This window comes from Undibacterium sp. Ji49W (assembly GCF_049340205.1).
In the GTDB taxonomy this organism is placed as follows: Bacteria; Pseudomonadota; Gammaproteobacteria; order Burkholderiales; family Burkholderiaceae_D; genus Undibacterium.
Genome location: NZ_JBMPOW010000001.1, coordinates 114,925 through 345,610, shown reverse-complemented (window position 1 = coordinate 345,610; position 230,686 = coordinate 114,925). Strand labels below are relative to the sequence as shown.

The following is a 230,686-nucleotide window of genomic DNA, read 5'->3' as shown; positions in this document are numbered from 1 at the left end:
AGCCCCCAGTTGCTCCTTGCTGCATGTACCGGTTGACCTGGCAGCAGAGACAGCACTAGATGAAGAAACCCGCAGCTGGCTGGCCTTTGCCACGCAAAAACTGGTTGAAGTGTCGGCCCTGAAACAAGCTTTGAATGGTCATGCGGCGGAGGTTGCGCAAGAATTCCAGCTGGCAGATCAGGCTGTTGCAAGCCGCCGTCAGTCGGTACGTATCCATAATCCCATCGTGCAAAAACGCCTGGCAGATATCACCGCCCAGGATGCAGAACGACAAAGCCAGTTTGCCGGTCGCATACGCGCACAACAGCAACGCTTTGCCCTGCCACAGTTTCCAACGACCAGCATAGGCTCCTTCCCGCAAACCAAAACCATACGTCAGGCGCGTGCAGCCTACAAACGTGGTGAGCTGACGCATCTGGATTACCTGGAAGCCATGCGCGCGGAAATACGCCACGTCGTCGAGCAACAGGAAAAACTCGATATCGATGTGCTGGTGCACGGAGAGCCGGAACGCAATGACATGGTGGAATATTTTGGCGAACAATTGTGGGGTTACGGCTTTACGCTGAATGGCTGGGTACAGAGCTATGGCTCCCGCTGCGTCAAGCCCCCCTTCATCTACGGTGACGTATACAGGCCCGAAGCCATGACCGTCACCTGGAGCGAATACGCCCAAAGCCTGACCGCAAAACCGATGAAGGGCATGCTGACCGGCCCGGTCACCATGCTGCAATGGTCTTTCGTGCGTGATGACCAGCCGCGTGAAACAACTGCACTGCAAATCGCCCTGGCCCTGCGTGATGAAGTCTGTGATCTGGAAAAAGCCGGCATAGGCATGATACAGATTGATGAACCTGCCTTTCGTGAGGGCCTGCCCTTGAAACAGCGCGACTGGGCCGCCTATCTGGATTGGGCCGTGCGTGCCTTCAAGCTGAGTTCTGCCGGTGTACATGACGATACACAAATCCATACCCATATGTGCTATTCGGAATTCAATGACATTCTGCCGTGGATTGCTGCCATGGATGCCGACGTCATCACCATAGAGACTTCACGTTCGGACATGGAATTGCTGGATGGTTTTGGTGAATTTGCCTACCCGAATGATATCGGCCCCGGCGTATATGACATCCATTCACCGCGTGTGCCCAAGGTCAGCGAAATGCAAAGGCTGCTGCAAAAAGCCCGTAGCGTGATTCCTGATGCCCGTCTTTGGGTCAACCCGGATTGCGGACTGAAAACCCGCGACTGGCCAGAAACCATTGCCGCCCTGGAAAACATGGTGCAGGCCGCCAAACTGCTGCGTGCCACCGTGGCAGCAGATGACGAAGAACATCAGGATTGCTGCTGATCGCTTTTTGCAATGGATCTGAATTGAAACACGGGCCATCTTCACAGCGAAGATGGCCTTCTGCCTTGTGCTAAGGAACACGACCAGATGACGTAGTGGGCTTAGCAATCAGCGACAGGCAAAAAACCGCAACATATCAGGGCATGGCAGCATTTATCCAATTTTCTATGATTAATGGAAAAATTTGGATAAACTGGGTATTACTGCGCCATTTTTCCCTGAAAGTGAATTCCCATTAGCACAGCCAACAAATTTATTGTCTGTCATGAGTGCGACCTGATCTGCATGGATGCGCCGCTGGCAAGGGGCGAGGCAGCAAGCTGCCCGCGTTGTCGTGCCACGCTTTACAGAAATGGCAGTGCCAGCCTGGATATGGCGCTGGCCCTGGCAGTTACCTCGGTGATCCTGTTACTGCTGCTTAACAGCTTCCCCCTGCTGGCGCTCAAGGTCCAGCAGGTGACGCGCGACACCACCTTGCTGCATGCTGCCCTAGCCATGTGGAACGATGGCATGCACCTGCTGTCCCTGCTGGTAATCACTACGACCATGCTGGCGCCGGCCTTGCAGATATCGCTGGCGATCTACCTTTTGTGCGTACTCCGGTTTGGCGATGCCCGTCAGGCGCTGGGAACACCTTTGCGTGCACTGCAAAGCCTGCGGCCCTGGAGCATGGTCGAAATTTTCATGTTGGGTCTGCTAGTGTCCCTGGTCAAGCTACAGCACATGGCAGATATCGTCATCGGCCCTGCCCTGTGGTCTTGCGCCAGCCTGATTTTCATCACAGCAGCGCTGACATCGGTACTGACACCACGGAATGTATGGCTGTGGGCACGTGCGGCCAGACGAATCAAGGCAAGCGCCGGGGTGAAGCATGTCTGAACACGAATACCGCCACATCCCCGCTGCTGGCCTGGCGGGCCAGACCGGTGCGGCAACCGGGCTCATCAGTTGTGATATTTGTGAAACCCTGTGCTGCACCCATGATGAGGCAGCCACCCATTGCCCGAATTGTGGTGCAGCCCTGCATTTGCGTCATAAAGACAGCCTGACCAAATCGCTGGCCTATCTGGTCGCTGCAACGATATTGTATATACCGGCCAATCTCTTGCCCGTCATGCACACCAACACCATCTTTGGTGCGCAGGATGACACCATCATGAGTGGGGTACTGGTGTTATTGAACACGGGTTCATGGCCGCTGGCGCTGCTGGTATTCTTTGCCAGTATTGTCGTGCCCTTGCTTAAGTTGTTTTCAATCAGTCTGCTGCTGTTTACCTGCTGGAAAAAATCCAGCTGGAACCCTTTACAGCGCATCCAGTTATTCCGCATGATAGAAGCTGTCGGTCGCTGGTCGATGCTGGATGTGTATGTGGTGACAGTATTGGTGGCGCTGGTACAGTTTCAGTCACTGGCGGCGATACACCCCGGCGCAGGTGCGCTGGCTTTTGGTGCTGTGGTGGTGTTGACGATGTTGTCGGCACAAAGCTTTGATTCACGTTTAATCTGGGTAAGCAAGACGCATGAGTGATCCAACATCAGAACATCCCGACACGCCTTCTTCAGACAAAGCCAGGGAGACCGTTGATACGGTCGCGAATACTGTCACCGCCGTCGACGCCATCGTGCCGGTGGTCAAGGTCAAACCAAGGCGGCGTCTGCCTTCCTTCGTCTGGGCAGTGCCCGTCATTGCCGCCCTCATTGGTATCTGGCTGGTGGTGCAAAGTGTCACCAGCCAGGGGCCGCTCATCACCATCACCTTTAAATCGGCAGAAGGACTGGAAGCTGGCAAGACCAAACTGCGCTACAAGGACGTCGATGTGGGTCATGTCAAGGCCATTGCCCTGTCGCCCGACCGCAAGCGTGTGCTGGTGACGGCGCAACTGATCAAGAGCGCTGCCGACATCCTGGCTACCGATACCCGTTTCTTCATCGTCAAACCGCGCATCTCTGGTGGCTCGGTCTCAGGTCTCTCCACACTCTTGTCCGGCAACTACATCGGCGTTGATGTGGGTACAGCCACGGACACCACCGATGAATTCACAGGACTGGAAGAACCACCGCTGGTCAACCGCGATACGCCAGGGCGCGAATTTGTCTTGCACGGTGCACAAACGGGCTCGGTCACTTATGGCTCGCCCATCTTCTTTCGTCATATTAATGCCGGTCATGTTACCAAGTTCAAGCTGGACCGCGACGGCAAGGGTGTCACCATCCACGTCTTCATCGATGCACCGTATGACCAGTATGTGACTGCCGATACCCGCTTCTGGCATGCCAGCGGCGTCGATATGCAGCTTGACGCCAATGGTCTGCGCGTCACCACAGAATCATTGACATCGCTGATCGAAGGCGGTCTGGCCTTCCAGGAACATGACGACGCCCTGCCCGGCGGCAAACCCGCCGCCGAAGGTAACATCTTTTCCCTGTTTGAAGACCGCGAACATGCCATGCGTGCGCCTGATACCAAGGTACGCAACTTCCTCATGTACTTCCCTGAAACACTGCGCGGTCTGTCAAAGGGCGCACCTGTCGATTTACGTGGCATCGTGATTGGCGAAGTCAAATCCCTGGGTGTGGAATTTGCAGAAAATGGCCGCCTGCCACGCTTCCCGGTTGAAGTCAGTCTCTATCCGGATCGCCTCAAATCCCGTGTGCGCTCAGGTGCCCGCCTGCCAGATGATGATACCGAAGCCAAAGAGAGATCGCTGCTCGAACATTTAATCTCACGCGGCCTGCGCGGCCAACTGCGTAGCGGCAACCTTCTGACCGGGCAATTGTATATCGCCCTCGATTTCTTCCCTGATGCCCCACAGGCAAAAATGGACTGGCGCACCGACTACCCGGTACTGCCTACCGTTGGTGGTGGCTTGGGTGAAATCCAGGATACCGTCGGCCGTATCGCCAAGAAAATAGACAAACTACCTTTCGACACCATATCTGCCGAACTGGTGCAAGCGCTGAGCAAGCTCAACAGCACGCTCGCCAGCACAGAAAAGCTGGTGCGCCGCCTTGATGTTGAAGTCACGCCAGAACTGACATCCACCCTTAAAGAGGCACGGGGCACGCTCAACAGTGCCAATGCCCTGTTGACAGAAGACGCGCCACTTCAGCAAGACATGCGCGAATCGCTGAAGCAGGTCGCCAGATCCGCCCGCGCTGTCGCCAACCTGGCCGACATGCTGGAACGCCACCCCGATGCACTGGTATTTGGCAAACAAAAGGTAAAACCATAATGCGAAGCACACATATACTCAGGCTGTCACTGGCCACGCTGCTTGTGTCAACACTGCTGGCTGCCTGCGCCACACCGCCGGTAGAACACCTCTACCGCCTTGACTATCCGCTGGCTGCCACCTCCCAGGCAGAGCCGCAGTATGAACTCGTCATCGCCACTGTCAAAGTGCCGGAAGCTATCAACCGCCCGCAACTGGTCATCCAAAAGTCCGCCACTGAATCTCTCGTCACTGACGAACAGCGCTGGATAGCACCGCTGGATGAACAATTGACGCTGTCCCTCATGGCCCATCTGCGTACCAGCCTGCCAGATGCCTGGCTGTCATCCGATACCGGCATCAGCGCAGGCATCGCCGCAAACCCATCCAGCCCCCTACCTCGTTACCTCGCTAAGGTTCAGATAGACCAGTTACTCATCAACAGCGGTAGCCAGCTCACCCTGGAAGCAAGTTGGGTAGTACTGGACAGCAACAGAAAACTGCTCAAGCGTGAGCACAATATTTTCACTGTTCGCCTGAATAGCGCGGCGTATGAAGCCGTCGCACCGGCGATGTCCGAAGCAGCACAGCAACTGGCGGAGCAAGTGGGGGCGAGTGTACGAGGCGTACGCAAGACTCCGGCCACTAAACCGCAATAGTTGAAACAGAAGTAAAAGACGCTTGCCCGGCAATCACGGCAAGACAGGCTTGATACCCATGCGCCGCGACAGCAAAGCTATCGCGGACATATGCAACGCAACCATGACCGCCATCACTGGCGGAAGATATCTGATGCGGCAGCTCAGGCATTTCCGCCACCAGGTTATTCAAACCATGTCTTCCGGTCTGACCCAGGCATCAAATTCCTCTGCCGTGACATGGCCCAGCGTCAATGCCGCTTCACGCAGAGTGGTCTGGTGATGATGCGCGTATTTGGCGATTGCGGCCGATTTGTCATAGCCTATATGTGGGTTGAGTGCAGTCACCAGCATCAACGAATTTTTCAACAGTTCAGTGATGCGCTGGCGATTTGCCTGCATGCCCTGCACGCAATGCTGATCCAGGCTGGCCATGGCATCAGCCAGCAGGCGCGTGCTTTGCAGGAAATTATGCACGATGAGCGGTTTGAATACATTCAATTCAAAATTACCTGCTGCACCACCTATGCTCAAGGCCACATCATTACCCATGACCTGGCAACACACCATGGTCACCGCTTCGCACTGGGTAGGATTAACCTTGCCCGGCATGATGGAACTGCCGGGTTCGTTTTCCGGTATCTGTAATTCACCCAGGCCAGAACGTGGGCCGGAAGCCAGCCAGCGTATATCATTGGCGATTTTCATCAAGGCCACCGCCAGGGTTTTCAATGCACCATGTGAGCTGACCATGGCATCATGCGCCGCCAGTGCGGCAAAACGGTTGGGTGCGGCAATAAAGCCTATGCCGGTATCCTGCGCCAGACTGGCGGCAACGCGCTGACCAAATTCTGCATGGGTATTCAGGCCTGTACCAACCGCCGTACCGCCGATGGCCAGTTCCTGCAAAGCCGGCAGGCTGAGGCTGATGGCCTGTTCCGCATGCGCCAGCTGCGCCACCCAGCCAGAGACTTCCTGCCCCAGCGTCAGTGGCGTCGCATCCTGCAAATGCGTGCGGCCAATCTTGACGATATCGGCAAATTCAGTCGCCTTGGCAGCCAGCGAAGCATGCAATTGCCGCAGGGCTGGCAACAAGGATTGCGTCACCGTCAGACAGGCAGCAACATACATGGCAGTAGGGAACACATCATTCGATGACTGCCCCATATTCACCTGATCATTCGGATGCACCAGGCGACTCATGCCGCGGGTGCCGCCCAATATTTCGGAAGCGCGATTGGCCAGCACTTCATTCATGTTCATATTGCTTTGCGTGCCGGACCCGGTCTGCCATACCGACAGCGGAAAGGCATGCGGATGCGCGCCGGCCAGTACCTCATCGGCGGCGGCAACGATGGCATCGGCAAACCGGGCATCCATCAATCCCAGATCACGGTTCACGATGGCACAACTACGTTTCACACGTGCCAGTGCCAGCACCAGGGCATCCGGCATTTTTTCAGTAGAGATGGCAAAGTGATGCAGTGAACGCTGGGTTTGCGCACCCCATAATGCATCTGCCGGAACGGCGATTTCACCAAAGGTATCGCGTTCCATCCTGTTGTTGGCATTGTCTTGGCTGTGTTGACTGGTCATTGCTGTTTTCCTGGTTAATGGTACCTGAGGCACCTGAAGCACCTGACATCCTTCAAGGAGCAGGTATGCACTGTGCTTGACAGACTGTACTTGCCCCATGCTGGCAAGTACCAATGGCTTTTATGATACTCAATCTGGAGCAAACCTGCTTTTTGCCGATTTCTGCCATTTTTTACCGATTGGCAACTTTATGCAGATTGCCGCATCCAGGCGTCGCTGAATTTTTTTCATCCATTCACATCGATTAACGTTTACGTAAACGTCAAGTCTTATGCTATTCTAAAAATAACAGGTGCACATCCCAATTTCTTGGGCTGTGTTAAACGGGAAAGTGGTCGTCCTGATCGCTGTCACTGACAAGTGATGGTTGGTATCAAGACCTAAAAACGTGTTTACGATCTGTAGCGAGCGTGCGTCAGCGGGAGTGAAGAGCAGCGCAAAAAGCGGAATGTACTTGTAGTACATGAGCATTTTGAGCAGCACATGAGCCCCGATCACGCATGCGCAGTAAGATCGTAAGCAGGTTTCAAGCCCCTGCTGCCTCCGCAACGGTAGGCAAGTGCGGTTACATCATCCACGCCACTGGTCATGCATGACTGGGAAGGCGATGTAACAAGACTTGCAAGCCCGGATACCGGCCTGTTGATCGCTGGAAAAAACATTGCGGAAGGCTATGTTTGGGATATTGCATGGCGCGCCTGATGGCGGGCAGATGCCTGTCTTCAATACTATTCTTTCACTGTTTTTCCCAAGGTCTGGTCACGTACGGAAGGTGCGTGGCGGGTGTGCATCCACACGGTGCATGTCCATGGTCAGGATCGTTGCTGCGGCAGGTTTCTGCATGTGGTGATCATCCTGTTTTTCAGGCATCAGTGCGGCTCTTGTTGCGGGCATAGCCCGCCGTGAATCCGTGCGCAATCAGGAAGGTTCAGGAAAGCATCATGGCTACTCTTACCAAGGTCCCCAACGTCAAACTGCTGATCAACGGCGAATTGATAGACTCCAAATCCACGCAATGGCGCAACGTGATCAACCCGGCCACGCAACAGGTGCTGGCCCATGTGCCGTTTACGACACCAGACGAAATGCAGGCCGCAGTCGATGCGGCCAAGGCCGCTTTCAAGACCTGGCGCAAGACAGCGATAGGCACACGCGCGCGCATCTTCCTCAAATATCAGCAACTGATACGTGAAAACATGGCCGAGCTGGCCGCGTTGCTGACAGCCGAACAGGGCAAGACCCTGGCCGATGCTGAAGGCGATATATTCCGTGGTCTGGAAGTGGTTGAGCATGCGGCCAATATCGGCAACCTGCAAATGGGCGAAATCGCCAATAACGTTGCCAGCGGTGTCGATACCTATACCCTGAACCAGCCGCTGGGCGTGTGTGCTGGCATTACCCCTTTCAACTTCCCGGCGATGATACCGCTGTGGATGTTCCCCATGGCGATTGCCTGCGGCAATACCTTCATCCTGAAACCATCCGAGCAAGACCCCATGGTCACCATGCGTCTGGCTGAACTGGCCATGCAGGCTGGCGTGCCACCTGGCGTGCTGAATGTGGTACATGGTGGTGAAGACATCGTCAATGCGATTTGCGATCACCCTGATATCAAGGCGGTGTCCTTCGTTGGCTCTACCCGCGTAGGCACCCATGTGTATAACCGCGCGACGCTGGCGGGCAAACGTGCACAGTGCATGATGGGTGCCAAGAACCACGCCATCGTCCTGCCAGATGCGAATAAAGAACAAACCCTGAACAACCTCGCAGGTGCTGCCTTTGGTGCGGCTGGCCAGCGCTGCATGGCGCTGTCTGTGGTCATCCTCGTTGGTGAAGCCAACCAGTGGGTACCAGACTTGCTGGACCGCGCCCGCGGCCTCAAGATCAATGCGGGTGCAGAAGCCAATACTGACATAGGCCCGGTCATTTCCTGCACCGCCAAAGAGCGAGTAGAAAGCCTGATCGCCCAGGGTATTGCCGAAGGTGCCAATCTGGTGCTGGATGGCCGCGCACCACAAGTGCCAGGCTATGAGAACGGCAACTTCGTTGGCCCTACGGTCTTCACCGGCGTCAAGCCCGGCATGCGCGTGTATGAAGAAGAAATCTTTGGCCCTGTGCTATGCATCATGCAGGCGGATACGCTGGCTGACGCCATCGCCATCATCAACGCCAACCCTAACGGCAACGGCACGGCACTGTTCACCCAGTCTGGCGCTGCCGCCCGTACTTTTGAAGAAGATATCGATGTAGGCCAGATCGGCATCAACGTACCTATCCCTGTGCCTGTGCCGCTGTTTTCATTTACCGGCTCACGTGCATCCAAACTCGGGGACCTGGGGCCTTACGGCAAACAAGTCATACAGTTCTACACCCAGACCAAGACCATCACGGCACGCTGGTTTGATGACAGCGTCAGCGCTGGCAAGGTGAATACCACCATCTCGCTGAAGTAATCGGAGGCCATCATGGACTTCGATCTTAGTGAAGACCAGCGCGCCTACCAGCAATCTGCCCGCAGCTTCGCCGCCCATGAAATGGCGGCGCAAGCCGCGCATTGGGATGCCACTTCCCACTTCCCGCTGGACGTTATCGCCCATGCCGGGGAGCTGGGATTTTGCGGGCTGTATGTGCCAGAAGTACTGGGTGGACTGGGCCTGACGCGGCTGGATGCAGCAATCATTTTTGAAGAGCTGGCACGCGCCTGCCCTTCAACCACGGCTTACATCACGATACACAATATGGCAAGCTGGATGATTGCCAATTGGGGCACGCCAGAGGTGCAGCAGGAATGGGTACCCAGGCTGGCCGCAGGCGAGAAGCTGGCCTCCTATTGCCTGACCGAAGCTGGCTCAGGCTCTGACGCAGCATCACTGCGCACCAGCGCACGTCTGGATGGCGACAGCTATATCCTCGATGGCAGCAAAGCCTTTATCTCAGGCGCCGGTGCCACCAATATGCTGGTCGTCATGGCGCGCACGGGGGGCGATGGTGCAGGCGGTATATCTGCCTTTGCCGTACCGGCAGATTTGCCCGGCATCAGCTATGGCAAGAAAGAAGACAAGATGGGCTGGAACAGCCAGCCCACCCGCACTGTCAACTTTGACCAGGTAAGCATACCCCGCAGCCACTTGCTGGGTGAAGAAGGCGAGGGCTTTCGCATCGCCATGCGTGGCCTGGATGGTGGCCGCATCAACATCGCCACCTGCTCCATCGGTGCAGCGCAATCGGCCCTCAATAGCGCGCAAACATATATGAATGAGCGCATGCAGTTTCAGAAGAAACTATCTGATTTTCAGGTACTGCAATTCAAACTGGCCGACATGCAAACCGAACTGGTCGCTGCCCGCCAGATGGTACGTCTCGCCGCCAGCAAACTCGACAGCAAGGCCGACAATGCCTCAGTGTATTGCGCCATGGCCAAGCGCCTGGCAACCGACACCGGCTTTGCCGTCTGCAATGAAGCCCTGCAAATCCACGGCGGTTACGGCTATATACGCGAATACCCGCTGGAGCGTTTCTTGCGCGATGTCAGGGTGCACCAGATACTCGAAGGCACGAATGAAATCATGCGCGTCATCGTCGCCCGTCACATGCTAAACCAACCCGCAAGCGAGGAATTTTTATGAGCAAATATGCCAACTACACCAATCTGCAATGCGAAATCATAGGCCACACTGCCCTGGTGACCCTGGCCAATCCGCCCGCCAATACCTGGACGGCTGCGGGTTTGCAGGCATTGACGCAACTCGTCAATGACCTCAATGCTGATGCAGATATCTATAGCCTCGTCATCACAGGCTCAGGCCAGAAATTCTTTTCAGCAGGCGCAGATTTGAAACTGTTTGCCGATGGCGATAAGGCCGTAGCACTGGACATGGCACGCCGCTTTGGTGAAGCATTTGAAACCCTGAGCCGCTTCCGTGGTGTTTCCATCGCTGCCATCAATGGCTACGCCATGGGCGGTGGCCTCGAATGCGCACTGGCTTGTGATTTGCGCATTGCCGAAACCCAGGCGCAAATGGCCTTGCCAGAAGCCGCAGTCGGCTTGCTGCCCTGCGCTGGCGGCACGCAAAATCTTACATGGCTGGTCGGTGAAGGCTGGGCCAAACGCCTGATCTTGTGTGGTGAACGCGTCGATGCTGCCACTTCCATGCGCATAGGTCTAGTGGAAGAAGTCGTCGCCACCGGCGGTGCACTGGAACACGCACTGGCCCTGGCCAAACAGGTAGGCAAGCAAAGCCCCAGCAGCGTCAAGGCATGCAAGCAACTGATACAGGGCGCACGCAAGCAACCGATGAACACCGTGCTGCCGCAAGAACGCGAAGCCTTCCTGGCCCTGTTTGATACCGCAGATCAAAAAGAAGGTGTCACCGCCTTTCTGGAAAAACGTCCACCCGTGTGGAGGAATGCATGAGCGACGCTCCAGTCCTGTTCCACACCCTGCCTGCTGCCAACGGCATGCAGCTGGGCGTGGCAACCCTGAATTCAGAAAAAACCCTGAATGCCCTGTCCAAAGAGATGGTGCAATTACTGGGCAAGCAATTACAAGCCTGGGATGAAGATGACAGCATCGCCATGGTGGTCTTGCAAGCCGCTGGCGAAAAAGCATTTTGTGCTGGCGGCGACTTGCAAAACCTGTACACCAGCATGCGCGAGCATCATGCGTCGGATAAAAAAGATGACTTGCTGGGAAATGCCTATGCGCTGGATTTTTTCGAGCAGGAATACCGCCTCGACTATCAAATTCACACTTATCGCAAACCCATATTATGCTGGGGACACGGCATCGTCATGGGTGGTGGCATAGGCTTGATGGCTGGCGCCAGCCACCGCGTCGTCACCGAAAAGTCCCGCCTCGCCATGCCAGAAATTGCCATAGGCCTGTTCCCCGACGTAGGTGGCACCTGGTTTTTGAACCGCATGCCGGGCAAGCTGGGTTTGTTCCTGGCCTTGACGGGTGCGAACATCAATGCCAGCGACGCCGTATTTGTGAAGCTGGCCGACCTGCAATTGCCACACGAGAGCAAGGCAGAACTGCTGGCCCGCCTGCAAGACTGCGAATGGAGCAAGCAGGCAGACAACAATAAGCTGAGCAACCACCTGCGCCTGAGCCATATCCTGCATGAACAACAACGCAGTGCTGGCAGCTTGTGCAGCACAGGGCCATTGCGCCAGCATTTTGATCTCATCAATCAACTGTGCAGTGCTGCCGACCTGACCACCATCATCAGCAATATCTGCGAGCTTGGTGCAAGCGAAGTAAAAGACGATGTGTGGCTGCAAAAAGCCGTCGCCAGCCTGCAAAAAGGCAGCCCGACATCCGCCTGGCTGGCCCATGCCTTGCAGGAACGCGGCAAGCATTTGTCTCTGGCAGAAATCTTCCGTATGGAACTGGTGGCCGCACTGGCCTGCACGCAGGGCCATGATTTTGCGGAAGGAATACGGGCACTGATTGTGGACAAGGACCAGAAGCCGCAATGGTTGCCAGGTAGTTTGGGCGAATTGCAGCCGCGGGATGGCGAGCGATATTTTGCGCGTCTTTGGGCGTCAGAGCAGCATCCTTTAAGGGATTTGGGTGCGAGTGAATCATTGCACCAGCAGGCGGCTTGATTTTTACTCCTTCCCCTTCAAGGGGAAGGTTGGGATGGGGATGGGGTTCGGTTGATGAAGAAATATATTCTATTTGCTGAAGAAACCCATCCCCACCCTAACCCTCCCCTTGAAGGGGAGGGAAGATTGGCCCCAATATTTAAACCTTCCCATCAAGGGGAAGGAGCTAAAACCAGGAGATAAACCATGTCAAACCAATCCAAAATCGCCTTCATCGGCCTCGGCAACATGGGCGCGCCCATGGCTCTTAACCTGCTCAAGGCAGGCTACGCCCTCACCGTCTTCGACCTCTCCCCTGTCACCTTAAAAACATTGGCAGACGCAGGCGCACTAGCCGCAGGCAACGCCACGCAAGCCCTAGAAGGCGCAGACATCGTCATCAGCATGCTGCCGGCCAGCCGTCATGTAGAAAACCTCTACCTCGGCGATGACGGCATACTCCCCCACATTGTCAATGGCGCACTGATCATAGACTGCAGCACCATCGCCCCGCAATCTGCCAAGAAGGTCGCACAAGCAGCCGCTGCACGCGGGCTGGCGATGGTCGACGCCCCGGTCTCAGGCGGCACCGCAGGCGCAGCGGCTGGCACACTGACCTTCATCGTCGGCGGCAGCACGGCTGACCTGGAACGCGCCCGCCCCGTGCTGAACGCCATGGGCAAGAACATCTTCCACGCTGGTGAACACGGTGCCGGGCAAACCGCGAAAATCTGCAACAACATGCTGCTGGGCATACTGATGGCTGGCACGGCAGAAGCGTTGGCGCTGGGTGTGGCGAATGGGCTAGATCCCAAAATTCTGTCCGACATCATGAGCAAAAGCTCAGGCCGCAACTGGGCGCTGGAACTGTATAACCCCTACCCTGGCGTCATGGAAAACACCCCCGCTTCACGCGGCTACGCAGGTGGTTTTGGTGTTGACCTGATGCTGAAAGATCTGGGGCTGGCGACCGAAGCAGCACTGGGCGGCAATGCCAGTATTCCACTGGGTGAAGCTGTGCGAAATCTGTATGGCATTCACAGCAAAGCCGGGGCAGGTGGCAAAGACTTTTCCAGCATACTGGAGCTACTTCATAAAAAGGAATAGAAATACTGGACTGTGGCAGTTGAAGAGGAAATAAAGGACGTACCCGCGACTGTCAAGACAAGACAAAGTCAGCACGCATGCGCAGCTATAGCAGGACTGTCATAGCAGCACTGTCGCGAGCATTTGCAGCGCTGCCATGATAGTCGCGGACATGGTGTGCACTCTGTTTCAACTGTTACAGTTCACTACCGTGCGCTTCATGACAATTGCTTCACAAAGCGATATGCTGGCGTCCATGACTACCCAAGCCCAAGCCTACCACTACCTGCAAGCTTCGGCCCTGACCGATGAGGTCGGGGCCCGGTTGCAACTGGCCACATCCAGCCCCGTTGACAACGCGGCTATCGCCCATCCGCATTTTTTTGAAGGTTCGTTAAAGCAACCGCGCCTGTCAGCCGAATTGCTGACCGCCGTACACATCATCGTCGGTTCACGTTTTTTCACGCCTGCAAATACGCTGGCAAAAAACCTCATGCTGGCTGACCCGGTTGTTACTTCGGGTGGTGGCATTTTGCGTTTTGAAGGATTTTCTTCTTGTTGCAGTGCCTATATCCGCGTCGATATGCTGTCCGGCAGCTATGAAGGTGACATAGTCGGCAGGGGCACGACCAATGTCGATTTCAATGCGCCTATGCGAGCTGCTCTGGCGCGGGTACGCGATGCCTCGGGGTTAGCGCTGTCAGTCGGGCAGGCTGCCTTTACGGTTCATACCGGTGGCAATAGCGTCATCGAGAAAAAAGTCGAACTACCGCTACGCTGGATACGTGGCATGCTGGAAGTGCAGTCTTACCAAGCTGGCATGCGCAAGATCGTCGAAGTCAGCGGCGCTGAAGCCTTGCGCTTCTTGCGCTCACTGCCCAAGGCATCAACCAGCAAAACGCCTTTATGGATATCGCATGGCCCTTTCGGCCTCCGCACTACGACCAGACCAGAACCTGACAGCATACGTCTGGTCGATAGCACTCGCCTGCGTGTGCTGGAAGCCTTGCTGCCGCGCGTGAAGTCCATGGCCATCTTTGCCGATGAAGCGCAACAAGCCAGTGCCTGGGTCTTGCAATTTACTAGCGCCCGTTTGACCCTGGCCCTGAGTGCTGAAGTATGGCGTGGTTTCTCAGGTGAAGGCCAGGCCCTGCGAGCACTGATGAATATGCAGAATGCTGATGCCCTACCCCGCTTGCGCGCACATTTGCAATGGCAATCAATACTGCAAGCCCCGGCCCTGGCTGAACAACTTGATTTACCACAAGCCAGTATAGAAGAGAGTCTGCGCATACTTGGCGTCTCTGGCCTGCTGGGCTTTGATGTGACAGAAGGCAGCTACTTCCATCGCGTGTTACCGCTGGATCTGAGCATGGCAGAAGACCTGCATCCACGTCTTGCTGCTGCCCGTGAACTGCTAAAAGACAATGCGGTCAGCATCATAAAAAACCAGCCGCTTGAAGCCAGTGTGCAAAGCGCAGATATCCAGCACCGCGTGCGCGAAGTCGATGGCGAATTGCGCTGTACTTGTCCCTGGTTCGCCAAACACCAGGGTTTGCGTGGGCCTTGCAAACATGTACTGGCTGTAGAAACTATGGTAAACGATTAGGATCAACATGGCACAGCAAAAAACCGAAGCAGCCTTTGTAGCAAAAACTGCGTTGGAAGAATTTGTAGTTGCAGGTAATTATCAAGGCATGATTGATTACTTGCGAAAGCAAGATAAGACCCAATGGCAGCAATACCGGGGCAGTGTCATGCGCATGAACAAAGTCATGGAAAAATCGCGCTATACCTCAGACATGAACACATCTGCCTGGCGCAGCAATGTCACGGATCAGCAATGGCAATGCCTGCGTTCTGCGATCTTTTTGTGTTGCACTACAAATGATGTCGCTGAAAATTCCTGGATGTTTTTTATCAAGCCAGAAGAACTGGTCGAATTATGGAAAGCCTATTCGCCATCATCGACTGAAAATTTGGTATCAAGTATAGTGGCGCGTAACCCGGGGAGTTTTCGTATCATACAAAGCCTTCTCATCAATGGCCTGGCAGAACGTCCCAACCATGACAATTACCTCCTGGGTTTGCTGAGCCAGGAAGTACATTCAGACCGCGTACCCGATGTGGCTTACTGGATAAAACACGATCCAGAAATATTGCAGGGCCCATTGCTGCAGTTGTTCGATATCGAGGGAACGACCGATATCAGTCTGGCCGGACGCGATAAATATACTCATAACCCTGACCACACCTGGCAACAGCTATTTTTGAATTTGTGCCAGCAAGGCGTGTATAGCCGCGAACTATTGCTGGATAAAACCCTGGGTGCGCTGGAAAAAGACTGGATACAATTTCGCTCTGGCTGGTTCTCGCGCTTCCATGATGTCTTGGCACCGACAGTAGAAGAAATGAGCGCATTCAGTGAACGCTATCTGGGTTTATGTCACAGCCGCATTCCGCCTACCGTCAGCATGGCGCTGAAAGTTCTGGGCACTTTGCATGCCGCCGGTGCCATCAGCAATACAGCCTTGCTGACCGCTCTACAACCGCTGCTGTCATCTGCCGTCAAGGCGCAAGTAGATACCGCACTGAAATTAATCGACCAAATCATCCTGAAAGATGCCAGCCTGATGCAAGAAGCGGCATCTATTGCCGTGTTTGGCTTGCTGCATGAAGCCGCAGACATGCAAAAGAAAGTCATCAGCCGACTGGGCAAATGGGGCATGGATGCAGCTACGCAAGAACAGACCTCGCAGTTGCTGCCGCAGATTGCCACCAGTAACCGTGATGCTTTGATGGCTTTACTGGGAACTCCTGCCGCTGATACTTCCAAGCCATCAGCCACTATCCAGACATCGCAGGCATTACCCACTTTGCAGCCTCTGCCATCGCCCATAGCAGAGAGCCGAGCCCTGCCAATCATCAGTGATATTGACGCACTCATCGAAGCCTGCGCCTATGTCTTTGAAAACAGTGATGACACTGACTGTTTTGAAACCGTCATCCATGCCCTGCTGAAGCTGGCCCCATTTTCTGCTGATGATAAAAAGCGCTTTGGTCCAGTACTGAAACGCGCACAAAAACTGAAACCCAGTTCGGATAACTGGCGCAATATGGACAAACCACTGGCGCGTGAACTGGCGCGCCTGCTGGTCTTTATATTTGAAGCCGAAAGACTACCGCCCAACAGCAGCTTTGCCAAAGGCCGTTTCGATGTCCATAGCGTCATCTGCCAGCGCACTGATGATTTGATGGATATCCTGATGCAGGCCAAGTCCGTGCTCCCACTGGCAGCACCTAGCCATCAACGTGGCTATATAGCCCCTGCCATCTTGATAGAACGAACCCGCGAGCAACATGCACTGGGCTTGCAACAACCATTGCAAGAGCAGGTACTCAGCCTCTTGCGCCTGACTCCCAGCGATGATCCTCATCTACGCCAGCAAGCAGCCAGCTTGCCGGATACCCCTTATCACAATGCCTTGCGCTATGCTCTTGGTTCACAAGTCAGCATCCCTGCCAAAGGCAAGGACAGCGCTCTGTATATCGCCGCCGCCCGCGCCCGTTATCCTGATGAAGACGATGCCAACCTCATCCAGTTATATGGTGACTTTGGGCCGGATGGCGCGCATGCGGCACGCTATCGTTTTGAGATAGAGATCAGCAAGAATGAGGTTTATACCTTTTACCACAGCCACTTGCGTACCACACCAACGCCCAGAGCCATAGACCAGGCTTATCTCAGCATCCTGCGTCATCCTCAGGTCATTGAGGATGACGGTTATTCTCACCGCACTGAAAGTTTTGGTGGCAGTAATGAAAGCAAGATACGCTGGTCGGCCAGTATCATGCCCTCCAGCCTCGAAGCGGTGTTTGCCGAAGGTGCCCATGCCATTGCCAACAACCTCGACTGGTGGGAAGTAGAGTGGTATAACAAGGCTTATCTGAACCTCTTGCTGGTCCCTACAGTACCCATGAGCAGCAGTGCCATCATGCTGTTGGCCTTTGCACTGGCGGGTAAAGAGCCAGGCCAGACTGCCATCGCGATAGATGCCCTGGTCGCCAGTTGGCTGGAAGGCCGGCTTGAGGCTGTGGTGCTTGGTCATGCCATCCAGGGTTTACTCGCGACACCGCAAGTCAAAGCAAGTCGCTATGCCCAAAGCTTGGGCAAAGCAGCACGCGCCTATGTGCTCGCGCCGCATCTGGTGTTTCAGTTACTCTGCATTATGGTCACGCAGAGTCCACAATCACCGCCAAAAGATATGGCCATGCTGTTGGGACTCCTGAATGAATTACGTCTGGAATTAAAGCAGGATTTGCCGGCATCAACGTTGACAGCCTTGAACGAGATGCAAATTGGCGGCAAGGGCAAAGCGTTGCTAAAAGCCTTGCTGACCGGGATTTAAGCAGCTGTGTTCGCGCCCAGTTGCAAAACCTTAAAATTATTCCGGCCCGCCTTCTTGGCCAGGTACAAGGCTTCATCGGCTTTCTTCAGCATTTCGCCGGCGTTGGAGTTAAGTTCTGAAGATATCGCCACCCCTATGCTGGTAGTCACCATCAGCGGCTTGCCTTCTATCTCAAAAGGTAGCGTCATGGCCTGTATGATTTTGCTGGCTACCATATCGGCCTCGCTGTGCATATTCAAACCTTCCAGCACGATGACAAATTCATCGCCTGCCAGACGACCAGCAAGATCGGTCTGGCGTATGCAGTGCTTGAGGCGGCTGGCAAATTCCTGCAAAACCAGGTCACCGGCATGATGGCCCAGACCATCATTAATGCTCTTGAACTTGTCCACATCCAGAAACATGACAGACATCAACCGGCCAGTCCGTTGTGAACGGGCACTGGCCTGTTCCATCCTTTCATTGATCTGATTGCGGTTGGGCAAACCGGTCAGGGTGTCAAATCTGGCCAGCGCCAGTAACTGTCTTTCTACTGCCTTGGCGTCGCTGATATCGTTGATCAGGGTGTTCACACCGACGACCTGGCCGCTATCGTCATACTGTGGCACATAGGTGGCATGATAATGTCCGGTCTTGCCGCCTATGCTGATCTCGGTTTCAAATTCTGTTTTTTCACCGGTCATGGCCCGCTGGTAATGCGTCAGGTGTTCTTGCAATGTAGTGCCGCTCAATAGCGATGACACGGGCTGGCAGCGTATCTTTGTCAGCGGCAGGTTGAACCAGGCTTCATAGGGGCGATTCACGAATTGATAGCGATTTTCTGTATCAATCAGGCTGACAAAAGCAGGAATATTATCGGCAATCGTACGCAGCAGTCCTTCACTGGCAGCCAGCTTCAATTCCGCCTGTTTGCGCGCCGTAATATCAATGACCATGGAATAATACCCGGTGGTCATGCCATCGGCATTGATATCCGGTACATATTCATATTGCAGATATCTTTTGATGTCGCGCTCATAGGCATAGCGTTCGAACGAAACTTTTTCACCATGCAGTGCCTGCTGAATTTTTTCCTTCAACTCCAGGTAGGATGCTTCGCCAAACACCTCGAGAATAGATTTCCCCAGGATATTTTCAGGTTCCAGTCCAGGAATCTGGCTGTAATTGCGGTTGCAGAACTGGTAGCGCTCACTCGCATCTATATAGGCAATCATGGCCGGCACATTGTCGGTGATGGTACGCACCCTTTGTTCACTGCGTATCAAATCATCTTGCACGCGCTTGAATTCGGTGATGTCTTCCACCAGCACGAAAAAACCTTCAACCTTGCCTGATTTACTGAAATCCGGTGCATATGTCACTCTGTCCCATTCCCAGTGTCCATATCGCTGAATACGGCGCTCATAGCGTGTCCACTCGCCATTGAGTACCTTGACCACATGCGGTTTGACCAACTTGTCATAAATCTCCGGGGTCGCCACTTCTCGCATGGTTTTTCCTATGACAGCTGCCGGTTCCATGTGCGACAGATGGGCAATGCGCTTGTTGGCGAACGTGTATTTTTCATTATGATCAATATAGCCAATGAAGGCCGACATATTGTCGGCAATCAGGCGCAACTTGTTTTCACTGGCACTCAAGGCTGCTTCTGCTGCACGGCGGTTCAGCATGGCATCGTCAAATGCCTTGGCCAGATCACCGATTTCATCCTTTGGATATACATTAGGCTTCAACGTATCTATCCAGTCAGATGCGGCACGATTGACCTTCTGGCGCAAATGCTGCAAGGGTTTGAGTTGCCAGTACATAAACCACCAGCCCAGCAGCAGCAAAGTCACCAGCAAGGCGCTACCGGCCAGCAGGATATCTTTTCTGACCTCGGCAATGACAATGAAGGCTTCACTGGTCGGATAGGCAGAAGTAATCATCCAATCCACCGACTTCAGGCGCCGGTAGGACAGAATCGCTGCATCATTTTTATGATTGCGTGAAATCAGGTTGCCTTCCAGCACTGAAAACGCAGTCTCTGGCAATTGATGGGTATCCGGCTGTTCGCGGCTGTTGGCAAGAATGCGATTGCTATCAGGATGGGCAACAAATACACCCTGTCGTGTCGTGACATAGATATACCCGTTACCACCTATTTTTGTGGCTGCCAGATCTGCCAGAAAACTCTCCTGTGCCAGCTCGATGATACCTGCCAGTACGTAGCGCATGCTACCTTTGTCATCGAACACGGGGACACACATTACCACCAGAGGCCGACTGCTGGCACTACCTTTTTGGGGCAAGGAAATCAGCAGCTTCTTTTGTCTGATCACTTCCTGGAAATAGTCCCTGCCAGACAAATTGACTTTGCCGCGCTCTTCTGCGCCGTTCAGAAGAGCCAGAAACTCGCCATTCAAATCGAGTATGGCAATATTGTCAAACAGGGCACCCAGGCTTTTCTGGTGCATCAGCAAGTTTTGCAGTTTTTCCTTGTCTTCGTCATCCGTGCCAATTTCGGTAGCCAACAGGATCAGGGCATTCTTCCGCAGTTCCACCTTTTGGTCTATCTCATTGGCCATGGCAGCGATCAGGCCGCTCTGGCGCGTCATGATGAGCTTTTCCAATGCCTTCTCGGAAGTCGAAGAGGCCAGCCATGATAACAGCGCCAGGGAAAGCAAAAAAAACAGCGCCACCGCCACAGTCAGGCGGGTTTTCAAACTGATGTCGCGGAAACGAATGAACCGGTTAGACGACATATCATTCTGAAATGAGGATTGGTCTGAATGTCAATATTAGCATTCGTGACCTCGATGACAATCAAAATTTCAATTTAGCGCAGCCGAATCCCTTGCAGCGTGGTAAATCCATCCACAAGTCGCTGTATTTGGTCCTTTTCAAAAACGGCTTCCTTCAGGAATACGCTCCAAGGCTATCGTCGGTACGTATGTCATCCCCCAGCATGACGGTGCTATTGCAATCGTAAAGATCGGCCTGCACAACAGGAGGATCCTGCGTATTGTCTGTGTACGCGGTGGCCGTATTCGTATTGAGCAAAATGGCTGCGTCGTTGCGGGTATCCGAAAAACTGCCCACTTCATACTGGGGACCCGGGTTTGCTGGCGCTGCGACTGTATTGGCGACTGTATTAGCATTAAACAGGTACGAATCCGCCATCATGGCACCAGCCAGCGTATCTGCCTGCTGCTGATTGCGCTGATTGCCCTGGAAATTGTGGCGCACCATTGCATGGGTCGGAAAATCATGTGCCATGCTGTACCAGGCATAGTTATCATAATAGGTAGAATGCGCATAATATTTTCTGCGCTGGCGCCATTGTTCTTCCGATTCCTTGCGCTTGATGGATGCCATGGTACTGCCGCTGGCCGGCATGGCTACTGCGCGCTTGAAAATCTGGTCGATATAGCTGCTAACTTCTGCCGGTAAAGCGACGTTGGTATTTTGCGACTTTTTCAGCATGCTGATGATGTCTACGGTTTCCTGACGCTTTTTTTGCAAGTCATTGATTTGCTCATTGATCGCCGCCAGGTCCTGGTCCAGGTTTTCTACTTTATCGAGTTCAACCCTGGTATCAAAATAAAATGCCAGCCGGGTTTGCAAGGTCGCCAAAGCTTTTGCGGTACCGGGGCGTGGCAATATGCCCAGCCATGGGCGATGCTCTTCAAATGCGATCAATACCACGGCATCCACGAAGCCCGGGCAAACGGCCTGCAATTGGTTCAGCGTGCCGGTATAGAAACCTGGCAGTAAATCTTCTACCGTGCGCTTGATGACCTGTTGCCTTTGCGCCTGCCTGCTTTCCTGTACTTTGTACAAATCCTCTATCTGCTGCTGCATCGCCAGCATGGCATTATCCAGCGCCATGTAGACCACATCCATGTAGGCCATGTCGCGGTGATAGGTTTTGAAATCAGCGTCCCGCACCGGATTAACATTGGGTTTCAGCATGACTTGCCTTCTCATGGTTGTCGCCATCTTCACGGCGCGATTGAAAATAATTGACAAAATACTGGCGCAGACCTGGCTTGTGCATGTCTGCATGCCATTCCAGCGGGCGACCGGCACGCATACTTAAATCAGTCCAGGGATTAAAACCCAGATCCGTAATGTCATGCATGCGCAAGAAATAGCGGCGATGTCTGGCGTCGCCATGCCACAGGTGGCGAATCTCCCCTTTGACCACCCCCAGTTGCCCCTGCACCTGCTGATAAAAACGCTGCCCCCAGGCTTGCAGATGCGTAATCTGGGCATGATCATGTTTCAGCGCATTCTGTATGCAAAAGTTGTAATCACCATATATCGCATGCGCCATAAAATGATCAGCGCTGCCGGATATAGCTGCCTCATACAGGCCGGTGCTGTCAAACAGGCTGCGTCGCATGGCCCAGCCGTAGCCGGTATGCCCGTGGCTATCATAACGCCCGGCCTGCAAGGATGCTGGATGTTCCTGCATGATGGCCGCAAATGAAGTAACACGATCAGGCTGCTCATTGGCGACACCACCGGCAGAACCATCCTGCTGCTGACGCAAACAGGTTTCCCACACTTGCGCGACCGGATATTGTCGCAAAACGGCGACAAGTTCCCTGGCCCAGTTTTTATTGTCAAATAAAATGTCGCAATCCAGCCATGCCACATAGCGACAACTGGCAGGCAGCCACGAAGCGGCCAGATTCAGCAAACGTTCTTTCTGCCACAGCAGGGTAGACGAACGTACCTGCAAGACATCCAGTGCTGCCGGCAATTCAAACGACGCATCACCAAACGCACATTCCACCGTGATACAAGTCACGCCAGCAGCACGCATGCCCAGCATAAAGGCGTCATAGTTCTGCCTGCGCGACGTATACCGGCAAGGATTGAAGTAAGTAGTAAGAACGACGAGTTCAGACATGGTGCTGCAACCTGATTATAAGCATTGCCGGATAATAGCAAGATTTCAAAAGACGATGCGCGGATAAGCAATCTTTCTCAGCTTGCGGTGCGAGTCTCACATAATCGTGCTTGAAACTGATTTCACACTTATTGATAAAATGTACGCTTGTCCTATGGAGACCTGCATGAAAACAGACTGGCATGGCAATGACATATCGCGCGCGACCGTGATAGACAAGGATTACAAGAACACCCAGAATGTCAGGCGTTTTCTGGTCACGCAATGCGGGCCTGATTTCAGCTTTAATCGCGACTTCATGGCGTGGATACGTGATGCCCGCCACAAGACCATGGGTGATGTCGCCGATGAATGGTTAAGACGGCATGGTGACAGCCGCACCTGAAGCGGATGGTGACCGGATAGTGAACGGATGGTGAATTGATGGTGAACGGGGATAAATTATCTTCCAGCCGGAGAGCATGCAGACATGCTGCTCCGGCCGGTCAATAGAACTGATGAACTGTCGCAGGTATCAGCCAGCCCACAGTTTGAAATCTATCCCGTTCTGTATCGATCCTATGACCTGCGCCTGATTTTCTGTACTTTCGCAGAAACTGGCCAGTGCACCGGCAGCAGTGATTTTTCCTGTGCTTAACTGATTGTTCCAATAATCAAAGCCCGCCTGATCTGGTGTGCGGTGCAAGACGTTTTGATAGAAATTGGTGATCAGTGTGGTGGTTGAAGGATTGTTACCATACAGTTTCTGAAATTCTGGCGACTGGAAAAAGCCGGCAGCAACAGTAGTCAGGCTGGAACCCTTATCCATATCCTTGATCCAGTAACCCAGGCCTTCCAGGTCAGGTTTACGCCCAAAAGCCGCCTGGTAAATACGATAGGCCTGACCGGCAGTACCACTAATATCGAGGGCGACACTCTTGTCAGAAAATTGCAGGCGTTCGACATTGACCAGGCTATCTAAATCACCACTGGCGTTGACACGCACCTGGTAACCTGCACCCGTCTTGCTGACATTAAAAGCACTCGCCTGGCCTGCCATGATGACGGTATCCAGCCCGGTACCACCATCGATATTATGATTGCCGCTACCAACATTGATGGCATCGTTGCCGCTGCCTGCATTCACATGCAAACGCCCGCCACCGCCACTGATGGTAATCAGATCACCACCCGCACCCGAGTTGATCAGATAATCGGCATAGATGACCGATGGTAAATCGACGCTGATTACATCTGCGCCACCAAACAGCGATTCGTCCGCCAGCAATTTTTCATCAATCTGCTGATTCGCAGAAAGGAAGGCTGAAACACCCGTAACGCGGTTGTAACTGCCATCACGGTATTCTGTCACTGCTGAAGTCATCGTCCCTGTCACTGTAGACTTGGCCAAACCCTGTCCTACAGCCAGAGAATTGGAAGACAGATTAAAGCTGCCATCTACTGAGGTTGATGCGATGAACTTGTCTGCCGTCGCAGTTATTCTGTTGACGGTGCCAGAATTATTGCCATTGACATCGCCGTTAATGGAACCCTGCACCGTTATCGTTACATTGCCGGCAACCGGATCATAGTAGGGGCTGTTGGTCGGTGTCAGCGTCGATACGGAAATGTTGGATACCGTCGTGTTAGTCGAATTAATGGAAACCGAATTGACACCGTTGACGAGTGTATTGGCGTAGTTAAAGTTAAACCGGCCATTTTCAACGATGGATAAAACACCGGCAGAATATAGCTGCAGGCTGGTGGCAGAAGCCGTGCCTTGCGTCGCATTCGGGTTATCCAGAATCACACCGTTATAAATGGTGCTGGAACCGTCCGCAAAACCCATGCGCACGCGACCACCACTGAAGTCAAAGCTTGAATAGTATTGATGCGTTTGGGACCAGGCATAACCCAATTTGGGGAATACATCAAACAGGGTACCCAGGCTGCCATTGGTAGGTGGTGATTTTATGAGTTGCTGATAATTGGTGGTAACAACGTTTTGTGAAAGTTTGATGTTGATATTTGCCATAAGAATTATTTGTATGTTTGAACCCTGCCAGGGCCTGGCTCAAAGAATAGGTAGGATAAAAGGATGTTGCAGATCAAATCACTGTTACGCTTTGATACAATTATAAATGACATCTTTAAAGTTTAACAATTCCTTTACAAGAAAGCAAAGGAACTGAGCGCCTTTTCGGCATTTCAGACTGCTCTGATTTTGACGCAAGGCGGCGTATCATCTTCTTTATCTAAATCCCATCCGTAATCAACTAATGAAACCTCTGTTCCTGTTTTTCATACTCTTGTGTGCAGGCGCATCGTCTTATGCACTGGACTGCAAAAAAGCCGTTTCGACCATGGACCTGAATGAATGTGCCACTATCGAGGCAAAAAAGGTCGAAGCGAAATTGAATCGTGTCTATCAACAAGCCTTGAAATCACTGGACCAGCCGGATACCGAGACAGAACTGTATTCTGAAATGAAAAAGAAACTCATCAATGCGCAGAGGGCATGGGTAAAATTTCGCGAGGCTGATTGCGATGCTGTCTTCCAGCGTCATGCCAGTGGCAGCATACGCACCATAATGCAGATAGGCTGCATGCAAACTCATGCGGAAAGGCGCATTCAAGACCTTGAGGACTATGAGAAGAATTGAATCAACACAGAGTGTAAGCAGCTAACTGCGCATGCCTGCCCAAAAACAAACAGCAAACAAAAATCCATGACAGAAATTTATATCAGCACCGATGTGGAAACCGATGGTCCCATTCCTGGACCACATTCCATGCTCAGCCTGGGGTCGGCGGCCTATACAGCAGACAAGCAAATAATCTCCACCTTCAGCGTCAACCTGGCCTGTCTGCCAGGCGCAACTGCCGATCCCAAGACAGCCGCCTGGTGGGCGACACAACCGGCAGCATGGGCCGCCTGTCGTCAGGACATCGAAGATCCGGCCACGGCCTTGCCGCGCTATGTCAGCTGGATCAAATCCCTGCCAGGAAAACCGGTATTCGTTGCCTATCCCGCTGGTTTCGATTTCCTGTTTGTTTATTGGTACCTGATACGCTTTGCGGGCGAAAGTCCGTTCAGTCACTCGGCACTGGATATGAAAAGCTTTGCCATGGCCTTGATGAAAACAGATTACCGGGACAGCACCAAACGCAATATGCCCAAACACTGGTTCGATCCCATGCCGCATACCCATGTCGCACTGGATGACGCGATTGAACAGGGTGCCCTGTTCTGCAATATGCTGAAACAGAATCGCAACACTCCCTGACTCACTGATCTGCTCTGCTTGTTTTCCAGCAAAGCTTAGGTCACACTATTGAGCCTGTGCTATCGCCATCCACCGAGAGGGTATGCAGGATATCGTCAGACAATTTTCAATCCTCTTGCGGAGTAAGTCGAATGAGCGAAGACTATCAAGATGCAACAGAGACCAGCCACAGTGTCTTGTGGATTTTCTTACTGGTGCCAATTTGTGTGATTGCCGCCATTTTTGCCTACTACCAGGGTTTGCATAGCCGTGGTGATATGGCTCTTCTGAGCGGTGAATTTTTTGCCTATGCCGTTTTTTCTGGCGGGATTTTCCACTCTCTCCTGTTGCGCGACCGTGGTGCAAAATTATTCGGCATGGTGTTCGCGGCTATTTTTGTCTGTTTGCTTATCGGTGGTTATCTGGGGGTAGGCAAGCAAAAACGTCAGGCCGCGCTGGTGTTTTCATCAGCCCAGCAAGAGCTCAAGCGTCTGGGTGATGCGCTGGAAATCTCGAAGGCTGGCAGCAGCGCCAGTACATCCGGCATCATAGAAACACGGACTGGCGAACCCACCAAAGCCACGGGTGAATTTGGCGAAATGGAACGTTTCATGAAGGATTTCATGAACAGCGCCGTTGGGCAAAGAAATGATTACCTGCGCGAACTGGATGCCGCCGGCTGGAACAAATTGCTGGATGCAGCCCGGCTAAAAAATGATGTCAGCATGCGGGAAAGCAGAAACATTATTGAACAGGGTAAAAATATCGTCAGTAAATACGAAAAGAAAACGGCAACACTCTTTGAAGATGGCAAAGAGAAAATCAATGCGCTGAATGTCACTGAGGAAACAAAAAAAGATATATTCGCTGGCTTCGAACGCGGCATGGTCAAATCCAGCCAGCAACTGAATGAACAGTGGCAGATGGAAAAGCAGATCGTACAGGAAGTGGAAAACATCGTCACATTACTCTCCGACAGAACAAAGTGGATTGTGGACGGTGGCCAAATCACGTTTTACGGTGCCGAAGACCTGGAAAGATTTAATGCCCACAACCAGAAAATCGAAAGAATCGCCCATCAGCAAGAAGAAATGCAAAAACGCCGTCTGGAAGAAAGCAAAAAGAATTTTGAAAAGTTGACGAATACGGCTGAACAGTAGGTAAAACCTGTGCAAAAAAAGGAATGCGTGCCGGATGAAAGTCTATCTCGATGATGAACGTCAGACACCTGAAGGATGGATTAGAGTTTACTGGCCCGATGAAGCAATTCGCTTACTGGAAACTGGTCAGGTCCAAATCATCAGTCTTGATCATGACCTGGGCGACGATGAACGCGGAACTGGCTACGACGTCATTACCTGGCTGGAAGAAGCCGTCATAACACGCGGCTTCATTCCACCAGAAATGCGCGTCCATTCAGCCAATTCATCCGCAAGACAGAAAATGGAAATGGGCATACAAAGTATCATGCGCCACGCCGCTACCTGACTGCACTGTGATGAGCGTGCAATGACAAGATACTGCGGCACCATCAGGGACGTTGCGGTGCGCGTACCATCTGTGCCAGCATCAAAGGACTGGGCGCCTGGCCTACACCATACGACACAGGCAAATTGAATTCCAGTGTGTGGTTCATTATCTTTATCCGTAGTTTCCAGATGACTTTCTGCCTTTCATTGTCCCAGGCAGTGCTTGCAGGCAGGCTGTCAGGCAGGTTTACACTGATATCCAGGCAAGAAGCAGCATGCGCAACTGTAATGGCAGGCAAGGATTCTGACCATAAAGTCCGGGCGTCGGCATCTTCCCCCCTGTTGTCCTCATACAGGCATTCAATACTGATATGTGCATCATAGGATACTGGTGGCGTCCGCATGCGCTGTCCCAATGGTATGAAGAAATGCACACGCAGCCTGGCTGCATTGAGCCCGACAGCCAGCAATTGCGACATGCTCAGTGCGGTCTTGCCTAGAAGCCAGTTCAGGTAAGTCTGGCGTACGGCATAGTAGGTGGTCAATACACCGGCAAGAGGAAACACCAGCAATAGCCAACGCATACCAAAGCCACCATCAGATAGTGCCAACAACACCAAAGGCAAGGTCAGCATATTCCATACCACTGCAAACAGTCCTGCGGCCAGAGCGCCGCTGGGTTCGGGTTTGAGCAAGCCCCACTGTGGCGAGGGATTCAACACCTGTGCCCATACCAGGTCATCGGCACGCTTTTCATCCAGGACGGGCTTGCGCCAGATCACCCACAAGAACCAGCACGCTACCAGAGCGACCGCAGGAAAAAGGAAGGCAAAGGGAATCAGGAACAGCAAGCGCTTTAGGCGAATCTGGCGATCCACCACGGCAAATTCAGGTTGTTGCGGGTCTACCCACAGGCTAATGTTTTGGCCTTCAGTCTGGGCGCGTTGCAGTTCAGCATAGCGATCTTTCTGGTAAGAACTAATATTGTCGCTGCTGTCACCACCGATATTGATGCGATGGCTGCGGAGTTCCCTGCCCTGATACTGGTAGACAAATTCGCCCTGCACTTGCCAGGTCGTGCCGTCACCATCGTGTCGCTTTAACTCCAGCTTTTCTATCCTGGCAGGCACGGCAACCAGAGATTGGGCCCGCCACCAGCCGGTCAGCATTCTTGCCATCGGCAAGACACCTACTTCAGCACCACCAAAGCCAAACCCCAGAGCAAAAACCAGCGCGACCGCACTCAATCCCAACTTAGAACTTATTGTTTTTATTTTTGTCATGCTCGTAATGTAGCAAAACGGATTGTGCAGTGCAACATTTCTGAATTTCCCTGATGTTGACTTGCAACATCAGGGGGAAACACTACGCAGCGGTATAAGTGGCATAGGTGGTATAAGCGCGATATATATGGCTACGCCTGTTGCCCGAACTCATCCCCCAGTTCTTTACCACGGGCCGCTGCTGCCTTGATGGCAGCCACGATGGCTGGTTTGACACCGGCTGCATCCATACTGGTGAGGGCGGCATAGGTAGTACCACCTTTTGATGTCACTCTTTCACGTAACACGGCGACAGGTTCACTGGAGTGCAATGCCAGCTGAGACGCGCCGTTGAAGGTGGCAATCGCCAGTTGCACGCCCTGATCGGGGCTCAGGCCCAGTTCCTGGGCTGCCTGCTGCATGGCTTCAATAAAGTAGAACACGTAAGCAGGGCCACTGCCAGACACGGCGGTGACGGCATCCAGCAGGCTCTCATCATCCAACCAGGTGGTCAGCCCCACAGCCTGCATGATCTGTTCGGCGATCAGCTTTTCGGCTGCACTTACCTCTGGCAAGGCATATAAACCCGTAATCCCCTTGCTGATCAGTGCCGGTGTATTTGGCATGGTACGTACTATTTTGGCGTAGCCATTCAGCCAGCGCGACATATCTGCCGCGCGGATGCCGGCAGCGATTGAAATCACTAACTGGTTTTTCAGATAAGGTGCCAGTTCTGCCACGACATCACGCAGGTTCTGCGGTTTGACTGCCAGAATAATCGCATCAACACCGTGCAGGCTGTCATCGATTGTCATGGCCGTGCTGACACCAAATTCGGTCTCCATGCGGGTCAGAGATTGCTGGTTCAAATCCACCACATGAATATGCTCTGCACCGGTTAATTCGCTGATCAGGCCACCGATCAGTGCATTGGCCATGTTGCCGCCGCCAATAAAGGCGATTTTCAGTTTATTTTGCATAATTTCTGCTTCCAAAGATTGCCGTGCCTACCCGCACCATGGTACTGCCCTCTGCGATTGCTGCGTGCATATCGCTGCTCATGCCCATCGACAGGGTATCGAGTGCTATCCCGGCTGCCTGTATGGACTGGCTTAATTCTTTCAACTGACGAAATGCCTGCCGTTGCTGATGCTCATCATCACTGGCTTCGGGTACCGCCATCAAACCACGCAGGTTCAGGCGCGGCAAGCCGGCAATCTGCTGCGCAACGGCCAACGCTTCCGCCGGTAACACGCCGCTCTTGCTTTCTTCGCCACTAATATTGACTTGCAGGCAAATATTCAGGGCAGGCAAATGATCAGGCCTTTGCTCGGAAAGGCGTCGGGCGATTTTTTCCCTGTCCACTGAGTGCACCCAGGCAAAGTGTTCGGCAATCGGCCGGGTCTTGTTGCTTTGTATGGGGCCGATAAAATGCCATTCCAGTGGGGATGCCAATACCGGTCTGGCGGCGTGCACGGCCTGCATCTTGTCCAGCGCTTCCTGTAGATAATTCTCGCCGAAGCGGCGCTGCCCTGCGGCGGCAGCCTCCAGCACGGCATCCGCACCGAAAGTTTTGGAAACTGCCAGTAAATCTACCTGGCCAGGGTCGCGCCCGCTCTCCAGCGCATAAGCATGGATATGCGCAAGTACGGCTTGCAAGTTGTCAGAAATTAAGGACATAATCGGGGAAGCAATAATCAATCAAATTCGTTGCAGATTTCTGCCATAAACAGCTTACTATGGTGATAAGTTGCCACCATCGGCCTTAAAACCAGTTTTTATAGCATTAAAATCAGTCAACAACGCAGTCAACAACGATACTCACTAGCGGAATTATAAATGGACATCTCAGAACTGCTGGCGTTCTCCGTCAAGAACAATGCCTCCGATTTACACTTATCTTCCGGTTTGCCGCCCATGATACGGGTACATGGCGACGTCAGGCGCATCAATCTGCCACCGCTGGAACATAAAGATGTCCATGAGCTGATTTATGACATCATGAACGACTCACAACGCAAAGCCTATGAAGAAACGCTGGAGTGCGATTTTTCTTTCTCCATCCCGGGGCTGGCACGTTTTCGTGTGAATGCATTTAACCAGGAACGTGGCCCGGCAGCGGTTATGCGTACCATTCCATCCAAGATTCTGTCGCTGGAGCAGTTGAATACGCCACGCATTTTTGCTGATCTGGCCTTAAAGCCACGCGGCCTGGTGCTGGTGACAGGGCCAACCGGCTCTGGTAAATCGACGACACTGGCGGCCATGGTCAACCATCTTAATGAAAATGAGTATGGTCATATCCTGACGGTTGAAGACCCGATCGAATTCGTGCATGAATCCAAGAAATGCCTGATCAACCAGCGTGAAGTCGGACCGCACACCATGTCGTTCAACAATGCGCTGCGTTCGGCACTGCGTGAAGATCCGGATGCCATCCTGGTGGGTGAGTTGCGTGACCTGGAAACCATACGTCTGGCATTGACTGCCGCCGAAACCGGTCACTTGGTGTTTGGCACACTGCATACCTCTTCTGCTGCAAAAACCATTGACCGTATTGTCGACGTTTTCCCGGCTGAAGAAAAAGAGATGGTGCGTTCAATGCTGTCTGAATCCCTACAGGCCGTCATTTCGCAAACCCTGCTGAAAACCAAGGATGGTTCCGGCCGTGTGGCAGCCCATGAAATCATGATAGGCACACCGGCGATCCGTAACCTGATACGTGAAGCCAAAGTGGCGCAGATGTATTCGTCCATCCAGACCGGCAGCAATGTAGGTATGCAGACACTGGACCAAAACCTGACAGATCTGGTACGCAGAAATGTAATCTCTGTCGGTGCTGCACGTTTTGCAGCCAAACTCCCGGAAAATTTCCCCGGTTAACAAATACAGTAACGATTACAGGACGGCATTCACATGGAACGCGACCAGGCTACCAAATTCATGCACGATCTGCTCAGACTGATGCTGAGCAAAAACGGCTCTGACTTGTTTATTACGGCAGACTTTCCACCGGCTTTCAAGATAGATGGCCGTGTCACCCCGGTGTCCAACCAGCCTTTGTCACCGGCACATACGGTCGATCTGGCGCGCGCCATCATGAACGACAAGCAGTCGGCAGAGTTTGAAGCGAGCAAGGAATGTAATTTCGCGATCAGCCCGGCAGGCATGGGGCGTTTCCGCGTCTCGGCCTTCATGCAGCAGGGCCGTGTCGGTCTGGTATTGCGGACGATTACGACCGCCATTCCCAAACTGGAAGATCTGGGTTTGCCAGGCAATCTGAAAGAAATCGCCATGACCAAACGCGGTCTGGTCATCATGGTGGGTGCGACCGGTTCAGGCAAATCAACTTCGCTGGCAGCCATGCTGGGCTATAGAAATGCGAATAGCTATGGCCACATCATCACTATCGAAGACCCGATAGAATATGTGCATCCACATATGAACTGCATCATCACCCAGCGTGAAGTCGGTATTGATACCCAGGACTGGGGTGCTGCGCTGAAAAATTCCCTGCGTCAGGCACCTGATGTCATCCAGATCGGTGAGATACGTGACCGCGAAACCATGGACTTTGCCGTCGCCTTTGCGGAAACCGGCCATCTTTGCCTGGCTACCCTGCATGCCAACAGTTCCAACCAGGCGCTGGACCGTATCATCAACTTCTTCCCGGAAGAACGTCGCGCCCAGTTGCTGATGGATCTGTCACTGAATCTGAAGGCAGTTATTTCTCAGCGCCTGATTCCCCTGAAGGGACGCAAGGGTCGTGCTGCTGCGGTTGAAATCATGCTCAATACTCCGCTGGTATCTGATCTGATCTTTAAAGGCCAGGTGCATGAGATCAAAGAGATCATGAAAAAATCCCGTGAGCTGGGTATGCAGACCTTTGATCAGTCGCTGTTTGATTTGCATGAAGCTGACCAGATCACCTATGAAGATGCCCTGCGCAATGCCGACTCTGTCAATGAACTGCGCCTGGCCATCATGTTGCAAGGCAAGGACGCCAAAGACCGTGATCTGACAGCAGGCACCAAACATCTGGGGATAGTATGAGCGCGCTGGAATTCAATGCCAATAACCTGCAAGGTCAGCCCGTTGATCTGAAACAGTATGCAGGCAAGGTTGTACTGATCGTCAATACAGCCAGCAATTGCGGCTTTACGCCGCAATATAAAGGCCTAGAAGCGATCTACCAGCAGTTCAGAGATAAGGGTGTGGAAGTGCTGGGTTTTCCCTGCAATCAGTTCGGCCACCAGGAACCGGGTTCGGCTGATGAGATCGGCGCATTCTGTGAAAAGAATTACGGCGTCACCTTCCCCCTGTTTGACAAGATTGATGTGAATGGCGACAAGGCGCATCCACTGTTCCAGCATTTGAAAGCCCAGGCACCGGGCCTGCTGGGTAGCCAATCCATCAAATGGAACTTCACCAAGTTCCTGGTCAAAAAAGATGGCAGCGTATTCAAGCGCTATGCACCACAAACTTCACCACAAGACCTGATCAGCGACATAGAAAAATTACTCGCCGAGTAATTAACAGTCGCACCCGTTACACCCGTTACACCCGTTACACCAGTCGCCAGTCAACTGCCTCCCATGTTTTACGCCTGCGGTGCAGACAGCAGTCTGCACCGGATAAGGCGATATCCTATTTCCTATTTCCTATTTCCTGCTTTACTCCGCAACCGGTGCCACCGCTGGTTGCCCGGTACGGGACAGCGTCAACATCTGGTCCAGCAATTCTACCCAGTGCGCCACGGGTGTCTCTGTCCCCGACTGCAAATGGGTGATGCAGCCTATATTTGCGGACAAGATCATCTCAGGCTCTGTCACCTGCAAATTATCCAGTTTATTGTCACGCAACTGATAGGACAATTTCGGTTGCAATACCGAATACGTGCCGGCAGAACCGCAGCACAAATGACTGTCAGCACAAAGCTTTACATCAATACCCAGCGCTGTCAGCAAAGCTTCTACCTTGCCCCGTATCTGTTGACCATGTTGCAGGGTACAGGGCGGATGCCAGGCAACGCGTTTGCTGATCCTGCCTTGCAGGCGATGTACCAGCTCATCCTGGAATGTCGGTAATATTTCACTCAGGTCCAGCGTCAATGCGGATATCTTTTTCGCCTTGTCGGCATAGGTGGCATCGTGTGCCAGCAAATGACCATATTCCTTGACGGTTGCACCACAACCAGATGCCGTCATGACGATGGCTTCGGTGCCTGCCTCCACATACGGCCACCATGCATCTATATTGCGACGCATGTCGTCGAGTCCATCTTCCTGCGCATTCAGGTGATGGCGTATGGCACCGCAACAGCCTGCCTTGGGAGCTACCTGCAACTGCACGCCCAGTGCATCCAGCACACGCGCTGTGGCAGCATTGATGTTGGGCGACATGGATGGCTGCACACAACCATCCAGCAGCAGCATCTTGCGCGCATGTTCGGCCTGCGGCCACACCCCAGCTTCTTGCGCTGCCGGTATCTTGTTTTGCAGGACGCGTGGCAACATGGGACGCAGGCTTTGTCCGATTTTCATGGCGGGTGCAAATAACCATTTGCGTGGCAATAACTGCTTCAGGGCAGAACGGCTGATACGTTGCATCAGGGGACGGCTGACTTGCTGTTCAACTACCTGACGGCCAATATCCACCAGGCGGCCATACTGCACCCCGGACGGACAGGTCGTTTCGCAATTGCGGCAGGTCAGACAGCGGTCCAGATGTTGCTGGGTCTTGACGGTTGCGGGTTTGCCTTCCAGCACCTGTTTGATCAGGTAAATGCGACCACGTGGTCCATCCAGTTCATCACCCAGCAGTTGATAGGTGGGACAGGTGGCCGTACAGAATCCGCAATGCACGCATTTACGCAAAATGTCTTCGGCTTCCTTGCCTTCGCGGGTATCTTTGATGAAATCAGCGAGATTGGTTTGCATAATCGTTCAGAATCCTTTGTACATACGACCTGGATTGAATATCCCGGCGGGATCAAATACCGTCTTCAGGCGCTGGTGAATTTTTTCCAGCGGGGCAGACAAGGGAGCAAATACGCCCAGGCTCTTATCACCACCACGGAACAGGCAGGCATGCCCGCCCGCAGCCAGCGCATTCAGGCGTATCAGCTCCGGCTTTTCATTGCTGTATAACCAGCGCTGCGCCCCACCCCACTCGATCATGGATTTGCCGCTCAAACGTAAAGGCGTGGCGGTCGATGGCAAGGACAGACGCCACAAACCCTGCTCTTCATCCTGCGAGAAAAAGTCATGCGTCTGTTCGCGCAGGCTGATCCAGAATTCGGCAGCGTCCTGTATCTCTTCCCCACCCAGCCTGACTTTGGCGGCGCGCACCGCAGCCTCGGCCCCGGACAGGCGCAACATCAATCGCCCCACATGCCAGCAACTGCCTGAAATCGGCAGTGCCTGGCCCGCCCATTGATTCAGGCGTGTAATGGCATCCGCTTCAGACAAGGCAAAAACCAGCGTCGTTTCAGCAAAAGGGCGCGGCAATACCTTGACCGAAATATCGAGCAGCAAGCCCAGACAGCCCATGGAGCCGGTCAGCAAACGCGAGACGTCGTAACCTGCGACATTCTTCATGACCTGTCCACCAAATTCCAGCACGTCACCCTTGCCATCCATCAGGCTGGCACCCAGCACGAAATCACGTACAGCACCCGCTGCGGGCCGCCTGGGGCCGGACAGGCCCGCAGCGACCACACCACCGATAGTGGCCGCTGCACCCCAGTGCGGCGGTTCAAACGCCAGCATCTGATTGTGTTCTGCCAATGCAGCTTCTATCTCCTGCAAACGGGTACCGCTACGTGCTGTCAGCACCAGTTCAGTCGGGTCATAGGCCAGTATGCCCTGATAGGCAGAGGTTTCCAGCAGTTCGCCATTCAATTCCTGCCCATACCAGCGCTTGCTGCCACCACCCTGGATTTGCAATGCCGTCTGCTGCCTGCTTGCAACAAGTACGCGCTCACGAAAATTTTCTACGATGCTTTGCATGCCATATTCCGAAATAAATTTTTGATCTTGAAACAAGCGCTAAAAGCGAGGTAAATCAGGGAACTTCAGCACCCCTTTTTTCACATGCATGCGACCGTATTCTGCACAACGGTGCAAGGTAGGAATAGCCTTGTCCGGGTTCAATAACACAGCAGGATCAAAAGCCCGTTTCAGTGCCAGAAAGGCAGTGATTTCTTCACTTGAAAACTGCACACACATGGAATTGATTTTTTCTATGCCAACCCCGTGTTCACCGGTGATGGTGCCGCCCACTGTGACGCACAGCTCCAGTATCTCGGCACCAAACAATTCGGCCTGATGGAATTCACCTTCCTTGTTGGCATCAAATAAAATCAGGGGATGAAGGTTGCCGTCACCGGCATGAAAGACATTGGCGCAACGCAGGCCATATTTCTTTTCCATCTCGCTGATACCGATCAAAACCCGGGCCAGATGCTTGCGCGGAATAGTGCCGTCCATACAGTAATAATCAGGCGAAATCCGGCCTGCTGCGGGGAAGGCATTTTTGCGACCAGACCAGAAACGCAGGCGTTCGGCTTCGCTGTTTGAGACAGCCAGTGCAGTTGCGCCAGCCTGTTCCAGCACGGCGCTCATGCGACCGATTTCTTCTTCCACTTCTTCTATGGTGCCATCTGATTCACACAGCAGAATAGCTTCAGCTTCGGTGTCGTAACCGGCATTCACAAAAGGCTCAACCATGCGCGATGAAGTCTTGTCCATCATCTCCAGCCCGGCGGGAATGATGCCGGCAGCAATCACGCTGGCAACTGCATTACCGCCTTTGACGACATCATCAAACGAGGCCATGATGACGCGCGCCGTCTGTGGCTTGGGTACCAGTTTGACCGTCACTTCGGTGACGATGCCCAGCATGCCTTCAGAACCGATGAACACCGCCAGTAAATCCAGCCCAGGCGCATCCAGCGCGGCACCACCAAGCTCGATGATGTCACCTTCCATGGTGATCGCACGCACGGCCATCACATTGTGTACGGTCAAGCCGTATTTCAGGCAATGCACACCACCGGAATTTTCTGCCACGTTGCCACCGATCGTGCAGGCGATTTGTGATGAAGGGTCAGGTGCATAATACAAACCGTGTTTGCCCACCGCTTCAGAAATCGCCAGGTTGCGCACGCCAGGCTGCACCACGGCAGTACGCGCATAGGCATCCACCTTGAGAATGCGGTTCAGTCTGGCGGTAGACAGCACCAGGCCATCTGCAATGGGCATGGCGCCACCTGACAGGCCCGTGCCTGCGCCACGCGGCACGATGGCAATCTGCATTTCCCGGCAAATGTTGATGATGCTGAGGACCTGGCTTTCATTCTCTGGCAGTGTCACCACCATGGGCAGTTGGCGATAGGCGGCCAGGCCATCACATTCATAGGGCCGGGTATCTTCTTCATCATGCAAAATACAATGGGCGGGCAATTGCCGGCGCAAAGCCTGCACCAGCGCCTGCTGCCGTGAAGATATGGCAAGTGTATCTGCCTCCATACTGACTCCTGTTTGTGAAGACTCACTGCATCAATAGGAATGCTGTGAGCTACAGATGAGTGTAATCAGCTTTGCGGGTCTTGTGATGAATTGTTCAGGGAAATTGCCGCAAATACTTTTCATTGTACTTTTGCAGGCATAGCAAGCGTGGCAGATGCAACACGCACTACAGACTATTGATGTGGCGGTTTATCCGGCGAAAAACAAAAAAGGACGCCGCAGCGTCCTTTTTCATACATGCCAATGTTCAGGCCATATCAAACAACATCAGGCAGAGAATGAAGAACCGCAACCGCAAGTGGTGGTTGCATTCGGGTTCTTGATTACAAATTGCGCACCTTCGAGGTCGTCTTTGTAATCGATTTCTGCGCCGACCAGATACTGGTAGCTCATGGAATCGATCAACAGATGGACCCCATTCTTGGTCATGGTTGTATCATCTTCATTGGTGATTTCATCAAAAGTGAAACCATACTGAAAACCTGAGCAACCACCGCCTTGCACAAACACGCGCAGTTTCAGGTCAGGGTTACCCTCTTCTTCAATCAGCTGGGCTACCTTGGCAGCGGCGCTTTCAGTGAAAACAATGGGTGCGGGCATTTCGGCAACAGCGTTCATAAATTACTCCTTCAAACTGGTTACCATCATTATAGACCCGCAAGCAAAACTATGCATTGCTCGCTGCAAGTTTCAAGACGGGTTCTTGTGCCAGGTCATGCGACAGCTTGCCAGAAACCACTGCACCGCTCAGCATTTCCAGGGTTTTATAGTGGACATCGCCAGAAATTTGCGCTTTTGGTTGCAATTCCAGCAATTCCGAAGAATAAACCGGTCCATTAATGACACCATTAACAACAATATGCGCCGCACGGACTTCGCCATCTATGGTTGCCTGTTCAGAAATGACCAGCATGCTGGACGATTCCAGGTCAGCGACAACATTACCACGTATATGACCATCAATACGCAAGCCGCCCTTGAACATCAGGTCGCCTTCGATCACAGTCGTTGCGCCTATCAGGCTATCTATGGTGCTTTTGGTTTTTCGATTAAACATTCTTGCTTCCTCTTGAGGAATTAAAGCCAGAACCCGCGGCGTATGAAAAGTGCTATTTTAGCAATTGCAGCAGTTTCTTTGCGTGGTTTATAAATTGACCGTTTGCTGAGCACGGATCTGGCCGTTTGCTAATACCTTGGCCTGCACACCTTTGACCGATGCTCCCTCTGGCAGAGAAATTGTTCCCTCCAGACGCTGATAATGACGGAATGATAATTTTAACTTCCCGGCATCGCCCGATTTAGGATCGGGAAACAGCATCGTAGCAGGTTTACCAGCTTGTACCAAGTTCAGGCTGAACTGCATTTCTCCAGCGAAATCCCGTCCTGTTTTGCCGCCTTGCATGACCAGTGCACGATAGCGCAACTGCCCTGGGCTTAATATTTCGACCTTGAAGTTTTGCAGGGAAATGCCTTCGGCCCCCACTGCAGAAGGGGTCAGGCTTTCAAAAAAAGCCAGGTCATCCTTGAGCTTCAGGTTTTCAGCCGTCAGCGCCTTGACCTGGTCGGTCAATTCTTTCTGCATCGACTTGTCGATGTTGACCTTGCTTTCTATGGTATTGGCAGACAGCGACAGCTTGTCACGTTCGGCTGTCAGTTCCTCCAGTTTTTTGTTCAGCTCTTCGACTTGCTCCGCGCTGACCTTGCTACCGAACGCAAAACTTTTACCCAGGTCATACGTCCACCATGCCACCACGGCAGCAATACCTATCACCACCCCGGCCATGGCCAGCTTGATGGACCAGGGTTTTTCATTGGTAATGGTCATTTTCGGCGCCAGATAGCGCCGCTGAGCATAACGTGATTTACTCATGGCCCCAGGTTAAGGCATGACGGGCACATGCAGAAGCCCGGTAGTTTCTTCCAGCCCAAACATCAGGTTCATACACTGAACCGCCTGACCTGACGCGCCCTTCACCAGATTGTCCTGTACCACCAGCACAATCACGGTATTGCCATTGTTTGGCCTGTGCAAGGCCAGGCGCAGCATATTTGATGCGCGGGTGGAACGGGTTTCAGGGTGCGTGCCAAACGGCATCACATCGACAAAGGGCTCATCCTTGTAAGCTTCTTCAAACAGAGCTTGCAGTTGCTCATTGCTGATGTCGGCAGTCAGGCGCGCATACAGGGTCGAATGCATGCCGCGTATCATCGGAACCAGATGTGGCGTGAACAGCAAACCGACCGTATCTTTGCTCAGACGCTGCAACTGTTCCACAGTTTCTGGCGTGTGGCGATGGCCGGATACACTGTAGGCTTTGAAACTGTCGCTGGTTTCAGAGAACAGCAGGCCCATTTCCGCTTTCCTGCCGGCACCGGACACACCCGATTTGCAATCGGCAATCAGGTTACCGGCATCAATAATGCCTGCCTTCAGCAAAGGGGAAAAACCCAGTTGCATGGTGGTCGGATAGCAACCGGGATTGCCTATCACTCTAGCCGACTTGATGGCAGCGCGATTCAATTCCGGCAAACCATAGACGGCCTCTTCCAGCACATTGGTGCAGGTATGCGGGATGCCATACCATTTCTCAAATTCTGCCACATTCTTCATGCGGAAATCTGCCGCCAGATCAATCACCTTCACGCCAGCCGCCAGCAACTCTGGTGCCTGTGCCATGGCAACGCCATGCGGGGTGGCAAAAAACACGACGTCGCATTCTTTCAGATTGGCTTTGTCTGGGGCAGAAAAAGCGATGTCCACGCGGCCACGCAGGGATGGATACATCTCGGACACCGGCAAGCCATCTTCCTTGCGGGATGTAATAGCCGTAATCTGCGCCTGCGGATGTGTTGCGAGTATCCGCAACAGTTCCACACCGGTATAACCTGTACCACCAACAATGCCAATTTTGATCATGATATTTTCCTTGCAAGCAATTTTGACGCTATTCTAACAGCAGAAGACTGGAACCTGATATTCAGTATAAAACTCGTTACATGTCTGATATACGCGATGCCAAAAGCAAAAAAGCCGCCCTTCCAGGCGGCCTTCTTGTAACAATTGATTCCAGCGAAAATTAACGCTTGGAGAATTGTTTTGCGCGACGTGCTTTGCGCAGACCGACTTTTTTACGTTCAACTTCGCGAGCATCACGAGTAACGAAGCCAGCTTTGGACAATTCAGATTTCAAAGTTGCATCGTAGTCGATCAGAGCACGAGTGATACCGTGACGAACAGCACCGGATTGGCCGGATTCGCCGCCGCCGTGAACGTTAACCATAATGTCGAATGTTTCGAGATTATTAGTCAGTTCCAGAGGTTGACGAATGACCATCAGGCCAGTTTCACGAGAGAAATACTCGTTTGCTGGTTTGCCGTTGACAACGATCTTGCCGCTGCCGGATTTCAGGAATACGCGAGCAACTGCGCTCTTGCGACGGCCAGTTCCGTAGTTGTAATTACCGATCATGGCTAATCCTTAGATGTCGAGTACTTGTGGTTGCTGAGCTGCGTGCGGATGTGTTGCATCTGCATAGACTTTCAGCTTCTTGATCATTGCATAGCCGAGTGGGCCTTTAGGCAACATGCCTTTAACAGCTTTCTCGAGTGCACGACCTGGAAAACGCTCTTGCATTTTCTGGAAATTTGTTTCATAGATACCGCCTGGATAACCAGTGTGACGGTAGTATGTTTTGTTCAGAGCTTTAGTACCAGTCACGCGCAGTTTGCCTGCGTTAACAACAACGATAAAATCGCCTGTGTCTACGTGTGGTGTAAATTCTGGTTTATGTTTGCCGCGTAAACGGAGTGCCACTTCGCTGGCAACACGTCCGAGTACTTTATCTGTCGCGTCAATCACGAACCAGTCGCGCTGAACCTCATGGCCCTTAGCGGAAAAGGTTTTCATGTTGAATCCTAATAAAAGTTAAAAACGCCCTAAAATATTCTGTGTTTTTGGTGGTTCTGCCATTAATTTCAGCAGACTCGTCCTTATCACTTCTCCCTTGGGCGATCAGGGAGTCGGAAATTATAGTATTTTCAAAGACTTAGTGCAAGGATTGTTTAATTTTTGTGCAGGCGGCTTTGTAAAAAGACGAAAAAAAACCCGAAGATAGACTTCGGGTTGAATCCACCAAAGGAGTAGGTGGAGGAGACAATTGCTTGGTAGTTAAGAGCAAAAACACATTAACTAACCGATGAGTCAATAATAGGACAAGAAATTGTGCAGTGCAAGGTAATTTGCGGTTTTGACGCACAAAGTCACAATTTTGCTCGTTAGGCTACAATCTGTAACAAGTGTAATTTCAAGGAGGAAAAATGGAAGCAACCGTACGCTGGACAGGTTTGTCCGGCATGTCTTTTCTGGCAGAAACCGGCTCAGGCCATGCCGTGTTGATGGATGGCGCACCTGACGGTGGTGGCCGTAACCTAGCGCCAAGGCCGATGGAAATGGTGTTATTGGGTACCGGCGGCTGCAGCGCCTATGATGTTGTACTGATATTACGCAAAAGCAAGCAGGACATCCGTGGCTGCGAAGTCAAGCTGACAGCAGAACGCGCTGACAGTGACCCCAAGGTCTTCACCAGGATCAACTTTCACTTCGTCGTACGTGGCCGTCAGTTGAAACCCAGTCTGGTCGAGCGCGCCATCAAGCTGTCGCATGAAAAATACTGCTCGGCCTCTATCATGCTGGAAAAAACGGCAGAAATGACGCATAGCTACGAGATCATCGAAGACCTCGACCTGCCTTCAGAACATCATTCTGCGGATTGATGCTCTTCTTCCGGCTTACCAAACACATCTGTGTAAGTCGGATAAGAAGAACAAAAGGCGATGACAAACATAATGAAAGAGAGCGCCGTCAGCATCAGCACGCCAAAATTAATGTCTATTACCAAAAAAATGGTGGCTGGCAAAGTGACCAATATTGAAATGCCGTACCAGCCAAGACCATACAGCAAGAGCGCTTTCCAAGAATGTAGCGCCGCAAAAAAACTATAAAACATGGATTTAAAAAGCGGCATTCGTTGCCATGTCATCAATGGAACGCTGTACCAGAACGCCATTGAAAACGGAATATAAATAAGGATAGCCGAGAAAATCGCTTTTACTGGCAAAGCCTTTTCCAGACTGGCTGCATCCATGCCCTCCGCTGATCCAGCTGCTTTCATGAAAGTCGACAGGGCCCCATCATTAAGCGTGTCCGCACACCACAAGGTAAAGAAAATGGCGGCTATGCGAAGTACGCCAGATCCCAGCAAAGCGACAAGATATTGAGACTTAAAGCCAATAAAAAGTAAGCCCGGCCTGACTTTCTGTTCAGTTTCAATATACAGACATGCCTGCATAAGTCCGACTGAAAATGCCGGAAACAAAAAAAAGCTGACAAATTGGCCCGCAACAGGAATGAATCTCAGCAATTGCGTCAGCATCATCCACAGGAAAAAAAGACTGAGTAACTCCGTTGGCCGCTTACGAAACAGCGTAAACCCCTGCTTTATCCAGGTCCAGCCGGACTGTGTGCTTACTGCTTTCATCATACTGTAGGTAAAGCCGGTACCTGGCCAGATTCCCTCAGGCGCAAGATGCGCTCGAAATGTGTGGGGTCATGCGGTGTCAGCATTTCTGCATCCCGTGGCTGGTAAAAATCATACAGGCGTGACAGCCAGAAACGCAGGGCGGCTGCGCGCAGCATGGGCTGCCAGGCAATGCCTTCTTCCTGTGTGAATGGCCTTACTGCATGATAGGCGTTCAACAGCGCCAGCACACGCTTTTCATCCAGCACACCAGTAGCAATATCTATACACCAGTCATTGACGGTCACTGCCACGTCAAATATCCAGGTGTCGCAACCGGCAAAATAAAAATCAAAGAACCCGGTCAGGCGGTCACCGTCAAACATGACGTTATTACGGAACAGGTCGGCATGAACCGGACCGCGTGGCAAGGCACGGTATATGGGAGTGCTGTCAAAGGCATCCTGAAAATGCACTTCGGCACGCAACAGGTGCTGCAATTCATCCGACAGGAAAGGCAAGACCTTGGGTGTGGTTTCATGCCACCAGTCCAGCGAGCGCAGATTGGGCTGCTGTATGCTGAAATCCTGCCCAGCCAGATGCATGCGGGCCAGCATGGCACCAACCTCGGCACAGTGCTGTGGCTGCGGATCCATCTGCGAACGGCCCTCAAGCTTGCTGACGATCGCTGCCGGCTTGCCATGCAGCGCTACTACCAGCTCACCCTGATCATTGGCGATCGGTGCTGGCACCAGTACGCCACGGTCAGCCAGGTGACGCATCAATTTCAAATAGAACGGCAGTTGTTCGAAATTCAGATTTTCAAAAATCGTCAGAACAAACTCACCTGCTTCAGTATTGATGAAGAAATTGCTGTTTTCAATGCCTGAAGCGATACCCTTGATGCCCAGCGCTTTGCCAAGCGGGTATTGTTTCATCCAGGGGCCAAGGTCTTCCAGACTTACCGGTGTAAAAACTGCCATGTTATTTAGAAATGAAAGGCGGATAAAATTTATTTTGTCACTGTCGAACTGGCCGGAGCCTGCTTGGCTGGCGCTGGTGCCAGCACATCTGGTGGATTGCCTTCTTTGGCTTCTTTCTTGCCACCAAATTCCAGTATGGTCCACTGCGCAGCACGATTCGAGTCACCCTGCACCGTTCCCTTGGGCGCATTGCCGTATTCCGGATTGGCCTTCACGGTATAGTTGCTTTTACCGGACTTGACCTGGGCTTCAGTTACTTTGCCGCCGCTACTGCGTTTTTCAACCACTTTGTTTCTAGGCTCAGGCTTGGCGACTGTCACGCCTGGCTCATTACTGATCTCTTCGAGTTTTTCCAGTTTCGGTGGTACCGGGTCCACTTTGGATGGCGTTTGCGCCATCGCGGCCACACTCACCAATACGGCGGCCAGACTGGCCAGCGAGCCAGCAATAATGTTCGATGTTGTTTTCATGATACAGCCCTGTTCAACTAAGTATATGGACATTGTAACAAACCCCGCATGGACTGGCAGAAATATCGGCCAGAGGTCCGTGTCAATGCAGCAAAGCGGTGCCTGTCAGCATGCTGACAATGCGGAAAAAAAAGAGGCGCTGTCTCAAAAGACAGCGCCTCTTTTAGTATCACTCGTAGTCAGGTCGAAACCTGACTGACAAGGATATTAGAACTGGTGACGTACACCGAATGTCAATTCTTTTACGTCAGCGCCTTTAACTGCTGCGCCCACTTTTTGGGAATTGGCATCTTGTGATGTGCTTGCGAAAGCAGCATACAGGTCAGTACGCTTGGAGAATGTGTACTGATAACCGATAGCGAATTGCTTGGCATCGCCAACTGTTGCTGTAGTAGCAGCAGACAGACGTGTGGAGTCTTTGATGTTGGTGTAAGTAGCCAGAACTTTGTTTGTTGCATCAAAAGGAACTGTTACGCCAACTGTGTAGATTTTTTGATCTACGGCCAGAGCAGCGTCATCGCTCACTTTTTGATAGATCACAACTGGTTTAGCGATACCGAAGTCGTAGGAAGCAGCCAGAGTGTTACCTTTACGTGCATTGACTGGACCAGCAGCCAGAGCTTGGCCATTGTCTTTAACGAAAGAGTAAGCAACATCCAGACCGTTAGCCGCGTAACGCAGGTTCAGACCCAGGGAACGGCCAGCAGAATTGTCGCCAGCGGCTTCGCCGAAACCATATTGACCAACAGCAGAGAAACCATTCAGGTTGCCTGGTGTGTAGTAGTAGATTGCATTGCTTGCGCGACCTGTAGAGTTGGCGTTAGCGCCAGCAACGGTTGCAGAGCCACCGATGAAGTACAGGTTGGACAGACCATTGCCGCTGTTGATGAAACCAGATGCAAACGGATCAAAGTTGTCGAAGAATTTGAAAGTTGGAGTCTTGTCACGGCCCAGATCTACAGTACCGAAATCGCCAGACAGACCAACTGTGGAACGACGGCCAAAAGTACGGCCTTGTGCAGAGCTACCATCATCAACGTTCAGACCCATTTCCAGAACGAAGTTGGCTTTCAGGCCGCCGCCGAGGTCTTCAGTACCTTTGAAGCCCAAACGTGAACCGTTTTCCTGACCACTCTGGAGTTTATTGAAACGGCCAGCAACTGTGCCGTTATCCAGACTTTGGAAGCCAGCGTCAACAATACCGTAGACAGTAACGGAAGATTGAGCAAACGCTGCACCGGAGAAAGCACTCATCAGAGCAAGTGCGAGGAAGGATTTTTTCATTATCTAGTTTCCAAAAATGAATGTTAAGTTTTCACCAATTGATTTCAAGCACGGTAAAAACAGAATTACAGGTGTTTTACAGCCTTGAATCAGTAAGAGATCCAATGACAAGCGGCACGATACCTGCGAAAAGTGACAACTTGATGAATTCGGCGTGTCTAAAAAGCTACACTCTATATAAGTCCAACTCAAAAGGACACGATGGAAATCTTATTTGCATATGCAAAACAAATTGAAGTAAATCTCATGTAAATCAAGTGTAACAGGATGATATTTAACAATTTGCTGCAAAGCACCAATTATATATGGTCAGGACGTCTCATTTCAAGTAACTGACTCGAAATTTATTTATTATTTACCTAATTGACAATCTTTTGCACTTATCCGGACACTATTCTACCGTCTCCCATGCATTCTGGTTTTGTGCTGTCATGGCGCGCCAGTATGCACGTCCGGTGTACCACATCACGGCTGCAATTGCCGTGCATCCTAACTGCCCCAGGGCCAGCGTCAACACTGAATGATCAAGTGCCGGCGCCACGATGCCGGCAATGACAGCACCCAGCATGGTCACTGTCGCCGACTGGCAGGAAGCGACTATGCCCCTTATATTAGGAAACAGATCCAAAACTAGCAAGGTCGCTCCCGGCGCAACCAGAGACATACCAAAAGTGTAAAAAAACAAAGGCGTTACCGACCACAGCAATATGGGTGGAGAAAAGAAGTGGAATACCACATTGAAAACCGCCGCCCCCAGCAAGAAACAAAAGCCTATGCTGACCTGCTTCCAGACTGTCATTTTCCCTGCCAGGCGGTTGGCAGCCAGGGCACCAAAGAAAATACCACCAACCGAAGGCACAAATTGCCAGCCAAACTGGTCAGGGCCCAAATGCAAATGCTGGGTAATAAAAGCTGGTGCGGCAGACACATATAAAAACAGGCCGGCAAAATTAAAGGCAATGGTGCCAGCCTTCAAATGAAACAACGGTGACTTGAAGACTTTTTTATAACTTTCCCACAGAAATTCTGCGCTGAAAGGCTGGCGTTTATCCAGCGGCAGTGATTCAGGCAGGTATTTATAACTGGCCCACCACAATACGATGGTATAACCAAACAACAACAGGAAAATGGCCCGCCAGCTGACGAAGCTGACTATCCAGCCCCCCAAGATAGGGGCAATTGCCGGGGCAATCGAGAAAATCATGGTCACCAGGGACAACAGCCGCTCTGCCGGTGCGCCCGCATACAGATCACGTATGATCGCCCGCCCGACCACCATGCCGGCACCGGCTGACACGCCCTGCAAGATACGGAAGCCCCACAGGTAATGGATGCTGTGCACGGAAGCACAGCCAAAGCTGGCTACCGCAAATACCGCCAGCGCCACCAGAATGACATTGCGTCGCCCGAAAGCATCAGACAATGCGCCATGCCATAAGGTCATCACCGCAAACGACAGCATATACGCCGTCAGGGTTTGCTGTACTTCCAGCGCGCTGGCATGCAGGGTTGCCTGAATATTCGGGAATGCCGGTAAGTAGGTATCGATCGAAAATGGACCCAGCATGGCCAGGGCGGCCAATAAGGTTGCCAGGCCAGCATTACTGACTTTGGTAGCAGAGGACATGGTTACTATTCAGGTTACACGCCATCCTGGGAGCAAACCCGGATGGCTTTTTGTTCTTCAAGAGCAGGATATAGCCTGGCAACAAACTGCCCGGGTATTTATATACCGCCCATGCACAGGTACTTCATTTCCAGGTATTCATCCATGCCGTATTTGGAGCCTTCGCGCCCCAGGCCAGATTGTTTGACGCCGCCAAACGGTGCCACTTCATTCGAGATCAGGCCGGTATTGATACCTACCATGCCATATTCCAATTTTTCAGCAACCCGCCAGACACGACCTATGTCACGCGAATAAAAATAGGAAGCGAGGCCAAAGTCTGTATTGTTGGCAGCGGCGACCGCTTCCTCTTCCGTCTTGAACTTGACAACCGCAGCCACCGGGCCAAAAGTCTCTTCATTCATGATCAGCATGCCGGATGTGACATTCGACAGCACCGTTGGTTCATAAAAAAGTTTGCCTGCTTCCAGTAATTTGCCACCAGCCTGCAAGCTTGCCCCCTGCTTCAATGCATCGGCCACATGCTCTTCTACCTTGGCTACGGCCTGTGCATCAATCATCGGCCCCTGGTTGATGCCAGTCTCAAAGCCGTCACCAACCCTGATCTTTTTAGCGCCTGCTGCCAGTTTTTCCACAAAGGCATCGTAAATCGATTCATGTGCATAAAAACGGTTGGTACAGACACAGGTCTGTCCTGAATTGCGGAATTTCGACTGCAAGGCCCCTTCCACAGCAGCATCAAGGTCGGCATCTTCAAATACGATGAACGGGGCATGGCCACCCAGTTCCAGTGCCAGTTTTTTCACTGTCTGGGCCGATTGCCGCATCAGGATACGACCAACAGGTGTTGAACCGGTGAAGGACAAATGCCGGACCACCAGGCTGTCGCACAAGACCTTGCCGACAGCGATGGATTGTTCAGAGTCAGCCGTGATGATATTGATAATACCGGCAGGAATACCAGCGCGGTGCGCCAGTTCCGCCATGGCCAGGGCAGACAAAGGCGTCTGTTCGGCTGGCTTGATAACAATCGAACAACCAGCCGCCACCGCAGGCGCCACCTTGCGCGTGATCATGGCGATGGGGAAGTTCCACGGCGTAATGGACGCACAGACGCCGATAGGCTGCTTCAGCACCACCATGCGCTTGTCGCTCCAGGTCGATGCCATGACATCGCCAGACACCCGTTTGGCTTCTTCAGCAAACCATTCTATGAAACTGGCACCATAAATGACTTCGCCTTTGGCTTCAGCCAGCGGCTTGCCCTGCTCCGCTGTCATGATGGCGGCCAGGTCATCGGCATTCTCTATCATCAGGTCAAACCATTTGCGCATGAGATTGGCGCGTTCCTTGCCGGTTTTTGCAGCCCACAGCGGGAAAGCAGCTTGCGCGGCCCTGATGGCGGCTTCGGTATGGCTGGAATCCAGATTTGGCACCGTACCTAATATTGCCAGAGTGGAAGGATTATTCACTTCAAAACTGCTTGTGCCTGCGATCCACTCGCCATTGATATAGGCGCGGTCACGCAACAAGGATGGATCTTTCAAATTCAGTTGCTTTGCTATTGCTTCTTGTGACATCAGAGTATCTCCACTTTTTGCAAACGACAGGAATACCTGTAAGCCTAAAGCAAAACGGCCAGGTCTGCTGAGACCTGGCCGTTTTGTAAGGGCATGATGAAAATTATTCAGCGATATCTTTGGGCTTGGCTTCTTCCCTGCGGTTGAAACCGGCCACCATATCAAAGCGGAACAAACGACATTCCAGCGCGCCGTTATAGAAAGGCGTCTTGCGCGACTCTTTCAGGCGCAACATTTTCGGCAGACCCAAATCAGCAGTGAACAGGAACACACTCCAGCCCGCAAAACGCTGCTTCAGGGTGGTACTGAAAGCACTGAAGAAATCTTTGGCCATATCATCTTCTTCCATCGTGCTGTCACCACGCACACCGATACGTTCGCCATACGGTGGGTTGGTCAGCAAGATACCTGGCTCTGTCGTCGGTGCCTTGATTTCCTGCGCTTCGATCTGTTTCAGTGGTACGTCAAAACGTATGCCAGCCTTGTTCAGGTTATTGCGCGTCATGACGATCATGTCACCGGAAATATCGCTGCCGAAAATAGTCGGCTCAGTTGGCAATGGATGCGGTTTTGCACTGGCCTTGATCTGGGTCCAGGCATCGGCATCGAACTGATGCATTTTCTCGAACGCAAATTCACGCTTCAGGCCAGGGGGAATACCTGCCAGGATTTGGGCCGCTTCAATCAAGATGGTGCCAGAACCGCACATGGGGTCAAACAGAGGTGTACCCGGTTTCCAGCCAGCGGTACGCAACAAACCTGCTGCCAGATTTTCACGCAAGGGCGCATCACCGGTTTCCAGACGCCAGCCGCGTTTGAACAAAGGTTCGCCCGAGATATCCAGGTAAATCGTGAAATTGCGGGCATCCAGAAAACCGACAATGCGCATGTCCGGGTTCTTGGTATTGACCGATGGGCGCTGGGTGAACTGGTCACGGAAACGATCACAGATCGCATCCTTGATTTTAAGCGTGGCAAAATCCAGGCTCTTCAAAGGTGACTTCACCGCAGTGACATCAACACGTATCGTATGGTGATAGCCAAACCAGTCTTCCCAGGGCTGATCCAGCACCAGATCGTAAATATCGTTTTCATTGGCATAGCCAGAATGCGCCATGCGCATCAGCACGCGAGATGCAATGCGTGAATGCAGGTTGATACGCCAGCCATCATGCAGACTGCCCGAGCAGTGCACGCCGCCAGGCACCTGGTTGTGCACGGCCATGGTTTTATCCATGGCTGCAATTTCACCCAGCTCTTCAGCCAGGGCTATTTCCAGGCCGCGTGGGCATGGACAAAAATAAGAATAACGCGTCATAGGAGTACCCTTTATCCGTTAAAAAAACAATGGTGACAATTCACCGCCAAATGCCGGTCTGAAGTTCTGCACCTCAGACCTGCCTAACTTTCAAACTCAGCCAAGCCTAGAAAGGCTTGACCACTACCAGAATCAATATCGCAAGCAACAAAATCACCGGCACTTCATTAAACCAGCGAAACCAGACATGGCTGCGCTTGTTAATACCTTTTTCAAATTTCTTCAGCAAGCTGCCGCAAGCGTGGTGATAGCCGATCAGCAAAATCACCAGAGTCAACTTGGCATGCAGCCAGCCATTGCCCGGCCCCTTGCCTATGCCATATCCCAGCCATAACCACAAACCAAGCACCAGGGCAAGGACCGCCAGTATCGTCATGAAGCGATACAGCTTGCGTGCCATCAACAAAAGACGTTCTGTGGTCGCCGCATGATTTTCCATCGCCAGATTAACCAGGATGCGTGGCAGATAAAACAGACCGGCAAACCAGGATGTGACGAACAGAATGTGAAACGCTTTTACCCAAAGCATGATGTGCTTTCTTTAATCTGCATTATGTATTTTCAACTTTCTTATTGGCGTACTTCGCCGTGGCCGAAAACCACATACTTCATCGAAGTCAGCCCTTCCAGACCCACCGGGCCACGTGCATGCAGCTTGTCATTCGAGATGCCAATCTCGGCACCCAGGCCATATTCAAAACCATCGGCAAAGCGGGTGGATGCATTCACCATCACCGATGCCGAATCGACTTCGCGCAGGAAGCGCAGCGCGCGGCTATAGTCTTCCGTGATGATGGATTCAGTATGTTTGGATGAATAATCATTGATATGCGTAATGGCTTCATCCAGGTCAGCCACTACTTTTACTGCCAGGATAGGCGCAAGGTATTCCGTGCTCCAGTCTTCTTCTGTTGCTTTAACCAGATGCGGGTAGCCTGCCAGTATCGCAGCGGCGGCATCGTCGCAGCGCAATTCCACCTGCTTGCCTGCATACAAGTCAGCCAGTGCTGGCAAGACCTGGGCTGCAATGCCTTGCGCAACCAGCAAGGTTTCCATGGTATTGCAAGTACCATAGCGATGGCATTTGGCATTGAATGCCACATCGACTGCTTTTTTCAAGTCTGCCTTGTCATCAATATACACATGGCAGATACCATCGAGATGCTTGATCATGGGCACAGTGGCCTCTTGCATCAGACGCGCAATCAGGCCCTTGCCACCACGCGGGACAATAACATCTACATATTGCGGCATGGTGATCAGTTCACCAACCGCAGCGCGGTCTGTGGTCTCGACGATTTGCACGGCATCAGCCGGCAGGCCGGCACCAGCCAGACCTTCCTTGACCAGTTTTTCCAGGGCCTGGTTGCAATGTATGGCTTCAGAGCCGCCGCGCAAGATGGTGGCATTGCCACTCTTGATGCACAGACCGGCCGCATCCACCGTCACATTCGGACGCGCTTCGTAAATGATGCCAATAACGCCCAGCGGCACCCGCATCTGCCCTACCTGTATGCCGGTGGGGCGGTATTTCATATTCGAGATTTCACCGATAGGGTCCGCCAGGCTGACGATCTGCTCCAGGCCTTCGGCCATGGTGGCGATCGCCTTGTCAGACAGAGTCAGCCGGTCCAGCATGGCGGCTTCCATACCTGCTGCCTTTGCTGCCGCCAGGTCAAGTTCATTTGCTGCGCGCAAGGCTGCGGCTTCCCGTCTGATGGCCGCGGCGATCAGTGACAGGGCCTTGTTCTTGGCGGCGGTGTCGGCTTTGGCCATGGCGCGCGATGCTGCGCGGGCACGGATGCCGAGGTCATTCATGTAGTGCTTGATATCCATATCGTCATTTGGAGAACGTCCGGGCGTTCTCATATTCGTTGATCAGCCACCAGCAAGGTGGCGAGAGAATTCTATTTCCGGTTTGATAAACCGCTTGCTAACAAGTATCAGGTATCAGATATCAATTACAGGCCAAACTGCATTATGCAGCTTTTGCCACTTTCAAACCCAATTGTAATAAGGCATCCCAGGGATCACCTGCAAATGCCTTGGCGCGTAAACCTTTTACCATCTTATCGACTTGTGATGCTTCTTGCAGCGCAGCCCGCAAATTTGCCAGGCTGACACGCCGCAAGGCGGGGTCCATGAGCTTTTCACGCGGGCCCCAGATCCGGTATTCTTTCAGCAAGGCTGATAGTGGCCTGCCCTGCGCCATGCCGGACTTCAGTTTCAACAGCGTGCGTATTTCTTCTGCCATCGCCCACAAGACCAGCGGCAGGGCTTCGCCTTCGCCCTTTAAACCGTTCAGCATACGTACCAGTCTTGCCACATCACCGGACAGCATGGCTTCATTAAGCTTGAAGACATCATAGCGCGCCACATTCAGCACGGCGTCATGGATTTGTTCAAAACTCAGCTTGCCTGGCGGATGCAGCAAGGCCAGCTTCTGGATTTCCTGATGGGCGGCCAGCAAATTACCTTCTACCCTGTCAGCAATAAAATCCAGGCTTTGCCTGTCGGCATTTTGCTGCTGCATCGACAAGCGCAGGCTGATCCAGTTAGGCAACTGATTGCGTTCCACCAGCGGGATATCAATGTACACGGCAGCCTGTTGCAAGCTGGCTACCCAGGCAGCTTTTTGCGTGGCCCAGTCCAGTTTGGGTAAAGTGATCAGGGTCAGGTTATCGGGCGACAGGTTCGCCACATAATCCTGCAATGCCTGGCCACCGTCCTTGCCGGGTTTGCCAGTAGGTATGCGCAAATCGATCAATTTTTTATCGCCAAACAGGGATTGCGACTGATTCGCTGCCAGCAAGGCACCCCATTTGAAACTGCGCTCCACCGTCAGGATGTCGCGCTCATAAAAACCCTGTGCCTTTGCCGTGCGGCGTATCTTGTCTGCGGCTTCCAGCGCCAGCAAATGCTCATCACTGGTGATCACATACAGTGGCGCCAGTGTTTTCGCCAGATGGCCATCGAGGGCATCGAAGCGTAGCAGCATCTTAATCGTCCATCTTTACAACAGCCAGGCGACGCATGATCTGCTGCACCAGATCATTTTGCATGTCACGGTACAGCAAGACTTCTTCTGCCTCTTTCGCCAGCACCTGGGTTTCATTGAAACTGATGTTGCGTTTCAGTTGTATGTCTACCGGCTCCAGATATTCCTTGCCTTCATTATTGCGCAGGCGGAAACGGAAGTTGTAGATCAGATTGTATTCACGTACACGACCCTGGCTGTTCAGAGACAGAATCTGTTTGTCCCTGGTTTCGCTCAGCACTTCGAGCATGACCTGCGCATCCTTGGCGCTGGACATGATCTGGGTTTGTCCGTTGGCGCGTATCTGGCGACGCAACTCACCACCCAGCGCTGAACTTTCTGGCATGCCGATATAAATGTTCTTGAACGGCAAAGCCACCGGGCCGCGCAAGGCAAAACCGCAGGCGGACAGCAGCAGCACGGAGAAAATGGCTGCCAGCCATTGCAGACGTTTGAAATACTTTGTTTGCATGCGGTTTCCTTTATTACTTGTCACACTGCTGTTCAGGACTAAGGTATCAAGCAACGATATTCACCAGTTTGCCAGGCACGATGATGATTTTCTTGGCCGCGCCTTCCATAAATTTTTGTACGCTTTCATTGGCCAGAGCAGTCGCTTCTATGGTGGCCTTGTCGGCATCCTTGGCAACCTTGATGCTGCCACGCAACTTGCCATTGACCTGCACCATCAGCTCGATTTCATCCTGCACCAGAGCAGTTTCATCCACCAGCGGCCATGGTGCATCAATGATCTCACCTAACTCAGTAGCCAAACCCAGTTCCTGCCACAAGACGTGCGTGATATGCGGACATACCGGATACAGGCCACGCAGCAAGATGCTGAAAGCTTCGCGCAAGGCTGCTGCACTGCCTTCAGCGTCTGACTTGAAGGATTCTATGGTATTGAGCAACTTCATCGCGCCGGATACAACTGTGTTGTATTGCAGACGGTCATAATCAGCATCGATCTGCTTCAGCGTCAGATGCACTTCACGGCGCAAGGCCTTGACATCATTGGCATAAGCAGCAGGTGCAACATTGCCAGAAGCAATCGTGCCAGACAGTTTCAATGCAGAAGCCCACAAACGACGCAGGTAACGCGACGCACCTTCCACACCGCTATTACTCCAGGCCGCACTTTGATCTGGTGGGCCGGCAAACATGGTGAACAGGCGTGCCGTATCAGCACCGAACTGCTCAATAATGTCTTTGGGTTCGACCACATTGTTCTTGGATTTGGACATCTTTTCGATGCCGCCCATTTGTACAGGCTGACCATCGCTTTTCAGCGATGCTGAAATTGGACGTCCCTTGTCATCATGCTGAACTTCGATTTCATTCGGGTAGAACCAGATTTTCTTGCCTGTGGCATCTTCACGATAATAAGACTCGTTGAGCAACATGCCCTGAGTGAACAGGTTTTTGAAAGGCTCGTCTATCTTGACCAGACCCAGGTCACGCATGGCCTTGGTCCAGAAACGTGCGTACAGCAAATGCAAAACCGCATGTTCGACACCGCCAATGTACTGGTCCATCGCCATCCAGTAATCATTGCGCTCATCCACCATCGTGCCTGCATCCGGGCAGGTATAACGCATGAAATACCAGCTGGAATCAACGAAGGTATCCATGGTGTCGGTTTCGCGGTGTGCCGGGCTGCCGCATTTAGGGCAAGGCACATTCAGGAAATCTTCACGGTGTTTCAATGGGTTACCGGAACCGTCAGGAATGCAATCGGTAGGCAATACCACCGGCAAATCTTCATACGGCACAGGCACATCACCACAGCTGTCGCAGTGGATGATAGGGATAGGTGTACCCCAGTAACGTTGACGGGAAATACCCCAGTCACGCAAGCGCCAGGTGGTTTTCTTTTCGCCGAGTTCTTTGGCAATGAGGTCGGCAGCCACTGCATCGACCGTTGCCTTGAAGCTCAGGCCATCATATTTACCAGAATTGATGGTGACGCCGCGTTGTTTGTCACCATAGGACTCTGCCCAGGCATCTGTCGTGAAGCTTTCACCTTCGATTGCCACTACCTGCTTGATGGCGATATTGTATTTTTTCGCAAAGGCAAAATCACGTTCATCATGCGCAGGCACCCCCATGACAGCGCCATCGCCATAGGTCATGAGGACATAGTTACCGACCCAGACTTCGACTTGCTCGCCAGTCAGAGGGTGAGTAACGAACAGGCCAGTTGGCATGCCCTCTTTTTCCTTGGTCGCCATTTCGGCTTCTGTCGTACCGCCAGCCTTGCAGACTTCGATGAAGGCCGCCAGTGCGGCATTATTCTTTGCTGCCAGCGTGGCGATAGGATGTTCTGCCGCTACTGCGCAGAAAGTCACACCCATGATGGTATCTGGACGGGTGGTGAACACATACATCTTGCCGTCTTGTACCAGCGCGCCAGTTTCATCAGCGATCTGGTGTGGGAAAGCAAAGCGCACGCCTTCGCTCTTGCCTATCCAGTTGCGCTGCATGGTACGTACTTGCTCAGGCCAGCCATCGAGATTATCGATGCTGTTAAGCAGTTCGTCTGCGTATTGGGTGATGCCAAAGTAGTAGCCAGGGATTTCGCGTTTCTCTACCAAGGCACCTGAGCGCCAGCCACGACCATCAATCACCTGCTCGTTCGCCAGCACGGTCTGATCAACAGGATCCCAGTTCACGACCTGGGTTTTTTTGTAGGCAACACCTTTTTCCAGCATCTTCAGGAACAGCCACTGATTCCAGCGGTAGTAATCCGGGTCGCAGGTGGCGACTTCACGCGTCCAGTCAAATGCCAGGCCCAGAGGCTGCATTTGTGACTTCATGTCTTCGATATTAGCGTAAGTCCATTCTGCCGGCGATTTTTTGTAGGCAATCGCCGCGTTTTCTGCCGGCAAGCCAAATGCATCCCAGCCCATGGGCATGAGGACGTTATAGCCCTTCATGCGCAGCTGGCGTGCCAGCATGTCATTGATCGTGTAATTGCGCACGTGGCCCATATGCAGCTTGCCGGAAGGGTAAGGCAGCATGGAACAGGCGTAATACTTGCCTTTAGGGAAACGTGGATTGTTCTCTACTGCCGTATAGGCATCGATCTTTTTCCAATGGGACTGCGCCGATTGTTCGACGTCGGAAGGCGTATATTTTTCTTGCATGGCGTAAGCAGAAGTAGGTGCGGAAATGACTCAGAACCTTAGATTATAACTGCTTACACCCTATTATTGAGCAAAGCCTCTGGGCGAAGCCCGAATAATGACGCAATGAAAAGGAATAATAGACATTGCCCACGGCAAAGCCCGCCAGGTTCAGCGGGTGGCTTTCTTGTCAGTAACGAAAGAAATCCGGCTCAAACCCTGTGCCTGGGCAGCCGCCATGACCTGGGCAATGATTTCATAGCGGGTTGCCTTGTCGGCACGCAATTGTATTTCTGCCTGCGGGTTGCTGGCTGCCAGCACTGCCAGCCTGGGCTCCAGTTCAGCCATGGGCAACACGTCCTTATCCCAATAGAGGTGGCCTTCTGCATCAAATGCAATATGGATGGCGTTCGCTGGCTCCGCTACGGCAGCGGACTGGGCCTGAGGCAAATCCAGCTTGATGGCGTGCGTCATGAAGGGTGCGGCAATAATGAAAATCACCAGCAGGACCAGCATCACATCCACCATTGGGGTGACATTGATATCCGCCATCGCTCCCTGGGAGCCGGATGCCGTGGAGTCAGATTGGCGGAATTGACCGAATGACATGGTGCTGCGGCTTAGCTTTTGCACCAGTGTGCATGCAGGTCAAAGGCAAAGCCGTCGAGTTCTGCCAGGGTAATGCGATTGATGCGGTTAAAACCGTTATAAGCCAATACCGCCGGGATGGCGACTATCAGGCCCAGCGCGGTCATGATCAGGGCTTCGCCGACCGGGCCAGCCAACTGGTCTAACTGCACGGCACCGGATGCAGAAATAGCTGTCAGCGCATGGTAAATACCCCACACCGTGCCCAGCAAGCCAACAAAGGGTGCCGTTGCCCCTATCGATGCAAGCATGGTTAGCCCGGCTTCCAGTCTGGTGGTCAGTGCCTGCAATTGATGCCGCAGGCTGCGGGTGAGAATGTCGCTGAATGCTGTGTTTTCGGACAGGGTGCCCGCACGTTTGTCTGCCTGCTCTGCTGCATCTGCCAGGGCGATAAAGATATGTACCCTGTCAGCCTGACGCAGCATGGCCATAGCATCGGCCAGGCTGGGTGATTGCCAGAAAGCGCGCAAGGCGGGAGCTGCCTGACGGATACGCCAGAAAGTCCAGGCCTTCAATAAAATCAGAGTCCAGCTGAGTACCGACATGGCCAGCAGAAACCAGCCGACCATGTGTCCCAGCAAATCCGCCTGATCCCAGTAATGTGCAATCGCTGAATTCATAGGGCCGGGTCAGCGCTTTATCTAGCGCAAACCCAATACGTCGTACATATCAAACAGGCCAGTGGATTTATCCTGCAAGAAACGGGCTGCACGCAAACTGCCGTGCGCATAAGTCACACGACTGGAAGATTTATGGCTTATTTCAACCCGCTCACCAATACCGGCAAACAGCACCGTATGGTCGCCGACAATATCACCGCCACGGATAGTGGCAAAACCGATGGAGGATGGATCACGCTCACCGGTCACGCCTTCGCGGGAAAAAACCCCGACTTCGTTCAGGTCGCGCCCCAGCGTGTCAGCAATCACTTCCCCCATTTTCAGCGCTGTACCTGACGGTGCATCCACTTTAAAGCGGTGATGTGCTTCGATGATTTCAATGTCATAGCCATGAGAAAAGCTTTTGGCTGCCATTTCCAGCAACTTCATCGTGACATTCACGCCCACGCTCATATTCGGCGCAAACATGATGGCAGTTTTCTGTGCAGCGGCAGCAATGGCTGCCTTGCCCGCCTCGTCAAAGCCGGTCGTGCCTATGATCATCTTGATGCCATGCGCAGCACAATACTCAAGATGCTTGAGCGTACCTTCAGGGCGGGTGAAGTCGATCAGGTAGGCGGCATCAGCCAGGCCTTTTGCCAGATCCGACTCGATCAGCACGCCTGTCGGCTTACCCAGGCTGAGACCCGCATCGGTACCCAGTGCGGGCGAACCAGGCACATCCAGCGCGCCAGCCAGCACCAGGTCATCAGCAGCACTGATTGCCTCTACCAACATTTTCCCCATACGGCCAGAAGCACCCGCTACGGCAATTTTCAAGGCTGTCATAGTATTTTATTTCTCTTTTTTCTTGGCCGGACCATCAGTATCAATCACCGACTGTACGCGATTCACGCCCAGAGCGGATTCGGTAATGCGGGCCAGATAATCTTTTTCAGTCGGCAGGTTACCGCCTTCAAACTTGGCAACAGTGTTATTTTTGAAATACACTGATACGCGACTGGTGATTTGTTCGCCATTGCCCTTGGTCAGACGGAAAGGATAATCCCAGCGGTCTTCGTGGAACATGTCAGTCAACAATGCCGTACCCAGCAAAAAGCGTACTTGCTCACGGGTCATGCCTTCTTTCAACTGGGAAATCATTTCCTGTGACACGAAGTTACCCTGCTGGATAGGTACGCGGTAAGGCGAGATGTAGCTGAGCAGCTTGGCAAAGCCAGTAGGTGCAATCACCTGGGCGCCGCTGGTATCACCAGTGCTTGTTGGCGTGGCATACACCGAAGTTTTGTCTGCACTGGACAAGAAAGGCAAAGCTGACGAACATGCAGTCAGGCAGGTAAGCAGTGCCAGACCAGCAGCACGGCCCAGCGTGGTCCGTTTTGAAGCTGAAAACAACAAACGCATAGGTAACCTCATTATTGAGCAACAAGCCCTAAAACCCGATATCATAAAGCAGATAGCAAATTTTTGATCGAAAACATGACAAACAGCACTCCAAACCTGAAGGCCAGCGGCCTGAAAGCGACCCTTCCACGACTGAAGATACTGGAAATTTTCCAGAACAGCCGGGTTCGCCATTTGACAGCGGAAGACGTGTACAAGATCCTTCTGAATGAAAATATGGATGTCGGTTTAGCAACAGTATATCGCGTCCTGACGCAATTTGAACAGGCTGGCCTGCTCAATCGCAATCATTTCGAAACCGGCAAGGCTATTTTTGAACTGAACGAAGGCTCCCACCATGACCACCTGGTCTGTCTTGACTGTGGCAGGGTGGAAGAATTTTTTGATGAAGAAATTGAACAGCGCCAGCACAAGGTGGCACTGGAACGTGGCTTCAAGATTGCCGAACATGCGCTGGCGATTTACGGCAACTGCACCAAAGCCAATTGCGAACACAAGGCCTGAGACTCATTGCTTACTCATTACTTATCCATTGCTTATTCATTGCTCAATCCCAGCCATGACAACGCAATCGAGCTCGTAATCTCATAGTAAGGCAGGCACGTCTGCGTGCCTGCTTTACTACTACATCCACATCACTTGCTGATTTTGGCAACCACACCCGCTACCGTATCAATGATCTTTTGTGCATTGAATGGCTTGAGTACATAGCCGTGAATACCAGTCTTGACTGCTTCTGCGATGGTTGCCTGGTCCTTGTTGGCGGTGACCATCAATACACGGGCAGTTGGTACTAACTCTTTCAGACGCGGCAAAATCTCGATGCCGCTGATTTTGGGCATGACCACGTCCAGCATGATCAGGTGTGGCTTGAGCTTGACGGCCATTTCCAGCCCGGTGCTGCCGTCCGCTGCCTCGCCTACGACATCGTAGCCCTCGCTGCGCAGAATGACTCTCAACACTTCCCTGGTGACGTCGTTATCGTCTACCAGTAATATTTTCACGTTCTTTTTGTCCATATCAATATTTTCAGTCACAAGTGTAAGAGATGCTTGCGCCATCAAGATGGCTGAACGTCCTTGCGCGCCTGGACTACTTCGGCAAGGCACATGATTTCAATTGTTCACTGGCTATTCAATGCTTATTAGTTAGTGGTGACCACTAATGGCGACCAGTTACTGGCTCAGCGCATTCGACAATAATTTTGCAGTGATATCAACTATCGGTATCACTCTTTCATACGCCATGCGGGTCGGGCCTATGACACCCAGCGTTCCCACTATCTTACCGTTAACGTCATAGGGTGCGGTAACAATGCTCATTTCTTCCATGGGAACGAGTTGTGATTCACCACCGATAAAGATCTGCACGCCAGTCGCCTTGCTCGATACATCCAGCAACTGCATCAGGCTGCTTTTTTGCTCGAACATGTCAAACAACTTGCGCAAAGAACCCATGTTGGACGACAGGTCCTGCACATTCAGCAAATTGCGCTCACCGGATATGACGACTTCGTCGCTATGTTCATCCATGGCATCACTGCCCGCTTCCACTGCTGCCTGCATCAGCCGGGTCATATCATTTTGCAGTTGCCGCAATTCGTTGTTGATGCGGTTACGGGCATCTGCAAAACTTAAACCACCAAAATTCTGGTTCAGGTAATTGGCCGCATGCACCAACTGCCCCTGGTTATAGTCGACATCGGTCAGCAACAGCCGATTGTGGACATCGCCGGTAGGCGACACCACTACCAGCAAGATACGCTTTTCCGACAGGCGTAAAAATTCAACTTGCTGGAATATCGACTCCGTACGCGGTGTCATGACGACACCGGCAAACTGTGACAGCGATGACAGTATCTGCGCGGCATTGGCGATCAGTTTTTGCGGCGGCTGCGACGACATGCCCGACTGCAGACGTGACTCCAGACCGACTTCGCTGATCTCTTGCACGGTAAGCAATTTATCCACAAACACCCGATAACCACGCGGCGTAGGTATACGCCCCGCCGACGTGTGCGGACTGGCAACAAAACCCATCTCTTCCAGGTCAGCCATGACGTTGCGTATGGTCGCTGGCGACAATTCCAGGCCAGAAATTTTTGACAGGGCGCGGGAGCCCACAGGCTGGCCATCGGCGATATACCGTTCGACCAGCGCTTTTAATAAGGTTTGAGCGCGAATATCAAGTTGCATAGTTTCATTTTATGCGTTCATGCCAGCAATGAACATAAAAAGTTAGGACTTACGCAAAATTGTCCCAGCAAGGCTATCGCTTTTAGGAAACATCCCTTGTAGGGGATGTTCGTTATGTCGGCAGGCAACATGTTGCCTGAAACCCCGACTACACCGTAGCGACGAAGACAGTACTTTAGTACGACTAGGCGCTACAACGCAGTTGGGGCGGTTTTGCGTAAGTCCTAAAAGTTTCATATCCACTGTACCAACTCATGCAGGCTGGCAAATTCTGCATCCGGCCTGATATGTATATGGCGTTCATCCTCGATTTTCAAACCCTTGCGATTCATCCAGCCACCTTGCAGGCCAGCCTGTTGCGCACCTTGCACATCCAGCAACAAATCATCCCCCACATACAATACTTCTGACGGTGCTACTTGCAGCGCATCACAGGCCGCCAGGAAGATCCGTGGGTCAGGCTTGGCACAGCCAAAGCGGTAAGCTGCTATCGATACCTTGAAATGCCCGGCAATACCAATGGCCGACAAATCGGCGAAGCCATTCGAGACCGTGCCCAGGATTATCTTTTTTTCCAGTGCCAGCAAGCCTGACCTGACGTCTTCATACATATCCACCTTGTTCCTGGCATCGGCGAACACGGCCATGGCATGATCGGCTTTTTCTGCCGGTATGCCATGTTCCTGAAAGACTTCGCTGAGCAGGGTATGGCGCAGCGCCCACAAATCGTATTGAAAACGCGGATCGGCAGATACCAGGATATTCCTGCGTTCACGCAGTTTTTCCACACTGTAATTTTGAGCGACCACGGGTACATGTTCATGCATCCATTGCTGCAACACCGCTTCGGCATGGCGTATTACTGGCACGACAGGCCACAAGGTATCATCCAGATCCAGCAAAACTGCTTTTAATGTCATAAAGTGCACTCAATTGATTCATTCCTGGCTTAATTATGGTCTAATCTGAGGCATCATGTCACCTCCACCTTGTTTATGACTGTCCAGGCCAAAACCATTGCACTTGTTGGAAAATATAATGCCGCCGGTATCGCGGATTCAATGACCGAACTGGCAAACTTTCTGGAGCAAGCAGGACATCACGTCGTTATCGAGGCAGAAACAGCGCAATACCCGCAACTGGCGCAGTTCGCGACCATGACTGTTCCTGAAATCGGCAAATCTGCCGATGCCGCCATCGTCATCGGTGGTGATGGCACCATGCTGGGCATCGCGCGTCAGTTGGCTCCGTATAACGTCCCGCTGATAGGTGTCAACCAGGGTCGTCTGGGGTTTATTACCGATATCGCACTCGACCGCATGGTGCCTGCAATTACCGACATACTGGATGGCAAATATGCATCCGAACGCCGTAGTCTGCTACAGGCCATCGTGGTACGTGATGGTGACCAGATTTTTAGCGGCGTCGCCTTCAATGATATCGTGGTGTCACGCGGGGCCGGGTCCGGCATGGTGGAACTGCGGGTCGAAGTCGACGGCCATTTCATGTACAACCAGCGTTCTGACGGTTTGATCGTGTCTACACCGACTGGTTCCACCGCATATGCCCTGTCTGCCGGTGGCCCGCTGTTGCACCCCAGCCTGTCTGGCATTGCCATGGTGCCGATTGCACCACACGCCCTGTCCAACCGTCCGATAGTCTTGCCAGACAGCAGCGAAATCGTGATCGAGATCGTGGCCGGACGTGACATCAGCCTGAACTTTGACATGCAGAATTTTGCCAGCCTGATGCACCAGGACAGGATAATCGTAAACCGCTCCGCCCATACAGTGACCTTCCTGCATCCCAAGGGCTGGAATTATTACAATACCCTGCGCGAAAAATTGCACTGGAATGAATATCCTTCGGTCGAAGGCGCACTGAATTGAAACCAGAACTGAAACCTCGACTGAAACACGTACACAAGCTGTATTGCTAAAATAGCGGCTGATCCTGTTTCGTCGCTGTATTAAATACATTCTTATCCATATCCATTTCATATCATTACTGTCTGTTCATTATGCTGCGCACGCTTGCCATTCGTGACTTTGTCATTGTCGATACGCTGGAACTTGAATTCTCATCCGGCTTCAGCGTACTGACCGGAGAAACCGGTGCCGGCAAATCCATACTGATTGATGCCCTGACCCTGGCACTGGGTGGCCGGGGCGACGCCAGCATGGTGCGCGAATCCGCCGCCAAGGCCGATGTCAGTGCCGAATTTGCCACTAATGCCAACCTGAACATCTGGTTGGAAGCCAATGATTTCAGCGACCCCGACCAGCAACTGATACTGCGTCGCACGGTAGACAATGCGGGACGTTCGAAAGCCTGGATCAACGGTATCACCGCCACCGCCAGCCAGTTGCGTGAGATCGGTGATTTGCTGGTGGATATCCATGGCCAGCACGCACATCAGTCCTTGCTGAAAACCGAGGCCCAACGTTCCCTGCTTGATATGCAGGGCGGGCTGGAAGAACAGGTACGCGAAGTCGGTCTGCGCTACAAGGCCTGGCGCAACCTCAGCAAGCAACGCGAAGAATTTGAAACCAATGCCAAGAATGTCTTGCAAGAACGTGAAAGGCTGGAATGGCAAGTCGGTGAACTCGACAAATTACAGATCAAGCCCGGTGAGTGGGAAGACATCACTCAGGAACATAGTCGCCTGGCCCATGCTGCAAGTTTGCTGGAAGGCGCGCAGGAAGCCGCCGCCCTGATTTCCGAATCTGACCATCCTGTACTGTCACAGTTAACGGCGGTTCAGCACAAGCTGCAAAAACTGCTGGACTATGATGCCGCCTTAAAGCCCGTCATTGAAGCACTGGATTCTGCCTGCATCAACTTGCAGGAAACCACTTATGCGCTGAACGATTATCTGAGCCGCACCGAACTGGACCCGGCACGTCTGCGCACAGTCGAAAACCGCGTCGAAGCAATTCATACTACGGCACGGCGCTTTCATGTCGCACCAGAAAAACTGCATGAAGAATTTGCCATTTTATCGGCACAGCTGCAGCAGTTGTCGAACGCCAGCGATATGGATGCCCTGAAAGCACAGGAAGAAAAATCTCGTCTAAGCTATTTGCAGATAGCGCAAAAGCTCAGCAAGGCACGTACCAAAGTGGCGAAAGAACTGGGTGCAGCGGTCACCGCTGCCATGCAAGATCTGAGCATGGGGGGCGGCAGTTTTTCCATCGCTCTGCACGCAGTAGAACCGGCCGCCTATGGGCTGGAACAAATTGAATTCCTGGTGGCTGGCCACGCTGGTGTGCAGGCGCGGCCACTGGCCAAAGTGGCATCCGGTGGTGAGCTGGCGCGTATCTCGCTGGCTATTTCGGTTATCACGTCTGGCGCAACTGCCACTCCTACCCTGATCTTCGATGAAGTCGATAGCGGCATCGGCGGCGGCGTAGCAGAAGTGGTCGGGCGTTTGCTGAAACGACTGGGACAAGACCGGCAAGTCCTGTGCGTCACCCATTTGCCGCAAGTCGCCAGCCAGGCCAATCAACATTTCCAGGTCAGCAAGGCCAGCCACAAAGGCAAGACCACATCACAAATTGAAGCACTCGACAGCAAACAACGTGTCGAAGAAATTGCCCGCATGCTGGGCGGCATAGAAATCACGGCAACTACGCGCAAACACGCCAGAGAATTACTGGCATCTTAAGAAAATAAATATCATGCGCTTCCTCAAAGAACCTGAATACTCCCACGGCAAGATAACTAAAACCGCCGTCGTACTGATCAATCTTGGCACACCGGATGCCCCTACTGCATCGGCCGTGCGCCCTTACCTGAAACAATTTTTATGGGACTGGCGTGTGGTTGAAGTACCACGCCCGATCTGGTGGCTGATCTTGCATGGCATCATCCTGCCGTTTCGTTCCGGCCAGTCTGCAAAAAAATATGCATCGATCTGGACCAAAGATGGTTCGCCACTGAAAATACATACCGAAAAACAGGCCACCCTGCTGAAGGGCTATCTGGGTGAACGCGGGCATGAGGTTCAGGTTGCCTATGCCATGCGCTATGGCTCACCATCCATCCCTGAGGTCTTGCAAAAGCTCAAGAAAGATGGCTGCGAACGCATATTGATTTTGCCAGCTTATCCGCAATATTCCGGCACGACGACGGCATCCAATTTTGATGCCGTCGTCCAGCATTACCAGCAAGTCAGGAACATGCCCGAACTACGCTTCGTCAAGAACTACCATGATCATGATGGCTATATTCAGGCATTGAAGGTATCTGTCATGGATCACTGGCAAAGCCATGGCCGTCCAGAAAAACTGGTCATGAGTTTTCATGGCTTGCCAAAAGCATTTTTACTGCGCGGCGATGCCTATCATTGCGAATGCTATAAAACTGCCCGCCTGCTGGCTGAAAAGCTGGGCCTGGGCAAGGATGACTATATCGTTACCTTCCAGTCACGCCTGGGACGTGCCGAATGGCTGCAGCCCTATACTGCGCCGACGGTACAAAAACTGGCAAAAGACGGCATCAAACGCATAGACGTTATCTGCCCCGGCTTTATCGCCGATTGTCTTGAAACCCTGGAAGAAATCGCCATGGAAGTGAAGACAGACTTCCTGCGGGCCGGCGGCAAGGAATTCAACTACATTCCCTGCCTGAATGAATCACCGGTATGGATGCGCGGCCTGGCAGAAATTGCCGAACAACACCTGATAGGTTGGCCGACCATGATCACTGCCAGTGTACGTGAGCAACAAAAACAGCAAGCCCTGATCAGCCGCTCCGAATCGAAGCGACTGGGTGCGGATCACTAAAAAGCAATGAGCAAAACCTATTTCATCGGCGACATACAAGGCTGCGCCGAACAGTTGCAAACCCTGCTGGACAAGATAGAGGCGCGTTCACCCCGGGCTTATTATCTATTCGCCGGCGATCTGGTGAACCGTGGCCCACAGTCACTGGAAAGCCTGCGTCTGATACGCAGCCTGCAACAAAGTGGTCGCGCCGAAAGCGTGCTGGGTAACCATGACCTGCATTTGCTGGCTGTTGCCCACGGCATACGCTCGCCCCACCGCAGCGATACCCTGGATGACATCTTGCAGGCACCGGACCGTGATGAATTGCTGCACTGGTTACGACAACGGCCTTTGGCCATTTTCAAGAGCAATCACTTGCTGGTGCATGCGGGCGTCTTTCCGCAATGGTCAGCAACGCAGGCACTAAGCCTGGCAAAGGAAGTGGAAACCCGCTTGCGCGCACCCGACTGGCTGGACCTGATGCAAAATATGTATGGCAACACACCTGACCATTGGCAAGATGATTTACAGGGCTATGCACGTTACCGCTGCATCATCAATGCAATGACACGCATGCGTTTTTGCAGCGCTGACGGCAAGATGGATTTTGCCACCAAGGATGGCGCGGGTGCAGCACCTGACGGCTTTGCACCATGGTTTGATTTACCCAGAGCCACAGAAGACAGCACCATGGTTTTCGGTCACTGGTCCACCCTGGGACTGGTATTGCGCCACAATCTGATCAGTCTGGACACTGGCTGCGTCTGGGGTGGCAAATTGACGGCGGTTGCATTGGAAGACCGCGACCTGGTACAGATAGATTGCCCGCAACAGCAAAAGCCGGGCTAAGCCTCAGTGACACCCAGTTCCTGCATCACGGCAGCGCGCGCCAGTTTGGCGACATCACGCCTGTGTGCACCGTCGGTAGGAATGGTGGGTAGGCGCACCAGTTCAGCTGTCATGCGCGGCGCCAGCAAGATGATGCGCATACTCTCGGCAAAAGTCATGTCGCCAATAAAGTCAGCCGCAGAATGAAACTGCCCCTGGGCATCAAGATAGCGCACAACAAAGGGTTGCACAGGCACATGCGCTTCTATCGCGGCTTCAAACAGATTGGCATGAAACGACAGCACATTGCCCTGTGAAGTTGTCGTACCTTCAGGGAAAAAAGCAATACGCTTGCCCGCTTGTATCTGATGTACCAGGCCTTCATAAATACGACGCACATCGCGCTGCCGGCCACGCACCAGGAAAATCGTACCGGCCTTCTCACATAACCAGCCCAGCAATGGCCAGTTGCGGATATCTGACTTGGCCACAAAATGGCAAGGGTGCAAGGTATTGATCACGAAAATATCCAGCCAGGAAATATGATTGGAAACGATCATCGCAGACGCATTCACCGCCCCTTCGCTTTTATCTTTGAAAGCGACATCCACAGTGCAGATGGCCAGCAATTTGACCGACCAGCGACGCACCAGATAATCACGCCGGTCATCATGGACAAACGGAAAGACCACTGCGCAAGTCATCAAACCTGCCATGAGATGAATGAATACCCGGAAAAAATGCCAAACGATCATGCCCAACTCGCTCATACCCATACAGGGTAAGAATAAAAAAAATCAATCGCAATAAAACAAACGGGAGTACGGCACAACCATACTCCCTACAAACCGTTTTTTTGCCCAAATAGCGTAGTGAATCTACATCTTCAGAATTCAGAAAACTGTCTGACCCGTGATCGCTACATCAATGCAAAGTATCAAACGCCACATGCCCTGACACGATCGTTGCCTTCACCACACCAGGCAATTCATAACCGAGGAAAGGCGTATGCTTGCCCTGGCTGGCGAGGGCTTTTGCTTCCACCTTCCAGCGTGTAGCCGGATCAAAGATGCAAATGTCGGCGGCATGCCCAACCGCGATTTGCCCGGCAGGCACACCTGCCACCCTGGCAGCATGCTGGCTGATCTTCGACAAGGCCAGGGTCAGGCTGACTTCACCGCGGCTGTCTTCTGCCCATTTCAGTGCCAGCGACAACAATAATTCCAGACCAGTTGCGCCAGGTGAAGCTTCAGCAAAAGGCAGCAATTTTTCATCATCATCGACTGGTGTATGGTCGGAGCAGATAGCATCTATCGTGCCATCCTTCAATGCCGCGCTGATGGCATCGCGGTCACGCTGGCTGCGCAAAGGTGGCGTCAGACGTGCATTCGAATCGAAGAAGCCAATATCCGCATCAGTCAGGTGTACATGATGGGCACCGACGTCACAGGTCAGAGACAAGCCTTCTTTCTTGGCTTTGCGTATCAGATCGAGACCGGCAGCGGAAGAAATACGGCACAGGTGCACTTTGGCATTGGTAGCGCGCATGAGTTCAAACAAGGTGTGCAGGGCAATCGTCTCGGCCATGACGGGCACGCCAGACAAACCCAGGCGTGATGCCAATGGACCACTATGCGCCACACCACCTTTGCCTATGTATGCATCTTGTGGACGCAACCATACCGTGAAGCCAAAGGTGCTGGCGTAATCCAGCGCCCTTTGCAAAGTATTGGTATTGGCGATGGTTTCTTCAGCCTGTGAAAAACCGATGCAACCGGCCTCTGTCAGTTCCGCCATTTCAGTCAGGGATTCTCCCTTCAGGCCGACAGTCAGCGCTCCCAGCGGATACACATGCGCCTTGTTTTGCATGCGCGCTCTTTGCTTGAGCATTTCGACCAGACCAGATTCATCCAGCACCGGGTCGGTATCCGGCGGGCAAACCAGGCTGGTGACACCACCGCGCATGGCGGCCTGCAATTCGGATTCCAGTGTGGCCTTGTATTCAAAGCCAGGTTCACGCAGGCGGGCACTGAGGTCGACCAGACCAGGTGCCACTACCAGTCCAGTGGCATCGACAATTTTATTGGCAATAAAGTCGGCAGGTGCCTGACCGATGGCAACAACTTTGCCAGCGGCGATAAATACATCCTGTACTGCATCTGTTCCACTTGCCGGGTCAATCACGCGGCCATTCCTGATATGTATTTTCATAGTTTCCTCATACCCCGCCGCTGTTACCAGCCACGATGCTCATGACGGCCATGCGCACGGCAATACCAAACGTAACCTGCGGCAGGATGACTGCCTGTGGACCATCGGCCACGGCTGAATCAATTTCCACACCACGGTTCATCGGCCCCGGATGCATGACGATGGCACCTGGCCTGGCCAGCGCCAGACGTTCTGGTGTCAGGCCATAGCTCTTGAAATATTCCTGTGCCGAGGGCAGCAAAGCCCCACTCATGCGTTCATTTTGCAGGCGTAACATGATGATGACGTCGACGCCTTTCAGACCTTCGTTCATGTTGTTGAACACACGCACGCCCATTTGCTCCAGCCCACCGGGCAACAGGGTACGCGGACCAATGACGCGCACTTCCGGCACGCCCAGCGTGGTCAGTGCATGGATGTCAGAACGCGCCACACGGCTGTGCAGGACGTCACCAACAATCGCTACCGTCAGGTTGGTAAAGTCTTTTTTGTAGTGGCGTATGGTGTACATGTCGAGCAAACCCTGGGTAGGGTGGGCATGGCGACCATCGCCGGCATTCACCACATGCACATGATGCTGTCTGGTGTCGTTCAGATGTTTGGCGATCAGGAAAGGCGCGCCGGATGTCGCATGGCGCACGACGAACATGTCGGCATGCATGGCCGCCAGGTTGTCTATGGTATCGAGCAGGGATTCACCCTTGCTGGTACTGGACGCAGCGATATTCAGATTAATGACATCCGCGGACAAACGTTTGGAGGCAATTTCAAACGTGGTGCGGGTACGCGTGGAATTTTCAAAGAACAAATTGAACACGCTTTTGCCACGCATCAGCGGCACTTTCTTGACTTCCCTGTCGCTGACACTGACGAAGGAAGAAGCGGTATCCAGGATATGGTTGACGATGGCTTTCGGCAAGCCGTCTATGGTCAGCAAGTGCTGAAGTTCGCCGTGTTTATTGAGCTGGGGATTATGCATGGTCAATAGAGATGCTGAGTGTGCCATCGTCTGCACGCTGCAGATTGACAGAGACGGCGGGTTCAAATGGGGCAGCGTAGGCAACAAAGTCGGCAGCAACCGGCAATTCACGGCCACCGCGATCAACCAGGGTTGCCAGCATGATGCGGGCCGGGCGACCATAATCAAATAATTCGTTGATCGCAGCACGGGTGGTACGACCGGTGTACAACACATCATCCACCAGGATGATGTGGGCACCATTCACATCAAAGGGGATATGGGTGGGTTTGACCTCAGCATGCAGGCCCTTGGCCGCATAGTCATCACGATAAAAGGATACATCAATGAAACCGGCCTTGTCTTTCAGACCCAGATCAGTCACCAGGCGTTCGGCGATCCAGGCACCGCCAGAATAAATGCCGACAATGGCAAGATGGTCCTGTACTGCGGCATGGGGCCGTATCTGATTCAAAAGTTGCTGGTACAGTGCTTCTGCATCCAGGCTGAGGTGAGAAGAAGTCATGGCGTTTCATCAAAATATTGTTGCAGGATAAGGGCAGCTGCATCGTCGTCGAAAAATTCACCGCGTCGCGCATCCAGCACGGCGGAAGAATAGCGTTCATCCACCAGTACGGCCGGCACATTGAAGCGGCCATTGAGTTGATTGGCAAAACGCTTGCAGCGCTGTGTCATTTCATTGTCTGCGCCATCAGGATGCATGGGCAGGCCAACCACGCAGAGTACGGGTTGCCATTGTTCAATCAAACGGCTGATTTCGGCAAATTTGCCGTCGTTGGTGGGCGCGTGAATAATGCTTAGTGCTTCTGCCTGGCGCAGAAAGGTATTTCCAACGGCAACGCCTATGCGTTTCAAACCAAAGTCAAATGCAAGGACGGTTCCGTCACTCGCAGCCATCAGGCATGCCCCGCATCGGCAGCCAGCATCATGGGGTCGATGCCCAGCAGTTTGATGGCAGCAGCAAAGCGCTCTTCCATAGGCAGGTTAAACATGATGCTGGCGTCAGCGGCCACAGTCAGCCAGCCATTCGCCAGGATTTCCTGTTCCAGCTGACCGGCGCTCCAGCCGGCATAACCGACACTGATGAGCACCTGTTCCGGTCCGTCGCCGGCAGCGACGGCTTCCAGCACATCTCTTGAAGTGGTAAAGGCAATATCATCTGTTACCTTGAGGGAAGATGAATATTTGCCAGGCGGCGTGTGCAACACAAAACCACGGTCATCCTGCACCGGGCCACCAAACATGACCGGGCGCTTGCCTATGGGGTGCGAATCGGGGATGATTTCCAGCTTCAGGTCTATGCGGTCAAACAGGCCAGCCACCGTTAAATCCGTAGGGCGATTGATGACCATGCCCATGGCACCGCGTGGGCTATGTTCGCACAGGTAAATAACCGTGCCGCCAAAAATGGGGTCAAGCATGGAGGGCATTGCGATCAGGAAATGATTCGTCAGATTCAATTCCAAATTGGCATCGTCTTCAGTTTTCACTTTGAACTTGTGTTTGGCAGTCAGTGATGCAGACTGCGTTGCCTCATCGTGCAGATTGGTATGTAGGGATTTTGTTTGCTTCGCCATAACCGCATTTTAGCATTTTTAGCGTGCTTTTTCGATGTGTGCTAAGGTGCCATATCGTGTTTTAGTCACACTTTACACCTCTCCCCATTTAGTTCATTTAGCTCAACAGATTTCTTTCATGCAAGAAAATAAACTTCGTTTTCAACGTTCCCTGGTCTGGTTCAGGCGGGATTTGCGCAATGTTGACCATGCAGCGCTGCATCATGCCTTGCGGCAAAGTGACAGCGTCTTCTGTGCTTTCATTTTTGATGAAAAAATATTAAATGATTTACCAGACAACGACAGACGCGTCGCTTTTATTCATGAAAGCCTGGGCGAGCTGGCACAGTCGCTGGAACAGATGGGTGGTGGCCTGATTGTGCGCCATGCCCTGGCAGAAGAGGAAATACCGCGACTGGCCCGTGAACTGGGCGTTGATGCCGTGTTCACCAACCGCGACTATGAACCACAGGCGAAGCTGCGTGACGCGACCGTAGAGCAAAGTTTATTAGCAAGCAACTGCGCTTTCTTCAGCTACAAAGATCAGGTCATCTTTGAAAAAGAAGAAGTCTTGTCCCTGGCAGGCACACCATTTTCGGTATTCACACCGTATAAAAATGCCTGGCTGAAAAAGTTTTATCCAGATACCAGCGATTTTTATTCACGTGCTTACCCCATAGAAAAATATGCCCATAAGCTAGTCCGGCCAGCCGCAAGCGGCATACCCAGTCTGGGGGAACTGGGCTTTCCTGCTGCCGCTGAAAGACGCATGCCGGTTGCCGCCGGCATGACAGGTGCCAGCCAGTTGCTGGATGATTTTTTGGGACGCATGAAGCTGTATGACCAGTCACGCGACTTCCCAGCCATCAAGGGACCGTCTTACCTCTCAGTACATTTGCGCTTCGGCACCATCTCCATCCGTCATCTGGTGCAGGAAGCCATACAGCAAATGCGCATTGCCACCAATCGCGGTGCCGAAATCTGGTTATCTGAACTGATCTGGCGTGATTTTTATTTCATGATCCTGCACCACCACCCACATGTCGCCAGCCGTTCCTTCAAACCCGATTACGATGCCATACGGTGGGAAACCGGCCCCCAGGCCGACGCCCATTTCAGCGCGTGGTGCGAAGGCCGCACCGGTTACCCGCTGGTCGATGCCGCCATGCTGCAACTGAACCAGACCGGCTATATGCACAACCGTCTGCGCATGGTCACCGCCTGCTTCCTGATCAAAGACCTGGGCATAGACTGGCGCCGCGGCGAAGCCTATTTCGCCGAACACCTGAACGACTTCGACCTGTCCGCCAACAACGGCGGCTGGCAATGGGCATCCTCCTCCGGCTGCGACGCCCAGCCTTACTTCCGCATTTTCAATCCCATCACCCAATCAGAAAAATTCGACGCCGAAGGCAAGTTCATCAAACGCTACCTGCCACAACTGGCCAAACTGGACAAACGCAGCATCCATGCACCATGGAAAGCCGCACCGCTACTGCTGGAGCAGGCTGGGGTCAAAATAGGCAGGGATTACCCGTTTCCAGTTGTCGAACACGACGTGGCACGCAAGCAAACTTTGACGCGGTATGCTGTGGTGAAGAAGGTGGCTACGCATGAGGGGGATGAGTAAAACTAGAGAGCTACCCAATCTATACCTGTAGCAATTTGCAGTTGTTGGTTTTGATCTTGGGGTTGCTGTTGGTTTTGAAGTTGGTTTTGAAGTTGGTTTTGAAGTTGCTTTTGACTTTAATCCGCTTGGGACGCTGCAATTTGTGCGTCACAGAAAATGGATCAGAAAGCTTCGTGTTTGAGCGAAGCGAGTTTCGAAGCTTTCCCATTTTTTGTGATGCACAAATTGTGCTGAAGCGTAGCGTAAGCACCCGAAGGGCAAGTCTGCGGTCGCCTTTTCTTTGGATACTTGCTTTTGGCGACGCAAAAGAAAGTATCTCGGCCGCCGGGCCGAGACCCGGCTTGGTTCTACGAAGGGCAATCGCTTCAATAAAGACTCAAGTATGCAACGAACGCCACTGGGCTCCAGCCAAAAACACGCTGGAGCGACGTTACCAAGTTTACGGTCATTCAATTCATGTGCATTGCTAACCGCATAGGAACTAGAAACTAGAGACTAGAGACTAGAGACTAGAAACTAGGAACTAGAAGTTAAAAACTAAAAGCTAAAAAATACAAACACAAGCGAAGACGAATACAAGACAAAAACAAAAAAAGCAGAGATCACTCTCTGCTTTTCTAGTAGCTATAAGCCGGCAGCTTAACTTACACGATCACCGCCGCATCCTTACCCACAAACCCCATAATCGCCCCCAACAGATCATCCTCTTGATAAGGCTTACCAAAGTACTCATTCACACCGAGTTCTTTCGCATAATTACGATGCTTGTCCGCAGTACGTGAAGTAATCATGATGATAGGAATATGACTGGTACGTGAATCGCTGCGTACGTTACGCGTCAGATCGAAACCATCCATGCGTGGCATTTCAATATCCACCAGCATAACGTCAGGCGTAACCGATTGCAGTTGTTCCAGCGCATCAATACCATCTTTCGCCAGGATAACCTGATAACCCTCACGCACCAGCAAACGCTGGGTGACGCGACGTACAGTCAGGGAATCATCAACCACCATGACAGTATGCTGGGTACGCAGACCCTGCACTGGCTCAGACTTGACCTGCGTCACTTCCGTCGGTGCATGGAGGTTGGCCACGGCACCCAGATCAGGCGTAGCTTCAGCACCCAGATGTTGCAGGCGGGCGTGTTCGTGTTCCATCCTGTGTGCCAGTGGAACCGGGTTCAGAATCAACACGATCTCACCGGAACCCAGTACCGTAGCACCGGCAATACCTGTCATACGCGCCAGTTGCGGGCCAATGTTTTTAACCACGACCTCGCGGTTACCAACGATATCATCAACGTGGATGGCAACCCTTTCACCACCACTTTTCATGATCAGCAAAGGTGTGTATTGCTGCGTGATCGGTGTCGCATCATCCTGCCCCAACATGGAAGACAGGTAATACAGGCTCACACGCTGGCCCTGCCACATGACAGCACCTTCGTTATAGGCATTGGCAAGTGCATTCGATTTCAATTGCTGTACCTGTTCAACCAGTACCGACGGTACGGCGAAAGTGCGGCCACCGGAACTCAGCAATACCACCTGGGTTACGGCCAGTGTCAAAGGCAGGCGGATAGTAAATTCTGCACCCTTGCCTTCGTTGGTAGTCACTTCAACGCGACCACCAAGCGAGGCAGCTTCAGAACGCACCACGTCCATACCAACACCACGGCCGGCAAGTTCGGTAATTTCGGTGGCAGTCGAGAAGCCAGGCTCAAAAATCATGTTGGCTGTTTCCAGCTCACCAGGATTATCGTCATTCGTGATCAAACCAACCGACAGGGCTTTTTCGCGGATGCGTGCCAGGTTCAGGCCCTGACCGTCATCGCTGAAGCGGATCACGACTTCGTTACCTTCCTGACGGATTTCAATCAGCAATTCGCCGGTTTCTTCCTTACCATTGTTGCGTCGTTGTTCACGGGTTTCAATACCGTGGACAATCGCATTACGCAACAAATGCTCAAATGGACCGGCCATTTTTTCCAGAACGCCCCTATCCATTTCCACCGTCGCACCGCGAATATCCAGATTCACGCGCTTGTCGACTTCTTTGGAAGTCTGGCGCGTCACGCGATACAGACGTTCGGAAATACTGGCGAACGGGATCATACGCACACGCATCAGATCCTGTTGCAGATCACGCGTCAAACGTGCCTGTACCAACAGATCGTTCGATGCGCCATCAATGGTGCGGGTCAGATTGGTCTGCACGGTGGCCACATCGCTGACGCTTTCGGCCATCATGCGGGTCAGCTCTTGCAGGCGGGTAAAGCGGTCAAATTCCAGCGGATCAAATTCACGGTCGGCAGAGTGCGCCATGCGTGAAGTGATCTGTGTTTCCGCCTGAATTTCGACTTCACGCAACTGGTCGCGCAGGCGATTGACGTTTTCTGTCAATTCACTGAGGGACGAGCGCAAGGTACTGACTTCATTTTCCAGACGTGAACGCGAGATCGATACTTCACCGGCCTGATTGACCAGGCGATCCAGGATATCGGCGCGTACACGCACCAGGGTAGCTTGTGCACCAGTTGCTGCCGGTGTATTGGCTGCGGGTGCTGCGGCCGATGGCAAAGAACGTGTCATGACCGGCACGACCGGCGTCAGATTGACCAGCTCATTTTTAACAACAGGCTGCTCTAAGGTGTTGGCTGCCAACTGATCCTGGAACTGATCCAGTTCTTGCGCAGTGGTCAGCACAGCATCAACTGGTGCCGGTGCTGCATAGGCTTCCGGATGGATCAGGCGATCAAACAAGTGCATGCTGTGATCATGGCGTGCCATCAAGTCATCCAGCAAAGAGGCGCGCACTGCACTACCGCCATGCATCAGACTTTCGATACGCGATTCCATGTCATGGATATGCTGACCCAGCCCCATCGCGCCGGCCATCCTTGCACTACCTTTGATGGTGTGCATCAGACGGGCTATGGATTGTGGAATGGCACTGTCGTCCGGCTGCTGCTGCCAGGAGCGCAGCAATTGTCCGACCATAGGCAAAAGATCGTTACCTTCTTCTATGAAGACTGGCAACAGATCCATATCCAGATCATCTTTGATCTGGATACCCTGATCTGCAATTGCAGGTACATATTCATTGACAGCAACAGCTTCTGGCATCACTGGCTGGACGACCGGTGCCGTTGCTACAGTTGAGACCACAGGAGCAACTGTAGCCACTGGAGCTTGCGGTTCTTCAATTACAGCAATGGCAGCAATAGCAGCAACTTCTGTTTCTGGCAAGGCTTCCTGGACCGCAGCATGCTCAACTTCAACATGCGCAGGCATTTCTGGTGCGTCTTGCAGGACGGGAATATCCGACACCCCGGTTACTTCAGGCAAAGCTGCTGCAACGTCAACCAGCACCAATTCTGGTACTACAGGTTCCGCTTCAATGACCGGTGTCGCCAGAACCTGTTCTTCTGCCAAGGACAGGGAAACTTCATCCGCAACAGGCAATGCTTCTATAGGTTCAAATTCTTCAGGCAGCGGCGCAGCGATCAATTCTTCCGCCGCTTCTTCCAGTGGTACTGCCACTAAAGGCTCGCTGACAACATCGGCACTGATTGCCTCCGGCAATGCCAGGACTTCTGCCGGCAGCATATCGGCATCGGCAGACGCTGCCAGTTCGTCCAGTGATATCGCGTCTTCGCCCTGAGACAAGATGTCCAGGTCCAATTTTTCATTGGTCGAAGTCAGGTACTCTTCATCCACGCCCGCGTTGGAGCGCTCGATAACGGCCTGCAACAGACGTTCAAGTTCACGGATATCTTCAGGTGCAGGCGCTGCCATTTCGGACAAGGCAAACTTTTGCAGCATGCGTTTGGCCGATTCCAGCGAATGATCGAGCACGTCATATTCATTGTCAAACAGGGTAACCGGATGACGTTCCAGACGTTGCAGGACGAATTCCAGGCTATGCGCCAGTTCTTGCAAGGGCTTCAATCCTACCGTGGCCGAACTACCGGCCAGCGAATGGCTGGCATGGATCGCGTGGGTGGACACATGGCGATGCGGTTCATGCCGCCATTCAGCAAAATCCTGCACCAGGAAGCGCACGATTTCATCGGTCTCTGCCATGTAGATGGAATACAAAGGCAAGCTGATTTCGATATCACCAATGCGTTTGACGTTGTCGTCAACATCGGATATCGGTGCCGACAAATCGGGGAATTCTATGATTTGTGCAGTCGCAACTTCTACCGGTGCGTGCTCAAGCACTGTTTCAGCCTCTACGACGGCTGCTACGTAAGGTACCTCAGGTACCACAGGTACCTCAACAGGCAGTTCAGCAACATCGGCTGGTGTCACATCAGCCAGGGCTGTAATTTCTTCCGGAACCGGGGTGTCGTTTATACTGAGGATGTCCTCTGACACCAGCGATTCAGCAACGACTGTATCGGCTACGTCAGGCAGCAATATCTCGCTGCTCACCGCTGGCAACTCTTCTTCGACTGGCAATACATCCAGGGTCAGTGTTTCTGCAACCGGCAGGGCCAACAAATCTTCAGCCTGCAACAGTGGTTCTGACAGGTGCTCATCGTGAGCAAGGTCTGCGCTCACCAGGTCAGCAGCAACTTCAGCAAGCGCTTCTGGATGTATGGCTTCAACATGCAGATCTGGTACGTGGATCGCTTCTGGCGTTTTAGGCGTTCCTGACGTATCAAATATGGCAGGGATTTCTTCAGCCACTGTTTCGCTAACGGCTATGCCCAGGTCTGCCACTGGCAACGCATCAAATTCAGCCAGTTCCAGTGGAGCAGCAGTGAGGACTTCATCAACAACTACCGGCAACTCTTCCACAACTGGCAAGGCCAGCGCTTCGATCACATGTGCTTCTTCTGGTGTGACGGCCAGTTCTGGCACAGGCGCTTCTTCCACCTTGTGCTCAGTGACAGGCTGCGCAACTGGCACTGGCTCAGCGACCGGTTCAATAATGGGTTCCACTGCGGCCACCTGAGCTACAGCAGGTACTTCCGGCTCATCGGTGTAACCCAGACCAGCCTTGACACGTTCAGCCGCCGCGACAATACGGGCACCCGTGCGTGGTGAAGTGCCATTCAGTTTCAGCTCTTCTACCCACAGCACCATTTCGCTTGAAGTGTGTTCAAGCAGTGAATATAAACTCTCTTCGCCATCACGAGACTCTGACAACCAGAGGTTCATGACCTGTTCTATGCTCCACGCTGCTTCGCCAAACACATTCAGGCCAACCATGCGGCCACTGCCCTTGAGTGTATGGAAAGAGCGACGCAGGCTGGTCAGATATTCCTGATTGTCCGGATCTTTTCTGGACAGAGGCAGGGTATCTTGGACAAACGCCAGGACTTCCTCTGCTTCCATCAGGAAGATTTCCAGCAATTCGGCATCGATTGCATCATCCGCTTCGGCCGTGTCTTCAACTGGCGCAGCAACTGTTTCTGCCGGAGCCACCTGTATGGTGGTAGCGACCAGTTCTGGCAAGGCTTCTGCCTTGCTGGCTTCTTCGCTGGCCAAAGCCAGGTCGTGTGAATGCGGCAGTTCATGTGCTGCTTGCTGCTTCTCAAGTACTGACTCATGTGCCGTTTCTTCTTCCGGCAGATGGATGTCGGCACTAGGCAGCAATTCTTTGGCGGCCTGTGCTTCCAGCAAATTGGAGCGGAACACGCCTGCTTCATGATCGAAGCTGAATTTTTTCTTGACGGTATCCGGCTGCGACTGCAAGGTTTCAATGAAGAAGGACAGCGCACCAATGTTTTGTGCCACATTTTGATGGGCAGCTACTTGCGCATCTCCCTGGGCAGTCGCATCGCCTTCTTCCTGATTCGCAAATTGCGCAATCAGCTGGCGCGTATGTTCTACGGCAGCCATGGCATCATCCTGATCCAGGATGGCAAGCGCACCACCAACCTGATGCAAGACGCCATCGATCGGTTTCAGGGTATCTTTATTGGCAGGTGTGCGGAAATACTCGTCCAGAATTTTTTCTATATGACGCAAGCTTGACTGCATCTCAGATACCAGCACACCAACGGTCTGGCGTTGCTGCGCTTCGCGCGAAATTTCACCCATCCAGCTGGACTGGGTTTGCGGTACCTGACCAGATACAACAGACAGCAGGCGTTTGGTAATTTCTTCGGCGCGTTCGGCAAAATTTGACGGCAAACGTGTCACATTGTCCAGCGCATGCTCAACAAACAGCAGACTGGTTGCCAGTTCCAGACCCATTTTGCTGCCATCTGGCGAATGCGCCACACTGCGGGCTATTCCGTTCAGTTCACGCAACAATTTGGACAGAGCTGGCGCATTCAAACCGGCACCGGTCTCTGACAGGTCATTCATTTTTTGAGAGAACTTGTCTGCCAGGCCATTTTCGCCATTGGCAATTCTGCCCCACAAATTCTTGACGGCAGACAATTGTTCTTTTGCCGTTGTTTGCGCACCGGCAGTGATCTGACCATAATTTTTTTGGTCATAATCAGCAGGAACCGTGTTATCCAGTTGATAGGCCTTGCGTATGCGGGCTACAAATGGTGACGGGGATTCAACCTGCGCCAGGAAAAACAGGGTATCGCACAGCAAACGCTCAGGAATGGCTGTAGCCCCTTCCACCAGACGACGTATCTGTAAATTGATGCGCCCAAATATCTGTTTCGCGTGTTGTTGATTGCTTTCAAAACCAGCATGGCCGACGGAATCAACAAAAGCACGCATAACCACCCAGAATGCTTTTGCCTGGGAATTGCTTTGGCCTTGTTCAATCTCCGACAACAGATCATGCATGGATTGCGCAGCAATGCTCTGTTGTGTCTTGTCTTTGCTGGTCAATACGGTCAACAGCAATTTTTCAAAGCGCTGACGCAATGTAGCGATATGGATGACAGATGGTTTGCTACTGACAGCCAGCTCGGGTATCTGTTCCTTGGCGTACAGCGAAGGAAAAAACAAATCGGCAGGGTGAATTCTTTCCGCACCCTTCAATTCCAGCAAACCTCGGTAGTAAGGGAACAGGCGCACCGGTTGATGCGGAGAGCCGGATAACAGATCTTCGAGATAACGCAAGACTGCATGGAAAGCATCAACGATGACTTCAACATGCGCTGGTGTCATTTCCAGCTGACCGCTTTGCAGACGTTCGAGTAATTCTTCTATGGTTTCGGTAACGACGGATACACCATCGATATCAACAATCTGCAAGGCACCATGGGCCTGATGCAGATAACTTTTCGCATGCAAAATGGTCGTCGGGCGGGTTTCAGCATCTTGGGCAAGCGCATCTTTGAGCATCTTCCCAGCGTTCGTGATAGCTTCCCGCACTTCTCCCATCACCCAGGAAAGCGGCCCGATGTCGAACTGCTCCTGTGGAAGATCTGGCGATTTTGAAAAATCGGATGTCATGCGTACTCCGCAAACTCAGGGGTAATGAACCGCAGTTCATTACCGTGCAAATATGATAGGGTTGCAGCTAGTGGACTAGAACAGTTGAAAGCGTAAGTGAAGGGCATTTGCCCGGCGAACCAGAGCAAGGCGCAAAACGTAGCGATAGTGGGGCTATCGCGAGTATTTGCAACACAGCACTGGTCGGCGCGCACATGGCAGGCACTTCGCTTTTCACTGTTACAGTTCACTCTCACAACCGGGGCGTGAAAATCAGGCAGCAACCCGGAACCGTGACACAGAGTTCTTGAGTTCTTCAGCCAGCATGGACAATTCCTTAATGGAAACCGCAGTTTGCTGCGTACCATGCTGGGTTTGCTCGGTGATCGTCAAAATATGCTGAATATTTTGTGCCACGCCGTTAGCTGATGTCGCCTGTTGTTCCGTCGCCAGCGAGATGCCTTGAATCAGTTCCGCCAGACGGTTGGAAACGCTACGGATTTCAGACAGCGCCGTACCGGCCGCATCTGACAGTTTCGCTCCCTCAACCACACCCTGAGTGGATTTTTCCATCGCGGCAACCGCGTCATGGGTATCCGTTTGAATCGTACGCACCAGCGCACCAATCTGCTTGGTCGCTTCAGCCGAACGTTCCGCCAGACGCTGAACCTCTTCCGCAACCACCGAGAAGCCTCGACCCGCTTCACCGGCAGATGCCGCCTGAATCGCCGCATTCAGCGCCAGAACGTTGGTTTGTTCAGTAATGTCGGAAATCAGTTCAGTGATCTCACCAATCTCCTGGGAAGATTCACCCAGTCGTTTAATACGTTTGGAAGTTTCCTGGATTTGTTCGCGAATCTCGTTCATACCCTTGATCGCGTTTTCCACCGCATGCGCACCTTGTTCCGCCGCCGCAACCGATTGACGCGCAACCTCAGCAGATTCATTCGCAGAGCGGGATACGTCGGTAATATCTGCCGCCATCGTCAAAACCACCTGACCGGCATCACTGATCTCACGTGATTGCTGTTCAGAAGCATTCAACAAATCGGTAGAAATATTTTGCGCCTGATTGGACGCTGACGTAACCTGTTCTGCTGTCGTCGTTACACGACCAACCAGACCGCGCAACTCTTCCACCGTATAGTTAACCGAGTCGGCAATCGCGCCCGTGATATCTTCGGAAACCGTCGCCTGAACTGTCAAGTCACCATCCGCAACCTCTTGCAATTCATTCATCAGTCGCAAAATCGCAGCCTGGTTCTGATCGTTGGCAGCTTTCGCTTCTTCCTCTTGTTTCTGCGCCTGCATCATCTGTGCACCGGCTTCCAGACGGCGTTCGTTCGCCTCTTTCGCACGGTTACGGCTATCCTGCAACAGTACCAGCGCAACACCAACCGCAGCCAGCAAGGCAACGACGGCGCTGACCAGCATCAGCCAGAATGAAATACTGGTGGAATCCTGTTGGGCGGTATAGTTTTTTTGCAGTTTATTGAGTTTGTTTTTCAAATCTTCATTTTCATTAAACAGCAATTGTTCCGACTGTTTGGCAGCAATGAAGTTTTGCAGGTTACCCAGAATGCTGGATACAAACACCTGGTATTCGCTAAACGTTTTTTGCAGTTCTGTGAGCTTGTCGCGTGTATCTGCATCTTTGGTTGCTGTCAGGCGCAATACATCGCTACCTTTCAGGAAGCCATCGACCAGGTCACGGAAAGTATTCGTATCCTTACCCAGCAAGAACGCCGTTTCAGGATTAACACCCTCGGAAGTCAGGAATTCATTCGCACTACGACCCAAACGCTGGGTCAACATGACCAGCTGACCGGCAGCATTAATTTCACGCGCAGAACCACCGCCCTGTACTTTCAGGGTGGAAATCTGTTCTGTCAGTTCCAGCAGCAATGGTGACAGGGCATTCATTTTTTGCAGGGTCTGACCGAAACCAGTCAATTCTTTCTGACGATTCAGGATCGTTTCCGCAGCCTTGTTGGAATTACCCCAGGCTTTTTGCGCTTCCTTGACGACTGGTTCCAGGCTTGAATCAGCACGGTCAACACTACGGCCCTGATAATTACCGCCGTTCAACAGTATCGTCAAATCGTTGTTCATCTCGGCACGGCTGTCTTTCAGCTGTTTAAACGCTTCGACGTTACCCTGAATCGCATTCGGCGCTGCTTTACCGATACGCTGCGAGTGCATCAGTGCCTCACCGGCGATCTGCGCCTGGGTAGAAATGAGGGCAGACTGATTGGCATTCAGCCACACGAATACCGCACCCATCAACAAGGCTAGCGCCATGATGATGGACAGGATACGCATCTGCTGCTGCAAGGACATGCGGCCAATAATAGGCAGACGAATATCGCCACCTTTTTCGAGCGCATCACCAATGAAGGTCGCGTCTGCCGGAGCTTCCTGCTTCACGGCCGGAACTTCTGCCGACGCAGCATGCACGGGTGCTTCTGGTGACAGCATTTTGACGTTGCTTGCCTCTTCAATTTCAATCGAATCAGCATTCCCGAACGACCTTGCCGTGCCTTCTGCTCCGTCAATTTCCGGATCTTCTTTTCCTTTGGACAAGAACGGTAGATTAAATGCCATTACTAAGTCTCCTAAACGATTGAAAAGCTATCAGCCTTGCTGCTAAATGTTGCATGCTGACTATAAACCTATTTGCAAAAAATCCTGATCCTGCACCAACATTGCCAGGCTGAGTTCGAACCATATATTGCCGTCACGGTCACGATACTTCTTTTTCAGCCAGACTTTATTTTCAAGATGCTCAGTTTCCAGCGGCAGCTCTTCCATTTCTGAAACAGCGCGCAAACCCAGAACCTGCGATACCAACAAACCACTATTGAATGCCATGCCGGGTGCAAATGCCACAATACGGCACGAGCTATCCAGTTTGGTCGCATCCTTACCCTGAAAACGTGGCAGATCAACGACACCAGTCAAATTACCACGGATATTTGACAATCCTATATACCAGTCACGCGTCAGCGGCACCCTGGTCAGGGCACCGGCTGTCACGATTTCTCCGGCCTCACGCAAATCCAGCAGATAGCGGCCCTGCCCTATCATAATGCCGAGTTGACTGAGTTTGGTATAACCGCCGCGCTGGGCGGCCTGCATGCGTTCCAACAGCTGCGCCTGAAATTCACGCAAGCGGGTACGACGCACACCCTTATCAGTTTTGACAACTTCCAGATTTGCTGCAGCAGGTTCACGCACAGTCTGATTCATGAGGCAATCCGAAGATATCTTTTATTTTAAGTACAAGAAATGAAGCTGTAAATCCCGATTAGCCGAGGGCAGAAATCTTCGCCAGCAGCTCAGCCGGATCAATCGGCTTGACCAGGTAATCACGCGCTCCCTGACGCAGACCCCAGATACGGTCGGTTTCCTGATTTTTGCTGGTGCAAATGATGACCGGAACGTCTTGTGTGTCCGGATCTTTGGCAATCGCACGGGTAATCTGGAAACCATTTTGACCTGGCATGACTACGTCCATCAAAATCAGTTGTGGTTTGTCTGCCTTGATTTTTGTCAGAGCTTCTTCACCGTTTTCAGCTGTTGATACTGAAAAACCATTTTTCACCAGTACATCGGTCAGGAAATAGCGTTCTGTTGGAGAATCGTCTACTACCAGTATTTTTTGAATGGCCATCTTGTTTTACCTCACATTAACTTACTTTATATAACTAGGTCGCTGTCGCGTAATGCCTTACCGTTTTCAGCAGGCTATCTTTTGTAAATGGTTTGGTCAGATATTCATCCGATCCAACCATGGCACCACGAGCACGGTCAAATAAACCGTCCTTGGAAGACAACATAACTACTGGTGTGCTCCGGAATTTCGCACTTTTTTTAATTAGAGCGCAAGTTTGATATCCATCCAGCCTGGGCATGAGGATATCGCAAAAAATCAGGTCCGGATGAGAATCGTTGATCTTGGCCAGCGCTGCAAATCCATCTTCCGCCAAAATCACCTGATATCCGGCCTGACCAAGAAAAATCTCGGCGGACCGACGTATGGTGCTGCTGTCGTCGATCACCATAATTGTCAAGCTCGCGCTGCCTGTCAACGTTGACATAAAATCATCTCTTCCCTACAGTATTAAGGTTACATATCACTGTAACAAAAAATAGTACTTTTGCGCTTTTTTTCCTTGAATAAACATACGAAGCAACATCAAAATCGTGAAATAGATCAGTTTATTATCAAATTGCGACCATTTCGAAATCTTCTTTGCGTGCACCGCACTCCGGACAGGTCCAATTCATGGGTACATCTTCCCAACGGGTACCGGCTGCAATGCCATCTTCGGGTGAGCCTTGCTCTTCGTCATAGACCCAGCCACAAATCAAACACATCCACGCCTTGAAACCACCCTTTTCAGCTACCGTATCAGTCACGACTAAAACCCTTCAATCAAGTAAAATATTGAAACTGCTGCAAATATTCTGTTTGCATTGTGTTATTAATGGCATTTGCGCGAGTAATTTAAGTCCCCACGAAGTCAGCTATATTAATCTACCCAACGTGCAAAACCAAATTTCTCCACTAATACTTAGTTTTGGCGCCTCCGATCCGGTGGCTGCTACTGGCATCCAGGCCGATCTCGCTTCGTTTGCAGCCATGGGTTGCTACGGCTTGCCGGTCATGACTGCCATTTTAACTGGCGACACGGCACAAATCGATGATTTACATCCACTGGAAGCCGATCTGGTCGATGAACAGGCCCGCAGTGTACTTGAAGACATGCCGGTGCTGGCATTCAAGGTCGGTCAGGTAGGCAGTGTCGAAAATGTCACTGTCATTGCCGAAATCGTTTCCGACTACCCCGAACTGCCGTTGATACTGGACCCGTTCAACGCCGTCATTATTGAACAGGGACCAGAAGCCGAAGACCTGGTACTGGCGATACGCGAGTTACTGATACCACAGGCCAGCCTGCTGATGATTTCTGCCGTAGAACTATCACGCCTGGCAGAAACCTGGAAGGAAGGCGGCGAAAGCGAAGATCTGGCCGCCGATGCCATGACACTCATAGAATCCGGTTGCGAATATATATTAGTCACCGGCACCGCCAGCGACAGCAATGAATTTGCGAATACCTTATATAGCGAGGCTGGCGTGGTCAGGCACGACCTGTGGCAAAGACTGCCCGGCTCGCATGCTGGTGCAGGCTCCACTTTGTCAGCAGCGATCGCAGCCCTGGTGGCGAATGGGCTGGATATTCCTGATGCAGTGCTGGAAGCACAGGAATTTACCCACGCCGCCCTCACCCATGCACAAAGGCTGGGTATGGGCAGGCTGATACCGGACCGCTACTTCTGGGCGCGAGAACCGGGCTAAACACAAACCTGCCTCCCCGCTCCAGCCGACATCCCTTTTGAAACTGAATCGTCACACCACACCTTAAGCTCCATCATGACCGATAAAAACGATATCCTGTTTGCACGCGCCCAGAAAACCACTCCCGGCGGCGTCAATTCCCCTGTACGTGCATTTCGCTCCGTAGGTGGCACGCCGCGCTTTATCACTCGCGCACAAGGCCCCTGGTTCTGGGACGCAGAAGATCGCCGCTATATTGACTACATAGGCTCCTGGGGGCCGGCCATCGTCGGCCATGCCCACCCGGAAGTCATCAGTGCGGTACAGGCTGCTGCTGCACGTGGGCTGAGCTTTGGCGCCCCCACCGAAGGTGAAATCGAGATGGCAGAAGAAATCTGCAAGCTTGTGCCCAGTATTGAACAGGTGCGTCTGGTTTCGAGCGGTACCGAAGCCACCATGAGCGCCCTGCGCCTGGCCCGTGGTGCCACCAAACGCGACAAGATCATCAAGTTTGAAGGCTGCTACCATGGCCACGCCGACTCATTGTTAGTCAAGGCTGGCAGTGGCCTGCTGACCTTTGGCAACCCGACTTCAGCCGGCGTGCCGGAAGACTTCAGCAAACACACCCTGGTGCTTGACTATAATAATAGTCAGCAACTGGAAGAAGTATTCGCTTCCATCGGGGATCAGATCGCCTGCGTCATTGTCGAACCTGTGGCTGGCAACATGAACCTGATCCGTGCTACACAAGAATTTATCGATACCATGCGCAAGCTGTGTACCCAGCATGGCAGCGTCCTGATTTTTGATGAAGTGATGTGTGGCTTCCGTGTAGAGCTGCATGGTGCACAAGCCTTGTATGGCGTACAGGCTGACCTGACTTGCCTGGGCAAGGTCATCGGTGGTGGCTTGCCGGTAGCCGCCTTTGGTGGCCGCGCCGATCTGATGGGTCACATGGCACCTTTGGGTGGCGTGTATCAAGCCGGTACTTTGTCGGGCAACCCGGTCGCCGTAGCAGCCGGCATGACTACCCTGAAAATTATCCAACGACCAGGCTTCTATGAAAACCTGACTGCGCAAACCCGCAAACTGGTGGATGGTCTGAGTGCCGCTGCCAAAGCAGCCGGTGTCACTTTCTGCGCCGATGCCGTGGGCGGTATGTTTGGTCTGTATTTTGCCAATGAAGTACCTGGCTCATACGCTGCCATGATGGCCAGCGACAAGGACAGGTTCAATCGCTTCTTCCACCTGATGCTGGATCAGGGTGTGTACCTGGCACCATCCGCCTTTGAAGCGGGCTTCGTTTCTGCACAACATGATGACGCCATCATTGCCGAGACGATTGCTGCGGCTGAAAAAGCCTTCGCGCAACTCTGATCCCTGGATCATCTGTACCTAGAAGGCGGCTTGCTAACGCAAGTCTCGCTTGGTAGGGTGCGCCAAGCGCACCATTTCTTGACCTACGCATACGCTGCTATCCATGAAATGCTGCATCTCTTGTGATTGTTGAAAAAAGGGATGGTGCGCGGAGCGCACCCTACACACGCACCTTACTACTCTGCTTCAGTACAGTCTTTAATGGCAGTACTTGTTTATCCTAATTTCGCATTTTCGTCCTGAAATCCACCTGTCCTGGCCGTCCTGGCAAATTCAAATTCGCATGCGGTACCGGGGTCTGGCTGATGACTTTTCCACGCCGCAGCACATGGGTACGGGTAGCGCGCAAGCGTATCGCCTCAACCGAGTCGCTGGCATCAAGTATCACCAGGTCAGCATTGCAACCTACTTCCAACCCATATCCTTCCAGCCCCAAAATGCGTGCCGGTGCAGCCGTCACTGCCTGAAAGCACTGGCGCATGGCGTCCTGCCCCGTCATCTGGGCGACATGCAAACCCATCTGCGCCACATCCAGCATATCGCCAGAGCCCAGGCTATACCATGGGTCCATCACACAGTCGTGGCCAAAGGCCACTTCTATCCCGGCCGCCAGCATTTCCGGCACACGGGTCATGCCACGGCGTTTGGGATAAGTATCGTGGCGGCCTTGCAAGGTAATATTAATAAGCGGATTTGCGATGGCCGCCACGCCGGCTTCGCGTATCAGCGGCAATAATTTACTGACGTAGTAATTGTCCATGGAATGCATGGAAGTCAGATGCGAGCCAGCGACCCTGCCCTGCATGCCCAGCCTGTGTGTGTGATAAGCCAGGGTTTCAATATGGCGCGACAGCGGGTCATCCGACTCATCGCAATGCATGTCGACCCGCAAGCCTTTTTCAGCAGCAAACTCGCACAGCAGGCGAATCGATTCCGCTCCATCGGCCATGGTGCGTTCAAAATGCGGGATGCCACCAACCACATCAACCCCCATGGCAATGGCACGCTTCAGATTCTCCATGGCAGTCGCACTACGTAAAATACCGTCCTGTGGAAATGCGACCAGTTGCAAATCCAGATACGGTGCGACCCGGCGCTTTACTTCCAGCAAGGCTTCCACAGCCAGCAAGCGGTCATCGCAAATATCCACATGGGAACGTATGGCCAGCAAGCCGCGACCAACAGCCCAGTCGCAATAACGCATGGCTCTTTCCACCAGCGCCTCTTGCGTCAGCATGGGTTTCAATTCCCCCCACAGGGCGATGCCTTCCAGCAAAGTGCCGGATTGATTGACGCGCGGCAAGCCATAACTGAGCACCGCATCCATATGGAAATGGGCATCGACAAATGGTGGCGTGACCAGATTGCCATGCGCATCTATTTCTTCTGCGCCCTTCACCGGCAAGGCCGCGGCCACCGCACTGATACGTCCATCCTGAATGGCGATATCCAGGCCCTTGCGACCATCTGGCAAACTGGCGTTACGAATGACAAGATCGTTCATCAGAAATCTCTCTCTAGTTATTACACAATAGTTATTACATAAAATTTACGCCGCGAGCCGCATCCTGCGTCATAATCTTGACACAGAAAGGCAGGAATCATATGGCAACAATGAAGCAAGTCGCAGAGAAAGCCCGGGTTTCCACGACCACGGTTTCTCACGTCATCAATAATACCCGTGTCGTCAGTGAAGATGCACGCGAACGTGTGCTGGCCGTCATTCAGGAATTGCGCTACATCCCCAGCGCCGTTGCCCGCAGCCTGAAAAATGACCGCACCCACACCCTGGGTATGATGATACCGAATAATTCCAATCCCTATTTTGCAGAAATCATACAGGGCATAGAAGACGCTTCCTTCAAACTGGGCTATAACATCATCCTGTGCAATTCCTATGACGATCCCAAAAAACAGGCGGCCTACATCCGCGTGCTGATGGAAAAACGTATCGATGGCCTGATCCTGGTGTCGTCGGGCTCAGATGAAGAACTGACCCAGTTGCTGGCCGACGAGGGCATACCCAAAGTGCTGGTGGATCGTGAAGTATCGGGTGTGGTGGCGGACTTTATCGAAGCCGACCATGAACAGGGCGGCTATGAAGCAACCCGTTACCTGATCGGTCTTGGTCACACACAGATTGCCTGCGTTGCCGGACCGGATATCCTGTTACCCAGTGGTGATCGCGTCACCGGTTACCGGCGCGCCCTGAGCGAAGCCGGATTAAGTTTCAGACCGGAATACCTGGTGCATGCAGACTTCACCAGCCAGGGTGGATTCAACGCCTTCCAGCAATTGCTGGGCTTGCCACAACGACCTACCGCCATCTTTGCCAGTAATGACCTGATGGCGATAGGCGGTATCTGTGCCGCCAATGAAGCCGGTGTCAGGATACCCGAATCGCTGTCTGTGATTGGTTACGATGATATTGCCCTGGCTTCATTCAGCACACCACCGCTGACCACTATTGCCCAGCCAAAGAAAGATATCGGTAACCTGACGGCGCAGATTCTGGTGAACCGTATCGTGGATCCAGAAGCGCCGCTAAGGCGTGAAATGCTGACGCCACACCTGGTTATTCGCCAGTCTACGTCCAGGCCAGATCGTTAGTGCAACCAATAAGCAGAGCTGGCCACAATTTGGCCAGCCTGATCACACAAGACCTCGCTTACAGCAGCATGAGCAACTTGGGAAAACCTTCGCTCAGCACCTTGTTTAATATTTGCAGAATGATCAGGGCCACCAGCGGTGAAAAATCCAGACCACCCAATGGCGGGATCAATTTACGCAATGGCGACAACAACGGCTCATTCAGGGCCCGGATAAATGGCGCAAAAGGTGCCTGCGGATTAACCCAGCTAAAAATCGCTTCCAGCACCAACAAGGCCATCAGTCCATACAATATCCATTGCACCAAGCGGAACACCGCGAACAGCAAGATAGCATTCAAAGAAAACTGACCCATCAGCCAGAAATTCAGCAACATCGCCAGCAATGCCACCAGAAAGGCAGCTATTAGTGTCGCCCAGTCATAACCGCGAAACCCCGGCACCACACGCCGTATAGGGTGCACCAGCCAGTCAGTCAGCTGGAAAATAGCCTGGGCCAGCCCCATCGGTGGTCGCACGCGCTGCACCTGCATCCAGAAACGCAACAACAAAAAACCGGCAAACAGCCCTGTCACCGTATCAATGACAAAAGTAAAAATTTCATATAACACGATGCATCCTCAAAAAAAACCCACTGCATGACGAATCAGACAGTGGGTATTGTGCCTGAATAAGACCAGGCAACCAAGCATATCAAAGATTATGCTGGGCGATTACCAGTTGGGAAAGGCCAAGCTGCGTTTGGACTAACAACGGTTTTTGCATCAGGTGTCGCTGGTTTTGCTGGAGCGGCCTTTTTTGCGGCTGGCTTAGCCGCGGCTTTTTTTGCGGCTGGCTTCGCTGCTGCTGGCTTAGCTGCAACTTTTTTAGCGGCTACAGGTTTAGCTGCGGCTTTTGCTGCTGGTTTGGCGGCAGGTTTAGCTGCTGCTTTTTTAGCTGCTGGCTTAGCTGCAACTTTTTTAGCTGCTGCAGGTTTAGCTGCGGCTTTTGCTGCTGGCTTGGCTACGGCTTTTTTAGCTGCTGGTTTGGCTACTGCCTTTTTAGCTACTGGCTTTGCTGCTGCCTTGGTTGCCTTGGCTGCTGGCTTCGCTGCGGCTTTTGCTGCTGGCTTGGCGGCGGCTTTTTTAGCTGCTGGTTTGGCTACTGCCTTTTTAGCTGCTGGCTTTGCTGCTGCTTTTGTTGCCTTGGCTGCTGGTTTAGCTGCAGCTTTTGCTGCTGGCTTGGCGGCGACTTTTTTAGCTGCTGGTTTGGCTACTGCCTTTTTAGCTGCTGGCTTTGCTGCTGCTTTTGTTGCCTTGGCTGCTGGTTTAGCTGCAGCTTTTGCTGCTGGCTTGGCGGCGGCTTTTTTAGCTGCTGGTTTGGCTACTGCCTTTTTAGCTGCTGGCTTTGCTGCTGCTTTGGCTGCTGGCTTCGCTGCGGCTTTCGCTGCCGGTTTAGCGGCTACTTTTTTCGCTGCTGGTTTTGCTACCTTAGCTACAGCTTTTGCTGCTGGCTTTGCGGCGGCTTTCTTTGCAGCTGCTGGTTTTGCTTTAGCTGCGGCTTTTTTAGCGGCCGGCTTCTTGGCTGCTACTGGTTCGTCTGGTGACGGTTGTGGTGCTGTTGCCATTTTGTTTCTCCTTCGGTAGAGATGGAAAAAATCAGATAAAAATTAAATCCGCTCGATCCATTCAAGCGGATTATTCATCGGCACAAACAAGTTCGCTGTTTGCGCTAATGAATTCTGCACCGGCCGAACTGCTGCATCCCCTCTATTGATGTAGCACTTCAGCCATCATGGTTTGCTAAATGCCCGACGCTCCCGTCATGGCGCAAACCCAAAACCGCCGGCAAGAACTAAAAAAGCCGACGTCGGTATCCTTTTGCGAAATACAAAGACCAATAGCCACAATACCCAGTTTCGCCAGGTATTGCGGCACTAACAGTTCAAAGCAATTTAATCTATGACTGTCCATTCAGTTTGGTGAGGCCTCTCGCGTTTTACATCTTGTGCAAACTTATGAGTCATCCACAGGTTTGTTCTGATCAACTTAGATAATCATTTAGTGATTAACCCTGTTTGCCCGGTTTCCAGAAATGTCGCATTACCTTCGTAACGCGCATATGAAGCAAAACTTCATTTAATCAAGACTGGCTTTACATCACATCAGAACTTCGCTGGACTGGTTTATGGTGATCGCCGCTCAACTGCGGCTGCCCCACTTATTCCCAATTAAGGGCTCCACCAGTTTGATACTCAATTACACGTGTCTCAAAAAAGTTGCGCTCTTTTTTCAGGTCTATCATTTCACTCATCCAAGGGAAAGGATTTTCTTCCTGAGGGAACAGCGCTTCGAGACCAATTTGTTGTGCGCGGCGATTTGCAATGAAGCGTAAATAACCTTTGAACATTGGCGCATTCAAACCGAGCACTCCACGCGGCATTGTATCCTCTGCGTAACGATATTCCAACTCCACAGCACGCAAAAACAACGATTTAATTTCATCGCGAAATGCTGGAGTCCACAAATGCGGATTTTCCATCTTAATTGTATTGATCAAATCGATCCCGAAATTGCAGTGCATCGATTCGTCGCGCAGGATGTATTGGTATTGTTCAGCCGCGCCCATCATTTTATTTTGACGACCAAGCGCCAGAATCTGCGTGAAGCCAACATAGAAAAACAGACCTTCCATCAGGCAGGCAAATACGATCAGAGACTTGAGCAAAGTCTGGTCTGCCTCGGTGGTGCCGGTCTTGAATGCAGGATCGGTCAGCACGTCGATGAAGGGAATCAGGAACTGATCCTTGTCACGGATAGAATCCACTTCATTGTAGGCATTGAAGATTTCTGCTTCATCCAGACCCAGCGATTCAACGATGTATTGATAGGCGTGAGTATGGATAGCCTCTTCAAACGCCTGGCGCAACAGGTACTGGCGGCATTCTGGCGCCGTGATGTGGCGGTAAGTGCCCAGCACGATATTGTTGGCGGCGAGGGAATCGGCAGTCACAAAGAAACCCAGATTGCGTTTCACCAGGCGGCGCTCATCTTCCGTCAGGCCATTCGGGTTTTTCCAGAGTTCAATATCACGCTGCATATTGATCTCTTGCGGCATCCAGTGATTGGCGCAACCTGCCAGGTATTTATCCCAGGCCCATTTATATTTGAAGGGGACCAGTTGATTGACGTCGGTGGTGCCATTGATGATGCGCTTGTCGGCCGCATTCACACGGCGTGCCACGTCTTCGGAGGAAACCACGACCGGTTTGCTGACCAGCGCCGGATTCAGGGCGATATCCTGTGCCTGCGAACGCTGCTGCAAATCCATACCGCCCACCTGACGTGGTGCTGGCGTTGCCGGTGCTGCCGGCGTGACTTCATCATCCCAAGATAACATTATTTATTTCCTTACTTTTGTAACAGCTTGTATTTTTATGGGAAGAAGCCTGGCCTACACTTCTTCCCGCAACCTTCAGATCTTGCAGCTCGCCCTGACACTTGCTGGCGATTTATTTGCTGCACATTTGCCACTTACTGGCAGGCTTCGCACTCTTCAAAGCCGGCATCACCAGGACGCAGCATGCAGGCAGGGCCATCAGTCTCTTGCGCTGCGGCTGATACGCCGGCTGGTGCCGCAGCATAGCCACCGCTGTTGCCATCCACCGACACTGCATTCAATGCACCTGTCTTGCTGGTGGATTTTTCAGTGTGCGTTGCACCAATCGTGCGCAGGTAATACGTGGTTTTCAAACCACGCAACCATGCCAGCTTGTAAGTTTCATCCAGTTTCTTGCCGGATGCGCCTGCCATATAGATGTTCAGGGACTGCGCCTGATCTATCCATTTCTGACGACGCGAAGCAGCTTCCACCAGCCAGGATGGGCTGACTTCAAATGCGGTTGCATACAGGGCGCGCAGGTCTTCAGGGATACGATCAATACGTGCCAGGCTACCGTCAAAGTATTTAAGATCGGCAATCATGACTTCGTCCCACAGGCCACGGTCTTTCAGATCACGCACCAGATGTTCGTTGATTTCTGTGAATTCGCCAGACAGATTCGACTTCACATACAGGTTCTGGTAAGTCGGCTCGATACAGGCAGACACACCAATGATGTTGGAAATAGTCGCTGTCGGTGCAATTGCCACGCAGTTCGAATTGCGCATGCCAAATTGCTTGATACGATCACGTACCACTGTCCAGTCCATGCTTTCCGAGAAATCGGCTTCCAGGTAACCGCCACGTTCTTCAGCCAGCAGCTTCAGGGAATCTTGCGGCAAGATGCCACGGTCCCACAGCGAACCACGATAAGAACTGTAACGGCCACGCTCTTCAGCCAGCTCGGTAGATGCCAGATAAGCGTAATAGCAAACGGCTTCCATGGATGTGTCAGCAAACTGTACCGCGTCCATCGATGCATAAGGAATGCGCATCATGTGCAGGCAATCCTGGAAACCCATGATACCCAGACCAACAGGACGGTGACGCAGATTGGAATCACGTGCCTTCTTGACTGCATAATAGTTGATGTCGATCACGTTATCCAGCATGCGCATGGCTGTGCTTACAGTTTTTTTCAATTTAACGTGATCCAGCTTGCCATCTTTCATGTGGGCAGGCATGTTAACCGAACCCAAATTACATACGGCGATCTCGCTGTCGTTGGTGTTCAGGGTGATTTCTGTACACAGGTTGGAGCTGTGAACAACGCCGACGTGCTGTTGTGGTGAACGGATATTGCATGGGTCTTTGAACGTGATCCATGGATGGCCAGTTTCAAACAGCATGGACAGCATCTTGCGCCACAGGTCCAGTGCCGGGATTTTTTTCGACAGGCTCAGTTCGCCGCTGGCTGCTTTCGCTTCATACGCGACATACGCCTGTTCGAAGGCCTTGCCGTATTTGTCATGCAGATCCGGTACGTCGGAAGGTGAGAACAATGTCCAGTCACCTTTTTCCATGACACGCTTCATGAACAGATCAGGGATCCAGTTCGAGGTATTCATGTCATGGGTACGACGACGGTCATCGCCGGTGTTCTTGCGCAGGTCGAGGAATTCCTCAATATCCATGTGCCAGGTTTCCAGGTAGGCGCAGACCGCACCTTTGCGTTTACCACCCTGGTTCACCGCCACGGCTGTGTCATTGACCACTTTCAGGAAAGGAACAACACCCTGGGATTTACCATTGGTACCTTTGATATGCGCGCCGAGTGAGCGTACCGGTGTCCAGTCATTACCCAGACCACCCGCATATTTTGCCAGCAGTGCGTTTTCTTTAATGGCTTCATAGATGCCATCCAGATCATCGGCCACGGTCGTCAGGTAGCAAGACGACAGTTGGGAACGCTGGGTACCGGAATTGAACAGGGTCGGTGTCGAGCTCATGAAATCGAAACTGGACAGCAGATTGTAAAATTCTATGGCGCGGGCTTCGCGATCAATTTCATTCAGGGACAGGCCCATGGCCACACGCATGTAGAAAGCCTGTGGCATTTCAACGCGGGTACCACGAATATGCAGGAAATAACGGTCATACAAAGTTTGCAGACCGATATAACCAAATTGCAGATCACGGTCAGCAACCAGGGCATTCGCCAGTTTTTTCAAATCAAACTGCGCCAGTTTGGCATCCAGCAGATCGGCTTCTATGCCTTTTTTGATGAATTTCGGGAAGTACTCTACGTATTCTTCTGCGGCATCCTGTTGCGCCACTTCCTTGCCGAACACTTCTTTACGGACTGTATGCAACAGCAGACGCGCTGTGACCTGGCTGTAGGCTGGTTCTTTTTCCATCAGGGCACGGGCGGCCAGGATGGCTGATTTATACAATTCTTCTACCGGTACACCGTCGTACAGATTCTTCAAAGTCTCGGCCAGAATCGCATCCGGATCAGCCAGTTTGTCCAGTCCCAGGCAGGCAGCGGCAATCATCTTGCGCACTTCTGCCACATCCAGTGGACGCGGCTGACCATCAACGATGACATGCAATTGTGGCGCAGCAGATTCCGCCTGACCAGGAACATCATGCACGCGACGACGTTCTTCCATGCGCTTGGCACGGTACAACACATAAGAACGGGCGACATCATGTTCGCCGGAACGCATCAGGGCCAGTTCAACCTGGTCTTGCACATCTTCTATATGGAAGGTACCGCCGGCTGGCTGCCTGCGCAACAGCGCAGCGACGACACTGGCCGTCATCTGTTCCACCAGTTCACGGATACGGGCGGATTCGGCACCGTGTCCACCGTTGACCGCCAGAAAAGCCTTGGTCATGGCAATCGCGATTTTGGACGGCTCGAAGCCGACCACGGAACCATTACGACGGATGATGCGATATTCGCTATAGCTGTTCAGGCTGGCGACAGCAGGTGCTGTGGTCGCATTCAAAACCGATCCCAGATCTGGCTTGGACAAAGTGGATATTTCAATAGAAGAGTGCATTGATCCTCCGGATGCAGTGTTATTTTTTCCCATCGACGCCAGGAATTGGCAGGGTCGCTGATGGTTTATGGATTAAAACGGGTATTACGCATTACAGTTCATGGCCGGACAGCCGACACATCTATCCGACTATTTTGTTCATATCAATTACTAAATCAATTGCAAATCAAGAAGGGAAATTGAACCAGGGCAAGAAAACAAACAAAATCAGCAAAACCACTACATATAGTGCGTTAATTTTTATTTGCCCTAATTCTAGTGCTGCATCGAGTCAGATGCAACCGCTTTACATGTAAATAATAGAATTATTTTTTTACGCAATTGCGGGATAAATGATTGACACAGACAAAAAGCCCGCAGAACTGGCGGTGGATACGCAAGTGGGCACTAACGTGCGATGCCCATGTGAACAATGTGGCCAATGTGGTCAAGCGGAAGCCAGCCCGCCAACGCAAAGGCGGCTGGCAGGCGCGGGACTGTGCGAGGTGAGCGCCAAATGAGCGCCAGAATTTCTTATTCCTGGATTTTGAGTTTCTGTATCTGGTAGCGCAGTTGCCGAAAACTGACACCCAGCAATTCTGCCGCCTGGGTGCGATTGTTTTTGGTTTGGCTCAAGGCGCGCCTGATCATTTCGCGCTCCACATTTTCCAGATATTCGGGAAGCGAGCAGGGTAAATCCGGCGCGGTAAATACATCCGCCGGAAAGCCGGTATCCATGACAGGGCGGCTGTGAATCACGGTGTCCACGTTTGAGACGGGCAACAAAAATGGTTCTGCCAGTTTCCTGGTGCCACGCAATGCGAGGTCAGCCACCTCGATGCAGCCATCATTGGCAAAAGCGATGGCGCGTTCAAGTATGTTTTCCAGCTCGCGTACATTACCGGGAAAATCGTAGCTGATCAGGGCATCAATCGCCGGTGACGACATATTGATGTCTGTACCGGTGAGCTTCTTTAAAATGCTGGATGAGAGTTCAACGATATCTTCCAGACGCTCGCGCAAAGGCGGCAAATGCAGCTCGATGACATTCAGACGGTAATACAGATCCTGACGGAAACGTCCTTCTTCCACGCATATCGCCAAATTCTGGTGGGTGGCACTGATGATGCGCACATCCACTGCCTCTTCCACAGTGGCACCCACCTTGCGCACGCGGCGCTCCTGTATGGCGCGCAACAACTTCACCTGCATGGGCAAAGGCAGGTCTGCTACTTCATCCAGCATCAGGGTACCGCCGTTGGCAGCCTGGAAAAAACCGTCGCGATCGTCAGCAGCGCCGGTGAAAGCGCCCTTGCGGTAGCCAAAAAACTCAGCTTCCATCAGGTTTTCAGGTATCGCACCACAGTTCACGGCAACAAAGGGCTTGGCCGAACGTGCGCTGATGGTATGGATTTCCCTGGCCGCCAGTTCCTTGCCGCTACCCGATTCACCGGTAATGATGACAGGCGCCATGCTGCGTGCCAGGCGACTGATCTGCAAGCGGACTTCCTGCATGCTCTGTGACTGGCCAATCAGAAAAGAATTGTAGGTGCCAGCGAGCTTGGCCGGCGCTGCCTGCTGTTCTTTCTGCACTTCGTTGGTTTGCAGGGCGGACCGGACCAGTTTGCGCAGTTGATCCAGCGCCACCGGTTTCGATACATAGTCAAAAGCCCCGGCCTTGAGTGCAACCACGGCATTGTCGGCACTGCCAAAAGCGGTAATCACGGCAATCGGTGTGTTCTTATATAGTGTACTGACTTCCTGCACCAGTTCCATGCCCGATCCGTCGGGCAGACGCATGTCGGTCAGAACCAGGGCATAACTGCGTTTGAGCAGTTGCTGCCGGGCGACGGCGAGGTTTTCGGCGCTATCTACATCCAGGCCCATTTTGATGAGCGTAATTTCCAGCAGTTCACGCAGATGCGCCTCATCATCTACCACCAGGATGCGGGGGCAACTCGCAACATCGTTCATACTCATGCACTATATCCTGAGAAATTAATCACAAAGCGCCCGCTGGGCTCATTCTTGCCATCATCCGTTTCTTCGACACGGTATTCATAATCCAGCAGGGCATGGTTGTTCAGGCACAATTCCCTTGCCATATACAACCCCAGCCCGGTGCCCATGCGTGAAGTCGTGTAAAAAGGTTCAAACAAATGAGCCCTGACATCATAGGGAATGGCCGGGCCATCGTCCTGTATATGCAGTTCCTGCCTGCCGGTGGCATTCACATGCGCATATAAACGTATGCTGCCAGGCTGTCCACTGGCATAGCGTATCGCATTCGATAATAAATTCAAAACAACTTCACGCAAATGGCTGGGATCAAAACTGACCTGGAAATTTCTTTCCTGTTCAACAGCAATCAAATCCGCAGCCAGCCCCTTGGTTTCGGCAAAGTCCTGCACCATCACTTTTATGCTATTGATCAGGTAATACGGTTCGACATCAGGCTGGGCCTTGCGTGACAGCTTCAGGATATCTTCAATCAACTGGTTCAGACGCGATACATTGTCGTCAACAATTTTCAGCAAACGTGCCGCCTGGGGCTTGTCACCCCCCAGATTATCCAGATCTTCATTCAACAACGAAGCCGCATACGAGATCGACGACAGTGGATTACGCACTTCATGGGCAATACTGGCCGTCAGACGTCCCATGGAAGCCAGCTTCAGTTGCTGGGCCTGGTTTTCGATATCCGATACATCCTGCATGAAAATGATGGTATAAGTTCCGGCCTGCCGGGACATGCCCGCTACGTTGACACCCTTTACGGCGACAAAGCGCAGCTTCAGATGAGTAATAAAATGCGGGCGCTCGCTACGGTCATACAATTCGGTTTCTACTACCCCGACCTTGGCTTCGGGTCGCACGTCGTCAAGATAGCAGCGTATGGAAACAAAGGAAATTTCCTCATCCTTCTTGCGATCCTGCAGCACATTGCGATTCTGCATGGAACTTAAAATCTCGACGATGGGGCGCAAGGCTGAAATATGGGCCAGTTCTGCGCCGAGCATGTCCTTGGTCAGGTTACCGCCCAACATGCGCACCGCCGCCGGGTTGATTTCAAACATGCAGCCCGACTGATTCAGTACCAGGATGCCATCGCCCATATCGGCAATCACCAGCTGGTTGATGGCCTGCTGTATGGCCAGGGCATTTCCGCGCTGTGTCGCCAGATGTTCCTGGCGTATCACATTATTCGCCAGGCGGCTGACCACATACACCACGGCAAAATAAGTGGCACCATACAAGCCTGCCTGCGACAGGGCGGTCCCTTCTTCCAGTTGCAGAAGGTGATATACGCTTTCTGACAACAGGAACAAGACGACGATGGATGTGAAAAAGAAGGCCCATAGCAGCGGACTGAGTATGGCGGCTCCTGCCAGCGGGAACAGGTACAGAATACCAAGACCGCTTTTGCTGCCGCCACTGGCAAAATACAGAATGGAAATAACCGTGATATCGACCAGTATCTGTAGCGTTAACTGCCACATGAAGCGATGCCGGTACAAGAGCTTCAAAATGACAAAACCGACAGATGCGCCGAAATACGCCAGACAGATATCGCGCACCAGCAAGTGCTCGGCCACCCAGATATCCTTGCCACTGCGCAGACTGAGCAAGACCAGCAGACTGGCGGCAACCACGATACGCGATCCGTTCAGGGTCTGCAATGAGCGCCAGAATGAGTAACTGGGCTCAGCGTCCGGGATATAAGTATCAGGCATGGTTCAACCTGGAATGCCGATCATGCATGGTCGGCATGCGCCTGGGAGCAATATGCCTGCTCACCAGCATATATGGCTTCGGATGCGGGCAAATACACCTGGCAATGAGCGCAGCACACCATGGTTTCTGCTTTCGCGGCTGGTCTGCTGGGGGCCTGTTCCGGCGGGACTTGCCTGGTCTGTGCCTGGTCCAGCGTCGAGCGGGCTTTTTTCTTCAGGGCCAGTATCACCAGAACCACCAGCATCAGCCATAGCAGAACATTCATGTCAGGCTCCTGTGCAACAATACTTCCAGCACAAAACGGCTACCTACATAAGCCAACAACAAGGTGACGAAGCCTGACAGGGTAAAACTGAGAACAGTTTTGCCACGCCAGCCTTTCCAATAACGGCCTGCCAGCAAAATCGCAAACAACAGCCAGGACAATAACGACAACAGGGTCTTGTGATCCCATTTGAAGGCCACGCCCAATACCTGCTCAGAAAAAATAACCCCTGACAAAACTGTCAGCGTCAGCAATACAAAACCAAAGATGATGAAGCGGAACAGTATTTTTTCCATCGTCATCAGCGCCGGCAAACGGTCTATCAGTGCCTGCAACCACTGACTCTGCCTGATACCACGTAATTTATGTAAATGCTTATCCTGTACCGTCATGACGACGGCATGGAAGGCGGCTATGGTCAGCGTGCTGTAGGCCAGCATGGCAACAATCACGTGCCAGGGGAACATGGTGGTTTTGCCATCCAGCGCGATCAGGCTGCCAGGGAAAAATCCTGGCAATATGGCCATCAGTGCAGCATTCGGCATCAGCAGAAAGCGTAAGCCCTCCAGCGAGAAGTTGCGGTTTTCCAGCCAGCACACAAATACCGATACCCACAATGCCGCCGACAGCATGACGGCAAACCCCACCCGCAGCGCGTGGTCAGAAAAAATGGTTAGCCACAATGCCGCCCCATGCACCAGCCAGCCCAGTGTCGTTGCGGTACTGACCAACAAGCGCAAGCGTCCAGGCAACAAAATGCTCAGTATATATAAGGCAGCAGCAAGAAAGGATAGATAGATTTGCATGGTACAAGTTTACACCATGTCTTGCCAAAAGTCGGATTAAGCGCAGGAATGCATACTTATTTACTGCGCAAGAGCAAACCTGGCAATAATGCCCGCCTGCCCATTTACTCTGCCGAAGTCAGTCTGGAGTCAGCCTGGAGTCAGATTAGACAGGGTTTTTTGATATTTTTTCATCTTGTCATACAGGGTCTTTTTGGGGATACCCAGCGCCTCGGCAGCGCTTGCCACATTATTGCCGCTACTTTCCAGTGCCGCCTGTATCAGACTGGCTTCATAGGCATCGATTCTTTCCGGCAGGCTGATGGCCGTATTATCCGCGCCACTCTCCAGATGAAAGCGCTGGTCGGCAAATTCGGCCACACCCAGCACCAGTTGATCGGCAAAATTGCGCAATTCACGTACATTCCCCTGCCAGTCGGCCTGCATCCAGTGTTGCATCTGTGCCGGAGACCAGCCGGGTACCGGTTTTTGATAGCGTTGCGCCGCCCTTTGCACAAAATAAGACAGCAGCGAAGGAATATCTTCACGCCTTTCATTCAGCCTGGGCAGATTAATACTGATGACACTCAACCGGAAATACAGGTCTTCGCGGAATTGCCCTTGCGCACTGAGCTTCAGCAAATCGGTCTTGCTGGCAGCAATCACGCGACAATCCAGTGCCACCGATTGATTGCCACCCAATCTTTCCAGGCTGCGCTCCTGCAAGACACGCAGTAATTTGATTTGCAGGTTCAGCGGCATACTTTCAATTTCATCAAGAAATACCGTACCCCCATGCGCATATTCCAGCTTGCCTATGCGACGTTTCTGGGCACTGGTAAAAGCACCGGCTTCATGACCGAAAATTTCACTTTCGAATACGGCTTCAGGCAAAGCCCCGCAATTGATGGCGACAAATTCGCCCTTGCGACCACTGGCCAGATGCAATTGCCGCGCCACCACTTCCTTGCCGGAACCGGTAGCACCGTTGATCAGCACATCCACCTGGGCCGGACCTATGCTGTGAATGAACTTGCGTACCCGCTCCATCTGGGCACTCTTGCCGATCAGGTCGGGCGTGCTGGCATGGCTGAGCCAGGTTGATTTCAGCTTACGGTTTTCCATGACCAGCCGGCGTTTTTCCTGGGCACGCAGACAGGCATCCAGCAGGCGTTCGGCAGCAAACGGTTTTTCCAGGAAGTCATAGGCACCATGCCGCATCGCGTCGACCGCCATACTGACATCACCATGGCCGGTAATAATAATGACCGGCAATTCGTGATCAATGGCCCGGACTTTTTCCAACACGTCCAGGCCTGATTTACCCGGCAGGCGCACGTCGGTGACGATGATGCCGGCAAAGTCTGCTTTCAGGTATGGATCAGCCAGTTCGGCACTGGCGCAGGCAGTCACTTCGAAACCACCGAGTTCCAGCGTCTGCGTGGTCGCCAGACGCACTGCCTGTTCATCCTCTATTAATATAGCCAGCAAACCTGTCATGGCAATTTTCCCTTGGGCAAATGAAGTAAGTTGAGACGTGTTGCGATTTAAAACTGGTCAGGATGACAGATAGGCAGGCATGCAGACGATGAACTCTGCCCCACCCTGCTCACGATTACCTGCACTCAGACTGCCATTCATGGCCTGCACGATGGATGAAGAAATAGCCAGCCCCAGTCCCAGTCCCTGTCCCACTTCCTTGGTGGTAAAAAAAGGTTCAAATAAATGTTCTGCCACATGCTGTGGAATGCCTGTACCGCTGTCACTGATGACAATCCTCACCATCTGCGGGTCACTTTCCAGTCGCACCTGTACTTCTCTGGTCTGGCAGGCTTCCACTGCATCAAGGGCATTACGTATCAGGTTGATCAAAACCTGTTCTATCCTGACGGTATCGCCCAGCACCATAGCTAGCTGCCCTGCCTGTATCTGCAAATGAACGCCGCGCCGCTCTATTTCACTTTGCAGCAAGGACACGGCCGACTTGATGGCCAGCGGCACATCGACCACAGCAATCGCATTCGGGCTTTTTCTGGCGAAGCCTTTTAACTGCGCAATAATACTGCCCATGCGCTCACTGGCATGACTGATATGTTCCAGATTGGCCTGCGCCTGTTCATGCCTGCCCCGGTTCATGAAGGTAATGGCATTGTCGGCAAAAGCCCGTATGGCAGTCAACGGCTGGTTCAGTTCATGCGTGATGCCTGTCGCCATCTGTCCCAGCATGGCCAGTTTGCCAGCCTGCACCATTTCATTCTGGGTGGAACGCAGCAAATTCTCGGTCTGCTTCAGCTTGCGGTATTTGGCTTCCAGTTCTTCATTGGCCAGCGTCAGTTGCCGGGTGCGCTGGGCGATATGCAGTTCCAGTTCATCGGCTGCCTGTTTCAATGCCCGCTGAGCCAGGCGTCCTTCTTCCAGGCGACGCTGGCGTTGATCATAAAAAGCCGCAAAAGCCAGTACGATGACCAGTATCAAAGTCACCAGCAATGCCGTCTGCAAACCTGCCCGCAATACCTTGCCCTGATCCGGAAATAGCATTAACTGCCATTGCAGTCGCCCTATCGGACGCAACAGATAATCATCAAAACCTTTTTGCTCACTCAGTGGCAGTTGCGCTACCGGCGCTATACTTTTGCCACCATATTGCAGGGTGTCTTTCAGGTTTTTCTGCACCGCATTCGTCAGGGGTTTGAGGCTGTGGTATTTCCATTCTTTCCGATTGCTGAGAAACACTACACCCTGACTATCGCTGAGCGCAATCGGCTCTTCACTGCTGTGCCAGGCTTGCTCAAATTCATCCAGACTGATCTTGACAGCAATTACACCCAGGGGTGGCAAGCTACCGCGCTTGCTACCGGGTGGATAAACGGGTTGGGAAATAAAATAACCGGGAATATTGGTGGTATTACCTATCGCATAAAAATGTCCGGGCCTGGCGGCACGTATCGCCTCAGAAAAATAAGGACGAAAAGCAAAATTCTGCCCCATATAACTCTGGCTGCTGGCCCAGTTGCTGGCGGCGATCGTATTGCCGTTCACATCCATCAGGTAGATAGCTGCCACCTTGGCCTGTTCTGCCAACTCTTGCAGATTTTGGTTAAGGGTCTGGATAACCACTTTATCCTTGCTGCTCAGCAGAGCCTGGGTGGTAAGCGGCAGATAAGAGATGGCAAAAGGCAGGGTCTCGTAACGTTCGAGCACCGATTCGATATCCAGCGCGATGATTTGCAACTGCCGGTCACCGGCAAGCTGTATGTTTTCCTTGGCAGCCCTGGCTGCAAACAGATAGCTGACCACCACCAGCAAGACTGCCGCGAACGCGATGCCAAGCATCACCAGACGGCGCTGGCGAGTGCTCATGCTGTTTGGATAGCTGGATGTCACGTGCACTTATTCATCCATGCAAGGCTCAGTCGCCATGTCTGTCAATCCTGATGTATTGAAAAAGGAGCTGGTTTTGCAAGGCAGACAGACAATCATTCTGCGCCCTCTATTATAAGAGCTTGCGCGAGGCCGGTCATCTGACCTCGCGCTAACCGGATCAGACTAATCTACCGCCGCCATCTTCAATTCATCATTATGATGTCTTTGCTGTTCTTCCATGACCAGTTGCCCCAGTTCACGCTTGAGTGTGTTGAAGGCGGGGTCGGAAGGATCGCGCAGACGTGGCAGGTCTATCAGTAAATCTTTTTTCACCGTGCCTGGCCGGTAGGTCATGACGACAATCCGGTCGGCCAGATAAATGGCCTCTTCTATACTGTGCGTCACAAAGATGATGGTCTTTTTCAGTTCGGACCAGATACGCAGCAATTCATCCTGCAAATTGCGACGGGTCAATGCGTCCAGCGCGCCAAAGGGTTCATCCATCAGCATGATCGGTGAATCCAGTGCCAGCACGCGGGCGATCGCCACCCTTTGTCGCATGCCACCAGACAAGTCTTTGGGAAAGCGTGCCCTGAAGTCACTTAAACCCAGCATGCCCAATAAACTGGCGACGCGCTGCTGGATTTCTGCCTTGGCCATGCCCTTGATTTCCAGGCCAAAGGCAATATTCTGTTCCACCGTCATCCAGGGGAACAGTGCGTATTCCTGGAACACCATGCCACGATCAGGGCCGGGGGCTTTGACTATCATGTCATTGGCGTTAATGCTGCCAGAGGTCGGCAGGGAAAAACCGGCAATGGCGTTCAGCAAGGTCGATTTGCCGCAGCCAGAAGGGCCAAGCAGGCATACAAACTGGCCTTCCGGTATCTCCAGGTTGATATCGCGCAAAGCCACGACTTCTTTGTCGGCGGTTTTGAAAATTTTATTCACGCCTTGAATTTTGATATGGGTCTTGCTCATCTCAGTTCTCCAGTCCACGGTGCCAGCGCAGCAAATAATTGTTCAGTTTGTTCATCGCCAGATCGATTGCCAGCCCCAGCAAGCCTATGCTGAACATGCCGGCAATAATTTTGTCTGACCAAAAATATTCACGCGCTTCCAGAATACGAAAGCCCAGGCCATTATTTACAGCGATCATTTCCGATACGATCACGACGATGAAAGCAGTACCTATACCTATCCTTACGCCAGACAGGATGTAAGGCACGGCCGCTGGCAACATCACACGCAGGAACATGGTGGATTGGCTGGCACCCAGATTGCGCGCCGCTCTGATATAGATGCCGTCAACGTGACGCACACCGGCGATGGTATTCATCAGCACCGGGAAGAACGCACCGATGGCGATCAGAAAGATGGCCGGCGGATTACCCAGACCAAACCACAGGATGGAAAGAGGAATGTAGGCGATGGGTGGAATCGGGCGCAATACCTGTAGCAGCGGATTCATCCATGCATAGGCACGCTGGCTGGATCCCATGGCCAATCCCAGGGGCAAGGCCAGACCGGCACCGACAACAAATCCGACTACCACCCGATACATGCTGCCCATGGTATCGCGTATCAGTTCGCCAGAAAAAGCCCAGGCCAGCCAGCTGGTGGTGGCCACATCACGCGCTTCATACGGTGACGCATACTCTATCCACTTCTTGACCACCGCCACAGGCGAAGGCAGTACCTGTGCATTGACCCAGCCCATGCTGGTGACAAATTGCCAGATCGCAATCAGAATGACAGGCACGATCAAGCCCGCGCCCATTTCACGCCATTTGAATTTCATGATTTTTCCTTCAAGAATTGATGAGCCGGGTGAGCGTCCATGTTCATGACACCCACCCCGGACTCAAACTGGTGACTTACTTGATGTTCAGGCTTTTCTTCGCTTGTTCCAGAAGATCGGTTTTTACCCAATCCTTGGCGACTGGTGGTTTGGCCATTTTGCCGACGCCATACTTTTGCATCAGATCGGTGGTGATCTGGATATGTTCTGGCGTCACATCATAAGAGTAAGGTGAATTTTCTATGGCGTTCACAAAATCTTCATGACTGACCTGGCCTTTGAACATATTTTCACGCACATATTTCTCAGCCAGTTCCTTGTTGTCGATAAAGGTCTTGGTGGCTTCGACAAAGCAACGCATGAACTTTTCTGCTACCGGACGACGTTCCTTATAGAACTTCTCGGTCATGACCATGGTGCGTACCGGCTCGCCTATCGGCGTGTCGTAAGGCTTGATGATTTCATTGCCGAAACCCTTGTTGATGGCTTGCGAAGAGTAAGGCTCGGACTGCATGATGGCATCGATGTTTTTGCCCAGCAAAGCCTGATTCAGGTCAGGGAAACCAAGGTAAATGATTTGCACATCCTTGCCTGGCTGGTCAGAGTAAGTCAGGCCATTTTGTGACAGTTCGGCTGCCAGTAAAATATCCTGAATACCGCCACGTGTCACACCGACTTTCTTGCCTTTCAGGTCTTTCACTGTTTTCATGCCCAGATCAGCGCGGCCCACCAGGCGTGCACCACCTTTGGCAAAGCCGGCAACCAGGTAGATCGGTGTACCGCTGGCACGCGCAGAAATCACGGCCTCTGATGAAACGGCGCCGACATCGAGCTCACCGGCAATCACTGCCTGCATGGCATCAAGGCCCTTGGCGAAAACACGTTCTTCCACCTTGATACCGCATTTGGGTGCGATTTCCTTGATGTAGGACACTGCACCGTAATGGGCGAATTTCAGATTACCAAGTCTGACAACTTCCTGGGCCTGGCTGGAAGCAGCCAACAGACTGGAAGCGACTACGCTGGCGAGCAACATCTTTTTGAACATCTTTGTCTCCTTGAAATGGTGAATTTCTGATTCGATTTTTACTTACTCAGAATGAATAGCAGATATTGTGCCAGCTTATAACGCAAGCTAAATACCTGATTTTATTCACTTTTTGCTGACTGAAACCTGATGCCAGTGCGAAGTTCCAGATAGGCACAAGGCGCTGATCGGGGTTTTCGCATTGTCTGTCACCAAACAAGCCGTCTTCAACATGTTGCCTAGCGCACAAATTTGCCGTCGCGGCCTATCATCGTCAATTCGACAAACTCACTACCGCTGTGGTCACGCTCACTATAAGTCACAGTCACGCCGCCCAAATCCACCTTGTGCATGCTTTCCAGTGCACGCACCAGTCCCTCTCGCGTCAGCGCCTTGCCGCTACGACGCAATCCTTCTACCAGCACCTTGGCAGAAACAAAACCCTCCATCGCAGCATAGGAGGCAGTCACGCCATGCTCTTTGGCAATGGCCTTGAACTCTTGCCCCAGTATGCTTGATACCAGATGTGGCGCCGGCATGATCTGCGACACCATGATACCGGTGGCAGCTGGCCCCAGCGACTCAATGAACGATTGCGAGGCGTTGTTGGACAGGGTCATGATCTGTATTGAACTGCCTTTACCCCGCAGGCCACGTATGATTTCCGATACAGTGGTCGCAGAGCCGACGATAACCAGCGCCTTCGCCGGCGATTTCATCACATCGTCCACGGCCTTGGCGACATCCGGCTTGGCCCTGTCGTACTTGGCGACGATGGAGGCTTGTAACTTGAAATTGCCCATGGCAGCTGTAAAACCGGCCAGGCCATCCCCACCAAACGTATCATCCACGTGGACGATGCCTATGTCTTTCAAGCCTATGGTAGAAAACTGTTCCACCGCTTTTTTGACTTCGTCCTGGTATTTTGCACGCACATTGAACAGATAGCGATTCACTGGCGCATGAAACACGGCAGCACCAGTACTTGGTGCGATCAGTGGTATTTTATTGGCGGCAAGTATCGGCAGGATAGCCTGGGTATGGGGTGTGCCCCGGCTTTGAAATAGGGCAAAGACATGTTCTTTCTTGATCAGGGTTTCGGCATTGGCGGCAGCAATGGCAGGATCAAACTGATCATCCAGGATGCGCAACTCAATTTTACGACCATTGATACCACCAGCCTTATTGACCTGGGAGATATAGGCGGCAGCGCCCGCATTCATCTCTTTGACAGGCCCGGCAATCTGCCCCGTCAGGCCGACAGTCTGCCCTATCAATATGGTGGATTCGCTTACTCCCTCTTCCGCCAGGGATATGGCAGGAAACAGACCGGGAATAATGACAAGGGCGCAAAAGCCAAGAGCGCGTGGCAAATGCCACACGCGTTGAAGTCGTTTCATGTTTGTCTCCTGATGAATGAGCAGCTATTTTAGTGCGCTCTTATGCTCTTATTAGCAGACTTCATACCAAGCGACGGAATGAGGGCTGTCTACCGGATTTAACTCCTGTCCACATGTAAAAACATCCGTAGTTTCACGCATGCGTGCGAAAAACCGCACAAAACCCATTAAGTCATTCTGGAAATCCAGAATTTTAAATACTGTCACCACTGCCATAAAGCGAAATGCCTGAGTCCATCTTGATGATCAGGTAAAATGCCCGTTTATTCCTGCCTGTCTTGCAGGCTGTCACAATAGAGCATGGCCATTGTAGCGCTGCTTGCGCTGATAAACACTGTCTTGTAACACTGCCTTGCTATTGCGATAGCCATCCTTATATCTTGATAAAGATATAAGCGAACTGTAGCAGGCCATCGCATTCATTGATTTTTATTCAAGATTCCTTAAGCAAACATGCTCGATAACCTTACCCAGCGCCTTGCCAAAGTCGTCAAGACCATGCGCGGCGAAGCCCGCCTGACCGAATCCAATACTGCCGACATGCTGCGTGAAGTACGCATGGCCTTACTGGAAGCCGACGTTGCCCTGCCCGCCGTACGTGAACTGATCGCCCGCGTCAAAGAAAAAGCCATGGGCGAAGAAGTGATTTCTTCCCTGACTCCGGGCCAGGCCCTGGTGGGCGTGGTCCAGAAAGAACTGGCAACCCTGATGGGGGCCGATCTGGGTGAAGATGCTTCGCAACTGAGTTTTGCCTGCCAGCCACCAGCCATTATCCTGATGGCTGGTTTGCAGGGTGCCGGTAAAACCACGACCGTCGGTAAATTAGCTAAATATTTACGCGAGCAGAAAAAGAAAAAGGTATTAACCGTTTCTGCCGACGTTTACCGCCCAGCGGCGATAGGTCAGTTGCAGACGGTGACATCGCAGGTCGGCGCCGACTTTTTCCCTTCCCTGCCAACGGACAAACCCGTTGATATTGCTCTGGCCGCCCTCGATTATGCCAAAAAGCACTATCACGATGTACTGATCATTGATACCGCTGGCCGTCTGGGTATAGATGAGGCGATGATGCAAGAGATTGCTGCCGTTCACGCTGCCGTCAATCCTATAGAAACCCTGTTCGTGGTTGATGCCATGCTGGGTCAGGATGCCGTCAATACCGCCAAAGCCTTTAACGATGCCCTGCCTTTGACGGGCGTGGTATTGACCAAGCTGGACGGTGATGCACGCGGTGGTGCAGCCTTGTCGGTACGTCATATCACCGGCAAGCCGATCAAGTTTGTCGGCGTGGCGGAAAAGCTCGACGGTCTGGAATCTTTCGATGCCACTCGCATGGCGAATCGCATCCTGGGCATGGGTGACATCCTGGCCCTGGTCGAATCCGCCCAAAAAGGCATGGATGTGGCTGCCGCCCAGAATCTGGCACACAAGCTCAAGGACGGCGGTAAATTCGACATGAATGACTTCAAACTGCAAATTTCGCAGATGAAGAACATGGGCGGCCTGGCCAACCTGATGGACAAGCTGCCAGCCCAGATGCAACAGGCCGCCAGCGGTGCAAATATGGACCAGGCTGAAAAACAGGTGCGCCGCATGGAAGGCATGATCAATTCCATGACCCCACAGGAAAGAGCCAAGCCGGAATTGATCAAAGCTTCGCGTAAGCGTCGTATCGCTGCCGGTGCTGGTGTACAGATACAGGAAGTCAATCGCATGCTGACCCAGTTTGATCAGATGCAATCCATGATGAAAAAATTGCGTGGCGGCGGCATGATGAAAATGTTGCGCGGCATGAAGGGAATGATGCCTGGAAAACGCTGAAAAAAGCGCTGATTTGCCTCTGCATTTCACTCTGGGGAAAGAAGCCGGATAGCAGCCAAAATGGCGCTTATCCGGCTTTTTTTTAGACTTAAATCCAACGACAGGCAAATTCCTGCACTTTTTCGACAAAAACCAGCAAAAAACACTTGCGTCCCTGTAAAAACCGCACCACTATTAGCGATGCGTGAAGTGACGCAATGCAGGAGCTTTTCAAAACGATCAAAGCTCCGTCCACGAAATTTGTGAAGGAGGCTATTTATGGCAACAGCACCAAAGAAACCAGCAGCAAAACCGGCAGCCAAACCAGCGGCTAAACCAGCAGCGAAAGCAGCAGCTCCAAAAGCAGCAGCCGCTAAACCAGCAGCGAAAGCAGCAGCTCCTAAAAAGGTTGCAGCAGCCAAGCCAGCAGCAGCACGCAAGCCAAATGCAGCGTTCATGAAACCTATGACAATCTCTCCAGTTTTGGCAGCAGTCATCGGTGCAGCAGCAATTCCTCGTACTGAAGTCACTAAAAAAGTATGGGAATACATCAAGAAACACAAACTGCAAGATGAAGCAAACAAACGCAACATCAACGCGGATGACAAGTTGAAAGCCGTCTTCGGTGGCAAGAAACAAGTGTCCATGTTTGAAATGACTAAACTCATTTCCGGTCATCTGTCCTGATTTTTAGCAGCAGATTCCGAAGTTGCTTTGGGAGACTTAAAGGGAAGCATTCAGTCCTATCCCAAACGAAAATGCCCGCATCGCGCGGGCATTTTTGTTTCTTGCGGCAGCTTATTACTGTGGATTATTGCTGGCCTGCTAGTTTAATGCTGACTTACTACTGAGTCACTCCTGACTTCAACCCGCCAATCATAAATTTCCGCAGGTAACCGGCACCGTCGCCAGTTCATTACCGATGATCTCGCCCGGCTTGCGATGCAGTATGCAATAGGTGCCAAAAGGCGTGATGACTTTTGATACCGGGCGACCATCGCCCAGTATATGTACTTCATGCTTGACGCCCACGCGATTGACCGTGCCTGACAGGGCAATGCGCTCCCCCATCTTCGCAATCGGATCGAGGTTTGCTTTGCTGGCGAAGCGTTCACGCTCCTGGAAATCCTTTTTCAGGCCCTTGAAGATTTCCCCCACGTCGCGGTTGATGCCGGTAGCGGACTGAGAGTTCGGTTGAAAGTTCGGCTGAGGATGAGATTGAGGCTCTGCCGCCACACCGGTATCCGGGCTTACGGGCTCAGGCGTGTTTTCTGTGACAGTCCTTGGGCGATCGTTGACTGACGGTGTAAAAACAGGCCGGGGCGATGTCGTTCTTTGCGCCTCCTTTTTATCCGGTTCTTGCACTGCTGGTTTGGCTACTGTGGGTAAATCCAAGAAAATCAGTCTCCCTGCGCTGATTTTCTCTTCATTCAAGCCGGTCTTTAGCAATGGCCACAACAAATACAGCCCGGCATGCAAGAAGCACACTGCCAGCAGTATCTGCCAGCCAGCATGCATTGTGTTGTTGCGATAATCAGGTACCAGTACCAGCATTGCTATGCTCCGATTTGGCTTGAACTGTCTGTCAGGGTATTTGCGTGTTCACCGAGATATCCTCAAACCATCAATAGCCGCCACAACTGACAGTTCGTATCCCCGGCGCCTTGCTGATATCCGCGCCTGGCTTGGCACCAATCACGCAATATGAACCAACTGATGTCGTGACCTTGGTCATGGCGGTACCATCAGCCATGACTATATTCTTAAAACTGGTACCACGTGGACGCGCTGCGGCTGCAACATTGATGGCAAAGGCGACCATGGAGGATTTTTCTGGCCGGATATCGGTCAGTATGCGATTTGGCATTTCACGCTCCACCGCTTTGATGATGGAACGGATATCGCGCTGTAGGACGACAGAATTCTCTCCTGCCAGTTCCGGGGTGATCGCCGGGGTAATCGCCTGGCTGACCGCTTCGTTGTGCGGCTCGGCGGTCTGGGGAGCAGCAGGACTCGGCTCTGCGCTGCCCGTCACTGCGGCGGCAGGCGTCTTCACCACTGGCAGCGGCCTGACTGGCAACGATGGCTTGACTACAGGTACAGGTAGTTGGGATGTGGCAGGCGCGGGTACTCCCAGCATTCTGACCCACAGCGCCTGCGGTATAAAACTGTCGTTTTTATGTATGCGAAGTGTTGGCCATAGTGCGAATAACAAGGCGTGGGCAAGCGTTACCATCGCCAGCATTTTCCAGCGTGATCGCAGCATTGTCAGCGAGCCTGCGCTGCCCATTTCTTCGCGGTAGTAAAGTGCCTGCATGAACTTCCCTGGTGCATCGAACATTTCGATAGAAACAGCCTGCGCTGTCACTACATTGTCTGCGTATTTTGAAATGGCCAGCCAGGCTTGGCCCGCCATTTCTTCAAGGGATTGTTTGACTACACCTAAGGTAGCGCTGAGTGCCACTTACACTGCTGGTGCTAATGGTGCGAATGCTGTTAATGGTATTACTTGCGCTGCTGCGAAGCACTTTCACCGCTGAATTCCCAGTTCTTCCAGTTCGCCAGCACGGCCTTGGGATATTCAGGACGGCCACGGCTACCATTGTAACGACCCAGGGCAAGATAGAGATCCCCCTTTTCCATGTCTATATACATGCGCAGGATGGAGCAGCCGTAACGCAGGTTGGTTTGCATCTGGAACAATTTTTTGGCATCGCCGTCGCCGATGACACGCGACCAGAAAGGCATGACCTGCATATAGCCGCGTGCGCCCACCACCGAGGTGGCATATTTACGGAAAGCAGACTCTACCTGTATCAGGCCCATGACCATGGCGGTATCAAGACCGGCGCGTTTGGATTCATACCAGATCGCTTCAAGTAATTCACGGCGGGTCTGCATGTCGGGAATACGACGCTTCAGACGCGACGACATTTCCCCCAGCCAGTTGAGGTATTTGATACGTTCTTCTATATTGCTAAATGTGGGCTTGGGTGGCGTCGAATCAGAAATGGCTTTGGCCAAGGCCAGCCGCACGCCATCTGCCATCGCTTCTTCTTTCTGATTACCGGCCTGGGCCGGCAATCCCAAAAAAGCAGACAGGCAAATAGCAAGACAGACGATGGTTTGTATCCATCGCCTGCCCTGGCTATGCAGCCCAGGCGAACGGCTATTGCCAGCACTTCCTTTGCGCCAGACGCAAAAGCGCAAGAAAAAATACCTCATCCTGCGACTTGATTTCCCGCCAGTTTTGACTGGATAAAGGTCAGCATTTCAGCGACAGGCACATTGCTGGCTTCGGCATCACGACGACCCAGGTATTCGAGCTTGCCTTCTTTCAAACCACGGTCACCAATGACGACGCGATGCGGTACGCCTATCAGTTCCCAGTCAGCAAACATGGCACCTGGACGTTCGCCACGGTCATCCAGAATGACATCCACGCCCGCTACCAGCAAAGCCTGGTACAGGGCTTCTGTCTCGGTTTTGACGGCCTCGCTGCGGTCCATGCCCATAGGGCAGATGACCACTTCAAACGGTGCAATCGACGCAGGCCAGACTATGCCCTTGTCATCGAAGTTCTGCTCTATCGCCGCACCCAGGATACGGGTGACGCCAATGCCATAGCAGCCCATTTGCAGCAATTGCGGCTTGCCGTTTTCATCCAGGAAAGTCGCCTTCATTGCCTGCGAATAGCTGGTACCAAGCTGGAATACATGGCCAACTTCAATACCGCGCTGTATCGCCAGTACGCCCTTGCCGTCTGGTGAGGGGTCGCCAGCCACCACATTGCGGATGTCGGCAACTTGCGGTTCAGGAATATCACGACCCCAGTTAGCGCCGGTGAAGTGGAAGTCAGCTTCATTCGCACCGCAAACAAAATCGGCCATATTGGCGACAGTGCGATCAGCCACGATCCTGACCGGTTTTTTGGTATTGATAGGGCCCAGATAACCGGGTGGCGTACCAAACCATTCAATAATTTCAGATTCACTGGCAAAACGATAGTTCGCCAGACCAGGCACCTTGCCGGTTTTGACTTCATTCAAATCATGATCACCGCGCAGCAGCAACAGCCACAATTGCTTGCCAGCTTCGCCTTTTTCTTCATCTTCAACAGTCAGAACGATGGATTTCACTGTCTGCTGCAAGGGAATGTTGAGCAAGGCAGCGACATCTTCGCATTTAGCCTTGCCGGGTGTCGCTGTTTTGCTCAGTTCAGCTTTAGCTGCTGCACGCTCAGCCACCAGTGGCACGCCTTCAGCAGCTTCCATATTGGCCGCGTAATCAGAGCTTGGGCAATACACCAGCGCATCTTCACCGGTTTCGGCAATCACGTGAAATTCATGCGAGCCGGAACCACCGATATCACCGTTATCTGCTGCCACGGCACGGAACTGCAGGCCCAGACGCTGGAAAATACGGGTATAGGCGTCATACATCAGTTGGTATGACTGCTGCATGCCAGCCGGATCGCGGTCAAAGGAATAAGCATCCTTCATCGTGAATTCACGGCTGCGCATCAGGCCAAAGCGTGGACGGCGCTCATCGCGGAACTTGGTCTGGATATGATAAAAATTGACCGGCAACTGACGGTAAGAGCGAATTTCAGTACGTGCGACATCGGTCATGACTTCTTCCGACGTAGGCTGTATCACATAGTCACGGCCATGGCGATCTTTCACGCGCATCATCAGCGGGCCGAATTTGTCCCAACGACCGGTTTCCTGCCAGTATTCGGCGGGCTGTATCACTGGCATCAGCATTTCAACCGCACCGGCGCGATTCATTTCTTCACGAACAATGTTTTCAACTTTGCGAATAATGCGCAGGCCCATGGGCATGTAGTTGTATATGCCAGAACCCAGGCGTTTGATCATGCCTGCACGCATCATCAGTTTATGGCTGACGATCTCGGCATCGGCAGGCGCTTCTTTCAGTGTGGAAATAAAAAATCGTGTAGCACGCATGACAGTGATTCTTTTTAAATGGAGGGTTATAATCAACTCAATTTTAAAGGATTAGCTGGCTAATGCGCCCACTCTTTGCACATTTGATGAAGGAAACTGCGATTTGTTCGCCTCGATGGCGGCTATCCGCCGAAAATCGCGGTGTTTTTCGATATAACAAACGCTATCTATTGCAGGAGCAAGCCGTTTAGCCACAGAAAGTTTTGAGGTTGAACATGCTGGATCGTGAAGGCTTCCGCCCTAACGTTGGCATAATTTTGCTAAACGCCAACAATGAAGTCTGGTGGGGAAAGCGCGTGCGCGAGCACTCCTGGCAATTCCCCCAGGGTGGCATCAAATATGGTGAATCGCCGGAACAGGCCATGTTCCGGGAACTGGAAGAGGAAACTGGCCTGCTTCCAGAGCACGTCAAAGTCATCGGTCGCACCCGCGATTGGCTGCGCTATGAGGTGCCTGATCATTTTATCAAGCGTGAAATTCGCGGGCATTACCGTGGGCAAAAGCAAATCTGGTTCCTGTTGCGTATGATAGGGCGTGATTGCGATGTCAATCTGCGCGCCAGCACGCATCCGGAATTTGATGCATGGCGCTGGCATGATTACTGGGTACCGCTGGACGTGGTGATCGAATTCAAGCGGGGCGTGTATCAACTGGCCTTGCAGGAATTGTCACGCTATGTGCATCGTGCCGAACACCCGAATTCCAACCGCAACCGGTATTTGCGCAATCAGCAACAGGCGCAACCGGGCCGCGACATCAAGAAAACCGAGCCGGAAGAATCTAAATAATTTATGCCAACACTACAAATACGCCACCTGGCAAACAGCCTGTTTTGCACCCTGCTGTTGTCAGCCCCCCTTGTCCATGCGCAAGAACCTGCTGATGAAGAAGACAAGGAATGGCGCGAAGTCGCCCTGCAATTGCCAGAAGCACCAAAAACTGAAAACCTGCTGAATTTCTATAAAAGCAACAGCCAGTCTTTTGCGATTGATACCAAGTCCCTGCTGGTCGCAAGTGACGGTACCATTCGTTATACTCTGGTAGCCACCAGTGAGGGCGGTGCAAAAAACATCAGCTACGAAGGTTTGCGCTGCCAGTCATATGAAGTCAAATTATTTGCCTTTGGCCGCCCGGACGGTACCTGGTCGCGCTCGCGTCGCAATCAATGGGATACCATTTCCAGCACCGGTGCAAACAAGCAGCACAGCACCCTGTTTTCGGATTATTTTTGTGAAGGCCGGACAATAGCAGGCAAGGTCAATGTCTTGCTGGATAAATTGCGCGGCAAGAAAATGTCTTATTATTAAAATGCTGAATGATTAAAATGGCATTGCAGGAATGAAAATGGGCGCTGAATTCAGCGCCCATTTTTTATAGCAGTACCAGATTGTCGCGGTGTATCAATTCTGACTCTTCCACAAACCCGAGTATGGATGCAATTTCTGCTGACGCATGGCGCTTGATGCGACGTGCATCAGCGCTTGAGTAATTGATAAGCCCCCTGGCTACCGGCATGCCGGCCTCATCACAGCAGGTGACCACTGCACCACGGCTGAATTCACCACGCACATCCAGCACACCGATAGGCAGCAAGGATTTTCCTTCACGCGTCAGTTTTTGCACTGCACCTGCATCCAGCACAACCTGACCCAGGGTTTGCAAATGATCCATCATCCATTGCTTGCGTGCGGCCACAGGCGCCATTTGCGAAATCAGTTGCGTGCCTATGGATTCACCCTGCGCCAGGCGCAGCAAGACATTCTCTTCACGCCCCCAGGCGATGACAGTATGCGCACCGGAACGTGCACCCCGTTTAGCTGCCAATATCTTGGTCAGCATACCGCCACTGCCCAGACTGGAGCCAGCACCACCGGCCATGGCTTCCAGCGTCAGATCTCCGGCACGCGCCTCGTGCACAAAGCTGGCATTGGGATCCTTGCGTGGGTCTGCCGTGTACAAACCTTTTTGGTCAGTCAGGATGATCAGGGCATCGCCCTCGATCAGATTGGCGACCAGCGCACCCAGCGTGTCGTTATCACCAAACTTGATTTCATCGGTGACCACCGTATCATTTTCATTAATAATGGGGACTATGCCCAGGCGCAGCAAGGTAAACAGGGTAGAACGCGCATTCAGGTAACGTTCTCGGTCGGCCAGGTCGGCATGCGTCAATAAAATCTGCGCGGTACCTATCTGGTGTTCACGAAAGCTGCTTTCATAAATCTGCGCCAGGCCCATTTGCCCAACGGCAGCGCAAGCCTGCAACTCATGGATGGCCGTCGGTCGCTTTTCAAAGCCCAGGCGTTGCCGCCCTTCTGCTATCGCGCCAGAACTGACCAGCACCACTTCCTTGCCCATGGCGCGCAGACCGGCGATCTGGGCAGCCCATTTGGCAATGGCTTGTTTGTCCAGGCCTTTGCCATCATTGGTCACCAGGGATGAACCTACTTTGATAATCAGACGTTTTGCTTGCTGAATGACAGATTGCATAAATGAATACGGATGTAAATTTGGAGATGTCACTGCGCACAAGCTCGCAGCAAATCAAAATTATACTTTATATGGATAGTATCGTTGCAATCTAAATTTAATTCAGATTTAAATGGAATATTCTATTTTTTATGGGATTTCCATTATTAAAAAGAAATTATTTCAATATCAAAATAATCATTGGTATTCTATCCTTGATGGGTACGAGGCATTTGATGAGCGGTTGATGGGTAGCTGATGAGTAGATGATGGCAGGCGAAAAAAAACCTGGCTTTCACCAGGTTTTTTATTAGTCTTCCAGTACTTTAAAACGCGGATCATCCGGATCAATGGACAAAATACCCTGCGCTTCTTCTTTCATCGTGGTTTCTTGCGAACGCTGTTCATGCGTGCGCTTTTCTTCCAGGTATTTATAAATCTCTGTTACCAGTTCTTCGCAGCCTTCACGATTCAGGGCAGAAATTTCAAAGACCGGGCCTTTCCAGGCGAAACGCTTGATGAAGTCTTTAACCTTCTTCTTGCGTTCATCGTCGGTCAGTACGTCGAGCTTGTTCAATACCAGCCAGCGTGGCTTCTCATACAGACTTTCGTCGTATTTACGCAATTCCTTGATCAGGGCTTTGGCTTCTTTGACCGGATCAACTGCTTCATCAAACGGTGCCAGATCAACAATGTGCAAGAGCAAGCCTGTGCGTTGCAAATGCTTCAGGAATTGTATGCCCAGACCCGCGCCATCAGCAGCACCTTCGATCAGACCAGGAATATCGGCGATAACGAAGCTTTTTTCATGGCTGACACGTACCATACCCAGGTTAGGGTGCAGAGTTGTGAAAGGATAATCAGCAATTTTTGGACGCGCATTCGATACGGCAGTAATGAAAGTGGATTTACCGGCATTTGGCAGACCCAGCAAGCCTACGTCGGCCAATACTTTCAATTCCAGACGCAATTCACGACGTTCACCTTCTTTACCATCAGAGCGCTGACGTGGTGCACGGTTGGTAGAAGTCTTGAAGTGGATATTGCCCCAGCCACCTTCACCACCTTTGACCAGTTCAACTTCCTGGCCATGTTCGGTCAGATCCGCGATAACTTCATCGGTATTTCTGTCGCAAATCTGGGTGCCCACCGGCATACGCAGACGGATATCATCAGCACCTTTGCCATAACAATCTGCGCCACGACCATTTTCACCATCTTTGGCTTTGTGCAATTTGGAATAGCGATAGTCAACCAGGGTGTTGATATTGCGGTCAGCTACAGCCCAGATACTGCCGCCACGACCACCATCACCACCATCGGGGCCGCCGAACGGGCGGAATTTTTCACGACAGAAAGACGCCACACCATTGCCGCCGTCACCGGCGATTACTTCAATTCTGGCTTCATCAATAAATTTCATTTTTACCACCTAAAAAAGCTTGTATAAATTTTTGTAACCTGATGGAACAATAAATTTATACAGGATTTCTTCAAATTAAAAGGGCTAACACCAAACTGACCATGCAGGGTGTACTTGCGGAGAGAAATAGTTTGGGTGGCATGCACCGCTTTATTTAGCTGGAATAGCGATCAAATCCAACTAAAAAGGCCCTACCGATGGCAGAGCCTTTTTATCATACTGGCTTGCGCCCTGCTTTGAATTACTTCAATGCATTACGCTGGAACAACAATTGCGAACTGGTGACGTGCTGCACCTTTGATCGCGAATTGTACTTTGCCATTAACCAGAGCGAACAAAGTGTGATCTTTGCCCATACCAACGTTTTCACCAGCGTGTACGCGTGTGCCGCGTTGACGAATGATGATACCGCCAGCATTGATAGCCTGGCCGCCGTAGACTTTAACGCCAAGGCGCTTTGATTCTGAGTCACGGCCGTTGCGCGTGGTGCCGCCGCCTTTTTTATGTGCCATTTTTAATTAGCTCCTTAAGTTCAGGTAAATTAACTTATCTACGGATTAGCCGTTGATAGATACGATTTGCAATTCAGTGTAGTTTTGGCGATGGCCTTGACGTTTCTGATAGTGCTTACGACGACGCATTTTGAAAATGCGCACTTTGTCGTGACGACCGTGATCTATAACCTTAGCCAGCACCGTAGCACCTGTGACCAGTGGAGCACCAAATTTAATGGTCTCGCCAGCGCCCAATGCGAGCACTTGATCTATGGTGATTTCGGAGCCAATGTCTGCAGGTATCTGTTCTACTTTAAGTTTTTCACCAGCGACAACTTTGTATTGCTTGCCTCCGGTTTTTATGACCGCGTACATGTGAAACCTCATCAAATAAAAATTAGGAATTTTCCTCCCGCCGGACTGAACAACCATCTGGGAAATCGGGAAAACCACAAATTGTACATAATTCCGGAATAAGCGTCAAAGACTATTTGCATATTTTTTCAGCAGCCCGGAGCTTGCTACAGCAAATCACCGGGGCGTTAATGACCGGAAAGTATAATAAAGCGAGAGTCGCTGGTGCAATTCAAGCAAAACCATGGCATGGCATCGTATAATCTGGGCCATTCTGGATTTTTTGCAGGTTTACCCTTGTCTGCCACAAACAACCCCAATCCCATCACTGAGCTTATTGCTTCCGACATGTCGGAAGTCAACCAGGTCATACGCAATAAACTGCACTCTGAAGTACCGCTGGTGAATCAGATAGCCGAATACATCATCAGTGCCGGCGGGAAGAGAATACGACCAGTGCTGGTCTTGCTGGTGGCAAACGCCTATCAGTACCAGGGAAAACATCATCACGAGCTGGCCGCCATTGTCGAATTTATCCATACCGCCACCCTGCTGCACGATGATGTCGTCGATGAATCCTCACTGCGGCGCGGGCGCAAGACAGCGAATGCCCTGTTTGGCAATGCGGCATCGGTGCTGGTGGGCGATTTCCTGTACTCACGGGCCTTCCAGATGATGGTTTCCATCAACAACATGCAAATCATGCAAATATTGGCAGATGCGACCAATGTCATTGCTGAAGGTGAAGTCTTGCAGTTGTTGAATATGCATGATCCAGACGTGACAGAGGAACGTTACCTCCAAGTGATACGTTCAAAAACAGCCAAGCTGTTTGAAGCCGCAGCCGAAATCGGCGCCCTCATTGCCGGTGCCAATCCACAGGAAATTGAAGCGGCAGGCGAATATGGTCGTTCGCTGGGTACGGCGTTTCAACTGATTGATGATGTCCTTGATTACTCGGGCAATGCCGAAGACATAGGCAAGAATGTCGGTGATGATTTGCGCGAGGGCAAACCCACCCTGCCACTGATTTATCTAATGAAGAACGGCAATGCTGCCGAGCAGGAACTGGTACGTGCCTGCATAGAAAATGGCGACGAATCAAAATTTGATGCCATCCTGAAAGCTATTACCAGTTCTGGTGCCCTGGCCTATACACAGAATGAAGCCGTAAAAGCGGCTGATCGTGCGGCAGCTGCCATTGTCAGCTTGCCAGAAAGCAGCTACAAACAGGCCATGGTGCAGTTGTGCGCGTTTGCCGTTGGTCGCAACCATTAATCTTTTTTAACATCCCACCTCGCATACATTACTGCAAAAATGCAGTAAATTCAGGGACGAACGAGAACGTGTTTGAGGTGGACGCCAAAACTTGATCACTAAACTGATCATTGAGCAAAATTTGTAACCTGGCTGTAACGAATAGCAGGCAGCGTGTTACGAAAGTTACAATCCCGGTCTTTTCGCCGCTTATTTGCTGCATATTTGCTGCTCAGCCACCGGGTTTCCCCCTGAACGCCTTTACAAATAACGGGCTTAGTTGCATTATCCTAAGGCAACTGATTGTATTGGTAAATTTTACTCAAAAGACCCTATGTCCGCAGTCCAACCAAATTCAGCTTCTCTCACCCCGACCTCAGGTTTGGCACGCGCACTGACGCAAGCCAATTTATTGACTGCGGCCCAGGTAGATGTCGTCAGCAAAAAGACCCAGATCGAAAAAACCCCCTTTATTGATGGCTTGCTGCAAAGCGGCTTTATCAATGCACGCGACCTGGCGACGTTTTGCTCGGATGTGTTTGGTTATCCCCTGCTGGATTTGTCACTGATCAATGAGTCGCTGATACCGGAAAAGCTGGTTGATCCCAAGCTCATGCAGGCACAACGCATGATAGCGATCGCAAAAAAAGGCAACAAGGTATCGCTGGCACTGTCTGATCCAACCAATAACTCGGCACTGGATCAGGTCAAGTTTCAGACCGGCCTGGGTGTTGACATCATCATCGTGCAACATGATGCACTGGTCAAACTGCTGGACCGGCTGGGTAAAACCTCAGAGCAAACCCTGGCGGACATCGCCGGCGATGATTTTGAACTCGAATTCAAGGAAGAAGACCTCAATCAGGCTGCTGCTGACAACCAGGCGACAGAGATTGATGATGCCCCTGTCGTTAAATTCCTGCAAAAGATGCTGGTGGATGCGATCAACATGGGCGCTTCCGATTTGCATTTTGAACCCTTTGAAAAATTTTATCGCATTCGCTTCCGCGTTGACGGCGAATTAAAGGAAATTGCCCAGCCACCGCTGGCCATCAAGGAAAAACTGGCTTCACGTATCAAGGTTATCTCCAAGCTGGATATTTCTGAAAAACGTATCCCGCAAGATGGCCGCATGAAATTGCAGTTATCCGCCAGCAAATCCATCGACTTTCGTGTGAGCACACTGCCCACGCTGTTTGGCGAAAAGATCGTTATGCGTATTCTGGACGGTTCTCAGGCGCAAATGGGTATTGATGCGTTGGGTTATGACCCGGATCATAAAGCCATCCTGATGGATGCCATTCAGCGTCCCTACGGCATGGTGCTGGTCACTGGACCGACCGGTTCGGGTAAAACGGTGTCGCTGTACACTTGCCTGAATGTTATTAACAAACCGGGCATCAATATCTCCACAGCGGAAGATCCGGCCGAGATCAACTTGCCCGGCGTCAACCAGGTCAACGTCAATGACAAGGCCGGCCTGACCTTTGCGGCGGCCCTGAAATCTTTCCTGCGTCAGGATCCTGACGTCATCATGGTGGGTGAGATTCGTGATCTGGAAACAGCCGATATTGCCATCAAGGCCGCTCAAACCGGTCACATGGTGTTTTCCACCCTGCATACCAACGATGCGCCGGCAACGCTGACGCGTCTGATGAATATGGGCGTAGCACCCTTCAATATTGCGTCATCCGTGATCCTGATCACAGCGCAAAGGCTGGCTCGCCGCCTCTGTACCTGCAAAAAACCAGTCGATGTGCTGGATGAAGTCTTGCTACAGGCAGGCTTTAAGGATGATGACCTGGATGGCACCTGGAAACCCTATGGTCCGGTCGGCTGCGAACGCTGTAGCGGCGGTGGTTACAAAGGTCGCGTTGGTATTTATCAATTGATGCCTATCTCCGAATCGATAGAACGCATCATTCTGGCCAGTGGCAGTGCGATGGAAATCGAAGAACAGGCACAACGCGAAGGCATCAGGAACTTGCGTCAGTCAGGACTGTTGAAGGTGAAACAGGGTCTGACCAGTCTCGAGGAAGTACTCGGATGTACCAACGAATAATAAGAGAACAGTCATATGGCAACTAATCCGGCAAGGTCCGTCAAATCGTCGCAGGTCAAAGAACATTTATTTGCCTGGGAGGGCAAGGACAAGTTTGGTAAAACCGTAAGGGGTGAATTGCGCGCTGGCGGCGAAGCTATCGTCAATGCCACTTTGCGCCGTCAGGGCATCCTGGTCACCAAGCTGAAGAAGAAAAATTACAGCACCGGCAAAAAAATCACCGAAAAAGACATCACCCTGTTCACACGTCAGTTGGCAACAATGATGAAAGCCGGTGTGCCCTTGCTGCAGTCTTTTGATATTGTGTCCAAGGGACATGCCAATCCTTCCGTTTCCAAATTATTGCAGGATATCCGGGGCGATGTCGAGACTGGTACCAGCCTGAACCAGGCTTTCCGCAAGTTTCCTCTGTATTTTGACCCGCTGTTCTGTAATTTGGTCGGCGCAGGTGAACAAGCCGGTATTCTGGAAGACTTGCTGAACCGCCTTGCCATCTACAAGGAAAAAACCCTGGCCATCAAGGCCAAGATCAAATCTGCCCTGACTTACCCTATTGCCATTCTGGCGATTGCCTTCATTGTGACCGCCGTCATCATGATCTGGGTGGTGCCCGCTTTTAAAGAGGTTTTCAAAAGCTTTGGTGCGGATTTGCCAGCGCCAACGCTGTTCGTCATGGCGATTTCTGATTTCTTTGTCAAATACTGGTACCTGATCTTTGGTGGATTGTTCGGTAGCGTGTATTTCTTTATGCAATCCTGGAAACGTTCCTTGAAAATGCAGCAAACCATGGACAGACTGCTGTTACAGGCCCCCGTGTTTGGTGACGTGATCCGTAAAGCCACCATTGCACGCTGGACACGTACCCTGGCGACCATGTTTGCCGCTGGTGTGCCGCTGGTTGAATCACTGGATTCGGTTGGTGGTGCCGCCGGTAATGCCGTGTATCTGGATGCTACCATCAAGATTCAGACTGAAGTCAGTACCGGTGTCAGTCTGACCGTCGCCATGCAAAATTCGAATGTCTTCCCGAATATGGTCACGCAAATGGTGGCGATTGGTGAAGAATCCGGTGCGCTGGATTCTATGTTGAGCAAGGTTGCCGACTTTTATGAAGATGAAGTGGATGAAGCGGTTGCTTCTTTGTCCAGCCTGATGGAACCGATGATCATGGCGATTCTGGGTGTGGTTATTGGTGGCCTGGTGGTCGCGATGTACTTGCCAATTTTCAAACTGGGTTCGGTGGTCTGATGCTGGAGTTGCTTTTGTTTGCAGCCCCCGGGTTTTGGCTGAGTACGCTATTTTTTGGCATACTCGGCCTGCTGATAGGGAGCTTTCTGAACGTCGTCATCTATCGCTTGCCGAAGATGATGCAAAGGTTTGAAGATAATTATTTCGCGGAAACACGCGATCTGCCCAAACCCCATACCGATCGCTACAACCTGGTCGTACCCCGCTCGGCCTGTCCCCACTGTGGGCACAAGATTGGCGCCCTGGAGAACATCCCGGTGGTCAGTTATCTGGTGCTGGGCGGTAAATGCAAAGCCTGTAAAGCGCGCATTTCGCCGCGTTATCCCCTGATAGAATTGTTCACTGCTTTGTTGTCCGCAGGCATGATATGGCATTTCGGCAGTGGCGTGCACGGCATGGCAGCGGTGGTTTTTGTCTGGATACTGGTCGCCCTGACCTTTATCGATATCGACACCCAGTTACTGCCGGATGACCTTACCCTGGGTTTGATGTGGATAGGTTTGTTGCTCAATATTAATGGTTATTTCGCTTCACTCAAGGATGCTGTCATTGGCGCTGCTGCTGGCTATCTGGCACTGTGGATAGTCAATGCAGTGTATAAATTGATCAAAAAACGCGATGGTTTTGGCGGTGGTGACTTCAAGCTGCTGGCAGCCTTTGGTGCCTGGATGGGCTGGAGCATATTGCCAGTCATCATATTATTTTCGTCATTTGTAGGTGCCTTCATTGGCATTGCCCAGATAATATTTAGCAAGCTGGGCTGGCAATCGCAAATCCCGTTTGGCCCTTACCTGGCTGGAGCAGGCCTGATTGCCCTGGTTTGGGGACATCAGATCATGGACTATTACCTGGGCATCATGTAATGCCTGCCCGTTTTGCGCTTGGCCTGACTGGTGGCATAGGCAGTGGCAAAACCACGATTGCCAATATCCTCGGCGAACTGGGTGCTGCGCTGATTGATACCGATGTCATTGCGCATCAGCTCACCGTGCCTGGCGGACTCGCCATACCGGCTATTCTGGCGCAATTTGGGTATGAACTGCTGACTGCAGATGGTGCCATGGACCGGTCTGCCATGCGCGAACTGGTATTTTCTGATCCGGCGCAAAAACACAAGCTGGAAAACATACTGCACCCGCTCATCCGCCAGGAAACCGAGCAAGCCGTCAGCACTGCTACTGGCAGTTACCTGATTTTTGTCGTGCCCCTGCTGGTGGAATCGGGCAAATGGAAAAGCCGTGTAGACCGGGTGCTGGTAGTTGATTGCGACGAAGAAACACAAATCCAGCGTGTCATGTCACGCAATAACCTGAACCGGGAACAGGTGCTGGCCATCATGCACAATCAGGCCAGCCGGCAACAAAGACTGGCGGCAGCAGATGACGTCATCACGAATCAAGGGCCGCTGGAAAATATCCGTGCGCAGGTAGTACAACTGCATCATCAATACCTGGCGTATGCAGAGATGAAAAAATAGGTGTACTGTGTGAAGGAATAAACGTTGATGCGCCAATTTTTTTGAAAGAATCTGCACGCGATGTTTGTAATTTCACACAGTATGGTTCAGAATCATGTGCAGCTTGGATTAGCACAAATTTTGACAGGGAAACTATTTTGATTGTTTACGAATACCCTTTTAACGAGCGTATTCGCACGTTATTGCGGCTGGAAGACTTATACGAAAAATTTACATTTTTCCTGCATCAGTCTGACCCCATGCAGCATCACGTTGCCCTTGCCACCATTTTCGAAATGCTGGAAGTTGCTGGTCGTGCCGACCTCAAATCCGATCTCTTGCAAGAACTCGAAAGACAGAAACACACGCTCATCAGTTTCAAGTCCAATCCGAACGTACAGGCCGACATGCTCGACAAGGTTCTGGACGATGTTGACCGCGCCAGCACTGCCCTGGTTGCCAGCACCGGCAAAACCGGTCAGAACGTGCGCGATAATGAATGGTTGATGAGCATACGTGGCCGCACCATTATTCCGGGCGGTGCCTGCGAGTTTGATTTGCCCAGCTATCATGCATGGCAAAAAAACTCCCCCGAAAAACGTTATGCCGACATCAGCGCGTGGTTTGCCCCGATTGCCCCTCTGTTTGGTGCCATCAATGTCGTACTGCGCCTGTTGCGAGAATCTGGCTCCACCTCAAAAGTGATCGCTCAGGCGGGTAGTTACCAGCAAATGTTGCAGGGCAAGGTATACCAGTTGCTGCGCGTCAGTGTGGCACAGGAATTGGGAGCCATCCCTGAAATTTCTGCAAATAAATATATGTTGTGGATACGTTATATGTCACAGGATGGTGACATGAAGCCCAAGGCTTTCGAAAACGATATCCCGTTTGACCTGACTCTCTGTAATTTTTAACTATGGCCACTTTTGTTGACTGTCCCACCTGTAAAAACAAGGTGGAATGGAAAGAAGCGAACCGCTGGCGTCCATTTTGTTCTGAGCGCTGCAAGCAAATTGATCTGGGTGCCTGGGCGGAAGAAAAATATACGATACCTGCCGTCAATCTACCTGAAGATCCTGAGCTGGCAGAATAAGCCTGTCTCCATCTATCAGGACTAGCGCTTTTGCGGAATACCGTATTTACGTAATTTGGTGGCGATCATGGAATGCGAAGTAGCCAATCGCATTGCCAGCTTACGGCTGGATGGATAGTGTGGATACATGGATTCCAGCAGACTGCGCTCAAATGCATTCACTGAATCTTCCCAGCTCTCCGTGACATCGGTTTTCACCACATCGGCAGTAATGCTGCCTTCTGCCCAATCCAGATCCGCCGCATCCAGCACACGCTGATCTGACATGGTAATCGCCCTGAACACCACATTCTGCAATTGCCGGACATTGCCTGGCCAATGATTGGATACCAGCGCAGCACAGGCTGCCGAGTTGAGACGGCAAACGGGCTTTTGCGCCTGGGTGCAGGCACGTTCGATAAAATGCCTGGCTAGCGGCAAGATGTCGTCAGGACGCTCACGCAAGGCCGGCATTTCCAGATGCAAGACATTCAGGCGGTAAAACAGGTCTTCGCGGAAACTGCCTTCCTGCACCATCTTGCGCAGATTACGGTGGGTGGCGCTGATGATGCGCACATTGACCCTGACTTCCTTATCGCTGCCTATGCGGCGGAACTTGCCATCATTCAGAAAACGTAGCAGCTTGGCTTGCAGATACATCGACATCTCGCCGATTTCATCCAGAAACACGGTTCCACCATCCGCCATTTCAAACAGGCCAGGCTTACCGCCGCGCTGAGCGCCGGTAAAGGCGCCCGAGGTATAGCCAAACAATTCGCTTTCTGCCAGACTTTCCGGCAAGGCAGCGCAATTCAGTTCAAGGAAAGCTGCGTTGCTGCGACCACTGGCACCATGACAGGCCTGCGCCAGCAATTCCTTGCCGGTGCCGGTTTCGCCGGTAATCAGCAGAGGTGCATCGACCACGGCAACCCTGGCAGCCCGTGTTTTTAAGGCACGTATCTGCTCGGATTCACCGATAATGAAATGAAAGCCACTGCCCTCAGAATGTTGCAATGCATGCAGGCGACCACCTATGCGGGTCGGTGCATGAAAGGTCAGCACTGCCCCCACTGAGCGGCCATGCTGGGCGATATCCATACCCTGGGGTTCGGATACAGGCGTGACATCCATGAAAAAAGGTTCGCCATTGAGTATGACTTCACGGCTGGGCAAACGAAAACCGCTGGTCAGCAGCTCTTCCAGGATACCGGTCTCATCCAGCACCTGGTTCAGGTTGCGCTGGCATAGCTCGGCTTCTGACATGCGGACTGCTGTGGCCGCAGCCGCATTGGCGATCACGATGTGCCCACCTGCATCGATGGCCAGCACAGGGTCTTCCATGACAGCCATCATGGTATCGAGGTTCAGGCGTCGCCGTATGCCGGGTAAGACATCCAGCACCTTGATGTCACCGACGCCGCGTACCTGCTGACAATCTGCCTGTAGCGATGGCAGCATGAAATCCAGCAAGTCAGGACTGTCTATATAAATATGCGGTGGGTCTACTTCCACCGCCACCACATTCAGGCCACGACGTGCCAGCACCGCCAGGATTTCATGGGCAATACCGACACGGTCCTTGAACTGTATATTAATGCGCATGCTGGAAGAATGGACCTGATATGGGCTAAGGGCGGTATCGGTTTAAAAAGGTTCTGGAATATACCCGCGTGGACGTGCATGCTGGCGACGGAATGAACTGTTCGATGCCAGACCGCGCAGGCGGCCCAGATCAAATTGTTCCAGTTGCTGCAACACTGCTCGGTTGAGCGTCATTTTAACTTGCATCATCAGCAGATCAACACTTTGCTGGCTGGAAGTACGGGTAATGCGTCTTTCCTGCTGCATTTCGGTATCTTGCGCTTGCTGCGTCTGAGCCTGCGCCTGTTTTTCGATTGCCTTTGCTGCTGCTTTTTCTTCTGCCATGACGAAACAGCGATACACATCTGCCAGGGTAATGATGCCATTGCAATCGCGGCAATGCCAGGCATCTTTTTCCTTGGCATCGCGGCTGACCAGATCATCCTTGCTCAATGTCGCCAGGATGGAGCGTATCAGTCGCGGGGTTTTGCCAGTGGCCTGGGCCAGTGTGGTGATATTCGCAGTACGCGGCATCACCATCATGATTTGCGCCAGCAATTCTATCGCCGTATAAAAGCGCGCATTCAGGTTGGCATCAGAAAAAACCTGAGTCGATGAAAGTAATTCTTCAAATTGATTCATGCCAGCTCCTTGGTAACAAAAATAGGACGATTCGCACTACCATAACGATCCATGAACAAGCCTTCGGTCGAAATGGCAGGTCGTTTGCCGGAAACGATGTCCGCAATAAACTGACCAGAACCGCAAGCCATGGTCCAGCCCAGGGTGCCATGGCCGGTGTTCAGATACAGATTACGGTAGGGAGTCGGCCCTATCACTGGCGTACCGTCCGGTGTCATCGGGCGCAGGCCGGTCCAGAATTCTGCCTTGGCGACATCACCGCCACCGGGAAACAGGTCAGTCACGGAATGTTCCAGCGTGGCGCGACGCTCAGCACGCAGGTCGAGGTTGTAGCCCGTGATTTCTGCGGTGCCGCCTACACGTATACGGTCACCCAGGCGGGTGATTGCGACTTTGTAGGTTTCATCCATGACGGTGGATTCCGGCGCTTTATGCGCATCGGTGATAGGCACGGTGATGGAATAGCCCTTGATGGGATATACCGGGATCCGGATATCCAGTTCCTTCAACAGGATAGGTGAATAGCTGCCCAGTGCCAGTACGAAACTATCGGCCTTGATTTCACCTTCCGAAGTGATGACGGAACTGATGGTATCGCCACTTTTGACCAGTCTTTGTATGCTGACGCCATATTTGAACTGCACACCGAGTTCTTGTGCCAGTTTCGATAAATTTTGGGTGAACTTGAAGCAGTCCCCGGTTTCATCGCCCGGCAAACGCAAGGCACCTACAAATTTTTCCTGCACATTCGCCAGTGCCGGTTCGACTTTCAGGCAGCCTGCCTTGTCCAGTGTTTCGTAGGGAACATCATAGCGTTTAAGGATGGCGATATCTGCCTCGGCGCCATCGAGTTGCTGCTGGTTGCGGAACAGTTGCAGCGTGCCCTGGGTCCGTTCGTCATAGCTGATGCCGGTATCGCTGCGCAATTGCTGCAAGACGTCACGGCTGTATTCGGCCATGCGCAGCATGCGTCCCTTATTGATCTCGTAGCGTTTGGTGGTGCAGTTCATCAGCATTTGCGTAACCCAGCGCCACATGCTGGGGTCAAGGCTGGGCCGTATCGCCAGCGGGCTATGCTGCATCATCAGCCATTTGATGGCCTTCAGGGGAACACCCGGACCAGCCCATGGGGCAGAATAACCGGGTGACACTTCACCGGCATTGGCATAACTGGTTTCCAGCCCCGCTGCTGGCTGGCGCTCTATCACCGTCACCTCATGCCCGGCCCTGGCCAGGTAGTAGGCTGACGCCGTTCCTATGACACCTGCTCCCAATATCACTACTTTCATGCTGCCTCTCCCATTTTGATTCTGTTATTTATTCTGTTATCGGTTTTTTGCTGTCAGTGCTGGCGCGGGCTTAGTTGCCATGGTTGCCGTGGTTACTGTAATTGCGCTCATAGCGAGCCCCCAGGCTGGTCAATATTTCGTAGCCTATCGTGCCTGCCCTGGCCGCCACCTGATCCACCGTGTTGTCGGCAGATATCAGGTCAACCAGCATGCCCGGCAGCAAGTACTCGGTGGCCACTGTTGTCACGTCCAGGGTAATGGTATCCATAGAGACATTGCCGACCATGGGCACTGCCTGACCGGCAATATGAGCAATGCCGCGATTGCTGAGGCTGCGCATCCAGCCGTCGGCATAACCAACGGCAACTGTCGCAATGCGACTGGTCTGGCTGCTGCGCCAGGTCGATCCATAACCTACACCAGTGCCCGCTGGAATTTCTCTGGTTTGTATGATGCTGCCCTGCAAATGTGCAACCGGCTTCAATGGGTTGGGCTGGCCCGCTATTGGCGCAACCCCGTACAAAGCAGCACCAGGGCGCGCCAGATCGAAATGAAAATCTTTACCCAGAAAAATGCCGGATGAATTGGCCAGGCTGGCCTTGCAGCCAGGCAAACGTACACGCAGGGAATTAAAACTTGCCAGTTGGCGCTGGTTCATGGGATTGGACTGATCTTCCGCACTGGCCAGGTGGCTCATGATGTATTGCACATCGATGCCGTCCAATGATTGCTTGTCAGCAAATATCTGCTCACACTCAGAAGGCGACAGGCCCATGCGCGCCATTCCCGTATCAAATTGCAGGATGGCCGGCAGTGAACGTTGTGCTTTCACAACGAGTTGCCGCCAAGATCTTATTTGTTCGACACTATTCAGCACGGGTATGCACTGATTTTCAAGAAATTCCTCTTCATACCCGGGAGGTGAGCCATGCATGACATACAGATGGGCATCGGCGGGCAAATGTGGCCGCAGAAAAATAGCCTCGTTCAGATGTGCCACAAAGAAATGACGACAAGACGCTGCCAGTAAGGCCTGCGCCACAGGGACCACGCCCAGACCGTAAGCATCGGCCTTGACAGCTGCACCGCACTGCCCTGTCCCCAATAAGTTACGCAAAAGGCGATAGTTATCCTGTATTGCCCCAAGATCAATACGAAGTACTGCACCTGCTCTTCCAGCTACTTGCATCATATTTCACCACTCCATCACGTTAGCTAACGTGATTCGTTGAAGCAAACCCTGTGCCCGAAGAAATTATTGAATAAATTCAACAACTTACTGCATGCACTCAGAAAACAAATAAAAAAACCGTATCGAAATCAATACAGAAATACATTTTCGCCGACAGTAGTTTAGATTCGAGCCCAGATAATGTACATAAAATGACACGCCGTATTCATTTCAATACACCGTATCAAAATAAATACACCAAATCATTTACGAAATAGAAACGCATCATTCACGCCTCTACTTCCTCAGGCAATTGTGGAAACTACGCAATAGAAAACAGTTGAAAACACCAGAAATTAGCGCTCATGTTTTGAAGCTGTCATAAAAGTATGCGCATAATCTCAACAGTAGTAAATTAATATGCCGGGATTATTGCCTAATGGAAATCAAACGTGTACTTGGACCACTTCTCGCCGTGGTATTACTCATAGGTATAGGCGCTGCAAGCTATACCTCTTACCAAAGAAATCATGCAATTGAAGCAGCAAAATTAGTCTCAGCCGCGATGCTTGAAGTCAAAGGAATGGTCGGTTCCGAAAAAGAATCCTACTTTGCTGACCCCAGGGTCATCGAAATTCTGGCCAAAAAGGGTCTGCGAGTCAAAATCGAGAAAGTCGGTTCACGCGAAATCATCTCGCGTGACTTCAATACCTATGATTTCGCTTTCCCCGCAGGTGCACCCGCTGCGCTGGCGCTGCAAAACAAAGCTAAGGCAAAACAGGTGTATCCCACTTTTTTTACGCCCATGGCAATCGCGTCCTGGGTGCAATTGATCCCCACCCTGGAAAACGAAGGCATCGTCAAAAAAATCGATCAAGCCTATTACATCGTCGACATGAAGAAGCTGCTGAGTCTCAGCGAAAAAGGGACGCGCTGGCGCGAGCTGAAAGACAATGCAGCTTACAACACCGGTAAAAGCATACTGATCAGTTCTACCGATGTCAGGAAATCCAATTCGGCAGCGATGTATCTGTCATTGGCCAGCTATGTCGCCAATGAAAATAATGTCGTTGACGATAACGAACAGGCCAACAAAGTACTGCCCTTTGTGTCTTCCCTGTTCTTGCGGCAGGGCCTGCAAGAATCCAGCAGCGCCGGGCCATTTGAAGACTACACGACTATGGGTATGGGCAAAGCGCCTCTGGTCATGATCTATGAAAGTCAGTTCCTCGAATATCAATCCAGGCGTGCCAAGCCAAACACCGACATGGTCTTGCTGTATCCACAACCGACCATCTATACAAAGCACATCGTCGTGCCTTTCAATGAAAATGGCCGCCGCCTTGGAGAAGCGCTGGCGACTGACCCCGGGTTGCAAAAACTGGCAACCGAATATGGATACCGCACAGCCAATGCGGATCAATTCAACGAGTTTTTGAAGAGCAACAAATTGCAGGCCCCGACTTCATTGGTGGATGTCATCGACCCACCCAGTTTTGAAATCCTGGAACGCATGATCCAGACCATAGAAAAGAAATTCCAGTAATGTACATTTCCTGCCCGAGGACAAAGATATGACTGACAAAATGACAGACGCACATACACAAACGCAAACACAAGAAAACACCATGACCTTGACACCGCCAGAAGTATTGACACCCATCGCAGAAAAGAAGGCACCAGAGATGGTGCCTCTGAAAGCGGATGTCCAGGAAAAGATTGATGCACAGGTAACGGCATACATCGACAGTATCTTGAAAGACGACGTGCAAAGTGCAGGCTTTCAGGCCAAACTGGATTCGGCTTTCCGTCTCGGTAAAGAAGAGATTTCCAATGCGTCTTCCCTGATGACGGGTCGCTTCATGGAGCGCAATTTTGTCGGCATAGAAAATTCAGCTGCCTTCAAGTCCATACAGGACATGCGCGGCATGCTTGACGACCTGAACCCAGGCAAACAAGGTGATTTGCTAAGCCAAAACAAGCTTCTGGGCATCATCCCTTTTGGCAACAAGTTACAAGCCTATTTCCGCAAGTTCCAGACTGCCAGTTCGCAGTTGCAAACCTTGATGACGCAAATCTATGCTGCACGAGATGACATGCAAAGGGATGCCACAGAGATTGAACTGGTGAAGACCAAGCTCTGGGATGCCATGCAAAAGCTCAAGGGTGCCATCTACTTTGCCGAGCAGCTCGACAAGCATGTCGCTGATCATGTTGAATCGATCAAAGCCAGCGATCCCCTGCGTGCCAAAGCACTGGAACAGGAAGTCCTGTTTTATGCCCGCCAGAATCTGCAAGACATGCAAACGCAGATGGCAGTCAACGTCAATGCTTATCTGTCCATGGATTTGCTGAAGAAAACTGCACGTGAAATGGTGAACGGCTGTAACCGTGTTGCCACGACCGGCATGTCGGCAATGGCAACCGCACAAACTGTGGCCCGCGCCACCGGCAATCAGATACAGGTCATGGAAATGCTCGGTGGTGTCAGTGCAACCATTGGTGAACTGGTGACAGAAACCTCACGGCAGTTGGGCCAGCACGTCGAGAAGACTGGTGAATTTGCCGCCAATCCACTGATAGGCATACAAAAAATACAGGAAATGTTTGATAACACCTTCAAGGCGATGGATGCGATGGATAACTTCCGCTCACTTGCCGTCGACAATATGGGAAAAAACAACGCCATGCTAAAAGAACAGATTGCCCGCACCGAGCAGTATCTGGACAAGACACGGGCAGAGCAAGCACGTACGGCGATGGTCTCTGCCGCGCCCGAAGGTCCGGTCAAACTTTAAGGAACTGGCATGAGATTCTTGTCGAAATGGATCGCCCTGCTGTTGATTCTGGCTCTGGCCGCCTGCAAGGACGCCAAAAATGTCCAGCCAGCCGTAACGCCATCCGGTGACACCCTGACTGTCATGGCTGGCTCTGAACTCAAGGATATAGAACCCTTGTTGCCATCCATCAGCAAGGCGACCGGCATCAATTTGCAATTGCGTTACACCGGTACACTGGAAGCAGTAGAAAAATTACAATCTGGCGAACAAATCGATCTTGCCTGGCTGGCCAGCAATAAATACGCAATGCTGGTGCCAGCAGCCAAGGCAAGAATACTTGCATCAGAAAGAACCATGCTCACACCCGTGGTATTGGGCTTGAAAGAAAGCAAGGCAAAGGCACTGGGCTGGAAAGACAATGCCCAGGTGACCTGGAAAGATATCGCCGAAGCGGCAAAGCAGGGGAAATTTACCTTCGGCATGACCAGCCCGTCGTCGTCCAACACCGGTTTCTCGGGTTTGCTGGGGCTGGCCGCTGCCTTGTCTGGACAAGGTGATGCACTGGAAGAAAAAGATATCAATGCAAAAAGCCTGAGCGCTTTTTTTCAGGCACAAAGACTGACTGCCGGCAGTTCAGGCTGGCTGGCCGAAGCGTATCTGCGTGAACAGGACAAGGTCGATGGCATCATCAACTATGCATCGACTTTGCAAACCTTGAACCGCAATACCGCGCTGAAGGAAAAACTGGTGCTGGTTTATCCGCAGGATGGAATAGTGACTGCCGATTATCCCATCATGCTGATCAATCCCGCCAAACGGGAAGCTTATGACAAAGTGGTGAGCTATGTACGCGGCATCGAGTTCCAGCAGGCGATGTATAACTCAACCTTGCGACGCCCGGTCAACCCCGATGTCGCCGTCACCGATGGGCCCAGGCAAGCGCTGGCCGAATTATCCTTCCCGGCCAAACTGGCGGTTGTCGATGCAATACTGACAGCCTTCGACAATCACTTGCGTTTACCAACGGACAGCACTTTCGTGCTTGATACCAGTGGCTCCATGAAGGGTGACAGGATACGGGATTTAAAAGCTGCCATGCAGGGATTATCCGGAGCTGACACATCCATCAGCGGCCGCTTTTCGAGATTCCGCAACCGTGAACGTATCATCATCCTGCCATTCAACAACAAGGTGGAAAGCTCGCAACGTTTTGATATGGGCAGCGAGGATAAAGACAACCAGACAACACTGAGCGCCGTGACTGCGCGCATACAGCAATTACGCGCCGATGGAGGCACTGCCATCTTCTCGGCCACCCAGCAAGCCTATACCGAAGCCATGGAACGTAAACGCGCTGACCCGGCACGTTTTTACTCCATCATCGTGATGACCGATGGCATCAACAATGACGGCATGAATTACAATCAGTTTGCTGAATGGTACAAAGCCCTGCCAGACAATGAAAAAGGCATCAAGATTTTCACGGTACTGTTTGGTGAAGCCGAACCTGATGAATTGAAAAACCTGGCAGACTTGTCTGGCGGCCGGATGTTTGACAGCCGCAAGGCAAGCTTGCAAACCATATTCAAAGAAATTCGCGGATACCAATAATAATGCAGGCCCTGACTTTTAAAATGCGCGTGCTGCTTTTTTTGTACAGTACCCAAAACCTGCTGGGCAGTTGCCTGGCTATCCTCGGTTTGGGCATGTATTTCACGGGTGTGATCTCGGACTGGTGGCTACCCATCGTCGCCGGTCTGTATAGCGTCGCCTGGCTGGCGATTCCGGCAGATAAAGAACTGGAACTGCAAATCAAGAATGAGAATTCGCAAAGCAGCCTGACTGAGAGTGTCGATACATTGATACGGGAATCAAAGTCGCGCCTGCCGCACGAGGCAGTGGAACGCCTGGGAAGAATACAAACCACCTTGCAGGAACTGGCACCCAAGATGTACTCTGGCGAAGTCGCCATGAACTATGTCAGCCTGCTTATCAATGCGGTCAATCGTGACCTGCCACAAACTATAAAAAACTATGTGCTCTTGCCAACAGCCTTTGCCACCATGCATGTCATAGAAAATGGCAAGACCTGCAAGCAACTCTTACTCGAACAACTGGATTTGCTGGAAACCCAGCTGGCAAAAATTGCCACCGATATCTACAAGAACAATGCAGATTCCCTGGTCATCAATGGTGAATTTTTAAAAGAGAAATTCCATACCACGACCTTTGTGCAGTAAGGTCAGGCATCACGGCAAATCAGCCTGGGGCCAGTTGCTGTTCGTCGCTACGCAACAGATCAAGCCATTCAAGCAAGGGGATGGTGGCAGGCAGTAAAGGCGTGACGGCAACGCTGCCCTGCCAGGCGAAGGCCTGGCCTTCCAGGCTTTGTGGTTCACCCTGCCATTCACGGCTGATATAAAAATGCAGTCTGACGTGGGCATGCGGGTAAATATGTTCGACACCACACCAAGGCTCGGCAGAAACAATCTGTATGCCCAGCTCTTCCACAAATTCACGCTTCAGTGCGGCCAGTATGGATTCGTTTGCTTCCACCTTGCCACCCGGGAATTCCCAGTAACCTTCATAAGGTTTGCCAGCGGGGCGCTGGCCCAGCAAGACATCGCCATTGGCTTTCATCAATATGCCGACGGCAACATCCACAGGCTTTGCCGTCATATCAGGACTCCGCCATGCGGCCAGCATAATCGCGGGCAAACTGCCAGGCGACGCGACCAGAACGTGAACCACGCTGCAATGCCCAGCGCAGAGCGTCGCCACGTGCTTCATTGATTTGTGCAGCAGTGCATCCCATGGTCGTCAGCCAGTGGGCGACGATGTCCAGATAATCATCCTGCTTGAAGGGGTAGAACGATACCCACAAACCAAAGCGTTCGGACAGGGAAATTTTTTCTTCTACCGTTTCACCCGGATGCAAATCGCCATCATCGCTATATTTATAACTGGCGTTGTCGGACATTTTTTCCGGCAACAGATGGCGGCGGTTGGAAGTGGCATAAATCAGTACATTGTCCGATTGCGCGGCAATACTGCCATCGAGCGCCACTTTCAAAGCCTTGTAACCGGCCTCACCTTCTTCAAATGACAGGTCGTCACAAAAAACAATGAAGCGTTCTGGCCGTTCAGCGATCAAATCAACGATATCGTGCAAATCTGCCAGATCGGTTTTATCGACTTCGATCAGACGCAGGCCCTGGTCAGCAAACTGGTTCAGGCAGGCTTTGATCAGCGACGATTTGCCGGTACCGCGCGCGCCCGTCAACAAGACATTGTTGGCGGGTTTGCCATGGACAAACTGGCGGGTATTCTGTTCTATCTGGGCCTTCTGAATGGTGACATGGCACAGATCATCCAGTGCAATGTCTGACACATGACGCACCACTTGCAGATAGCCCTGTCCACCACGTTTGCGCCAGCGAAATGCATGGCCCAATTGCCAGTCAGGCACGGGTGAAGCAGCGGGTAGCAAGCTTTCCAGCCGGGTCAGCAAGTGTTCTGCACGGGATAAAAATTGGTCGAGCTGGGTCATGGCAAGCTTACTCGTGAAGGATATCAGGAACGGTAATCAGCATTGATCGATACATAGTCATGCGACAGATCGCATGTCCATACCGTTGCCTGGGCATCACCGCGTGCCAGCTTGACGCGTATGGTGATTTCACTTTGCTTCATGATGCGCTGACCATCTTCTTCGCGGTAATCAGGATTACGGCCACCATTTTTGGCAACCCATACATCATCCAGGTACAAATTCAATTTGCTGACATCCAGGTCACCGACACCGGCATAGCCTATCGCTGCCAGGATACGACCAAGATTGGGATCAGACGCAAAGAAGGCTGTTTTTACCAGTGGCGAATGGGCAATGGAGTAGGCAATCTTGCGGCACTCTTCGACATCACGTCCTTCTTCCACGGCAATAGTCATGAACTTGGTGGCCCCTTCGCCATCACGAATGATCATGTGCGCGAGCTTTTGCGACAAGGCCGTCACGGCTTCTGCCAGCAAGGCATATTCAGGTGTGTCGATGTCATTCACTTCCACTTCACCGGCACCGGTGGCGATCAGCATGAAGGAGTCATTGGTCGATGTATCGCCATCAATGGTGATGCAGTTGAATGATTTGTCAGCCGCCTGCTTGACCAGGTGATCCAGCACGTTTTGCGCCACTTTGGCATCCAGCGCCAGGTAACCCAGCATGGTCGCCATATTTGGCTTGATCATGCCGGCGCCTTTGCTGATACCGGTCATGGTGACGGTTTTACCACCGATGCTGACCGTTGCCGACGCCGCTTTGGGCTGGGTGTCGGTAGTCATGATGGCTTCTGCCGCATTAAACCAGTTGTCTGCCTTGAGGTTTTCTATGGCTTTGGGCAAACCGGCAACCAGTCGGTCGACCGGCAATTGTTCCAGAATCACGCCGGTAGAAAAAGGCAGTATCTGTGCCGCTTCGCAATTCAGCAATTCCGCCAGGGCAGCACAGGTTGCATTGGCAGCAGCCAGGCCAGCATCACCAGTGCCGGCATTCGCATTGCCGGTATTGACGACCAGCGCACGGATGGGGGCAGAACTCATGAGCAGGCCTTCCAGATGGGCCTTGCATACCTGAACCGGCGCTGCGCAAAAACGATTGGTGGTAAATACACCCGACACCGTGGCCGTCGCCGCCAATTCCATTACCAGAACATCTTTGCGATTGGCTTTGCGTATGCCGGCTTCGGCATAGCCCAGGCGAATACCAGCTACCGGCTTCAGGTCAGCAGCAACAGGAATGGGAGAATTGACGGCCATAATAGTTTCCTAGCGTTGAAATCAAGCCGACATTGTAGGGCATTTTGCTGCGCTGCGAAGCATGTTTGCGGTACGGAAATTCGCGGTCCTTATTCCTTATATATATTCATGGTTTATAAACCCATGATCATTTGGGCAATGATATTTTTTTGTATTTCATTCGAACCACCATAAATCGACAGCTTGCGCATGTTCAGGTAATTGATGGCGAGTGAACTTGCCACTTCTGACATATCAGATCTGTCCCTGAGTGCAAGTGCCTGCTCACCGACTGCTTGCATCAACAGGTCGGTAATAGCTTGCTGGATCTCTGTACCCTTGATCTTCAATATGGATGCTTCGGGCCCCGGCGCACGCTGCTGTTCTTCGGCTGAAAGTACACGCAGATTGGTCATTTCCAGTGCCATCAAATCAATTTCAATTTGTGCAATTCGTGCAGCAAATTGAGCATCTTCCAACAGTGGCCGGCCATTCTTCCATTCCTGTGCGGCGACACGCTTGAGGCGCGTCAATTCCCGTTTGGCGATGCCTATGCCGGCGATATTGGTACGTTCATGCCCAAGCAGGAATTTGGCGTAGGTCCACCCCTGATTTTCGCTGCCGACCAGATTGTCAAGCGGCACCCTGACATCATCAAACCAGACTTCATTGACTTCGTGTGTACCATCCATGGTGATGATAGGCCTGACGGTGACCCCTGGTGATTTCATGTCGATCAACAGGAAGGAAATGCCACGTTGTGGCTTGACCTCACGGTCGGTACGCACCAGACAAAATATCCAGTCTGCGTACTGGGCCAGCGTGGTCCAGGTCTTTTGCCCATTAACCCGGTAATATTCACCTTCTGCATCCCGCATGCGCTCTGCCGTGGTTTTGACAGATGCCAGGTCAGAGCCTGAGCCCGGTTCTGAATAACCCTGACACCACCATTCTTCTGCCGCCAGAATTTTGGGCAAGAATCGCTGCTGCTGCGCAGGCGAGCCAAATTCCATCAGGACCGGTGCCACCATCTTGATACCAAAAGGCGGCAAACGTGGAGCGCCAGCCGCCGCACATTCTTCTTCAAAAATATAGCGTTGCACTGCTGACCACCCTGTTCCACCAAATTCTGTCGGCCAGGAACTGCCACCCCAGCCACGTGCATGCAGAATTTGCTGCCAGCACTGGTAATCCTGCTTTGCCAGCGGCATGCCATGCCTGACTTTTTGGCGAATATTGGCAGGCAGGGATTGCTGCAAGAATTCCTGGATGTCGTGACGAAATGCCAGTTCGGCTGAGGTGAAATTCAAGTCCATGATTTTCCTGGGATGGGCAAATGCGAATTTAAGTACTTCTATCAGCAACAGGATTACAATATGCAATTCTGCATTGCAGAATTATGTTCTGAAATAGTATGTCATTTCCACTTTAGGCTCGCACATTGCCCAGGTCAAGCCTTTTGGCGGCTACATCAGCGACATGGAAGATCGATTTTCAGCAAAGGCCAAGGACATGAATAAGACGCAAGCCAGCCCCATGAAAGAAGACCGTCATTTCGTTACCGCCCTGGCGCGCGGGCTTGATGTGCTGGCCTGCTTTCGCCCCGGCGACAAGGCATTGGGCAATCAAGAGATTGCCCAGCGCTGCCAGTTACCCAAATCCACGGTATCGCGCCTGACCTATACCCTGACCAAACTTGGCTATCTGCATTACATCGCCAGCCAGGGACAATATCGTCTGGGGTCTGCGACGCTGGCACTGGGCAGTGCGATGATTGCGCGACTCGACGTGCGGCAACTGGCGCGCCCCTTGATGCAGGAACTGGCAGATTTTTCCAGAGGTATGGTATCGCTGGGCATGCGTGACAGGCTTAGCATGATTTATATAGAAAACTGTCGCAGCCAGAATGCACTGACCCTGAGTCTGGATGTAGGTTCGCGCATCCCACTTGCGACTACTGCCATGGGGCGGGCATTGCTGGCCAGCCTGCCGGTCATGGAACGCGAAGCTGTATTGATGGAAATCCGGACTACACAGGAAGAGCAATGGCCAGATATGGAAGCTGGCATACAGCGCAGCCTGCAAGAGGTCAGGGAATTTGGCTGTTGTAGTTCTTTCGGCGACTGGCAAACGGATGTCAATGCCATCGCTATCGGTTTCTCGCCGGGTGCAGGGCAGGCAACGGTGGCGATTAATTGCGGGGGGCCGGCTTTCTTGCTGAGTAAGGAATTTCTATTGCATGAGGTACGCCCGAAGTTATTGCAGCTGGTGCGTGACTTGCAGGGCAATCTGCTATAACTGTGATCGCCTCACATTTCACCAATGCAGTGAGCACAAAAAAGGGACGAATCGCTTCGTCCCTTTGTCTTTCTGTACTGCTGATCAGGCTATCAAATCAATCAGGCAAGTCTGCCGTGGCATTGCTTGAATTTCCTGCCGCTACCGCATGGGCAAGGATCATTGCGGCCGATTTTCAGGGCGTAACCGACTTCCGCCTGACCATCATCAGCAATGACACCGGGTGCCATTATTTCTTCTGCCGAGGCATCAGCATCAAAATCAGCGTGCTGGTAATGCACGTTTTCAATTTGCGATTGCGCCAACTGTTCTTCCGCCGCTTCTATCTCTTCACGAGACTGTATGCGCACGGTAACCACGGTCCTGACCACTTCATTCTTGATCTGGTCCAGCATCTGGCCAAACAGTTCAAACGCTTCGCGCTTGTATTCCTGCTTAGGGTTTTTCTGTGCATAACCACGCAGATGAATACCCTGACGCAGATGATCCAGCGCGGCCAGATGTTCACGCCAGTGTGAATCTATGCTTTGCAGCATGACACTGCGCTCAAACCCGGCGAATGAATCTTTACCGACGATATCCAGTTTGGCCTGGTATACATCATTGGCCGCTTTTTGCACGCGTTCCATGATGTCGTCATCGTTCAGGTTGGCTTCTTCTTCCAGCATTTTTGCCAATGGAATATCGAGTGCCCATTCATTGCGCAGTACGGCTTCGAGGGAAGGAATATCCCACTGCTCTTCCACCGATTCTGCCGGTACATATTCACGCACGATGTCGTGGAACATGCCGTGACGCAGTGAAGAAATCAGTTCAGACATGTCTTGCGCTTCCAGCAATTCATTACGCTGCTGGTAAATCACTTTACGCTGGTCATTGGCGACGTCATCATATTCCAGCAATTGCTTGCGTATATCAAAGTTGCGGGCCTCGACCTTGCGCTGTGCCGATTCAATAGAGCGCGACACAATGCCTGCTTCTATCGGTTCGCCTTCAGGCATTTTCAGCCTGTCCATGATGGCGCGTACGCGGTCACCGGCAAAAATACGCAACAGCGTATCGTCGAGCGACAGGTAGAAACGGGAAGAACCAGGGTCACCCTGACGACCGGAACGGCCACGCAACTGGTTGTCGACGCGACGGGATTCATGACGTTCGGTACCGACGATATGCAAGCCACCGGCATTCACCACATGTTCATGCAGGGATTGCCATTCATCACGCAGTTTTTGTGACTGGGCAAATTTATCGGCATCCGAAAAATCAGGATTGGCTTCGATCAACTGTACCTGCTTGGCCACGTTACCACCCAGCACGATATCGGTACCACGACCAGCCATGTTGGTAGCGATGGTGATCGCTTTTGGACGACCGGCCTGGGCAATGATTTCTGCTTCGCGTGCATGTTGCTTGGCATTCAAGACATTGTGCGGCAAACCTGCCTGCGTCAGTATGCCGGACAGCAGTTCGGAATTTTCAATCGAAGTCGTACCAACCAACACCGGCTGACCGCGTTCATAGCAGTCTTTGATGTCGATCAGCATGGCGCCGTATTTTTCCTGGGCCGACTTGTACACCTGATCTTGCCTGTCCTTGCGCTGGGATGGGCGGTTAGGTGGAATGACGACAGTTTCCAGGCCATAGATTTCCTGGAATTCATAGGCTTCGGTATCTGCCGTACCTGTCATGCCTGACAGTTTGGCGTACATGCGGAAATAGTTCTGGAAGGTGATGGAAGCCAGCGTCTGGTTTTCATTCTGGATGCGCACGCCTTCTTTGGCTTCAACCGCCTGATGCAGGCCATCGGACCAGCGACGACCGGTCATCATACGGCCGGTAAATTCATCGACGATGACGATTTCGTCATTCTGCACCACATAGTGCTGGTCTTTGAAATACAGGGCATGTGCGCGCAAAGCAGCGTACAGATGGTGGATCAGGGTGATGTTTGCCGCATCGTACAGGGAAGCGCCTTCTGGCAGCAGACCCATTTGCGTCAGAATGCGTTCAGCCTTGTCGTGACCGGCTTCAGTCAGCAATACCTGGTGGGCTTTTTCATCCTTGGTGTAATCACCCGGGACTTCTATCTTGCCCTTGCCGTCCGGTGTTTCTTCACCGATCTGCAAAGTCAGCAGTTTCGGGACTTCATTGATCTTGTAATACAGCTCAGTGTGATTTTCTGCCTGGCCAGAGATGATCAGCGGTGTACGTGCTTCATCGATAAGGATGGAATCGACTTCATCGACGACGGCAAAATTCAGGCTGCGCTGTACGCGGTCCTTGGCTTCATACACCATGTTGTCGCGCAGATAATCAAAACCGTATTCATTGTTCGTGCCGTAGGTAATATCAGATGCATAGGCGAGCTGCTTGGCATCATGATCAAGTTGCGACAGGTTGATACCTGTGCTCAGACCCAGCCAGCCGTACAGGATGCCCATCCATTCGGCATCGCGCTGCGCCAGGTAATCATTGACGGTAACGACATGCACACCTTTGCCGGACAGGGCATTGAGGTAGATCGGCAAAGTCGCCATCAGGGTTTTACCCTCACCAGTGCCCATTTCGGCAATTTTGCCGTAATGCAGCACCATGCCGCCTATCATCTGCACATCAAAGTGGCGCATTTTCAATACGCGTTTGCTGGCCTCGCGGCAGACGGCAAAGGCTTCCACCAGGACACTGTCCAGCGTCTCCCCGTTGGCAACACGCGTCTTGAACTCGCCAGTCTTGGCCTTCAAAGCCTCGTCTGACAAAGCCTCGAACTGGGGTTCCAGTGCGTTGATCTCACGCACAGTCTTTTGGTATTGCTTCAAAAGCCGCTGGTTGCGGCTGCCGAATATCTTGGTCAGGAATGACATGCTATGAACGGAAAGTTAAATTCTGAAAAAAGCGGCCGCAAAATGATTAATTCGACAGCAACAATAGGCTAACCTGTGATTTTACCATGCGGCACCCAAATAGCTACAAACACTGCCTGATAAACTGACAAGGCAGCATATATGGATGCCAGACATAAGTCTGGAGTTGGAGACAAATCCAGCAAACTCAAGTTTATTTTTGACCCAGGGCGGCCAGATTTGCCTGATTTGCCCCTGCAGACAGGAATTTATGGGGATTTTGTGGCACGCCTTTGACATGCACCTCAAAATGCAGGTGAGCACCGGTAGACCTGCCGGTAGAACCGATGTCTGCAATATGCTGACCACGTTTGACGATATCACCCAATTTCACGTAGACCTTGGATGAGTGGGCATAGCGCGTCATGATGTCACCACCATGATCAATTTCGACCATATTCCCAAATTGAGGATGGTATTCAGCCGCTACCACCACGCCGCCAGCAGCAGCCACGATGGGCGTGCCAGTCGGGCTGGAGAAATCGATACCTTCATGGAAAGCGCTGCGGCCAGAAAACGGATCAAGCCGCCAGCCAAAACCGGATGCATTATAGGCAACATTCACTGGTTGAATGGTAGGCAAAAGCTTGGACTGTACTTTGAAACCCATCAATTTTGTCTCGACCACGTTCATGTAGTCGGAGCGGTGTTCGACATCACGCGACATGGCATCCAGCGCAGCCTGAAATTCTTCCATGTTCAATTCCTTGGCTGGTTGCGATGTCACTTCCGGGCCACCACGTCCTGGCAGTTCCTTGAAGTTGAATTCTTCCGGCTTGACGCCAGCCAGACCTTGTACCCGTTCGCCCAGGGCATCCAGACGTATCAACTGGGCCTGCATTTCGCCCAGCTTGGCAGCCATGGCAGCCAGGTTTTCTTTCATGTACTTGTCTTTATTACTCACCTCTGGGGTGGTCACGGGCACCAGGTCACGCAGAACCGGCAAATCTGCACTGGCAAGCCGCAGGGTCAATGCCGCCATCATGGCTGCACATAAGGTAATAATAAGAAGAAAACTGAACAGGCCAAAAATGACATGGCGTGACGACAGGGTCACGGATTTTGCCTGGGTAAAGCGGGAGTGCATCAAAATGATTTGCATCAATATGCTCCTCTTAAAACTGTTTTATTGGCGACCAGCGTTGCGGCATTTCGCGAGGCGTGTTTGTGGTAAGGTATTGCGCATGTCAACATCATCACGTCCTTCTTACCCAATTAACATCAAACGCGGCCGCAAAGTACCGGCTGCCAGCGGTGCCGCCGACTTTTTGCGCAGCAACGAAAAAATTGCTTCGCTATTGCCCACGGTGCAGCGTAATCTGGCGCTGCAAAAAGATTGCGGGGCATTATTGCCACCCATCTTCGATACTTGTGAGGTCATGCAGGTGTCTGAAGGACAACTGACGCTATCAGCTCCCAATGCTGCGCTGGCGACTAAATTGAAACAACAATGTCCGAAATTGCAAGTAAATTTGCAAGAACGGGGTTGGCAGATTAACGCAATCCGTATCAAAGTACAAGTCAAACGGGTCGTTGAAAAACCCGTTGCCGTAAAGCAAATAGCTTTTTCCGGCAAGGCTCTACAGGCATTTGGGCAGTTGGAACAGACGCTGGAAAAGACTTCGCAAAACGCTGATTTAAGAGCGGCGCTAGGGCGTTTGCTACAACGCCACCGGCCTGGTGGACAGGGTTAAACCTGATAAATTCGGGAAGTCAAAAGAACAAGTATTTTATTAATTACTGTTACAAAATAAGTTCGCCTGCAAGACGGGCCAGGGCTTTTTGACCGACCAATTCTATTTTGGTCAGACCACTGCCCATTCGCGTTCCACTTGTGTCGCATAAGTGGGTGGTGCCATACCGGCATCATCAAAGCTGACGATTTCATATGCTGCTGGATCTGCCAACAAGGCGCGCAGCAACTGATTATTCAGGCCATGGCCCGATTTGTGAGCGGTATAACTTGCCAGGAAAGGATGGCCGATCAGATACAGGTCACCAATCGCATCGAGTATTTTGTGGCGTACAAACTCATCATCAAAGCGCAAACCGTCTGAATTCAGGATGCGGTATTCATCCATGACGATGGCATTTTCCATGGAACCACCACGCGCCAGGCCTATGCCACGCAGCATTTCCACATCCTGCATGAAGCCAAAAGTACGTGCCCGTGCTACATCCTGCACGAAAGAGGCGCGAGCAAAATCCACTTCTGCTGTCTGCACGGTTCCATCGACAGCCGGATGATTGAATTCAATGAAGAAATGCAGCTTGAAACCATCATAGGGTTCCAGCCTGGCCCATTTTTCCGACTTGCCTGTGCCTTCACGGATTTCCACGGCTTTCAGTACGCGTATGAATTTCTTGGCGGCAGCCTGTTCCTGCATGCCAGCCTGCTGCAAGAGATAAACAAAGGAAGAAGCCGAACCATCCATGATGGGAATTTCTTCAGCACTGACATCAATATATAAATTATCGATGCCCAATCCGGCGCAGGCAGACAACAGGTGTTCAACCGTAGACACCTTGCCATTTTCATTCGACAAGGTTGATGCCATGCGGGTATCACCCACCATCAGCGCTTGTGCAGGCAAAACAGCCGGGGGAACCAGGTCAGTACGGGTAAAGATGATGCCGGTATCCACGGGTGCCGGGCGCATGACCAGTTCCACCTTGGTGCCGGAATGCAAACCGACGCCTATGGTCTTGACCTGCTGTTTGATTGTTCGTTGTTTTAACATCACGCTATTATATCGGTTAGTGTCATTTCCCATGTAAGACTGGATAAAAGCAAAATCAATGCGTGCACAAACAACAACAGTTACCATCCGTAAAGCCACGTCTGAAGATGTGGAAGCCATGTGTGAACTCAGTGATCAGATCAATGCCCAACACCATGCGCAAGCCCCGCATATTTTTGTGAAACATAACCAGCGTGAACTTGATCGCCTGTTCTGGCAAGCATCTTTTCAGGCGGCACACACCTGCGCGCTGCTGGCCTGTCAGAATGATGTGGTGATCGGCTTCATTACGCTGAGCTGGCATGAAAACATGACCATCCCTTTTTTATACTGTCGGCGCATATGCCGCATTGGCACCATCGTGGTGTCAGACCGGCATCAGCAACAAGGGGTCGGACGCATGTTGATGGATGCCGCCACCGCCTGGGGGCGTGAACATCAGGCGGTGGAGCTAAGACTGGAGGTATTCGACTTCAATCAAAACGCCATGGCGTTTTACAAGGCACAAGGCTATGGCGTGCAGTCACATATCATGTCCAAGGCACTGGATTAAAACTTGACAACCATCTTTCCAGGACCATGGCCCAGTTTATTGCGCTCAATTGCGCCGCCGAGGTCGGCCAATTCTGCGACCTCCGAGACACGCACGAGTAGTTGACCGCCTGCGACCTGGCCGGCAATGTCGGCCAGTCGCCGTGCGTCCGCCTGCATCTGAAACCACTTGCCGCGTTTGCCCTGAGGGGTCTGCCCCATGATTTCCGGTGCTGCCGTACTTACAATTTGTCCCCCTTCAGCAAGTACTTGCCAAGACTTCGCCAATGTATCTCCGCCGACCAGATCGAGCACCAGGTCAACCTTGCCGCAATGCTCCCAAAAGTTGGCCGTACGGTAGTCGATGACCTGATCCGCGCCCAGGCCTTGCAGGTAACCCGCATTCACACCTTGCGCAGTTGCCACCACGCGCGCACCTGCCTGCCTTGCAAACTGGACTGCGAAACTGCCAACGCCACCCGCTGCGCCGTGGATCAAAACGGTCTGGCCTCGCTTGAGTTCGCCTGCGTCGAACAGTGCTTGCCACGCTGTGAGCGCCGCAACCGGAATCGCGGCGGCCTGGACGTCATCCAAAGCTGCGGGCGTGTGGGTCAGCTTGGTGGCAGCCACCACTACATAGTCTGCATAGGCACCCAATCTCGATAGTGGACCCATTACGCGTTCACCCACGGTGAAATCGAGTACATCTGGCCCAACACCAGCGACCACCCCGGCCAATTCAATGCCGAGTGTAGCGGGCAGATCAAGCGGGAAAGCATCGCGTACCAGGCCGTCGCGTATTTTCCAGTCCAGCGAATTGACACCAGCCGCACGCACATGCACCAGGACTTCGCCGGCAGCAGCAACAGGTCGCGCAACAAGCTCCAGCGTGGGCGTATCGGCACCGCCATAGGCATGGATGCGCACAGCACGATTGCTGGAAGCATTTAGCGTGGGATAGTCGATGTATCCCTCCGGGCCTGCCGAATAAAAAGTTTCGCGTTGTGGCTGGTTCAATGGCGCACCCAGTTGGAAACGTTGCACGAGGTCAGGGTTGGCGAGATACAGTGAACCGAAGACCGCTGCCTCTGCGTGCTGCTCCTGAACCAGCACTTCGGCTTTCGCTGGTGTCAGTCCGCCGCCCTGGAGCAAAGCGCCCTTGAATAGCGGACGCAACATGCTGCTGTAATCAAATTCGACTTTGGCTTGTACCGCGAGATGCAGATAAGCCAGGTTCAGCGGTGCGATCTGCTCGACGAGATAGCGGTAGGTCTCTTGCGGTGCGGCATCTTTTACGTCGTTGAAGTTCATCTCAGGCGAAATCTTGATGCCGATACGATCGCTACCTGCCTCGGCCGACATGGCTGCGAGGACCTCCATGATGAAGCGCACACGGTTCTCCAGCGATCCGCCGTAGCGGTCACTGCGCTGGTTAGTTTCGGACGACAGGAATTGTTCTGGCAAATAGCCAGAAGCAGCATGCAGTTCCACACCGTCGAAACCGGCTTCCAGGGCGCGCCGGGTAGCCAGGCGGAATTCGTCGATCACACCGGCAATGTCGGTCGTGCTCAGCGCACGTGGAGTCACCATCGCCTGCGGGCCTGTAGCTGTAAATACGGTTCCATTAGGTTGAATGGCCGAAGGTGCAACCGGTAAGGCATGCTCTGGCAGCATGCTGGGATGGGAAACCCGTCCAGTGTGCATCAATTGCAGAAAGATGGTCCCGCCCTTGGCGTGCACAGCATCGGTTACGGCCTTCCAGGCCTGGACTTGCGCATCGGAATAGATGCCAGGCGTGCGAACGTAGCCCTTGCCCATTGCGGACGGGAAAGTGCCCTCCGTGATGATTAGCCCGGCATCGGCGCGTTGGCCGTAATACTGAACTGTAGAGTCTGACGGTACGCCAGTTGCGTCATCGGCGCGCGAACGCGTCATGGGGGCCATCACCAGGCGGTTGCGCAGGATATGGCGGCCGATCTTGGTAGGGGTGAACAGATGATTCATGTCAATTTCCTTTAAGGGTTGGTGTGAGGTAGATAATAAATTGATCCACCCACAAGATAAATAGGCATAATTGAAATCTGTGATCCACACATGGAACAATGAATATGGAAATGCTTACTTACATGCGGCAATTCGTCGAAGTCGCCAAGGTCAAAAGCTTTCGTGCAGCAGCACTCACGCTGGACATGCCAATCTCGACGCTCTCGCGCCATATTTCTGATTTGGAAAAAGCCATTGGGCTGCGTCTGCTGAACCGCTCCACACGCCGCGTTGAGTTGACGGATGCCGGTACGGTGTACTTTCAGCGCTGCCAAAGCATCGTGGCTGAAGCCATGATCGCGCATGAGGCTTTGCGTGATGTAGCACATAGACCAACGGGGACTTTGCGGGTATCCATGCCGGTCGATCTGGCCATCGGCCACTTCGGCCCCATTCTGCGTGACTTCAGCAAGGCCTATCCCTTGATCGACTTTGACCTGGACCTGACCCCACGCCGTATCGACTTGCAAACCGAAGCATTCGATCTCGCTATCCGCATTGGTCCCCCGCCAGTGGCATCCGCGACGTTGATCGCGCGACCGATCGTGGAACTGCCGCGCTACTTGTACGCCGCGCCGCTGTATTTGAAAGGCGCACCCTCGCTCAAGCACGCGAAAGATCTGGCGCATCACGTGTTTTGCACTGTTCCCTCCAGTTCGCAACAGGGTGACTTAAAGGTCTTCTACCGCGGCGACGAGACCGTCGAAATCAAGGTCCCCACGCGCTTCACCGTCAATAGCGTCGGTATGGCACGCGTGCTAGCAACAATGGGCATGGGAATCGCCATCATGCATGCAGAACTCGCACGCGACGAAGTTGCCTTGGGTCGATTGCACCGGGTGCTTCCAGAATGGAGCATGGCGCCGTTGCAGGTACACGTGATCACTGCCACACGCTTACTGCCGGCCAGGGCCAGGCTGTTCATTGACTTTCTGAAGGAAAGGATGGCAGAGCCTTTGTGAATCTTCAGTTTAGCCATCCACTTGGTGATCTTGACTGTGACGACGCCTGGAGAAACCCCTTTTCCCAGGTCCCGACAGGAAGCCAGGTGAAGGAAAAGTGAAGCGATTTACGGAAAGCACCGGCATATGCTGAACCCGCTTGTTCGGTAGGGAAACTCGCTGTAGGGGTAGGGAGCCGCAGTGAACGTCAGCCAAATTCTGTACCAACACTACGTGAAATAAAAAACGGCGCTCAGGTGCAGCGCCGTTTTTTACTACTGATGATGACAGAATCAGGATTAGCCCAGTTGTGCCAGCAGTGTTTCTGCGTTCGATACTTCGAACTTGCCGCCTTCTTCAATATTGAGTTGCTTGACCACGCCATCTACTGCCAGCAGGGAATAACGCTGTGAGCGTGTGCCCATGCCGAATTTGCTGAAATCAGCATCCAGGCCCAGGGCCTTGCTGAAAGCCGCATTGCCGTCAGCCATCATGCGTACGATGCCGGTGGCTTTTTGATCACGGCCCCATGCGCCCATGACGAATGCGTCATTGACGGAGATGCACCAGATTTCATCCACGCCCTTGGCTTGCAAGGCTGCGGCATTGGCGATATAACCAGGCACATGCTTGGCGGAACAAGTTGGTGTATAAGCACCAGGCAGACCAAAAATGGCGATGGTCTTACCTTTGGTCAGGTCGGACACGTTAAAGGTATTTGGTCCCAGTGAACATCCTTCGGATTCCACTTCAATAAATTCTGCCAGACTGCCTTCAGGCAGGGTATCGCCAATCTTGATTGTCATTTTATGCTCCCTAGATAAGTATTCGGATATTCAAAGCCTTGCTGAATGCGGCTCCCACGTAGATGCACGAAGTTTGCGCCATATCAACACCGACAGTGAAGGACGCCAGTATGCCTGAGCTAGAATTTTCTTGCAGGAGTTAAAAGGATAATACTTAAGACCTCTCACCACAGAGACACAGAGAAAGGAAAGGCTGCTTGCAAGCAGCCTTCGTTTCGCAGGCGCGCGGCATGCCGCACGAATTCCCTACTACACCACAGAGTAAGGCAAGAGAAAGAAGGCACTTTTCCATGATTTAGTAACCATTGATGAATAGTTGTATGAAAAAATGCAAGAGACTGCATCAAGATATGAATTGCTTTTCTCTTGCTTTTCTCTGTGCCTCTGTGTCTCTGTGGTGAGCTTTTTGGTCTGGCTTTTTGGTCTAGTTTTTCAATCCCCCAATAAAAAAACGCCAGTTTCTTTCGAAACTGGCGTTGTTCTGGAGACTCAAAACATCAGTCCGCCTGCTTGCGCAGGAAAGCCGGAATGTCATATGTTTCCATGCCATTTTTTTCCAGCGCACGTACTGTTTCTGACGCTGATTCGCGACGCCATACGGCTGGTTTGCTCAGGCCATCAAATCCTGTTCCTACACTACCGGTGGAAATAGTGCCGGATGTCATAACAGGGCTGGCCATCACTGGCTCATTGTGGGTACCTGTACGCAATACCGGTGTTTGTACCAGCTGGATATTTTTCTTGCCACGACCCAGACCAGTTGCCACGACCGTTACGCGGATGTCGTCACCCATGGTGTCGTCATACGCAATACCTTGTGCAATAGATGCATCCGGTGCGGCGAAGGCGCGTACCGCTGCCATGACTTCCTTGATCTCTTTACCCTTGAGACCACGGCTGGCAGTCACATTCACCAACACACCACGTGCACCAGACAGATCAATACCATCCAGCAGAGGTGAAGCAACTGCCTGTTCGGCTGCAATGCGTGCACGGTCAACGCCAGAAGCGGTTGCCGTACCCATCATGGCTTTACCCTGCTCGCCCATGATGGTTTTCACGTCATTGAAATCGACGTTGATATGACCAGGCACGTTGATGATTTCAGCAATACCGGCTACGGCATTGTTGAGTACATCATCGGCGTGTTGCAGCCATTCGATCATGCTGTCGTCTTCATAAATCTCTTCGAGTTTTTCGTTGAGAATGATGATCAGTGAATCCACATGCTGGGACAGCGCTTCCAGACCTTCGTCGGCGATGTCCATGCATTTTTTGCCTTCATAAGAAAAAGGCTTGGATACCACCGCGACTGTCAGCGCGCCCAATTCCTTGGCAACCTGGGCAACGATAGGTGCTGCACCAGTACCTGTACCACCACCCATACCGGCGGCGATGAAGACCATGTGCGCGCCGCGCAATGCATCTTCAATACGTGCACGGGAATCTTCCGCCAGCTTGCGACCGACTTCAGGTTTCATACCTGCACCCAGACCGGTTTCACCGATCTGTATGACGTTATGCGCTTTGGACAGCAAGAGTGCCTGCGCATCTGTATTGGCGGCGATGAACTCAACACCGCAAACGCCTTTGTTAATCATATGCTGGATTGCATTGCCGCCTGCACCGCCCACGCCGACAACCTTAATTACGGTGCCTTGTGTGGCGTTATCAACCATATCGAACTCCATCATGACTCCTCCAGGTAGGCAGTTATCAGTCGCTAGGCATCACCAAATGTGACGACTAGCGACTAATAACTGTATATCGAACTATTATAAAAGGACTACACCAATTTAGATACAAAATACAAGCTAAAAATTCCCTAAAAACCACTCTTTCATGCGTTGCCAGACCGCTTTGGCAGAACCTTCCTGCCGTGTGACCAGATGACCACGCAAATACTGCTTCTTCGCTTCCAACAACAACCCCAAAACTGTGGCGTAACGCGGGCTGCGTACCACATCTGCCAATTGCCCACTGTACGCTGGCATACCTAATCTGGTCGGCTTCAGAAAGATATCTTCGGCCATTTCAACCATGCCCGGCATGGCAGCAGAACCACCAGTCAGAACGATGCCCGAAGACAGCACATCTTCATAACCGGATTCACGTACTACCTGATGCACGAGCGCAAACAATTCCTCAACACGCGGTTCAATGACGGCAGCCAATGCCTGGCGTGACAATGAACGCGGACCGCGATCGCCCAGACCCGGCACTTCCAGCGTATCCGACGGGTCTGCCAGCACCTGCTTGGCGACACCAAAACGTACCTTGATTTCTTCTGCTTCCGATGTCGGTGTACGCAGGGCCATTGCAATATCATTGGTGATCTGGTCACCAGCGATAGGGATCACTGCGGTATGACGGATTGCGCCTTCGCTGAAAACCGCCACGTCGGTAGTACCACCACCGATATCGATCAGCACCACGCCGAGTTCTTTTTCATCCTTGGTCAGCACTGCTTCGGCAGATGCCATAGGCTGCAAAATCAGGTCAGATACTTCCAGCCCACAACGGCGTACGCACTTGACGATGTTCTGCACCGCCGACACGGCACCGGTGACGATATGCACTTTGACTTCCAGACGGATGCCGCTCATGCCTATCGGTTCGCGCACGTCGTCCTGACTGTCAACGATAAATTCTTGCGGCAGGGTATGCAGCAACTGCTGGTCAGTCGGAATGTTGACCGCCTTGGCAGTTTCAATCACACGCGAGACATCGGCTGCGGTGACTTCCTTGTCCTTGATGGCGACCATGCCGCTGGAATTGAAACTGCGGATATGGCTGCCCGCTATGCCGGTATAGACATGACGAATCTTGCAGTCGGCCATCAGCTCGGCCTCTTCCAGCGCCCGCTGTATAGATTCCACTGTCGCTTCGATATTGACGACCACCCCTTTTTTCAGCCCCTTGGATTCGTGCTGTCCAAGGCCGATGACTTCATGGCGACCATCAGGCATGACTTCTGCCACTACCGCCACAATTTTTGAGGTGCCGATATCGAGACCAACGATCAGATTTTTAGCGTCTTTTGTCATGTCTTTCCACTTGCTTTTGTTTGCTTTTTCAATCCGATATTGCTATGACTCGATTTGAGCGCCAGACCATTCGGATAACGCATGTCCACACTTTCAATACTGTCCTGCAAACTGGCGATCAACTGCGGGTAGATCGTCATCAATTTATCTACCCTGCTCTTGAGCGTCGTTCCATCCTGCACCCTGCCTAACTGCACCTGCATGCCATTGTTCAATTTCAGGCTCCAGGCATAGCGGCTGGAATAATTCACAATCTCTGGTTCCAGACTGACTTTGGCAAACCAGGTTTTAAATTCCTGATACTGCGCCAGCACTTCTTTCTCGCTGCCATCCGGCCCGCTGAGGGCGATCAGGTCGGCATCTTCTTCTGCTTCTGCCAGATTGGCGGTGAATACATCACCTTTCACAGAAATCAACTGACCCGCTTCACCCCAGGTACCCATGGCAATATGTTCTTCCAGCGTCACCACCAATTTGTTCGGCCACTCCCTTTGCACACTGGCCTTGCGTACCCAGGGCACGGTTTCAAAAGCGGCACGCACCGAATCCAGATTCGCCGTAAAAAAATTCCCCCTGATTTTGGGCAGGGCGGTGTTCCTGATCGTCAGTGCACTGACATGCCGCAAGGCGCCACCATTGCTGGCATTTCCTGCATTGGCGGCATTGCTGGTATTGGCCGCTTCCACCCGTATCACACGCAAGGTAAAAATCGGCCTTTGTATCAACCACCACACACCCGACATCACCAGAATGAGCAACACCAAGGCAAACAATGCGTTTGCCGTGTTATTCATCAATTTGGTGTCATGCCACATTTTTCAGGTTTTACCGTTTTACTTTTTCACTTCAGATCTGATTTTCAGACTCGCCGTTCTCAAAATCTCTACACATAAATCTTCGTAACTCATTCCTACTGCCTTTGCCGCCATCGGCACCAGCGAATGACCGGTCATACCTGGCGAAGTATTGATCTCCAGCAGGAAAGGCTTGTTATCCGATTTGCGCAGCAACACGTCAACCCGTGCCCAGCCTTCACAATCCAGTGAAAGGTAAGCATCCACTGCCATCTTGCGTATCTCATCCGTCAGAGTCTGGTCCAGTGGTGCCGGGCACAAATATTTGGTGTTATCCGTAAAGTACTTGTTCTGGTAATCGTAATTGCCTTCCGGCGCGACGATCTCGGTAATTGGCAAGGCATAGGCCTGCCTGCCCTTACCTAATATCGCCACGGTCAGTTCACGACCTTCGACAAATTCTTCTGCCAGTACTACTTCATCAAACTGCGCTGCCAGGGCATAGGCTTCCTGCATGTCGGAATAGCCTTTGACCTTGGTAATGCCTATGGTAGAGCCTTCATGTGGCGGCTTGATGATAAGTGGCAGACCGAGTTCATCAGGTACGCGACGCAATTCTGTTTCCGCAGTCAGTACCGCATAAGCAGGGGTCGGCAAACCATGGGTTTGCCAGATACGTTTGGTAAATATCTTGTCCATGGCAATGGCAGACGCCATTACGCCACTGCCGGTGTAGGGAATGTTCAACTGCTCCAGCACACCCTGCAAACTGCCATCTTCACCATAACGGCCATGCAGGGCGATAAATACGCGGTCAAATTTTTCTGCTGCCAGTTCCGCAATGTTGCGCTCGGCCGTATCAAACGGATGGGCATCAACCCCTTTGCTAAGCAGGGCTTGCAATACGCCGGTGCCGGACATGATGGAAATTTCGCGCTCGGCCGAACGGCCACCAAACAGCACGCCTACTTTCCCCAGTGATTTCACATTCAATTCGCTCATGATATTTTGATCATTTAGTTTTTCATACCGGCTGTGCCAGTTTTGCTGGCACAGCGTTAATGGAACCCGCACCCATGACGATGACCACATCGCCGTCTTTCAATACCCGCAGAATACTATCGGGCATTTCTTGCATATCTTCGACAAATACCGGCTCTACCTTGCCCATTACACGCAAAGCGCGGGACAGGGAACGGCCATCTGCCGCCAGTATCGGCGCTTCACCTGCCGCATACACTTCTGCCAGCACTACTGCATCTGCATCAGAAATCACGCGCACAAAATCTTCAAACAGATCACGGGTACGGGTATAGCGATGTGGCTGGAAAGCCAGTACCAGTCTGCGACCGGGGTAGGCACCACGTGCCGCTGCCAGCGTTGCTGCCATTTCCACCGGATGGTGACCATAGTCATCCACCAGGGCAAAAGTACCGCCATTGGCCAAGGTGATTTCTCCATAACGGGTAAACCGGCGCCCGACCCCGTTGAAATCACTCAGGGCTTTTTGTGTCGCTTCATCACTGACGCCAACTTCACGCGCAATCGCTATCGCGGCGCAGGCATTTTGTACATTGTGCATACCAGGCTGGTTCAGGCTGACTTGCATATTCTCATAGCCATCTTGCACGACTGTGAAATGCATCTTGCCACCAGATGCCGTAGCATCCACGGCACGCACGTCGGCATCTTCATGAAAACCGTAGGTGACGATAGGTTTGGAGACGAAAGGCATGATTTCACGCACATTCGCATCGTCCAGGCACAAAACGGCCACACCATAAAATGGCAGGCGCTGGGTAAATTCTATGAATGCCTGCTTCAGACGGGCAAAATCGTGGCCATAGGTTTCCATATGGTCGGCATCGATATTGGTGATGACTTCTATCACCGGCAGCAGATTCAGGAAAGAAGCATCTGATTCATCCGCTTCGGCAACGATGAAATCACCGCTGCCCAGTTTGGCATTGGCACCGGCACTATTAAGCAAACCACCAATCACGAAAGTAGGATCAAGTCCACCCTGCGCCAACACACTGGCCACCAGACTGGTGGTGGTTGTCTTGCCATGCGTGCCGGCAATCGCGATACCGCTTTTCAGACGCATGAGCTCGGCCAGCATCATCGCACGTGGCACGATGGGGATATGTTTGGCACGCGCAGCGATGACTTCCGGATTGTCACCCTTGACTGCGGTCGAGGTTACGACCGCATCGGCACCTTCAATATTGTCAGCCGTATGACCCAGCATCACCTTGGCACCCAATTGTGCCAGACGTTTCGATGCAGCATTGCTGCCCAGGTCAGAACCGGAAATGGTGTAACCAAGGTTCAGCAAGACTTCGGCGATACCACTCATGCCTGAGCCGCCTATGCCTACAAAATGGATGTGTTTGACTTTGTGTTTCATGCTAATGCTTCCAGAATATGGGCAATATTGGCACTGGCTTCGCGCTGCCCCAGGGCGTAGGCTGTTTCAGCCATCGCCAGGCATTGCGCTCTGTCCAGCACTCTTAATTTCTCTACCAGCAAAGCTGGGCTTAATTCAGTTTGTGGCAAATGGACGGCGGCTTTCTGCCCTGCCATCCAGATGGCGTTTTCTTTTTGGTGCGAGGTACTCGATGCCATGAAGGGCACGAGCATGCTAGCCACACCGGCAGCCGTTAATTCAGATACGGTGATCGCACCGGCACGGCATATCACCAGATCTGCTTCGGCATAACGGCGTGGCATGTCGTCAATAAAATCCAGTACTTCGGCCTGTACACCTGCCTGCGCATAACTCTGGCGCAAGGCTTCTATATGCTGTTTACCAGACTGATGTGTTATCACTGGACGCTGGGCTTCTGGCAACAAGGCCAGTGCTTGCGGTACTGCATCATTCAATACTTTGGCACCCAGGCTGCCACCCACCACCAGTATGCGCAAAGGGCCGGTGCGTGCTGCATAGCGAATTGCCGGCACCGGCAATTCGCAAATTTCTTTACGTATCGGGTTGCCGATCACTTCTGTTTTTTTATCGGCAGTCACCGTTGCCGATGGCAGGCCAAACAATAATTTGCTGGCGAAAGGACGCAAAGCCTTGTTCGACAACAGCAAGGCAGCGTCAGCATTCATCAGGACTACAGGTTTGCCACGCAAGGCGGCCATCATGCCGCCAGGCACCGTGACATAGCCACCCATGCCCAAGACCACGTCCGGCTGGCGACGACCGATGATGCCAAAGCAGCTAAAGAAACTCTTGACCAGCTTGAAAGCGCCGCTGACCGTATGCGACAAACCCTTGCCACGCAGGCCAGAGAAATCAATATTGTCCATGGCGATATTGTGCTTGGGGACTATCTGCCCTTCCATGCCGATTTGCGTGCCCAGCCAGCTGACTTGCCAGCCACGCTCGCGCATGATGTCGGCAATCGCCAGTCCGGGGAAAATATGTCCACCGGTGCCGGCTGCCATGATCAATAATTTTTTGGGCATTTTTTTGGCGAATTGGCTCATGCGCGGCCTCCACGCATCAGGACGCGGTTTTCATAATCCACGCGCAACAGTATCGCCAGCCCTACACAATTAATCATGACACCTGATCCACCATAACTCATCAAGGGTAAAGTCAAACCCTTGGTTGGCAACAATCCCAGGTTGACGCCCATATTGATAAAAGCCTGCACACCTATCCATATACCTATGCCCTTGGCGGTAAGCCCGGCAAAAGTCTGGTCCAGGGCGATAGCCTGACGGCCAATTTCAAAAGCGCGCTTGAGCAGCCAGTAAAATAAAAGCACCACCGCCATGACACCAACGAAGCCCAGCTCTTCTCCGATGACAGCCAGCAGAAAATCCGTATGTGCTTCTGGCAGATAATGCAGTTTTTGCACACTGGCACCCAGACCTACACCAAATAATTCGCCCCGGCCAAAAGCGATCAGGGAATGCGTGAGCTGGTAAGCCTTACCCAGTGCATGATCTTCTTCAAATGGGCTCAGGTAGGCAAAAATACGTTCACGCCTCCACGGCGACAGCAAGATCACCGAGGTGAAGATACCGACCAGAGTTGCCGCGATACCACCAAACCAGACGCCATTGATGCCCCCCAAAAACAGAATACCCATGGCGATACAGACGATGACACCAAAAGCACCCAGGTCAGGTTCCAGCAACAGCAGCAAGCCCACCACACCAACTGCCGCCAGCATGGGCACAAAGCCCTTGGTCAGTTTGTGCATGTATTCCTGTTTGCGTACGGTATAGTCGGCGGCATACAGAACCATGAACAATTTCATCAATTCGGATGGCTGCAAGTTAAACACCTTGAATGACAACCAGCGCTTGGCACCATTCACGCCCTTGCCCAAGCCAGGTATCAGCACCGCTACCAGCAACACCAGCGTGCCGACAAACAGGTAAGGTGCATATTTCTGCCAGGTTGCCAGCGGAATACGGAATACCAGTGCGCCAGCAATCAGCGCCACGACCACAAAAATCGCCTGACGGATCAGAAAGTGCGAATTTTTGTAATTTGCGTACTTAGGCGAATCTGGCAATGCAATCGAAGCGGAATACACCATCACCATGCCAAACAGCATGAGAATGATGGTGACCCAGACCAGGGGCTGATCGTAGTCCATCATCTTGGAGCGACTGACCAGATTGGTATTCGACGGTGGGCTGCCGAATGGTGACCATTTTTGCAGGGGCAATAGTAGCTGTTTCATCAGCACACCTCTCCCCGGGCCAATGCAATTTCCCGTACCGCATCCACAAACACCTGGGCGCGGTGGGCATAATTGCGGAACATGTCAAGGCTGGCACAGGCTGGTGACAGCAAGACGATATCACCGTCTGCGGCGATTTCTGCTGCGGCCTGTACTGCCATTTCCAGATTGGCGACGTCATGCAAGGAAACATTGGTAACCGCCAGTGCCCGCTGCAATTCTTCTTTTGCCTTGCCGATCAGGATGACAGCCTTGGTATACCGCTCCACCGGATCTGCCAGAGGAGAAAAATCCTGCCCCTTGCCTTCACCACCGGCAATCAGGATGATACGTTTGTGCAAGGCATCGGATTGTTGTCCCAAACCTTTGAGGGCTGCCACGGTGGCACCGACATTGGTGCCTTTGCTGTCATCAATGTAATCAACACCGGCAACCTGGGCAACCTGTTCGACACGGTGCGGTTCGCCTTTGTAATCACGCAAGCCATGCAGCAAAGGGGCGAACGACAACCCTATGCCACGGCACAGCGCCAGTGCAGCCAGGGCATTCGCGGCATTATGTTGACCACGAATTTGCAGTGCATCGGTCGGCATCAGGCGGGTGACCATGGTAGGAATTTCTTCCACTTCTTTTTTCTTGCGACGGCTATTGCTTACCACGGGCGCATCTTCAGCAGCATTGGCAACTGCCAGCCAACCCATGCCGTGTTCATTCAGCAAACCCAGGTCAGCCAGATGTTTGGGGGCATTGACACCAAAGCTTACGGCATTGCCATGTGTTTTGGCCATGGCCATGACCAGTGCATCATCACGGTTCAGTACCTGCAAAGTCTGTTCGCCAAAAATGCGTGCCTTGTCTGCGCAGTAGGCTTGCAGGCTGCCATGCCAGTCCAGGTGATCCTGGGTGATATTCAATACGGTGGCGACATCAGCTTGCAGGCTATGCGTGGTATGCAACTGGAAGCTGGACAGCTCAAGCACCCAGACCTGGGGTAAAGCATCCTGGTCCAGACATTCTCTCAAGACATCCAGTACCGCCGGGCTGATGTTGCCAGCCACTTTGACAGTCAGGCCGGCACGTTCCACCAACAAACCAACCAGGCTGGTCACCGTGGTCTTGCCATTGGTGCCGGTGATGGCGATAACTTTGGGTTGATAATCGCGTTCGGCCTTCAATGCCAACAGAGCCTGGGCAAACAATTCGATTTCGCCCCAGACCGGTATGGATTTTTCATTGGCAGCCGGTAGCAGGTCTTGCAGTTCACGCAAGGGTGACAAACCGGGGCTGACGGCTACCAGATCAATATCGTCCAGCAAAGTGGTGTTGAAGGCTGCACCGATAAATTCGATCTGCTCAGGAAGAGTCTGAAGTTTTTGTAACTGAGCCAGCCTGTCCGGAGTTTCGCGGGTATCGGCAACACGCAGGCGCGCGCCGGCGCGCAGCAGCCATTGCGCCATTGCCAGCCCGGTTTCACCCAGGCCCAGAACCAAGACATGTTTTCCCGAAAAATCCATAACCACTATTTCTATCAATCAAAACAAACAACAGACGTCTGATAAGCCATGCTCACAATCAGCGCATGGCACAATAAATTTAACGCAACTTCAGTGAAGACAAACCCAGCAAAACCAGCAACATGGTGATGATCCAGAAACGCACGACTACCTGGGTTTCTTTCCATCCCTTCTTTTCAAAATGGTGGTGCAGCGGCGCCATCAGGAACAGGCGGCGGCCTTCGCCATATTTTTTCTTTGTGTACTTGAAATACGATACCTGCAACATGACTGACAGGGTCTCAGCGACAAAAATACCGCCCATGATGAACAGGACAATTTCCTGTCTGACGATGACAGCCACCGTACCCAGCGCACCGCCAAGGGCCAGCGCACCAACGTCACCCATAAATACCTGGGCCGGATGGGCATTGAACCAGAGGAAGGCCAGGCCAGCGCCTGCCATCGCACCACAGAAAATCAGCAATTCGCCAGCACCTGGTATATGCGGTATCAACAGGTATTTGGCATAGCCTACATTCCCCGTCAGATACGCAAACAGCCCCAGGGCAGAACCCACCATGATGGTGGGCATGATGGCCAGGCCATCCAGACCATCGGTAAAATTGACCGCATTACTGGTGCCGACTATCACGCAATAGGTCAGCGCGATAAAACCCCAGACACCCAGTGGATAACTGACCGATTTAAAGAAAGGCACGATCAAATCTGCTTTCGGTGGCAAATCCATATTGAAACCGGACTGTACCCAGGCAATAAACAACTCCAGCACTTTGGAATTGCTGGGTGCCGACACTGAAAACGCCAGGTAAAAAGCTGCTATCAAGCCGATCAGGGATTGCCAGAAATATTTTTCACGCGAGCGCATGCCTTCCGGATCTTTATGAACTACCTTGCGGTAATCATCGACCCAGCCGACTGCACCATAGCCCAGCGTAACAATCATCACGACCCAGATAAAGCGGTTACTCAGGTCCCCCCACAGCAGGGTGGAAATGCCGATGGAAATCAACACCAATACCCCGCCCATGGTCGGGGTGCCGGATTTGACCAGATGTGTTTCCATGCCATAGCTGCGCACAGCCTGGCCGACCTTCATGCGGGTCAGCATGCGTATCACAGCAGGACCGGCAAAAATACCTATCGAGATGGCCGTCATCGTGGCAAACACTGCGCGAAAGGTAATAAACCCGAAGACGCGCAGCCAGCCTATATCCTGTTTGAAAAGTTCAGCCAACCAGAGCAACATGCTAATGATTCCCTATTGTTTTTTGTTGTAATGTATTTGTTCCGCTCGCTGCCAAGAGATGCGCTACTGCTCTTTCCATTTTCATGAAACGGGAACCCTTCACCAGCACCGTGGCATCCGCCACTACCTGCTCATCCAGTGCCTTGCATAAGGCTTCCATACTGGCAAAATGCTGGGCATCTGCACCATAAGCGCTGGCGGTATGTGCCACCAGTTCGCCCAGCAGCAACAGGCGCGGAATACCGCGCTGGCGGGCATAGTCGCCAATTTCTTGGTGGAATTGCGCACCGTTCTCGCCGACTTCACCCATATCGCCCAGCACCAGTATGGTCGGACCATCGATCTGCGCCAGCACGTCAATTGCGGCGCGGACTGAATCCGGGTTGGCGTTATAGCTGTCATCGATAACCGTTGCGCCACACGCAGCCTGCTTGCGTTGCAGACGACCATTCACCGGTGCAAAATTCTCCAGTCCGGCGACGATGGCACTATTTTCTACACCTATCGCATGGCAGCAAGCTGCTGCCGCCAATGCATTCAATACATTGTGTTTACCTGCTGCATTCAGACGGACTGACAGAGGCTGCCCCGCCACCAGCATTTGTAAATCACTGCCAAACACGCTAGGGGTATAGGTAGCCTGCACATCAGCATCAGCTGACAGGCCAAAAGTCAGGGTTTTACGCTGACCGCGCTCAGACGCAAAGGATTGCCATAAAGCGCTGTATTCATCACCGGCTGGGAATACGGCCACACCTGCATCAGGTAAAGACTGGATGGCGACACCGTTTTCTCTTGCCACGGCTTCTACGGTCTGCATGAATTCCTGATGTTCTCGCTGGGCATTGTTGACCAGTGCTACGGTAGGCATGGCGGCAAACGCCAGCAAGGCGATTTCGCCAGGATGGTTCATGCCCATTTCTATGACGGCCGCCTGGTGACCGGCATGCAATTGCATGACAGTCAATGGCACACCTATTTCATTGTTCAGGTTACCGCTGGTCGCCAGTCTGCCATCCTGACCAAACGCTGCTGCCAGGATAGAGGAAATCATTTCCTTGACGGTAGTTTTACCATTGCTGCCAGTCACACCAATGACAGGCAGGCTAAATTGCTGACGCCAGAAACGTGCTACTTCGGCCAGGGCCAATTTGGTGTCGGGCACCACCAGCGCCGGCAAGGCAAATCCCGCAGGCAGGGCTTCGGCAATAACTGCTGCCGCACCAGCCGCTGCGGCCTGAGGCAGAAAGTCATGCGCATCAAAATTTTCGCCGCGCAAGGCGACGAATACATCACCAGCGCGTATCTTGCGACTGTCTGTCGTCAAACCAGTGATGGCGGCATTGCCTTGCAGGCTTGCACCTTTTATCGCTGGCAACAGATCATGCAGGGAAAATTGCATCAGTTCCCCCTCTTCATATTGCCGCTGGTGGCAACTGTTGCCAACGCCAGGGCTGCATGTTCTTCATCAGAAAATGGCCATTTCTTGCCATTGATATCCTGATAGGTTTCATGCCCCTTACCGGCCAGCAAAACCACATCGTGATGGTCTGCATGTTTAATCGCATACAGGATGGCGTTCGCCCGGTCTTCTATCACTTGCGGCGTGCCGCTCATGCCTTTGAGGATGTCCTGAATAATCGCAGTCGGATCTTCACTACGCGGATTATCGCTGGTCACCACGACATGGCTGGCGCTTTCGGCGATCTTGCCCATTTGCGGACGCTTGCCGGGATCACGGTCACCACCGCAGCCAAAGACGCACCATAATTTGCCATCTCTTTCCTGAGCGACCTGTTGCAATGCTTCCAGGGTTTTTTCCAGTGCATCAGGTGTATGCGCATAGTCAATAACCACCATGACATGCCCAGCCGTACCCAATAATTGCATGCGACCCGGCACCGGATTGAGTTTTTCTATGATGGACACGGCCTTGTTCCAGGCCACGCCTTTGCCCAGCAATACCGCCATCACTGCGAGGATATTGCTGATATTGAATTTGCCTATCAGTTGCGTCTTCACCAAACCAGACCCAAACGGCGATTCGAGGTGAAAGCTGGTGCCAGCATAATTTGTTTTCAGATTACTGGCGGTCAGCACGTCGATACCGGGAACAGTGTTCTTGTCCAGGCTGTAACCGATAATACGGGTAGTAGCCTGCGATGCCTGCACCCGCTCTACCAGTTGCAAACCAAATGCATCATCCAGATTAAGCACCGCCATGCCCAGCCCCGGCCAATCAAAAAGACCTGCCTTGGATTCGGCATAGGCTCCCATATCACCGTGGTAATCAAGATGATCACGCGTCAAATTGGTCAACACTGCAACATCAAAATGCAGGCCGTTCAGCCGCCCTTGATGCAGACCGATGGAAGATGCTTCGATGGCCAGTGCCTGAGCGCCATCCTGTTTAAGTTGCGCAATTTTCTGTTGCAGGCCGATGGCATCTGGCGTGGTGTAGCCGGTTTCTGCCAGTTGTCCTGATGTGCCATTGGTATAAATACCTGTGCCCAGGGTGCCGATGACGGCAGACGGTGTCCCATTCAAAGACAGTGCGCGGGCTATCCATTGTGAACATGAGGTCTTGCCATTGGTGCCGGTTACGGCAACATTGAACCAGTCACTGTCAGCCTGACCATACCAGGCGTGCGCGACCGGCCCGGCCAGCAGCAGCAGGTTTTCTACGGCAAGGTGAGGAAGGGCAATGCTGTCATCCCAGGTAAAATTGTCCGCTTCATACACCACAGCAACGGCACCATTAGCCACGGCATGGGTGATATGCTGCCGCCCGTCATTGATAGGGGTACGCAGGGCGAAAAATACGTCGCCTGCCTGTATGTTGCGCGAGTCTGAGCTCAGTTGCGCCTTGGGCGCCACTTGTTTCAGCCAGTCCAGCAGTTCATTCATGGTTACATTCTTGTTAGTCATCACATGCTTTCCTGTACGCTGTTGTCAGGAATAATATTGACGACTGATGAGTCTGGCGGTATGTTCATAGACCGCAAAATATTGGCTGTAATTGCCGCGAAAACCGGGGCGGCGACGGTGCCACCGTAATAACCACCGACGCTGGGCTCGTCGATCATCACGGCCACAATCACACGCGGATTGGACACTGGTGCAAAACCGATAAAGTCGCCAATGTATTTATTCACATAACGCCCACCTTCCAGCTTGTGGGCAGTGCCGGTCTTGCCGGCAACGCGGTAACCTGCAATCCGCGCCTGGGTGGCGGTGCCACCAGGTTCGGTAACGGATTCCATCATGGCGCGCAATTGTCTTGCTGTCTTTTCGGAAATGACACGAGACCCGGTCGGGGTCTCAGTAGATTTCTGAAAAGTCAGCGGTATCATGTCACCATCTCTGGCAAAAATCATGTAGGACCTGGCCATCTGTATCAAGGATACGGAAATACCATGGCCATAGCTCATGGTGGCTTGCTCAATCGGACGCCAGCTCTTGAAGTTGCGCAAGCGACCGGCAACTGCGCCGGGGAAACCAAATTTCGGTTGCTGCCCAAAGCCTACTGTCGTAAACATTTCCCACATTTCCTGTGGCGGCATTTGCAGGGCCATCTTGGCCGTGCCTATGTTCGAAGATTTCTGTATCACCTGGGCAACCGACAACATGCCCTGCTTATGCGCATCATGAATCAGTGCAGGGCCGATCGCCATCACACCTGGCGCTGTCTGTATCATGGTATCTGGTGTAACCCGTCCCGATTCCAGCGCCAGGGCGACCGTAATTGGTTTCATGGTCGAACCTGGCTCAAAGGTATCGGTCATGACGCGGTTGCGCAGTTGTGCGCCAGTCAGTACTGACCTGTCGTTCGGGTTGTAGGTCGGCAAGTTGACCAGGGCCAGCACTTCACCGGTTTTCACATCCAGCACGACAGCACCACCGGCTTTCGCCTTGTGTTTTTCCACCGCTTCTTTCAGGTGGGTGAAGGCGATGTACTGGATCTTGCTGTCTATCGACAGGGTCAGGTCCTTGCCGTCATGCGGTTCGCGCACGGCCTGTATATCTTCAACGATATGGCCCAGCCTGTCTTTGATGACACGGCGACTCCCGGTCTTGCCCGCCAGGTTTTTTTCCGATGCCAGCTCTATACCTTCCTGTCCTATATCTTCCACATTGGTAAAGCCGACCACATGGGCCATGACTTCGCCTTCGGGATAGAAACGCTTGTATTCCTTACGGGTTTCTATGCCAGGTATGGCCAGGGCCAATACCTTGTCCGACACCGCTGTTTCCACCTGACGTTTCAGGTAGACAAACTGACGGTCAGAATCCAGTTTTTTACGCAGTTCAGCTTCGGTCATGTCCAGCAACTGGGCAAGTTGCTGTATCTTTTCTTTTGGTGCTTCCAACACATCATCAGGGATGGCCCAGATGGCTTTGACCGGTACCGACGAAGCCAGCACCTGGCCATTACGGTCAGTGATCTTGCCACGGGTGGCTGGCAATTCCAGCGTGCGGGCATAGCGGTTGGCCCCCTGCTGTTTCAGGAAGTCATTGGTAAAACCCTGCAAATACAGGGCTTTGGCAATCAGCGCAATGAAGGCTGCGAACAAGAGAAACAGAATGAAACGGGAACGCCAGGTCGGCAGCTTCACATCCAGCACCGGGCTGGATGAAAAGGCGACACCGCGTGCAGCGGCGGTACGTGGGGCGTTGGCTGTGCGACTCATTTTCCCTCCACCGCTTTCAGGTATTGCGTACGCTCTGGCGTCACCGCCACCATATCGAGCTCACGTACGGCAGTTGCCTCTATGCGCGAATGCTTGCCATAGGTAGACTGATCGAGCTTGAGCTGGGTCCATTGCAATTCATATTGCTTGGCAAGGCTTTGTTCTCTTTCCACTTCAATAAACAGGCGTCGTGCCTGATACTGCGAATTGATCAGTGATAGCGCACAGGCAATCAGTGCTATCGCCAGGATGATGTTGAGGCGGGTACTCATACTGCCTCCGGCAAACGTTCGGCAACCCGCAGGATGGCTGACCTGGCGCGCGGATTGGCACTTACTTCCGCCTCGGACGGTTTGATGCGGTTCAACAGGCGCATTTGCGGCTGCGGCAAATCTGCGTGACGGATGGGCAGGCGACGATCAGGCTGTTCCATTTTCACTTTGGAGGCGAAAAACTGCTTCACTATCCGGTCTTCCAGTGAATGAAAGCTGATCACCGACATGCGCCCATGCGGTGCCAGCGCTGCGTACGCTGCCGCCAGGCCTATTTCGAGATCTTCAAGTTCCTGATTGATGAAAATCCGTATAGCCTGAAAGGTGCGAGTTGCCGGGTCTTTACCCTTCTCGCGAGTTTTGACGGCGTGTGCGACGATTTCTGCGAGCTGTCGTGTTCCACGAATGGGCTCTGCCTGCCGGCGAGCAACAATCGCCTTTGCAATCTGAAAAGCAAACCGTTCTTCCCCATAATCTTTTATAACCTCCGTAATTTGTTGCTCTTCGGCAGTTTCCAGCCATTCGGCTGCGGAAATGCCCCGCGTGGTATCCATGCGCATGTCCAGCGGACCGTCTGACCGGAAGCTGAAGCCCCTGGTAGCGTCATCCACCTGGGGAGATGAAATGCCCAAATCCATCAAAATGCCGTCAACCTTGCCTACGCCACAATCCGGCAGGGCCTGGCCTATGGTGGCAAAACTGTCATGCACTATATGGAAACGCGTATCCTGAATTTCTGCCGCACTGGCAATGGCCTGCGTGTCTTTGTCAAAGGCAATCAGGCGGCCATCGGTGGCCAGTTGCGACAGGATCAGGCGGCTATGTCCGCCACGGCCAAAGGTGCCGTCTACATATATTCCGCTGGCACGCTGATCCGTGATGCCGAGGGCGTCTACAGCCTCATGCAACAGCACAGTCTGGTGCGTAAAATCTGCCGCTTGCTGAATACTCATTGCCTGCGATCAGAAAGAAAAATTGTTTAATACATCAGGAGCGCCGCCAGCAATGGCTTTCGCTTCGTTTTCTGCCAGCTTGCCGGCGTCCCAGATCTCGAAATGACTACCCATGCCCAGCAGCATGACATCGCGCTGCATGCCAACGGCATTTCGCAATTCAGGTGCCACCAGAATACGGCCAGCACTATCCATTTCCACATCAAAGGCGTTGCCAAGAAAAATACGCTTCCAGTCACGCGCCTGAATTGGCCAGGCGGCGATTTGCTCACGGTGGGATTCCCATGTAGGGCGCGGAAACAGCAGCAGACATCCGTCAGGGTGGCGGGTCAGGGTGATGCGGCCTTCGCACTGCACATTGAGCGCGTCACGATGCCGGGCAGGAATGGACATTCTGCCTTTTGCATCGAGATTGAGTGAGGACGCCCCCTGAAACACGCTGTCTACCTTTACCCTGAAAACCTGTCGTACCGATTAATCTTAAAAACTCAGTTTGGAATTAAGTGTGGAATGTAAGCGAATTTGGAATATTTGTTCCACAAAATTACACTTTTTCACACTATTGCCCACTTTAGAGGATGACTTGAGCGTGGTCAAGCACATTTCAGAGGTAAATTGGGAAATTCTCTAATGAAGTCAATGACTTAGCGCAACTACTTGAGGTAGCGCTTTTCCAATTTATCCTGATAAATTAGAGACTTACGAAATATAGTGAAGGTAGCATCTCACATATAACCATGTGTTTGCCCGCTGATACCGTAATGAAACGGGTATGAGGCAATGAAAATGCTGCAAAGAAAGGAAACTTGTCTGAGGTAAAACTTTCTGCTGCTGAAACGAGACCAAAAACTAAAACGCCTCGCATTATCATATAAAGTGCTCTATCCTGCCAGCAAGAGCCCGTATTTTGCGAAAATGATCAGATAAAAATGCAGGCTCGCCATCGGTGGCCATGCCGACGGCAACACGAGGAAGACTAGCAGCCTGGCATGCCCAGCCTGGTCTGGCGCTGTAATAGCTGCAGGAATTCCTTGTCCGGCACGGCCTTGCTGAAGTAAAAACCCTGATATTCATCACATTTGCATTCACGCAAAGTGGCGAGCTGGGTGGCGGAATCGACGCCTTCAGCAATCACCTTGATGCCCAGTGTATGTGCCATGGCGACAATGGCCAGGACGATGGCGGTGTCATTCGGATCATCCGGAATATCCTTGATGAAGGACCGGTCCACCTTGACGCTGTCGACCGGGAAACGCTTGAGGTAAGCCAGCGATGAGTAACCAGTACCAAAATCATCAATTGACAGGGTAAAGCCGGCATCCTTGAGGCCATCCATCAGCGCTATCGCCTGCTCGCGATTGTGCATGACCATGCTTTCGGTAATCTCGAACTCGATGGAATTCGAGGGTACACGCCAGAAATCAACAACACTTTTGACTTCGTCGAGCATATGGGCATCGTTGAACTGCGCACCCGATAAATTGACGGCAACCCGCCCAAAATCCTTGTCCACCGCCCTGAAACTAAGAATGTCGCGGCAGGCAATGTCCAGCACCAGCATGCCCAGTCGGGCTACCAGCCCGGCTTCCTCTGCCAGGGCAATAAAGTCTACCGGCGACAGCAGACCACGCTCAGGATGGTTCCAGCGTACCAGCGCCTCGGCACCGACTATGCGGCCACTGACGACATCAAGCTTGGGCTGGTAATGGACCACGAATTCGCGTCTTTCCAGTGCCTTGCGCAATCTTGCTTCAAATGCCAGTCTTTCCACGGTATGGGTATTCATTTCCGAGGCATAGAACTGGTAATTGTCCTTGCCCTTGTTTTTTGCCCGGTACATGGCGATGTCGGCATTTTTCAGCAAGGTCTGGGCATCTTTCCCATCGGCGGGGAAGGTGGCGATGCCGATACTGGCGCTTAACTGACACTCCTGACCATTGATTTCAAATGGCTGGGCAGCTTCAAACAGCAATTTATCGGCGACATCTCCCAGATCCCGGGCCTCACTGAACTGATCGATCAACAAGATAAATTCATCACCGCCTATCCTGGCAATGATGTCAGACTCACGCAGGCACGCACGGAAACTGCGGGCAACCGTACGCAAGACCTGATCACCTTCATCATGTCCAAAGGTGTCGTTGATGTTTTTGAAACGATCCAGATCGAGGAAGAGCACGGCCAGTTGACTGCGGTTACGCTCGGCAATCGCCAGCGACCGCGACAAATGCTGGTTGTACAGGAAACGGTTGGGCAGACCGGTCAATTCATCATAATGTGCCAGTTGCAGGATTTTCTTTTCCGAACGGCGGCCTTCAATGGCAATCCCGGCAATATCGACGGTGATACGTATCAGGCCCAGGTCTTTTTCACTTAAAGCCTGTTTACTGTATGAAAACAGGGTAAAACTACCCAATAACTGCCCATTTTTACCAAAGATCGGTGAAGCAGAGCAAGAGCCGAATTCGGACAGGGTTTCCACATCGTTGACGAACTGCATGGCCGGTGCATGTAGAAAATCAGGCAGGTAGGCAGGTTTCGTGGTCAGCACGACCTCGGACCAGATGCCGCTGCCATGACTGACCGTCATGCCGGGGATCTGTTTCAGCAAAACGCCGGGAAAACGGCTGCCGGTTGCCTGGGCAAAACTGCGCCGGTCTTCTGACAGCAACTGTATGCCACAACGCCAGTGCGGACAGAGCTTTTCTACAAACTGGCTGGTGGCTTCCAGTATGAAGGGTAAATCTTCGTCACCGCTCATCAGTTGCAGTAACTGATTTTGTCCTTCTATCAGCAACTCGGTATATTTGCGTGCGTTGATATCCCGCACCACGCAAAAGACCAGCACTTCGCCATTGACTTCTACCCTGGTCAGGGAAATTTCATTGTATTGAATTTGTTCATTGCGTATGGTTGACCATTCGAAACGCGGAGCCTCCCCTTTAAAGGCACGGTCTGTCAAGGTCACGACCAGCAGATCACGGTCGCGGCTATCCTGACCGCTGACCTGCTGATCGCTGGGTGAAAACCGGCCTACTTTTTGCCCTATCACATCACTCATGCTGTTCAATCCAAACAGGCTGGCAGCGGCGGGATTACAGTCGACATAGGTATAGTCGCGCCCTATCAGCAAAATGGCGTCCTGCGCACCCTGGAACAGGTGGCGATAGCGGCTTTCACTGGCCAGCAGCCGGCTTCTGGAATCACGCAAATGACGGATCTGCCACAGCAACAGCAATGCCAGGATAAAAATGAAGCCCGCTGTTACCGAGGTCACGATGATTTTTTGTGTCACCCTGGCGTTCCAGTCGGTCAGGATGGCCTTCATTTCTCTTGAATACAGCAGGGTGAGCGGGAATTCACTGATCTTGCGATAACTGATCAACAAATTTCGTCCGTCGGAACTGTCGTCCTTGAGTGCCCCCTCGGTCGACTTACTTTGCCGTATCTGCCCGACCACCGATGCCGGAAACCCTTCACCGGTCTTGTCGGATCTGGCCACGTCTGCCGTCCCGGTTAGTACATGGCCGGCTTCATCCAGCAAGGCGATCGTGGCTCCGCTGCCCTGCGCGATGCGTTCGTAAAAATCCTGGAAATAGCTCAGATCGACATCTATCTGTATCAGTCCAAGTTGTTGCCCGTTCAGATCAAAAAAACTTTTTGCAATAGGCAATACCCAGTGTCCGTTATTTGCCAGTCGAAAGGGCTTGCCAAGCACTGCCTTGGTGTCGGTGGGGTTATCAAGCAGATATTTAAGATGGGCAAGACTGTGCTGCGCTTCTGGTGGCAATTCAGTCTTTTCACTGCTGACCCAGCGCTTGCCATCCAGGTTGATCAGGGAAAGGGTGTTGATGAATTCAGATTCCTGGCGCTGCCTGAGCAACATCTGGCGTATCAGGGCTTCGTCGCTGGGCAGCAGCCTGGTTTCGGTCATCACCTCATCGCTAACGACATTCATGACCTGACGGGCATCGTTCAGGACTTCGCTGGCATGTTCTTCGAGAATACGCACGGCCAGGAAATTATGCTCCTGAGCAGCATTGATCGTCAGCGACTTGTCTTGCGCCATTGACCACCAGCTCTGCCCGATGATCGCAGCAGCGATCAGGCAGATACAAAGCGCAAGGGCCAGTATAGGCGCGTCACGCTCTTTTCGAATGCCGCCAGTCTCCATGCGTATGCAATAGTTTGTTTGAAATGCGTCGATTTATTATCTGCATCCAGTGTACCACCGGTATTTTACGTGCAATGACTTGCTTGCAGGGAATGATGCTTGGTAGAGACAATCTACAGCAGGATACTGACCAGTCAGTCATCAGACAACATGCCATTTTAATCAAGGCAAGCGGTATTTGATGTAAAAGAAAATGGGGAGAATGGGTGGAAATGGAGATGAGAAGAAGCGAAGAAGCGAAAAAATACGTGACTGATCGCCGTTACAGCAGCAAGAAAAAACACTGCGCTGCAACAAAGTAAAAATAAAGCAGGCCGGTAGGCCGGATTCTGTTACGGCATAAGACATTGCTGCCGTCTGCTATGACAATCATTCCTCTAGGCGACGGATTGCTCCGCCGCTCAAGCTTTCTACCCGCACGCTCCGCGAGCCACATCAACGCGTGCCTATTTGAAATTGCTCCGGGTGGAGGTTACCGCGTTTCACCGTAACTTAATACGCTCGTCTCTGTGGCCCTATTCCTCGTCTTATACCCTGGCTTGCACCCTGGCTTTCAACGTACGGCCGTTAGCCGTCACCCTGCTCTATGGAGTCCGGACCTTCCTCCCGTCGCTGTGATAAATCACGGCAACCAGCGATTGTCTGGCCTGCTTCACTTCGCATTTTACCTTACTCAGCGATAATTCAGTCCAAAAGCTGGAATTACAATGCAAATTAAGCAGGCTTTCTGGTAGCGTAGTGTTTTTCCTATTACCATTTATTATCATGCTGAAATCTCGTTCGGGCGGTCAATTGATTGTGGATGCACTGCAAATCCACGGTGTCGATACCATATTCGGTGTACCCGGCGAGAGTTATCTGCCGGTGCTGGACGCGTTGCATGACAGCTCCATACGCTTCATCATCAATCGCCAGGAAGGCGGCGCAGCCTTCATGGCCGATGCCTACGGCAAAATGACAGGCAAGCCAGGCATCTGTTTCGTTACACGCGGGCCAGGCGCGACCAATGCATCGATAGGCGTGCATACTGCCTATCAGGATTCGACGCCAATGATTTTATTCATAGGCCAGGTTGGCAATGATTTTGTCGAGCGTGAAGCCTTTCAGGAAATTGACTATCGCCGCATGTTTGGCCAGATGGCAAAATGGGTGGCGCAAATTGACCGTGCAGACCGCGTGCCGGAATACCTTGCCCGCGCCTTCCAGGTCGCTACCAGTGGCCGCCCCGGCCCGGTAGTGCTGGCCCTGCCAGAAGACATGCTGGCACAGGTCGCCACTGTGGCAGATACCCGTCGTTACACACCAGTCCAGGCATCGGCCTCGCCACAGCAACTGGCGCAACTGCGCAATATGCTGACGGTGTCGCAACGCCCGCTGGTCTTGCTGGGTGGTACCGGCTGGGATGCGGCATCCTGCCAGCACATCAGTGAATTTGCGGTCAGCAATCACTTGCCGGTCGCCTGCACTTTCCGCTTTCAGGACTTGATGGATAATGCCCATCCGCATTACATTGGTGACGTAGGCATAGGTATCAACCCCAAGTTGGCACAACGAATCAGGGATGCGGACCTGATCCTGGCCATCGGTCCGCGTCTGGGTGAAATGACTACCGGCGGATATACCGTACTGGAAGCACCAGTACCCAGACAAAAGCTTATCCATATCCACAGCGATGCGCTGGAACTGGGGCGCGTCTACCAGGCTGATCTGATGATCAATAGCGGCATGAAGGAAATTGCCGAAGCACTGGCAGAAATGGCCAGCCTGGATGCTGCCAGCAAGTGGCGTGCAAGTGTTGGCGAAGCCAGGGCAGATTTGCAGGCATGGCAAACCGAACCGGCGATTTTTGCCAGCGAGAATGCGCCGCTGAACCTGTGGCGGGTCGTGCAGGATCTGATGCAACAGGCACCGGCAGATACCATCATCACGAATGGAGCCGGCAACTATGCGACCTGGGCACACCGTTACTTCCGTTATGGTGGTTTCCGTACCCAATTGGCCCCGACTTCCGGCGCGATGGGTTACAGCGTACCTGCCGGCGTTGCGGCTAAAATCATCGATCCGCAACGGACCGTCGTCACGTTCGCCGGTGATGGTGAATACCTGATGAACGGTCAGGAACTGGCCACCGCCGTGCAATACAAGGCTGGCGTCATCATCATTGTTTTTAACAATGGCATGTACGGCACGATACGCATGCATCAGGAAAAAGAATTTCCTGCACGCGTGTCTGGCACCGAATTGCATAACCCTGATTTTGCGGCGCTGGCACGCGCCTTTGGTGCCAGTGGTGAAGTGGTCAATACCACAGCAGAATTTGCACCGGCACTGGAACGTGCGCTCACACATAGCCGCCAGCACAGCCTGCCTGCATTGATAGAATTACGTTATGACGGCAATCTGATCACCCCTGGTGCGACGCTGGCCACCATGCGCAAGGCCGCGCAAGAAGCTGGCAAATAATACAATCCCCCCTGCACTGCCCCGACCACTTGCCGTTACGGCAACGGGGTAGTGCTATCATCTGCATGTCAAGCTAGTGGCTTACGCCAGCCAAGCCCACGCCCTGTTATTTCCCCCGCTAACGGATGCCAGACCATGAACTATGTGATTGCCCTGCTTTTTTCCCTGATGATAGCCAGCAGTTTTGCCAACGACATGGCGCTGATTGCCGGCAAATACCGTTACGAAAAATATGCCGTGACCATGGCAAATGGAAATGTGATGTCACTGGCAAACATCGGCATCAAAAGCATCAACATGAGTTTCAACACCGATTCAACCGTGCTGATGGAAGCGACCATGCTGAATGGCAAGATCGTCAAAGAAAAAGCCATCATCAAGGAAATCAAAATCAAGGGCAACAAGGGCTACTGGATCGCCAGATGGTCAGACCTCAACTACGACATCAGGGAAGATTTTTCTTTCCACGATGATGTCTTTGAATATGAGGCCAAATTCCAGGACAAGAGTGACAAGGACCGCTATGGTGCCGTGGAGCGTGGCACCTTGAAGAAAATGCCGTTCTTTTAATCTGGGGCCGTTAATCTGTACCTTGTTGCTACCTGCCCGAATAAACCAGCCACTATGACCACGACAAACCCCTTCAGCGAACAGCGAAAGAATGAAATACTTACTGCCTGGGTTAATGGCTGGACGATTTCTCGCGGCACCGAAGCGGCTTTTCCGCTAGCGGGCTATGGTTATAAAATCCATGTTGGCCTGCCCGGCCATCTGGAGCGCTATGTCTTGCAGGGGCAGGCACTGTCTGCCATACAGTTGCTGGCACATGAACTGAGTATCCCGGATACCTGGATCAAGATCTGCGCGCCAGTCAGTGAAATCGGGGCTTTGCTGCCGCCACGCTGGACACTTAAACCAGTCGAATACCTGATGTGCAAACCCATTACTGTCCATATTGACGTTGATGTGCCCGGTGCCTATACCATACAGTTTGGCGGTGATGAGCAGGTGGTCAGCATCAAGGCCCTTGGCCCTGACGGCCAAATTGCAGCCACGGGCAGAATGGCACTGACTGCACGCTATGCGGTATTTGACCAGATCGTGACTGAACCCTCGCACAGACGTAAAGGCCTGGGCAGATTGCTGATGCAGATGCTAAGCAACCATGCGTTTGCCAGACAGGCTGATACCGGCGTACTGGTAGCAACCGAAGATGGCTATGCGCTTTATTCCGCACTGGGCTGGAGCCTGTGCTCGCCCATGACGGCGGCGGTGATCAACTCCTGAAAACTGAAAGAAAGATGGCTGGTGGGGCGAAGTGAGTCCTGCGCAGCCACGGACTAGCCCTCGATATACACTGATCAAGCTGATGAATACACCCATCCACATCTTATTTGTTTGCAGCCGCAATCAATGGCGCAGTCCAACGGCGGAGCAAGTCTGGCGTCGCCATCCCATGGTGCAGGCCCGTTCCGGCGGCACCAGCCCCAATGCCAGGCACAGGGTTTCAATGAGCGACATCCAATGGGCAGATGTCATTTTCGTCATGGAAGAAAAACACAAATCACGTCTGCTTGCCGAACACAGGCAAGTGTTGAATGGCAAAGTCATCCATGTGCTGGATATACCAGACGAATACAAGTATATGGACCCGGAGCTGGTGACCCAACTACAGGATGCGGTCGCAGATATTCTTGAACTGCACTGAATCAGGACTTACGCAAAACCGCCCTGCCAGGGTGATTCTGCGTAAGTCCTGTGAATAAGTATTCATAAACCCCTTACAGTCCCTGTCATTCCTCATTTTCATTGCCTGGTGGTGGTCAGGCCATGTGTTATCAGGTTGAAATTTCGAGATGCACAATAGCAATATTGCACTATTCTTGATATTTGCATAATATGAATGTTAATTCGCCCATTTCAAGTTTTTGAAGTCCGCTGATTTTGTCTGCCGTTATAGAAATTACATTGCAATAATGTTTCCTTTTAGTACTATTTAATAGCTTATGCCGGTGAAAGGTGTCCAATGTCAGACAGCATCCCGCAAACCAAACCAGTAACGATACTGATCGTTGATGACGACGATGTCGATGTACTGGGCATAGAACGCGCACTGAAGAAACTGAAGATCATCAATCCCATCGTACGTGCACATGATGGGATAGAGGCACTGCAAATCCTGCGCCAGCCAAATGGCATCACCCGCCCCTATCTGATTTTGCTGGACATCAATATGCCGCGCATGAATGGCCTTGAAATGCTGGCAGAATTGCGGCAGGACAAAACCTTGTCGTCCGCTGTCGTGTTCGTGCTGACCACTTCGCAAGATGATCAGGACAAAGTTCTGGCATATTCCAAACATGTTGCCGGCTACATCGTCAAACAGCATGTAGGCGATGGCTTCATGCGTGTGATAGAGATGCTGGATAGATACTGGCGTCTGGTCGAACTGCCGGTTGCCTGAAGGATCATCCATGCGGACCCAAGCGACCAAAAAGATGAATTTATGCGGACACATGTGGCTGCCCGCATGCGCCACACCTACCTGCCAGCGTGAGCTTTTATGCTGAATATCCCTGTACAAACATCTGCATTACAAATCCTGATTATCGATGATGACGAACTGGACCGCCGTTCTGTCATACGGGCCATGAAGCAGGTACCGGTCAGTATCAACATTGTAGAAGCCAAGAATGCACTGGACGGCTTATTGAAGGCCAAAGCCATCGCATTTGATGTCATCCTGCTTGATTACCACCTGCCTGACCGCGATGGTATCGAGGTACTGAAAAGCCTGCGTCTGGATAAGGCACATCACACGGCAATTATCATGCTGACCCACCAGGAGGATATCACCCTGGCGGAGCAGGCAATAGAAGCCGGCGCGCAAGATTTTTTGCTGAAAGAGGAAGTCAATGCACGCCGTCTTTTACGTGCATTGCATCAGGCCCGCCACCGCCACAAACTGGAAACCGAACTTAACCGCAGCTATGACCAGTTGCGTGAACTTGCTGAACATGATGCGCTGACCGGTCTGGCGAATCGCTATGATTTCGAACGTGCACTTGAATTTGCCGTCAGCCGGGCAAAACGAGAGAACCTGCACGGAAAGTTAGGGGTACTGCTGCTGGATCTGGATCGTTTCAAAAATGTGAATGACACGTATGGCCATGCCATTGGTGACCAGTTGCTCATCAAAGTAGCCCGCCGCCTGGGTGCCACCACCCGTGGCAGTGACTTGCTGGCAAGGCTGGGCGGCGATGAATTTGTGGTGCTGGTGCAGGATATGGAGAGAGTGGACCAAGCCATATTACTGGCTACACGAATTGTCGATGCCTTCAAAAAACCGATACTGCTGGACGGTCTGGAATGGGACGTGACAATGAGCATAGGTATCGCTGTTTTCGGTTCTTGCGCCAGCGATGCGACCGAACTGATGAAATGCGCAGATATTGCCATGTACCGTGCCAAACAGGAAGGCCGCAACCAGAGTCATTTTTATTCTGACCAGCTACATCAGGCAGTGCGTCACCGCATGCATCTGGAACGCGACCTGCGATACGCACTGAAGAATGATCAGCTCAAGGTCTATTACCAGGCAAAAATCAATGCCCTGGATGGCAGCCTGGGTGGCATGGAGGCACTGTTGCGTTGGCACCATCCACAGGAGGGTGTACTGGCCCCCGGTACTTTCTTGCCGATGGCGGAAGAACTGGGGCTGATGTTTGAAATTGACCAATGGGTGATGCGCACAGCATGTACACAGTTACAGCAGTGGCGCAACATGCCATCCCTGAATGCGCAACACCTGTCTGTCGCCGTGAATGTCTCGTCCATACAGTTACAGGGAGATAATCTGTTGTCCACCGTTGATAGTGCGCTGGCCACCAGCGGCCTGGATCCAGTATGGCTGGAACTGGAAATCACAGAGAACGCGCTGATACGTGACCCGGAACATGTCGCTAGCATCTTGTTAAAGCTGGCCGCACGCAAACTGAAGCTTTCACTGGATGATTTTGGCACAGGTTATTCATCATTTAGTCATCTGAAAAATTTCCCTATTCATATTATAAAAATAGACCAGACCTTTGTAGCAGGCATAGGGCGTGGCGCTTCGCAAGAGCGTTTGCTGGCAGCCATGATTGCCTTTGCCAAAACCCTGGAACTGACTCTGGTAGCCGAAGGGGTGGAAACCGCTGAGCAGGCCAGATTCTGTACCGACCGTGGCTGTGAACTTTTACAAGGCTATTACTACTCGCGTCCCATATCAGCGGAGCAATTTGCAATCAACTTTTTAACAGGGAAATATCGCCATGGCGACATCGAACAGCAATGACGATCGTTCCCCACAAAAACCAGATGATTTGACTGGAGACGCCAACAGCTTGCTGGCGTCTATCGTCAACAGCTCTGACGATGCTATTCTTGCCTGCAATATCCAGGGCCAAATCATTAGTTGGAACCGCGCCGCCAGCCGTATATTTGGCTACACCCTCGCCGAAGCACTGGATCAGCCCTTTGCCCTTCTCTTTCCCGAAGGACAGTTACCCGATCGGGAAGCGCTGGTCAAATTATTACAACAAGGTACGCCGATAGGGCAGTTTGAAACCATGCGCCGCTGTAAGGATGGCACAGAGCTACCGACACGATTGAGCATATCCCCCATCTGCGATCAGCAGGGGATCCTAAGAGGACTATCCATGATAGTTCGCGATTTTAGTGAAGGCTATCGTATTGCAAACCGGCTGACACAAAGTGAAAGGCATTTTCGCCAGGTAGTTGATGCTGCACCAAACGCGATGGTGATGATAGATGGCCGTGGCTGTATAGAAATGGTAAATACCCAGACCGAAATTATTTTTGGTTACAACAGGACAGAATTGCTGGGTAAAACCATGGAAATTCTGATACCTGAACGTTTTCGAAAACATCATCCTGGCTTGCGTATGGATTATTTTGCTGTTCCCACTACAAGGGCGATGGGCATTGGCCGCGACCTGTATGGCCTGCGCAAGGACGGTAGCGAATTTCCGGTTGAAATTGGATTGAACCCTATAGAAACGGCAGACGGCATCAAGGTGCTGTCGGCGATTGTCGATATTTCAGAGCGCAAACGCCAGGAAGAGCGTTTCCGTCTGGTGGTAGAAGCGGCGCCAAATGCCATGGTGATGATAGACAGTCGCGGCTATATAGAAATGGTCAATGCCCAGACCGAGCAACTGTTTGGCTACGCAAGGGAAGAATTGCTGGGCAAACCCATGGAAATGCTGATACCTGAACGTTTTCGTCCCCAGCACCCGGGTTTGCGTAACAGCTATTTTACTACCCCGACTACACGTGCCATGGGTAGTGGTCGTGACCTGTTTGGACTACGCAAGGACGGCAGCGAATTCCGGGTGGAGATTGGTCTGAACCCGATACAGACCGCAGACGGCATCAAGGTTTTGTCGGCGATTGTCGATATTTCAGAACGAAAACGCTTTACAGATGAACTATCAAGACGCAATCAGGAATTGAATAATTTCGCCTATGTCGCCTCGCATGACCTGAAATCACCCTTGCGAGGAGTCGATCAGTTGGCCACCTGGCTCACTGAAGATCTGGCCGGCAAGATGGATGCCGATACGGATGAACACCTGCGACTGATGCGAGTTCGTATCAAACGCATGGAAAAATTGCTGGATGACCTGTTGCTGTATTTTCGTGCCGGACAACTGGGGGGCAACATAGCGCACATTGACTTTGCAGCCTTGATACGTGATGTGTTCGAGCTGTGCTGCGCCGAACGACCGTTCACGCTGGAGCTTGTTGGTGATTTTCCCATATGCCCCGCACATAAGGTGCCGCTGGAACTCGTGTTTCGCAATCTGATCAGCAATGTGGTCAAGCACCATGATCAGGTAAAAGGAAACATCGTCATCCATGCCAGCCATAATGAACATTTTTTTGAATTCGCTGTGGCAGATGATGGCCCAGGCATCGCCGAAGAACATAGAGAGCGAGTCTTTACCATGTTCCAGACACTGCGCCCACGTGACGAGGTGGAAGGTAGCGGGATGGGCCTGGCCATCATCAAAAAAACCCTGGAATCACTGGGCGGCAGCATACGTCTGGACAGTAACCATCCACGCGGTACAGTATTTCATTTTTCATGGCCGCGCCAGGTCAACAGACAGCAGCATGAAATGACAGGATAACTTATTCAGCACGAATTTTCTCTGGTGCATCAGGGATGGCAACACGTACACCATCCAATCCAGCCTTGCTGAGTTGCCCTTTGTCCCAGAAAAACATTTCACCTTTGACGCCACCCTTGATGCCGGAATCAATGGAAATGATCTTTCCCTGATAATGCGCATACACGCCATCCATGGTGGTATGTCCCACCACGATGCGATGCAATTGCATTTGCTGTAAAAGCTGATCAAGGTCGGCATTGCTGAGTTTGGGCGCTTTGAAATAACCACGATACCAGAGCGGACCCAGGCTGCCATACAGGAAGGACAGCGCATCATTGCCCTTGTCCTTCAGTTGAGTCTTGGTCATCCCCAGCGAACTGCGGAACTGCTCGTTGACTTGCGCAATACTCATGTTCAGGTTCTGGTAATCGGGGTGCAGGCCTCCATGCATGAACAGCATGTCGTTGATCTGTATGATCACCGGCTTGCTACGTAACCAGCGCCCCAGCACACTACTGTTATCAAAAATTTGCGGATAACTGAGATTGAGCTGACGCGCTACGCTCGCGTATTTTGTATTCAGATAACGCAGATCACCGGCAAACGACATGGCTTCATGATTGCCGAGCAGCAGATGAACTGCACCGCCCGCTGCCTCTGCCTGCGCTTCCAGTTCATACAACAACCACAAAGCTTCAGTGGTATTCGGGCCACGGTCAAACACATCACCGGCAACCACCAGGTGGCCTTTGCCGAAGGTCCATTGCCAATCCTGGTTGATGATGCCATTGGCCAGCAAGAGCTTGAGCATAAGATCAAACTGGCCATGGATATCACTGAAGGCCGCTACCTTGTCAGTCTCGAATTTTGCCGTCAGCGGAAAACCGGAAACTGCGGCGCGTATCGTCAAGGCATGCGGATAACCACAAGGTGCTGGCAGGGTCACATTGTCGGCTCTGGCAAAAACCTGTTTTTGCACCGGATCATTACAGACCCAGGATACATCCAACCCGGCTTGTTCTTTTTGGTAAAACGCGTACGGGCCATCATTAATGACACTGGCCGGTGTACTCTCAGGCGTCTGTGCCTGACTCAGATTTGCTACCACCAACAGCATCAGCAGGCTGTAGATGATCACACTGAAACGATACGGGAACCAGTTGCGACGGCGGGCCGCAGTGAAAGCAGCAGAACAGTAAAGCAGGTTTTTTTCGGGCGACATGAAGAACAGCCTGTTAGGAAGGTAGATAAAAACGGGAATCAATCTGGCAGGGCGTCAATATAACATTCTGTTGAATTGCGGATACGTGACAATATGTAGCAGCAGACATGCAAATCCGGCTCACCGTCCTGGCCCTGCTTCATTTAATGCAGGCAAGCTGCGCCGGCTATCTCACAGGATAGCCAGGCAGCCATTTGCCACAGTCACTTGCTGACAGCCGCAGGTTTCGCTGCTTCAGACTGTGGTTTCCTGATGGTATAGGTTGGTGCATAGAGCGGCGGTTGCGTACCCACGATCCAATCATTGGCGAGTTGGGTTGCCTTTTGAATGTCTTCCGGTTTCATGCGTAATGCCAGACCAAACTTGAAACGACTGGCGCTGCCCTGCAATTCCTTGTCGACATCCAGTTTCTCGGCAAGGGTGTAATACACATAAGCACGTGTAGTATCCACAGGCACGCCATTGCCGTCATTGCATATGTTCCCCAGCCAGACATAAGCGCGGGCATGGCCCTGCTGTGCCGCCTTCATCAGCCAGGATATGGCCTGACTGCTATCCTTGGGTACGCCCTGGCCAGACAGATACAGCGTTGCCAGATAGGTCTGTGCCGGTGCATAGCCTTGTTGCGCAGCATAGCCGGCATACAAGCCTGCCAGGCGCATGTTGACGTCCGTCCCTTCTCCCAACGCATGCATGCGCGCCAGGGCAAAATTTGCTTCCGCGTACTGCTGGTCCGTTGCCAATTGCAACCATTTGATGGCCAAAGCGTAATCTTTTGGCACGCCATCGCCGGTCTCGTGCAGTATGCCCAGTGTATATTGGGCGATCACAAAGTTTGCCTCTGCTGCCTTGGTGTACCAGACTACGGCTTGCGCCATATCTTTTTCCAGACCGACACCGCGCCTGTACCCCTCAGCAAGATTGAATTGGGCTTTGGTATTGCCCAATGCCGCAGCTTTGGCAAACCATTCCATGGCCACTTTCTCATCCTTCAATCCGCTCTTGTCAGACAGCAGCAAAATGCCCAGGCTAAACAGGGCATTGGCATCACCAGCTTCAGCCAAAGCTGTCCATTCGCTTTGTGCCTGCACATAATTACCCTGTCTGAACGCTTCCGTACCCACATCGTTCTTCACTTGTGCAAATGTATTTGCAGACAACAAAAGGTGACTTGCAACAAGAACAGCAGTGAAGACAGGTTTGAACATATGCGTGCACTAAAAGCAATGAGAGACCAGCAGTGTAAACTGAAGTGAGGCTGAAGTGGGTTTTGCCGGGATTTGCTGCAGTTTCATATAAACCTCATTCCGCATTATTTTCTGATTAAAATGATATGTGCATCGCTACATGACAGCCCTGATCTGAATAATTTAGGAACGTTTGACAGGAAATTCCCTGTCTAGTTCGTGTCTGATCTCGTCAAGAACCGTATCCCAGTTGGCTATCGTCGGTTGGCGGAACAAGCGAGCCGTTGGATACCAAGGGCTATCTTTCCTGCCCAGCAGCCAGCGGAAATCCGGTGCGAAAGGCAGCAGTATCCAGACTGGTTTGCCCAAAGCACCAGCCAGGTGAGCGACTGAAGTATCGACGGTAATGACCAGGTCAAGATTAGCGATGACAGCGGCTGTTTCCGCAAAATCGTTTAACTGCGACCCCAGATCAGTCACGTTCTTCAGGCTTGCCATGAATGGCGCATCCAGTGCCCTCACTTCTTTTTGTAATAAAAAGAAATGCCGGCTTCCATCCATCAATAAGGCAGCCAGTCTTTGCAGATGCACCGACCTGTTCTTGTCATTGCGGAACAGGGGATTACCCGACCAGACTATACCTATGCGCGGTGCCTGAAAACTGCTCAACTGATTTTCCCAATACGCCACTCTGTCTTTTGCCGCCTGTAGGTAGGGGACACCGGCAGGTATGGTTTCCATGCTGGTGTTAAATGCCAGCGCCACATTCGACAAGGGGCAGCAATAGTCAAACAGCGGCAGGATGTCTTCTTCACCAAAAACGCCATCCACATAAGCCAGGGTACCCAGTAAAGACTTCAGCGAGGTATGCGCACGCACATACACCTTCGCGCCGAGTTTTTTGATTTGCTCTGCATAGCGTACAAACTGTATGGTGTCGCCCAGACCCTGGTCAGCGAACAGCAGGATGGATTTGCCGTTAATGTCACGATCATTGAGCCACAAAGGCTGTCTGAATTCTGGATAGCCAACTGCCGCATAGCTGGCCAGGTCTTTGGTATCTTTCCAGCCAGTTTCAAATTCACCGATGAGTAGCGATGTTAATCCACGGCCAAGCCGGGCCTCGACATAGCCGGGGTTCAAAGCCAGGATTTGATTGAAACTGGCGATCGCTTCCTGATGCCTGTTCAACACCAGCAGCAAGGTCGCCAGTTTGTAATGCAAGTCCAGATCATCTGGCACAGCAAGCGCTGCCTGCCGCCGCAAGGCAAGTGCCTTGTCGTACGCAGCATTCGCCTGTGATACCTGGTTTTGCTTGAACAAGACAAAGCCCAGGTTTTCAAGCACATCAGCATCGTCCGGGCGTATCGCCAGTGCTTGCTGAAAGCACGCTATAGCCTGCTCAAATTGCTGTTCATCCTGATAAATATTGCCAAGGTAATTCTGGAAATCGGCACGCGCTGGGTCGCTGGCAATACCGGTGATCAGGAACTGTTTTACCTGTTCCAGCTTGCCTTGCAGACTCATGTAGCGACGCCAGTCAAGATATGCAACATCAAAGTCTGGCATCAGCTCAACGGCTTTCTGGAAATACTGACAACCAGATTCCAGATCGCTACGCGACAGGATTGCCAGGTTACCCAGCATGAAACAGGTATCAGCATTTTTTGGATCCAGCGCAAGCGCCTGCTTCAAACTTCGCTCAGCTTCATCCGCCCTGCCTTGCTGCATCAGTACAAAACCGAGATTGCTATGCGCTTTGGCGAAATCAGGATCAATCACAAGCGCCTTGCGGTAACAAGTTGCGGCAGATGCCATATCACCCCTGGCGAGGTGATCGTCCCCCTGCTTTTTCAACTCTGCACTGCCCAACATAGATGGCGGCGCGACATAGACCGGCTGTGACGGTGTCTGCGAAACTTGTTCTTTGGGCTTTTCCACCGAAGTAAAGAGTTGCTTAAGCCAGTTGAGCATGCCAGGTGTCCTATTTTTAAAATTTGTCCAGAATAGGGATTATAGAGAGATATTCCGAAAAACAGCAGATGTCTCTGTATCACGCAATCCAGCACATCCAGCTTAGTTAAAATATTCAACTAACTTAGTTGCATTTTAAAATTAAGTAGATTATCCTTGTATTCAAGCATATAGAAAATAACACCGAAGTCAAAATTAGCACCCGCAAAACACTTCAGAACACATAAAAAGAAAGGGAAATGCCATGTTCAGCATCAAATTCATCAAATTTCAGCCCACTACGTATGTGCTGCAATTCAAGAACGGCCAAATCAGGCGTGAAGGTGCAGGGCTGGCTTTCTTTTACTATGCACCTACCACTTCCATGCTGGCCATACCCATGGCGAGTACGGACACACCATTTATATTTGAAGAAAATTCTGCTGATTTCCAGACCGTCACGGTGCAGGGGCAGGTCACGTACCGTATCAGCGAGCCACAAAAAGTCGGGGCCTTGCTCAATTTCGCCATCAATCCGGTAACCCAGCAATACATCTCGGATGACCCGCAAAAACTCTCGCAGCGCATTGTCAATCTTGTCAAAGTGCTGACCCGTAAAGGCTTGCAAAGCCTAGCGCTGCGTGATGCCCTGAAAGCCGCCGACACACTTGGCGCAGCAGTAAGCATGGCAGTGCGCGACAGTAAAGAGTTACAAGCATTGGGGGTGGAATTGCTGGGCTTGAATTTTCTGGCACTCAAACCTACACCTGAAGCCGCCAAGGCTTTGGAAGCACAGGCGCGTGAACAAATTCTCAAATGTGCTGACGATGCCATCTATGAACGACGCAATGCCGCTGTGGAGCAAGAACGCCGCATACGTGAGAATGAATTGAATACCGAAATCGCCGTCGAAAGTAAAAAACGCCAGATACGCGAAACCCAGATGGAAGCTGAAAAAAGCATACAACAAAAGGAAAGCGAATTGAAGCTGGCACAGGTACAGGCCAAAATAGCCGAAGAAAACCAGCAAACTACCCTCGTCAAACTGGCTACAGAAAACGCTAGGACAGAAGCTGATAGCCGCGCCTATGCTGCACAAACCCTGATGAATGCGTATAGCGGCGTCGACCCCAAAGTCTTGCAGGCGCTGTCCATGGGCAATATGCAATCCGGCCAGTTGATTGCGCTGGCCTTCCAGGAACTGGCGGAAAAAGCCGGTGCCATAGGGCAGTTGAACATTACGCCCGACCTGTTACGAGAACTCATCAATCAGCCAGGCTAAGCCAGGAAAATGCTATGAGCAACATCAGCAGCAGTACTACAGCACGGGCGACAGAAAACAAGATCATACTGGTCACCCGCAAGACCAGGCTGGAAGAACTCATCGTCAAGTACAACACTGTGGGACAGGCACGGTTTTACATAGAGCATCTGGGCGGCGATTTTGCCACCTACCAGGATGAACATGACAATTACATCGCCTGTGTCAGTGCAGCAGAAAGCAGCCTGCTGCGCCTGGCACGGCTGCAAAACATAGACCGCAGCTTCTTGCCAAACATGATTTTTGGCCGGGACGACATCGTCATCGCCCTGGGTCAAGATGGCCTGGTTGTCAACACCATGAAATACCTGGAAGGGCAGCGTATCATCGGTGTGAATCCTGATGTACAACGCTGGGATGGTGTGCTGCTACCCTTCCAGGTCAGGGATTTACCCAGAATCGTCCCTGAAGCGCTGCAAGAACGCCGTCCCGTGCGCGAAGTCACCATGGCCATGGCCAGACTGAACAATGGCCAGACCATGCTGGGTGTGAATGACATTTTTATCGGCCCCAAAACCCATATCTCGGCCAGCTACACCATACAGTTGCAAGAGCGCCAGGAACGGCAATCATCCAGCGGCATCATCATCTCTACCGGCCTGGGTTCCACAGGCTGGATGAAAAGTATCTTCGCTGGTGCTGCAGCCATCTGTCAATCCGCTGCTGACGAATTGCCTTATGAGTTGCCACCCCTGCCCCTGCCAGAACCCGGCAACTGGGACGCCCGGGAATTACAATTCGCCGTACGTGAACCCTTCCCCAGCAAGATCTCATCTGCAACTTTAGTCCGTGGTCAGATTCAGGAAGGCAGCAAACTGCAAGTCACATCCCTGATGCCAGAACATGGCGTCATCTTCAGCGATGGCATAGAAACAGACTACCTGGAATTCAATGCAGGCCTGACGGCAGAGATAGGTATAGCGGACAGACGGGGATATCTGGTGGTGTAGTTCATTAAGGTACTAACGGCGCACTCTATTCGTTCATGAAGATGCGTCAATCATTTTGTTAAAAATAAATCCAAGAAGCTTACTATTTTTCGATCACACCACTATCTCCTTTAAGACCATATGAATAAACCTACACAACAAGAACGCCTGGAAGGCGGCCTGCTCGGCTTACTGATTGGTGATGCACTGGGTGTTCCGTACGAATTTCACGAAGCATCAAAAATACCGGCAGCAGAGTTCATAGAGTTTCAGCCGCCATCTGGCTTTAAACGGTCGCACCATGTTGTGCCACCAGGCACCTGGTCTGATGATGGAGCACAGGCACTTTGTTTGCTGACTTCATTGCTGGATTGCGGGCAGTTTGACGCCGATGATTTTGGCAAACGTCTGGTTAGCTGGTACGACGAAGGCTATATGGCGGTTGATAACGTCGTATTTGATATTGGCATCACTACTGGAAAGGCGATTCGCGCGCTACGCAAGAATGTGCCTGCTTTGGAAGCCGGCGCAGTCGATGTGCATGAAAACGGCAATGGCTCACTGATGCGTGTTTTGCCGTTAGTCTTGTTTCATAGTGGTTCAGATACAGAATTGGTCAGGATTGCGCAATTACAATCACAGGTAACACATGCCCATCTACGCTCACAAGTATGTTGTGCACTGTACTGTCTGTGGGCGCGTCGCATTTTTAACGATGCTGCCAATCCATGGAATGATGCTGTACTGACATTACGAACCATCTACACAAATAGCCCGCAAGAGTTGGAAGAACTGGAATGGTCGATACGGCCAGATGAGGCACCTGTCGGCCGTGGCTCGGGTTACGTCGTCGATTGCCTGCGGTCGGCGCGCATGGCTCTTGAGGCTGGAGGCTATGAATCCGTCGTCCTCGCTGCAATCCTGCTTGGTAATGATACTGACACCACGGCCTGCGTCGCAGGTGGCATCGCAGGCATTCGTGATGGCATTTCTGCGATCCCTGAACGCTGGAAGAGCATGTTGCGTGGCCAGGATATCATCGCACCATTATTGCAGCGACTGGTTGCATATCACAAGACCTGAGGATAAAAGCATGGTGGGACATGCATGCAATATAACTCGGGTAAGAACGTGCTTACGATCTGATCGCCTGATAATGTCGGTACTGTCTGTGAGTGAGGAAGTGAAGGTGGATGTTGGCAGGATTAAGAGGTAAATGCGGACAGGTTCAAATTTGCTTGCCGTTGATATGCCGACCACACGGTACGCAGGCACATCTTTTTAGCATTATTCAGATTTCCTCACATTTTCATATAAAAGCGTATCCGCATGATCACAAAAATACTGTGTCAGATATTCCTGTCTGTCCAAATCCCTTGGTGCAGGTCAGCTCACCATCGTCATTTTCAAAATCTACTGGGACAAGGCAGAGATCAAGTCCCATAGTTTTCCTTTTTTAAAGTAATAACAATTGAGTTTGACTTACTCATACCCTGGCAGATCAAGCGAAGAAGCATTGTCGCCCCAGCTAGTATCGAGCAAGCCTTTTTCTATAAATTTATGCAATGAGGAATACGGCCATGCGCTGGCTTGATTTACGTAGCCGTGCTTGACCGGATTGAAGTGCAGATAAGCGACGTGTTTTTCCAAGTCATCGTCATCTCTTATCATATGTTCCCAAAAACGACGCTGCCAGATTCCACGCTCGCGCTTTTGCTGTCGGCTGGTGCTGATGTTTTCTTGTTTGGGCAAAGCTTTGGAGAATGCAGCCTTAATAAGTGACCAGCGCAAAGAAAAGTCCACATCACCTTGTGGCAATTCCCAGATTGCATGCAAGTGTTCAGGCATAACAACCATGGCGATGATTTTAAAGGGATATCTTTGCTGTACCGTGCGGAATGCCGTTCGTAAAATATCTATGTTCTCGATGAGTAATTGACTTTTCCTGTCTTGTAGATTGACCGTGAAAAAGTAAGTGGCACCTGGCACATTGGCGCGGCGATAGCGCATGGTTTTAAATTAGATAGAATTAAAGGGCATATCAAATTATCGCAGATTCGTAGTATGTCGTAGGTTGGGCTACGGGTTATCAGCCCAACACTCGGTTTCAGTAAACGTATACGTCATTTAAACGCCCAGTGTTGGGCTGATAACCCGTAGCCCAACCTACGAGATTGCAAACACATGATTCACCAACCAGGAGTACAAACAATCGTTCCTCGTCAATGCGCCTCTTCCCAATTCCCCCCCACACCCACTTCGGCCAATAACGGCACATCCAGTTTCGCCACATTCGCCATCAGTTCTGGCAATTTTTGTTTGACAAGCTCCAGTTCTGCCTGTGGTACTTCAAGTACCAGTTCATCATGTACCTGCATGATCATTTTTGATTGCAGTTGGTCTGTTTCCAGCCAACCCTGAACGGCGATCATGGCGAGTTTGATGAGGTCGGCTGCTGTGCCTTGCATGGGGGCGTTGATGGCGGCGCGTTCAGCACCGGCGCGGCGGGGGCCGTTGGGGGAATTGATTTCTGCCAGCCACAGGCGACGTCCAAACACGGTTTCTACATAACCATGTGCCTTGGCCTTGGTGCGGGTGTCGGCCATGTATTGGGCGACGCCAGGGTAGCGCTGGAAGTATTTGTCGATGTAGCTTTGTGCGGCAGAACGTTCTATGCCTAAATTGCCTGCCAGGCCAAAGGCGCTCATGCCATAGATCAGACCGAAGTTGATGACCTTGGCATAGCGACGTTGTTCGCTCGTTACTTCAGTCAGCGGCACGGCAAAAATCTCGGATGCAGTGGCACGATGGATGTCTTCGCCATTGGCAAAGGCAGCCAGCAGGCTGGCGTCGCCAGAGATGTGGGCCATGATGCGCAATTCGATTTGCGAATAGTCGGCAGAGATAATGACGTTGCCAGGTGCCGCCACAAAGGCTTCGCGTATGCGACGGCCTTCTGCCGTACGCACAGGGATGTTTTGCAGATTGGGATCGTTCGATGCCAGCCTGCCGGTCACGGCCACGGCTTGCGCATAATTGGTGTGGACGCGCCCTGTACTGATGTTGACCATTTTTGGCAATTTGTCGGTGTAGGTGGACTTAAGTTTTGCCAGACCACGGTATTCAAGCAAGACTTTGGGCAGGGGGTAATCTTCGGCCAGTTTTTGCAAGACTTCTTCATCGGTCGATGGTGCGCCGGAAGGGGTTTTCTTGACGACGGGCAGGCCCAGCTTGCCAAAGAAAATCTCGCCCAGTTGTTTGGGTGAATTCAGATTAAAGGGCTGTTCTGCCAGTTCGTAGGCTTTTTGTTCCAGCTCCAGCAGACGTATGCCGATTTCATGCGATTGCGTTTCCAGCAGATCTTTGTTGATGAGTACACCGTTGCGTTCTATCTTTTGCAGCACGACCGAAGTTGGCAATTCTATGTCGTGATAGACACGCAGCAGATTCGCATCGGGTTCTATTTCTGGCCACATGGCCAGGTGCAGTTGCAGGGTGATGTCGGCATCTTCGGCGGCATAGGCTGTAGCGCGTTCTATATCTACCTGGTCAAAGCCGATCTGGCTGGCGCCTTTGCCACAGACTTCTTCAAAGCTGATGGTTTTTTTACCGAGATGGCGCATGGCCAGGCTGTCCATGTCATGCGATTTGTGGGATTCAAATACATAAGATTCAAGCAGGGTGTCATGCACAATACCGCGCAATTGCACGCCCTGGTTGGCAAAGATGTGGCTATCGTATTTAAGGTTTTGGCCGACCTTGGCCTTGCTGTCATCTTCAAGCCAGGCTTTCATCTTGCCCAGTACCAGCTCGCGTGACAATTGTTCAGGCGCGCCGGGGTAGTTGTGGGCAACGGGGATGTAAGCCGCATGGCCAACTTCGCAGCACAGCGAAATGCCGACCAACTGCGCCGTCATCGGTTCCAGTGAGGTGGTTTCTGTATCGACCGAAGTCAGTTTGGCGGCATTGATGCGGGCCAGCCATTCATCGAGGGCGGCTTCGGTCAATACGGTTTCATAATTCTGCTGGACTGGCGCAGCCGGATTGTCCGTGCCATCGGTATCATCGTTAAACAAACCAGCTTGCACAGAATTGCTGCCACTGGTGGCGGTTTTGGCAGCAGGCAGCGGTGTGGCGCCAGCAGTAGCATCACCAGTCAGTTCGCGCAACCATGTCTTGAAGCCCCAGCGGCCAGCAAAGCCAACCAACTCGGTCTTGTCTTCTTCTTTCGCAACCAGACTGTCTTGTATAGATGTGTAATGCCCGGTCAGGTCGCAATCGGTTTTGACGGTGATCAGCACACGGCCTTGTGGCAGCCATTCCAGCGCGCTGCGCAGATTATCGCCGACCACGCCCTTGATCTTGTCGGCATTGGCGATGACACCATCGAGACTGTCGTATTCTGTCAGCCATTTGACGGCAGTCTTGGGGCCGCATTTGCTTACACCGGGTACATTATCAACGGTGTCACCGATCAGGGTCAGATAATCAATGATGCGGTTCGGTGGCACGCCAAACTTGGCTAGTACACCGGGCTCATCCAGCTTTTCATTACTCATGGTGTTGATCAGGGTGACATTGGCATTGACCAACTGCGCCAGGTCCTTGTCACCAGTGGAGACGATGGTGTTCATGCCGAGCTTGGTGGCTTCTACTGCCAGCGTGCCTATCACATCATCCGCTTCTACTCCTTCGACCATCAAGATCGGCCAGCCCATGGCCTTGACAGCGATGTGTATGGGCTCTATTTGCAGGCGCAGGTCATCCGGCATGGGGGCGCGCTGGGCTTTGTATTCTGCATACAGGTCATCGCGGAAGGTCTTGCCCTTGGCGTCAAACACACAGGCGATGTATGCTGCCGGGTAATCCGTACGCAAACGGCGTAACATATTGATCATGCCGTGTATAGCACCTGTTGGCTCCCCTTGTGCATTGCGCAGGTCGGGCAGTGCATGGAAGGCGCGGTACAGATAGCTAGAGCCATCAACTAACAAGAGAGTATTTTGCATATGAACGGAAACAGAAAAGATGTAACGAGGTTGCGCCAGATTATCGATCAGGAGAAAGCAACTTCGCTGAAAGCACGTGAATCATGGCATATGTTCACGATTATGGCAGAATTTATCGAGTCTACCGAACGCCTTTCAACAATACGCCCGGCGGTCACCATTTTTGGCTCCGCCAGAATCAAGCCTGACAATCCGTATTATCTCAGTTGCGTGGATTTGGCGCGTCGTCTGTCCGACGAAGGATTTGCTGTCATCTCCGGAGGCGGCCCCGGTATCATGGAAGCGGCCAACAAAGGCGCGTTTGAAGGGGCATCCCCTTCAGTTGGTTTGAACATAGAACTGCCGCACGAACAACGTACCAATCCCTGGCAAAACATCAGTCTGTCCTTCCGGCATTTTTTTGCGCGTAAGGTGGCGTTTGTCAAATACGCCGACGCCTATGTGGTCTACCCTGGCGGCTTTGGCACCATGGATGAGGTCAGCGAGGTATTAACCCTGATACAGACAGGCAAGACCCGGCATATTCCGGTCATTCTGGTCGGTACCAGTTTCTGGAGTGGATTGCTGGAATGGATAAGGGTCCAGATGGCCGGTAACGGCATGATCGATATCGGTGACCTCAATCTGGTGCAGTTGATCGATGAACCGGCAAACATCGTCGATGCCATCTTTGCGTATTATGAGGCCCGGGATATTGAACCTTCCGAGGACGAACGGCAGAAGATGCTGTATTTGTAATCTGCAATTTTTTTGCGAAAAGCAGGGGCATGCATGACATGCCCCTGCTTTCTTATTTATCCATTTGGAAATGCACCAACTGATACACGGCTTGCCAGGATGCGATCAGTAAAAAATTTCCAGAAAAATAAGTTACAAAAATAAGCTAAACAAATAAGCCAGCCCGACCTTGTTTACGCCAGGTAATTGACTCTGGCAAATTTCGCCCTGAAATCTTCCGGCATTTCCACCACACGACCGGCACGGTAATCGAAAAATACAAAGCCTGATTTCGCCATGGCGATCAGTTTCTGGTCTGCCGGACGGGTAATGCGGAAAGTGATATCGCCGCCATACTGATTGAAATCCATGACACCGACTTCAAACAGCAATTGGTCACGCGCGTGGGCTTCCGCCTTATAGGTAGTTGCCAGGTCCGTCACGATAATACCACTGCCGGTGACCGCCGTTTCGCGTATGCCGAATTCATACAGGAAACGCGCACGGGCTTCTGAAATCATGGAGATCATCGAATCATTGCCCAGATGATTGGCACCATTGATGTCAGTAACACGCACCGTCAGTTGGGTTGAATAATAGTACTGGTCTTCGGGAAAATGCAGTTGCAGGCGTGCCATGGCGATTCAAAGATAAATAGGGGATCCCGCCATTTTACAGCTTATGCCTGCCAAGCCTGTCTAACAAGTTAGCTATCCAGCGTCTTGGCACCAATGGCAATGGTTGCACTTTGTATCAAGCCTTCTTTCACTTCATAGATGGCGATCATCTCTATGCGACCCGTGCCTTCCGGAAAGGTACGGGCAATATCTTCATAATCAATGACGATATTGCCTATCACTTCACGCCTGACCAGCTTTGCATGCAGATTGGTTTCCTGGAAACGTATTACCATGCGCGCGCGAATTTCAGCATGTCCACTGGCAAGCAACTTGCCCGGAAATTCAAACTGCTGGGCATGCGCCGCATAGGTTTTCATGATGGCATCAACGTCGCGGGCATTGTAGGCATCCAACTGACGCTGCACCACGACTTCGGGCGAGGGATAAATACGTGTCATGTCTGTAATCCGTCCGTAATTCAATAATGATTGATGAGCCGTCTGCTATTGCAGTTCGGTGCCGGGTTCGATATCAGGCAGGTTTTCGATAACCTGCTCTACTGTGGCACAGCTCGTCAAGGATTTCAGTACAGCAGGATGCGGAGCATCCCAGATGTGCTCGAAATCTTTTTCTCCGTCTCTGACAATGGCAAATGCCAGTTGTTCGACAGGTGGGCAAAAAGCGGCATCGACACCTGGCTTGTTGCCGCGCGCATCTATCCGGTACCAGCCATGCACCGGCAGATACACTGCATTAAGACCATGCAGACAATACGGCGGCTCTTCAGTGACCGTCAAACGCTGGTAGCAAAGACCGGCAGGTATTTGATTTGCCCTGAGCAGCGCCGCCAATAAATGACTTTTTGCATAGCAATAGCCCGTGCCGTGCTCCAGTACCTCTGATGCCTTGCAAGTTACTGGATTTTGGCGATAATCCCAGCTATGCCGGATCTGGTCACGGACAAAATGAAAACAGCGACTGGCAATCTCTTCCGCATCCTGGCTGCCCTCTGCCAATAGCTGAGCCTGGCGCAGTACAGCCGGGTGTTCCCAGTCAATATAGGTCGTGCTTGCCAAAAAATTTTCCATAGAGTGCATAGAATTCAAGCCAAGTTCATTGGTGAGTTTATTGAGATGAAAAAAGCGCCGTCTTATGTACGTGCGACCCTGATCGCCATGCCGACTGAACGTGGCGCCGTGTGTTTGAAGCCAAACTGCGCATACAGGTCTTGCGCTTGCCCGTCTGCAATCAGACTGACATAGGCACTGTCCGGCAAATGCTGATCGATATGCTGCATGATCTCACGCATGATCATCTTACCCAAACCTCGCCCCTGATGCTCGGGCAGCACGGCGATATCCACGACCTGATAAAAGCAACCTCCATCACCAATCAGTCGCCCCATACCCACCACCGTATCACCTTGCAGTATCTGTACCGCAAACAGGCTACCCGACAAACCACGTTCGGCAGCTTGCTGTGTTTTGGGGCTAAGACCAGCAACAGCGCGTAAATGGCGGTAGGTAGCAACATCAGGTGTGGCATACAGAGCGTGATAGGTGGCAGTGATGGTAGTGTTAGCAGTCATTTCTTATTGGTAAAGATCGGCAGAGAAGCGATATGAAAATCAATACGAACTCAGAATTTATCATATGCAGCAAGAATTTGTTTCGCTACTGACTTAAAGGCATTCACATGCCCCACCTTGCAAGAACATGACATTGAAAAACAGTCTCAACCCATGTCGCAATAGCCAGAAAATTCCTGCTAGAATAAACCAGTAATTTGCTCAGGTGTGCGGGTGTAGTTTAATGGTAGAACGGCAACTTCCCAAGCCCCTCCACCTTTTAAATCCTCACTGTTCATGCGGCTCTTCGCAGCGACGATTCACAACTCTTCAAAAAACTCCACGGTAATCAACAAGTTATCAGCCATCACATTTTCCGTAACACCATGGATATAGAAAGCTGCTGATATAAATCATACCAATTCATCGTGGATAGGTTTGCTACCTCATAACGCGAAGAATTTTTTAAACACAAATACTCTGCTGTTACAGTATTGTAGAAGCTCCAACAAGATCATTTGCAGGAATAAGTTTAAAAGTTACCTCATACTCAAATAAACTGACATTGGGAATAACTGAAATTGCATATTTAAGATTGTCGCTAATCTGCTTCGCCACAATAACACCGTGTACTTCTCGGTTTTTTCCAATAGTCTGTTTGATCCACCCCATATATCTGGACAATTGCCCAATTGTGTAGTCAGGGCTGCGTGCTCGCTTCAATTCAAGAACTACAAATGTACCCTCCGCATCGGTGGCTAATATGTCGATTGGGCCAACCGCTGTTGGATATTCAACTCCGTTGCGGCCATTTTCGTCAACATACAAACTTAATCTTTTTCCTTGCACAAGAATTGAAGTGAGGTTCTGCGCAATAAAGTCCCTTAGTTGGTATTCAAGTCCAAAAGCTGTCTCGGTTTCCTCACTGTTTACAGAATCTGCTTCCTCTCCCAAGACCGTTTCGATAGAACTACTATCGTTCTGAGTATTTGGCATTATCAATCTGACTTCATCTTCCATTTCCTGAACGGTCCAACCAGTTCGCTTTAAAGCACCACGAAGTTGCCATGAATTGTGTTGCTCAAGGTTATAACCTTCGGGAATATACTCAGGATTTTTCCGAAGCCAATCTCTCATTGGGTACATCTCTACTCCGTCTGCTTTTGAGATAACTACGTTAAATCGTTTCATCAGTTTCCTTAATGATGTTCTGTGCGCATGAAGATTGCATGGGGCAAGATTAATTTAATTTACGACATTCTTGTTAGAGGTTTACCTTTTTTAAAACAAGCAGTGGTAGTAAGATGCTTAGTCCAATTTTAAACAGTGAACTTATTCGATCTCACGGAAAATGCAAAGATAGCCAGTAATCTAAGTGCTTACATAAGGTGGCTTTTTATTCTTAATGTATCGCTTCAATAAATAACCTGGCTGATTTATATATTCATTTATCGCTTCAACTACCAGCTTTAAGCGATTTTTTATTTCACTGTGAAAAAACTGGAAATCTGTACTGTTAATTTTTAACACATCGCCGTCTACCCGAATTCTATAGATAGTTTCAAGTCGAAAACGAGTCCTATCGCCGCCAAGAGATTTACAATAGACCGAATCATGTGTAAACAAAATTCCATCAGTAGCAGAGCCAAAGGTGGTCGTATCAAATAACGCTATAAAATCATGAGGGACCGATGGATATTCTTGGTCATGCGAAGAAGTATATGCAAAACTCTTAACTGCATTTTCAACTTTTTTTATACCTTTGCTACTAAGACCAACATCTTTTTCGCCAACGCAATATTTCCCACCGTCCGAGACATTTGACCAAAAGTTCTTGTCATCTGTAATCTTTAATAATGATTTAAAGTTTCTTTTCACGAAATCATTAAAAAAATCTTCTACTTTTTCCTTTAACGTGTTTTCAAGACTCACATTAGACTTCTCCAACGTTGGGGAATCTTGGTTAACATGATTAAGTGCCCCTAGCATTTGATCCAATTCTTCCAAAGCATCGCTTGCGACCTTTTTTGTACGTTCTTGGCTAATATCTTCTGCAAGCATCTTCAATTCTTTTAGCAGCGTGTCATTGAATTCCACATTGGTCGACTCCTTGAAAAAATCAGCAAGATAAGCTTCAAATTTTTTAAATTCGTTTTCCATAATTTTCTTGGGGTCTTCGTTGAAATCGCTTGTTCTATCTCCTTCGGCGGAAGTTTCTGGAAATATCATCGATTCAGGTGATTCGAATACATTTTTAAAAAAAGAAAACATAAGAACTCCTCAACGGTGTCGAAAGAAAATCAAGAGATTACTTGACCAACTTCATCAAGTTGGGCCAAAGCTTCATCGATATCTTTGCGTGAATACTCGGTTTTGGCATCTATTTTTAATGCCTCAATATATTTTTCCGTTTCGTTTTTTAAGCGTTCAACAGCTTTTCGGAGTGCAATTTTTGAGTCATCCCAATACTTCTCAACGCTATATCTAATACTGCCAAGGGCATTACTATCAATTAAACCGCTGGATACTGATTTTGCTAAAGATTTTTTCCAATCTGCAAATAATTTGAACACTAATAACCCAATAGCGGCAGCAATAGTAATTCCCCATACAATGGGACCACCAGTTTGAGCGACAATAACAGGAAGCGTTGTTACAGAACTTGTTATTCCAAGGGCTGTCAGGATACCGGCGGCTTCACCAACGAGGATATATGCACCCAGATTACTGGTTATTGTTGCGACATAACCAGCCATTGCACCAAAACTAGCTAAGCCTGCCAAACCACCTACCAACGCAGAACGCGCATCAAAATTGGAGTAAGTATTAGACAAATCAACCTTCTCAAATTCGCTTGAAGCTTTATCCAGCTGGCTACTTGGAACTGGTATCGCTCTTTGCCATTTTTCAACAATAATGTCGAGCTTTTCAGAAAAATTCCTTGTGCTCTTGGTTAATACACTCTTTGCTTGGTTTTCAAAATGTGCTGAAATAGCTCCTGCAATTTTTGATTTCGCATCATCTTTATCGCTAAAATTACTATCGATGAAGTCATACATCTCGTCTACTTTTGTCAGGAGCTTGAAAGAATCGGACAGACTTTTAATGTTATCTATCTTTTCTTCTTCGCAATCGCTCAGAAGTGCATCGAATTCTTTTAAGAGTTGTTCCTCTTCAATGCGAAATCGCGCAACCTTATGGTCCACCTCCTCTGTTCTTTTTGCAGATTCGATTTTTTTATTCTCAATAGACTGTTTCGTAGCTAGAATTATTTTCTTAATTTCATTTTTAACCTGCAACACTTGATGCTCAACGCGTTCATTTCTGTTGGCAATCAAATACGTAATTAACGCGAGCAACCTAGAATCAAAATTTTTGCAGTACTCCACATTTTCTTTGAAAAATGGAAGCATCGTAGCTTGCCAGTTCTTGGCAGTTGGAACCACAAGGTCTGGGCAATCCGATTTCCAACTGTCGTATAAGAGATAACCAAATTCTTTTTGAAGATTAATGGATGCTTCTAAGAAAATCTGCTCATTGGCTTCGCTATCTATCTCACCATAGCTATGCGTCTTTAACACGACGATATTTTCAAGCGGTCTTGTCGCGTCTAACGGCGGATTCGCCTTGAGTATTGAGCTAAAGAAATTTGGTTCGTCATCACGAAGGAATTTTGTAGTTGATGACGCAAAGATAATGCCATCAGCCAATCTTACTGCGGACAATGCTTTATCGACGTCTGCAATAAGATCATGCGTAGCTTCGCCATTTAACTTACGTCGAATTGCATCATGATCGATTAACTGCCCAGGTGTATCCAAAAGCCAAACACTATTGAGAACCGGTGAATCAACAAAAGTGATCGCCATATAAGCATTCTCATCATACATTTCGCCTTCTTCATTTTTTGAAGCATACTTTTTTAAAAGTGACGCTTCACCGGATTCAATATAGAATTCTTTTTGATCCTGTTCATCAAAGATCATATATGGCTGAAATCCAACTTTATAGATTGCGACACTGCCGTGAATGTAATCTGGCTTGTCATCCTTATGCATCAATAAAGTTACGAGACAAGTTGTTGGCTGCCATTTCGCGGGGAGCAAATTGTTCTTCAACACGAAATTAAGTAGCGTTGATTTTCCCGCGTCTGATGGCCCCATCGCTGCGATGATCGGTTTTGTTTGAATGTTGAGGAGATGCTTTCTGACACTATTAATCCCCTCATCAATGTGCGCATTCTTAATGAGCGGATTACCTGAATTCGCGACCTTTTGAAGTACGATTTCTATTTGCTGAAGCAATAATTGTTTGTTTTGCATGTCGATCCCATTGTTTTGCATATTGAGCGTGCTTTCGTTCGTTATTACTTTGGAGACAATTTGTAAAAACTCCTCCGTTTTCCCTGCTGCAACTACGTTCAAGTACTCCATCACAGAATTTAAATCCTGTGTAAGCGGGGCAATTTCAATTCGTGAAATTTGTTTTTGACTTAACGAACGAGACCTCTCAGCAACCTCCTGCTGAGACAAGCCAGCTTTTAAGCGCTCAGATTTAAGATAGTTGGCCAAATCAATCATTTCCACTCCAGACAAATGCGTCTATTAAATATACACAATTAAAACACCACTGTCAATTTTTTAGACGTATACGTCTGAATATTTTAAATATTTGTTTTTTGGCATGTGCAGCTAGAAAGCATCGTAATCATTGAAAATATTCCTTCCAATTCAATAAGTGTCATTATTGCAATATATTAAGCTTAAGAAATAATTTCGCACTAGCGGATAAAAGGGCAAGCTTCCGGAAAATGAACGCGAAAATGTATATGTTTTTATTTCCTCTTACAGCGTTGTCGTTCACTTTTTAAATGGGGATAGTTTCCGTATCGAATTAAATGACACCGATACGAGATGAATATCTACGAACGAAATTACCACAAGCTCCTGCAACTGATTCCGTCAATATTAACAATGACGAAAGCAGTCCAACTTCAAGCAGATGGCTTCATGTCTCTTAATGTTGATATACTCTCTCGACATCACAAAAAAATAGTGATCGCACTCAGCCACTACTACAAACATCCATCCGGCGACATGATTGCCGATCCCGATATGGAATTGGCGATATACACAGGTAACAAGACTGTGGAGGTATTGACCTATCAAGACTGCTTTGGCTATCGCCGTGTTTACAACGACGATATGACCGCCTTCAGTCCATCAACAAAAGATGAATTGAATTCCTTTCTTGGTCAATGGCTAAAAAATTTGCTGGACCAAGGTCATCAACTTAAATCTTAAGCGTCAAAAATAAAAAATGGAGAGAATAAAATGCCAATGCACTGCCGTTGCGGAAGTACGATGTATCGTTGCAAAAACTGTGGGATGTTGTGGTGCAGTCAAATGCCTTGCCCCAAGGGTATGCAAGGCCCAGGAGGTGGCCCTACAAAATGTCCATATTGCATTGGATCAGGAAACACCACTGCACATGAACGGTAATTGCAAGTAGTACTCAATCTTTGTTGCTGGATACGAGTTCCAGCAACGCTACAGAATAGTTGCGGCCTTTGGGGCTACCTCCTACGTGCCAGACGCAATGAGCTACCTCTCCTTCATGCACACTGCTGACACACATCGGCACACCGCCACATTTGAGACGCACTATGTCTCCACATTTAAAAGTCACATCCATTTCAAACCCCTTTTAAAAAATTAAAAGGCGATTTCATATTCAACCAATGAAATCTCCCGTGCATGTATTTATAAAAATCTCGTGCACGGGAGAGCCAGGTTCATTTGTTCTTTGCCTTGATCAACTGAAAATAAGTTGATGCCCCCGCTTTGGACAATTTGGCTTCAGCCATGAATTGTTCCAATACTTCTTTACGAGTAACGCCTTTGATTTTCTTCATGCGCTTGTAAATTTCCGTAGCCACATCCATTTTTGTTCGTTCTTCGACGACTTCAGCATTTTCACTGGGAGCGGCAGTTAAAGGCGGATTTACCGTTTTTTTCTCATTCGATGCATTCTCATGAGGGAGAGTCGAATTCAACGCCGTAGAAACGGTTTTAACGAGTCCACCATTTGCAGTCGCCACGACACCAGCATCATTGGCCTGGACAGGTTGTTTCGACACCTCACCAGCTTTTTTTGCCTCGTCAATTTTTGTGACTACATTCGTTGCCTGTGCAGGAACGGTTCCTGTAGGCTTATTAGGAGTTGATTTATCGTTTCCCATGATGATGACTTTCGTTGATTGATGAAGTCACCACCATCCCGCCAAACTCAAGAATAATCAACGCTCCTGGTTGTATTGATTGAAACGCCAGGTTGATTCATCGAAAAAAACAGTATTTTTCGAGAGACCATACACAGTTTTGATCACAGTCATCGGTTGTATCGTCTTAACCCCTTGATTAAAAGGGGATTCCCCCCCCCTGTCAGAAGCTTAGATAGGAACGACGACGGAACCAAGGGTAAATGCACCATGTTCGACATTCAGGTGGCACAGCTTGACCAGCCACCTGCCCCCCAACCGGACAACACCTTATCCTGTCACTATAAGTAAAAGAGAAAACTGTTGTCCAAAAGGGTGTTAAAGGAAGTCATTGGCCTCGTTGTAAATGGTACTTAAAAACAATTGGGCAAGGAGGGCAAGTCATTTCAAGATCCTGATTTATATTTCCCCTTCTTTTTCTCACTGTTTGCTATGAAATTCCGAATCACGTCATTTTGGTCATTGCCTTTAGGTTGTTTCGTCAATTCTGTTTGACGCTCCAGTGCACCATCAACTCGTTGTTGCGCATATTTCGTGGCGATGGCATGGGCCGAAGGTTCAAGCTTGTAATAGCGAGTCCGTTGTCCATCAATGTCCACCTTCGTAGGACGTGAATCCCATTGAAGACCAATCAATTTCAAAAACAAGTTCAATTGTCCAATTGGTTTTTCTTTGAAATCCAATCTCAAAGCGAAATTAAACAATTCCTGAATCTGTTGGTTCTTAATTACACAGCATTTCTTAAACTCGTCCAAGTCCCCAGCACAAATTTTCTTATTCAGATTGAATGTACCATCCGCATCAATCAAGCCTGCGGATGAAAATATCTCCCGCAGCAACTGCTTTTTCAAATAAAACATCTGGCGATCTGGAACTGGCAAAGAAACCTGTCTTTTATCTTTATCAACAAGGACATTATCAGAACTGAGATAGATTTCCATGAGGCGAATCTTTTCCCTGTACTTTCCGTGATCATCAAGTGATATCAATTCAGGTGACACGATTTCTTTATAGAATTGCTCAATGAAGTACCTATCCAATCTTGCCTGTTCGAAATTTTTCAACGAATCAGCTTTTGTCAGCTTATTCCTCTCATCTTCGTCAGAAAATGGTTCCGCATCGCAGATCAAAGCAATATGATCTTCTTCCATGACTTTTTTTGCCAAAGTGCGGGCCTCACTTCCAACAGCCGTATCATTTTCATTCAACGGAACGTTCTTGACGGTCCAGCCGTTGTATTCTTTGAGATCGGTGAAATGTTTCCGCAGGTTATTTTTTGATGCCCTATTACGGGAGAGCACTTCTGCATACACTGAAAGAAGAGCATCATCAGAAGCATAAACTTTGTTATTATCGTCATCGTACCCAATCATCACATCAGTGATTTTCCCGTTCTCGACACAATTTCTTTTAATGACGTCTGGTTCAATCTCAAAGGTGAACTTCTCATTAGGAATGAATACTTTGGTTGCTTTCGGGTGACGAACACGGCAGAGTTGTTGATCAATATCAAAATGGGTATTCACCCGTGATACAAAGAAGCCGTAAACAGCATCAATTTTTTGTTCATTATCGGGGAACGTGATATCAATCCCAGTTCCCATTGAGCTTCCCTCGGTAATTAGTTGACCATAAGGTGAATGTCATGCAGCCAGATTCTCTTGAATTTGTTTCTTCATCCAGTCGTCCATATATTGAACCGGCGAGCGATAACCTAATGTGGAGTGCTGGCGGGTTCGATTATAAAACACTTCAATATATTCAAAGCTTGCTGCCTTCATTGCGTCATGGGTTGTGTAACGAATTCGATGATAACGCTCATTCTTGAAGCTATTAAACCAGCTCTCGGTAGGTGCATTATCCCAACAATTTCCTTTGCGACTCATGGAGCAAACCATGCCAAATTCCTTGAGCTTGTTTTGAAACGCATTGCTGGCATATTGACTACCACGATCTGAATGATGCATCACTCCGGCTGGTGGTCGGCGGCGGAACCATGCCATCGTTAGCGCATCCGTCACAATGTCGCTGGTCATGCGCGGTTTGAGGGACCAGCCAATCACTTCCCGGTTAAATAGATCAAGCACGATAGCCAGATAGAGCCATCCTTCGTCCGTCCATAAGTAGGTGATATCAGAAGTCCACGCTTGATTCGGAGCCGTCGGCATAAAATTTCTATCGAGCAGATTGTCTGCGACAGGTAATGCATGTTTTGAGTCTGTCGTTACTCTGTAGCGGCGCTTATGCCGTGCGCGTATGCCATGCTCTCGCATGATTCTTTCGACACGCTCCTTGCTGGCTGTAAAGCCGCGCAATCTCAGTTCTCTGATCATGCGTGGGCTGCCATAGGCGCCCTTGAGTTCAGCATGAATGGCACGAATGATTGCCAGCATCTGTACGTCCGTTAAGCGCTTTCTGCCAGGAAGTCCACCTCGTTGCCAGGCGCGATAACCACTCACACTGACTTCCAATACGGCACACATTTCTGCTAAAGAATAAGTTTTGCTGTTGCCAGCTATCCATGCATACTTCACAGAACATCTTTCGCGAAGTATGCCGCCGCCTTTTTTATGATTTCATTCTCCCGCTTGAGCCTGGCAACTTCTGCTCTTAATCGGGATAGCTCCATGGCTTCCGGCGTGACGATCTTCGTGCCTGCGCCTTTGAGTTTCCCGTCCGATGCAGCCTTGATCCAGTTTCGCAGCGTTTGGTCGCTTAAACCCAGTTCCTTGACGACTACAGAGATGGTTTCGCCGCCTGATACACGTTTGACGGCCAGTTCTTTGAATTCGGTCGTATAAGCTTTTTTGGGTATCCTGTTCATCATTTGTCTTTCCAAAGTTACGTTTATTTTACGTCACCTTTGGGGAACTAAATTTCAGTGGAAGCTCATTTGTCAGAACGCGAAAATGAAGTTCTCCTCCTGGTCGTGGAAGGGATGCCAAATAAGATCATTGCAGATAAATTGAACGTCAGCACCCGCACCGTAGAATCTCATCGCGCAAAGTTATTTGAAAAACTTGAGGTGAGTTCATTGGCTGAATGTGTCAGGATTAAATTAAGTGCAAAGGAACTGATGTGACCCCTCTAGGTAATGGTGTTTTTTAAGAAACACCAATCACAGTAATCGGAAAGCGGCCATCACATTTTCCATCACACCTGCCATTGACTGAAGTTGTCAACACCCTTAAAACCCGCGTAGAATGTGGAGATTGCGGGTGTAGTTTAATGGTAGAACGGCAGCTTCCCAAGCTTCATACGAGGGTTCGATTCCCTTCACCCGCTCCAGTTGTTACCTAGTCTGTGGTATATCCTGTTTCTGATTTATTCGTATCAGCCTATTTCTAACTGTCAGTATTGCGGCATTCCATCTTGCCGCATATCATCATCCGCACTTATCCAAAAAGTAAAAAACATTGTGAGAAAACTTTTATTGAAACAGGCTCTATTGCTGTTAGCGGGAGTCTTGTCCGGATTCGCGGCTTATGCCAGCGAGCGTGCGGCTGGCAGTTTTACTGCGGGCAAGTCTTGCGATTTGTATGCGTCATTTGCCAAGGGCAGCAATCCCGATTCGGTAAAGACAAAGCCAGGGCTGGCGTATGACATACGCGAGATCAACAAGGCGGGTAATTTTGAATGGATAAGGGTGGATGTACCGGACGCCAATCCCAGGCTGCGCTGGGTAGCGCGTGACTGTGGCAGCTTTACGATGGATGACACAAACAGGCAGCCTGCGTCAGCAAAGAATAATGGTGGCAGCACGGGTGATGTCTGCTCTACCCCAAATAAGGAAGACAGTTATGTGCTGGCCATTACCTGGCAGCCGGGGTTTTGTGAGCACTTTCCGTACAAGGGGAAAAAACCGGAATGTGATGCCATCAATAACGGTGAACTGGTGGTGTCCAACCTGACTCTGCATGGCTTGTGGCCCAACAGGAAAGAATGCGGCATCAATTATGGAAATTGCCCATCGTCACCGTTGCGACTGTCCAAGGACACGGTGACACGCATATCGCCGTGGATGCCGAATTTTATGTATGAGACTAAATTCGGTGAATATGAATGGCAAAAACATGGCGTCTGCCAGGCGCGTGATGCCGATACCTATTTCAGAACAGCGGCAGCTGCGGTGGAAGAGGTCAACAATTCGACGGTCGGTAAATTTATATTGTCACGTGTAGGGAAGTCTTTTGCTGCTGCTGATTTTTTCGCCGAGGTGAAGAAAAACTACGGCGACAATGTCGCGAAAAGCATCATGCTGAGTTGCGCGGGCGGGAATTATCTGCAAGAAATCCGTCTTAGCCTGCCACTGAATTTTGAGACAGGCAAGGGCCTGGAAAAACTCGTCGGGCAGTCGGATGGTTTTTCCAGGCAACTGGACAAATGTGGCCCTTATATTATTGTTGAATCCAGCGGCAAAAGCCGCCAATAAAACTGGCCACGCATGCGCTGGCACTGAACACGGGCCAGCGCAACTGACACAACTGACACAACTGATAAGGGGACAAGCATGGGTGCATACTTATGCTAGCATGCAATACAATTTCGTATTGCATGCAAATATGTTGCCTTAGCCGCCTTGGCGGTAGACAAAACGGCCCAGGATTTTAAGCAAACCCACGTTTTCCGGGGTGATGCGTTCATCTGGGTAATTGCGTTTGTCGGGATTGCGGCTTTCCAACACCCAGGTGCCATCTATTTCACGACGCAACTGTTTGATGCGCAAGCCATCCGGATGCTGGATGGCAAAAATCTTGCCGCTCTGTGGTTCGGTCTTGGTCTTGTCGATGATGACCATGTCGCCATCGACGATGAAATCAGCCATGGAACTGCCATCGGCATAAATGGCGGCCAGGTTTTCTGGTTTTACATTGTATTTCTTGAAGAAGCTGGCTTCCTTGATGAGTTGCCCCTTGGGTTCGGCATCTTCATTATGAGCGCCGCCACCGCAAGAACCTTTGGCTGAATAGTAGTTTATGCAGGCAATACCACCACCATCATCCGGTATCCGCGGCATATCCTCTTCCATGCCGCGCAAGTCTTTGGTGCGCAAGTCAGAGATATTGACGCCGAAGTATTCAGCGATAGGCGCCAGCGAAGAGGTGCGCGGGTCTTTGGTAATTCCTTCGACTATCCTGAAAATGGTTGCCTGTGGCACCCATTTATCTTCGGGAAAGAATTTTTCCAGCGCAGTTGCCAACGAGGTCGGATTCATACCCGACCGCTCCAGTAAGTATTTGATGTTTGTTTTAGCGTCCATGCCCGGATTATGCATTAATGCATAGAAAATGCAAGTAAATAAAACGGAATAGTGTTGTTTTGATTCATATTGGCATATAATTGTATCAACATGAATTCATCCAAAAATCTTGCCCTGGCACTGCTGGCACATGGAAAGAGCCAGGCAGAAGTCGCCGCTATCGCTGGAGTCAATCAGGCCACCATCAGTCGCCTGATCAATGGCAAATCATCTGATCTTTCTTATCGTGAGGGAAAACGCCTGGAAGAGGCATTGCAAGACAAGCAGCCTACATGCTGAAAATTATGACGCCAGCAGATGTTGCAAGCCAAAGATATCAGCTTGCAAGTCGTACCTCAGACAGAAAGGAATGGTTCAGGACGCCACGCAGTTGCGGCCGCTGTTCTTGGCTTCGTAAAGTTTTGCGTCAGCGGCAGCAATCAGGGCTGCCTTGCTATGCTTGTCATTTGGCACAATGGACGCCACGCCCATACTGAGCGTCACCACTTGTGCCACTTGCGAATCCACGTGTGGAATGGCCATGGCCATGATGGTATGGCGCAGGCTTTCAGCCTTGCTGGCGGCACTGGTCAATTCACATTCCGACATCAGGCAAATAAATTCTTCGCCGCCAAAACGGGCGACCACATCATGCGGCCGGCCAAAATTTGCTTGCAGGCAGGCGGCCACGGCGGCCAGGCACCGGTCTCCTTCCTGATGCCCATAATGGTCGTTATACTTTTTAAAGTAATCGATATCAAGCATCAGAATAGCCAGCGACTTGCCATAGCGCTGGCAATGCCGCCATTCCCGATCAAAAGAATCATCGAAACTGCGACGATTGGCAAGACCGGTCAAAGGGTCGGTGTACACCAGTTTGCGTAACAGGTCACGCTGCAATTTCAGGGTGATATGGGTTTTGACACGGGCACGCACTACATCAGGATTGACGGGCTTGCTAATGAAATCCATACCACCCGCCATCAGCGCACGCGATTCTTCATCTGGGTCGCTCTGTGCCGTCACAAACAGCACAGGAATGTCAGCGGTATGTTCTTCGTTCTTCAAATGCTGGCAAACTTCCAGGCCATCCATGCCCGGCATGATGATGTCCATCAAAATCAGGTCTGGCGGGTTCTGCTGGCAAAATTCCAGAGCCTTTTGACCACTGGTTGCCATGAATACGTCGTGGTCTTCAGAAAAAATTTGGTACAGAGTCTGTATATTAATTGCCTGATCATCAACAATCAAGATGCGCGGACGCCTTGTCAGCATGGATAGATTGTCCTGCAGCGCTTCCAGATATTTGAGTGTCGCCATAAGCTTTAGAAGCCCAGCTCTTGGCTGAGTATGGTTTTAGTCGTATTTATTAAGCATAACAGCAAATGGATGCTACAAAAAGAATGTTCATAGAGCAATGGAATTACAGTTCCTGCTGCTGCAAGATATCCAACGCTGCCTGAAAGTCTAGCTGTGCCATGGCAGTATCCAGTTTTTTACTGCCGTCGCTGGTCAGCCAGGTGGACAGTTCCGTATGCATGGTCTGATGCAATTCACTGGCACGCATATTCTGGGCGGCCAGCAGAGTTTTGAGTTCATCCAGTTGCAAACGGTTCAACTGTATTTTTGTTGCAACAGGCGCGCCTGCCTGTTCGTCCTGACGCTGATTTTTCAGCCAGGCATTTACTACCACGACCACCTGGTCCAGCTTGCTCCTTGCGACGACAAACAAGGTTTCAACCAGGTCTTGCTGGTTGCTGTTGATGGCATTTTCAAGACTGAGGGCACTTTGCGCAAAATCATTTGCCCCCAGAGTACCTATGCTGCCACGCAAAGTATGCAAAATGCGGGCAGCCTGCACGGCATTGCCGTCGCGCCAGCATTCGTCTGCCTTGCCAAATTCAACTTGCGCCACCCCTGTCATGTTTTCTATGGCCGCAAGCAAAGTCTTGATGATGGCAGGATTACCTTTGGCCAGGGACAGCAATTTGACCGGGTCAAAAACACCCTGGTCCATGCTGGCAGGCAGGCCAGGCTGTTCTGTTGCAGGCAAGGCCTGATTGGTGCTGACAGCAGACTTGGGTAAATGACGTGCCAGCGCAGCCATCATCTGCTCCACATCAATCGGTTTGAAAATCAGGTCGTTCATGCCAACGCCGAGGCAGCGTTCGCGCTCGGCCTGCATGACGCCTGCTGTCATCGCCAGTATGGGAAGTTGCAGGGCATATTCCTTGCGCAGCACTTCAGTTGCTGTCCAGCCATCCATGATGGGCATTTGCACATCCATCAGCACCAGGTCAAACCGGTCGGCAGAAGTTTTCAGCAGTTCAACCGCTTCGCTGCCGTTGTTGGCAATTTCTATGCTGATACCTGCCTGCTCCAGAATTTCCGTAGCAACGATCTGGTTGAATTTATTGTCTTCGACCAACAGGATACGTGCACCGGCAAAGCTGCCATGCCTGCTGTGACCAGAGACTGGCAATTGCCTGATTCCACCGGTTCCATTGGCATACGCCGAGGTTTCTTGCAAGATGTCGTACAGGCTGGAACCTGTGACGGGCTTCAACAAGACTGCATCAGGCTTGCGCTGGGTGTTTTCCAGCACCAGCGCGCTGCGGTCATAGGCACTGCTCATCAATATCAGCGGCACTTGCGGCATGTGGCTTTCCGCCAGCAATCTGTCAAGTAACTGCACGGTTTCCAGGCCATCCTGTACCGGCATATGCCAGTCAATCAGGATGGCACTATAGGCAGCATCGGTATTGCCCAGTGCCTGAACTTTCTGTATGGCTTCGGCACCAGATGCCGCTACATCCGCCTGCCAGCCCCAGGCCTGTATGGTCTTTGCTATGTAGGTGCGGCTGGTAATATTGTCATCCACCACCAGTATCTTTCTGATGTGCGGCAAGCTGCCTGGACCGGCTTGTGCCGTGCCCGGCACAGACCGCATATCCACAGAAACATCAACATCACTGCTTACCTGCAACATGGGTATGCTGACGCGGAATTCGGTCCCCTGCCCTTCGATACTGCTGACTTCGATGGAGCCATCCATCAATTCAACAAAGCGGCGGGAAATAGCCAACCCCAGGCCGGTGCCGCCAAAGCGGCGCGAGGTGGATGCATCAGCTTGTTCAAACGCGGTAAATAAGCGGCCTATCTGTTCAGCTGACATGCCTATGCCGGTATCACGCACGATGAACTGTATCAACAGCGATGCACCATCGTTATCGCCCCCATCTGGTGGCTCTCCCTGTGCCTGTCTTTGTACCAACAGGGACACTTCACCGCTTTCGGTAAATTTAATGGCATTGCCTATGATGTTGATCAATATCTGTTGCAGGCGCAGGGCGTCACCTATCATCTCACCCGGCACACCTGCATCGATGCCCAGCGAGAGTTCCAGATTTTTTTCACCGACATTCACCGACATCATATTGGCCAGGGCACTCAACACGTCTTTCAGGAAAAAACGCGTGGGCGACAATTCGATGCGGCCAGCCTCTATCTTTGAAATGTCCAGAATATCATTCAGTATGCTGAGCAGTGACTGTCCCGAAGAACGTATCATGTTCAGATAATTTCTTTGGACGGTGGACAATTCAGTTTTGTTAAGCAGATAGCTCATGCCCAATACGGCATTCATGGGGGTACGGATTTCATGGCTCATATTTGCCAGAAATTCAGACTTGGAACGGCTGGCCATTTCGGCCTGTTCTTTGGCGGCAATCAGCGACGCTTCCAGTTGTTTTTGGCGACTGATATCGGTAGCGATGCCAAGGAAGCCCTCGATCTCGTTCCTGTCATTGCGTACGGCACTGACCACCAGGCTGACCGGGATGTACTGCCCCTGTTTGGTGACATAGGTCCATTGCTGGACTTCAGACTGGCCCATACGTGCCTTGGCGACAAACACCTCAAAGCCGGATACCGGATACGCCAGTTCGGCACTCAGCATCTGGGCACGCTGCCGGACCTCTTCACGCAGGTGTATCTCGATGATGGGCTGCCGGTTAATGACTTCATCTGCCTTGTAACCCAGCAGACGCTCCGCCCCCTTGCTGAAAATCTGGACATTGCCCACGGTATCGGTCGCGATAATGGCAAATTCACTGGCAGCCTCGAACATGCTGGTAAGTTTGGCGCGCGCCAGTATCTCTTGCATCTGCGCCTGACGCAATTGGGTAATATCGGTAACGAAACTGTAAAAGCCATGCACCACTCCATCCAGCGCATGCGGGATATAAGAAATCAGTGCATGCTTTTTTTCACCTTCGGTATCGATGATGGTGCGTTCAAATAACTGGGCCTCGCCCAACAAGGCGGCCTGGATGTGAAACCAGCTTTGCTGAAAACCCTCTTCACCTATCACTACACGCAAGTGCATGCCCTGCATGGCGTGCGCATCAAAACCAAACCACTTCTTATAGGCACCGTTGGCAAAACGGTTTTTCAAATCGATGTCCCAGTAACCAATCATGGCTTGCATGTGATCTATCACCGTTTGCAGGGCAGCCTGGCTGTTGGATAATTCGACGGAAAATTGTAGCCGTTCTGCTTCCTTGATACGTCCCTCATTCAGGCTGGCAGACAACAGCATGGGAGGAATGGTGGTAATCAATACCGGCAGATACATCAAAAAAATTTGCCAGTTGGACACGATGTCAGTGTCCACGAAATGGCCCAGTGAAATCATCAGCCCCAGGCTGGTAATCGCCAGCACAATCAGCAAATGCGATTCTTCGTAGCTCAGTTTTTGTATGCCGAAAGTCAGTGCAACCAGCACATACACAAAGGGAAACGGTAAAAATGTCAGCGCTACAAATACCATGGCAATGGTAGGCAGGGCATAACGAATAACTCTTAACCACTGAATGTCAGTTGACCAGCTTGCGGCCGTATGTCGCATCGCCATGCGCATCATAGGAAAGATCAGCGCCATGCCCAGCGTTGCACCGACATACCAGGTTGGAAATATATGGCTGAAACTTCCCAACCCCGCCCATGAAGCCATCGCCGCACCTATGGTGGCGCTACAGGCACAGGGCAGGAAAAATCCCAGCAAGATCAATTTGCTCAGTTTGCTACTGGCTTTGTCAAAATCTTTCACCAGGTCAGCACTGCGCAGGGTATAGGTGACCAACAGGATTTCAATGATGTTCGCCAGCGTGAACAGGCCGGACAGCAGCAAGCCATTCTCCAGCAACATGTTGGCAGCAAAATTGGCAGCAGCGACAAACACGAGCAGGGGGATATTACGCCCGAGAGGCTGGTCGCACAGATAAGCAACGGCGACCGCATTGGCATACCAGAGGATGGCGACATTATCTGCGCTACGCGATAGCAGCATGCCTGCCACGGCCAGCACGAAATACAACAGGCTAGCCTGTATCAGTATCTTTACTGTCAGCGGCGGATCTTGCGGAGCACTCATCAAGCTCTTTCTCCGTAGGTAGTACAGCTTTTGATGTGGCATTAGCTGGGCAATATTGATGCCAGACATCAGGCCATACATCTTGTCTTGCACTTGAGTTTACATGATATTAATAGAGAAGTAGGGAGAAACAGAGAGAAAAGATGATTTTTGGTAAGTTTTTACCAAAAGACCAGGGCCATCCCATGTCGTGAACGGAGGGGTCCACACAATCAGATGTGCTTGCTGGTAAAGGTATTTCCGGTTTCCCTTCGCATATCAGGAATCGGGATTCATTACTCAGGATAACAGGCGCGAGAGCGACGCAATTTGCAGCAAGCATCGTGATGCTTGCCCGAAATTGACGTATAAACTAACAGTCAGGCTGCGGCCAGGCTTTGTACAATGTCCCTGCGCATATCCGTTGTCAACACGTCACGCGCACGGTATTCGCTGCGCTTGTTGCTTGGGCGGGCTGACCAGGGTTTTTCTTCCACGCTCAGCGGTAGCAAGTAATTGCCGTTAGTGTGCGGTGTCGCGCCAGCGCTCTGCCACAAGGCATCATATTCTGCCCTGATACATTTACTGAAGCGGTAGCGCCACGATTGATAGATGTGATTCTTTTTGGCGATACATTCTATCGTCGCGCAATTCAATTGCTGCGCAATGCAGCGCAAGGCTTCAATCAACAACAAACGTGGCTGTATACCATGCAGACTCTTGGTACAGGCCCTGATTAATTCACGCGCATCCTGTTTGCTGGATTGCACGCCACCTACACGTATCGACAGTTGCTGATGGTGATGGTCGAAAGAAAAGCTAAGGCATTGCAACAGGTGTGTTCCCTGGAACAGGCCGAGTGTCAATCCACCTTCACGTTTGAATGAATTGCAGCGAAACAGGCTAAGCCGGTATTGTTCCTGATTCTTGCCCTGTAAGCTGGCAATATCAAAGGCCTTACCTGCCAGCAGTTCTTGCGCCAGATTCTTGCCCAGCAGGATGCCTGACAAATGAAAATGATTCTGCATCAACGACAAGCGGGAACCCGGGCCGATGTTGCGATCAAAGAAGGGGCGGTGTATCGCATCCAGCAAAGCAATATCCTTGCGTATGGCTTTGCGCAGATAGGTCTGATGCAAATAAGCATACCAGGCCATGCTGGTACGCGGGCGTAAGCTGCTGCGCAACAAGAACATGCATTTGCTCTTGAAATGGCTGTCACTGTCCGTCAGACGCATATGTACAGCCCAGCGCAAGCTATCCAGCATGGAGGCCGGTTGCCGCTGCTGCACTACAGCTTCTTCATGAGACTGGTAGGCATGCCATACTTCTCGCCAATTCAAAATATTCACAATTGCACCATCTGTATCTTATCGTATTCCAATGTAACTGAATGTATCCGAAAATAGCAGGTGTATGCAATAGCAATTTTGTCGTCAATTTGTCATCAAATTATGCAAAATTAACGGAAATTAGACAAAAAAATGTTTCAAAAAGCTACTTTGCGACAACTAAAAAGATTTTGGGATGGATGCAGAGTAGCAGATTTGTTGCAAAGTAATGCTGGCTTGTAACATAAAGTATAGAAATTACTTTTGGGAAATATTTTTCCTGCCGCAGAACGGGCGCTAACCCGCACACCACCACCCGCCCAGCCTGATGAAGAAGACAGAGGGAAAGCTGTAGAAGCTTGTCAGCTGTTTTGAACACAACTGCCAAGCAGCATTTATGCCATTGGTAGTGCTTGTGGGCTAAGAACCTGTTCACGATCTGTAGCGAGCGTCAGCGGGAATCAGCGGTAATCAGGGAATCAGCGGTAATCAGGGAAACATTCGGGGTAATTCGGAACAATTCGGGGTAACTAAGCGCAGCACATGAGCCCAGCGTGGTCTCTGATTGCGCCCGCGCTTAAGATCGTGAACAGGTTTTAAGTGCCAGAGGTGAAATATCCCAGATCAAATGCCTTGCTGTACGCTTTCCAGTCTTTATTGACCTGTTTGCAGCAAAGCGCAGCCTGGGTCAATATGGCGTCGATCCATTTATTTTTTTCTGCAAACGCGATCAATTCATCATTGATCGCTGATCCCTGCCTGCCAGAGCCACGAATGTGCGCAGAAGCGACCACGCAACCCATCCATTGCATGACATTATCCAGTTCATTCAATGAGCTGACCGCATGATCAAGCGTAACGCGGTCTTCGGATGGCTGCAATGCACGCAGGATATAGGCTTTCTTGTCTACCTTGACGGGCTGTAGAAACGCCATCGACACGGCTTGCAGGCGTCGCTGCAAGGCAACTACCCGCTCCGCTTCCGATTTCCATTTGGGCTGCTTTGTTTTCAAGTGTGGCACCAGTGAAGAAGGCAAGGCTTCTTTCAAATCCAGCAGGTAGTGCCCATTTGGCCCACCCTTGCCCTGTACCAGAATGATGTAGCGATCCACACCCAGGCTGCCGGTACCGGCAATGCGCCTGGCCATATCCTCAAGCTTGAAGAATTCTGGGTTGCTCTGTTGTTTTGCATATTCATTGAAGAAAGCCGTGACTTTTTCCCTTTGCTCCGGGGTGACTGGCAAGGCCTTCTTGCGGTCGATACGCAAACGCCTGCGGTTTGCCTTCAATACAGTACGCTGATTAAGAAATTCTGCTCTTTGTCGGTTACGCAGTTTTTCCAGCAACTCGCCCACCAGGCCATCAGCATTATCTCTTTCTATCCAATAGCCTTTACCTGTACACAAAGTTTTTTTGTATGACATCATAAAGGTTCTGGCGAGTGCTTTGGCCTGACCTGGCTTCAAGCCCAGACTTTCGGCGCCCACCTGCACACTGGTCACAAACCGCAACAAATCCCATGCAAGCGGTGCCAGCGCAGCTTCATCAAAGTCGGTGATATCAAAATAAGCCAGCCGGTTATCACCCTTATAGCTACCAAAATTCTCCAGATGCAGGTCACCACAACACCATACCAGTGGCGTGCGCTGCACGGCCTGGTCTTCTGCAAGACGATCGTAGAAGAGATGGCAACTGCCACGCAAAAAAACAAAGGCATTATGCCGCATATTGGCATACTTCATTTTCAGTCTTTCAGGGTCACGCCCTGCATTGTAAGAAAAAATTCTTTGACATGGATCAAGCATGATAGGCAGGCTTTCGTGGGTGCGAAACATTCAAAGTGGCTCATTACCACATTAAATAACTGTTACCGAATAGACAAAGCTTATACTAGAACAGATTAAAACCAAATCACCCAAAAAAAATAATATGAAAAACAGCTGGTCCTGGTCAGACATCATTGCGGGCTTGTCGCTGGCTGGCCTCTTACTACCTGAAGCCGTTGCGTATTCCAGTATTGCCAATCTGCCGCCACAGGCAGGCATAGTGGCACTGTTTGCCGGTCTGGTTTGTTATGGTCTGATAGGCAGCAGTCGTTTTGCCATCGTTGCTGCCACCTCGTCATCGGCAGCCGTGCTGGCATCGGCCACTGCCGCCATGTCGAATGGTGATACCGGCCTGCGTCTGCTGGTTGCCACTGGCATGGTCTTGTTGACGGGTGTTTTCTTCATCTTCGCCGGCATGGCGCGCCTGGGCGGCATTTCAGACTTTATTGCCAAACCTGTCTTGCGCGGCTTTGCTTTCGGTCTGGCCGTTGTCATTATTTTCAAACAGTTTGCGCATGTGGTTGGCGTGCATACCCACCATACCGACATGATACGTTTTAGCTATGAACTGCTTAGCCAAATCCATATCTGGAACTGGGTTTCCATCGCGGTGGGTATGGCAGCCCTGTTAGTCTTGTTTGGCCTGGCACGGCTACCGCGTATGCGCTACATGCCGGGTGGTCTGCTAGTGATCTTTCTGGGCATACTCGCCGGTAAATGGCTAAATCTGGAACAGCATGGCGTAAGCCTGGTCGGCCAGATTGACCTGGATCTGCAAGTTCCCAGCCTGCCCACCATGACCTATATTCAATGGCTGCGCATCGGCGAATTAAGCGTGGCCATGCTGTTAATACTGTACGCTGAATCTTATAGTTCGGTGCGCAATTTTGCGATGAGACATGGCGACATCACCTCGCCCAATCGGGAGCTGTTTGCCTTGGGCGCGTCTAATCTTTTGTCAGGTATATTTCAGGGCATGCCCGTTGGTGCAGGGTTTTCTGCTACCGCCGCTAACGAAGCCTATGGCGCTCATTCGAAATGGGCTGGCTGGGCCGCCGCCCTGGGTTTGTTGATCGTCATCCTGACCATGCTACCTGCCATCGCCCTGACACCATCGCCCATACTGGCAGCCATCGTTATTCATGCTGTAAGCCACTCATTGCGACTGTCTGCTTTTACCCCCTATTTCACCATGCACCGGGACAGACTCGTCGCAGTCGGCGCGGTCATTGCCGTGCTCTTGCTTGGTGTGCTGGACGGCTTGCTGGTTGCCATCGGCGTGAGTCTGCTGATGTTGCTGCGCAAGCTGGCAGAGTCCAATATATCCATCCTTGGTCGTCTGAATGGCGGCCATGATTTCGTCAACAAGACAGATTATCCAGATGCCCTGAGCATACCAGGCATACTTATCATACGGCCAGAGGCCGGTCTGTTCTTTGCCAATGCCGAACGTACCATGGCGCAGGCAAAAAAATACCTCGCTGCCGCTGACAATATACAAGTCGTCATCCTCAGCCTGGAAGAATCCCCTGACCTGGACAGTTCCAGCGTGGAAGCCATTGCCGACTTTAGTGCCGCACTCCAGAGTCAGAAAAAACACCTGATGTTCGCCCGTCTGAAAAACGCATCTCGCCAGGTCTTGCAAAGAGCACTCATCGAACACCTCAACATAGGGCCAAGCAGTGACCTGAGTGTGGACGATGTCGTGGTCGCTGCACAGGGAAAATATCTGAATAAAACAGATGCTCCGCACGAGCCAAAGCAAGACAACGCAGGGAACGGGCAGACAGTTCCCATTCTCTAAAAACTGAAAGAAAAAATGAACTTTAAAAAAATCCTGTTGCTATCTCTTTTCATGCTTCCCCTTGCCAGTCTGGCACAAGAAGTGAAAGAGTTAAACCTGAACAAAGATCAACTGGCTGGCTACAGCAAATCCTATAAAACTGCCGAAGTCATCCATCTGCGAAAATTCTTGAACAGGTATGTGAATGCACGCACAGAAATAGCAGCAGAGGAAGAAAATGCCGCGAAAATTCTGGATGGACTCAAGATCGATAAAAATATCCTGAAAGGGAAATTCATGGTCTATCAGTATTCCAACTTCATTGGCGGTGGCAAGGGCGTGTCTATCGTGTCACAAGACCATCCGGAGGTGATACTGGATTTCTGGGTGTATAAAATCGACGACAAAAACTGCGAAGTCCGTGACTTGCTGATTCAGGATGACAACAGAAATCTTGATGAATTCAAGATCATCTATCGTAATTATTTGCATCACAAGACTTTGTATATGTAATGCCAGAATTGGCAATCAAGTCTTGAGAGGATTATTCAAGGAATTTTATGTGTAAGCTTTTCCCTTTCAAGCACCCATTTGACAAGCCGCAAAAACAGGATTATTCTGTAGAGATGAAAACACTGAGCATACTCTTTTTTACCTCCGCCCTCCCGGCATGTCGGATGACATCCCGGGGCCGCTGATGTGTGCCCGTTGAAACTCTGATCAAATTACAGCAGAGTAAAAAACAAAGGCCCACATGGGCCTTTTTTGTTTTCTGTTACTTTGTTTTTGCCCTTGATATCCAAAACCTGAGCGCCACTTTAGTAAGCACTTTGAATCACTGTTTTGCCAACCACTCTCTTTTGAGGAGCCATATAGCATGAAGTTAGCCGATGTAGAACGCGCGCGGGACCACTGAAACAAGGGTGGTCGCATGGCCCCGCGGCGCTGTCACCAAGACAACCCCCGACCGCTCGCTATGTAGAAAGACCATCATGACGAATACCACACCCCGTGCCGCATCCAACAAGGCAAATGCTCATCTTGCGCGTCCTCATTCGCGTAATAATTGGCGCAACTTTGGCATCATCGCGCACATAGACGCTGGCAAGACCACGCTGTCTGAACGCATCCTGTTTAAAACCGGCGAAATCCATCGTACTGGCGAAGTCCATGAAGGCAATGCCACCATGGACACCATGGCACTGGAAAAAGAACGCGGCATCACCATTGGTGCAGCGGCAACTCGTTGCGTCTGGAACGGCCATGAATTCACGCTGATCGACACGCCAGGCCACATCGACTTTGCGATTGAAGTTGAACGTTCACTGCGCGTACTTGACGGTGCCATCACGGTCCTGTCCGGCGTCGCCGGTGTGCAGCCGCAAACAGAAACGGTCTGGCATCAGGCTGAGAAACATGGCGTGCCCATGATCATCTTCGTCAACAAGATGGATCAGACCGGTGCCGACTTTGCCCGTGTCACTGAACAGGTGCGCACGCATCTGGGTGCACGCCCTGTGCCGCTGGCGATACCGATAGGTGCTGCCGATGAATTCACAGGCGTGATTGATGTGTTGCAACAGCGTTTCCTGCAATGGGATGCCAAAGGTAACATGACGGTTACGGCTTTGCCGGCGGAACTGCAGGTGCAAGCCCAGGCAGCGTATGCCTATGCGGCTTCGGTGGCGGCAGAAGCGAATGACGCGCTGACGGATGCCTATCTGGCCAATGACACGCTAAGCCATGCAGATATTCTGCAAGGCTTGCGTACCCTGACCCTGGCCAGGAAAGCGGTGCCGATGCTGGCGGGTTCTGCGTATAAAAACGCCGGTATCGAACCGCTGCTGGACGCCGTGATTGACTGGCTGCCCGCACCGGATGACCGTGCAGCGCCTGTTGCAACGCTGAACAGTGAAAGTCTTACTGTCAGCACGGGCGATGCCGATCCATTGGCAGCGCTGGTGTTCAAGGTCACGCATGACGAGCATGGTTCGCTGGCTTTTGTGCGCATTTATGGCGGTAGCCTGCATGAAGGTGAAACCATCTGGAATGCCAGCCTGGATGCATCTGTACGTATTGGTCGTCTGTATGTCGTGCATGCGGATGAACGTACGGGCACATCGGAATCTGGTGCCGGCAGTATCATCGCCATCGCCAACCTGAAAGATGCGCTGACCGGGCAAACCCTGGCCAGTAAGGCACAACCATGGACACTGGAAACCATCCATGCGGGTGAGCCGGTAGTGGCCCTGGCGGTAGAGCCTGGCAATGGCACCGACCGCGCCAGGATGTTGGCGGTGCTGGACAAGTTCCGTCGTGAAGATCCGTCTTTGCGGCTGGAAAGCAATGCCGACACGGGTGAGACTATCTTGTGGGGCATGGGTGAATTGCATCTGGATGTGGTGCTGGAACGTGCCCGCCGCGAAGCTGCGGTGGATATACGTGTAGGCGCGCCGCATGTGGCTTACAAGGAAACCATGGGCCTGCCTGTGGTCGAAGCGGAAGGCAAGCTGGACAAGCAAAACGGCGGCAAGGGTATGTATGCTCGCGTTGTTGTGAGACTGGAGTTGATGGATGCCAAAGACGGTGAATTTGCCTTTGCCAATGTAGTCAAAGGCGGCGTGATCCCAACAGCGTTTTTCCCGGCTGTTGAAAAAGGGGTGCAGCAGGCTATGCAACAAGGCCCGCTGGGGCAAAAAGTGACGGGCGTCAAAGTCACTTTGCTGGATGGTGATTTCCATGCTGTTGACAGTAATGAAATGGCTTTCATCATCGCTGCCAAGGAAGCTGTACTGGCAGGTTTACGCAAGGCGAATCCCGTCTTGCTCGAACCCGTCATGAAAGTGACCGTGGATGCCCCCGCCATTAACACCGGCGACATCATCGGTGACTTGCAAAGACGTAGCGGTCGCGTTTTGGGTATCACAGAAAACACAGGTCGTGTTGAAGTGGTAGCTGACGTGCCGCTGACCAAGCTGTTCGGTCATACGAATGACCTGCGTTCGCTGTCGCAAGGCAGAGCATTTGCCAGTGCCGTGTATGCACGTCATGCAGCCTGTGACGTGGAAGAAGCGGCGTTTGTATAGTGCGCAAAAATGCAGGTGATTGGTAAGCAAAATTCCAGCTTTATTTGTTTGCTTTGTTACCTGCCGGTAGTCTGAAAAGCCAGGGCTGATGCCCTGGCTTTTTTTCAGTCAAAGTACTTCATAGCTATTTTTGCCACGCCTGCATTAGGCAATGGTGGCTTGCGACTTGTCAAAACACAACAGATCATCATGTATGTGCCTGTACGTCAGCTACAATAGACCAGCATATGCAAAAAACTCCCGACAGCAAGCAGATTCCACAATAAAGCGGAACCTGTCGGGCCCATATAATCGCGGTCATTGATTATCCAATCCATGCATGCAGTGTCTTTCATCACGGCTATACGCAAACGGGCAACAGGCTTGCTGTGTGCTTTTGCCCTGTGTCTGTGCGCCATACCGGCCAGGGCCGAGACCATTACCCTGATTGGTGAAGATAACTGGTACCCTTACTCCGCAGTCAAGGATGGGCAAAATCGTGGCTTTGCCGTGGATGTGATACAGGCTGCGTATGCGGTATCGAATATCCAGGTCAAGTTTATCGCGACACCTTATTCACGCTGCCTGATGCTGGTGCAAAGTGGAAAAGAACTGGGATGTTTTGATAGCCTGCAAGATGCTGCGCTGGCCCCCAATTTTGTGTTTCACAAGGAAGCGATTTTCAAGGCCAGCATAGGCATTTATGCCAAAACAGATGGTCCACATGCCAATGCCAGCAAGCTGACTGGCCGTGATTTGCGGGGACATGCTGTCGGTGTCACGCACGGGTACACGTATGGCAGCGAATTTGAAGGCGACACCAGCATACAGCGTGAAATAGCCCCTTCGGATAGTTCCAATCTGCGCAAGCTGGTACTGGGCAGATCCAATTATTCACTGGTCTACACAAGAGTGGTCGATTATCTGATTGCGACCTATCCGGATGAATTCAAGGGGAAAATCCAGCAAGTCGGCACGCTGATTGAAGACAAACTATTTGTCAGTTTTTCCAAACTCAGGCCAGAGTCAGGCCGTTATGCTGATGCGCTGGACAAGGGCTTGCGCACCATCAGAAGTAACGGCACCTATGCCGGTATTGAAAAGAAATGGGCCAATCCGCTGCCCTGAACTGTTAACAGAACAGGCCAGGGCATCCGTCTACAGACTACCCAACCAAACCGTGAATGCAGTCCAGGCTGGAAACTGTTGTAACAGCAAAAAACTGACATGCTGGACCAGCAGTACACCAAGCGCCATCCAGTATGGTGTTTTTGCTTTCTTCAAATTAATGTCGTTCGCAATCAATATCACTGCCAGTATCTCGGTAGAAAAATACGAAGCATGGAAAGCCGCAGGAAAAGAATCAATGCCCGGAATAAAATTCATGAACAGGCGTGCTACCGCTGGCGGCAAAGCCAGCAGGGCTGTGCATGCCATCCAGCGCGAATGGACGGCCCGATTGGTGCGGAAATGAATGGCCAGGCAATATGCCAGCGCGAATCCCAATAGCGTCGTCATATCTACAAAGGCGAGGCGACTGCCAAATGCCTTGGTAAACCCGCCGTGGCTGGCCAGCATCGTATGCATGATCATGATGCCGGACACGATGAACAAGGGCACGATGATCAGGGATAACTTGCCTATGGTGCGGTGAATATAAATCTTGCGCCTGCTGGCAAGCCAGCTTTGCACCACCAGCATCAACATCCAGCCCGTCGCCAGAATGCCATGAAAGTGATGCTTGGGATCAAGCTGGGTCAGTCTTGCGAAATAGGAGGGATAAAATCCTATCAGTACCACCAGGAACAACAGAAAGAAGTAGATCGGCGATCTGGATACATTCAATGGCTGTGCAGTTTGCATGGCGTGTCACTCAGGAACAGGTTGTGAATCCGATACAGCAAATACGCTTTGTATTCGCCAGTTCTTTGGAGAAATTTCTTTCAAGAAAACATTTACCAATACAGGTTTGCTGGTACAGCCATTATGACAAGCACCGACGCCACAGCCTCAGTGATTAAAATACTTGCACATTAAACCACATATCAAGCTGCGTCAATCATGAATAAGGTACATCGCCTGCCTGGCTTGCTGGCGGACTGATCTTATGCGATGCTGCCGGACTTTATGCATTCTTACTTTATTAGGCTCAGTCTCTTCATGATTACGGCAATGCGCGTTGTCAACCTGTTGATCTTGATTATTCTTGTTGGTGTCGGCTCGACATCCATGTTCAAGTTCGTACATAACACCCCAGGCTTTATTGGTGCACTGGTGGCGCTTTGCGTATGGGCTGCCGCTTATTTCCTGCCCTGGCAGGCCCTGGGTCTACGCACTACCCCACGCAAAATCAGCCGGGCAAAAAAATTCACTATCGCCGGCATCATCTTGCTGGGTCTGACCTGCATCTTCCTGGTCGTGGAAGGACGATTGTTTGCCAAGACGCTAGTGGGCTTGCTGATCTTTTCCGCCCCCTTCGTACTCAATATCATTGCCTTGAACAGGCGTTTGCTTGAACTGGAAGTTGCAGCAATTGAGGATGCGCCGTCAACAAAGCATGATGCACATGCCGCCACAGAAATGAGCCTGGCGAACCGTATCAACAAAGACTTTTCGACGGAATTTTCTGATGAGGCAGATCAACGCCATTCTCAAAATTATTTCCTCAGACATTGGCGTGGCGAATTGCCGTTGAGCGTGGCGTATTGGTTAAATGGTGTGCTGATAGGTAACCTGCTGATAGGTGCCCTCATTATCACCCTGACCCGCTTGAGCGAGCTGGCCGATAGCTCGCTGCGCATGATTTCCGTCATTGGGCTGGCAAGCTATGTGCTGACAGGGCTGACCTGGAGCTGGGCCATGGTAGGTGTCTGGCGTTCTGCTTCCAAACACAATCGCCAGGGCGGCTCTGCTGGCGTGGCCCTGCTGGTGCAGGCATCGATCGTCATCAGCGTGATTTATCTTGGCCAAAAAGTCAGGGACGTTGTCTGGCCGCAAATGCATGAATATGCATTGCTTGCCATGGGCAAAGACAGCATGAATAAAATCGACATCAGCGCTTCTCCCAAGGGTGATTCGCTGTACTTGCGTGGCAGCTTTGGCGAAGGCAGTGCCAGCAAATTTGCAGCAGAGCTGGCCAAAGCGGGACAGATCAAATTCATCGTGCTGAATTCGCAAGGTGGCAGGTTGCTGGAAGCAGATAAAATCGCCAGCATGGTCAGGGAGAGAAAACTGGATACCTATGTGGAAGGTGTCTGTGTCAGCGCCTGTACCTATGTGTTTTTGGCAGGCAAGGACCGAGCAGCTACGGTGAATGCAAAAATTGGCTTTCACCAGCCCAGCTTTCCTGGCCTGGAAGGAGCAGCCCTGATTGCGGCCACCAATAATATGCTGAATAAATACCGCAGCATCAATCTGCCTGAAAGCTTTGTCACAAAAATCGGTCAGACACCGGCCAGTAATATGTGGTACCCCAGCCGGGAAGAAATGATTGCCGCCCGCGTCATCACCCGCACTTCTTTGGGGGGTGAGGCGAATACCAGTCCTTTTTCAGGCATGAGTTCAAAAGCCGAAATTGCGCTGACTTTAAAAAATAATACGATCTGGCAAGGCTATGAGGCCCACTATCCAGGGAAGATTGATGCTGTCAGCGATATCCTGTGGAAAATGAAACTACAGGGTGCGAATGATGCTTCAATGCAAAATGCCGTCCGCAAATACATGACCACTACTTTTGCTGAACTGCTGAAAACCGTGGACGATGAACACCTGGATCTGTTTGCACAATTGATGGTGGACCAGATGCAGGCAGCCAGACAGGTCAGCCCCCAGGCATGCGGTCAATTACTGAAATCTGAACTGGATATACGACACACACTGCCACCTGCTGTCGTAGAAAAGGAAAAGCAGTTTCTGGAAAGCGCCTTAAAATCAACACCGCGCAGCAAAGTCATTAAAAAGCAATCCAGAGAATTCCAGACCAGCCTGTTGCTGGTCACCAAACAATTATCCCCGGAGCAATTAAAAATAGTGGGCAACCCACCAGCTTATGCAAACCAGCCAGCCTTGCAGTGTGATGCAATGATTGCCCTGTATCAAAACATATTACAGCTACGCCCTGTCGAAAGGCATATCGTATTGAGCGGGATACTACAAGACAATTGATACTGCTTATGTTGCTTGTGCCGCTTATACTGCTTATACCGCGTGTGCCAAGTGTGCAACTTATACTGCTGCATCGACAAAATTCAGCTCTATGCCATTGCCTTCTGGGTCACTGAAGAATACCTGCTGCTGCGTGGCGAAACCAGCCTTGGCTTCAACTACTGCGTGGCGATAGGCAATGCCATCCTGCTGTAATTTAGCCAGCATGGCAGGCAGGTCTGTACAGGTAAAGGCGACATGATCAAAGCTGGTTTTCATTTCTGTCTGACGGCTTTCGCCTGGCCGGGGTTCTGACAAATGCAGGACATCGCGCCCGCCCGCATACAGCCAATAACCAAAACTGTTCAGCGGACGCGGGCCAACTTCCAGGCCGACATACCTCAGGTAAAAATCCTTGAGCCTGTCCAGCGTGGCGCGGTCACCGCGCAGATTGTAATGATTGAGTGCTATCGCTGCCATTTTATTTTAACCATCCCCGACGCCGGAAATACCAGAAAGGAGTAATCGCTGACGCCAGCATCAATGCCAGCGCAAACGGATAACCGAGTTGCCAGTCCAGTTCAGGGAACCAGCCCTTGAAGTTCATGCCATAGATACTGGCGATCAGTGTCGGCGGCAAAAAGGCGACGCTGGCTACTGAGAATATCTTGATGATCTTGTTCTGGTTAATGTTAATGAAACCGACCGTCGCATCCATCAGAAAGTTGATCTTGTCGAACAGAAATGAGGTATGGCCATCCAGTGATTCGATGTCACGCAAAATTTGCCGTGCTTCTTCAAACTGATCTGCATTCAACAGGCGGCCACGCATCAGAAAACTAACGGCACGACGGGTGTCCATCATGTTGCGACGTATACGACCATTCAGATCTTCTTCTTGCGCAATCGCATTCAGGGCTGCTGCGGCATCCTGATCGCTGAAGTTTTTTTGCAGTACGCTGCGACTGACGTCTTCCAGGTTTTGATAAATGCCTTCCAGCGCATCGGCCGAATATTCGGCATCGGTGGCATACAGGTCCAGCAGCACATCCTTGTAATCAGCAATCGACCCGGGACGCGAACGCGCCCGCATACGAACCAGACGGAACACCGGCAAATCAATGGTATGCACAGAAAACAAAATATCGCGCGCCAGGATAAACGCTACCGTTATCGTGCGCGCCGGTTCGTCATCATCGTCTATCAGGAAATCGGTACGCAGATGCAGATCGCCATTATCAGCTTCATAGTAACGGGCAGAGGCTTCAATGTCCTTGACCTCGTCTTCGCCTGGCAAGGTAACGCCATAGATACTCTTGACCCATTCACGCTCTTCTTCGTTCGGGTCGGTCAGATCAACCCAGATAGGCAGCGTATTTTCAAGATCAGTGCGGTTTTCCACATTGATCTGGCTTAAGCGGCCATTGTGCAAAACAAAGACATTAATCATAGGCGAATTCCGGAAAGGCGGGGTTCAGGTTTGGCTGGATTGTAAACCTGTTTTGCACAGATGGGCGGAATGGGCTTGGGTTTTATTTTTTCTGAGGCGCATTCACATTGCGTTCAAATTGCCATTTACCCAATATCAAAGTGCAATGCATGAACTACGCAGCACACGTCAAGTGCATATCATCAGTCCAACATGGATACTGCTCTCATACATCCAGCGCCAGATGCCACTTGGCGCCGACTTCTTTCGCCTGTTCCAGTACATTACGGTACTCTTCAAATTCTTCCAGCACGTCATTTGATGCCTGCAGGCTATGCTGCATGTTCTGTATTGCATGGATCACGGCTTCAACGTAGGCGATGCCGGCATCTGCTGTGTGCCAGACATGTTCCAGCTCGCCATCTTCTGGCCAGTCTATGTCTTCACCCAGCATGTCCTCAATATCTTCGGCAGATTGACCAACGAAAGATTCCAGCATGGGCAAATCTGCCTGCTCGCACAACTGATCAAGCTCTTCAATGGCATGTGCAATGGCCTTGCCGTTGACGAAGGTATCAAAACCTGGTTCATCATTATCAAGCACGATGTAATAGGCGACGCTCATGGTTGTATCTCCCGATTGTGGATATGAATGACAGCAAGAAATGACTGTACTTATTTTATCAGCACAGAAACCACCGTATGAAAACACTATTATTGTCATTATCTGCAACATTTTCTGAAGCGCGTTACTATCACCCAACAAAAAAACAAGTCGGGGACATGGCATGATAAAGGTACGTGAAATTGATCACTTGGTATTACGGGTAGTGGATTTGAGTGCCATGCTGCATTTTTATTGTGACGTACTGGGATGTCCGGTTGAACGCAGACAGGATGAAATTGGTCTGGTGCAATTGCGCGTAGGCAGGTCGATGATAGACCTGGTACCGGTAGACGGAAAATTGGGCCGCATGGGTGGTGCAGCGCCGGGCAAGGAAGCGCGCAATCTTGATCATCTGTGCCTGCGGGTTGAACCCTTCGATGCCGCTGACATACAGGCGCATCTGCAAAGCCACGGTATTGAAGCTGGCGAAGTACAACAAAGGTATGGTGCAGAAGGCGAAGGCCCATCCATCTATATCAGCGATCCGGAAGGGAACGTGATTGAGCTGAAGGGACCACCCGCACAGTAATCAAGCTGAATATCAAGAAATTGCTCCAGCTTATGCTGGAGCAAATCCAAGTTGCAAACAGTAGCAGTAAGTAACAGTAAGTAGCAGTAAAGCGCGTACTGTTTATTTTGCAGCAGGGCTTGCACCTGCATCCGTCTGTGGCAGGCTCTGCATGATTTTGCCGTTGTCATCGAGGAAATTCAGCATGGGCTTGCCTTCCGGCGTGACCAGCATCATGATGCGCGGCTTGCCCTTGGCATCGGCCAGGATGATGGCAGAAGATTTGCCACGGGTCTTGCCAACAAACAGACGGTTGGTTTGCTGGCCGCCTGCATCTTTCCATTTCTGTAGCAAGGCATCTTTCTCTGGCCCTGCGGCTGCTTTTTCATAAGCATCGTACAGGTCCTCATAATCTTTCTTCAAACCACGGTCATAAATCTTCAAACCGGATTCCATAGTGCCACCGCTTTCATAATGGCCGAGCGAGAGTTGCTGATCGCCGCCAAATCTATCCATGGACAGATGCATGCCCGAGACTGGCCTTCCTTTTTCATCCGTCTTGCCATCAAAGATGAAGCCGCCATTTTCATCACCGAGGGTATTATAAAAAATCATGCCGGGTCTTTGCGGCCCGCTACGTTTGCCGGGCTTGCCATCCGCAATTGGCTCTGGCAGGCGCAGATGATTGGCAATCACCATTTCATTCTTGCCTTCCGGTGTCACGATGTTGATGCGCTCTACATCGATTTCTGAAAACTTCCCGTGATTTTCCGTTGGTTTGGCGGCTACCAGCAAGAGTACGGCCAGGCCTGCGGCGCTGATACCAAGGGTCTGCTTCAGCAGGCGATTTTGACGGCTTAACTGATGGATAAGTTCTTGTTGCTGGTTCATGGTTTTCCTATGGAAGTTGAACGGACTCATACAAATGATGCAGGTGAAAGTTTTAAGCCGGCAGTTTTTCAAAACTGCTGGCGCAAGAGATGCTAAGCTAGGCATATTTCATTCCCAAGCCCGTTGCGACCAATGGAGATAACGGTGGTTTGAATGGTAGCTGGCGAGATTTAACGGGGATAGTGACACCAACCGAAATATGCTTGCTCAATTGATGAACATAAACCGTGCCCCATGAGCTATCAACTTGTCAGCGTATCCCTGGAACAGCTGCGTGATCTGGAACGATCTGTCGTACCCGCTACGCTGAACTGCCGCCTCGCCACGGATGCACTACCACCTGCTTTTGTGGCGGCACGCGCAATAGCACAGATTGATGCCGGTGCGCCCGCTTACTGGTGCAGCACTTTTTATATCGTAGCGGTGGAAGACAAGCTGATCGTAGGCAGTTGCGGATTCAAATCACCACCGCAGAACGGATGTGTAGAAATTGGCTATGGTATTTCGCCGGAATGCAGAAGGCAGGAAGCAGCCAGCGCTGCCGTGCGTAGCCTGTTGCACCTGGCTTTTGCCGGTGGTGCAACTAGCGTCCTGGCGACAGTCAGCCCTGACAATGTTGCCTCGACCAAAGTGGTACAAAAACTGGGATTTGAAAATAATGGCAATGCGATGGATGATCAGCAAGAACTACTGACACACTGGCTGGCAAGAAAACACGTCTGAGAGGCTATCTGAAGAACAGAATGCAGGGTTTATTTTTTACCGTTCCCGAGTGCCTGCTCCATGATTTTCTTCTTGAGTTGCTCTTCATCTGCTTCAGATGCAGTAGCCTGCGATGCCGGGGTTTTAGGTGCTTCTATACCCCTGGCATCATGCAGCTTGACCTGCCGCGTCGTGGGATTGGTATCAGTGCAGAGTGTGTCTGAGTAGACGGTCTTGCCATTGATGGTGCAGCGACGAACGCCTTCATCCACAGTAGCGGCCTGACGCATGCCGGGGGTGTTATTGCTACCATTGCTGCTGTCAGGCAATTGCACGCCAGTGGCATTTTTCAATTCATTCGTGATAACGTTCGCCGATTTGCCCCAGCGCGCCCACATCTCGGGCATGGGCAAGTGACCGTTGCGCATGTAGTACAGCAAACCCATGGACAGCAGGGCAACCAGCATGGAAACGATGGCGACCGCGATCAGGCTGATACCCCTTTGATGATGCAGGCTCATGGTAACTCCGCACTATTCATTCTTTGCAAAATCACTTCACTGCGTCTTTGCAGATACCCGGAACCCGGGTTCTTGTCAAAATACCGTGGCTTGGGCAACATGACTGCCAGTCTGGCCGCCTGGGATGGGCCCAGATTGGCTGCGCTGGTATGGAAATAATGTTGGGCAGCAGCTTCAGCACCAAACACGCCTACACCCCATTCTACGACATTCAGATAAATTTCCAGGATGCGTTGCTTGTCCATGCACATTTCCAGCATATAGGTGATGATCAGTTCTTCACCTTTGCGGAAATAGCTACGCTCTGCCGACAAAAACAGGTTTTTTGCCAGTTGCTGGGTAATGGTGGAGCCGCCGGAAACAACCTTGCCCTTCTTTTGATTTTTTTCGTACGCCTTTTGCATGGCTTCCCAATCGACACCTTCATGATCGACAAAACTGTCATCTTCGGATGCAATGACGGCATGTTTCAGATTATTGGAAATGCGGTTATAGGGTACCCACTTATGCTGGAGTTTGAAGTCCGGTTTCTTTTCCTGCAAGACATCAAGCTGATGGCGCATGAAGCTGGTGGAAGTAGGATTATGATCGACCCACCACCATATCTGCACCAGAAAATATGCCTGCACCAGCGTGAACAACACCAGGGG

At 51.6% G+C, this 230,686-nt stretch carries 199 protein-coding genes, 1 tRNA gene, 1 other RNA gene and 1 riboswitch (2 of these 202 running past the window's edge); of the genes, 73 read left to right on the top strand and 128 right to left on the bottom strand.

The window, feature by feature from the left end:
- The 5 genes from metE to ACO0LK_RS01495 all read left to right on the top strand — a co-directional run.
- Positions 1–1,351 carry the 3' portion of a 5-methyltetrahydropteroyltriglutamate--homocysteine S-methyltransferase gene (gene metE / locus ACO0LK_RS01515; protein WP_422971479.1) on the top strand. 953 nt of this gene lie to the left of the window's left edge, so 1,351 of the gene's 2,304 nt are visible here — the last part of the coding sequence; its start codon lies off the left edge, out of view; the stop codon is at positions 1,349–1,351.
- 285 nt (positions 1,352–1,636) lie between these two features.
- Positions 1,637–2,230: a paraquat-inducible protein A gene (locus tag ACO0LK_RS01510; protein WP_422971477.1), complete on the top strand. Its 594-nt coding sequence runs from the start codon at positions 1,637–1,639 to the stop codon at positions 2,228–2,230.
- A complete protein-coding gene (locus ACO0LK_RS01505) occupies positions 2,223–2,879 on the top strand; it encodes a paraquat-inducible protein A (protein ID WP_422971475.1) in 657 nt (218 codons plus the stop codon). The genes ACO0LK_RS01510 and ACO0LK_RS01505 overlap by 8 nt, the downstream gene beginning before the upstream one ends.
- A complete protein-coding gene (locus tag ACO0LK_RS01500) occupies positions 2,872–4,584 on the top strand; it encodes an intermembrane transport protein PqiB (RefSeq protein WP_422971473.1) in 1,713 nt (570 codons plus the stop codon). Before ACO0LK_RS01505 ends, ACO0LK_RS01500 begins: the two co-directional genes overlap by 8 nt.
- A complete protein-coding gene (locus ACO0LK_RS01495; protein ID WP_422971471.1) occupies positions 4,584–5,222 on the top strand; it encodes a PqiC family protein in 639 nt (212 codons plus the stop codon). Before ACO0LK_RS01500 ends, ACO0LK_RS01495 begins: the two co-directional genes overlap by 1 nt.
- On the opposite strand, the gene ACO0LK_RS01490 is transcribed toward ACO0LK_RS01495, so the two are convergent.
- Together ACO0LK_RS01490 and fumC are read right to left on the bottom strand one after the other, a co-directional pair.
- Positions 5,209–5,394, bottom strand: coding sequence for a hypothetical protein (locus ACO0LK_RS01490; protein ID WP_422971469.1), 186 nt, complete (start codon positions 5,392–5,394; stop codon positions 5,209–5,211). The genes ACO0LK_RS01495 and ACO0LK_RS01490 overlap by 14 nt on opposite strands.
- Positions 5,391–6,797 carry a class II fumarate hydratase gene (gene fumC, locus ACO0LK_RS01485; RefSeq protein ID WP_422971467.1) on the bottom strand — a complete coding sequence of 469 codons (1,407 nt, stop codon included), beginning with the start codon at positions 6,795–6,797 and terminating at the stop codon, positions 5,391–5,393. Before fumC ends, ACO0LK_RS01490 begins: the two co-directional genes overlap by 4 nt.
- A gap of 468 nt (positions 6,798–7,265) precedes the next feature.
- A riboswitch (cobalamin riboswitch) is annotated at positions 7,266–7,454 on the top strand.
- A 284-nt stretch (positions 7,455–7,738) separates the two neighbouring features.
- Here fumC and ACO0LK_RS01480 point away from each other — a divergent pair.
- The 7 genes from ACO0LK_RS01480 (at position 7,739) to ACO0LK_RS01450 (ending at position 17,881) form a co-directional block, all read left to right on the top strand.
- Complete coding sequence (locus ACO0LK_RS01480; protein ID WP_422971465.1) at positions 7,739–9,250, top strand: CoA-acylating methylmalonate-semialdehyde dehydrogenase; 1,512 nt, start codon at positions 7,739–7,741, stop codon at positions 9,248–9,250.
- Between the two features lie 12 nt (positions 9,251–9,262).
- Entirely contained in the window at positions 9,263–10,423 is a 1,161-nt protein-coding gene (locus tag ACO0LK_RS01475) for an acyl-CoA dehydrogenase family protein (protein WP_422971463.1), read from the top strand.
- Complete coding sequence (locus ACO0LK_RS01470; protein ID WP_422971461.1) at positions 10,420–11,211, top strand: enoyl-CoA hydratase; 792 nt, start codon at positions 10,420–10,422, stop codon at positions 11,209–11,211. Before ACO0LK_RS01475 ends, ACO0LK_RS01470 begins: the two co-directional genes overlap by 4 nt.
- Complete coding sequence (locus tag ACO0LK_RS01465; RefSeq protein ID WP_422971459.1) at positions 11,208–12,407, top strand: enoyl-CoA hydratase/isomerase family protein; 1,200 nt, start codon at positions 11,208–11,210, stop codon at positions 12,405–12,407. Before ACO0LK_RS01470 ends, ACO0LK_RS01465 begins: the two co-directional genes overlap by 4 nt.
- Before the next feature lie 186 nt (positions 12,408–12,593).
- Positions 12,594–13,493, top strand: coding sequence for a 3-hydroxyisobutyrate dehydrogenase (mmsB, locus tag ACO0LK_RS01460; RefSeq protein ID WP_422971457.1), 900 nt, complete (start codon positions 12,594–12,596; stop codon positions 13,491–13,493).
- A gap of 136 nt (positions 13,494–13,629) precedes the next feature.
- Positions 13,630–15,081: an SWIM zinc finger family protein gene (locus ACO0LK_RS01455; RefSeq protein WP_422971455.1), complete on the top strand. Its 1,452-nt coding sequence runs from the start codon at positions 13,630–13,632 to the stop codon at positions 15,079–15,081.
- Between the two features lie 7 nt (positions 15,082–15,088).
- Positions 15,089–17,881: a DUF6493 family protein gene (locus tag ACO0LK_RS01450; protein WP_422971453.1), complete on the top strand. Its 2,793-nt coding sequence runs from the start codon at positions 15,089–15,091 to the stop codon at positions 17,879–17,881.
- Here the strand turns inward: ACO0LK_RS01450 and ACO0LK_RS01445 are convergent.
- From ACO0LK_RS01445 to ACO0LK_RS01435, 3 genes are all read right to left on the bottom strand, one after another.
- Positions 17,878–20,625, bottom strand: a complete 2,748-nt coding sequence (locus tag ACO0LK_RS01445; RefSeq protein WP_422971451.1) for a diguanylate cyclase domain-containing protein — start codon at positions 20,623–20,625, stop codon at positions 17,878–17,880. The two genes, ACO0LK_RS01450 and ACO0LK_RS01445, sit on opposite strands and share 4 nt — an antisense overlap.
- A 154-nt stretch (positions 20,626–20,779) precedes the next feature.
- Positions 20,780–21,835 (bottom strand): hypothetical protein, encoded by a 1,056-nt coding sequence (locus tag ACO0LK_RS01440; protein ID WP_422971449.1) that lies wholly within the window; start codon positions 21,833–21,835, stop codon positions 20,780–20,782.
- Positions 21,816–22,781 carry a hypothetical protein gene (locus tag ACO0LK_RS01435; protein WP_422971447.1) on the bottom strand — a complete coding sequence of 322 codons (966 nt, stop codon included), beginning with the start codon at positions 22,779–22,781 and terminating at the stop codon, positions 21,816–21,818. The genes ACO0LK_RS01440 and ACO0LK_RS01435 overlap by 20 nt, the downstream gene beginning before the upstream one ends.
- 166 nt (positions 22,782–22,947) lie before the next feature.
- On the opposite strand from ACO0LK_RS01435, the gene ACO0LK_RS01430 reads away from it, so the two are divergent.
- Entirely contained in the window at positions 22,948–23,166 is a 219-nt protein-coding gene (locus ACO0LK_RS01430) for a DUF6434 domain-containing protein (RefSeq protein WP_422971445.1), read from the top strand.
- 129 nt (positions 23,167–23,295) lie between these two features.
- Here the strand turns inward: ACO0LK_RS01430 and ACO0LK_RS01425 are convergent, their stop codons facing one another.
- Positions 23,296–24,795: a DUF4214 domain-containing protein gene (locus tag ACO0LK_RS01425; protein WP_422971443.1), complete on the bottom strand. Its 1,500-nt coding sequence runs from the start codon at positions 24,793–24,795 to the stop codon at positions 23,296–23,298.
- A 244-nt stretch (positions 24,796–25,039) separates the two neighbouring features.
- On the opposite strand from ACO0LK_RS01425, the gene ACO0LK_RS01420 reads away from it, so the two are divergent.
- The 4 genes from ACO0LK_RS01420 to ACO0LK_RS01405 all read left to right on the top strand — a co-directional run bounded on the left by ACO0LK_RS01420 (position 25,040) and on the right by ACO0LK_RS01405 (position 27,514).
- Positions 25,040–25,423: a lysozyme inhibitor LprI family protein gene (locus ACO0LK_RS01420; protein ID WP_422971441.1), complete on the top strand. Its 384-nt coding sequence runs from the start codon at positions 25,040–25,042 to the stop codon at positions 25,421–25,423.
- A gap of 66 nt (positions 25,424–25,489) precedes the next feature.
- Entirely contained in the window at positions 25,490–26,047 is a 558-nt protein-coding gene (locus tag ACO0LK_RS01415; RefSeq protein WP_422971439.1) for an exonuclease, read from the top strand.
- Between the two features lie 131 nt (positions 26,048–26,178).
- Positions 26,179–27,186: a hypothetical protein gene (locus ACO0LK_RS01410; protein WP_422971437.1), complete on the top strand. Its 1,008-nt coding sequence runs from the start codon at positions 26,179–26,181 to the stop codon at positions 27,184–27,186.
- A gap of 34 nt (positions 27,187–27,220) precedes the next feature.
- The gene (locus ACO0LK_RS01405) at positions 27,221–27,514 is read left to right on the top strand and encodes a cyclic-phosphate processing receiver domain-containing protein (RefSeq protein WP_422971435.1); all 294 of its coding nucleotides are present in this window, start codon (positions 27,221–27,223) and stop codon (positions 27,512–27,514) included.
- 43 nt (positions 27,515–27,557) lie between these two features.
- On the opposite strand, the gene ACO0LK_RS01400 is transcribed toward ACO0LK_RS01405, so the two are convergent.
- The 3 genes from ACO0LK_RS01400 to ACO0LK_RS01390 all read right to left on the bottom strand — a co-directional run bounded on the left by ACO0LK_RS01400 (position 27,558) and on the right by ACO0LK_RS01390 (position 30,437).
- Positions 27,558–28,742, bottom strand: a complete 1,185-nt coding sequence (locus tag ACO0LK_RS01400; RefSeq protein WP_422971433.1) for a DUF3592 domain-containing protein — start codon at positions 28,740–28,742, stop codon at positions 27,558–27,560.
- A gap of 167 nt (positions 28,743–28,909) precedes the next feature.
- The gene (proC, locus tag ACO0LK_RS01395) at positions 28,910–29,737 is read right to left on the bottom strand and encodes a pyrroline-5-carboxylate reductase (RefSeq protein WP_422971431.1); all 828 of its coding nucleotides are present in this window, start codon (positions 29,735–29,737) and stop codon (positions 28,910–28,912) included.
- Positions 29,727–30,437, bottom strand: a complete 711-nt coding sequence (locus tag ACO0LK_RS01390) for a YggS family pyridoxal phosphate-dependent enzyme (protein ID WP_422971429.1) — start codon at positions 30,435–30,437, stop codon at positions 29,727–29,729. The genes proC and ACO0LK_RS01390 overlap by 11 nt, the downstream gene beginning before the upstream one ends.
- 159 nt (positions 30,438–30,596) lie before the next feature.
- Between ACO0LK_RS01390 and ACO0LK_RS01385 the strand changes: the two genes are divergently transcribed.
- From ACO0LK_RS01385 to ACO0LK_RS01375, 3 genes are read left to right on the top strand one after another with little or no spacing between them, the layout of a single operon-like run.
- Positions 30,597–31,640 (top strand): type IV pilus twitching motility protein PilT, encoded by a 1,044-nt coding sequence (locus ACO0LK_RS01385; RefSeq protein ID WP_422971427.1) that lies wholly within the window; start codon positions 30,597–30,599, stop codon positions 31,638–31,640.
- A 33-nt stretch (positions 31,641–31,673) separates the two neighbouring features.
- Positions 31,674–32,810, top strand: coding sequence for a PilT/PilU family type 4a pilus ATPase (locus ACO0LK_RS01380; RefSeq protein WP_422971425.1), 1,137 nt, complete (start codon positions 31,674–31,676; stop codon positions 32,808–32,810).
- Entirely contained in the window at positions 32,807–33,289 is a 483-nt protein-coding gene (locus tag ACO0LK_RS01375) for a glutathione peroxidase (protein ID WP_186947062.1), read from the top strand. The genes ACO0LK_RS01380 and ACO0LK_RS01375 overlap by 4 nt, the downstream gene beginning before the upstream one ends.
- A gap of 141 nt (positions 33,290–33,430) precedes the next feature.
- On the opposite strand, the gene glcF is transcribed toward ACO0LK_RS01375, so the two are convergent.
- From glcF to rplM, 9 genes are all read right to left on the bottom strand, one after another.
- Positions 33,431–34,696 carry a glycolate oxidase subunit GlcF gene (glcF, locus tag ACO0LK_RS01370; protein ID WP_422971422.1) on the bottom strand — a complete coding sequence of 422 codons (1,266 nt, stop codon included), beginning with the start codon at positions 34,694–34,696 and terminating at the stop codon, positions 33,431–33,433.
- 6 nt (positions 34,697–34,702) lie between these two features.
- On the bottom strand, positions 34,703–35,767 hold the full coding sequence (gene glcE / locus ACO0LK_RS01365) for a glycolate oxidase subunit GlcE (protein ID WP_422971420.1): 1,065 nt from the start codon (positions 35,765–35,767) through the stop codon (positions 34,703–34,705).
- Between the two features lie 39 nt (positions 35,768–35,806).
- The gene (locus tag ACO0LK_RS01360) at positions 35,807–37,288 is read right to left on the bottom strand and encodes an FAD-linked oxidase C-terminal domain-containing protein (RefSeq protein ID WP_422971418.1); all 1,482 of its coding nucleotides are present in this window, start codon (positions 37,286–37,288) and stop codon (positions 35,807–35,809) included.
- A 267-nt stretch (positions 37,289–37,555) separates the two neighbouring features.
- Positions 37,556–37,906, bottom strand: coding sequence for an iron-sulfur cluster insertion protein ErpA (gene erpA / locus ACO0LK_RS01355; protein WP_110255173.1), 351 nt, complete (start codon positions 37,904–37,906; stop codon positions 37,556–37,558).
- Positions 37,907–37,955: 49 nt separating this feature from the next.
- Complete coding sequence (locus ACO0LK_RS01350) at positions 37,956–38,345, bottom strand: bactofilin family protein (RefSeq protein ID WP_422971416.1); 390 nt, start codon at positions 38,343–38,345, stop codon at positions 37,956–37,958.
- Between the two features lie 87 nt (positions 38,346–38,432).
- Complete coding sequence (locus tag ACO0LK_RS01345; protein WP_422971414.1) at positions 38,433–39,158, bottom strand: DUF6776 family protein; 726 nt, start codon at positions 39,156–39,158, stop codon at positions 38,433–38,435.
- Positions 39,159–39,167: 9 nt separating this feature from the next.
- On the bottom strand, positions 39,168–40,205 hold the full coding sequence (gene argC / locus ACO0LK_RS01340) for an N-acetyl-gamma-glutamyl-phosphate reductase (protein WP_422971412.1): 1,038 nt from the start codon (positions 40,203–40,205) through the stop codon (positions 39,168–39,170).
- A gap of 160 nt (positions 40,206–40,365) precedes the next feature.
- Entirely contained in the window at positions 40,366–40,758 is a 393-nt protein-coding gene (rpsI, locus tag ACO0LK_RS01335; RefSeq protein WP_162039944.1) for a 30S ribosomal protein S9, read from the bottom strand.
- Positions 40,759–40,767: 9 nt separating this feature from the next.
- Positions 40,768–41,196 carry a 50S ribosomal protein L13 gene (gene rplM / locus ACO0LK_RS01330; RefSeq protein WP_110255178.1) on the bottom strand — a complete coding sequence of 143 codons (429 nt, stop codon included), beginning with the start codon at positions 41,194–41,196 and terminating at the stop codon, positions 40,768–40,770.
- Between the two features lie 410 nt (positions 41,197–41,606).
- On the opposite strand from rplM, the gene ACO0LK_RS01325 reads away from it, so the two are divergent.
- Positions 41,607–42,062 carry an OsmC family protein gene (locus tag ACO0LK_RS01325; protein ID WP_422971410.1) on the top strand — a complete coding sequence of 152 codons (456 nt, stop codon included), beginning with the start codon at positions 41,607–41,609 and terminating at the stop codon, positions 42,060–42,062.
- Here ACO0LK_RS01325 and ACO0LK_RS01320 read toward each other — a convergent pair.
- The 16 genes from ACO0LK_RS01320 to ACO0LK_RS01245 all read right to left on the bottom strand — a co-directional run bounded on the left by ACO0LK_RS01320 (position 42,047) and on the right by ACO0LK_RS01245 (position 58,901).
- Positions 42,047–42,826, bottom strand: coding sequence for a BPSS1780 family membrane protein (locus ACO0LK_RS01320; protein ID WP_422971408.1), 780 nt, complete (start codon positions 42,824–42,826; stop codon positions 42,047–42,049). The genes ACO0LK_RS01325 and ACO0LK_RS01320 overlap by 16 nt on opposite strands.
- A complete protein-coding gene (locus tag ACO0LK_RS01315; RefSeq protein ID WP_422971406.1) occupies positions 42,826–43,788 on the bottom strand; it encodes a homoserine kinase in 963 nt (320 codons plus the stop codon). The genes ACO0LK_RS01320 and ACO0LK_RS01315 overlap by 1 nt, the downstream gene beginning before the upstream one ends.
- A gap of 29 nt (positions 43,789–43,817) precedes the next feature.
- Positions 43,818–44,258: a hypothetical protein gene (locus ACO0LK_RS01310; RefSeq protein WP_422971404.1), complete on the bottom strand. Its 441-nt coding sequence runs from the start codon at positions 44,256–44,258 to the stop codon at positions 43,818–43,820.
- 207 nt (positions 44,259–44,465) lie between these two features.
- Complete coding sequence (locus tag ACO0LK_RS01305) at positions 44,466–45,542, bottom strand: porin (protein WP_422971402.1); 1,077 nt, start codon at positions 45,540–45,542, stop codon at positions 44,466–44,468.
- Positions 45,543–45,933: 391 nt separating this feature from the next.
- Positions 45,934–47,169, bottom strand: coding sequence for a multidrug effflux MFS transporter (locus ACO0LK_RS01300; protein ID WP_422971400.1), 1,236 nt, complete (start codon positions 47,167–47,169; stop codon positions 45,934–45,936).
- Positions 47,170–47,267: 98 nt separating this feature from the next.
- The gene (locus ACO0LK_RS01295) at positions 47,268–48,749 is read right to left on the bottom strand and encodes an NAD-dependent succinate-semialdehyde dehydrogenase (RefSeq protein WP_422971398.1); all 1,482 of its coding nucleotides are present in this window, start codon (positions 48,747–48,749) and stop codon (positions 47,268–47,270) included.
- Positions 48,750–48,852: 103 nt separating this feature from the next.
- Positions 48,853–50,067, bottom strand: coding sequence for a THUMP domain-containing class I SAM-dependent RNA methyltransferase (locus ACO0LK_RS01290; protein WP_422971396.1), 1,215 nt, complete (start codon positions 50,065–50,067; stop codon positions 48,853–48,855).
- A 106-nt stretch (positions 50,068–50,173) separates the two neighbouring features.
- The gene (locus ACO0LK_RS01285; protein ID WP_422971394.1) at positions 50,174–50,596 is read right to left on the bottom strand and encodes a CopD family protein; all 423 of its coding nucleotides are present in this window, start codon (positions 50,594–50,596) and stop codon (positions 50,174–50,176) included.
- Between the two features lie 41 nt (positions 50,597–50,637).
- Positions 50,638–51,903, bottom strand: a complete 1,266-nt coding sequence (locus tag ACO0LK_RS01280) for a glutamate-5-semialdehyde dehydrogenase (RefSeq protein WP_422971392.1) — start codon at positions 51,901–51,903, stop codon at positions 50,638–50,640.
- A gap of 142 nt (positions 51,904–52,045) precedes the next feature.
- Positions 52,046–53,065, bottom strand: a complete 1,020-nt coding sequence (holA, locus tag ACO0LK_RS01275; RefSeq protein WP_186947047.1) for a DNA polymerase III subunit delta — start codon at positions 53,063–53,065, stop codon at positions 52,046–52,048.
- A 1-nt stretch (position 53,066) separates the two neighbouring features.
- Positions 53,067–53,576 carry an LPS assembly lipoprotein LptE gene (lptE, locus tag ACO0LK_RS01270; protein ID WP_422971390.1) on the bottom strand — a complete coding sequence of 170 codons (510 nt, stop codon included), beginning with the start codon at positions 53,574–53,576 and terminating at the stop codon, positions 53,067–53,069.
- A gap of 46 nt (positions 53,577–53,622) precedes the next feature.
- Positions 53,623–56,250 (bottom strand): leucine--tRNA ligase, encoded by a 2,628-nt coding sequence (leuS, locus tag ACO0LK_RS01265; protein WP_422971388.1) that lies wholly within the window; start codon positions 56,248–56,250, stop codon positions 53,623–53,625.
- Between the two features lie 150 nt (positions 56,251–56,400).
- A complete protein-coding gene (locus tag ACO0LK_RS01260; protein WP_422971386.1) occupies positions 56,401–56,838 on the bottom strand; it encodes an ExbD/TolR family protein in 438 nt (145 codons plus the stop codon).
- A gap of 11 nt (positions 56,839–56,849) precedes the next feature.
- On the bottom strand, positions 56,850–57,497 hold the full coding sequence (locus tag ACO0LK_RS01255; protein ID WP_422971384.1) for a MotA/TolQ/ExbB proton channel family protein: 648 nt from the start codon (positions 57,495–57,497) through the stop codon (positions 56,850–56,852).
- A 21-nt stretch (positions 57,498–57,518) separates the two neighbouring features.
- The gene (gene dapB / locus ACO0LK_RS01250; protein WP_422971382.1) at positions 57,519–58,325 is read right to left on the bottom strand and encodes a 4-hydroxy-tetrahydrodipicolinate reductase; all 807 of its coding nucleotides are present in this window, start codon (positions 58,323–58,325) and stop codon (positions 57,519–57,521) included.
- Between the two features lie 6 nt (positions 58,326–58,331).
- Positions 58,332–58,901: an outer membrane protein assembly factor BamE gene (locus ACO0LK_RS01245; RefSeq protein ID WP_422971380.1), complete on the bottom strand. Its 570-nt coding sequence runs from the start codon at positions 58,899–58,901 to the stop codon at positions 58,332–58,334.
- A 75-nt stretch (positions 58,902–58,976) separates the two neighbouring features.
- On the opposite strand from ACO0LK_RS01245, the gene fur reads away from it, so the two are divergent.
- Complete coding sequence (fur, locus tag ACO0LK_RS01240) at positions 58,977–59,405, top strand: ferric iron uptake transcriptional regulator (protein WP_186947040.1); 429 nt, start codon at positions 58,977–58,979, stop codon at positions 59,403–59,405.
- A 131-nt stretch (positions 59,406–59,536) separates the two neighbouring features.
- On the opposite strand, the gene ACO0LK_RS01235 is transcribed toward fur, so the two are convergent.
- The 3 genes from ACO0LK_RS01235 to ACO0LK_RS01225 form a co-directional block, all read right to left on the bottom strand.
- Positions 59,537–59,920, bottom strand: coding sequence for a response regulator (locus ACO0LK_RS01235; protein WP_422971378.1), 384 nt, complete (start codon positions 59,918–59,920; stop codon positions 59,537–59,539).
- A 156-nt stretch (positions 59,921–60,076) separates the two neighbouring features.
- Positions 60,077–61,096, bottom strand: a complete 1,020-nt coding sequence (hrcA, locus tag ACO0LK_RS01230) for a heat-inducible transcriptional repressor HrcA (RefSeq protein WP_422971377.1) — start codon at positions 61,094–61,096, stop codon at positions 60,077–60,079.
- A gap of 233 nt (positions 61,097–61,329) precedes the next feature.
- Entirely contained in the window at positions 61,330–62,016 is a 687-nt protein-coding gene (locus ACO0LK_RS01225) for an HAD family hydrolase (RefSeq protein WP_422971375.1), read from the bottom strand.
- A gap of 75 nt (positions 62,017–62,091) precedes the next feature.
- Here ACO0LK_RS01225 and ACO0LK_RS01220 point away from each other — a divergent pair, with 75 nt between their 5' ends.
- The 4 genes from ACO0LK_RS01220 (at position 62,092) to ACO0LK_RS01205 (ending at position 66,714) form a co-directional block, all read left to right on the top strand.
- Entirely contained in the window at positions 62,092–62,985 is an 894-nt protein-coding gene (locus ACO0LK_RS01220; RefSeq protein WP_422971827.1) for an NAD kinase, read from the top strand.
- A gap of 131 nt (positions 62,986–63,116) precedes the next feature.
- Positions 63,117–64,763 carry a DNA repair protein RecN gene (recN, locus tag ACO0LK_RS01215; RefSeq protein ID WP_422971373.1) on the top strand — a complete coding sequence of 549 codons (1,647 nt, stop codon included), beginning with the start codon at positions 63,117–63,119 and terminating at the stop codon, positions 64,761–64,763.
- 13 nt (positions 64,764–64,776) lie between these two features.
- The gene (gene hemH / locus ACO0LK_RS01210) at positions 64,777–65,883 is read left to right on the top strand and encodes a ferrochelatase (RefSeq protein ID WP_422971371.1); all 1,107 of its coding nucleotides are present in this window, start codon (positions 64,777–64,779) and stop codon (positions 65,881–65,883) included.
- Between the two features lie 6 nt (positions 65,884–65,889).
- Positions 65,890–66,714 carry a symmetrical bis(5'-nucleosyl)-tetraphosphatase gene (locus ACO0LK_RS01205; RefSeq protein ID WP_422971369.1) on the top strand — a complete coding sequence of 275 codons (825 nt, stop codon included), beginning with the start codon at positions 65,890–65,892 and terminating at the stop codon, positions 66,712–66,714.
- On the opposite strand, the gene ACO0LK_RS01200 is transcribed toward ACO0LK_RS01205, so the two are convergent.
- The 6 genes from ACO0LK_RS01200 to ACO0LK_RS01175 all read right to left on the bottom strand — a co-directional run bounded on the left by ACO0LK_RS01200 (position 66,711) and on the right by ACO0LK_RS01175 (position 71,460).
- Entirely contained in the window at positions 66,711–67,463 is a 753-nt protein-coding gene (locus tag ACO0LK_RS01200) for a lysophospholipid acyltransferase family protein (RefSeq protein ID WP_422971367.1), read from the bottom strand. The genes ACO0LK_RS01205 and ACO0LK_RS01200 overlap by 4 nt on opposite strands.
- Positions 67,464–67,617: 154 nt before the next feature.
- Positions 67,618–68,904 carry a dihydroorotase gene (locus ACO0LK_RS01195; protein ID WP_422971365.1) on the bottom strand — a complete coding sequence of 429 codons (1,287 nt, stop codon included), beginning with the start codon at positions 68,902–68,904 and terminating at the stop codon, positions 67,618–67,620.
- 7 nt (positions 68,905–68,911) lie between these two features.
- The gene (locus ACO0LK_RS01190; protein WP_186947030.1) at positions 68,912–69,883 is read right to left on the bottom strand and encodes an aspartate carbamoyltransferase catalytic subunit; all 972 of its coding nucleotides are present in this window, start codon (positions 69,881–69,883) and stop codon (positions 68,912–68,914) included.
- On the bottom strand, positions 69,876–70,388 hold the full coding sequence (pyrR, locus tag ACO0LK_RS01185; RefSeq protein WP_422971363.1) for a bifunctional pyr operon transcriptional regulator/uracil phosphoribosyltransferase PyrR: 513 nt from the start codon (positions 70,386–70,388) through the stop codon (positions 69,876–69,878). Before pyrR ends, ACO0LK_RS01190 begins: the two co-directional genes overlap by 8 nt.
- Complete coding sequence (gene ruvX, locus ACO0LK_RS01180; protein WP_422971361.1) at positions 70,385–70,780, bottom strand: Holliday junction resolvase RuvX; 396 nt, start codon at positions 70,778–70,780, stop codon at positions 70,385–70,387. Before ruvX ends, pyrR begins: the two co-directional genes overlap by 4 nt.
- Positions 70,780–71,460 carry a YqgE/AlgH family protein gene (locus ACO0LK_RS01175; RefSeq protein WP_422971359.1) on the bottom strand — a complete coding sequence of 227 codons (681 nt, stop codon included), beginning with the start codon at positions 71,458–71,460 and terminating at the stop codon, positions 70,780–70,782. Before ACO0LK_RS01175 ends, ruvX begins: the two co-directional genes overlap by 1 nt.
- A 118-nt stretch (positions 71,461–71,578) precedes the next feature.
- Between ACO0LK_RS01175 and ACO0LK_RS01170 the strand changes: the two genes are divergently transcribed.
- Positions 71,579–73,069, top strand: coding sequence for a cryptochrome/photolyase family protein (locus ACO0LK_RS01170; protein WP_422971357.1), 1,491 nt, complete (start codon positions 71,579–71,581; stop codon positions 73,067–73,069).
- 644 nt (positions 73,070–73,713) lie between these two features.
- On the opposite strand, the gene ACO0LK_RS01165 is transcribed toward ACO0LK_RS01170, so the two are convergent.
- The 6 genes from ACO0LK_RS01165 to ACO0LK_RS01140 form a co-directional block, all read right to left on the bottom strand.
- Positions 73,714–80,454 (bottom strand): Hpt domain-containing protein, encoded by a 6,741-nt coding sequence (locus ACO0LK_RS01165; RefSeq protein WP_422971355.1) that lies wholly within the window; start codon positions 80,452–80,454, stop codon positions 73,714–73,716.
- Positions 80,455–80,706: 252 nt separating this feature from the next.
- On the bottom strand, positions 80,707–83,037 hold the full coding sequence (locus tag ACO0LK_RS01160; RefSeq protein WP_422971353.1) for a methyl-accepting chemotaxis protein: 2,331 nt from the start codon (positions 83,035–83,037) through the stop codon (positions 80,707–80,709).
- Between the two features lie 60 nt (positions 83,038–83,097).
- Positions 83,098–83,682 carry a chemotaxis protein CheW gene (locus ACO0LK_RS01155; RefSeq protein WP_422971351.1) on the bottom strand — a complete coding sequence of 195 codons (585 nt, stop codon included), beginning with the start codon at positions 83,680–83,682 and terminating at the stop codon, positions 83,098–83,100.
- A 58-nt stretch (positions 83,683–83,740) separates the two neighbouring features.
- Complete coding sequence (locus ACO0LK_RS01150; protein WP_162039914.1) at positions 83,741–84,106, bottom strand: response regulator transcription factor; 366 nt, start codon at positions 84,104–84,106, stop codon at positions 83,741–83,743.
- Positions 84,107–84,140: 34 nt separating this feature from the next.
- The gene (locus ACO0LK_RS01145) at positions 84,141–84,533 is read right to left on the bottom strand and encodes a response regulator (protein WP_186947023.1); all 393 of its coding nucleotides are present in this window, start codon (positions 84,531–84,533) and stop codon (positions 84,141–84,143) included.
- Between the two features lie 127 nt (positions 84,534–84,660).
- Positions 84,661–84,813 (bottom strand): rubredoxin, encoded by a 153-nt coding sequence (locus ACO0LK_RS01140; protein ID WP_186947275.1) that lies wholly within the window; start codon positions 84,811–84,813, stop codon positions 84,661–84,663.
- Positions 84,814–84,982: 169 nt separating this feature from the next.
- Here ACO0LK_RS01140 and thiD point away from each other — a divergent pair, with 169 nt between their 5' ends.
- Together thiD and hemL are read left to right on the top strand one after the other, a co-directional pair.
- Positions 84,983–85,798: a bifunctional hydroxymethylpyrimidine kinase/phosphomethylpyrimidine kinase gene (gene thiD / locus ACO0LK_RS01135; protein WP_422971348.1), complete on the top strand. Its 816-nt coding sequence runs from the start codon at positions 84,983–84,985 to the stop codon at positions 85,796–85,798.
- Between the two features lie 75 nt (positions 85,799–85,873).
- Positions 85,874–87,154, top strand: coding sequence for a glutamate-1-semialdehyde 2,1-aminomutase (gene hemL, locus ACO0LK_RS01130; RefSeq protein ID WP_422971346.1), 1,281 nt, complete (start codon positions 85,874–85,876; stop codon positions 87,152–87,154).
- A gap of 220 nt (positions 87,155–87,374) precedes the next feature.
- Here hemL and ACO0LK_RS01125 read toward each other — a convergent pair whose 3' ends face one another.
- Positions 87,375–88,658: an amidohydrolase family protein gene (locus ACO0LK_RS01125; RefSeq protein ID WP_422971344.1), complete on the bottom strand. Its 1,284-nt coding sequence runs from the start codon at positions 88,656–88,658 to the stop codon at positions 87,375–87,377.
- A gap of 101 nt (positions 88,659–88,759) precedes the next feature.
- Here ACO0LK_RS01125 and ACO0LK_RS01120 point away from each other — a divergent pair, with 101 nt between their 5' ends.
- On the top strand, positions 88,760–89,764 hold the full coding sequence (locus ACO0LK_RS01120) for a LacI family DNA-binding transcriptional regulator (RefSeq protein ID WP_422971342.1): 1,005 nt from the start codon (positions 88,760–88,762) through the stop codon (positions 89,762–89,764).
- A gap of 58 nt (positions 89,765–89,822) precedes the next feature.
- Here the strand turns inward: ACO0LK_RS01120 and ACO0LK_RS01115 are convergent, their stop codons facing one another.
- Positions 89,823–90,374 carry a YggT family protein gene (locus ACO0LK_RS01115; protein ID WP_422971340.1) on the bottom strand — a complete coding sequence of 184 codons (552 nt, stop codon included), beginning with the start codon at positions 90,372–90,374 and terminating at the stop codon, positions 89,823–89,825.
- A 294-nt stretch (positions 90,375–90,668) separates the two neighbouring features.
- Between ACO0LK_RS01115 and ACO0LK_RS01110 the strand changes: the two genes are divergently transcribed.
- On the top strand, positions 90,669–91,388 hold the full coding sequence (locus tag ACO0LK_RS01110) for a hypothetical protein (RefSeq protein ID WP_422971338.1): 720 nt from the start codon (positions 90,669–90,671) through the stop codon (positions 91,386–91,388).
- A 574-nt stretch (positions 91,389–91,962) separates the two neighbouring features.
- On the opposite strand, the gene ACO0LK_RS01105 is transcribed toward ACO0LK_RS01110, so the two are convergent.
- The 12 genes from ACO0LK_RS01105 to ACO0LK_RS01050 form a co-directional block, all read right to left on the bottom strand.
- Positions 91,963–93,141: a ribonucleotide-diphosphate reductase subunit beta gene (locus tag ACO0LK_RS01105; RefSeq protein ID WP_422971336.1), complete on the bottom strand. Its 1,179-nt coding sequence runs from the start codon at positions 93,139–93,141 to the stop codon at positions 91,963–91,965.
- A gap of 134 nt (positions 93,142–93,275) precedes the next feature.
- The gene (locus ACO0LK_RS01100) at positions 93,276–96,191 is read right to left on the bottom strand and encodes a ribonucleoside-diphosphate reductase subunit alpha (RefSeq protein WP_422971334.1); all 2,916 of its coding nucleotides are present in this window, start codon (positions 96,189–96,191) and stop codon (positions 93,276–93,278) included.
- 513 nt (positions 96,192–96,704) lie between these two features.
- Positions 96,705–98,150, bottom strand: coding sequence for a sigma-54-dependent transcriptional regulator (locus ACO0LK_RS01095; RefSeq protein WP_422971332.1), 1,446 nt, complete (start codon positions 98,148–98,150; stop codon positions 96,705–96,707).
- Entirely contained in the window at positions 98,147–99,904 is a 1,758-nt protein-coding gene (locus ACO0LK_RS01090; RefSeq protein ID WP_422971330.1) for a sensor histidine kinase, read from the bottom strand. The genes ACO0LK_RS01095 and ACO0LK_RS01090 overlap by 4 nt, the downstream gene beginning before the upstream one ends.
- Before the next feature lie 20 nt (positions 99,905–99,924).
- On the bottom strand, positions 99,925–100,170 hold the full coding sequence (locus ACO0LK_RS01085; protein ID WP_422971328.1) for a PP0621 family protein: 246 nt from the start codon (positions 100,168–100,170) through the stop codon (positions 99,925–99,927).
- Complete coding sequence (locus ACO0LK_RS01080) at positions 100,167–100,976, bottom strand: cytochrome C assembly family protein (protein ID WP_422971326.1); 810 nt, start codon at positions 100,974–100,976, stop codon at positions 100,167–100,169. The genes ACO0LK_RS01085 and ACO0LK_RS01080 overlap by 4 nt, the downstream gene beginning before the upstream one ends.
- A gap of 129 nt (positions 100,977–101,105) precedes the next feature.
- Positions 101,106–102,455 (bottom strand): sigma-54-dependent transcriptional regulator, encoded by a 1,350-nt coding sequence (locus ACO0LK_RS01075; protein ID WP_422971324.1) that lies wholly within the window; start codon positions 102,453–102,455, stop codon positions 101,106–101,108.
- A 57-nt stretch (positions 102,456–102,512) separates the two neighbouring features.
- Positions 102,513–104,315, bottom strand: a complete 1,803-nt coding sequence (locus ACO0LK_RS01070; RefSeq protein WP_422971322.1) for a sensor histidine kinase — start codon at positions 104,313–104,315, stop codon at positions 102,513–102,515.
- A gap of 186 nt (positions 104,316–104,501) precedes the next feature.
- A complete protein-coding gene (locus ACO0LK_RS01065; protein WP_422971320.1) occupies positions 104,502–105,299 on the bottom strand; it encodes an ABC transporter ATP-binding protein in 798 nt (265 codons plus the stop codon).
- A gap of 1 nt (position 105,300) precedes the next feature.
- On the bottom strand, positions 105,301–106,119 hold the full coding sequence (locus tag ACO0LK_RS01060) for an ABC transporter permease (protein ID WP_422971318.1): 819 nt from the start codon (positions 106,117–106,119) through the stop codon (positions 105,301–105,303).
- A 76-nt stretch (positions 106,120–106,195) separates the two neighbouring features.
- Positions 106,196–107,167, bottom strand: a complete 972-nt coding sequence (locus tag ACO0LK_RS01055; RefSeq protein ID WP_422971316.1) for an ABC transporter substrate-binding protein — start codon at positions 107,165–107,167, stop codon at positions 106,196–106,198.
- Between the two features lie 218 nt (positions 107,168–107,385).
- Entirely contained in the window at positions 107,386–108,546 is a 1,161-nt protein-coding gene (locus ACO0LK_RS01050) for an ABC transporter substrate-binding protein (protein WP_422971314.1), read from the bottom strand.
- A 453-nt stretch (positions 108,547–108,999) separates the two neighbouring features.
- Between ACO0LK_RS01050 and ffh the strand changes: the two genes are divergently transcribed.
- Positions 109,000–110,367: a signal recognition particle protein gene (gene ffh / locus ACO0LK_RS01045; RefSeq protein ID WP_422971312.1), complete on the top strand. Its 1,368-nt coding sequence runs from the start codon at positions 109,000–109,002 to the stop codon at positions 110,365–110,367.
- Positions 110,368–110,625: 258 nt separating this feature from the next.
- A complete protein-coding gene (locus tag ACO0LK_RS01040; RefSeq protein ID WP_422971310.1) occupies positions 110,626–111,033 on the top strand; it encodes an SWIB/MDM2 domain-containing protein in 408 nt (135 codons plus the stop codon).
- A gap of 189 nt (positions 111,034–111,222) precedes the next feature.
- Here the strand turns inward: ACO0LK_RS01040 and ACO0LK_RS01035 are convergent, their stop codons facing one another.
- The 4 genes from ACO0LK_RS01035 to ACO0LK_RS01020 all read right to left on the bottom strand — a co-directional run bounded on the left by ACO0LK_RS01035 (position 111,223) and on the right by ACO0LK_RS01020 (position 115,316).
- Positions 111,223–111,900, bottom strand: coding sequence for a hypothetical protein (locus ACO0LK_RS01035; RefSeq protein WP_422971308.1), 678 nt, complete (start codon positions 111,898–111,900; stop codon positions 111,223–111,225).
- A 70-nt stretch (positions 111,901–111,970) separates the two neighbouring features.
- The gene (locus ACO0LK_RS01030) at positions 111,971–112,810 is read right to left on the bottom strand and encodes a hypothetical protein (protein ID WP_422971306.1); all 840 of its coding nucleotides are present in this window, start codon (positions 112,808–112,810) and stop codon (positions 111,971–111,973) included.
- 41 nt (positions 112,811–112,851) lie between these two features.
- Positions 112,852–113,571, bottom strand: a complete 720-nt coding sequence (locus ACO0LK_RS01025) for a lytic transglycosylase domain-containing protein (protein WP_422971304.1) — start codon at positions 113,569–113,571, stop codon at positions 112,852–112,854.
- A complete protein-coding gene (locus ACO0LK_RS01020) occupies positions 113,568–115,316 on the bottom strand; it encodes a proline--tRNA ligase (protein ID WP_422971302.1) in 1,749 nt (582 codons plus the stop codon). Before ACO0LK_RS01020 ends, ACO0LK_RS01025 begins: the two co-directional genes overlap by 4 nt.
- Before the next feature lie 215 nt (positions 115,317–115,531).
- Here ACO0LK_RS01020 and ACO0LK_RS01015 point away from each other — a divergent pair, with 215 nt between their 5' ends.
- Complete coding sequence (locus ACO0LK_RS01015; protein ID WP_186947000.1) at positions 115,532–116,104, top strand: RNA pyrophosphohydrolase; 573 nt, start codon at positions 115,532–115,534, stop codon at positions 116,102–116,104.
- A gap of 3 nt (positions 116,105–116,107) precedes the next feature.
- A complete protein-coding gene (locus tag ACO0LK_RS01010; RefSeq protein WP_422971300.1) occupies positions 116,108–116,623 on the top strand; it encodes a CNP1-like family protein in 516 nt (171 codons plus the stop codon).
- A gap of 64 nt (positions 116,624–116,687) precedes the next feature.
- On the opposite strand, the gene proB is transcribed toward ACO0LK_RS01010, so the two are convergent.
- The 4 genes from proB to rplU all read right to left on the bottom strand — a co-directional run bounded on the left by proB (position 116,688) and on the right by rplU (position 120,077).
- The gene (gene proB, locus ACO0LK_RS01005) at positions 116,688–117,806 is read right to left on the bottom strand and encodes a glutamate 5-kinase (RefSeq protein ID WP_422971298.1); all 1,119 of its coding nucleotides are present in this window, start codon (positions 117,804–117,806) and stop codon (positions 116,688–116,690) included.
- Positions 117,807–118,095: 289 nt separating this feature from the next.
- Positions 118,096–119,208 carry a GTPase ObgE gene (obgE, locus tag ACO0LK_RS01000; protein ID WP_186946997.1) on the bottom strand — a complete coding sequence of 371 codons (1,113 nt, stop codon included), beginning with the start codon at positions 119,206–119,208 and terminating at the stop codon, positions 118,096–118,098.
- Positions 119,209–119,462: 254 nt separating this feature from the next.
- Positions 119,463–119,720, bottom strand: a complete 258-nt coding sequence (rpmA, locus tag ACO0LK_RS00995) for a 50S ribosomal protein L27 (protein WP_186946996.1) — start codon at positions 119,718–119,720, stop codon at positions 119,463–119,465.
- Positions 119,721–119,765: 45 nt separating this feature from the next.
- The gene (gene rplU / locus ACO0LK_RS00990; RefSeq protein WP_186946995.1) at positions 119,766–120,077 is read right to left on the bottom strand and encodes a 50S ribosomal protein L21; all 312 of its coding nucleotides are present in this window, start codon (positions 120,075–120,077) and stop codon (positions 119,766–119,768) included.
- 204 nt (positions 120,078–120,281) lie between these two features.
- Here rplU and ispB point away from each other — a divergent pair, with 204 nt between their 5' ends.
- The 7 genes from ispB (at position 120,282) to ACO0LK_RS00955 (ending at position 127,172) form a co-directional block, all read left to right on the top strand.
- Positions 120,282–121,334, top strand: coding sequence for an octaprenyl diphosphate synthase (gene ispB, locus ACO0LK_RS00985; RefSeq protein ID WP_422971295.1), 1,053 nt, complete (start codon positions 120,282–120,284; stop codon positions 121,332–121,334).
- A gap of 313 nt (positions 121,335–121,647) precedes the next feature.
- Positions 121,648–123,375 (top strand): type IV-A pilus assembly ATPase PilB, encoded by a 1,728-nt coding sequence (pilB, locus tag ACO0LK_RS00980; protein ID WP_422971293.1) that lies wholly within the window; start codon positions 121,648–121,650, stop codon positions 123,373–123,375.
- A gap of 15 nt (positions 123,376–123,390) precedes the next feature.
- The gene (locus tag ACO0LK_RS00975) at positions 123,391–124,623 is read left to right on the top strand and encodes a type II secretion system F family protein (protein ID WP_422971291.1); all 1,233 of its coding nucleotides are present in this window, start codon (positions 123,391–123,393) and stop codon (positions 124,621–124,623) included.
- The gene (locus ACO0LK_RS00970) at positions 124,623–125,486 is read left to right on the top strand and encodes a prepilin peptidase (RefSeq protein WP_422971289.1); all 864 of its coding nucleotides are present in this window, start codon (positions 124,623–124,625) and stop codon (positions 125,484–125,486) included. The genes ACO0LK_RS00975 and ACO0LK_RS00970 overlap by 1 nt, the downstream gene beginning before the upstream one ends.
- Positions 125,486–126,100, top strand: a complete 615-nt coding sequence (coaE, locus tag ACO0LK_RS00965; protein WP_422971287.1) for a dephospho-CoA kinase — start codon at positions 125,486–125,488, stop codon at positions 126,098–126,100. The genes ACO0LK_RS00970 and coaE overlap by 1 nt, the downstream gene beginning before the upstream one ends.
- Before the next feature lie 137 nt (positions 126,101–126,237).
- Entirely contained in the window at positions 126,238–126,993 is a 756-nt protein-coding gene (gene zapD, locus ACO0LK_RS00960) for a cell division protein ZapD (protein WP_422971285.1), read from the top strand.
- A 2-nt stretch (positions 126,994–126,995) separates the two neighbouring features.
- A complete protein-coding gene (locus ACO0LK_RS00955) occupies positions 126,996–127,172 on the top strand; it encodes a DNA gyrase inhibitor YacG (protein ID WP_422971283.1) in 177 nt (58 codons plus the stop codon).
- Between the two features lie 21 nt (positions 127,173–127,193).
- On the opposite strand, the gene ACO0LK_RS00950 is transcribed toward ACO0LK_RS00955, so the two are convergent.
- The 4 genes from ACO0LK_RS00950 to alr form a co-directional block, all read right to left on the bottom strand.
- Positions 127,194–128,753: a sigma-54-dependent transcriptional regulator gene (locus tag ACO0LK_RS00950; protein ID WP_422971281.1), complete on the bottom strand. Its 1,560-nt coding sequence runs from the start codon at positions 128,751–128,753 to the stop codon at positions 127,194–127,196.
- Between the two features lie 42 nt (positions 128,754–128,795).
- Positions 128,796–129,374, bottom strand: a complete 579-nt coding sequence (locus tag ACO0LK_RS00945; protein WP_422971279.1) for a hypothetical protein — start codon at positions 129,372–129,374, stop codon at positions 128,796–128,798.
- Positions 129,371–130,663, bottom strand: coding sequence for a D-amino acid dehydrogenase (locus ACO0LK_RS00940; RefSeq protein WP_186946986.1), 1,293 nt, complete (start codon positions 130,661–130,663; stop codon positions 129,371–129,373). The genes ACO0LK_RS00945 and ACO0LK_RS00940 overlap by 4 nt, the downstream gene beginning before the upstream one ends.
- A gap of 70 nt (positions 130,664–130,733) precedes the next feature.
- Positions 130,734–131,855, bottom strand: coding sequence for an alanine racemase (alr, locus tag ACO0LK_RS00935; RefSeq protein ID WP_422971277.1), 1,122 nt, complete (start codon positions 131,853–131,855; stop codon positions 130,734–130,736).
- A 418-nt stretch (positions 131,856–132,273) separates the two neighbouring features.
- Between alr and ACO0LK_RS00930 the strand changes: the two genes are divergently transcribed.
- From ACO0LK_RS00930 to ACO0LK_RS00915, 4 genes are read left to right on the top strand one after another with little or no spacing between them, the layout of a single operon-like run.
- Complete coding sequence (locus ACO0LK_RS00930) at positions 132,274–133,380, top strand: hypothetical protein (RefSeq protein WP_422971275.1); 1,107 nt, start codon at positions 132,274–132,276, stop codon at positions 133,378–133,380.
- A gap of 28 nt (positions 133,381–133,408) precedes the next feature.
- A complete protein-coding gene (locus tag ACO0LK_RS00925) occupies positions 133,409–134,632 on the top strand; it encodes a toxic anion resistance protein (RefSeq protein WP_422971274.1) in 1,224 nt (407 codons plus the stop codon).
- Positions 134,633–134,641: 9 nt separating this feature from the next.
- Positions 134,642–136,225: a VWA domain-containing protein gene (locus ACO0LK_RS00920; RefSeq protein WP_422971273.1), complete on the top strand. Its 1,584-nt coding sequence runs from the start codon at positions 134,642–134,644 to the stop codon at positions 136,223–136,225.
- Between the two features lie 2 nt (positions 136,226–136,227).
- Positions 136,228–136,854 (top strand): hypothetical protein, encoded by a 627-nt coding sequence (locus ACO0LK_RS00915; RefSeq protein WP_422971271.1) that lies wholly within the window; start codon positions 136,228–136,230, stop codon positions 136,852–136,854.
- Between the two features lie 19 nt (positions 136,855–136,873).
- Here the strand turns inward: ACO0LK_RS00915 and ACO0LK_RS00910 are convergent, their stop codons facing one another.
- The 4 genes from ACO0LK_RS00910 to ACO0LK_RS00895 all read right to left on the bottom strand — a co-directional run bounded on the left by ACO0LK_RS00910 (position 136,874) and on the right by ACO0LK_RS00895 (position 140,721).
- A complete protein-coding gene (locus ACO0LK_RS00910) occupies positions 136,874–137,293 on the bottom strand; it encodes an NUDIX domain-containing protein (protein WP_422971269.1) in 420 nt (139 codons plus the stop codon).
- A 1-nt stretch (position 137,294) separates the two neighbouring features.
- Positions 137,295–138,164, bottom strand: a complete 870-nt coding sequence (locus ACO0LK_RS00905; protein WP_422971267.1) for an ATP-binding protein — start codon at positions 138,162–138,164, stop codon at positions 137,295–137,297.
- A gap of 23 nt (positions 138,165–138,187) precedes the next feature.
- Entirely contained in the window at positions 138,188–139,426 is a 1,239-nt protein-coding gene (gene argJ, locus ACO0LK_RS00900) for a bifunctional glutamate N-acetyltransferase/amino-acid acetyltransferase ArgJ (protein WP_422971265.1), read from the bottom strand.
- A 113-nt stretch (positions 139,427–139,539) separates the two neighbouring features.
- The gene (locus ACO0LK_RS00895) at positions 139,540–140,721 is read right to left on the bottom strand and encodes an acyl-CoA dehydrogenase family protein (RefSeq protein WP_422971263.1); all 1,182 of its coding nucleotides are present in this window, start codon (positions 140,719–140,721) and stop codon (positions 139,540–139,542) included.
- 196 nt (positions 140,722–140,917) lie between these two features.
- Between ACO0LK_RS00895 and ACO0LK_RS00890 the strand changes: the two genes are divergently transcribed.
- Entirely contained in the window at positions 140,918–141,703 is a 786-nt protein-coding gene (locus tag ACO0LK_RS00890) for an IclR family transcriptional regulator (RefSeq protein WP_422971261.1), read from the top strand.
- Between the two features lie 101 nt (positions 141,704–141,804).
- Here the strand turns inward: ACO0LK_RS00890 and secA are convergent, their stop codons facing one another.
- On the bottom strand, positions 141,805–144,564 hold the full coding sequence (gene secA / locus ACO0LK_RS00885; protein ID WP_422971259.1) for a preprotein translocase subunit SecA: 2,760 nt from the start codon (positions 144,562–144,564) through the stop codon (positions 141,805–141,807).
- Between the two features lie 193 nt (positions 144,565–144,757).
- Entirely contained in the window at positions 144,758–145,705 is a 948-nt protein-coding gene (locus ACO0LK_RS00880) for a M23 family metallopeptidase (protein WP_422971257.1), read from the bottom strand.
- An 82-nt stretch (positions 145,706–145,787) separates the two neighbouring features.
- Between ACO0LK_RS00880 and ACO0LK_RS00875 the strand changes: the two genes are divergently transcribed.
- Positions 145,788–146,297 (top strand): DciA family protein, encoded by a 510-nt coding sequence (locus tag ACO0LK_RS00875; RefSeq protein ID WP_422971255.1) that lies wholly within the window; start codon positions 145,788–145,790, stop codon positions 146,295–146,297.
- 111 nt (positions 146,298–146,408) lie between these two features.
- Here the strand turns inward: ACO0LK_RS00875 and lpxC are convergent, their stop codons facing one another.
- Positions 146,409–147,344 carry a UDP-3-O-acyl-N-acetylglucosamine deacetylase gene (gene lpxC, locus ACO0LK_RS00870; protein WP_422971253.1) on the bottom strand — a complete coding sequence of 312 codons (936 nt, stop codon included), beginning with the start codon at positions 147,342–147,344 and terminating at the stop codon, positions 146,409–146,411.
- Positions 147,345–147,402: 58 nt separating this feature from the next.
- Between lpxC and ACO0LK_RS00865 the strand changes: the two genes are divergently transcribed.
- The gene (locus tag ACO0LK_RS00865) at positions 147,403–147,897 is read left to right on the top strand and encodes a GNAT family N-acetyltransferase (protein ID WP_422971251.1); all 495 of its coding nucleotides are present in this window, start codon (positions 147,403–147,405) and stop codon (positions 147,895–147,897) included.
- On the opposite strand, the gene ACO0LK_RS00860 is transcribed toward ACO0LK_RS00865, so the two are convergent.
- Positions 147,894–149,879: a zinc-binding dehydrogenase gene (locus ACO0LK_RS00860; RefSeq protein WP_422971249.1), complete on the bottom strand. Its 1,986-nt coding sequence runs from the start codon at positions 149,877–149,879 to the stop codon at positions 147,894–147,896. The genes ACO0LK_RS00865 and ACO0LK_RS00860 overlap by 4 nt on opposite strands.
- Positions 149,880–149,983: 104 nt before the next feature.
- On the opposite strand from ACO0LK_RS00860, the gene ACO0LK_RS00855 reads away from it, so the two are divergent.
- Entirely contained in the window at positions 149,984–150,880 is an 897-nt protein-coding gene (locus ACO0LK_RS00855) for a LysR family transcriptional regulator (RefSeq protein ID WP_422971247.1), read from the top strand.
- 278 nt (positions 150,881–151,158) lie between these two features.
- Here ACO0LK_RS00855 and ACO0LK_RS00850 read toward each other — a convergent pair whose 3' ends face one another.
- The 18 genes from ACO0LK_RS00850 to rnpB form a co-directional block, all read right to left on the bottom strand.
- Positions 151,159–151,665 carry a peroxiredoxin gene (locus ACO0LK_RS00850; protein ID WP_422971245.1) on the bottom strand — a complete coding sequence of 169 codons (507 nt, stop codon included), beginning with the start codon at positions 151,663–151,665 and terminating at the stop codon, positions 151,159–151,161.
- 497 nt (positions 151,666–152,162) lie between these two features.
- Positions 152,163–153,356 carry a cell division protein FtsZ gene (gene ftsZ / locus ACO0LK_RS00845; protein WP_422971243.1) on the bottom strand — a complete coding sequence of 398 codons (1,194 nt, stop codon included), beginning with the start codon at positions 153,354–153,356 and terminating at the stop codon, positions 152,163–152,165.
- A 123-nt stretch (positions 153,357–153,479) separates the two neighbouring features.
- Positions 153,480–154,712 carry a cell division protein FtsA gene (ftsA, locus tag ACO0LK_RS00840; RefSeq protein ID WP_186946971.1) on the bottom strand — a complete coding sequence of 411 codons (1,233 nt, stop codon included), beginning with the start codon at positions 154,710–154,712 and terminating at the stop codon, positions 153,480–153,482.
- Complete coding sequence (locus ACO0LK_RS00835; RefSeq protein ID WP_422971240.1) at positions 154,709–155,527, bottom strand: cell division protein FtsQ/DivIB; 819 nt, start codon at positions 155,525–155,527, stop codon at positions 154,709–154,711. The genes ftsA and ACO0LK_RS00835 overlap by 4 nt, the downstream gene beginning before the upstream one ends.
- Positions 155,528–155,545: 18 nt before the next feature.
- The gene (locus ACO0LK_RS00830; protein ID WP_422971825.1) at positions 155,546–156,511 is read right to left on the bottom strand and encodes a D-alanine--D-alanine ligase; all 966 of its coding nucleotides are present in this window, start codon (positions 156,509–156,511) and stop codon (positions 155,546–155,548) included.
- A 19-nt stretch (positions 156,512–156,530) separates the two neighbouring features.
- The gene (gene murC, locus ACO0LK_RS00825; protein WP_422971238.1) at positions 156,531–157,916 is read right to left on the bottom strand and encodes a UDP-N-acetylmuramate--L-alanine ligase; all 1,386 of its coding nucleotides are present in this window, start codon (positions 157,914–157,916) and stop codon (positions 156,531–156,533) included.
- Positions 157,913–159,004 (bottom strand): undecaprenyldiphospho-muramoylpentapeptide beta-N-acetylglucosaminyltransferase, encoded by a 1,092-nt coding sequence (gene murG / locus ACO0LK_RS00820; protein ID WP_422971236.1) that lies wholly within the window; start codon positions 159,002–159,004, stop codon positions 157,913–157,915. The genes murC and murG overlap by 4 nt, the downstream gene beginning before the upstream one ends.
- Positions 159,001–160,134, bottom strand: a complete 1,134-nt coding sequence (gene ftsW / locus ACO0LK_RS00815; RefSeq protein ID WP_422971823.1) for a putative lipid II flippase FtsW — start codon at positions 160,132–160,134, stop codon at positions 159,001–159,003. The genes murG and ftsW overlap by 4 nt, the downstream gene beginning before the upstream one ends.
- 83 nt (positions 160,135–160,217) lie before the next feature.
- Positions 160,218–161,732, bottom strand: coding sequence for a UDP-N-acetylmuramoyl-L-alanine--D-glutamate ligase (murD, locus tag ACO0LK_RS00810; protein ID WP_422971234.1), 1,515 nt, complete (start codon positions 161,730–161,732; stop codon positions 160,218–160,220).
- Positions 161,733–161,811: 79 nt separating this feature from the next.
- Positions 161,812–162,981: a phospho-N-acetylmuramoyl-pentapeptide-transferase gene (gene mraY / locus ACO0LK_RS00805; protein ID WP_422971232.1), complete on the bottom strand. Its 1,170-nt coding sequence runs from the start codon at positions 162,979–162,981 to the stop codon at positions 161,812–161,814.
- A gap of 1 nt (position 162,982) precedes the next feature.
- Positions 162,983–164,383, bottom strand: a complete 1,401-nt coding sequence (locus tag ACO0LK_RS00800; protein ID WP_422971230.1) for a UDP-N-acetylmuramoyl-tripeptide--D-alanyl-D-alanine ligase — start codon at positions 164,381–164,383, stop codon at positions 162,983–162,985.
- A complete protein-coding gene (locus ACO0LK_RS00795) occupies positions 164,383–165,909 on the bottom strand; it encodes a UDP-N-acetylmuramoyl-L-alanyl-D-glutamate--2,6-diaminopimelate ligase (protein ID WP_422971228.1) in 1,527 nt (508 codons plus the stop codon). The genes ACO0LK_RS00800 and ACO0LK_RS00795 overlap by 1 nt, the downstream gene beginning before the upstream one ends.
- Positions 165,909–167,672 (bottom strand): peptidoglycan D,D-transpeptidase FtsI family protein, encoded by a 1,764-nt coding sequence (locus ACO0LK_RS00790; RefSeq protein ID WP_422971226.1) that lies wholly within the window; start codon positions 167,670–167,672, stop codon positions 165,909–165,911. Before ACO0LK_RS00790 ends, ACO0LK_RS00795 begins: the two co-directional genes overlap by 1 nt.
- Entirely contained in the window at positions 167,669–167,944 is a 276-nt protein-coding gene (gene ftsL / locus ACO0LK_RS00785) for a cell division protein FtsL (protein WP_186946961.1), read from the bottom strand. Before ftsL ends, ACO0LK_RS00790 begins: the two co-directional genes overlap by 4 nt.
- Positions 167,941–168,897: a 16S rRNA (cytosine(1402)-N(4))-methyltransferase RsmH gene (gene rsmH, locus ACO0LK_RS00780; RefSeq protein WP_422971223.1), complete on the bottom strand. Its 957-nt coding sequence runs from the start codon at positions 168,895–168,897 to the stop codon at positions 167,941–167,943. The genes ftsL and rsmH overlap by 4 nt, the downstream gene beginning before the upstream one ends.
- A 9-nt stretch (positions 168,898–168,906) precedes the next feature.
- Entirely contained in the window at positions 168,907–169,335 is a 429-nt protein-coding gene (mraZ, locus tag ACO0LK_RS00775) for a division/cell wall cluster transcriptional repressor MraZ (protein WP_186946959.1), read from the bottom strand.
- 538 nt (positions 169,336–169,873) lie between these two features.
- Positions 169,874–173,071, bottom strand: coding sequence for an EAL domain-containing protein (locus tag ACO0LK_RS00770; protein ID WP_422971221.1), 3,198 nt, complete (start codon positions 173,069–173,071; stop codon positions 169,874–169,876).
- 302 nt (positions 173,072–173,373) lie between these two features.
- Positions 173,374–173,725, bottom strand: an RNA gene (rnpB, locus tag ACO0LK_RS00765) — RNase P RNA component class A.
- A gap of 111 nt (positions 173,726–173,836) precedes the next feature.
- On the opposite strand from rnpB, the gene ACO0LK_RS00760 reads away from it, so the two are divergent.
- From ACO0LK_RS00760 to ACO0LK_RS00730, 7 genes are all read left to right on the top strand, one after another.
- Complete coding sequence (locus tag ACO0LK_RS00760) at positions 173,837–175,534, top strand: thiamine pyrophosphate-binding protein (RefSeq protein ID WP_422971219.1); 1,698 nt, start codon at positions 173,837–173,839, stop codon at positions 175,532–175,534.
- Between the two features lie 135 nt (positions 175,535–175,669).
- Positions 175,670–176,104: a hypothetical protein gene (locus ACO0LK_RS00755; protein WP_422971217.1), complete on the top strand. Its 435-nt coding sequence runs from the start codon at positions 175,670–175,672 to the stop codon at positions 176,102–176,104.
- A gap of 54 nt (positions 176,105–176,158) precedes the next feature.
- On the top strand, positions 176,159–176,821 hold the full coding sequence (locus ACO0LK_RS00750) for a GNAT family N-acetyltransferase (RefSeq protein WP_422971215.1): 663 nt from the start codon (positions 176,159–176,161) through the stop codon (positions 176,819–176,821).
- Positions 176,822–176,903: 82 nt separating this feature from the next.
- Entirely contained in the window at positions 176,904–177,242 is a 339-nt protein-coding gene (locus tag ACO0LK_RS00745; RefSeq protein WP_422971213.1) for a low molecular weight protein tyrosine phosphatase family protein, read from the top strand.
- 318 nt (positions 177,243–177,560) lie between these two features.
- Positions 177,561–177,998 (top strand): response regulator, encoded by a 438-nt coding sequence (locus ACO0LK_RS00740; RefSeq protein ID WP_422971211.1) that lies wholly within the window; start codon positions 177,561–177,563, stop codon positions 177,996–177,998.
- A gap of 99 nt (positions 177,999–178,097) precedes the next feature.
- The gene (locus tag ACO0LK_RS00735; protein WP_422971209.1) at positions 178,098–179,870 is read left to right on the top strand and encodes a putative bifunctional diguanylate cyclase/phosphodiesterase; all 1,773 of its coding nucleotides are present in this window, start codon (positions 178,098–178,100) and stop codon (positions 179,868–179,870) included.
- A complete protein-coding gene (locus ACO0LK_RS00730; RefSeq protein WP_422971207.1) occupies positions 179,848–181,731 on the top strand; it encodes a PAS domain-containing sensor histidine kinase in 1,884 nt (627 codons plus the stop codon). Before ACO0LK_RS00735 ends, ACO0LK_RS00730 begins: the two co-directional genes overlap by 23 nt.
- Position 181,732: 1 nt before the next feature.
- Here the strand turns inward: ACO0LK_RS00730 and ACO0LK_RS00725 are convergent, their stop codons facing one another.
- The 3 genes from ACO0LK_RS00725 to ACO0LK_RS00715 all read right to left on the bottom strand — a co-directional run bounded on the left by ACO0LK_RS00725 (position 181,733) and on the right by ACO0LK_RS00715 (position 186,096).
- Complete coding sequence (locus ACO0LK_RS00725) at positions 181,733–182,935, bottom strand: metallophosphoesterase (protein ID WP_422971205.1); 1,203 nt, start codon at positions 182,933–182,935, stop codon at positions 181,733–181,735.
- Positions 182,936–183,138: 203 nt separating this feature from the next.
- Positions 183,139–184,071 carry a tetratricopeptide repeat protein gene (locus ACO0LK_RS00720; RefSeq protein ID WP_422971203.1) on the bottom strand — a complete coding sequence of 311 codons (933 nt, stop codon included), beginning with the start codon at positions 184,069–184,071 and terminating at the stop codon, positions 183,139–183,141.
- 234 nt (positions 184,072–184,305) lie between these two features.
- Positions 184,306–186,096, bottom strand: coding sequence for a tetratricopeptide repeat protein (locus ACO0LK_RS00715; protein ID WP_422971201.1), 1,791 nt, complete (start codon positions 186,094–186,096; stop codon positions 184,306–184,308).
- A gap of 244 nt (positions 186,097–186,340) precedes the next feature.
- On the opposite strand from ACO0LK_RS00715, the gene ACO0LK_RS00710 reads away from it, so the two are divergent.
- The 3 genes from ACO0LK_RS00710 (at position 186,341) to ACO0LK_RS00700 (ending at position 189,408) form a co-directional block, all read left to right on the top strand.
- Positions 186,341–187,357, top strand: coding sequence for an SPFH domain-containing protein (locus tag ACO0LK_RS00710; RefSeq protein WP_422971199.1), 1,017 nt, complete (start codon positions 186,341–186,343; stop codon positions 187,355–187,357).
- A 14-nt stretch (positions 187,358–187,371) separates the two neighbouring features.
- Entirely contained in the window at positions 187,372–188,346 is a 975-nt protein-coding gene (locus tag ACO0LK_RS00705) for a sugar kinase (protein WP_422971197.1), read from the top strand.
- 120 nt (positions 188,347–188,466) lie between these two features.
- Positions 188,467–189,408 carry an ADP-ribosylglycohydrolase family protein gene (locus ACO0LK_RS00700; RefSeq protein WP_422971195.1) on the top strand — a complete coding sequence of 314 codons (942 nt, stop codon included), beginning with the start codon at positions 188,467–188,469 and terminating at the stop codon, positions 189,406–189,408.
- Between the two features lie 399 nt (positions 189,409–189,807).
- Here ACO0LK_RS00700 and ACO0LK_RS00695 read toward each other — a convergent pair whose 3' ends face one another.
- Both ACO0LK_RS00695 and polA read right to left on the bottom strand, forming a co-directional pair.
- Positions 189,808–190,335, bottom strand: a complete 528-nt coding sequence (locus tag ACO0LK_RS00695; RefSeq protein ID WP_422971193.1) for an REP-associated tyrosine transposase — start codon at positions 190,333–190,335, stop codon at positions 189,808–189,810.
- A gap of 212 nt (positions 190,336–190,547) precedes the next feature.
- The gene (polA, locus tag ACO0LK_RS00690; RefSeq protein ID WP_422971191.1) at positions 190,548–193,334 is read right to left on the bottom strand and encodes a DNA polymerase I; all 2,787 of its coding nucleotides are present in this window, start codon (positions 193,332–193,334) and stop codon (positions 190,548–190,550) included.
- On the opposite strand from polA, the gene ACO0LK_RS00685 reads away from it, so the two are divergent.
- Complete coding sequence (locus ACO0LK_RS00685; RefSeq protein ID WP_422971189.1) at positions 193,335–194,072, top strand: TIGR00730 family Rossman fold protein; 738 nt, start codon at positions 193,335–193,337, stop codon at positions 194,070–194,072.
- A 173-nt stretch (positions 194,073–194,245) separates the two neighbouring features.
- On the opposite strand, the gene ACO0LK_RS00680 is transcribed toward ACO0LK_RS00685, so the two are convergent.
- From ACO0LK_RS00680 to ACO0LK_RS00650, 7 genes are all read right to left on the bottom strand, one after another.
- Entirely contained in the window at positions 194,246–194,689 is a 444-nt protein-coding gene (locus ACO0LK_RS00680) for a thioesterase family protein (RefSeq protein ID WP_186946939.1), read from the bottom strand.
- 68 nt (positions 194,690–194,757) lie between these two features.
- Positions 194,758–195,129 (bottom strand): nuclear transport factor 2 family protein, encoded by a 372-nt coding sequence (locus ACO0LK_RS00675; protein WP_422971187.1) that lies wholly within the window; start codon positions 195,127–195,129, stop codon positions 194,758–194,760.
- A gap of 45 nt (positions 195,130–195,174) precedes the next feature.
- Positions 195,175–195,759 (bottom strand): transglutaminase-like domain-containing protein, encoded by a 585-nt coding sequence (locus tag ACO0LK_RS00670; RefSeq protein WP_422971185.1) that lies wholly within the window; start codon positions 195,757–195,759, stop codon positions 195,175–195,177.
- A 62-nt stretch (positions 195,760–195,821) separates the two neighbouring features.
- A complete protein-coding gene (locus tag ACO0LK_RS00665) occupies positions 195,822–196,259 on the bottom strand; it encodes a GNAT family N-acetyltransferase (RefSeq protein WP_422971183.1) in 438 nt (145 codons plus the stop codon).
- A gap of 465 nt (positions 196,260–196,724) precedes the next feature.
- Positions 196,725–197,429: an endonuclease NucS domain-containing protein gene (locus ACO0LK_RS00660; RefSeq protein WP_422971181.1), complete on the bottom strand. Its 705-nt coding sequence runs from the start codon at positions 197,427–197,429 to the stop codon at positions 196,725–196,727.
- 180 nt (positions 197,430–197,609) lie between these two features.
- The gene (locus ACO0LK_RS00655; protein ID WP_422971179.1) at positions 197,610–198,509 is read right to left on the bottom strand and encodes a hypothetical protein; all 900 of its coding nucleotides are present in this window, start codon (positions 198,507–198,509) and stop codon (positions 197,610–197,612) included.
- 29 nt (positions 198,510–198,538) lie between these two features.
- Positions 198,539–200,818, bottom strand: a complete 2,280-nt coding sequence (locus ACO0LK_RS00650) for a dynamin family protein (RefSeq protein ID WP_422971177.1) — start codon at positions 200,816–200,818, stop codon at positions 198,539–198,541.
- Positions 200,819–201,151: 333 nt separating this feature from the next.
- Here ACO0LK_RS00650 and ACO0LK_RS00645 point away from each other — a divergent pair, with 333 nt between their 5' ends.
- Positions 201,152–201,541: a DUF1249 domain-containing protein gene (locus ACO0LK_RS00645; RefSeq protein WP_422971175.1), complete on the top strand. Its 390-nt coding sequence runs from the start codon at positions 201,152–201,154 to the stop codon at positions 201,539–201,541.
- Between the two features lie 491 nt (positions 201,542–202,032).
- On the opposite strand, the gene ACO0LK_RS00640 is transcribed toward ACO0LK_RS00645, so the two are convergent.
- From ACO0LK_RS00640 to ACO0LK_RS00630, 3 genes are all read right to left on the bottom strand, one after another.
- Positions 202,033–202,479, bottom strand: a complete 447-nt coding sequence (locus ACO0LK_RS00640) for a hypothetical protein (protein WP_422971173.1) — start codon at positions 202,477–202,479, stop codon at positions 202,033–202,035.
- 425 nt (positions 202,480–202,904) lie between these two features.
- Complete coding sequence (locus ACO0LK_RS00635) at positions 202,905–204,122, bottom strand: hypothetical protein (RefSeq protein WP_422971171.1); 1,218 nt, start codon at positions 204,120–204,122, stop codon at positions 202,905–202,907.
- Between the two features lie 39 nt (positions 204,123–204,161).
- A protein-coding gene (locus ACO0LK_RS00630) for an IS3 family transposase (protein ID WP_422971169.1) occupies positions 204,162–205,342 on the bottom strand; the annotation gives its coding sequence in 2 pieces (ribosomal slippage) (positions 204,162–205,090 and positions 205,090–205,342; 1,182 coding nt in all).
- A 69-nt stretch (positions 205,343–205,411) separates the two neighbouring features.
- Between ACO0LK_RS00630 and ACO0LK_RS00625 the strand changes: the two genes are divergently transcribed.
- From ACO0LK_RS00625 to ACO0LK_RS00615, 3 genes are all read left to right on the top strand, one after another.
- On the top strand, positions 205,412–205,600 hold the full coding sequence (locus ACO0LK_RS00625) for a LuxR C-terminal-related transcriptional regulator (protein ID WP_422971167.1): 189 nt from the start codon (positions 205,412–205,414) through the stop codon (positions 205,598–205,600).
- Between the two features lie 132 nt (positions 205,601–205,732).
- A tRNA-Gly gene (locus tag ACO0LK_RS00620) sits at positions 205,733–205,806 on the top strand.
- Between the two features lie 130 nt (positions 205,807–205,936).
- On the top strand, positions 205,937–206,950 hold the full coding sequence (locus ACO0LK_RS00615) for a ribonuclease T2 family protein (RefSeq protein ID WP_422971165.1): 1,014 nt from the start codon (positions 205,937–205,939) through the stop codon (positions 206,948–206,950).
- A gap of 138 nt (positions 206,951–207,088) precedes the next feature.
- Here ACO0LK_RS00615 and ACO0LK_RS00610 read toward each other — a convergent pair whose 3' ends face one another.
- Positions 207,089–207,733 carry a S24 family peptidase gene (locus tag ACO0LK_RS00610; RefSeq protein WP_422971163.1) on the bottom strand — a complete coding sequence of 215 codons (645 nt, stop codon included), beginning with the start codon at positions 207,731–207,733 and terminating at the stop codon, positions 207,089–207,091.
- A gap of 135 nt (positions 207,734–207,868) precedes the next feature.
- Here ACO0LK_RS00610 and ACO0LK_RS00605 point away from each other — a divergent pair, with 135 nt between their 5' ends.
- A complete protein-coding gene (locus ACO0LK_RS00605; RefSeq protein WP_422971161.1) occupies positions 207,869–208,057 on the top strand; it encodes a helix-turn-helix domain-containing protein in 189 nt (62 codons plus the stop codon).
- A 75-nt stretch (positions 208,058–208,132) separates the two neighbouring features.
- On the opposite strand, the gene ACO0LK_RS00600 is transcribed toward ACO0LK_RS00605, so the two are convergent.
- From ACO0LK_RS00600 to ACO0LK_RS00585, 4 genes are all read right to left on the bottom strand, one after another.
- Positions 208,133–209,077, bottom strand: a complete 945-nt coding sequence (locus ACO0LK_RS00600; protein WP_422971159.1) for a diguanylate cyclase — start codon at positions 209,075–209,077, stop codon at positions 208,133–208,135.
- Positions 209,078–209,180: 103 nt separating this feature from the next.
- Positions 209,181–213,191, bottom strand: a complete 4,011-nt coding sequence (locus ACO0LK_RS00595; RefSeq protein ID WP_422971157.1) for a response regulator — start codon at positions 213,189–213,191, stop codon at positions 209,181–209,183.
- A 359-nt stretch (positions 213,192–213,550) separates the two neighbouring features.
- The gene (locus tag ACO0LK_RS00590) at positions 213,551–214,522 is read right to left on the bottom strand and encodes a VirK/YbjX family protein (protein ID WP_422971155.1); all 972 of its coding nucleotides are present in this window, start codon (positions 214,520–214,522) and stop codon (positions 213,551–213,553) included.
- 575 nt (positions 214,523–215,097) lie between these two features.
- Positions 215,098–216,336, bottom strand: coding sequence for a DUF2252 domain-containing protein (locus ACO0LK_RS00585; protein WP_422971153.1), 1,239 nt, complete (start codon positions 216,334–216,336; stop codon positions 215,098–215,100).
- Between the two features lie 94 nt (positions 216,337–216,430).
- On the opposite strand from ACO0LK_RS00585, the gene ACO0LK_RS00580 reads away from it, so the two are divergent.
- The 4 genes from ACO0LK_RS00580 (at position 216,431) to ACO0LK_RS00565 (ending at position 222,303) form a co-directional block, all read left to right on the top strand.
- Positions 216,431–218,131 (top strand): SulP family inorganic anion transporter, encoded by a 1,701-nt coding sequence (locus ACO0LK_RS00580; protein ID WP_422971151.1) that lies wholly within the window; start codon positions 216,431–216,433, stop codon positions 218,129–218,131.
- A 15-nt stretch (positions 218,132–218,146) separates the two neighbouring features.
- On the top strand, positions 218,147–218,623 hold the full coding sequence (locus ACO0LK_RS00575) for a hypothetical protein (protein ID WP_422971149.1): 477 nt from the start codon (positions 218,147–218,149) through the stop codon (positions 218,621–218,623).
- Positions 218,624–219,102: 479 nt separating this feature from the next.
- Positions 219,103–221,196 carry an elongation factor G gene (gene fusA, locus ACO0LK_RS00570; RefSeq protein WP_422971147.1) on the top strand — a complete coding sequence of 698 codons (2,094 nt, stop codon included), beginning with the start codon at positions 219,103–219,105 and terminating at the stop codon, positions 221,194–221,196.
- Between the two features lie 315 nt (positions 221,197–221,511).
- The gene (locus tag ACO0LK_RS00565) at positions 221,512–222,303 is read left to right on the top strand and encodes a substrate-binding periplasmic protein (RefSeq protein WP_422971145.1); all 792 of its coding nucleotides are present in this window, start codon (positions 221,512–221,514) and stop codon (positions 222,301–222,303) included.
- A 30-nt stretch (positions 222,304–222,333) separates the two neighbouring features.
- Here the strand turns inward: ACO0LK_RS00565 and ACO0LK_RS00560 are convergent, their stop codons facing one another.
- A complete protein-coding gene (locus ACO0LK_RS00560; RefSeq protein ID WP_422971144.1) occupies positions 222,334–223,038 on the bottom strand; it encodes a hypothetical protein in 705 nt (234 codons plus the stop codon).
- A 309-nt stretch (positions 223,039–223,347) separates the two neighbouring features.
- On the opposite strand from ACO0LK_RS00560, the gene ACO0LK_RS00555 reads away from it, so the two are divergent.
- Positions 223,348–225,339 (top strand): ATP-dependent Clp protease proteolytic subunit, encoded by a 1,992-nt coding sequence (locus ACO0LK_RS00555; protein ID WP_422971142.1) that lies wholly within the window; start codon positions 223,348–223,350, stop codon positions 225,337–225,339.
- Positions 225,340–225,399: 60 nt separating this feature from the next.
- Here ACO0LK_RS00555 and ACO0LK_RS00550 read toward each other — a convergent pair whose 3' ends face one another.
- The 3 genes from ACO0LK_RS00550 to ACO0LK_RS00540 form a co-directional block, all read right to left on the bottom strand.
- Positions 225,400–225,798 (bottom strand): VOC family protein, encoded by a 399-nt coding sequence (locus tag ACO0LK_RS00550; RefSeq protein ID WP_422971140.1) that lies wholly within the window; start codon positions 225,796–225,798, stop codon positions 225,400–225,402.
- A 1-nt stretch (position 225,799) separates the two neighbouring features.
- Positions 225,800–226,768 (bottom strand): magnesium/cobalt transporter CorA, encoded by a 969-nt coding sequence (corA, locus tag ACO0LK_RS00545; protein WP_186946919.1) that lies wholly within the window; start codon positions 226,766–226,768, stop codon positions 225,800–225,802.
- A 205-nt stretch (positions 226,769–226,973) separates the two neighbouring features.
- Positions 226,974–227,372, bottom strand: a complete 399-nt coding sequence (locus ACO0LK_RS00540; RefSeq protein ID WP_422971137.1) for a hypothetical protein — start codon at positions 227,370–227,372, stop codon at positions 226,974–226,976.
- Positions 227,373–227,535: 163 nt separating this feature from the next.
- On the opposite strand from ACO0LK_RS00540, the gene ACO0LK_RS00535 reads away from it, so the two are divergent.
- On the top strand, positions 227,536–227,943 hold the full coding sequence (locus ACO0LK_RS00535) for a VOC family protein (protein ID WP_422971136.1): 408 nt from the start codon (positions 227,536–227,538) through the stop codon (positions 227,941–227,943).
- A gap of 102 nt (positions 227,944–228,045) precedes the next feature.
- Here ACO0LK_RS00535 and ACO0LK_RS00530 read toward each other — a convergent pair whose 3' ends face one another.
- A complete protein-coding gene (locus tag ACO0LK_RS00530; RefSeq protein ID WP_422971134.1) occupies positions 228,046–228,813 on the bottom strand; it encodes a hypothetical protein in 768 nt (255 codons plus the stop codon).
- Positions 228,814–229,047: 234 nt separating this feature from the next.
- Here ACO0LK_RS00530 and ACO0LK_RS00525 point away from each other — a divergent pair, with 234 nt between their 5' ends.
- Complete coding sequence (locus ACO0LK_RS00525; protein ID WP_422971132.1) at positions 229,048–229,536, top strand: GNAT family N-acetyltransferase; 489 nt, start codon at positions 229,048–229,050, stop codon at positions 229,534–229,536.
- 29 nt (positions 229,537–229,565) lie between these two features.
- On the opposite strand, the gene ACO0LK_RS00520 is transcribed toward ACO0LK_RS00525, so the two are convergent.
- Both ACO0LK_RS00520 and mtgA read right to left on the bottom strand, forming a co-directional pair.
- Positions 229,566–230,036 (bottom strand): hypothetical protein, encoded by a 471-nt coding sequence (locus tag ACO0LK_RS00520; protein WP_422971130.1) that lies wholly within the window; start codon positions 230,034–230,036, stop codon positions 229,566–229,568.
- Positions 230,033–230,686 carry the 3' portion of a monofunctional biosynthetic peptidoglycan transglycosylase gene (mtgA, locus tag ACO0LK_RS00515; RefSeq protein ID WP_422971128.1) on the bottom strand. Its footprint extends 42 nt past the window's final position, so only the last 654 of its 696 coding nucleotides appear in the window; the start codon falls outside the window, past its right edge; its stop codon occupies positions 230,033–230,035. The genes ACO0LK_RS00520 and mtgA overlap by 4 nt, the downstream gene beginning before the upstream one ends.

Bases quoted from the DNA above. Each gene is read 5' to 3' on its own strand.
- ACO0LK_RS01510 (WP_422971477.1), top strand. From the start codon at position 1,637: ATGGATGCGCCGCTGGCAAGGGGCGAGGCAGCAAGCTGCCCGCGTTGT.
- ACO0LK_RS01505 (WP_422971475.1), top strand. From the start codon at position 2,223: ATGTCTGAACACGAATACCGCCACATCCCCGCTGCTGGCCTGGCGGGC.
- ACO0LK_RS01500 (WP_422971473.1), top strand. From the start codon at position 2,872: ATGAGTGATCCAACATCAGAACATCCCGACACGCCTTCTTCAGACAAA.
- ACO0LK_RS01495 (WP_422971471.1), top strand. From the start codon at position 4,584: ATGCGAAGCACACATATACTCAGGCTGTCACTGGCCACGCTGCTTGTG.
- fumC (WP_422971467.1), bottom strand. From the start codon at position 6,797: ATGACCAGTCAACACAGCCAAGACAATGCCAACAACAGGATGGAACGC.
- ACO0LK_RS01480 (WP_422971465.1), top strand. From the start codon at position 7,739: ATGGCTACTCTTACCAAGGTCCCCAACGTCAAACTGCTGATCAACGGC.
- ACO0LK_RS01475 (WP_422971463.1), top strand. From the start codon at position 9,263: ATGGACTTCGATCTTAGTGAAGACCAGCGCGCCTACCAGCAATCTGCC.
- ACO0LK_RS01470 (WP_422971461.1), top strand. From the start codon at position 10,420: ATGAGCAAATATGCCAACTACACCAATCTGCAATGCGAAATCATAGGC.
- ACO0LK_RS01465 (WP_422971459.1), top strand. From the start codon at position 11,208: ATGAGCGACGCTCCAGTCCTGTTCCACACCCTGCCTGCTGCCAACGGC.
- mmsB (WP_422971457.1), top strand. From the start codon at position 12,594: ATGTCAAACCAATCCAAAATCGCCTTCATCGGCCTCGGCAACATGGGC.
- ACO0LK_RS01455 (WP_422971455.1), top strand. From the start codon at position 13,630: ATGATAGTCGCGGACATGGTGTGCACTCTGTTTCAACTGTTACAGTTC.
- ACO0LK_RS01450 (WP_422971453.1), top strand. From the start codon at position 15,089: ATGGCACAGCAAAAAACCGAAGCAGCCTTTGTAGCAAAAACTGCGTTG.
- ACO0LK_RS01445 (WP_422971451.1), bottom strand. From the start codon at position 20,625: ATGTCGTCTAACCGGTTCATTCGTTTCCGCGACATCAGTTTGAAAACC.
- ACO0LK_RS01440 (WP_422971449.1), bottom strand. From the start codon at position 21,835: ATGCTGAAACCCAATGTTAATCCGGTGCGGGACGCTGATTTCAAAACC.
- ACO0LK_RS01435 (WP_422971447.1), bottom strand. From the start codon at position 22,781: ATGTCTGAACTCGTCGTTCTTACTACTTACTTCAATCCTTGCCGGTAT.
- ACO0LK_RS01430 (WP_422971445.1), top strand. From the start codon at position 22,948: ATGAAAACAGACTGGCATGGCAATGACATATCGCGCGCGACCGTGATA.
- ACO0LK_RS01425 (WP_422971443.1), bottom strand. From the start codon at position 24,795: ATGGCAAATATCAACATCAAACTTTCACAAAACGTTGTTACCACCAAT.
- ACO0LK_RS01420 (WP_422971441.1), top strand. From the start codon at position 25,040: ATGAAACCTCTGTTCCTGTTTTTCATACTCTTGTGTGCAGGCGCATCG.
- ACO0LK_RS01415 (WP_422971439.1), top strand. From the start codon at position 25,490: ATGACAGAAATTTATATCAGCACCGATGTGGAAACCGATGGTCCCATT.
- ACO0LK_RS01410 (WP_422971437.1), top strand. From the start codon at position 26,179: ATGAGCGAAGACTATCAAGATGCAACAGAGACCAGCCACAGTGTCTTG.
- ACO0LK_RS01405 (WP_422971435.1), top strand. From the start codon at position 27,221: ATGAAAGTCTATCTCGATGATGAACGTCAGACACCTGAAGGATGGATT.
- proC (WP_422971431.1), bottom strand. From the start codon at position 29,737: ATGCAAAATAAACTGAAAATCGCCTTTATTGGCGGCGGCAACATGGCC.
- ACO0LK_RS01390 (WP_422971429.1), bottom strand. From the start codon at position 30,437: ATGTCCTTAATTTCTGACAACTTGCAAGCCGTACTTGCGCATATCCAT.
- ACO0LK_RS01385 (WP_422971427.1), top strand. From the start codon at position 30,597: ATGGACATCTCAGAACTGCTGGCGTTCTCCGTCAAGAACAATGCCTCC.
- ACO0LK_RS01380 (WP_422971425.1), top strand. From the start codon at position 31,674: ATGGAACGCGACCAGGCTACCAAATTCATGCACGATCTGCTCAGACTG.
- ACO0LK_RS01375 (WP_186947062.1), top strand. From the start codon at position 32,807: ATGAGCGCGCTGGAATTCAATGCCAATAACCTGCAAGGTCAGCCCGTT.
- glcF (WP_422971422.1), bottom strand. From the start codon at position 34,696: ATGCAAACCAATCTCGCTGATTTCATCAAAGATACCCGCGAAGGCAAG.
- glcE (WP_422971420.1), bottom strand. From the start codon at position 35,767: ATGCAAAGCATCGTAGAAAATTTTCGTGAGCGCGTACTTGTTGCAAGC.
- ACO0LK_RS01360 (WP_422971418.1), bottom strand. From the start codon at position 37,288: ATGGAGGCAGATACACTTGCCATATCTTCACGGCAGCAGGCGCTGGTG.
- erpA (WP_110255173.1), bottom strand. From the start codon at position 37,906: ATGAACGCTGTTGCCGAAATGCCCGCACCCATTGTTTTCACTGAAAGC.
- ACO0LK_RS01350 (WP_422971416.1), bottom strand. From the start codon at position 38,345: ATGTTTAATCGAAAAACCAAAAGCACCATAGATAGCCTGATAGGCGCA.
- ACO0LK_RS01345 (WP_422971414.1), bottom strand. From the start codon at position 39,158: ATGAGTAAATCACGTTATGCTCAGCGGCGCTATCTGGCGCCGAAAATG.
- argC (WP_422971412.1), bottom strand. From the start codon at position 40,205: ATGATCAAAATTGGCATTGTTGGTGGTACAGGTTATACCGGTGTGGAA.
- rpsI (WP_162039944.1), bottom strand. From the start codon at position 40,758: ATGATCGGTAATTACAACTACGGAACTGGCCGTCGCAAGAGCGCAGTT.
- rplM (WP_110255178.1), bottom strand. From the start codon at position 41,196: ATGAAAACCTTTTCCGCTAAGGGCCATGAGGTTCAGCGCGACTGGTTC.
- ACO0LK_RS01325 (WP_422971410.1), top strand. From the start codon at position 41,607: ATGGAAGCAACCGTACGCTGGACAGGTTTGTCCGGCATGTCTTTTCTG.
- ACO0LK_RS01320 (WP_422971408.1), bottom strand. From the start codon at position 42,826: ATGAAAGCAGTAAGCACACAGTCCGGCTGGACCTGGATAAAGCAGGGG.
- ACO0LK_RS01315 (WP_422971406.1), bottom strand. From the start codon at position 43,788: ATGGCAGTTTTTACACCGGTAAGTCTGGAAGACCTTGGCCCCTGGATG.
- ACO0LK_RS01310 (WP_422971404.1), bottom strand. From the start codon at position 44,258: ATGAAAACAACATCGAACATTATTGCTGGCTCGCTGGCCAGTCTGGCC.
- ACO0LK_RS01305 (WP_422971402.1), bottom strand. From the start codon at position 45,542: ATGAAAAAATCCTTCCTCGCACTTGCTCTGATGAGTGCTTTCTCCGGT.
- ACO0LK_RS01300 (WP_422971400.1), bottom strand. From the start codon at position 47,169: ATGTCCTCTGCTACCAAAGTCAGTAATGCTGGCCTGGCAACCTTATTG.
- ACO0LK_RS01295 (WP_422971398.1), bottom strand. From the start codon at position 48,749: ATGTCACAAGAAGCAATAGCAAAGCAACTGAATTTGAAAGATCCATCC.
- ACO0LK_RS01290 (WP_422971396.1), bottom strand. From the start codon at position 50,067: ATGACGCGTTATTCTTATTTTTGTCCATGCCCACGCGGCCTGGAAATA.
- ACO0LK_RS01285 (WP_422971394.1), bottom strand. From the start codon at position 50,596: ATGCTTTGGGTAAAAGCGTTTCACATTCTGTTCGTCACATCCTGGTTT.
- ACO0LK_RS01280 (WP_422971392.1), bottom strand. From the start codon at position 51,903: ATGGATATCAAGCACTACATGAATGACCTCGGCATCCGTGCCCGCGCA.
- holA (WP_186947047.1), bottom strand. From the start codon at position 53,065: ATGCTGCTACGCTTCGATGCCCTCGATGGCCATCTGGCGAAAACACTG.
- lptE (WP_422971390.1), bottom strand. From the start codon at position 53,576: ATGCAAACAAAGTATTTCAAACGTCTGCAATGGCTGGCAGCCATTTTC.
- leuS (WP_422971388.1), bottom strand. From the start codon at position 56,250: ATGCAAGAAAAATATACGCCTTCCGACGTCGAACAATCGGCGCAGTCC.
- ACO0LK_RS01260 (WP_422971386.1), bottom strand. From the start codon at position 56,838: ATGTCATTCGGTCAATTCCGCCAATCTGACTCCACGGCATCCGGCTCC.
- ACO0LK_RS01255 (WP_422971384.1), bottom strand. From the start codon at position 57,497: ATGAATTCAGCGATTGCACATTACTGGGATCAGGCGGATTTGCTGGGA.
- dapB (WP_422971382.1), bottom strand. From the start codon at position 58,325: ATGACAGCCTTGAAAATTGCCGTAGCGGGTGCTTCTGGCCGTATGGGG.
- ACO0LK_RS01245 (WP_422971380.1), bottom strand. From the start codon at position 58,901: ATGCGTTTGTTGTTTTCAGCTTCAAAACGGACCACGCTGGGCCGTGCT.
- fur (WP_186947040.1), top strand. From the start codon at position 58,977: ATGACAAACAGCACTCCAAACCTGAAGGCCAGCGGCCTGAAAGCGACC.
- ACO0LK_RS01235 (WP_422971378.1), bottom strand. From the start codon at position 59,920: ATGGACAAAAAGAACGTGAAAATATTACTGGTAGACGATAACGACGTC.
- hrcA (WP_422971377.1), bottom strand. From the start codon at position 61,096: ATGCAACTTGATATTCGCGCTCAAACCTTATTAAAAGCGCTGGTCGAA.
- ACO0LK_RS01225 (WP_422971375.1), bottom strand. From the start codon at position 62,016: ATGACATTAAAAGCAGTTTTGCTGGATCTGGATGATACCTTGTGGCCT.
- ACO0LK_RS01220 (WP_422971827.1), top strand. From the start codon at position 62,092: ATGACTGTCCAGGCCAAAACCATTGCACTTGTTGGAAAATATAATGCC.
- recN (WP_422971373.1), top strand. From the start codon at position 63,117: ATGCTGCGCACGCTTGCCATTCGTGACTTTGTCATTGTCGATACGCTG.
- hemH (WP_422971371.1), top strand. From the start codon at position 64,777: ATGCGCTTCCTCAAAGAACCTGAATACTCCCACGGCAAGATAACTAAA.
- ACO0LK_RS01205 (WP_422971369.1), top strand. From the start codon at position 65,890: ATGAGCAAAACCTATTTCATCGGCGACATACAAGGCTGCGCCGAACAG.
- ACO0LK_RS01200 (WP_422971367.1), bottom strand. From the start codon at position 67,463: ATGAGCGAGTTGGGCATGATCGTTTGGCATTTTTTCCGGGTATTCATT.
- ACO0LK_RS01195 (WP_422971365.1), bottom strand. From the start codon at position 68,904: ATGAAAATACATATCAGGAATGGCCGCGTGATTGACCCGGCAAGTGGA.
- ACO0LK_RS01190 (WP_186947030.1), bottom strand. From the start codon at position 69,883: ATGCATAATCCCCAGCTCAATAAACACGGCGAACTTCAGCACTTGCTG.
- pyrR (WP_422971363.1), bottom strand. From the start codon at position 70,388: ATGACTTCTTCTCACCTCAGCCTGGATGCAGAAGCACTGTACCAGCAA.
- ruvX (WP_422971361.1), bottom strand. From the start codon at position 70,780: ATGGCTGCGAGTGACGGAACCGTCCTTGCATTTGACTTTGGTTTGAAA.
- ACO0LK_RS01175 (WP_422971359.1), bottom strand. From the start codon at position 71,460: ATGGCGAAGCAAACAAAATCCCTACATACCAATCTGCACGATGAGGCA.
- ACO0LK_RS01170 (WP_422971357.1), top strand. From the start codon at position 71,579: ATGCAAGAAAATAAACTTCGTTTTCAACGTTCCCTGGTCTGGTTCAGG.
- ACO0LK_RS01165 (WP_422971355.1), bottom strand. From the start codon at position 80,454: ATGACATCCGATTTTTCAAAATCGCCAGATCTTCCACAGGAGCAGTTC.
- ACO0LK_RS01160 (WP_422971353.1), bottom strand. From the start codon at position 83,037: ATGGCATTTAATCTACCGTTCTTGTCCAAAGGAAAAGAAGATCCGGAA.
- ACO0LK_RS01155 (WP_422971351.1), bottom strand. From the start codon at position 83,682: ATGAATCAGACTGTGCGTGAACCTGCTGCAGCAAATCTGGAAGTTGTC.
- ACO0LK_RS01150 (WP_162039914.1), bottom strand. From the start codon at position 84,106: ATGGCCATTCAAAAAATACTGGTAGTAGACGATTCTCCAACAGAACGC.
- ACO0LK_RS01145 (WP_186947023.1), bottom strand. From the start codon at position 84,533: ATGTCAACGTTGACAGGCAGCGCGAGCTTGACAATTATGGTGATCGAC.
- ACO0LK_RS01140 (WP_186947275.1), bottom strand. From the start codon at position 84,813: ATGTGTTTGATTTGTGGCTGGGTCTATGACGAAGAGCAAGGCTCACCC.
- hemL (WP_422971346.1), top strand. From the start codon at position 85,874: ATGACCGATAAAAACGATATCCTGTTTGCACGCGCCCAGAAAACCACT.
- ACO0LK_RS01125 (WP_422971344.1), bottom strand. From the start codon at position 88,658: ATGAACGATCTTGTCATTCGTAACGCCAGTTTGCCAGATGGTCGCAAG.
- ACO0LK_RS01120 (WP_422971342.1), top strand. From the start codon at position 88,760: ATGGCAACAATGAAGCAAGTCGCAGAGAAAGCCCGGGTTTCCACGACC.
- ACO0LK_RS01105 (WP_422971336.1), bottom strand. From the start codon at position 93,141: ATGTTATCTTGGGATGATGAAGTCACGCCGGCAGCACCGGCAACGCCA.
- ACO0LK_RS01100 (WP_422971334.1), bottom strand. From the start codon at position 96,191: ATGCACTCTTCTATTGAAATATCCACTTTGTCCAAGCCAGATCTGGGA.
- ACO0LK_RS01095 (WP_422971332.1), bottom strand. From the start codon at position 98,150: ATGAGTATGAACGATGTTGCGAGTTGCCCCCGCATCCTGGTGGTAGAT.
- ACO0LK_RS01090 (WP_422971330.1), bottom strand. From the start codon at position 99,904: ATGCCTGATACTTATATCCCGGACGCTGAGCCCAGTTACTCATTCTGG.
- ACO0LK_RS01085 (WP_422971328.1), bottom strand. From the start codon at position 100,170: ATGAATGTTCTGCTATGGCTGATGCTGGTGGTTCTGGTGATACTGGCC.
- ACO0LK_RS01080 (WP_422971326.1), bottom strand. From the start codon at position 100,976: ATGCAAATCTATCTATCCTTTCTTGCTGCTGCCTTATATATACTGAGC.
- ACO0LK_RS01075 (WP_422971324.1), bottom strand. From the start codon at position 102,455: ATGACAGGTTTGCTGGCTATATTAATAGAGGATGAACAGGCAGTGCGT.
- ACO0LK_RS01070 (WP_422971322.1), bottom strand. From the start codon at position 104,315: ATGAGCACTCGCCAGCGCCGTCTGGTGATGCTTGGCATCGCGTTCGCG.
- ACO0LK_RS01065 (WP_422971320.1), bottom strand. From the start codon at position 105,299: ATGAGCAAGACCCATATCAAAATTCAAGGCGTGAATAAAATTTTCAAA.
- ACO0LK_RS01060 (WP_422971318.1), bottom strand. From the start codon at position 106,119: ATGAAATTCAAATGGCGTGAAATGGGCGCGGGCTTGATCGTGCCTGTC.
- ACO0LK_RS01055 (WP_422971316.1), bottom strand. From the start codon at position 107,167: ATGTTCAAAAAGATGTTGCTCGCCAGCGTAGTCGCTTCCAGTCTGTTG.
- ACO0LK_RS01050 (WP_422971314.1), bottom strand. From the start codon at position 108,546: ATGAAACGACTTCAACGCGTGTGGCATTTGCCACGCGCTCTTGGCTTT.
- ffh (WP_422971312.1), top strand. From the start codon at position 109,000: ATGCTCGATAACCTTACCCAGCGCCTTGCCAAAGTCGTCAAGACCATG.
- ACO0LK_RS01040 (WP_422971310.1), top strand. From the start codon at position 110,626: ATGGCAACAGCACCAAAGAAACCAGCAGCAAAACCGGCAGCCAAACCA.
- ACO0LK_RS01035 (WP_422971308.1), bottom strand. From the start codon at position 111,900: ATGCTGGTACTGGTACCTGATTATCGCAACAACACAATGCATGCTGGC.
- ACO0LK_RS01025 (WP_422971304.1), bottom strand. From the start codon at position 113,571: ATGAGGTATTTTTTCTTGCGCTTTTGCGTCTGGCGCAAAGGAAGTGCT.
- ACO0LK_RS01020 (WP_422971302.1), bottom strand. From the start codon at position 115,316: ATGCGTGCTACACGATTTTTTATTTCCACACTGAAAGAAGCGCCTGCC.
- ACO0LK_RS01015 (WP_186947000.1), top strand. From the start codon at position 115,532: ATGCTGGATCGTGAAGGCTTCCGCCCTAACGTTGGCATAATTTTGCTA.
- ACO0LK_RS01010 (WP_422971300.1), top strand. From the start codon at position 116,108: ATGCCAACACTACAAATACGCCACCTGGCAAACAGCCTGTTTTGCACC.
- proB (WP_422971298.1), bottom strand. From the start codon at position 117,806: ATGCAATCTGTCATTCAGCAAGCAAAACGTCTGATTATCAAAGTAGGT.
- obgE (WP_186946997.1), bottom strand. From the start codon at position 119,208: ATGAAATTTATTGATGAAGCCAGAATTGAAGTAATCGCCGGTGACGGC.
- rpmA (WP_186946996.1), bottom strand. From the start codon at position 119,720: ATGGCACATAAAAAAGGCGGCGGCACCACGCGCAACGGCCGTGACTCA.
- rplU (WP_186946995.1), bottom strand. From the start codon at position 120,077: ATGTACGCGGTCATAAAAACCGGAGGCAAGCAATACAAAGTTGTCGCT.
- pilB (WP_422971293.1), top strand. From the start codon at position 121,648: ATGTCCGCAGTCCAACCAAATTCAGCTTCTCTCACCCCGACCTCAGGT.
- ACO0LK_RS00975 (WP_422971291.1), top strand. From the start codon at position 123,391: ATGGCAACTAATCCGGCAAGGTCCGTCAAATCGTCGCAGGTCAAAGAA.
- ACO0LK_RS00970 (WP_422971289.1), top strand. From the start codon at position 124,623: ATGCTGGAGTTGCTTTTGTTTGCAGCCCCCGGGTTTTGGCTGAGTACG.
- coaE (WP_422971287.1), top strand. From the start codon at position 125,486: ATGCCTGCCCGTTTTGCGCTTGGCCTGACTGGTGGCATAGGCAGTGGC.
- ACO0LK_RS00955 (WP_422971283.1), top strand. From the start codon at position 126,996: ATGGCCACTTTTGTTGACTGTCCCACCTGTAAAAACAAGGTGGAATGG.
- ACO0LK_RS00950 (WP_422971281.1), bottom strand. From the start codon at position 128,753: ATGCGCATTAATATACAGTTCAAGGACCGTGTCGGTATTGCCCATGAA.
- ACO0LK_RS00945 (WP_422971279.1), bottom strand. From the start codon at position 129,374: ATGAATCAATTTGAAGAATTACTTTCATCGACTCAGGTTTTTTCTGAT.
- ACO0LK_RS00940 (WP_186946986.1), bottom strand. From the start codon at position 130,663: ATGAAAGTAGTGATATTGGGAGCAGGTGTCATAGGAACGGCGTCAGCC.
- alr (WP_422971277.1), bottom strand. From the start codon at position 131,855: ATGATGCAAGTAGCTGGAAGAGCAGGTGCAGTACTTCGTATTGATCTT.
- ACO0LK_RS00930 (WP_422971275.1), top strand. From the start codon at position 132,274: ATGGAAATCAAACGTGTACTTGGACCACTTCTCGCCGTGGTATTACTC.
- ACO0LK_RS00925 (WP_422971274.1), top strand. From the start codon at position 133,409: ATGACTGACAAAATGACAGACGCACATACACAAACGCAAACACAAGAA.
- ACO0LK_RS00920 (WP_422971273.1), top strand. From the start codon at position 134,642: ATGAGATTCTTGTCGAAATGGATCGCCCTGCTGTTGATTCTGGCTCTG.
- ACO0LK_RS00915 (WP_422971271.1), top strand. From the start codon at position 136,228: ATGCAGGCCCTGACTTTTAAAATGCGCGTGCTGCTTTTTTTGTACAGT.
- ACO0LK_RS00910 (WP_422971269.1), bottom strand. From the start codon at position 137,293: ATGACGGCAAAGCCTGTGGATGTTGCCGTCGGCATATTGATGAAAGCC.
- ACO0LK_RS00905 (WP_422971267.1), bottom strand. From the start codon at position 138,164: ATGACCCAGCTCGACCAATTTTTATCCCGTGCAGAACACTTGCTGACC.
- argJ (WP_422971265.1), bottom strand. From the start codon at position 139,426: ATGGCCGTCAATTCTCCCATTCCTGTTGCTGCTGACCTGAAGCCGGTA.
- ACO0LK_RS00895 (WP_422971263.1), bottom strand. From the start codon at position 140,721: ATGGACTTGAATTTCACCTCAGCCGAACTGGCATTTCGTCACGACATC.
- ACO0LK_RS00890 (WP_422971261.1), top strand. From the start codon at position 140,918: ATGAATAAGACGCAAGCCAGCCCCATGAAAGAAGACCGTCATTTCGTT.
- secA (WP_422971259.1), bottom strand. From the start codon at position 144,564: ATGTCATTCCTGACCAAGATATTCGGCAGCCGCAACCAGCGGCTTTTG.
- ACO0LK_RS00880 (WP_422971257.1), bottom strand. From the start codon at position 145,705: ATGCAAATCATTTTGATGCACTCCCGCTTTACCCAGGCAAAATCCGTG.
- ACO0LK_RS00875 (WP_422971255.1), top strand. From the start codon at position 145,788: ATGTCAACATCATCACGTCCTTCTTACCCAATTAACATCAAACGCGGC.
- lpxC (WP_422971253.1), bottom strand. From the start codon at position 147,344: ATGTTAAAACAACGAACAATCAAACAGCAGGTCAAGACCATAGGCGTC.
- ACO0LK_RS00865 (WP_422971251.1), top strand. From the start codon at position 147,403: ATGCGTGCACAAACAACAACAGTTACCATCCGTAAAGCCACGTCTGAA.
- ACO0LK_RS00860 (WP_422971249.1), bottom strand. From the start codon at position 149,879: ATGAATCATCTGTTCACCCCTACCAAGATCGGCCGCCATATCCTGCGC.
- ACO0LK_RS00855 (WP_422971247.1), top strand. From the start codon at position 149,984: ATGGAAATGCTTACTTACATGCGGCAATTCGTCGAAGTCGCCAAGGTC.
- ACO0LK_RS00850 (WP_422971245.1), bottom strand. From the start codon at position 151,665: ATGACAATCAAGATTGGCGATACCCTGCCTGAAGGCAGTCTGGCAGAA.
- ftsZ (WP_422971243.1), bottom strand. From the start codon at position 153,356: ATGGAGTTCGATATGGTTGATAACGCCACACAAGGCACCGTAATTAAG.
- ftsA (WP_186946971.1), bottom strand. From the start codon at position 154,712: ATGACAAAAGACGCTAAAAATCTGATCGTTGGTCTCGATATCGGCACC.
- ACO0LK_RS00835 (WP_422971240.1), bottom strand. From the start codon at position 155,527: ATGTGGCATGACACCAAATTGATGAATAACACGGCAAACGCATTGTTT.
- murC (WP_422971238.1), bottom strand. From the start codon at position 157,916: ATGAAACACAAAGTCAAACACATCCATTTTGTAGGCATAGGCGGCTCA.
- murG (WP_422971236.1), bottom strand. From the start codon at position 159,004: ATGAGCCAATTCGCCAAAAAAATGCCCAAAAAATTATTGATCATGGCA.
- ftsW (WP_422971823.1), bottom strand. From the start codon at position 160,134: ATGATGGACTACGATCAGCCCCTGGTCTGGGTCACCATCATTCTCATG.
- murD (WP_422971234.1), bottom strand. From the start codon at position 161,732: ATGGATTTTTCGGGAAAACATGTCTTGGTTCTGGGCCTGGGTGAAACC.
- mraY (WP_422971232.1), bottom strand. From the start codon at position 162,981: ATGTTGCTCTGGTTGGCTGAACTTTTCAAACAGGATATAGGCTGGCTG.
- ACO0LK_RS00800 (WP_422971230.1), bottom strand. From the start codon at position 164,383: ATGCAATTTTCCCTGCATGATCTGTTGCCAGCGATAAAAGGTGCAAGC.
- ACO0LK_RS00795 (WP_422971228.1), bottom strand. From the start codon at position 165,909: ATGACTAACAAGAATGTAACCATGAATGAACTGCTGGACTGGCTGAAA.
- ACO0LK_RS00790 (WP_422971226.1), bottom strand. From the start codon at position 167,672: ATGAGTCGCACAGCCAACGCCCCACGTACCGCCGCTGCACGCGGTGTC.
- ftsL (WP_186946961.1), bottom strand. From the start codon at position 167,944: ATGAGTACCCGCCTCAACATCATCCTGGCGATAGCACTGATTGCCTGT.
- rsmH (WP_422971223.1), bottom strand. From the start codon at position 168,897: ATGAGTATTCAGCAAGCGGCAGATTTTACGCACCAGACTGTGCTGTTG.
- ACO0LK_RS00770 (WP_422971221.1), bottom strand. From the start codon at position 173,071: ATGGAGACTGGCGGCATTCGAAAAGAGCGTGACGCGCCTATACTGGCC.
- ACO0LK_RS00760 (WP_422971219.1), top strand. From the start codon at position 173,837: ATGCTGAAATCTCGTTCGGGCGGTCAATTGATTGTGGATGCACTGCAA.
- ACO0LK_RS00755 (WP_422971217.1), top strand. From the start codon at position 175,670: ATGAACTATGTGATTGCCCTGCTTTTTTCCCTGATGATAGCCAGCAGT.
- ACO0LK_RS00750 (WP_422971215.1), top strand. From the start codon at position 176,159: ATGACCACGACAAACCCCTTCAGCGAACAGCGAAAGAATGAAATACTT.
- ACO0LK_RS00745 (WP_422971213.1), top strand. From the start codon at position 176,904: ATGAATACACCCATCCACATCTTATTTGTTTGCAGCCGCAATCAATGG.
- ACO0LK_RS00740 (WP_422971211.1), top strand. From the start codon at position 177,561: ATGTCAGACAGCATCCCGCAAACCAAACCAGTAACGATACTGATCGTT.
- ACO0LK_RS00735 (WP_422971209.1), top strand. From the start codon at position 178,098: ATGCTGAATATCCCTGTACAAACATCTGCATTACAAATCCTGATTATC.
- ACO0LK_RS00730 (WP_422971207.1), top strand. From the start codon at position 179,848: ATGGCGACATCGAACAGCAATGACGATCGTTCCCCACAAAAACCAGAT.
- ACO0LK_RS00725 (WP_422971205.1), bottom strand. From the start codon at position 182,935: ATGTCGCCCGAAAAAAACCTGCTTTACTGTTCTGCTGCTTTCACTGCG.
- ACO0LK_RS00715 (WP_422971201.1), bottom strand. From the start codon at position 186,096: ATGCTCAACTGGCTTAAGCAACTCTTTACTTCGGTGGAAAAGCCCAAA.
- ACO0LK_RS00710 (WP_422971199.1), top strand. From the start codon at position 186,341: ATGTTCAGCATCAAATTCATCAAATTTCAGCCCACTACGTATGTGCTG.
- ACO0LK_RS00705 (WP_422971197.1), top strand. From the start codon at position 187,372: ATGAGCAACATCAGCAGCAGTACTACAGCACGGGCGACAGAAAACAAG.
- ACO0LK_RS00700 (WP_422971195.1), top strand. From the start codon at position 188,467: ATGAATAAACCTACACAACAAGAACGCCTGGAAGGCGGCCTGCTCGGC.
- ACO0LK_RS00695 (WP_422971193.1), bottom strand. From the start codon at position 190,335: ATGCGCTATCGCCGCGCCAATGTGCCAGGTGCCACTTACTTTTTCACG.
- polA (WP_422971191.1), bottom strand. From the start codon at position 193,334: ATGCAAAATACTCTCTTGTTAGTTGATGGCTCTAGCTATCTGTACCGC.
- ACO0LK_RS00685 (WP_422971189.1), top strand. From the start codon at position 193,335: ATGAACGGAAACAGAAAAGATGTAACGAGGTTGCGCCAGATTATCGAT.
- ACO0LK_RS00680 (WP_186946939.1), bottom strand. From the start codon at position 194,689: ATGGCACGCCTGCAACTGCATTTTCCCGAAGACCAGTACTATTATTCA.
- ACO0LK_RS00675 (WP_422971187.1), bottom strand. From the start codon at position 195,129: ATGACACGTATTTATCCCTCGCCCGAAGTCGTGGTGCAGCGTCAGTTG.
- ACO0LK_RS00670 (WP_422971185.1), bottom strand. From the start codon at position 195,759: ATGGAAAATTTTTTGGCAAGCACGACCTATATTGACTGGGAACACCCG.
- ACO0LK_RS00665 (WP_422971183.1), bottom strand. From the start codon at position 196,259: ATGACTGCTAACACTACCATCACTGCCACCTATCACGCTCTGTATGCC.
- ACO0LK_RS00660 (WP_422971181.1), bottom strand. From the start codon at position 197,429: ATGAAACGATTTAACGTAGTTATCTCAAAAGCAGACGGAGTAGAGATG.
- ACO0LK_RS00655 (WP_422971179.1), bottom strand. From the start codon at position 198,509: ATGTTTTCTTTTTTTAAAAATGTATTCGAATCACCTGAATCGATGATA.
- ACO0LK_RS00650 (WP_422971177.1), bottom strand. From the start codon at position 200,818: ATGATTGATTTGGCCAACTATCTTAAATCTGAGCGCTTAAAAGCTGGC.
- ACO0LK_RS00645 (WP_422971175.1), top strand. From the start codon at position 201,152: ATGAATATCTACGAACGAAATTACCACAAGCTCCTGCAACTGATTCCG.
- ACO0LK_RS00640 (WP_422971173.1), bottom strand. From the start codon at position 202,479: ATGGGAAACGATAAATCAACTCCTAATAAGCCTACAGGAACCGTTCCT.
- ACO0LK_RS00635 (WP_422971171.1), bottom strand. From the start codon at position 204,122: ATGGGAACTGGGATTGATATCACGTTCCCCGATAATGAACAAAAAATT.
- ACO0LK_RS00610 (WP_422971163.1), bottom strand. From the start codon at position 207,733: ATGAATCCGACCTCGTTGGCAACTGCGCTGGAAAAATTCTTTCCCGAA.
- ACO0LK_RS00605 (WP_422971161.1), top strand. From the start codon at position 207,869: ATGAATTCATCCAAAAATCTTGCCCTGGCACTGCTGGCACATGGAAAG.
- ACO0LK_RS00600 (WP_422971159.1), bottom strand. From the start codon at position 209,077: ATGGCGACACTCAAATATCTGGAAGCGCTGCAGGACAATCTATCCATG.
- ACO0LK_RS00595 (WP_422971157.1), bottom strand. From the start codon at position 213,191: ATGAGTGCTCCGCAAGATCCGCCGCTGACAGTAAAGATACTGATACAG.
- ACO0LK_RS00585 (WP_422971153.1), bottom strand. From the start codon at position 216,336: ATGTTTCGCACCCACGAAAGCCTGCCTATCATGCTTGATCCATGTCAA.
- ACO0LK_RS00580 (WP_422971151.1), top strand. From the start codon at position 216,431: ATGAAAAACAGCTGGTCCTGGTCAGACATCATTGCGGGCTTGTCGCTG.
- ACO0LK_RS00575 (WP_422971149.1), top strand. From the start codon at position 218,147: ATGAACTTTAAAAAAATCCTGTTGCTATCTCTTTTCATGCTTCCCCTT.
- fusA (WP_422971147.1), top strand. From the start codon at position 219,103: ATGACGAATACCACACCCCGTGCCGCATCCAACAAGGCAAATGCTCAT.
- ACO0LK_RS00565 (WP_422971145.1), top strand. From the start codon at position 221,512: ATGCATGCAGTGTCTTTCATCACGGCTATACGCAAACGGGCAACAGGC.
- ACO0LK_RS00560 (WP_422971144.1), bottom strand. From the start codon at position 223,038: ATGCAAACTGCACAGCCATTGAATGTATCCAGATCGCCGATCTACTTC.
- ACO0LK_RS00555 (WP_422971142.1), top strand. From the start codon at position 223,348: ATGCGCGTTGTCAACCTGTTGATCTTGATTATTCTTGTTGGTGTCGGC.
- ACO0LK_RS00550 (WP_422971140.1), bottom strand. From the start codon at position 225,798: ATGGCAGCGATAGCACTCAATCATTACAATCTGCGCGGTGACCGCGCC.
- corA (WP_186946919.1), bottom strand. From the start codon at position 226,768: ATGATTAATGTCTTTGTTTTGCACAATGGCCGCTTAAGCCAGATCAAT.
- ACO0LK_RS00540 (WP_422971137.1), bottom strand. From the start codon at position 227,372: ATGAGCGTCGCCTATTACATCGTGCTTGATAATGATGAACCAGGTTTT.
- ACO0LK_RS00535 (WP_422971136.1), top strand. From the start codon at position 227,536: ATGATAAAGGTACGTGAAATTGATCACTTGGTATTACGGGTAGTGGAT.
- ACO0LK_RS00530 (WP_422971134.1), bottom strand. From the start codon at position 228,813: ATGAACCAGCAACAAGAACTTATCCATCAGTTAAGCCGTCAAAATCGC.
- ACO0LK_RS00525 (WP_422971132.1), top strand. From the start codon at position 229,048: ATGAGCTATCAACTTGTCAGCGTATCCCTGGAACAGCTGCGTGATCTG.
- ACO0LK_RS00520 (WP_422971130.1), bottom strand. From the start codon at position 230,036: ATGAGCCTGCATCATCAAAGGGGTATCAGCCTGATCGCGGTCGCCATC.